Below are 230,686 nucleotides of genomic sequence, written 5' to 3'. Positions count from 1 at the left end.
TGGGAAAATTTTCGTGGAGAATGTCTAGAAAATAGGCGAGAAGGAGGGAAAATAATGGCAAAACAAAAGATTCGTATTCGTTTAAAAGCGTATGATCACCGTATTTTAGATCAGTCTGCTGAGAAAATTGTGGAAACTGCAAAACGTTCAGGTGCAAGTGTATCAGGTCCGATTCCACTTCCAACTGAGAAGTCTGTGTACACAATTCTTCGTGCGGTTCACAAGTACAAAGATTCTCGTGAACAATTCGAAATGCGTACGCATAAACGTCTGATCGATATCGTTAACCCAACACCACAAACTGTTGATGCGTTAATGAAACTTGATTTACCATCTGGCGTTGATATCGAAATCAAACTTTAATGGTAAAAATAATATAACTTTTCAAAATTTACAGGAGGTGTGACAAATGGCTAAAGGAATCTTAGGTAGAAAAATTGGTATGACACAAGTTTTCGCTGAAAACGGCGATTTAATCCCGGTAACAGTTATCGAAGCTACGCCAAACGTAGTTCTTCAAAAGAAAACTGTTGAAACAGACGGCTACGAAGCAATTCAAGTTGGTTTCGAAGACAAGCGCGTTAAGCTTTCTAACAAACCTCAACAAGGTCACGTAGCAAAAGCGAACACTGCTCCTAAGCGCTTCATTCGTGAATTCCGCAACGTGAACGTTGGAGAATACGAAGTTGGTCAAGAAGTCAAAGTAGAAATTTTCGCAGAAGGCGATGTAATTGATGTAACTGGTGTTACTAAAGGTAAAGGTTTCCAAGGTGTAATTAAACGCCACGGACAATCTCGTGGTCCTATGGCCCACGGTTCTCGTTACCACCGTCGTCCTGGTTCAATGGGTCCAGTTGCTCCGAACCGCGTATTCAAACAAAAGAAATTACCTGGTCAAATGGGTGGCAATGTAGTTACAATCCAAAACTTAGAAATCGTGAAAGTTGATGCGGAGCGTAACTTACTACTTGTTAAAGGTAATGTTCCTGGTTCTAAAAAAGCTCTAGTTACAGTTAAATCTGCAATTAAAGCTAAGTAATCACTTAAGGAAAGGAGGAAACAGGAATGACAAAAGTATCTGTACTTAGTCAAACAGGTGCTTCAGTTGGTGAAATCGAATTAAACGATGCGATCTTCGGAATCGAGCCAAATGAAGCAGTATTATTCGACGCAGTAGTAGCTCAACGTGCTTCTCTTCGTCAAGGTAATCACAAGGTTAAAAACCGTTCTGAGGTTGCTGGTGGTGGTCGTAAACCATGGCGTCAAAAAGGAACTGGTCGTGCTCGTCAAGGTTCTATCCGTTCTCCACAATGGCGCGGCGGTGGTATCGTATTCGGTCCTACTCCACGTAGCTATTCTTATAAATTACCTAAAAAAGTTCGCCGCTTAGCTCTTAAATCTGCTTTATCAGCTAAAGTAGTAGAACAAAACTTCTTAGTTCTTGATGCTCTAACTCTAGCAGCACCAAAAACAAAAGAATTCACAAAAATTCTTAAAGATCTTTCTTTAGAGAAAAAATCTTTATTCGTAACTGCTGACCTAGATGAAAACGTAGCATTATCTGCTCGTAACATCCCAGGTGTAACAGTTTTAACTGCAAATGGAATCAACGTTCTTGATCTATTAGGTCATGAAAAAGTTGTATTCACTAAATCTGCAGTAGAAAAAGTTGAGGAGGTGCTTGGATAATGGAAGCACGTGATATTTTAAAACGTCCGGTCATTACTGAGCGTTCTTCAGAACTTATGGCAGAGAAAAAGTATACTTTCGAAGTAGACACTCGCGCTAACAAAACTCAAGTAAAAGACGCTGTAGAAGAAATCTTTGGCGTAAAAGTTGAGAAAGTAAACGTTCTTAACTACAAAGGTAAATTCAAGCGCGTTGGCCGTTACGGTGGTTACACTAACAAACGTCGTAAAGCGATTGTTAAATTAACTGCTGATAGCAAAGAAATTGAATTATTCGAAGTGTAATCCTTAATGGATTTATGATTTGAACACTCAAGAAGGAGGGAAAACACAATGGCGATTAAAAAGTATAAACCTACCTCTAATGGTCGTCGTAACATGACGTCATTAGACTTTGCGGAAATTACAACTAACAAGCCTGAGAAATCATTGCTTGAACCAACTAAACGCAAAGCTGGTCGTAACAACCAAGGTAAAATCACTGTTCGTCATCATGGTGGTGGTCATAAGAAGCAATACCGTGTTATCGATTTCAAACGTGTTAAAGATGGCATTCCGGCAAAAGTTGCTACTATTGAATATGATCCAAACCGTTCTGCGAATATCGCATTAATCAACTACGCTGATGGAGCAAAAGCTTACATCTTAGCACCAAAAGGTCTAGAGGTTGGTCAAACAATCGTTTCTGGTCCAGATGCTGATATTAAAGTAGGTAATGCATTACCATTAGCAAACATTCCAATGGGTACTACAATCCATAACATCGAGTTAAAACCTGGTAAAGGTGGACAATTAGTACGTTCAGCTGGTACTTCTGCTCAAGTACTTGGTCGTGAAGATAAGTACGTAATCGTTCGTCTTCAATCTGGTGAAGTACGTTTAGTGTTAGCTACTTGCCGCGCTACAATCGGTCAAGTTGGTAACGAACAACATGAACTTGTACACATCGGTAAAGCAGGTCGTAGCCGTTGGTTAGGTAAACGCCCAGAAGTTCGTGGTTCTGTAATGAACCCTAACGATCACCCACACGGTGGTGGTGAAGGACGTTCTCCAATCGGACGTAAATCACCAATGACTCCTTGGGGTAAACCAGCACTTGGTTACAAAACTCGTAAGAAGAAAAACAAATCGGATAAATTTATCATCCGTAGTCGTAAAAAATAAAGTGGTTAAACTACGGTTCTATGTGAGAGCCGTGGTGGAATCACGGAGGGAGGTTCCTACATGGGTCGCAGCTTGAAAAAAGGACCTTTTGTTGATGACCACTTAATGAAAAAAGTGGAAGTACAAGAGGCTTCTGAGAAAAAACAAGTTATCAAAACTTGGTCACGCCGTTCTACAATCTTCCCGAACTTCATCGGTTTAACGATTGCTGTATATGATGGACGTAAACATGTTCCTGTATACGTAACAGAAGATATGGTAGGCCATAAACTTGGTGAGTTCGCACCGACACGTACTTACAAAGGTCACGGTGCAGACGACAAGAAAACAAGACGCTAATTTTGAGAGGAGGTAAATCCTAATGACACAAGCTAAAGCTATCGCTCGTACAGTACGCATTGCTCCTCGCAAAGTACGTCTAGTTGTAGACTTAATCCGAGGTAAGCAAGTTGGTGAAGCAGTTGCAATTTTACGTCATACTCCAAAAGCGGCGTCTCCAGTCGTTGAGAAAGTATTAAAATCTGCAGTTGCTAATGCTGAGCACAACTACGATCTTGACATCAACTCTTTAGTAGTTTCTGAAGTGTTCGTTGATGAAGGTCCAACTTTAAAACGTTTCCGTCCACGTGCGCAAGGACGTGCAAGCGCAATTAACAAACGCACAAGCCACATCACTCTAGTGGTATCTGAGAAGAAGGAGGGTTAATCCGTGGGTCAAAAAGTACATCCAATAGGACTGCGCGTTGGTATTATTCGTGACTGGGAGTCAAAATGGTACGCTGAAAAAGACTATGCAACTCTACTTCACGAAGACATCAAAGTGCGTAAATATATTGAAACGGCTCTTAAAGACGCTTCTGTTTCTAAAGTAGAAATCGAACGTGCTGCAAACCGTGTAAACATTACAATTCACACTGCGAAACCAGGTATGGTAATCGGTAAAGGTGGTACGGAAGTTGAAAACCTTCGTAAATACCTTAGCGAGTTAACTGGTAAACGTGTACACATCAACATCATTGAAATTAAACGTGCAGATCTTGACGCTCGTCTAGTAGCTGAAAACATCGCTCGTCAATTAGAAAACCGTGTATCATTCCGTCGTGCGCAAAAGCAAGCGATCCAACGCACAATCCGCGCTGGTGCAAAAGGAATTAAAACACAAGTATCTGGTCGTTTAGGTGGCGCTGATATCGCGCGTGCTGAACACTATAGTGAAGGAACTGTTCCACTTCATACTCTACGTGCTGACATTGACTATGCACACGCAGAAGCTGACACTACTTACGGTAAATTAGGCGTTAAAGTATGGATCTACCGTGGTGAAGTTCTTCCTACGAAGAAATCTGTGGAAGGAGGCAAATAATATGTTATTGCCTAAACGCGTAAAATACCGTCGTGAACACCGCGGCAACATGCGTGGCGAAGCGAAAGGCGGCAAAGAAGTATCATTCGGCGAGTGGGGCTTACAAGCTCAAACTGCTAGCTGGATTACTAACCGTCAAATCGAATCTGCCCGTATCGCGATGACTCGTTACATGAAACGTGGCGGTAAAGTTTGGATTAAAATCTTCCCACACAAACCTTACACTAAAAAACCTCTAGAAGTCCGCATGGGTTCTGGTAAAGGTTCTCCTGAAGGTTGGGTAGCAGTAGTAAAACCAGGAAAAATTATGTTCGAAATTGCTGGTGTATCTGAAGAGATTGCACGTGAAGCACTTCGTTTAGCATCACATAAGCTTCCTGTTAAATGTAAGATCGTAAAACGTCAAGAAACTGGTGGTGAATCTAATGAAAGCTAATGAAATCCGTGACCTTGCCACTTCTGAAATTGAATTAAAAGTGAAATCACTGAAAGAAGAGCTTTTCAACCTTCGCTTCCAATTGGCGACTGGTCAATTAGAAAACACAGCTCGTATTCGTGAAGTGCGTAAAGCAATCGCGCGTATGAAAACTGTTATTCGTGAAAGAGAAATCAGTGCAAATAACTGATAAAGGAGGTTTTCAAGTATGACTGAGCGTAATCAACGCAAAGTTTACACGGGCCGCGTAGTTTCAGATAAAATGGACAAAACTGTTACTGTTTTAGTTGAAACTCACAAAAAGCACAAGCTTTACGGTAAACGTGTAAAATACTCTAAAAAGTTTAAAGCTCATGATGAGCAAAACCAAGCGAAAATCGGTGATATCGTACGTATCATGGAGACTCGCCCGCTATCAGCTACTAAACGTTTCCGTCTAGTTGAAGTTGTAGAAAAAGCGGTTATTATTTAATAACTATTTCGGAACAACCATTTCCGAAGGGAGGTAACCTAAGTGATCCAACAAGAAAGTCGTATGAAAGTTGCTGACAACTCAGGTGCACGTGAAGTTCTTACAATTAAAGTGCTTGGTGGCTCTGGCCGTAAAACTGCTAACATCGGTGATATCGTTGTTTGTACAGTTAAGAAAGCAACACCAGGTGGCGTTGTCAAGAAGGGTGACGTTGTTAAAGCTGTTATCGTTCGTACTAAATCAGGCGTACGTCGTAAAGACGGAACGTACATCAAATTTGATGAAAATGCTTGTGTAATTATTCGTGATGATAAATCACCACGCGGAACTCGTATTTTCGGACCTGTTGCACGTGAATTACGTGACAGCAACTTCATGAAAATCGTTTCTCTAGCTCCAGAAGTTCTTTAATTTCATGATAGTGCCAATCAAGGAGGTGCGACAGCATGCATGTAAAAAAAGGTGACAAGGTTAAGGTTATCACTGGTAAGGACAAAGGCAAAGAAGGAGTAATCCTAGCTGCTTTCCCTAAACAAGATCGCGTTCTTGTTGAAGGTGTAAATATCGTGAAAAAGCACGTTAAACCTAACCAATTGAATCCACAAGGTGGGATTGTAAGCCAAGAGGCTGCAATTCACGTTTCGAACGTAATGCTAATCGATCCTAAATCTGGCGAGCCGACTCGTGTAGGTTATAAAATCGAAAACGGTAAAAAAGTTCGTGTTGCAAAAAAATCAGGTGCAGTAATCGACTAATTAGTAAATAAAAGAAGGGAGGTACACACATGAGCCGCCTAAAAGAAAAATATTTAAATGAAGTTTCTCCTGCTCTTATGAGCAAATTTGGATATAAATCAGTTATGCAATTGCCGAAAGTTGACAAAATCGTTATCAACATGGGTGTTGGTGATGCTGTTCAAAACTCTAAAGCATTAGATGCAGCTGTAGAAGAATTAACAATTATCACTGGTCAAAAACCAGTTGTAACTAAAGCGAAAAAATCGATCGCAGGTTTCCGTTTACGTGAAGGTATGCCAATCGGTGCTAAAGTTACATTACGCGGTGAGCGTATGTATGAATTCTTGGACAAATTAATCTCAATCTCACTTCCTCGTGTACGTGACTTCCGTGGTGTTTCTAAAAAAGCATTCGATGGTCGCGGTAACTACACTCTAGGTGTTAAAGAGCAACTAATTTTCCCAGAAATCGATTACGATAAAGTTTCAAAAGTACGCGGTATGGACATCGTGATCGTAACGACAGCGAACTCTGACGAAGAAGCTCGCGAGTTATTGACACAATTCGGTATGCCGTTCCAAAAGTAATTTAAACAAGGAGGGCGAAAACGTGGCTAAAAAATCTATGATCGTTAAACAACAACGTAAGCAAAAGTTTAAAGTGCAAGAATATACACGTTGTGAACGCTGTGGCCGTCCACACTCTGTATATCGCAAATTTAAACTTTGCCGTATTTGTTTCCGAGAACTTGCATATAAGGGACAAATTCCTGGCGTGAAAAAAGCCAGCTGGTAATCCCCTAATTTGGGAAGGAGGTAAATGTAATGACAATGACTGATCCGATTGCAGATATGCTTACTCGCATTCGTAATGCGAACATGGTTCGTCACGAGAAGTTAGAAGTACCGGCTTCCAACGTGAAAAAAGAAATCGCTGAAATTTTAAAGCGTGAAGGTTTCGTACGTGACGTAGAATACGTGGAAGACAACAAGCAAGGTATTATCCGTATCTTCTTAAAATACGGTAAAGATAACGAGCGTGTTATCACTGGCTTAAAACGTATTTCTAAACCTGGTTTACGTGTATATGCTAAAACAAATGAAGTGCCTAAAGTACTGAACGGTCTTGGTATCGCTTTAGTGTCAACTTCACAAGGTTTATTAACAGATAAAGAAGCTCGCGCTAAACAAGTTGGCGGCGAAGTTCTAGCATACGTTTGGTAATTAGCAATAAATGAATGGAGGTGCAACTAAATGTCTCGTGTAGGTAAAAAAATTATCGAGGTACCAGCTAACGTAACTGTTACTGTTGCAGCTGACAACACTGTTACTGTTAAAGGTCCTAAAGGCGAACTTGTTCGTTCTTTCCACCAAGATATGAAAATTGAGCAAGAGGGTAACGTAATCTCTGTATCACGTCCTTCTGAATCAAAAGAACACCGCACAAACCACGGTACTACTCGTGCGCTTCTAGCGAACATGGTTACTGGTGTTTCTGCAGGTTTCGAAAAAGCTTTAGAACTTATCGGTGTTGGTTACCGTGCGCAATTACAAGGCAAAAAACTTGTACTTAACGTAGGTTATTCACATCCAGTAGAGTTCACACCTGAAGATGGTCTTGAAATTGAAGTTCCTTCTAACACTAAAATCATCATTAAAGGTATCAGCAAAGAGCGCGTTGGTGCTCTTGCATCTAACATCCGTGACGTTCGTCCACCAGAGCCATATAAAGGTAAAGGTATCCGTTACGAAGGCGAATACGTTCGTCGTAAAGAAGGTAAAACAGGTAAATAATGCTGCCTAAGCATTAGAAAGGAGTGACCCTTGTGATTACGAAACAGGATAAAAATCAAGTTCGTAAAAAACGTCATGCGCGAGTTCGTTCTAAAATTTCGGGTACTGCAGAGCGTCCACGCTTAAATGTATTCCGTTCTAACAAGAACATCTACGCTCAACTTATCGATGACGTAGCAGGTGTAACAATTGTTAGCGCATCTTCTCAAGAAAAAGGTTTTGAAGGTACTGGTAGCAATGTTGACACTGCATCAAAAATCGGTGAAACAATCGCGAAACGCGCTGCGGAAAAAAATATTACTGCTGTAGTTTTTGACCGTGGTGGTTACTTATATCATGGACGCGTAAAAGCTTTAGCTGAAGCTGCACGTGAGAATGGTTTAGAATTTTAATAAGAAGGAGGGACACATTTCATGAGTCGAATTGACGCAAACAAACTTGGAGAACTTGAAGAACGCGTAGTTACTATTAACCGTGTTGCTAAAGTTGTTAAAGGTGGACGTCGCTTCCGCTTCACAGCACTAGTTGTTGTTGGCGATAGAAACGGTCATGTAGGTTTCGGTACTGGTAAAGCTCAAGAGGTTCCAGATGCTATCCGTAAAGCTGTTGAAGATGCGAAGAAAAACTTAGTAGAAGTGCCACGTGTTGGTGGAACAACTCCACACTTAGTGCTTGGTCGCTTCGGTGCAGGAGAAATCTTAATTAAACCTGCTGCTCCTGGTACAGGGGTTATCGCTGGTGGTCCAGTACGTGCAGTACTAGAACTTGCTGGTATTACTGATATTCTTTCAAAATCTCTTGGATCTAACACACCAATCAACATGGTGCGTGCAACTGTTCAAGGTTTAACTGAATTAAAACGCGTAGAGGACGTAGCTAAATTACGTGGTAAATCAGTGGAAGAAATATTAGGATAAGGGGGGAAAGATAATGGCTAACAAATTAGAAATCACCCTTACTAAATCTGTGATTGGTACTAAACCTGCACAACGCAAAACAGTTGAAGCTTTAGGTTTACGTAAATTACACCAAACTGTAGAGAAAGCTGATAACGCAGCTACTCGCGGCATGCTTGATAAAGTAGCTCACTTAGTTACTGTAAAAGAAATTTAATTTCCAATTATTGAACAAGGAGGTGCCACCCACTATGAAACTGCATGAGTTAAAACCAGCAGAAGGTTCTCGTAAGCAACGCAACCGCGTTGGTCGTGGTATCGGTTCTGGTAACGGTAAAACAGCAGGTAAAGGTCATAAAGGTCAAAACGCTCGTTCTGGTGGCGGTGTACGCCCAGGCTTTGAAGGCGGTCAGAACCCATTATTCCGTCGTTTACCAAAACGTGGCTTTACGAACATTAACCGTAAAGAATACGCTATCGTTAACCTAGATGCTTTAAACCGTTTCGAAGACGGTGCAGAGGTAACTGCTGCATTATTACTTGAAACTGGTCTAGTGAGCAATGAAAAAGCTGGAATTAAAGTTCTAGGCAATGGAACGCTTAATAAAAAGCTTACTGTCAAAGCTCATAAATTCTCAGCTTCAGCGAAAGAAGCAATCGAGAATGCCGGCGGAACTACTGAGGTGATTTAATGTTTCAGACAATCTCTAACTTTATGCGTGTTCGAGATATAAGAAATAAAATCATTTTCACACTTTTAATGTTAATCGTTTTTCGTATTGGAACTTTCATTCCAGTACCTAACGTTGACGCTAATGTATTAAAGGCAACTGATGAGTTTAACCTCGTTGGTTTCCTCAATACTTTTGGCGGTGGTGCTTTAAAGAACTTCTCGATCTTTGCGATGGGGATTATGCCTTACATCACAGCCTCAATTATTGTTCAGTTATTGCAAATGGACGTAGTACCGAAGTTTGCTGAATGGGCAAAGCAAGGTGAAGTCGGAAGACGTAAACTTGCACAATTTACACGCTACTTTACTATTATTCTTGCTTTCATTCAATCATTCGCAATGTCATTCGGTTTTAATAGAATGTATGGCGGGTCATTGATTAAGGAAGAAGGAGTTTTAACATATGTTATAATTTCTATTGTATTAACAGCGGGTACAGCATTCCTAGTATGGCTTGCTGATCAAATTACTGCGCATGGCGTTGGTAATGGTATTTCTGTTGTAATTTTCGCAGGTATCGTTGCGGCATTACCTACAGGTATCAACCAAATCTATGCACAACAAATCGAGGGTGCTGGTGATAAATTATTTATCAACCTAATTATCCTTGGTCTACTTGTTTTAATTTTGCTTGCGGTTGTTATTGGAGTTATCTACGTGCAACAAGCACTACGTAAAATTCCAATTCAATATGCAAAACGAGTTACTGGACGTAACCAACAGACTGGTGGTCAACAAACGCATTTACCGTTAAAAGTAAATGCTGCAGGGGTTATTCCTGTAATCTTTGCTTCAGCGTTTCTGATGACACCTCGTACGTTAGTTCCGTTCTTCGGTGAAAATAATGTTACAACATTCATTAATAACACGTTTGATCATACAAAACCTGTTGGAATGATTATTTATGTAGCATTAATCATCGCATTCACATATTTCTATGCATTCGTACAAGTGAATCCAGAAAATGTGGCTGATAACTTGAAAAAGCAAGGTGCTTATATTCCAGGTATTCGTCCTGGTGAAAACACTCAAACGTATTTAACAAGCGTGTTATATCGTCTGACATTTGTCGGCGCGATTTTCTTAACTGTTATTTCAGTAATGCCGGTTATATTCATAAACTTTATGAATCTACCTGCCTCAGTGCAGATCGGTGGTACTAGTATTATTATCGTAGTCGGCGTAGCGCTCGAAACGATGAAGCAGCTAGAATCTCAACTTGTTAAACGTCACTACAAAGGCTTTATGAAATAATGTTGGTTTTTAGGGAACGTTCCATCGTTTCCTTTAATCAGCAAACCTTTTGTGGGAGGAATATTTCCTAATGAATATCGTTTTAATGGGTCTGCCAGGTGCTGGTAAAGGTACGCAGGCAGATAAAATTGTTGAGAAGTACGCAATTCCTCATATTTCTACAGGCGATATGTTCCGTGCTGCAATTAAAGAAGGTACTGAACTTGGCTTACAAGCTAAATCGTTTATGGATCAAGGTGCACTTGTACCTGATGAAGTAACGATTGGTATTGTTCGTGAGCGACTGGCTAAACCTGATTGTGAAAAAGGATTCTTATTAGATGGTTTCCCACGTACTGTTCCTCAAGCTGAAGCACTAGATAGCATTCTTGCTGATCTAGGTAAAGCTATTGAGCATACATTAAACATTCAAGTTGAAAAGGATGAGTTAATTGCTCGCCTTTCAGGTCGACGTATTTGTAAAACTTGTGGTACATCTTATCATTTAATTTTCAATCCTCCTGCTGAGGAAGGGAAATGTGATAAAGATGGTGGCGAGCTTTATACACGTGCAGATGATAATCCTGAAACGGTTGCGAACCGTCTGGAAGTAAATATGAAACAAGCACAACCTCTACTTGATTTCTATCAAGCTAAAGGTGTGTTAACTAATATAGATGGACAGCAAGATATTAACAAAGTGTTTGCTGATCTTGATGCTCTATTACAGGGCAGCCGCAGCTGATACCCGGCTCCGGGCGCAGAGTACTGCTTCCGCGGGAGGCATGCGGGAGCAACAACGAAACATAATTTTTTTGAGAGTTGCAAAAGCATATTGTGCCCGGTATATATTTCTTCTTAAAAGTGCAACATACCTTTTGGAGGAGTATAATGGGTTTCGTGGAAGCATCTGTGTAACGGGTATGAATATCTCATCCAAGACATTCCGGTATTCGTGTAAACATGGGAGATTCAGTGCCCTTACTGGTTCTGTATATTCCGTGGATTGTGTGAAGCGAAACCAGACGAGCGTCTTTCAAACATCTCTCATACAATCCAAACATATGTTGAAACGAGGTTGCTTCTAAAGTTGCAGCAGATATCCGTTTGATGTAACGATGAGAACTTTAATTTGCATATAGAGAGGAGACAGAGTAGATGGCGAAAGATGATGTAATTGAAGTCGAAGGGACAGTTGTTGAGACTTTGCCAAACGCGATGTTTAAGGTAGAATTAGAAAATGGACATGTGATTCTAGCACACGTATCTGGTAAGATTCGTATGCACTTTATCCGTATTCTACCTGGAGATAAGGTTACTATTGAGTTATCTCCTTATGATTTAACTCGCGGTCGTATCACATACCGTTTTAAATAATCTTTTGCGCTCCGGACTACTAAGGAGGTTAGGTTAGATGAAAGTGAGACCATCTGTGAAACCGATCTGCGAAAAATGTAAAGTAATTCGCCGACGCGGTAAAGTAATGGTAATCTGTGAAAATCCTAAACATAAACAAAAACAAGGTTAATTCTAAAGGAGGTGCACAACGTACATGGCACGTATTGCTGGTGTTGATATTCCTCGCGACAAACGCGTTGTAATTTCATTAACGTACATTTTCGGTATTGGTAAAACTACAGCTCAGAAAGTACTAGCTGATGCAGGTATTTCAGAAGATACACGCGTACGCGACTTAACTGAAGATGAGTTAAACAAAATCCGTGAACAATTAGATTCTTACAAACTTGAAGGTGACTTACGTCGCGAAACTTCATTAAATATTAAACGTCTGATGGAAATCGGTTCATTCCGTGGTATCCGTCACCGTCGTGGCTTACCTGTTCGTGGTCAAAATACGAAGAACAATGCGCGTACGCGTAAAGGTCCTCGTAAAACAGTTGCGAACAAGAAAAAATAATTGGTAAAGGAGGTTCCTTCTTAACATGGCTCGTAAACAACAAACTCGTAAACGTCGTGTGAAAAAGAATATCGAATCTGGTATCGCACACATTCGTTCTACATTTAACAATACAATCGTAACGATTACAGATATGCAAGGTAACGCTGTATCTTGGTCAAGTGCTGGTGCTCTTGGTTTCCGTGGTTCACGTAAATCTACACCATTCGCTGCTCAAATGGCTGCAGAAACTGCTGCTAAAACATCCCTTGAACATGGTCTGAAAACGTTGGAAGTAACTGTTAAAGGTCCTGGTGCTGGTCGTGAAGCTGCTATTCGTGCACTTCAAGCTGCTGGTTTAGAAGTAACTGCTATTAAAGACGTTACTCCAGTTCCTCACAATGGTTGCCGTCCGCCAAAACGTCGTCGCGTGTAATGGGTGCGTCTCATATTGTATGAGAACATCATTTTTTGTACAGACTGTCTTGTGCAGATAATAAACGATACGTCATTGACGATCGAATCTATGATGGAAAGAACCTATACATTCGATGTTTTGAAGGAGGGTAAATAAAATGATCGAAATTGAAAAACCAAAGATTGAAACGGTGGAGATCAGCGAAGATTCCAAATATGGAAAGTTTGTTGTAGAACCGCTTGAACGCGGATATGGAAACACTTTGGGTAATTCTTTACGTCGTATCCTTCTGTCTTCATTACCAGGAGCTGCTGTCACTTCAATTCAAATTGATGGTGTTCTTCACGAATTCTCAACTGTAGAAGGCGTAGTAGAAGATGTAGCTTCAATCATTTTGAACGTGAAAAAACTAGCTCTTAAAATCTACTCTGACGAAGAAAAAGTTATTGAGATTGATGTTAAAGGCGATGGTACAGTTACGGCTGCTGACATTACACATGACAGTGACGTGGAAATTTTAAACCCAGATCTATATATTGCAACAATCGCTAAAAACGGTCATTTACGTATGCGTATGTATGCACAACGCGGCCGTGGTTACACTCCTGCTGATCAAAACAAACGTGAGGATCTTCCTATCGGCGTGATCCCGATCGACTCTATTTACACTCCAGTATCACGCGTCAATTTCCAAGTGGAAAATACTCGTGTAGGTCAGTCTTCTGACTACGACAAACTTTCTCTTGATGTGTGGACAGATGGCAGCATCGGTCCGAAAGAGGCGATTTCGCTCGGAGCAAAAATTTTAACCGAGCATCTTAACATCTTCGTTGGCATGACAGATGAGGCACAAACTGCTGAAATCATGGTCGAAAAAGAAGAAGATCAAAAAGAAAAAGTTTTAGAGATGACTATCGAAGAACTTGATCTTTCTGTTCGTTCTTATAACTGTTTAAAACGCGCTGGTATTAATACAGTACTAGAACTTGCGAATAAATCAGAAGACGATATGATGAAAGTTCGTAACCTTGGACGTAAGTCATTAGAAGAAGTAAAAGCGAAGTTAGAAGAGCTTGGTTTAGGATTACGCAAAGAAGACTAAGCGATTTAAACACAACTAACAAGATCAGATTTTTTTCTATAAAGGAGGGAAACATCCATGGGTTACAGAAAACTTGGTCGTACAAGTTCTCAACGTAAAGCGATGTTACGTGACTTAGCTACTGATTTAATCATCAACGAGCGCATCGAAACTACTGAGGCTCGCGCTAAAGAAGTACGTAAAGCTGTTGAAAAAATGATTACTTTAGGTAAACGCGGAGATTTACATGCACGCCGTCAAGCTGCTGCATTCATCCGTCGTGAACTAGTAACAACGACTGATGCAGAAGGTAACGAAACAACATCATTTGCACTTCAAAAGTTATTTGATGATGTTGCACCACGTTATGCTGAGCGTCAAGGTGGTTACACTCGTATTCTTAAAGTAGGTCCTCGTCGTGGTGACGGTGCACCTGTTGTTGTGATTGAACTAGTTTAATCATAAGAGAAAACTTGTGGTGAAGAGGGTGGGAATCACCACCCTCTTTCTTTATAAATGATTTATACGACAAATAATTAAGCTGAGCGTTATGATGAGCGGACACTTAAGGGTGTGGCGTCTCGTTTAGCTCTCCGCACCTCATTCAGGAGAAATAAGGGCTTGAGCACCCGTATTTCTTGTAAATGTAACGACTAGCGCATTTCTATCGAATGAGGTGCGCGCTTTTTTATTAGATTAGATGGCGCCAATTTGTGGTGCTTTTTTTAATATATGGATGGTATTTTGTTATTTAATAAGCCATTATTAATTTGAGTTGTTATTGTAGTATTTTTCTTTTATCGACATACGGATTGTAGTAGAATTCATACATAAAAAAGTGTAAGTTAGTTAGTAGAGCTGAGCGTAGAGAGAGGAGTTCTAGATATGCCTGAAATTTTATCTTTAAATAATGTGACTTTTTCATATACACCAGAAATTCAAAACAGTCGTAATGCTGTTGAAAATGTTAGCTTTGCTGTTGAAGAAGGCGAATGGATAGCTATAGTCGGACATAATGGTTCGGGTAAGTCCACGATTGCTAAGCTGATGAATGGTTTATTATTTCCTCAGCAGGGAGATGTGCGAATACTACGAGAACCCTTAAATGAAGAAAATCTTTGGGAATCCCGCTCCTTAATGGGAATGGTTTTTCAAAATCCTGACAATCAATTTGTTGGTGCAACGGTACAGGATGATGTTGCATTTGCTTTGGAAAACAACGGCATCCCCTTTGAAGAAATGGTGAAGCGTGTACATGCGGCACTGGACCAAGTAAAAATGAGTCAGTTTTTAGACCATGAGCCACATCATTTATCTGGTGGACAGAAACAGCGTGTTGCCATTGCTGGGGCACTTGCATTAAAGCCAAAGCTTTTAATTTTAGATGAGGCGACATCCATGTTAGATCCTCAGGGACGTGCAGAGGTTTTACAAACTGTCCAAACATTACGTGCGGAAACAGGATTAACAGTTTTATCTATTACACATGATTTAGAAGAGGCAATGTTAGCAGATCGTGTTCTTTTTATGAATGATGGTAAGAAATTTGCAGAAGGCACACCTGCTGAAATCTTTGCACTAGGGGACAAGCTGGTTGAATTTGGACTGGATTTGCCATTTGCCTTAAAGTTATCAAAGCTATTGCAAAAGGAAGGTGTTCCATTAATGGGACAACATATGACAGAAGAAGAGTTGGTGAATGATTTATGGACATCAAACTTCAACAAGTAAGCTATGCCTATGCAAAAGGAACTCCCTTTGAAAAACGGGCATTATTCGATGTAGATTTTGACATCCCATCCCATACTTATCAAGCGATTATTGGCCATACTGGTTCTGGAAAATCAACGATTCTTCAGCATTTTAACGCACTTCTAAGACCTACTTCAGGAGAAGTACATATTGGGGATCGCATAATTGTGGCTGGTAAAAAAGCGAAGGATTTAAAAGCAGTACGACAAAAGGTCGGCATAGTCTTTCAATTTCCGGAGCATCAATTATTTGAAGAAACAGTGTTAAAGGATATTATGTTTGGTCCAATGAACTTTGGTATATCAGAGGAGGAAGCTGAAGCTCGTGCAAGAGAACTTGTCAGCTTAGTTGGCTTGCCTGATAACGTTTTGGATAAATCACCGTTCGATTTATCAGGCGGTCAAATGCGTCGAGTAGCTATTGCAGGTGTTTTAGCGATGGATCCAGAGGTTATTGTATTAGATGAACCAACAGCAGGCCTTGATCCACGGGGTCAAAAAGAAATTATGGATATGTTTTATCAGCTGCATCAAGAACGTCATCTTACAACCATTCTAGTAACCCATAGTATGGAGGATGCAGCTCGTTATGCAGATAATATTGTGATCATGCATGAAGGAAAGAATGTCTTAAGTGGAACACCACGAGTTATTTTTAAAGATGTTGATACCTTAAAGAAATTCCGTTTGGAGCCACCACGTATTGTCCGCTTTCAACAAAAGATCGAGCATATGATGGGTCGTTCTTTGTCTAAGGTTTGTTTGACAGAGGAGGAGCTTGCTGCTGAAATTGCTCAAGCGCTTAGAGAGGAGCGTGCGGAGTCATGATGGAAAAAATGATCTTTGGCCGCTTCTTACCGGGTGATTCACCCGTGCATAAACTTGATCCACGGTCAAAGCTAATCTTTGTGTTCGCCTTTATTATTATTGTGTTTTTGGCTAATAATACGGTGACATATGCCATGCTACTCGCTTTCACGCTACTGATTGTCTTAGTATCGCGCATTCGCCTGTATTTTTTAATTAATGGTCTCAAACCTGTGCTCTTTTTAATGGCCTTCACATTCCTTCTCCATATTTTTATGACGAAGGAAGGCGTCCCTATTTTTGAATCAAAATTCATTACGATTTATGATGAAGGGATTAAACGGGGAATATTTATTTCAATCCGTTTTCTAGTATTAGTATTTATGACGTCAATTTTAACGTTAACAACATCACCTATTTCTATTACAGATGGTATTGAAGTTCTGTTGAATCCATTAAAAGCAATAAAAGTACCTGTCCATGAATTAGCTTTAATGATGTCCATCTCATTACGCTTTATTCCAACCTTAATGGATGAGACGGACAAGATTATGAAGGCACAAATGGCACGGGGCTCTGATTTATCATCTGGACCAATTAAGGACCGTATAAAGGCAGTAGTGCCATTGCTTGTCCCGCTCTTTGTCAGCGCCTTTAAGCGAGCGGAGGATTTAGCAACAGCGATGGAAGTAAGAGGCTATCGTGGTGGAGAAGGACGTACAAGATACCGTAGGCTAAAATGGGATATGGGGGACACATTTGCGCTTGTATTATTAGTAGCAATAGGCGTATTGCTATTCTTCTATAGAAGTTAAAGGAGTAGGCTTTATGCGACGATTAAAAGTAATTATAAGCTATGATGGAACGCTTTTTTCTGGCTACCAAGTACAGCCAGGGGAGCGCACAGTGCAGGCTGAGCTTGAGCGTGTTCTAGCCATTATGCATAAGGGAGAAAAGGTGAAGGTAACTGCAAGTGGTCGTACTGATGCTAGAGTTCATGCGACAGGGCAAACGTTGCATTTTGATACACCACTCGCCATCCCAACAGAAAAGTATAGTAAGGCTTTGAATGTGCAACTACCTAGAGATATTCGCGTATTATCGGTAGAGGAAGTGGCACATGATTTTCATGCGCGTTACAGCGTGGCTGGGAAGCGATACCGTTATATTTGGTCTTGTGAGCCTATTCAAAGTCCATTCCGCAGATATTACACTGTGGAGACAAATGGAGTTAAACCCGACGTAGAGGCAATGCAAGAGGCTGCTAAGGCTATCATTGGTACACATGACTTTTCTTGTTTTTGTGCAGCGAATACAAGCGTGAAAGATAAAGTACGCACAGTAACAATGCTGCAGTTTGAATGGCATGGAGAGGAGCTACATATGGTGATTGAAGGTAATGGCTTCTTATATAATATGGTACGTATTATTGCAGGTACTCTTTGGGAGGTTGGCATTGGTCGACGGAAGATCGACAATGTGTCGCAGGTAGTTGCTTCAGGTGATCGTGATAAGGCGGGAAAAACCGCACCACCACAAGGTCTATACTTAGAAAAAGTGTTCTATTAGTGGTGTTCTACAATTCTGAACAACTTCACCAGGTGTTTAATGAAATTGCTTGACTTTAAAAGTCATTCATTATATGATAACAGATGGTATTTTCATTACCACCACAAATAAGCCCCGAAACTTATAGTGTAGTCTAATGAAAAATAACGGTAATCGAATCGATTAGGAGGATATATACATGCGTACAACATTCATGGCTAAAGGTCACGAAGTAGACCGTAAATGGTTAGTAGTTGATGCAGAAGGCCAAACTCTTGGACGTTTAGCTTCTGAAGTAGCTGCAATCTTACGTGGTAAACATAAACCAACATTCACACCAAACGTTGACACAGGTGATCACGTAATCATCATCAACGCTGACAAAATCCATTTAACTGGTAACAAATTAGAGGGTAAACTTTACCGTCACCACACTCAATTTGCGGGTGGTTTAAAAACTCGTACTGCTGGTGAAATGTTAGATAAATACCCAACAAGAATGATCGAATTAGCAGTTAAAGGAATGCTTCCTAAAAACTCTTTAGGTCGTAAAATGTTCACTAAACTTAATGTTTACACTGGAACAGAGCATCCACATGCTGCACAAAAACCAGAAGCATACGAGCTTCGCGGATAATATAAATTAAGAGGAGGATATTACTTTGGCACAAGTTCAATACATCGGCACTGGTCGCCGTAAAAGCTCTGTAGCTCGCGTACGTTTAGTACCAGGTACAGGTAAAATTGTTATCAACAAACGTGAAATCGAAGAATACGTACCATTCGCTGCATTACGCGAAGTAATTAAACAACCATTAGTAGCTACTGAAACTACAGGAAGCTATGATATCCACGTAAACGTTAACGGTGGTGGATACACTGGTCAAGCTGGTGCTGTTCGTCACGGTATCGCTCGTGCTCTACTTCAAGTAGACCCAGATTTCCGTGCTGCATTAAAATCAGCTGGATTACTTACTCGTGATTCACGCATGAAAGAACGTAAAAAACCAGGTCTACGCGGCGCTCGTCGTGCACCTCAGTTCTCAAAACGTTAATATCGGCTTTTCAAGACTCTTTTCACTTATGTGGAAAGGGTCTTTTTTATTTTTAGGAGCGTAGGATAAAAATCTCTAATACATTCCGTTTTAATGTACGAGGTCTATTCATTTTCTAATATGCTTTTCGTTACTTCACTTGTCGGAAATTTGCAACTTCATTTTTATTAAGGCGTGCTTGATAATAGGGAATAAGTAAATGAATACTCTATATGGGGGTTAGAAAAATGGAGGAATCCGCTTTTTCGAGTTATTTTACAAAGGATTTAATCGATATTGCAGCTAAACTATGGATGCGCTCGTCGATTTCATTGATAGATGTTCGTCATAAAACACTTTTTCCCAATCAATCAATAGACGCATACAGGGCACCAAGTAGTATGCTCATTTATACATATGGAGAGCAGGCGAATATAACATTAAATAAAACATTGCACCATTCCGAACATTTTGGTGTTTTTCATGCTGGAAAAGGAACGCAATTATCAATTGAACCAATTCATTCTAGCATTCAAAGCTGGATGATTTTCTATAAGGCTGAGACGGCACCATTCTATAAAAGAGACATTCATCGCTTGCGGGAAAAAGTAGACCCTTTCTCGCAAATCTATGGTTTTTCACTAAGGAATCCGATTTCTTCAATTAATAAAGTCCAAAAATTATATGAACATTGGGTAGTTGGCACAACAGAGGATCAATTATATGCTAAAGCACTACTGTATCAACTTGTTTATGAAATTTACCATGAAATTAGAGAAGGCGCGGTTCGCATCTTTGAACAAGATTATGTTGCTCTTGCTAAGCAATATTTGGATGAGCATTATGCTGAACCAATATCCATACAAACATTTGTAGAAATGTTTCCGATAAGTAGAAGCCAGTTAAGTCGACTGTTTAAAAAGCGTGAACATAAAAGTTTACAAGAATATTTAAACGAAAGGAGATTGGATGCGGCTAAAGAGCATTTACGACAATCTTTTGCAACAATTCAAGAGATTGCTGCAGGTTGCGGTTTTTTAGATGAGTTGAATCTGATTCGAATGTTTAAGAAATATTATCAGATGACTCCGAGTGAGTATAGAAGAAAAATGATAATGAACATGCCTAGAAATGATATTGATAATGATTCTCAACAAATTTACAATGATGATGGACTAGGGAAACTAGTTAAATTTAAAGGAGATGATGAGTTATCAATGCTTAAAAAAATGAGAGGAAAAGAAATACTTTTCCCAGCAATACTTAGCTTAATGATGTTGTTATCAGCGTGTTCTGCAACAACACCGACAAATAATACAGAACAAACAGGGACACATGCGGAGGTAAATGGAAATCAATCGCAAACGAGGATTGTTAAAACGGATAATGGGGAGGTGGAGATTCCTGCGAATCCGAAGCGAATTTTTATAGCAGATTGGTCAATCGTAGGTAATGTCATTCCTTTTGAGAGAAATTTAATAGGGGTAGAGAGTTATTTTGAGCAGTATGCTGAATTTGATAAATGGGAGACATCTTGGAGTGAACAAATCGAAGAAATAAAGTATGTTGATCGAGAAAATTTAGAAAATATATTAGCAATGAATCCGGATTTAATTATTACGGGTATACACTTTGATGATTCTGTTGAAAAGTATAGTAAAATTGCGCCAACAATTACTGTTGATATAGGAAATATGAGTTTAGAAGAGTCGCTTGAATTTTTTGGAGAAATATTCGGCATGGAAAATCGTGCGGATGATTTAATCGATCAGTATCATAAACAAATTGAGACTGCCAAAGTACGATTAAAAGATGCTGGTCTTTTAGATAAACGAATTGGATTTGTGCAAGGGGTTGAAGGCAAAGAAGTACATGTTCATGGCAATTTAAACCCTTCAATTATTTATCAAGAGCTAGGCATGCCAGCGCCAAAGTTGATTGAAAAGAAAGTTTTTAATACTGGTGAATCTAAAGGATTTGCAGAAAAAATTTCTATTGAAGTATTACCAGATTACTTGGCTGATGCAGATATTATTGGTTATACGAAATTTGAGGATGTGGAAAGTTTAAAGAAGGAATTATCGAAAGTAACATTATGGAATGATATCCCAGCAGTGCAAGAAGAAAACGTACTATACTTTGATTTTGATAGTTCGATAATTGGTTATGATTATATCAGTAAGATGATTGCATTAGATGATTTTGTGACGCAATTAATAGAGTTACCGATTGCAAAGAAATAGGCTTCAGAGTGTCGACAAACTAATTTTGTAACAAAAAGTTATCATATGTCGGTATTTGGTTTTAGTTTTCTAAGTTCAAATGTTTTTCTGAATCCTTGAAAATAAAGGGTTTGGAAAATCTAAAAAGAATTGTGCTTATAGCCTCCTAATTTTAAAAAAATAGACAAAGTCGATTTTTCGGACTTTGTCTATAGTCTGGAGCCCCGTCATAAAGGAGGCTTTTTTGTATGTAGTTGTTTTATTTAATGCAAACGTCTTGGCTTCATTTTATGAAAGATATAGCGGATGATAGAGAGTCTAGAAGCATGAATCAATCAAGTTTTCTAAGGAATCAATTGATATCGCTACTAAAGTCCGGATACGTTCAGCAATCTAATGAATTGATGTACGTCATAATATCATTTTGCCGCATCAGCCAATGAGGTTCTGAAACATGGGGTTCTATCTCCTTAGAGCAATTGAATAAAATAGCTCTACTATTTTTTATAATGAAATGTCTACTTTAGAAGATAGAGTAACACTTTTTGGAGAAGTATTTGGCATGCCTGAACAAGCTACAGCACTTATAAGGGATTATGAAATCAAGGTAGAGGGAGCGAAACAAAAGTTTATAGATGCGGGTATATATGATAAGAAGATTGTGTTTTTACAAGGTGTTGAAGAGGGTACACCTGGGATTCAGGGTGATAAAACAAGGGGGATTGTATATGGAAATTTAGGTATGAAAGCCCCTAAAAGTGTAGAAAAGGAATTTTTAAATAGAGGTAACCCTAAATCAGAAGGTTATTACTCTCCAATTTCTTTGGAAGTGCTAGATGAATATTTGAATGAAACAGACATCATTGCTCATACAAACTTCAATCCAAATCTAGATGAACTGAAAAACAGTCTTGAATCAGTTGCCTTATGGAAAATGTTAGATATAGTAAAAGAAGATAATATTATGTATTACTCAAATAACGATACGCTCATGGATTATGATTATGCTAGCAGAATGTCAAAACTCTAAAGATTGCTGTTTACTAAGCAAATCTTTAGAGTTTTTTTGAGTTTTGTTACGTTAATCGCTTATTACCTATTATTCTCTAAAATTAACTCAGTTATTATATCCAGTTGATGTAATACGCTAATAGGATCATTAAGTAGAAATTGGTCGAAATCAATTTCATATACTGTATCATTCTGAAAAGCAGCCGTATTCGCCCAAAGCTTTTTGTTTTCCTTAAATGTTTCTTCTGCCCCTTTATTGTTTGCTAGCAATAAGTGGTCACCGATATATTCGGGAATGACCTCAGCTGAAACTTCCCAAACTTCCCCATTTAGCACATCAGCCTGTACTTTTTCTTGTGGTGTTAAACCTAAATACTTATAGATAATATTTCCACCCATATTGACATCATCATAAATAAAGAAGTTTTCGGGGCGTACATTCAATATTGTAAAAGTTTCTTCTTCACTAATAACAGCTTTAACTTTTTCTTTAGCTACATCTACCTTCTTTTGAAATTCAGCAAGCCAACGCTCGCTTTCCTCTTCTTTGCCTAAAATGTCTCCAAACATATGAAGTTCATCTGTTAAACTATCTGAATGATTGGGTATGACAATTGTAGGTGCAATTTTACTGAAAGCTTCATACCCTCCACCATCTCGCCAAGCTTCCGTCAAAATAATCAAATCCGGCTCTAGAGAAGCTACTTTTTCGAGGTTCAATGGAAATATACCGACATCTTCAATATCATTTTCAGCAATAAATCCAGTTTGTAAAGGGTAACTAGAACTGCCGACTGGCTCGACGCCCAATGCCATTAATTGTCCAACCTTTACATCAGTAAATACCCGCTTAGGTTCTAATGGAATTTCTGTCTCACCATCAATATGCTTATAAGTTTTAGTTTCAGAAGTTCCCTTTCCTTCACTACTTACAGCTGTTACTAGGTTATTTCGCTCATTTTCTGAGCTTGCCTTACCACTATCTGCTTGACATCCACTTATGAATATTGATAAACAAACAAGAAGTAGTGAAGTGAGCGTAGGCTTTGTACGGTTTGTAATAAACAATTGTATCTCTCCTTCTGATTGAGAAAGGTTCTCAATTTCTTTTGTTCCTTCATTATAAGAAAGCGAAGATGTAGGAACAATGGAGAATAGTGAAGATTTAGATGGATTAAGATGTAGACCTTGATGGTCAATCCTTCTTTCACGAAAGTGAAGCGGAGATACTCCGAAGTGCTTTTTAAACAACCTGCTAAAGTAATACATATCCGGATATCCTGTGCTTAAAGCTATTTCCCCTACACTTAGCTGACTAGTCAATAAAAGTTGACTAGCTTGTTCTAATCGTATTCCCATAATATAATCATTTGGACTTTTTCCGATTTCAGCTTTAAACAACCTATGCATATAACTAACGCTACAGCCGAGTAAATCAGCCAACTGCTCCATTGTAATAACTTCTTTGTAGTTTTTATGAATATAATTCAGCGCATTGGTAATAAGTTTAGAAGGTCTCCCTTTATCTGTTGAGTTTTGCAAGAGATTGAATAACTCGTAAATAAATTCATAGAACAATGATTTTGTGCGGATTTTGCTCAATTCATCACATTTTCCCCATTCTTCATATAACCCGCGAATGTGATTATATAGAACTCCAGGCTCTTGGGGGACAACATGATAAAATAGATGTAATGGTTCTAGTAACTGATTTGCTGATTGTTTAGCAAAAGGGCTTACAGTTACATCTGGATTACTTACCTTGAAATAAATAAGATAATATGAAAACGCATTCCTTGCAGGCATAATGTCCATCTCTGACCCTTTACCTGTATGAACTAAATGGTGTTGCTTGACATAACATTTATGTTCATCTATTCGTACAAAGGCATTACCACTAGAAACAAACAGAAATACATTGGCAGGAAGTTTGTAATTGCACAGATCCTGTCCATCACATATAACATGATGGCGAATATCTAAAATTCGAACAGTAGCCCTATTCCACAACTTGATTTGTTCATTCCAATTCATATTTTCACCCCCAACATATCCGTTGCTTAAGATGATAATGATTCTCAAATACAATTGCAATATACATTGCAATTTACTTAATTAAATTTGATTTTGATAACCGAAATTGATATTGATAATCATTGTCATTTGAATTACTATACAATATAGAAGATTAATGTAGAGGGAGGGTCAAACAAATGACGGAGGAGTAAGTTTTAGGGACTGCTTATAAAAGAGAAGGAAGGGATTCGTTTTTTTTAACAGATTATGTTGAATTAGTCATTCAATACTTAGACTTAGATCAGGACTATACCAAGCTGATATCCATTCAATTACTTGCTGAAATGTTTAGGGAGTCAATTAAGCAAATTTGTTGAAGCTGGGGAAGCGTAAAACAGTGCAAGATTGTTTAAATGAAAAAAGACTCGGGCACAAGGTGATATTTACGAAATACAAATGTAACGATTCAAAAAGTTGCTTCGGAGGTGGCTTTCTTGGTGAGTTGAATTTAATTCGTAATTTTTAAAGTGGATTGTAAGAAGACGCCGATCGATTATTGAAGAAAATTAACAACTTATATTTAAAATTATTTAAATATTTAAATAATAAAGGGTGTGCTGAGTAAGCTGATTAATCCAAAAAGGAATGAATTGTTATCTAATTTTTGGAAGTATAGAAATGATTTTAGCGGTGCTGATGTGTTTGCTGCTGTTATTCTCAACAGTACTAGCGAGTAGCATAGATTCATCAAAGGAGGCGTATGCATAGACAAACACTCATAAAATATTAAATACGGAGGAGACGGGAACGCGAATGGTTACAACAGTATACAGGCGTGTGGAGGTGCCGGTTTTTTCACAGTGGACTATAATTGCACTTTTTACTCAGGTAGGGGGTGTTATTTTTTTTGCGAAGAAATTGGTAAGTTCGATAATAAATAAGAAGGGGTGTTTGTGGTATGAAGATTGCGTGGCGTATTTTGTATAGTGCTAAAAGATACTGGTTACAGCTAAGTTTTGGGCTTCTGGGTGTAGTTGTAGCTACAATATCCGGATTTTATTTGCCATGGGCGTTAAGGGAACTGACTAGTCTAGCGACAGAGGGAAGCGAGAATTTTGCTACTGGTGCGTTGTATATTGGTCTTGCCTTACTTGGGGCAACCGCCTTACAAGCAATCGCCACTTCAGCGGCTGGCTATTTGAATCATTATGCGGGTATGCATTATGTATCGGATTTGAGGACAAAGCTTTACGGAAAGTTTCAGCGAATGAGTTTACGTTATTTCAATAAAAGCCGAACGGGTGATTTGACTGGTCGAGTAGTGAATGACGCGATGGAGGCAGAGATCTTTTTGGCGTATGTCATTCCTGAGTTTGTAATCAACGTATTGACTTTTATTGGTGTAGGAATTTTGCTACTAACGATCAATGTCAAGCTGGCTTTGCTTAGCCTCACTACCATTCCTTTTCTTTTAGCAATTACGATTTGGCAAAGTAAGCGCCTCTCGCCGATGTGGAAAGAGAATGCCAAGGCACGTGGAGAAATATCGGGCAAAGTGCAGGAGAACTTATCTGGAATTAAAGAGATCCAGATTTTCAATCGTCAGCATGTAGAACAGCGTAGGATATCACAATTATCATTAAAACAAGCGAACACGTATTTAAAAGCACGCTTTCTCTATGAGACTTCGTATCCTTTGCTCGCCTTTGTAACAGCACTTGGAACCGTTCTAGTTGTCATTGTAGGCGGTAGATTGGTAGCAACAGGGGAAATTAGCATTGCTGATATCATCGGTTTTATTGCTTACTTAGGGCTGTTTTATACCCCAGTTAAGACGTTTTCGGCATTGGCAGAAAGAGCAGGGCAAGCGAGCGCGGGTTGCAAACGTGTGTTTGAAGTTTTGGATCAACAATCGGATATTCAAGAAAAGAAAGATGCGATTGTTCTACCTCGAGTAACAGGAAAAATTGATTTTCAGAATGTTTCTTTTGCCTATCAAGATGGGATACCTATTATAGAGAATGTTAATTTAACGATTGCCCCTGGGCAGTCCGTTGCTTTAGTTGGTACAACGGGTGTAGGTAAATCGACGCTGGCTAGCTTAATCAACCGTTTTTATGATCCCCAAGAAGGTTCAATCGAAATTGATGGCATTGATCTTCGTGATGTAACGTTGGAAAGTCTACGAAGTAATATCTCGATGGTTTTGCAGGATACGTTTTTGTTTGATGGCACAGTGTATGACAATATTGCATATGGTTGGAAAGATGCGACGAATGAACAAGTTTTGGAGGCAGCAAAGGCAGCGAATGCCCATAGTTTTATTGAACAGATGGACGAAGGGTATGACACAATTATCGGTGAGCGTGGCGTGCGTCTGTCAGGGGGACAAAAACAACGGCTGTCGATTGCCAGAGCGATACTGCGCAATGCCCCCATTTTGATTTTGGATGAAGCGACCTCTTCTTTGGATACAAAGACTGAAAAAGAGATTCAGCAAGCGCTTGATGAGATTGCTAAAGGGAGGACGACATTGGTGATTGCCCACCGTTTGTCCACAATTCGTCGTGCCGATAAGATTGTAGTACTTGATAGAACGGGAATTGCCGAAGTTGGTACCCATGATGAATTAATCAGTCTCGATGGAATTTACGCACACTTGCATGCTACGGGAAATGACGAACATCCTGCAGTTACAATGGGATCAAGAGAGGAGAGTGGACCTCCAATTTTTCAGAATAGTTAATGAATAGATTGAGAACACGTGGTGTAGAAGTGACACCCGTAGTTTGGAGGAGCTAGCATAAATAATTCTTCCTAACCCCTACTCAGCCACAGCACAGCACACATAGGTAATGTTCCCTAGAAGTGTAAAACTGATGCTGTGCTTCTTTTCTTGACGCTCAGATTTCGAATGCTCAGCGTGCTGTTTATAATCCCCCGCTCTCAGCGCATTTTAGCAAGTTTAATACGCTTTAGAACCCCTCCTTAAGTTAACGATTACAACTGCGCTCAGATACCGCTTCTTTTAAAATCTGCACAATTTCATAAAAACCTAGTTTTTTTGCATGCTGTAATGGTGTGACCCCATCTCGATCGCCAATAGTCATATCAGCACCATAATCGACTAATAATTGCACAATTTCTTGGTGTTTCTCCCCACCATTTCCTAATATGACTGCCTCCAATAGAGCTGACCAATGTAAATTGTTAATGTGATTGACATGAATGTCTGAGTGATTAAGTAGCTCACGGACTACCTCCACATGCCCACGTTCTGATGCAGGGATGATGGCAATTCCACCAAAGCGATTAGTCAGCTTTGTATCAGCCCCTGCCGCTATGGCAAGTTTAACAATTTCTAAATAACCCGATGCACCTGCATGTAAAAGAACGTTCTCAAGGTTATTATCTCTTATATTAATATCAGCACCATGTTGGATGAGTACCTTCACAGTATCCACCTGATTATGATAAGTGGCAGCTAGGACAGCGGTTCTTCCATACGGATCCGTTGTATTAATATTGATGCCATTTTGCAGAAGTGCTAATACTTTATCCTTATCACCGTTTGCTGCTGCAAGTATCAATTGATCAATCATTTTTCCACCTTCATTTCTTTGGGTTGTCCACTAGTGGTATAGAACTGTAGCCGACTTTTTGTTTATAAAAATATGGTAACACGTAGCGAATTGCACGAGTAATATTAAAAAAATATGCTAGGCTTAGCTTTTTCATATAATAAAAAATGGTGAGGTAGTTGTTTGCGATTAAGTATATCTAGAAAATAATAATTAGCTTTTTTACATAAACATCACTATTTCTGTACAGATTTAATATATATTAAAAATATTTTCGTATAAGTTTATGTTTTTTTAAGAAATTATTTAGGGGGAGTTTAACATTCCACTTTAATATAAGTTTCAGAAGGTACAACAAACCTTTCATTTTACTTGAGATTTGTCATTATGGGTTTGATGTAACTCAAAAATATAAACTAACCGATGGAGGTAAGTAGGTATGAAAAAATTATTGATAGTATCTGTTGCAGCAATGGCATTACTTGCAGCATGTCAAGATAAGGAGCCTGCAAAAGGCAGTGCTACGAATAGTGAGGAAGTCAAAACAGAAAGTGCTGCAACAGGAAATACAGTAAAGGATCCATTAACGAAGGGACAAGAAATGGGCAATATCCTAGGTAGTACGAATTGGCAAGGTACAAAAGTTTATGATAAAGATAACAATGATTTAACTGCGGCGAACGCAAACTACATTGGTTTAGCAAAATACGATACTGAGACAGGTCATTATGAATTCTTTGATGCTACTACGGGTGAAAGCCGTGACGATAAAGGGACGTTTTTTATAACAAACGATGGGAAACAAAGAATTTTAATTTCTGATTCCAAAAACTATCAAGCTGTTGTAGAGATTACTGAGCTAAACGATAGCATTTTTACTTATAAAAGAATGGGTAAAGATACTGCTGGCAATGATGTAGAAGTATTTGTGGAACATATCCCATATAAAGAAAAAGAGTTGGCATTTACAGATTCAGATAAAACGCTAGTTGCTTCAACAGGTGATATTGTGACAGATGTTGACGGAGACAAAATTTTAGCTGGCACACTATGGCATGGAACTGTTGTGTTAGATGAAGCGGGTAATGATGTAACAGAGTACAATTCAAATTTCATCAGTATTGCAAAATATGATGCAGATACAAATAAATATGAGTTCTTTAATCCTGAAACAGGCGAGAGCCGTGGGGACTATGGTTACTTTGATGTCATCCATGATAATAAAATAAGAGCCCATGTTTCTATCGGTGATAATAAGTATGGTGTTGCTCTTGAAATTACTGAAATCAATGATAAGAAGTTCACGTATAAGCGAACAGGTAAAGACAAAGATGGTAATGAGATCACTGTATTTGTAGAGCATGAGCCATATGAAGGTGAACTTAAACCTACATTTACAATACAATAAATTTGTTCTTCCTCCCTTAATATAGAAGAAATTAAAACTCTCAAGTTTGTGACTTGGGAGTTTTTTTTACTTTCTGGCATAGTTCATCCACTAATTTCGTACACTAAATGTAAAAGGGTGGTGGATATGGGTGAAGCGCTGGCTTGCACTAGGAGTAATTATGCTTATGAGTATAGTGGTCGTGGCATATGAAACAAATGCTTCGGACCGTAACTTCTTCTTACCGGACCCACTTGGTGGCATAAAAATTGTCATTGATGCAGGGCATGGTGGTGAGGATGGAGGAGCTTCAAAGGGCGAAGTGATTGAAAAGGAGATTACACTTGCAATTGCTCAGCATGTGGAGAAGCAATTAAAGAAAAAAGGCGCAACGGTTATAATGACACGAACAAAAAATGGGGATGTAATTGATGAGCATGCGCCATCAGAAAAATATGGAACATTAAGAGAACGAAAAAAGCAAGATATCTTCCTTAGAAAGGATATCGTGGAAAAGGAAAAGCCTGATGTATTTATAACAATTCATGCTAATGCCATACCTGAATCAAAATGGCGTGGCGCACAGGTATTTTACCATAAGGAAGGACATGCTGATGGGGAGATTCTTGCCAAGAGTATTCAACAATCCATTCGCACTAATTTAAAAAATACAGACCGCGAAGCATTGTCTATTAAGCAAATTTATTTATTGAAGAAAGTGGAAGTACCTGCAGCATTAGTGGAGACTGGTTTCATTAGTAATGATGAGGAACGAGCATTATTAATTGACAAGAACTATCAAGAAAAAATGGCAGATGCCATAGTTGAAGGTATAGAAGAGTATCTATTAGCTAAAATTGAGTAGAGCAACATCTACAACGTAAATTAAATCATTATGATATACTAATATCGAGACAATATAAGGGGAGTGTTCGTCGTGATTACTGAACAACAAGTACGAGAAATACTAGGACAACTACAAGATCCATTTTTACATAAATCGCTTGCAGAAACAGATGGTATTACGAACGTAGCAATAAAAGAAGAAAAAAATCATGTCAGTGTAAAAATTGCGATTGCTAAACTGAATACACCTGAGCAATTACAGCTACAAATGAAGGTTGTTGAGGTGCTGAAAGAAGCGGGAGCAAGTACGGTTGGTATTCGTTTTGAAGAACTATCGACAGAAAAATTACAAAGCTTCCGTGGCACAGCAACAGAGTCAGAAGCACAAGATATTTTGTCTCCACTCAGCACAGTACAAGTAATTTCAATTGCTTCTGGTAAAGGTGGAGTTGGTAAATCTACAGTATCAGTTAACTTAGCTGTTGCTTTAGCACGTCTAGGAAAGAAAGTTGGCTTAATCGACGCAGATATTTATGGATTTAGTGTGCCCGATATGATGGGTGTGACGGATATGCCTAAAGTAGTGGATAATCGTATTTTCCCAGTAGATCGCCTTGGTGTAAAAATGATTTCAATGGGCTTTTTTGTGGAAAATAACGCACCGATCGTATGGCGTGGTCCAATGCTAGGTAAAGTATTAGACCAGTTCTTCCGTGATGTTGAGTGGGGTGAGTTAGACTATCTATTATTAGATTTACCTCCAGGCACAGGTGACGTTGCATTAGATATCCATCAAATGCTACCATCATCAAAAGAAATCGTTGTAACAACACCACATCCAACAGCAGCCTTTGTTGCAGCTCGTGCAGGGGCAATGGCGCTTCAAACAGACCATGAAATTTTAGGCGTTATTGAAAACATGGCTTGGTTTGAATCTAAATCAGGTGACCGAGAATTTGTCTTTGGGCAAGGAGGAGGACCTAAGCTAGCTGACGAACTACGTACAGAGCTGCTTGGACAAATCCCACTTGGGCAACCAGATTGGACAGATGAAGATTTCGCTCCTTCTGTATATGCTGAAAAACATACAACAGGACAAATATATTTAGACATCGCGACGAAAATCATTGATAAATTAAATAAATAATAAAAAAACGGATTTCCACCAATTTTTTGGGGAAATCCGTTTTTACATGACCAAGGTTACTCGGTACTTTTTTGTTCCTTATCCGATCCGCCACCACTATCGCCACTTGCTTCTTTTTTATCGCCACTTCCTGATGAACCTGTTTCGCCACTTTTTTTAATAAGTTCCTGCCATTTAGATTGCATTAAAGGGCTTTCGATTGTTTCCTTTACGACTTCCTCCATCTGCTTGCGCATATTGGATGATTTGAGGATAGTTTCTAACTGCTTTTGCATATCGGGTTGTCCGAAAAATGCCTCCATATCCTTTTGGAAAGTCGGATCTTTTATTAAGTTCTTCATAATATCCTGTTGCTGTTTTTGCATGCTTTTCGCAACAGTTTCTTTAAACTTTGGATCTTCAAAGGTTTTCTTCCAAAAGTCTTCTGCTTCCTTGGAAAGTAAAGTTTCCTCAGTAGCTTTTTTCACTTCATCATGCTCTAAAATCAAAAGCTCACGGAAACTCGGCTCTTCCAAAAGCTGTCGCAATGCCTTTTTACCATCCTCTGTTTGCAAAGAGTCAATCATGATTTTTTTTATTTCATCATAGGACATGGTAGAGGTTTTATCTTGTGAACAGGCAGCAAGAAAAAGCATTAGAATCAGTAATAAGGTGAATTTTCGCATCGACAATCAGTCCTTTCTCTAGATAGACTCTTTCAATTATTGTTCACATTTCTCTGGACTTTATGTATTGGTTAGGATGAGAAATAGCTTTTTTAACAAGGCATTGATAAAATAAGGACAGATATATTGAGAAATTGGGGGACTTTTAGTTGTGACGATACGAAATTGGGCAAAGTTTTTCTTCTTTGCAATGCTCGTTGGTGGTGCAGTCAACGGAGTTTTTAGTTTATTTATTCGCTGGGAATTCTTCCAACCATACATAGCAAACGGTCAATGGGGTGAATTCTTCGCAGGACTTTTATGGATGGTTTTCTTAGGGTTTACAATGAGTGTTATTGCACAGGCTGGCTTTTTTGCTTATTTAACACTTCATCAAGTAGGTGTAAATATTTTTAGAACACTGACATTATGGAATTGGGTACAACTATTATTAATTGCCATCACGGTTTTCGATATTATTTTCTTCCGCTTTATTCCTGGTGTGAAGGATGGGCAAAGTTGGTTATTCTATGTTGGATTATTAATTGTTCTAATCTTTGGTGCTATAGCAACAGCTGTTCAAAAAGTAAAATTAACGGGGAAAAAACATGTAATGATTTCGGCTCTATTCTTTATGATTGTCATTACAACGTTGGAATGGACAATTGCATTGATGGGTCGCGATGAAAATATTAATGAGTATGTTGCGCTTTTATTATTCCCATTATTGGCGGTTAACGCGTATCAGTTATTAGTATTGCCTAAATATAATGCAAAATCCGATGAAGATCGTCAAAAATTAGAAGCACGCCGCAAAGCTCGTCGTGAACAGGCTAAAAATGCATAAGAAAAAAATTGCCCCACTTTGTGTGGAGGCAATTTTTTTTATGGGGCTTTTTTAGTTTGAACTTTATAACCAAATATATTTTCTTCAACTGACATAAACTTATGTTGTTGTATTAGCGTGTTAAGCTCTTTAAAGGATATTTGATTGTTTTGATGGAGTGGGAAAAAGACAAAATCACCTTTTTGTAATTTAGTAGTTTTCTCACCTTGCCAAATAAGAGAAGGAGACAGCAAATTCATTTGTTGTTGAAATAAAGATTTCTGTAAATCCTGTGAATATTGATGGTTTCGGGTAGCAAACCATAAAGGCTTTTCTTTTAAATATTTTTCGTAAGTATCAATATCTTTTTGAATGAGCGTAATATCAACGGGTTTTTCTATTGAATCATCTGGACCAAGTAACCCTGTTGGCAATTTTCGTTGTTGTATAATTTTTAAATGATCGGGTGAACGTTTAATCCAGTCAGCGTCCAAAAGTAGAAGCGGATAAGGCTCTTTCACCGTTTGAAGCCATTCTAATAGAGAGTCATCAGAGAAAGAAATCTCTACAATAAGAGATGTGCCATAATGTCCTTTTGTGACCACTACTGGTGCATTCGCAATATTAAATACAGAAATCATCGTTGAATTTATAGGCTTGAGAAAAGCAAAGAGCGTTACGATTAAAAGCAGTGAAATCAACGTTTTACGGACCATAATGATAACCTCGTTTCTAAAATTTAAAATAAAAAATGAATCTCTTTAAAAAAACTTATGATTTAGTGTTGACTTTCATGAATAATCGATGTTATTATGTATAAGTCGCCAAGAGATGACAACGAAATAAAGAACATGAACCTTGAAAACTGAACAAGCAAAACGTAATCAATAAAGTTTTAAGTAGCTAGCTTCGGCGAGTGAACGAAACAAAAATTTTGGACATCAAAATTGATGCCAGCAAAACAATTTGAGCTAATCAAATTTCTTTTATGGAGAGTTTGATCCTGGCTCAGGACGAACGCTGGCGGCGTGCCTAATACATGCAAGTCGAGCGAACAGAGAAGGAGCTTGCTCCTTCGACGTTAGCGGCGGACGGGTGAGTAACACGTGGGCAACCTACCCTATAGTTTGGGATAACTCCGGGAAACCGGGGCTAATACCGAATAATTTGTTTCACCTCATGGTGAAACACTGAAAGACGGTTTCGGCTGTCGCTATAGGATGGGCCCGCGGCGCATTAGCTAGTTGGTGAGGTAACGGCTCACCAAGGCGACGATGCGTAGCCGACCTGAGAGGGTGATCGGCCACACTGGGACTGAGACACGGCCCAGACTCCTACGGGAGGCAGCAGTAGGGAATCTTCCACAATGGGCGAAAGCCTGATGGAGCAACGCCGCGTGAGTGAAGAAGGATTTCGGTTCGTAAAACTCTGTTGTAAGGGAAGAACAAGTACAGTAGTAACTGGCTGTACCTTGACGGTACCTTATTAGAAAGCCACGGCTAACTACGTGCCAGCAGCCGCGGTAATACGTAGGTGGCAAGCGTTGTCCGGAATTATTGGGCGTAAAGCGCGCGCAGGTGGTTTCTTAAGTCTGATGTGAAAGCCCACGGCTCAACCGTGGAGGGTCATTGGAAACTGGGAGACTTGAGTGCAGAAGAGGATAGTGGAATTCCAAGTGTAGCGGTGAAATGCGTAGAGATTTGGAGGAACACCAGTGGCGAAGGCGACTATCTGGTCTGTAACTGACACTGAGGCGCGAAAGCGTGGGGAGCAAACAGGATTAGATACCCTGGTAGTCCACGCCGTAAACGATGAGTGCTAAGTGTTAGGGGGTTTCCGCCCCTTAGTGCTGCAGCTAACGCATTAAGCACTCCGCCTGGGGAGTACGGTCGCAAGACTGAAACTCAAAGGAATTGACGGGGGCCCGCACAAGCGGTGGAGCATGTGGTTTAATTCGAAGCAACGCGAAGAACCTTACCAGGTCTTGACATCCCGTTGACCACTGTAGAGATATAGTTTCCCCTTCGGGGGCAACGGTGACAGGTGGTGCATGGTTGTCGTCAGCTCGTGTCGTGAGATGTTGGGTTAAGTCCCGCAACGAGCGCAACCCTTGATCTTAGTTGCCATCATTTAGTTGGGCACTCTAAGGTGACTGCCGGTGACAAACCGGAGGAAGGTGGGGATGACGTCAAATCATCATGCCCCTTATGACCTGGGCTACACACGTGCTACAATGGACGATACAAACGGTTGCCAACTCGCGAGAGGGAGCTAATCCGATAAAGTCGTTCTCAGTTCGGATTGTAGGCTGCAACTCGCCTACATGAAGCCGGAATCGCTAGTAATCGCGGATCAGCATGCCGCGGTGAATACGTTCCCGGGCCTTGTACACACCGCCCGTCACACCACGAGAGTTTGTAACACCCGAAGTCGGTGAGGTAACCTTTTGGAGCCAGCCGCCGAAGGTGGGATAGATGATTGGGGTGAAGTCGTAACAAGGTAGCCGTATCGGAAGGTGCGGCTGGATCACCTCCTTTCTAAGGATTATTTCGGAATACAAACCTTGGGTTTGTAAGATTACGTTTTGCGTTCAGTTTTGAAGGTTCATTCTTCTGAATGAAATGCTTCAAAACTTGTTCTTTGAAAACTGGATAAAACGACATTGAAATTGTAACAAACACATTTATTTTTTAAGTTTTTTATAGGCTTAATAACTTGGTTAAGTTATTAAGGGCGCACGGCGAATGCCTTGGCACTAGGAGCCGAAGAAGGACGGCACTAACACCGATATGCTTCGGGGAGCTGTAAGTGAGCTTTGATCCGGAGATTTCCGAATGGGGGAACCCACTACGTTTAATCGCGTAGTATCTTGACGTGAATACATAGCGTCTTGAAGGCAGACCCAGGGAACTGAAACATCTAAGTACCTGGAGGAAGAGAAAGAAAAATCGATTCCCTGAGTAGCGGCGAGCGAAACGGGAAGAGCCCAAACCAAGAGGCTTGCCTCTTGGGGTTGTAGGACACTCAATACGGAGTTACAAAAGAGCGAGTTAGATGAAGCGACTTGGAAAGGTCCGCCAGAGCAGGTAAAAGCCCTGTAGTTGAAAGTTCGTTCTCTCCTGAGTGGATCCTGAGTACGGCGGAACACGTGAAATTCCGTCGGAATCCGGGAGGACCATCTCCCAAGGCTAAATACTACCTAGTGACCGATAGTGAACCAGTACCGTGAGGGAAAGGTGAAAAGCACCCCGGAAGGGGAGTGAAAGAGATCCTGAAACCGTGTGCCTACAAGTAGTTAGAGCCCGTTAATGGGTGATAGCGTGCCTTTTGTAGAATGAACCGGCGAGTTACGATTACGTGCGAGGTTAAGCTTTAGAAGGCGGAGCCGCAGCGAAAGCGAGTCTGAATAGGGCGAAATAGTACGTGGTCGTAGACCCGAAACCAGGTGATCTACCCATGTCCAGGGTGAAGGTGAGGTAACACTTACTGGAGGCCCGAACCCACGCACGTTGAAAAGTGCGGGGATGAGGTGTGGGTAGCGGAGAAATTCCAATCGAACTTGGAGATAGCTGGTTCTCTCCGAAATAGCTTTAGGGCTAGCCTCGTGATGAGAATACTGGAGGTAGAGCACTGTTTGGACTAGGGGGCCATCCCGGTTTACCGAATTCAGACAAACTCCGAATGCCAGATATTTATACACGGGAGTCAGACTGCGAGTGATAAGATCCGTAGTCAAAAGGGAAACAGCCCAGACCACCAGCTAAGGTCCCAAAGTAATCGTTAAGTGGAAAAGGATGTGGCGTTGCACAGACAACCAGGATGTTGGCTTAGAAGCAGCCATCATTTAAAGAGTGCGTAATAGCTCACTGGTCGAGTGACGCTGCGCCGAAAATGTATCGGGGCTAAACGATTCACCGAAGCTGTGGATTGACATCTACGATGTCAGTGGTAGGAGAGCGTTCTAAGTGCGTTGAAGTCAGACCGGAAGGACTGGTGGAGCGCTTAGAAGTGAGAATGCCGGTATGAGTAGCGAAAGACGGGTGAGAATCCCGTCCACCGTATGACTAAGGTTTCCTGAGGAAGGCTCGTCCGCTCAGGGTTAGTCGGGACCTAAGCCGAGGCCGATAGGCGTAGGCGATGGACAACAGGTTGATATTCCTGTACCACCTCCTCACCGTTTGAGAAATGGGGGGACGCAGTAGGATAGGGTAAGCGCGCTGTTGGATATGCGCGTCCAAGCAGTAAGGCGTGTGTGTAGGCAAATCCGCACACTGTAACGTTGAGCTGTGATGGCGAGTCCGTATGGACGAAGTTCCTGATTTCACACTGCCAAGAAAAGCCTCTATCGAGGTGAGAGGTGCCCGTACCGCAAACCGACACAGGTAGTCGAGGAGAGAATCCTAAGGTGTGCGAGAGAACTCTCGTTAAGGAACTCGGCAAAATGACCCCGTAACTTCGGGAGAAGGGGTGCTCTTGAGCGTGCAAGCGCATGAGAGCCGCAGTGAATAGGCCCAGGCGACTGTTTAGCAAAAACACAGGTCTCTGCAAAACCGTAAGGTGACGTATAGGGGCTGACGCCTGCCCGGTGCTGGAAGGTTAAGAGGAGTGGTTAGCGCAAGCGAAGCTGCGAATTGAAGCCCCAGTAAACGGCGGCCGTAACTATAACGGTCCTAAGGTAGCGAAATTCCTTGTCGGGTAAGTTCCGACCCGCACGAAAGGCGTAACGATCTGGGCACTGTCTCAACGAGAGACTCGGTGAAATTATAGTACCTGTGAAGATGCAGGTTACCCGCGACAGGACGGAAAGACCCCGTGGAGCTTTACTGTAGCCTGATATTGAATTTTGGTACAACTTGTACAGGATAGGTAGGAGCCAGAGATCTCGGAGCGCCAGCTTCGAAGGAGGCGTCGGTGGGATACTACCCTGGTTGTATTGAAATTCTAACCCATGCCCCTTAGCGGGGCAGGAGACAGTGTCAGGCGGACAGTTTGACTGGGGCGGTCGCCTCCTAAAAGGTAACGGAGGCGCCCAAAGGTTCCCTCAGAATGGTTGGAAATCATTCGTAGAGTGTAAAGGCACAAGGGAGCTTGACTGCGAGACCTACAAGTCGAGCAGGGTCGAAAGACGGGCTTAGTGATCCGGTGGTTCCGCATGGAAGGGCCATCGCTCAACGGATAAAAGCTACCCCGGGGATAACAGGCTTATCTCCCCCAAGAGTCCACATCGACGGGGAGGTTTGGCACCTCGATGTCGGCTCATCGCATCCTGGGGCTGTAGTCGGTCCCAAGGGTTGGGCTGTTCGCCCATTAAAGCGGTACGCGAGCTGGGTTCAGAACGTCGTGAGACAGTTCGGTCCCTATCCGTCGTGGGCGTAGGAAATTTGAGAGGAGCTGTCCTTAGTACGAGAGGACCGGGATGGACACACCGCTGGTGTACCAGTTGTCTTGCCAAAGGCATCGCTGGGTAGCTATGTGTGGACGGGATAAGTGCTGAAAGCATCTAAGCATGAAGCCCCCCTCAAGATGAGATTTCCCATTACGCAAGTAAGTAAGATCCCTCAAAGACGATGAGGTAGATAGGTTCGAGGTGGAAGTGTGGTGACACATGGAGCTGACGAATACTAATCGATCGAGGACTTAACCAAAACGTTTGAAACATTCAATGCACGTTTATCCAGTTTTGAAAGAATAATTCTTTCAATTTAATACATGTCTAGTGATGATGGCAAAGAGGTCACACCCGTTCCCATACCGAACACGGAAGTTAAGCTCTTTAGCGCCGATGGTAGTTGGGGGCTTCCCCCTGTGAGAGTAGGACGTCGCTAGGCGCAAAAAGTCGCTACTGATACACTCAGTAGTGGCTTTTTTTTATTTAAGCTGATTTCTGGTAAGAAATATTTATAAACGCATAAAACAAGAAGGCATCCTCAATGGAGTGCCTTCTTGTTTTTGATATTTAACTTGTTTGAACTGGCGTAGCTCGTAGTTCGATACGGCGAATTTTCCCTGATGTCGTTTTTGGTAACTCCTCAATAAAGACGATACTACGAGGGTATTTATAAGGTGCAGTTAACGCTTTAACATGCTCCTGTAGCTCCTTTGTTAATTCTTCTTCATCACGCTCTTTGAAGCCCTCTCGTAAGATAACAAATGCCTTCACAATATGCCCTCTAATTTCATCTGGAGCAGCTACTACTGCACACTCTTGTACAGCTTCATGTTTGTTTAACGCATCTTCTACTTCAAATGGTCCGATCGTATAACCGGATGAAATAATAATGTCATCTCCACGACCTTCAAACCAGAAGTAACCGTCTTCATCACATTTTGCTTGATCACCTGTAATATACCAATCACCACGGAATGCAGCTTGTGTGCGTTCTGGTTCTTTATAATACTCTTTAAATAAAGCTGGTGAGGATTTATGAACAGCAATATCTCCAACCTCGCCAACTGGTGCTTCGTTACCTTCATTGTCGATAATACGTACAATATTACCTGGAGTTGGAACACCCATGGATCCAGGACGTAATTCTGTGTTTTCGAGTGTACCGATTAATAATGTGTTTTCTGTCTGTCCATAGCCATCACGTACTTTGAGTCCAAAATGATTCATAAACGTTTCAATCACTGGGCGATTTAAAGGTTCACCAGCAGAAACGGCACTACGGAGAGATGATAGATTATAGACTTGTAAATTATCGATTTTCGCCATAATTCTGTATTCAGTCGGTGTGCAACAAAGGACATTTACTTTTTCATCTTGCATTAATTGAAGATAGGTTTTTGCATCGAATCCCCCATGGTAGACGAATGCTGTAGCACCGAGCATGATTGTTGATAAAAAAGGACTCCAAATCCATTTTTGCCAACCAGGAGCAGCTGTTGCCCACACTAGATCGCCTTCACGTACACAAAGCCATTTTGAAGCCGCTGTTCTAATATGTGCATACCCCCAACCATGTGAATGAACAACACCTTTAGGTTTACCAGTTGTACCAGAGGTATAGGAAAGGAATGCCATATCATCGCGTTTAGTAGCTACAGCTGTAAATGTAGCTGGCTGCGAGCTTGCCAAGTCATCTAGAGAAGTCCAATCTCCTTTTGCAGCACCGATGACTAGTTTATTTTTTAATGTGTCTACAGAAGAAGTAATTTGGTCAACTTCGCTAGTAAATGCCTCATATGCAATCACTGCACTAGCAGAAGAATGCTCCATCCGATATTCTAAATCACTTGCACGCAGCATCTCTGAACATGAGATAGGTACAATGCCAGCCTTTAAACAGCCTAGAAAAACGAAATAGGCTTCCGGTAGTCGAGGAATAATAACTAATACACGATCGCCTTTTTGAAGCCCCTTCTCCGTAAAAGCATTTGCGTATTGATTCATTTTTTGAATGAGCTCCACATAAGACACTGTACGTCTCTCTTGTTGTGTATTTAACCAGCGTATTGCTTGGCGATCACTATCTTGCGAAAATTTTTCTAATTCCTCTGTGATGTTATAAAATTCAGGTGCAATTAAATCGTTTGATACCATCTGAACATTCCTCCCCTGGGAAATTTGATAGAAAATTCTTAAAACTATTTTTATTTTAACAATTACAATAATATACAGCAACAATATTTAATACGTTAAAGAGAAATATTAGATTTAATAGAGAACTATTTATGCTCTCAGATGGATATATAGGCAAACTTCGACAAAAAAATATAAAAATTATCACAAAATGACTTGCATTATTTATAATGCTTGCTATAATAATAAATGTACTTAAGAGGTTGTCTAAAACCAAAGTGAATAGCATTGTTCCGAAGTAGCTCAGTTGGTAGTAGCACCTGACTGTTAATCAGGTTGTCGCAGGTTCGAGTCCTGCCTTCGGAGCCATTTTTTTGCCCTATTTTAAGTACTATAATACATAAAATAATTTATGAAAAAAGTATTGCAATTATGAATTAAAAATGTTATTATAATTCTTGTCTTGTTTAAGACATAATAATGGCCCCTTGGTCAAGTGGTTAAGACACCGCCCTTTCACGGCGGTAACACGGGTTCGAATCCCGTAGGGGTCACCATTTAAAACATAGGCTTTATAAAGAAAATAAACTGTGATATAACACCTGTCTCTATGGAGGATTAGCTCAGCTGGGAGAGCATCTGCCTTACAAGCAGAGGGTCGGCGGTTCGAGCCCGTCATCCTCCACCATTCTTATTGTGTTATTTCGGAGGGGTAGCGAAGTGGCTAAACGCGGCGGACTGTAAATCCGCTCCTTAGGGTTCGGCGGTTCGAATCCGTCCCCCTCCACCAGTTTTATAAATGATTGGGGTATAGCCAAGCGGTAAGGCAACGGATTTTGATTCCGTCATGCCTAGGTTCGAATCCTAGTACCCCAGCCATTTTTTCTTTTATGAGCCATTAGCTCAGTTGGTAGAGCATCTGACTTTTAATCAGAGGGTCGAAGGTTCGAGTCCTTCATGGCTCACTTTTTTAGAATAAAAATTATTCAAAAGTGTTATATTAACTACAGATAACTAATCTCTTACTGAAAACAGTAGGAGATTTTTTTATGCTATTTACAATTGAATAAATATGCAACTTTCTGTCGAGTTGAGCCAAGTGGTATGTAGGCTTTACAATAGTCTTATAACTTTTAGGGGGTATAAAAACATGAATAAACTTAATATTTCTATTATTGGAGTACCAACAGATTATGGACAAACACGCCGTGGCGTAGATATGGGACCAAGTGCTATTCGCTATGCAGGTGTTGTTGAACGTTTAGAAGCTATCGGACACGAGGTACAAGATCAAGGGGATATTCGTGTTAGTCAAAAGCTTGCAGACGCAGCAGTTGATGAAAAGTTACTTAATTTAGAGGAAGTTGTAGACGTTAGCACTGCTTTAGCAAATAGTGTGCATGAAGTAGTAGAACAGAAAAAGTTCCCACTCGTATTTGGGGGAGATCATAGTATTGCTATTGGAACATTAGCTGGATTAGGTGAGCATTACAAAAACCTTGGTGTTATCTGGTATGACGCTCATGCAGATTTAAATACACCTGAAACAACACCTTCAGGCAATATACATGGAATGCCGTTAGCAGTTAGTATTGGGCTAGGACATGAGCGTTTAGTCCAAATTCGCAACTTTGCGCCAAAAATTAAGCCAGAAAACGTTATTATTATTGGAGCTCGTTCAGTAGACCCTGGAGAGCGTGAATTGATTCGTCAACAAGGAATTAAAGTATATACAATGCATGAGATTGACCGACTTGGCATGACACGTGTGATGGAAGATGCACTTACTTATTTAAAGGAACGAAATGTTGATGGCTTACACTTATCACTTGATCTAGACGGACTAGATCCACTTTATACGCCAGGAGTTGGTACACCAGTTCCAGGAGGGATTACGTACCGAGAAAGCCATTTAGCAATGGAAATGTTACAAGAATCAGGGATGGTAACTTCAGCAGAATTTGTAGAAGTAAATCCTATTTTAGATGAAAAGAATACGACAGCAAATGTAGCTGTTGCATTAATGGGATCTTTATTTGGGGAAACACTAGTTTAAAGAAAATTTGACAAAAAATTGCCTGTTGCCACATTGCATAAAAATCTTTTGCTATAATTGAAATAAAACGAAACTTTTCTTATCGGTGCGTCGTATAGTATAAGACAGTTGTAAAGGTGGAGAAGTTAACACAATGGATGCGTTAGTAAATAAGAGAATAAAACAAGTGCTTAAAGGCGATCAAAACGCATTTGCCGATATTGTGAGTCTCTATCAGCACAAACTGTACCAAGTATGCTATCGAATGTTAGGCAACAAACAAGAGTCTGAAGACATTGCTCAAGAAGCTTTTGTACGTGCTTATATGAACTTGCATACATTTGATCAGAAAAGAAAGTTTTCGACGTGGCTTTATCGCATAGCGACAAACCTCTGCATTGACCGTATTCGAAAAAAGAAACCGGATTATTATTTAGATGCAGAAGTAGCTGGTACAGAAGGTCTTGATATGTATTCGCAAATCGCAGCAGACGACCAGCTACCAGAGGAGCAGTTAGAACAAATGGAGCTGCAAGATCGCATTCAATATGAAATTGGACGATTGCCGGATAAATACCGTTCGGTTATAGTATTGAAATATATAGAAGAGTTATCGTTACAAGAGATTAGCGAGATTTTAGATATGCCGCTTGGAACGGTGAAAACGAGGATTCACCGCGGACGTGAGGCATTACGTAAGCAATTAAACAATCTGTAGGAGGGGGAGCGTCATGAATACTTGTCCAGAGCATATGATAGACTATATGCATGATTATTTAGACGGTGACATTAGTCGTGAGCATGAGCAAGAGTTGAAACAACACTTGCATACATGTAATGATTGTAAACAGTTGATGCAAGAATTGAGTGAAACAATCGCCTTTGTGAAGAGTGCTTCCCATATTACAGCGCCTCCGGATTTTGAAGCAGCAGTGATGGCTCGTTTACCAAAACCAAAAAGTCGAGTAGGTATACAAAAATGGATTCGCCGGCATCCGTTCTTTGTGGCAGCAGCAGTATTTTGCTTATTTATGAGTGCTACATTATTGGGTAGCTTCATGGATGACCAGCATTTCTCAGTGACCAAGCAACCTAATTTAGTTGTTGATGGTCAAACAGTGATTGTCCCTGAAGGAGAAGTGGTGAAAGGTGATATTGTTGTGAAAAATGGCGATTTGATTGTTGAAGGTGAAGTTGATGGCAACGTCACAGTGATTAACGGGCAATATATGGCATCTTCAGCGGTAGTTTCAGGGAGAATTGAAGAAATTGACGAAGTATTTGAATGGTTATGGTATACGATTAAAAATTCTGTAAAGACAGCCATGACATTTGAGGAAAAAGAAGAAACTAAATAACACTCTATACGTCCTAAAAAATAGTGCACGTGAGAGGCTGAAAGGTCTACTCTTCTGAGTAGACTTTTTATTTGAAAAAAGTTACATTTGTTAAGAATGTGATATACTTGAATGTGTATGGATTCGTAATGAAAAGTGGGGGATGCCACGTGCAAATTATCGAACATTTCACGGATTTAACGCCTGTGAATATTGTTATTAACTTCATTGATGTACTGCTCGTTTGGTACGTTGTTTATAAAGTCTTAACCCTCATTAAAGGTACGAAGGCTGTCCAATTACTTAAGGGAATATTCGTCATTATTATTGCGCGAATTGCAACAGACCTTTTAGGGTTACAAACACTTGGCTGGATGCTTCAACAAGTTATTGAGTTTGGTTTCCTAGCGATTATTATCATTTTTCAACCGGAAATCAGACGTGGTTTGGAACAAATTGGGCGAGGGAAGCTATTCCAACGCTCATCTAGTCAAGAAGAAGAGGAACAAACAAGGCTTATTGAGGCTATGAAGAAATCTGTTAGTTATATGGCCAAACGTCGAATAGGTGCGTTAATTTCCATTGAAAAAGAAACAGGTCTTAATGAATATATTGAAACGGGTATAGGGCTAAATGCTGAAATTTCATCAGAATTACTGATAAATATTTTTATACCAAATACGCCGCTACATGATGGGGCGGTTATTATGCAAAAAGATAAAGTGACGGCAGCAGCTTGTTATTTACCTTTATCTGAAAGCCCATTTATTTCAAAAGAGTTAGGGACACGCCACCGTGCTGCTCTTGGCTTAAGTGAAGTCACAGATGCTATTACCATTGTTGTATCAGAAGAAACAGGTGCAATTAGCATAACATTAAATGGTAATCTCCATCGAAATCTTTCTCTAGAGGAGTTCGAAACATTATTACGAAAAATGTGGTTCGGATCAGCACAAGAATCAAATGCATCCTCTAAGTTGACTTGGAGGGGGAAAAAGAATGGATAAAATGATGGATAGCCCTTGGGTATTAAGAATCATCGCGCTATTTTTGGCATTTTTGCTTTTTTTCTCAGTTCGTACCGAGTTATCACCGTTAAATAAAGCTACCTCAAATGAACAAACGGATGTCATTCGCGATGTTCCAGTAGATGTTTATTATGATAATGAGAATCTTATTGTGACGGGTTTACCTGAAACCGTAGATGTAACGATAGAAGGTCCGATGGCATTGGTTTTAAAAGCTAAAGGGGCTAAGGATTTTTCTATATTTGCCGACTTAAGCAATTTATTGCTAGGAGAGCATGATGTCAAACTGCAATACGAAAATATTTCAAACAAGTTAAAGGTTACATTAGACCCTGCAACCGTCCATGTAAATATTGAGGAAAAGGTCACGCAGGAGTTCCGAGTGGACCCTGAAATGAACAATCGTCTAATCGAAGAAGGTTATATATTAAAAGATATGACAGCCAATCCACCAACTGTTTATGTAACGGGTGCAAAAAGTGCTATTGAAAGCATTAGCTATGTAAAAGCAACTGTTACAGGGGAGCAAGGCTTGAAGCAATCATTCTCGCAGGAAGCAGCGGTAAAAGTATTAGATCGAGATTTAAATAAGTTAGATGTGACTATTGACCCTGCAACTGTGAAGGTTCAAGTAGATATAGGGGAGTACAGTCGAGAGATCCCAGTTGTCCTCAAGGAAACAGGGCAAGCGGCGGAAGACATTATTATCAATTCATTAACATTTACACCGAAAATGATTAAAGTGTATGGTAGAAAATCAATTATTGACAGTTTAACGGCTATTCCAATAACAGTGGACCTGTCAAAAATTACTGAGTCCAAAACTTATGAATTTGATGTAAAATTACCAGATGGTGTGACAAAAATATCTGACAAGAAAATAAAAGTGAATGCAGATATTACAAAGGTTGAGCAAGAAGAACAACAGAAAACACCAGCTTCTACAGAGGAAACGCCACCTCCTACTGAAGAACCTGATGTGACAGATGAGAGCACTACAACTGATAAAAATACATCAACCGAAGAATCGGAAGATATTGATTCTTAAACAATATGTGACTATAATTTTATTTTGATTCTAAATCAAAAATCCAATCCAGGTTTGTCTTGAGTAGTAATTCAGGATTCATCAAACAAACTGACAGAGTGGAATATTAATAATTACCAATGAATGAACAAAAGCAGACTTTTCCAAAAGTAAGCGGACAAGTGTCTAATGCTTGATAGAAACTCATTAGGCACGGTCTTGCATTGAAGGAGAGAATAAGTAGAATGGGTAAATATTTTGGAACAGATGGCGTCCGTGGCGTCGCGAATAGTGAATTAACACCAGAATTTGCATTTAAACTTGGACGTATAGGTGGCTATGTTTTAACAAAGGATGCAACTGAACGTCCAAAGGTTTTAATTGGTCGTGACACACGTATTTCAGGTGAGATGCTTGAAGGTGCACTTGTGGCTGGACTTTTATCAATTGGGGTAGAGGTAATGCGTCTTGGTATTATTTCAACACCAGGTGTGGCATATCTTACTCGAATTATGAGCGCAGATGCAGGCGTCATGATTTCAGCTTCACATAACCCAGTTGCTGATAATGGTATTAAATTTTTCGGTCCTGATGGCTTTAAGCTAACAGATGCCCAGGAAGCGGAAATTGAAGAGTTAATTGATGCGCAAGAGGACACATTACCACGTCCGATAGGAGCAGATTTAGGATCTGTAAGTGACTATTTCGAAGGTGGTCAAAAATATATTCAATACTTAAAGCAAACAGTGGATGAAGAATTTGATGGTATTCATGTAGCGCTTGATTGTGCACATGGTGCAACTTCATCATTAGCTACACATTTATTTGCTGATTTAGAAGCTGACATTTCTACAATGGGCGCTTCTCCAACAGGCTTAAATATTAATGCTGGTGTAGGCTCAACACATCCAGAAGGACTAGCTAAATTTGTTACCGAAAAAGATGCAGATGTTGGTTTAGCATTTGATGGCGATGGTGACCGTTTAATTGCTGTAGATGAAAGCGGGAAAATTGTTGATGGTGACCAAATTATGTTTATCATTGGTAAGCATTTAAATGCTGTAGGACGATTGAAGAAGCAAACGATTGTTTCAACAGTAATGAGTAATATGGGCTTTTATAAAGCTGTGGCTGACAACGGGATGCAAAGTGTACAAACAGCTGTAGGTGATCGTTATGTTGTGGAAGAAATGCGTGCCAATGAATACAATTTAGGTGGCGAGCAATCAGGGCATATCGTCTTCCTAGATTTTAATACAACAGGTGATGGCTTACTGACAGGCATTCAGCTTGTCAACATTATGAAAGCGACGGGTAAAAAGCTTTCAGAACTTGCAGCTGAAATGAAAATCTACCCTCAGCGTCTTGTCAATGTGCGTGTAACAGATAAGCATGCTGTAACTGATAATGCGAAAGTCGCTGCAGTTATTTCAGAGGTGGAAGCTGAAATGGCTGGAAATGGTCGCGTTTTAGTACGTCCTTCAGGTACAGAGCCATTGGTACGTGTCATGGTCGAAGCGGCAACAGAAACAGATTGTGAGCGTTTTGTCGAGCGTATTGCGGATGTTGTACGTGCAGAAATGGGCTTAACAGAATAACAATATAGAAAACCCGATTTCCGTAAATAGGAAATTGGGTTTTACTTGTTTGAAAAGAATGTTTTAAATAAGGGAGATGGGGAACAGTAATTAGGAGTCACAATAACAAGGAGTGTTTTATTGATATGGCTAAAATTGCTACAGTTATAACAGATATGTTTGAGGACATTGAGTTTACAAGCCCTAAAAAGGCTTTAGAAGCAGCTGGACATCAGCTAGTAACAATTGATACAGAAGCGGGCAAGGAAGTTAAGGGCAAGCATGGAGAGTCAGTGAAAATTGATAAAGGCATTGATGAAGTACAAGCTACTGATTACGATGCGCTATTTATTCCTGGTGGTTTTTCTCCTGATCTATTACGTGCGGATGATCGTGTAGTAGCATTTGCAAAGTCCTTTATGGATGAAATGAAGCCTACCTTTGCCATTTGTCATGGACCACAACTTCTTATTACAGCAAAGACATTAAATGGCCGTGATGCCACAGGCTATAAATCCATTCAAGTAGACTTAGAAAATGCAGAGGCAATCTTCCATGATGAAGAAGTATTTGTCTGTCAAAAGCAGCTTGTAACAAGTAGAACGCCAGACGATCTTCCAGCATTTAATAGAGAAATCGTTAAATTATTAGACAGTAAATAAAGGATAGGCACAAGCATCGTAATTGCTTGTGTCTTTTTTGTATGATCTATTGAATAACATTATATAGCTGTACAAAGCTAATCAAAGTACATGAGTATAACTTTGTCTACATATTTGTCACGAAAAAGCATTGGGACTAGGTGTTTTTTATAACGAAAATTTGACGGATAGCATATGATTGAGTATGATGGAGAAGTTGAAGATGAGGTCCGACCTTATCCTTTAACGAGCGCCCAAGGAGGGAAAGAAAGCGCAAAATCGGAAAACAATTATAGCGCCTGAGCTGAAGAAATCGGACGAAAAGATCTTCAGCAGACGAGGTGGAGGTTTATCGAAAATTCGGCGGATGCCTCCCAATCGACATACCCGATTGTCATTTTTCATTTTGAAAGCATTTGAGTGATTGAATGTACAGAAAATGGAGAAGGTATAGTAAAAGCAATAGATAAATAGAAGAAGCTTCACATATCGAAAATCTCTATTCAGTTGGCTGAGTGGAGTGAGTAGCTTGCATGTATAGGAGTGCTTTATTTTTTTATAAAAATATAGCATCGCTTGTCCATTCAAAAAATTCGATAGGATGAGGCCTAGTTTGTCATTGCGTTAAATTGACAATATCGGAGGACGAGAATTATGTGTGGAATTGTAGGATATATTGGTGAATCAGATGCAAAGGAAATTTTATTAAAAGGTTTAGAAAAGCTTGAATACCGTGGTTATGACTCAGCGGGTATTGCAGTGCGTAATGAGGAAGGCGTAACGGTTTTCAAAGAAAAAGGGCGTATTGCAGATTTACGTGAGGCAGTAGACGAAGATATTGCAGCGAAAATTGGTATCGGTCATACACGTTGGGCAACACATGGTGTGCCAAACCGTTTAAATGCTCACCCACATCAAAGTGCATCAGGACGCTTTACACTTGTGCATAATGGGGTTATTGAAAACTATCATTTATTGCAAAAAACCTATTTAAAAGGCATTCCAATGAAATCTGATACAGATACAGAGGTTATTGTGCAATTAGTAGAGTTATTTGTGAAAGATGGTCTAAGCACAGCAGACGCTTTCCGTAAAACGCTGTCACTATTACATGGCTCTTATGCACTGGCACTATTAGATGCAGAAGCGGCAGATACAATCTTTGTAGCAAAAAACAAATCACCACTTCTAGTAGGGATTGGAGAAGGTTTCAATGTTGTTGCGTCAGATGCAATGGCGATGCTACAGGTAACAGACCAATACGTAGAGCTTCACGATAAAGAAGTTGTTATCGTACACAAAGCAAGTGTGGAAATTACAAAATTAGATGGTTCTGTTGTAGAGCGTGCGCCTTATACGGCGGAACTTGATATGAGTGATATTGAAAAAGGGACATATCCACACTATATGTTAAAAGAAATGGATGAGCAGCCTACAGTTATTCGTAAAATCATTCAGGCATATGAAGGAGACAATGGCGATTTAACAATCGATGCGGAGATATTAGAAGCATTACGAGCAGCAGATCGTTTATATATTATTGCGGCGGGCACAAGCTATCATGCCGGTCTTATCGGTAAACAATATTTTGAAAAAATGGCGGGTATCCCAGTAGAAGTTCATATTTCTAGTGAATTCGGCTACAACATGCCATTACTTTCAGAAAGACCATTATTTATCTTCATTACACAATCAGGTGAAACAGCAGATAGTCGTCAAGTACTTGTAAAAATTAAAGATCTTGGCTATCCAACATTAACGATTACAAATGTACCTGGCTCTACGCTATCACGTGAAGCAGATCATACATTGTTATTACACGCAGGTCCAGAGATTGCAGTAGCTTCTACAAAAGCCTATGTTGCACAAGTAGCAGTACTTGCATTAGCAGCCTATGTAACGGCAAAGGCAAATGGCAAAGGCTTAGAATTTGATTTAAAACAAGAGCTTGCGATTGCCGCTAATGGCATCCAAACAATTATCGATTCAAAAGATGTGTTAGAAGACATCGCAGAAGATTACTTAAAAATCGCACGCAATGCATTCTTCATTGGCCGTAATATGGACTTCTATGTTAGCCTTGAAGGTGCCTTAAAATTGAAAGAAATCTCTTACATCCAAGCAGAGGGCTTTGCTGGTGGAGAACTGAAGCACGGAACAATTGCCTTAATCGAAGAAGGTACACCAGTGTTTGCGCTTGTCACACAAGCATCAGTAGGGTTAAATATCCGTGGTAATGTCAAAGAAGTAGCAGCTCGTGGTGCATATCCATGTATTATCGCGATGGCTGGCATTGATGAAGATGGTGATCGTTTAGTCATTCCACATGTTCACGAATTACTAACACCACTTGTCTCAGTAGTACCTTTACAATTAATTAGCTACTATGCTGCCCTGCACCGCCGCTGTGACGTGGATAAACCACGTAACCTAGCTAAATCGGTGACTGTTGAGTAAGAATAGAATATGAAGAATTATGTGTGTAGCTTTGAAATAAAGTTGCGATGTTTATAAAAAAGTTAAGATGTTTAAAATAAAGTCGCGACGGTTGTAAAAAAGTTGCGATGAAATGCCCCTTTAGATTATATTTGTCTAAAGGGGTGTTTTTTATGTCTAAACGAGCAAGAACATCTAAAATCGAAAAATGGATTAAAGAAGGTCGAGGTTCTGGTATAGGGGCTGATTATAAACCTTGGTTAAATATTCAAGATGTTTCCTCATTGGGAAGGTCCACACGTTTAAGAGGCATTAAAACTAATAGACAACATGAGTTTTTATCGGATTTGGAACGAAACTACTTTTATTTAACTGAATATTCTAATTTCGTTATTGATATTCGAGAGCAATTTCCTTTATTACCGTTGGAAGAAACAATTGTCATTGCAGATGAGTTAGGTATTAAACATCCTACAGACCCAAAAACACATGAGCCAGTTGTAATGACAACGGATTTTTTATTAACAATAGATAAAGGCGAGGGATTAGTAGAACTTGCTAGAACAATCAAAATAAAAGATGAGCTTTTGAAAGAGCGGGTTATTGAGAAGTTTGAGATTGAAAGAGTTTATTGGGAGATAAGACAAATTGATTGGGGCATTGTAACGGAGCTAGAAATACCTAAAGAAATGGCGAGAAATATTAGCTATATTCATGATTACTACAGTCTTGAGCATTATGACGCTTTTCAAAGCTTAAATGATCAGTATATCGAAGACTTGTCTATGGCATTATTACAACGTCTTTTAACGAATGATGAAAGCGTAAGAGCTATTACAAGTGAATTTGATAAGGACACGCATATGCCTTTAGGGAGTGGGATAACACTGTTTTATCATTTACTCGCAACGAAAACGATTCGAGTAGATATGTTGGAGCCATTAAATGTGGAGCAACCAATTGTCATTGAGTCCATCGATGAAAGTAAGTTGAAGAAGGTGAAATATGGATGATTTATATTAACCAAGTATTACAGTATACTGCTGATTTGCAACGTATTCGGATCATTGAGATAGAGGAATCTTATGTCTATGTCGTAAATATTGATACAACGAGTGCTATGCCCAAAAGAGAATTATATAGCAACTTAGAATTAGAACTTATAGAGGGACAGTTACTCATCGTAGCGGATCCCTTTGCTAGAGCAATTCCAGATAGCGAATTAACGTCTGTACAAAAAAATAAACGTGATGAAGATTGGGAAATGGTCGAAAAGTATTTGCTCCCAAATATGAATGAGCTTTTGAAGAAAAAAGGACGCGAAGCAAAAATTGTTGAAATTTCAGTACAGAGTGGTTTAGGAAAAACGAAGGTGAAAAAATTACTCAGCCGTTATTGGCAGCGTGGGATGAATAAAAATGCGATGCTCCCCGATTATGCAAATTCAGGTGGTCGAGGTAAGACAAAAAAGTTGAGTGATGAAAAAGTAGGGCGTCCACGTAGGGTGACAGTTAATGGAGAATATCGAAGCGGCATTAACATTACAGATGAGATTAAAACACAATTTGAACACGCGATAAATAAATATTACCGTAAAGCAAATAATTATTCGTTAAAGGATGTATATGAATTTATTTTGCGGGACTTTTACTCAGACCGCTATAAAGAAAATGGAGAAATCTATTACCGCATTTGGGAGCCGAATCGAATTCCGTCATACCACCAGTTTTATTACTGGTTTAAGAAATTAGAGGATCCTAAGAAGGACATCGAGTTTCGCAAAAGTGCAAAAGAATATGAGCTAAAGTATCGTCCGTTATTAAGTAATTCTAAAGTTGAAACAAATGGACCAGGCACACGTTTTCAAATTGACGCAACGATTGCAGATATTTATTTAGTGAGTTCTTTTGATGTAAATCGAATTATTGGTAGACCTGTAGTTTATGCGATTGTTGATGTTTATTCGCGCATTATTACAGGTATTTATGTAGGTTTAGAAGGACCTTCGTGGTTGGGAGCGATGATGGCTCTAGATAACATGGTTGCCGATAAAGTAGCATTTTGTAAGCAATATGACATCGATATTACAGATGAGCAATGGCCAACTCATCATTTACCAGAGATTATCATTGCAGACAGAGGTGAATTTGAAGGTTACGCAGTAGAAGGAATCATTAATAACATAAATATTAAAATCGAAAACACAACAGCATACCGAGGCGATTTAAAGGGGATTGTAGAACGCAAATTCCGCACCATTAACGGCAAAGTGAAGCAAAAAGCCCCTGGTGCTATTCAAAAAGAATACAGAGAGCGTGGAGACAGAGATTACAGATTAGATGCTACGTTAAACTTAAAAGAGTTTACAGCGCTCATCATTACGCTAGTTTTGCAGCACAACCATAAAATTATTGATAAGTACCCAATGGAAAAAGAAATGATTACGGATGGAATTGTGCCAACGCCAATTAACTTATGGAACTGGGGCATTCAAAATCGTAAAGGGCGTCTTCGAACTGTGGACCGAGATATTTTACGATTAAATGTATTGCCTCGTGATAGAGCAACTATTTCACGAGCAGGCATTAAGTTTAAAAACTTACTATACGGTTCGAAACGAGCGATTGAAGAACAGTGGTATGCAAAGTTGAAAAATAAAAGTATTGATATTGTTTATGATCCGCGTCATTTAGAAAAAATTTATATCCCGAATGATAATGGAATGGATTACGAAACATGTATATTGCTAGAGCCAAGCCAGCAATACAAACTTGATTTTTTAGAAGATGTTGTGTTCCAGCAACAACTAAGAAATGAGCTAGAAGAAGAGGAACGAGCGAAGCAAATACAGCTAACAATTAATGCAGATACAATGATGGAGCAAATTATTAAAGCAGCGGAGAAAAAGAAAAAACAGGCACAGCATCAACCAAAAAGCAAAAAAGAAAAGCTCGATGCTATTCGAGATAATAAAACGATTGAAAAAGCCGCTAATCGTGAAGAAGAAAAATTTGATTTAGCCCCTATTGTCGCGGAGCAACCGGCAGAAATTATTGACTTTGCATCGCATACAAAGTTAGAACAGCAGCCAGAAAAGAAAACATCTTCACGCTTGATGGAAAAACTAAAACGGAAGCGAGATGAGCAGTTTGGAAAAGATGAATAATGTCGTTTTAAAAGGCGATGTAGAAGTAGCAAACTATAAGCCACAACAACTGACAGAATATGCTCAAAATCCGTTCATCGAAGCGCTCCCTCCTATTTTTAGTGAAGATGATGTATTGGACCGCTTTATGGTAACACCACGTATTAGCGAGCAAGATAAGCAAAGTGAAACGAACATTCGCTATCACGTACTAAAGCGAGTAAAAAACTTCATTCAGCCATTACCAATTCATTTTGAAGTAGAACGTCGTTTATCAACATTAATCCGTAGAGGTTATTTAGCACGTAATCCATTAGATAAATCATTCCTTGAACGAATTCGAGTGTTACACCACTTACGCGAAGATGAAGAACAGGCACACAAATATATTGATGAACGATTGAATCATATTCGTTCAACGGCAGACAGTTTATCCATTATAGGCATTTCAGGTATCGGTAAAACAACAGCGATTGAACGTTTGTTGTTAATGTATCCACAAGTGATTAAACACCAAACGTATGAAGAGCAGCCTTTTAATAATACACAAATCGTTTGGCTCAAAATTGATTGTCCTTACGATGGTAGCCTTTCAACATTATGCAAAAGCTTTTTTAAAGCAATTGATGATTTATTAGGGACGCGCTATTTAGAGAAGTTTGGCTATTTAAATCGTGTTACTTCAACAATGCTATTGCATATGACCTCATTAGCAAGCATGTACGGTATTGGTGTACTTGTGATTGATGAGATTCAACACTTACTACATGCGAAAAATGATCAAGAAGAAATGCTGAATTTCTTTGTAACACTTTCAAATACTGTCGGGATTCCAACTGTTTTAATTGGAACATCCAAAGCCCAGCAATTATTTAAAGGCAACTTCCGTCAAGCAAGACGCGCGGCGAGTGATGGTGCAATTATTTGGGATCGGATGGATGAGCAAAGTGAAGAATGGGAATTCTTTTTAGAAACGTTATGGGAGTTGCAATGCCTAAAAATACGCTCACCGCTTACAGAAGACGTTAAAAAGACATTTTACGAGGAATGCCAAGGGATAACGTCTGTAGCCGTAAACCTCTTTATACTGGCTCAGGAACGGGCGTTGTTTGATGAAAATAATGAAGATGAAATTATTACATCCAAAGTGCTTAAGCAGACAGCAAAAAAGGATATGAAAATTATCCAGCCGATGTTAAATGCCATTCGTAATAATGACTTTGCAGCGATGTATAAGTACGAGGATATTATGATTAATTTAGATGAGTTGATGATGAATCATAAGAGGAATACGCAGTATGAAGGGAAAGTTAAGGCTGCGATGCGGGAACGACAAAAATCGAATGAGTACAAGCGTATAGAACTAATAGAAACAATTAATTTTGAAATTAATGCATTAGGGATTTTTTCTACATTATCTTCAAAAGAAATTAATAATGTGATTAAAAAAATTGTAGAGTCTACTGCTTTAAATATAGACTCCATCTCCTTAAAACAACAAATTATTGAGGAATTATTAGTTTTAAGTAAAAAGAGAGAAACAGGGGGGGTTACTTCTACGGGAACGGTATTGTTAGAATTGCATAAGAAAGCTAGAAACCAAAAAGTTCATATTTATAAGGTCTTCAGAGAGAATAATTTTATAAAAGATACCATACAAGAAATGTACTGAAAAAAGCGGTAATCAATCCGCTTTTTTTATTGACAAAAAAAGTTGGGAGTTATAAAGTTTTCATATATAAAACATTATTAGTTTTTAATTCCCGAATAAAAAAACTTTTGTTTTGAATAACTTATAGAAAAGAGATTGAAAATGAGTGTTAAACAATCTAAAAAGTTTTATGCTACTAGAATAGACCATGAATTATTACTGAGATGTGCAGAAAATAAAAATTTAAGCAAGAAGGCGTATCGAGTATTACTTTATTTATTTTCAGTAGCTAATTCCCAAGATTTTGTAGAGGTTAGTCAAAAAGAAATTGTTATGAAAATTGATATGGATAAGACATCAGTTTCTTTAGCATTAAAGAACTTAAAAGAAGAAGGTATTATTTATCACTTTCCTTATGGGCAAAGTATTAAATTTGTTGAAGAAGATACTGAAGATGAGTTCTTTTACTAAAATAAATGAAAGTGAGTGATTGATTTTATGGTTAGTTCATTAGAAGAGAAAAGAATAAAGGATAGTCATCATGAATTACGGAATATTAGATTGAAACATGGAATTACTAAAAAAACAGATTTAGAGGAAGTGTTAAGTAGTTATTTGAATGGTAATTATAGACTAGCTTTTTTAGGAGCCTACATTTATTTGATCACACCTATAGCTATAAATTCGAAAAGACTATACAAAAATAAAAATAAAAGAAAATTTGACAAAAAAGAAGACCCATATAAATTTAATTTAATTAAAGCTTTGGAAGAATGTACATTTCTTAACTCAAAAGTTAAGGAGGAACTTGGACAATATCATGAGATACACTTAAAATCATTAAAAAATAATAAAAATTTTATAAAAAATTTATCCCTCTCTCGAATTAGAAATATTACAGTACATCCAGAAGATGACTTGCATAAGTTGTTGAAGGAACAGTTGGATTATAAAAAATTCACACTTTTATTACTACAATTAGCCCCAGTAGTTCATAGGGAGTACCAAAACTATTTTAATAGTAATAATGGTAAACTAAAACGCAAATCAAGAGAAAAGCAGCTTTATCTTGAAAGAATTTGTTAGAAATCTTAGTTGGAGGAACTAAAAAAGTGCTACCTTTCTTCACAAACCCATATCCGAATGAATTGTTGTATTCAGCCATTGCGCGTTACCACTTTTATAGTGGGAATCTTGATTGTAAAGATACGTTGGAAGAGTTGTTTGGCAGTCGTTGTGTGATACCGAGTGTGGAGATTGGTAGTTATTTTTCTGTTCTGGCGGAAAAGTTAGGTCCGCACTACTCGGTGGAATCGCTTTTAGCCAATCATACCATTTATCCATACTATGCTTCGTTTTTATCGAAAGCGCGGCAACAGGAAATTTTGCAGGATGTATTACAAGATGGACAGGCACTATATGCAAGACTTGGCATGATAGCAGGTAGCGTTTGTAAAAAAGATGGCTTATATTATTGTGCTGAATGTGCAAAAGAGGACAATGCAAAGTACGGAGAGCCATACATTCATAGGGAGCATCAGCTTCAAGGTAGTGATTATTGTCCACATCATGAAGTGCCGTTACGTAAATATCCAACCGTATCGGATAGTCGGATACAATACATTCGATTTGAATTGAAGCATATGAATTTAACAGCTATTTATGACGTTGATCCGTATCAAGAAATAGCTGTAACAATAGCAAAGCAAGCCTACCAATTATTGCAGTTACCATTGCATAGGCTTTCAAGAGAAGTCGTCACATCAAAGTACCGAGCATTATTAAGAGAGCAAAATTTAATAACAGCCTCTAATCGTATTCGACAAAAAGAGCTGTACCAAGCAGTAAGTTCACATTTTACCAACAGCTTTTTACAGCGTTATGAAAGTGAGCTAGATGAGGCGTATGAATACAATTGGTTGAAGGTGTTATTACGAAATAGTAAACGTCATGTTCATCCATTGCGTCATTTATTTTTATTGCATTTTTTACAACAAGATATAGAGCGTTTAATAACAGCTTCAACAGATAAAGGGGCATTCGGTTCTGGTCCATTTCCTTGTTTAAATAAGGCTGCATCACATTATAAGCAGTTGGTTATTCAGGATGTAGACGTAACAAGGGATTTTAAAACGAAAAATTTAATTGGTACATTTACATGTTCATGTGGGTTTATTTATGCAAGAAAACATACAACGGATATTTTTAAAATAGGACGAGTAAAGGCTTTTGGAGAAGTTTGGCTACAAAGATTAAACGAACTAGCGAATGAAAAACTAAGCATCCGAGCTATGGCTAGAGAATTAGGCGTAGATTCGAAAACAATTAAAAGGAATTTAAATGGAAAGGTCGAATTGAAACACTGTAAGGATTCTAGAGAAGCAGAAGCCAAACTGGCATTATATAAAAATGAATTGCTGGATGGTATAAAACAATTTCCGTCTTTTTCAAGAACTGAGTTGAGACAGCAATTTGAGAAGCAATATATTTATCTATATCGCCATGATAGGGCTTGGTTAGAAGCAAATTTACCAGAGAGACAACTGAAGCAAAAACCAACGAAGTTTGTTGATTGGACGAGGCGAGACCAACAGTATGTAAAACAAATAAAGTTACTGTATAAGGAGTTGTTGCAACAGGAAAAACCTGTACGCATAACAACTACAACATTAGGTAAGCGTTTAGGGATATTAGCTAACTTGGAACTTCATTTAAATAAGCTTCCTCAAACGAAACAGCTACTACAGGAAATCACAGAATCTGTGCAACAGTTTCAATTACGTCGTTGCTACAAAATCATCGATGAACTACTACAAAATAACGAGCCAATAATTTTATGGCAAGTGCAACGAGTAGCAGCAATTAAATCACATCATTTTCATGAAATAAAACCTATATTAGAGCGTTATATAGCGATGAAACAGGAAGTGACGAACGATGAGCGAACAACCAGTTAAACTACAGCATTGGCCTTTCAATAAAGAAGAGCAAGCCCAATTAATTTGGATTAGCTCTCCTTTTTGGCATGAGAAAAAAATAATGATTTATGTTTATTTTAGAGCAAACGGCAAGACTGAGAAAGTTTTAGCGGATTGGGGTACACTTCCAGCTTTAGCTATTCAGCATTATTATATGGGTGGGGACATTACAAAAAGTATTCCCCCTCAAGGTATCAACGAAATAGAGCTAACGATTTATCCAAATAGTGTGTCTACCCATGAGCGAAATTGGCAAGTGCAAGGTACTAATGATAAAGATGTATCGAGAAGTTTTGGTGTTAAGCAAGGAAATAAATATTACACATTGCCTGTAATAGAAGTAGTTCGTAGTATTCTAGCACCAAATCGCTTTTTACTTTACCGACTTTTTGAAATGAATTCATTTCCGCAATATTTTATTGAAAATTATTACCCAGACAAAATTCATTTAGATTTTTCATCACTCTATAATATTAAATATACAAAAACAACTTTCTTATATCAGCTTGTATGGCTAATTACAAATCGCGATTTAAGAAACGTATTTGAAAATGTTGCTTATACGTTTAATCAAAAAGGAACTCTAAAGTTTGATTGGTCTTTTACAAACTCAATTACGATTAGAGCTATCGTAAAACCGAATGCTATTGGTGGTACTGTGTTACGAGTGATAAGCGTAAAAAACAAACAGATTCCGTACAAAGAAATTACATACGAACATCCAGAAATAGCTCAATCTACTAAAGCAAATGAGCCGAAGAAATATACATTACAGACTAAAAAGAATTTAACTGGTCAGCAAGATGAAATAATTTTGGATGAAGAAATCAAGGGTACAACAGATGATTTTGATGTCATTGAAATGGACAATCAAATGCATGAATATATCGAAATGCCGAAAGTGACTAAAATCCCCCGTAGGACTAATAAAAAGCGTGAATTTGAAAATGAAAATACGAAGAAGAGATTTATTAATACTGACAGCAAACGATCCACAGCAGATGTAGGAGGAAATCAAGTTGCTAGAGGATTGGAGCAACAGTCGTTAATCGATATTCAAATTGAAGGCGAGCTAGGCGAGTTTATAAAAGTAATGCGAGTGCTGCAAGATTTTCCAGAATTACAATCTATCAACATTATTCAAGGTAGTTTGAAAGAGTTTTCTGATACGAAACGTTTTGTTTATTTGAGTGATGGTTTGATGGAGAGGAAGTATGTGATTGCAGAAGTGAGGTTATTCTCAGGAAAGGTCGTTAATGTGATAGAAGTTGAAAGAGAAGAAAAAGCAATTTCAACTTTCATTTATTTTTCTAATAGACTTGAGGATAAACTGTACGAACTAAATGTAATACTCAAAGGTTTAATAGATAACAATGGTGTATGGGATAAGGCACAGTTAAGTTATAAGCGGATAAATTATTTAACTTTGAGACATGGGAAAAAGCAAAAAAATCACAGAGCAAAATTATTAGAGAGGAAAATAGAGGAATTATCTCGTGTGTGTGTATTAAATTAGATAATTGGAATATAATTGAATTTTGGTTAATAAAATTGATATAGAGGTGGAGTAGCGTGTATTTATCACAGATTCAAAATAATGAGTTAGATAAAATAGTGAAGAATTTTGAAGTAGCGTACAGATCATATATTGCGGAAAAAGTTTTTTTAAGTTTCACAAGTGAATTATTGTTTGAGCAACAGATAAATAATCTATTGAGTACAACAAGTCAAACGTCCATTATACAAACAGGTAAATTTGAATCGAAATTAAAGAAAATAAAAGCCAACAAAAAAGATTTTTATAAATCTATTCAATACAGTATCAATTGTTTAAATACAAAGGACTATGAATCTGGACAAGACAATTCAGTTTTATATGTAAGTGAAATTGTAGACCTGACATTGCTTTTATATAATCCTCTTTTTCTTGAGATTGGGCAACCTTTTGAAACAATAGAATCCTTTATATATTCATCGGAAAAGTATAAATCAATTAGGAATGATTTATCTCATCCTGCTTCAAGTAAAGTTTTAATGAAAGATGCTCAAGAAGTATTACTGTTCATAACACAAATTATGAAGGTCATAAAAGATAAATATTTTTGGTATTGTGATAAAAAAAATATTGAAAACTATATAAGTGATTTTTTTACTATAGGGAAAGAACAGGTTTTTAAAATACATAATTTAAATGAGATAGCTTGGGATACTAATACTATTTTGTTTAGAGAACCGGAAATACAAGAATTGCAGGAGGCTATCTTAGGGAAAGATGAGTTCTATAGGCGAGCAGGTTCTTTGGTGGTATATGGATATGGTGGAGTAGGTAAAACTTCATTAATTTTAGAATTTATAAGAGTTTTACATAGGAAAGCATTTGATAAGGAATTAAGAGTAGATTTAGATTTCTTACTTTATTTTTCTAACAAAAAGGAAGAATTATCGATAAATGATAGTACTGGTGATTTGAAAATAAACCAATTAAGATGTCAAATTCAAAATTCTAATGAATTAAAAGTGAATATTTTAAATTATTTAAAATTAAGTGCCATATCTGAAGCTGGAAGTACCTACAGAAATGGTGGGATAGTAGTTATTGATAATTTTGAAACTTTTTCTGAATTTGATAAACAAGAAGTAATGAATTTTATTCAACAAAGTCCACGGAACATCCAATATATCTTGACATCTAGAAATGAAGAATCATGTGAATATAAATTAAATTTAAAAGGTTTTAGTGAACAAAATAATGGTTTAGGATTTATAGAGAAGTATGCTCAAATAATGGGTATAGATTTAGAACATATTTCAGAAGAAGATAAAAAATCTTTACTTTATGAATCACAAGGAAATACTCTTATTATTTTATTAGCTATGGACAGAATTAGTTCTAAAAAGAAAACAATAAATGAAATAATAGCAGAGTTAAGTACAATTTCTACTGAAAATACAGAAATAATAGCTGAATTCATGTATAAGAATACTTTTGATCAAACCATAGCTGAGCTTCAGGAAAGAGATTTAGAAGCAGTGGAAATATTAAGAATAATTGCTTTATATGATGAACCTATAGATATTTTTTCTATAAGTAAAATAGCAGATTTAAAAATAAAAAATGTAGAAACTACATGTGTATATTTATCAACTAAATTAATTGTAACTAAATCAGCGGAGTTATATTCTATGTCTGAATTTGCAACTAAATTTATATTTTTCAATCTTTTACCAAATGATGTTGAAAAGAAGAAATTAGAATTAAAAATAGCAGAGCATAAACAAGAAGTGAAGCAAAATATCAGTTTTTTAGAAGAGAAAATAGAGAAGTTTACAGATTTAAAAAACATTATGGCAGATTGGAAGCCAACTAACTATGTTGATAAAATTGCCATTACAGAAGTTTATGCAATGTATCAACAGAATAAAAATAATCAGAGTATCTCGATGAAAAAGTTAGAGGAAATTGAATCAAAGATACACAGTATTGAAGTTAGAACCCCTCACCCGTATATAAGGTTTCAAAAGGCACGTATTTTTAAAATGTTAATGGATGAAAGAGCCAAAAATCAGTATGAAAAATTATATTGTTTAAATATAATAGGCGAGTCTTTAGAAAGAACTATTATGACTATTAAATACAAATATCCAAATATTAAAAGTACTAAGTCTTATGCAGCTGTTTTATGGATTCATGCTCTTTCATTAGATGATGAAAGAGGTATTGAAATAGGTGAAGTTATAAAATATTTGGAAGAGGCTTGCTTAATCTGTGAAAGATATAATCATAAAGGTGATATGTACCATAAGATTTTAATGAAATTATCAACTGTGAACAGAAAATATTCTGAGCAAGGTGGAGATAGAATATATTTAGAGAACAGTAAAAAGTGTTTAGAAAAAATATTAGCAGACAGTCCTAGAGGGAAAATTAAGCAATCTTGTAATAAGAAGATTAAAGAAATTGAGGATATGCTTTTAACAATTTAATTAATCTTTTTTACAAAAATCTACTTGTAATAAAAATCAGCCCAAGTGTTTTGATCAATCTTTTTTCAAAATACTTGGGTTCCTTCTATATATTAAATCAATGTTTGTAGCCTACATTTGATCAAACTTTATTCCAAATCAACAATGTGATGTGTGTACACAACTTAATTGTACCCTACACAACTCAACTGTACCCTAGTATATTTAAGTTAGTAGCTAATTTATGTAGGTCTGGTATATAAAGTAAAATTAGTTGATTTTAGGCTTAAAAAGCTAGTGCCTTCCTCTATTGTATAAAGGAAGGCACTTTTAAATTATGGCTGTTTTTTAAAATTGTTACTGTTCAATCATAATGGCAGAGTTAATCTACAAATGTTTGTAGATTGACTCTTTTTTGTTTTGATGTTTCGTAAGTCGATTATACGAATATTGATTCCTGTGATTTTCCATTCAAATCTTAACAAGAATGCTTGTTGTATTAAACTGCCCCGTTAGCGCCAGAAAAGTGCTGATTACAATCTTAGGAAATATACACGATTTAAACGTTAAGCCATAATCGTGTAAATATTGGTGTATCAAGTGTTTACACTTCATGTATAAAAAACTGTATAAATAATGTTTATAAGAAAAGCCGCGAAACGTTATTTTAACAACATTGATGGCTTTTAAATGTGCGCCAAAACTTGCGTTTGGGAACGCTTTTTAGTTTATTGATGTATACATTATAAATCCTTGTTGCACTAAAGTACCACGTTAGTTAATTAATAATATATTTTTTCACTAAATAATAGTAACAAAAAAATTATGCAACGCGTGCAACAACACAACCGACCATAATGAACCTGTCTTTTTATAGACAAAACCAAAAAGTAAACCTATTGCAAAAACATATATATGGGTCCCAGCTATAAAGAAATCATAGAATCCATTATTGTAAATCCAAATTGGGTAGTGAATGACCAAAAATAGTAAAGCAGTTACAATATTTGCTTTCCAAAAAGCCACTTTTTTATTGATTTCTTGTAAAATTAATCCCCTGAAAACAATTTCTTCGGCTAATCCTGCCATAAGAAAACCATTAAGGTAATCATCAATGGATAATGAAAATTGAAATGATTGCTGATTAATGATATATGTTTCAAAAGCAAAATATAAGCCAACTAACAGTGAAAGAACTACTCCCCAAAATAAACCTTTTTTAACATTAACGTTTACTCTTAAGTAGTCAAATGGGTTAGTATGTAAATAATATTTTATGTATAACCAAGTTGGAACAATCCATACGAACCCCTTAACCAACGCCTCTAATAATGGGGAGATTATTTCACCGAATGAATAAATGTAGTCAATTAACCATAATTCTTTAATTGTCCATACCAAATAAAATATGAGTAGAAACCCTATCATTGCTATTACATCATTATTTTTCACTTTACTTTCAACCCTTAATTGCGATTCCATTTCTACCTCCATTAATGTAGTTATTTCTATTTTTGAATATTTACCAAGATTGCATTTGGGAACGTTATTTAGGTTTATTATGTATATCTTATAAATCACTTTTTCCGGTAATTGCTGAAACCTAAACTTAGGCATCTCGTTTACGGAAAAATACAATAGCTACTGTAATAAAAATCAGTGTCCATAACATTGAAACACCTGTCCCTTGCATTGGTGTAAGGACATTTATTTCATCAGAGGAAGGCGGCATAAACATATAATATCCTGCCGTATCCGGAAAATAATTTTTAATACTGGGTAAAAAATCTTTCAATAATGGACTGACAATGAAATAATGACCAAGCAGTACCACTAAAGCAGGAGTGGTTCGTCTGAGTAGAGCACCTATAGCTGCACTGAGAAGGGTGGTTAATGTTAGATAGCCGGTTGCACCTACTAAAGTTTTTATCATAGCGTCTATTTCAATCACTAATGCTGTGTCTTTCATCATAATAAAAGCATATAGTACACCTGATGCAGCAATAATAAACGCCATAGGAATGGTTACAATTGCCAAAGCTAAATGCTTCGTGAATAGTTGAAACCCTCGCCAAGGGATCGTAGTTAAAGTAGTTCGAATCTGTCCACCCGTATACTCTGAACAAGTAGCTAAAATACCTAGAATAATGAACCCTGCTTGAAGATATCCCATAGAAGCAAGTCCTATTTTCAGTATACTTTGCGTTCCTGCTGCCCCTTGTAGACCAGCAGAAGTAAAAGCTGCTGCTAAAACTAAATTTAGAATGAATGTCCCCATAAGAGTGAGCCATACCAATGGTAATGTAACTAATTTTTCCAGTTCAGCTCCAAGGATTAGTGTTATCTTTCTACTAGAAGAGACACTCATGATGTAACGTCCCTCCTATGGAATACAATGGCTGCGACAATGAAAAGAACAGCTACCCAAGCAAACATGATTAAACCACCTTTGAATGGGGTGTGAAAACTGTCGCTCGTAAACATAAACATATCAACGCCAGCCTTATCTGGTAAGTAAAATGCTAATTTTGTAACCTTAGCAAGGAGGTAAGAGACTGTCACAATTGATGAATTTATTATGAGCACAGCAAGCGGGATAATGCCATTCTTAGTTAGAACCGTAATCCCAAATGCTAAAAGAGCAGTAAATATCCAGTAACAAACCGCGCCGATCAGTCTAGATGCTTCAAATGCAGGGGCGTATTCACCAAGAATATGATTTGTTGCTGACACAGTTGTTAGAATAGCAACAACGGAAAGCAGTATGCTGATCACTGTCACTGCACTTGCTTTTGCCAGCAAAAAGTGGAAACGGGATGAAACAACAGTTAAACTCGTTGTAATCTGATTCCCTCCACCAGATTCACTGCTCTCTGTCAAATACTCACTGCTGACAGCAAGCACACCAAGAATAATGACACCTTGTACACCAAGACCTAAACCAATATAGCCAACTTCCGATAGACGTGTGCTAACTCCAGCTATAATCTTCTCTTTTTGTGCTGTACTGTCCAAGGCAGCAATGACCGCTGGGGCAAATGCTCCAATAAGAAAGGCAAGCCAAATACCCGGCAGGGAGAACAATTTAGATAGTTCCGCGTTAAATGCTCTCATACATCATCACCTGCATTTTTAGATGTAAGGGCAAAAAAAGCTTCCTCCAGCGTGGAATGATTACCTATTACTTCTTTCAATGTTCCATTCGCAACGATTTTTCCATGATTAATAATCACCACATCATCAACAGTCTCTTCAAGCTCTCCCATTAGATGACTGGATAGTAACACCGTGTTTCCAGACTCAGCGCGTTCACGTAAAAATGTCCGAATCCAACGAATTCCTTCTGGGTCGAGCCCGTTTACAGGTTCATCTAAAACCAATATTTTTGGATCACCAAGTAGTGCAGCTGCCATTCCAAGTCTTCTTCCCATGCCTAGGGAATAATTTCCAATTATTTTACCAGCTACATTCGTAAGACCTACTATTTCCAAAACTTCCTCGACACGTGAGCGAGATAATCCTGAGGCACGAGCAATCCAACGCAGATGTGCTCGTCCTGTTCGCATACGATGAGCTCCAAATCCATCAAGTGCGGCACCTACTGTTACTAGAGGATTATGTAATTCTGCGAATGGCTTTCCATTAATTAGTGCACTCCCTGAGGTGGCACGATCTAATCCAAGCAGGATGCGAAGTGTAGAACTTTTACCTGCCCCATTCGGACCTAAAAAACCGGTTACTCTACCTGGTCTAGCTTTAAAACTGATACCTGATAAGATTTCTTGAGTTCCGCGATGTTTGACTAAGTTATTTATCGTAAGCAACCACAACACTCCCTTTCTGTTATGGTTCTAATTATAAAAAAGCAAAGTTAAATCTCGGTTATCTTGCTGTTTACTTCTGGGTTAACTTTAGGTTAACTCTACCAATAGCTACTCTTGTACCATTTTCATTTGATGTAAAGTCAGCTTTCAGCTTCATTTTTTTTAACATATAATTTGAAGCCGATAAACCAATCCCCGCCCCACCCTCGTAGGAAGAGTTATCCATACCTAGACCTCTGTCTGCAACAATGATCAGTTCTTTTTCTACATCAACCACAATGTTTGTATATTTTCCCTCTGCTGCATGGCGAAGAATATTCTGAAATAAATTATCCAGAACTCGTGTCATCCATTTAGGATCTGCTTCCCAATAAAAAGTCTTCTCTGTCGGTAAATCAACATCTAACTGAATTTCTTTTTCTTCAAATGCAGGATACCACTCAGCGACAGATGCTCTTACTAATCGTACAATATTTGTTGAAGTGGGATGAAAAGGATGTTTCCCTGATGTAAGTAATGTATAGGAAAGTAAATCATCCATTAGATCTCCGACTCTTGTAATTGTATGGTTCATCTCTGCTAATGAGTCTTGCTCTTCAAAACTCATTGATTTTTTATTTAATCTGGTGATATGTCCTCTCAAAATGGTAAGTGGCGTTCGTAAGTCGTGAGATAAATTCGCAATGAGTCGATGGCGTAATAATTCCTCTTCATATTCTCGCTTGCGACTGTATTCAAGCTGCTGAATCATCCAATTAAAAGAACTTCCTAACTGGTCTATTTCATCCATACGATCCGTTTGAACAGATATTGATTTAGGAAATGAATTATTATTAGCTGAAAATGACATGACTTCCTGTAAGCGGGTGAGACGTTTACGAAGTCTCAAGAAGAACAGCCAAGAACTTACAACAAATGCGACAATAATAAAGCCAAACAAAAGTACGGTAAAGTAAAACAGATTTAACATATTCATTTCTTTTTCATTGCTAACAGGAACGAACGCAGTGAAGAAAATAAGCACAAGAAGAGGAAAAAAGATAAATAGAAAATGGACTTTTAGAAAACGACGAAATAATGATCTATTCTGTTTCATAGTTTCACCCGATAGCCTATTCCCTTCAATGTTTCAATAATTTCTGGGGAATCTGGATGACGTTCCAACTTTTGACGCAATCGATGGATATGCACCAGTATTGTTTTATCACCAGTTATGTAAGTTTCGTTCCAAATCGCTTCATAAATTTGCTCTTTTGGTAACACTTGATTAGGGTGGCTTAAGAAATACATTAAAATTTGATGTTGTTTCCCTGTCAATATAATTTCTTCTCCTGTGTACTTGTCATATACCATTTGGACTTCTGGATCTACTTCAATATGATTTCCTAATGCAATTCGTTCGGAATGTATACCACCACTTCGACGGATTAATACTTCTAATCTTGCAACTAATTCATCCGTATGGAATGGTTTCGTTAAATAGTCATCAGCAAATTGTAAACCATCTACCTTATCATCTATTGATGTTCTGGCAGATAATAGCAATATCGGAACAGCAGGAGCTACCTTTTTTAATCGTTTTCCCACAGTAAATCCGTCTAAACCGGGTAACATGATATCCAAGATAACTATTTCATGCTGAGTTACTTCTTTTTCAGCTCCTTCGCCAGAAAGCAGCCACTGAACTGAAAATCCTCGCTGTTCCAATTCTCCTTTTACCCAACTGCCTATTTTCTCATTATCTTCAATATATAACACGCTTCTTTTCAAGTAACATTTCCCTCTCTAAATTTCAAATTTATCTTGCATCATTTACAGTAACAATTGGATGCTTTTGTGTGTCTTTGAAATTGCTTTCTATTTTTTTCTGAAAATTAATCTTGCATTCTTCATAATCTTTATCATTTTTAAAAAGTAATGAATCTGTATTTATAATCCAAGTTAATGTTTCCATGTTCAACTTATATCTTTTTGTATCGCTCCAAAATTTTTTCTCCCAATAGCCATTTTAGCATCAATAATTTTTTGTAACTTCATATCTAAAATTTCTACACTTTTCTTCATTCTAGGCCTAAAATCAGTCATAAATAATAATTCCCCTTTGCTTAATATTTTATTTGAATAAAGTGTATTCCCACCACTATTCTACCGAAAGTATTTATGGTAAAAAAAGTGAAGAAAAATAATTATATACTTCTATACAAAATATAAGTATGTTCATTATAAGTAGACTCTAGCTAAACAAGCTTGAATGTAGTAATACTAAGGTTTAGGATGTTTACTTTAAGTTGTTCAATTGTTACTTAGAATAGAGTTTGATTATGGATGTTTTATCAAGATTTGTTGTAGCTTTTGAATAAAGTTTGATAAAAGATAAGTTGCAAACGCTGATTTTATACAGAAAGAAACCAACTGTTTTGAAACAAAGTTTGATCAAAATAGTTGGTTCTTTATTTATCTAGTTTGGTCTTTATAATAAAGATTGTTTATTTCGGTATGCGAATCTTCAATTAAAGCACTACACTATATTGAATAACAACATTCTTTTAGAAAACAGCCTTATAAAAAGTTTATACATACGAAAGCCTAATGAAAACCCTTAGGGATTTCATTAGGCTTTAGAGCAGTTATGTATAGTGAAACAGTTCAAAAAATCGTGGATACATTAGAGGAGAACTTATTAACAACGTGGCAGTTGGAGCATTACGCAACAAAAATTGGCTATTCGAAATTTTATTTGACGCGTCAGTTTAAAAAAGAAACTGGTTTAACGATTGGCGAGTATATTCGAAAAAGACGTCTGGCCGTATCTGCTTTTCTATTGCTTCATACTGATTACACAATCCTTGATATTTCGTTCGAATGTCAATTTCAATCGCAAGAAGCTTTTACACGTGCATTTAAAGAGCTATACAGCATGCCACCCGGTAAATACCGCCATATGATGCGTTCTTTATACACAAAGGAGGAACAGGAAATGACAACAATAAACGAGGTAAAAGGTTGGTTATTAACGGGGACAAACCCATCTGCTTATACAATGAAAGCCGACCACGAAGTGTTTCATACAGGCTCAAAATCTGGTTATCTTGGCTCTACACGTCCTGCTGAGGAAGGGCTATTTGGTACGATGATGCAAGTATTTTCCTCTGAAAATTGGATTGGTAAGCGAATGAAAATGTCCTGCTTCATCAAAACAAAAGATGCAATGAAATGCGGGGCTTGGTGCCGAATTGATACAAAAAATGGTGATTTGGTGCAGTTTGATAATATGGACAATCGTTCTATCCATGGTACGACAGACTGGAATTATTACTCCATTGTGTTAGATGTACCTGAAGAAACTTCCGCTATTAATTTTGGAATTTTACTTGTTGGTTCAGGTGAAGCATGGATTGATGGAATTGCCTTTGAGGAAGTGGACGATTCAGTACCATCCACTAATATAGCAGGCTATGCTGGTGAATTACCGTTAGAGCCAGTGAATTTAGGGTTTGATGATTTATGATGCTACTCGATATACTATTTGATATCTACATCAACATCTACATCAACATCTATACGTCATTAGGCTATGGAACAAAGGAACATAAAATTGAGTCAAAGATGGAAAAAATCAAATTCGACCATCCACAAGCCTATGTAATCTACATGCAAAACCAAGCCCTATTCGAAACAGATGCAGAGCTAAGTAAAAAGGTTTTGGACTTAGATGTGAAAAACAAAATGGCGGTCAACAACACAGTCAATGAGATTTACGCACTTTTTGCGGTTGCAGCTTAACGGCAACTGGCCAGATTTATAACGTTAAGAAAAAGCGCCACCAAAGTGGGCGGTTTTATATACATTCAAATTCAAAATAACGTTCCCAAATGAAAGTTTGGAAACACATGAAAAAGCCACAAAATGAAGTTTAGTTATTCTATCTAAAGGGCGCTTTCCTTGAATAGGAGAGTGTCCTTTTTCATGAAAAGGGCCATTTAATTGAATAAAATATAATAATTATTGGATGCGGAAATTGTGAAGAAAAGTACTTTAACTAACGAAGCAGATTAATAATAGAAATAGTTTTATTACATAGGGGGGTAGCAAATAAATAATAAAAGTTGGCTTGTTTCAGCATTAAACAACAATGAATAAAGCGGTAGTCAACTATGACTGATTGGCACTTTTTTCAAGGCCCTAAAGATAGATTAAGATGTTGAGAAAAAAATAAAAGAATGATAGACTTTGAACGGAAATGTAGTAAATACCTACCACGAAAAAAAGTTGATTAATAAAAATACAACAACAAACTTCGGAAAAATGCTATATAATAATGATTTTACTATATTGCTTTATAGGTGATCTAGGAATACATCGCAAATTTATACAATATATACTTAACCGATTTTCTAGTGAAAGAAGAAATATTTTTCTTTATATTTAAAAGGGGTACAATCATGAAATTCAAAAGCAAATTTTTAATATTATGTGGCTTAGGCGCTGCATTACTTGTAGGGTGTTCAGATACTGAAACAAAAGATGGGAAAGGGTTAACCGATACACAATCAGAACTTTCTCAGGAAACAGTTACAAATCAAGAAGTCGTGGAATTAAGTAATTTAAGAAACAGTTTGCTTGATTTTGTTTGGGATTACAAAAGATACGGGAGTTACAATTTTGAAAATACAACAGTCTTTGAAAATGCTAAAGTATTAACAGAAGAAGAGCGTATACAAAAAATAAAACGGATTTATCTACATTTAAGCAATCTAAGCATGATCGATGACAAAATACTGCAAAATTATCAGGCTTCTTTAAAGGACGCTGCGATTCAATTAAACAAAAAGAATTTAGAGCTAATTGAATTAGAACCTAAAGTTTTTAAAGATGGCGGATACGGTCTTATGCTTAAAGCAGAACCTGAAGAAAAAGATTTAACTCGTTACAAAGAATTGTTAAATGAAATGATCAAAATAATTGATACGGAAAAAGAAAATATTTTACGATTGGAAATTGCAATCGTGAATACTTTTGATGTTTCCGAAGAAGATGTGAAGGATTTCATAGAATATAAAAAAATGATTCCGTCACAATTAAAAGACAAATACTCTCTTTATTCAGAAGATATATGGAATATAAACGTCAAACCAATGTTACCACTTGAGAAATATGTCGATTTATTGGCATATACAAGTGATGTAAAAGCAATTTTAGAAGATCACCTAGAAAATAAATATGCTAAAAAAGATTATGAATTCATCAGTCAATTGAAAACTATTGAAGAATATGAAAATATACTTTCAGCGTATAAAACTAATTTAAACGAAGAGACTTTTAAGGATTATTATAAAGCCTCTTTATCGATTCATAATTATTTAGTCGCAAAAGATTCTTTCCTTTTAACTAATTTAGATTTAACAACGTATTATGAAGTTATTAATTATGAAGGACAATTCTACAGTTTGAAATTATTCTAGCGCTTCAGTAAACAATAATAACCCCCGTACTTTATAAGAGAGTGATTGAAGAGAAAGTTTATTTAAATTAGGTAAACAGGTATGGATATTGAAATACGAAGAGCAACTAATGTGAGCTAGGATTATTTAAATATTAACTAATGAGAGTTCTCATTAAATAAAAATGTTCAACAAGCGGCGCATTTTTCTAATAAGGAATGCGTCTATTTGTATTCAAGGGCCAGATTGTTGAGAAAAGTAAATAAGTATTTGTATAATGCAACGATATGTTGAATTGTTATGTCTAAGTATGAATAAAAAATCATTTATACTAATATCGGAGAACCATACCACAAGTTGTACATAGGATGAGAAAAGAAATTTTATATAGATGTAAAGAAATAGAACAACGTCCTCCCGAATAGTGGAAACTTAAAAAAGTGGGCCTATTCGGGGTGGTGCTGCACCATCTTGGTCTAACATTTTTTCTTTTTGTCCCAGCCTCTTTCTTACGATTAATCAACCTTATTTAAAGAATAATTTAGAGTTTTATGAATGTGAAGTGATGAAGAATATCCCCCATCACTTCACACTCATTTTTAGATACACCAAAAAGACCTGACGATTTTTATTTTTTTCGAAAGGTCATTATGATATAGTTCTATGTAGGTGATTACGATTTCTGAGCTGGTAGTGCGGACTCATAATCGTAAAGAATGCCACGCGTCAGTAACTGAAATGTCACTTTCAGAAACTTATTGATGCAGGCGATGATCGCAACCTTATGAGGCTTCCTCTGAGGTTGCTTTTTTAATTTGTAGTAATAGTCCACAAAATGATTCGGTTTTCCTTTAGCCATAAGCATTGCGCACACCATAAAATATAAAATCTTTCGTAAATGTTTGTTTCCTCGTTTATTAATTCTGTCTCGATATTGCATATTCCCAGACTGGTACCGCATAATATCAATGCCTGCGTAAGCGTTCAGTTGTTTCGCATTTTGAAAGCGGTGGATGTCACCAATCTCTCCAATTAATCGGCACGCCGTTGAATCGCCAATCCCAGGATTCGAACGAAATACTAAACATTCTTTTTGTCCTTCAGACAATTCCACCATCTGTTTCACAAGTGTATTCCATAAGGTTACTCTTTTGGTTCTCTCTCAAATTCAATTTCTTTTGATTTCATCTCGTGTTAATCTATCCAAAAATCATCAGTATGTAAGAAAAGAAAAACTCTACCGCCTGACTGACTACCTATAAAGGGTTCTTGCTCAGGTTTAGATGCTTTAGCTAATAATATTGTGTTACCTACTGAACAAGGGGGGACACTACAATCCTTATCAAATAAAGCATAATTAAGTTCAGTCGGATAATGAGATTAACATTTTAGCGAAGTGTTATAACCGATATTTAACTATAGTGTTGAAAACTTCTAATCACACTCCTGCAAATCCCTATTGGAATACCTTATGATTATTAATGATCTTTTTCAGACTCACAATAGCATTTCCTTGAAATACTTGCTCCATAATATTCTCTATTTTTTCGCCTTCTTGTTTACTTACTTTTTGCTTCATGCATCTTTTGAATCCATAGACTAATTTCCGTCAGATGACCACGATAGGCATCTAATATTTCTTGAATAATTTGCTTATATCCGTACATCTGCTCATCAACCTTCACTATTACCAATAAATAATTAATTTTGATTACCAATATTAATTGCAAAGGGGATCTGTGTGCTTTGCAACCTAAAAAGCGACCCCAGATCTGCACAATAGCACTAGTGCGCAAATCTGAGACCGCAATCTCTATATCTAAAAATTGTTTATTTAACGAGATACTTTAGCAAATCCTCTGCCTTCATCAAATTTGCCTTTATAGCGCCAGACTGCCAGTGCGTTCTATCCACATAATAGACTTGTCCATTCTTAAGGGCCGGAACGTTTTTCCATAATGAGTTTTCCATCCAGGAAATGGCATCCTTGTTATCCTCCGTATCCCAGCCGCCATCAGAGGTCAATATGAAGATATGATCCGCTTCAAGCTCAGGGAGCACTTCTTCGGACAACAGCTCATTAAAGGCCTCCATACTCTTCGCGAGCGGTGCTGCCGTCAGCCCCATCTGATGATAGATGTTACCAATATACCGATTGTCTTCACTGAACATAATAAGGGAGTTATCACCTACTTCAAGTCGCAATACAGCAACTGTTTCGTTCCCCACAGCCGCCTGCAACTTTTGCTTGGTATCATTCATCACCTGATTATAATGTTCCATTGCCGTTGTAGCTTGATCCGGGATACCGAGCACATCCGCTATCGTACTGAGGATAGCCTCGGGATCGAGAAGGATTTCTTCCTTCAATCTATAGGTTGGTGCTACCTTCGAATATATTTCGTATTTAGCGGCATCCACACTTCCATCCACAATGATGATATCCGGCTTCGCTTCAAGTAAAGACTCAATACTGCCTGTCATATCGAAAAGGGGTACGTCCAAATTCAGATAATCCTGCTTGCCCCACCACGGATGATACCACTGGACGATCGGTTCCACATTCAAAACTGTTAAATAATCTTCCAAATAAATTGCAGCTACTCGCTTAGGATTTGCCGGAATTTCTACATCGCCGAATTCATCCTGCACGACTCTCGTTTGCGCTTCAGAATTTTCTTGCTCCGTATCTTGTTTATCTTCTGCTGATACTTCGGTCTGTTGTACAGGCGCAGATGTTGCTGTTGTCTCCTGCTCTTTGATCGATTTACTTCCACAGGCTGTCAGGACTAGGAGTAGACCAAGCATAACCCATACAGCTGTTTTCTTGCCGGATAATAACATTATTTCTTCCTCCCTTATCTACACTTATATTGAAATGGAACATTAATCAATATTGATTATCATTCTCGATAACATTTCCATCTGATTATAACAAGCTTATCTTTACTGCTCAATGTTCAAATTAAACAACTTTCTTATACATTACGAACACTTTCTCTTCTTTTGTATTGTTCCGGTGTTATGACAACGGAAGCTATGCCATTCACTCACTTACAATTTTGGGATGAACGTTTTGTTGAAGCAATAATCTGAGCGGTCTTGGTGATTTTTTGGTAGATGCGAGAACGGATATTCGTTTTTGACGCTTGTAATGGACAGTTTCTTCCAGGGTGGTTATGGAATATAACGACCCTTCTGGCAAAGGATATCAACGCCCTATAGATAAAAAACGATGTAAAGATTTTGCAAATTGTCTTTCTCAAGTAGAAGAGGCACTACACACACCGATTTTATTAAATGCTTCAGGAAATTGGGAGTTTCATGCGTATGATGTCAAAGAAGAAATTTTGGGAGATTAATATGTACAAAAAAAGCAACATTGATGGATGAGGAGCATAGATTAGGTGGGATTAGTGAGTAACAGATAGTACACTAAACGTTCCTTTTTTCCTTTCAATATTTAGATGAAGAAATTAAATTATTTGATGTAATTAATTCAAAAAGTAACAGAAATGACCAAGTAATACTTTGTTGGAGGATAAAAGAAAGAAGAATATAAATTGAATCAATAACGTTATATGGATTTTCTTTGGATGATGCTAGTCTAATGACATGTTTTCCTATTGATCAAAACGATATTAAGTTAGGCTTTGTAGAAAAACTCAGCGTAGTTAAAAGCTACGGCTCCTAGACGTTTATGAAAAATATTTTGTTGCCGTAGATGATGAAACATCTTTTCTTAGAGTAATTGTTGTACTTTATAAGAGAGTGATTGATGAAAAGGTAATTTGAAATTAGTAAACCTAACTGAACGAATAAGAACAGTGTTTATAATTACAGGTATGGATATTGAAATACGAAGAGCAACTAATGTAAGCCAGGATTATTTAAATATTGACTAATAAGAGTTCTCATTAAATAGTTGCGTTAATATCACTGTAAAGTTTATAAAGAAATGTACTTAAACTAACGGTGCAGATTCATTAGATAAAAATCGGGTATATTTGGTAAAATTAATAAAAGAATTTGAAATATAATGGATGACAAAGTGGAAAATGAGCTTTTACTTTTTGAGCAATCAAAAATTTAGGGGTGATTAGTGATGACACTTAAATGGTTGTGGATATTGGTTATTGCATTTTGCGTACTAGAATGGATTTCAATCCCGTTCATAAGTGCATTTACAGGAAAACTGTATCAAGTAGTTGATGGTGTATTAATAATTACTTTTATTATTTATCCATTATTTTTCTTAACTTCTCTTTTATTATTACAAAAGGGGAATAAAAAAATTGGTGCGGTAATGTTGCTTATTCCACTAATTGTGTATGCCCCCGTGTTAATAAGTCTTCAAACGTTGGTTAAATAATGTATTACTAATTGAGCTAATGGGGTGCTTTAGTGCAACAAGGGTTTAAAAATTATCGAACTTTTTTATAAAAAATTTAATCTATCCCATTAAATAAGAGCATGTTTTGATCAATCTTTTTTCAAAACATGCTCTTTAGTTTTGTTCTCATATCAAGGTTGATATCGTTGATGCAAACTTTACCATTGAATATTTATGGAGGTGAAAATCGTGCGGATGGCCCGTCCATTACGCCTATACAAACGCTGTGGCTATTGACATTTATTCAATTAAATAGTTGCGTTTTCTTTATTGTTTCCCCTTTTTGTACAAGCTATAATAATGCTGTAAATGATAATCATTTTCAATTAAGGATTAGAAGGAAAGGGGCAACAAAGTGTGAAGAAATTACTTGGAAAGCGAATTATATTATGGGCAGGGGTGTTATCCCTGCTGTTGATATTATCAGCATGCAGCAGCTCTAATGGAAACGTGTCTGATGAGAAGGTAGAGGATAGTCAGGAAACAGTTCAATCTGATGAGTCAAAAGAGGAAAGTGCGACAACTGTTCAATATACAACAATTACAGGTGAACAGGTTGAAATACCTGCAGATCCAAAACGAGTGGTTTATTTGGGTTCGACGCTTGGCGATTTCTTGGCGATGGATATTCCAATTGTTGGTAGTAATCTTGTCCATGCTACCGGTAAATTCTATGAAGGTAAAACGGAAGGAATAATTGATGTTGGAAATCCTGGTGATTTAGAGTTGATTCTGTCTTTAAAACCCGACTTGATAATTAATGGTTATTACAAGGGGGATTCAAACCAAAGTGAGGCATTTGCGAAAATTGCTCCTACTGTTCCGTTCAACTCAGCGCTTCCTTATAAAGAACGTATAATTGAGATTGGAAATATCTTTGGACAACAGAAGGAGGCAGCTGGGTGGATAGCTAAATTTGAAGCACAGTCGCAAGAAATGTGGGATAAGATTCAATTGGCAGAAGGGGAGACAGCAACAGTTTTCTTACAGTTAGGTAAAACGTTTTATGTTATGGGCAATCGTTCACTTGGAGCTATTATTTATGAAGAGCAAGGATTTGTCATCCCACCCGCTGTACAGGAGAATATTATTGATGAAGAGCAGACTTTCCTTGCGATTTCAGAAGAGTTGCTTCCAGAGTATGCTGGTGATCATTTGTTTGTACTTATACTCGATAATGAAGAAAGTCAAACAGAAGCTAATCGAATGCTAGAAAGCCGACTATGGGGGACTCTGCCTGCAGTTCAAAAGGGAAATGTGTATACTGCATCTGCCGATTGGAATACAGATGACTTGTTAGCTTTGGGGCAATTGCTTGAAGAGTTGCCACAATGGATGCAACGGCAGTAAGAAATTGTAACTACCCATTAAGTTCTTTAAACAGTTAATTTTCCAGCATGATGCATGATTGAACTATTAAAGCTTCGCTGTACTTGAAAGTAGATCATTATATGTTATATTAATGATAATGAGAATCATTTTCGTTTGTCGGAGGGTTGCTTATGAATCTAGCGTCGCTGTATATTAGGCTACAACATTATGATCGGTTTCAAGTTGACCAAATGATGCCGGCGATCAGCCATAATGAGGAAATAAACTACAATGAAACAAATTTATGCACATTATTGATAGCACATAGCCATGGCATACGGCTATATATAGACAAAATTGCAATCGATCTGCAACAAGGGAGCTGCATTTTAATTTCCCCTGTACAGAGTTACACTGTGGAATCAAGTAACAAGGAGGCACAGCTTGTGCGGTTTACCTTTGAAACCTTTAAAGTAGAAGGAATGACTTTAAATCCCATTGCACATCCTCCCTTACTTTGTGGTTATCCCTATAGACTGTTATTTTCTCAAGTTAAGCGAGTATTAGGGAATGAAGCATGGATGAGGAATCCGTTCTGTTCCTCACTGTCCGCATTAGAAATGGCTATGATGCAAAGTAGACTTCAGCTTATTCTAAGTATGATGACCCAGTTAGATCAGCAACCTGCCCATTTTCAGAACGAAGAAAAGCTAAAAATGATACAAAAGACTGTACAGTATATGGAACAGCATTATGATGAAGACTTGACAGTAGAACAACTAGCTAACATGGCGGGAATGGTTAGATGGCAATATAGTCAACAGTTTAAAATATTAACTGGCAAAAAGCCAACTGATTATTTGGCCCATTTACGTATAAATCAGGCTAAAGAGCTGCTGTGTAATTCTGCCGAGCCATTAAGAAAAATATCTCGGCAAATTGGGTTTAAGGATGAATCTTATTTCAGCCGGTGCTTTCATAAATTAACTGGAAACACTCCGCGTGAATATGCGAATATCCATCTTCATAATCAGCAAAAGACAGTTGTTGATTCACTTGGCAGAGAGATTCATGTCCCTAAGGATGCAACACGTATTGTAACTGCCGGAACAGACACACTTGGAGAATTACTCGTTCTAGGCATATCCCCTTTAGGAGCGGCCATCTCTATCATGAAAAATCAAGTGATTTATCACAATAAGTTGCGAAATATCCATAATATCGGGTATTGGGCAGATCCAGAAAAAATATCAGAACTGCAGCCTGAGTTATTATTGGTTAGCAATTATCGAGCACAGGATTTACAGGAACTGGATGCGATTGCTCCTACTGTTATACTGAACAGTAAATTTAGATTATTTGAGCGGTTACGGTATATCGCTAAACTAGTTGAACGTAGTAAAGAGGCGGAAAAGTGGATTACTACATATGAGGACAAAGTAAGATTGGTACGTAGGGAATTAGCCGATGCTTATGTTACTGGGGAGACGGCTACTGTTTATCTCAAGTTAGGTGAAAAACTTTATATTATGGGCCAGAACGGATTGGCTGCTAGCTTGTATGAATCGCTTGGCTTTCGACCCTCTGCTAAAGTGATGCACCTAATCGAACAAAAGCAAGCATGGATAGAAATTCAGCAGCATCAAATGAATCACTATGCTGGAGATCGTAATTTCATCTTGGCTGCTCCACAAGAATTGCAAACTGTTGCACACTGTCCACAGATTGCGGCATTAACCGAATTAACTCTTGGTAAGACTCATATTATAGATTATACATGGAATTATGATGATCCCATTACACGTGGACGATTGTTAGAGGTGTTGCCGTATATTTTTAAGAAGAAAACGATGTGATTAGATTTAGTATCAAATAGGTACATACTAAGCATGCTGAGTTTTACTTGATTTACTAGTTATTATTAACTCAACGTTCACAGCTTGAAAATCTAATTCTCAATGTGACTTGTAAATCTGTAAAAATAATTACATTAACAGAAATCCTGTGTTTACTATGCAGGATTTTTTTTATTATTGCGCAACAACAAGCTGGTTGGGCTGCGGCAACAATCTCTTGATAAGCCATAGTTAACCATTCAGGATGTTCCTTCTAGTGGATGTGTACAACGTTTTAAATAAAAACCCCCATTAGATAAGCAGATGATTTATTTATCTAATGGGGAAGATATTAGCCGATTACTTATGTGTAGTTACGGCTTTATTCTTTTGTTGTAACGCTTCGTTTTTTTCAGCGAAGCGGTCATTGTGAGAAGAAACGCCTGCCATTTTTGATTCAGTAGGGTCAATGTATAATTTGGCGCTATTGACAGCAAGGACAGCATCATTAAATGCGCCTGCAATCAGTCTTATTTTCCCTTCATTCGTTACAATATCACCTGCGCCAAAGATGCCTGACATGCTTGTGCACATTTTTGGTGTAACGGAAATGCCCCATTCTTCAGTGGCTAAGCCCCAATCCATAATGGCGCCACCAAAGTGTCGGTCAAACCCATGATTGACAAGTACTTCGTCTACTTCAATCTTTATCATATCATGTGAATCAACATGCTGTAATGTAACATGTTCGATTTTATTGCCATTGCCATGTAAACGCGAAACCGTATAAGGAACATAGGTTGTCGCCATAGATTTCATGCGTGTTACAGACGATTCAAAGGCACTAAAGTCATCTCGTCTATGAACGACATATACTTCTTTGGCGATAGGAGCCATTTCAATAGCCCAATCTACAGCTGAGTCGCCTCCACCAGAAATGAGTACACGTTTATCTTTAAACCTATTGATGTTCGTTACCGTATAGTGAAGGTTGTTTAGTTCATAACGGTCAGCGCCTTCAACCGTTAATTTTTGTATGCGTGTGATACCGCGTCCTGTAGCTAAAATAATCGTTTTCGTATAATGCTTCTCGCCTGTTTTAGCTGTTAAGACGAAAATGCCATCATCTCGTCTTTCCATGCCAACAACTTCTTGACCAAATACGATTGTCGGATTAAATGTCATAGCTTGCTTGATTAAGGAGTGAATAATATCTTCACAGCGAACAGGCTCAATGCCACCAACATCCCAGACTAGCTTCTCAGGATAGGTGCGCATAAACCCTCCTAATTCCTGTTTTACTTCGATAATTTTTGTTTTCATTTCACGCATGCCACTATAAAAGGCAGCATACATGCCTGCTGGCCCACCACCGATTATAATTACATCATAAATTTCTTGCTTCATTTAAGGCACCAACTTTTCAACTAAATAATCAAGGAATAGTGGAGAGCCAATTAGACCTTCACCTACAACATAATCTGCTGTTTTTAATGGGTAAACCTTGCCTGCCTTCACAGCATCCATTGCTTGCCACATTGGGCTATTCTCTAAATCTTTCATGGATTGTTCACTACTATAGTTTTGCATTTGACGTTGTTCGACAAAAATATGATCTGCGTCGAGTTCAGGAAAAACTTCTAAGGAAATAGGCGTGAACCACTCATTATTATCTTTCAACATAGTTGGAATATTTAATCCAAGTTGTGTGTATAGCATGTCACTACCAGGGCTACCCTTTTCAGTACCTAGCACCCGATATTGATTTTGTTCTACACGTAATACGAGAATTTTTTCGTCACCTATAGCATTGTGTAGCTTTTCTTTGGTTTCTTCTATTTTTTCCCTGAATTTTTCGAGAGCAAGTGTAGCTTCCTTCTCTTTATTGAACAGTTCACCAAGCACAGGAACATATTCATCTATTGCAACGCCTGCTTCAACAGCAACAGTAGGGGCAATTTTACTTAAAGCTTCGTATTTTTTAGCATCAATCGCTGCACCTTGAGCAATAATGACATCTGGTGCTGCTTCAAGAATAACTTCTAAATTCTCCTCATATTGCACAGTCGGAATGATTTTAACATTGTTGTCATTGAATAATTTGAAGCGATACGCAGGTTCAATTTCTTCAACGACTGTCACCATTTGAGGAATTACACCGATTTCAATTAAGTTTTCAGCATAGTTAGAGTTAAGGACTAACATATTTTTAGGTTCGGTAGGGATCGTGACATCACCGTAGGCATCTTTCACAACACGTGTTGTAGGCTCGCTTTTTTCTTCTTGCTCCTTTGCCTCATTTCCGCTCTCTTTGTTAGTGCTTGCGCAAGCCACTAATGTTAAAGCAACTAACATAAAAAGTATATATTGCATCGTTTTTTTCATTGATTAAAGCTCCTTTTCTATTTGATAATGATTATCACTATCAAATAATAACAGGTAATGAGAGCGTCTAATATAGCATAAAGTGCCTTAAAAATTGGATTATTGTGTTTTAGGGTAAACAGCTAAAATTGATTGTTCAATCTGTTGCATAATTTTCCTTTTGCCAAATACACTGCAATTGTTAATCCATAAACCAGTATCCACATAAAAAACACGCTTATTTTTCACAGCATCTAAATTTGCCCACTGCTCACTTTTTTGTAGAGTAGCTAAGCTAAGGTCTGCAGTATAATAATCCATTATGCGCTTTTCAATAAACAAATAGGTAGGATTGGCTGCCACTAATTGTTGTAAAGAACATGTGTTGAAACTATTTTCATTTGCACGCAATATGTCAGGCATTTGTAGGCCAAGTTCCTGATATAAAAGGATAGCCGAGTCACTAGAAGACTCACCGAAATAGCGATAACCCAACTCCTCCACCCGTAAGTAAAGTACAGTAGCATCCTTTGCAATATGCTGTTGTATTTTATTTTTTAGAACCTCTACATGTGTCGCAAGTTCCAGAATGATTTGTATAGCTTCCTTCTCTTTATGAAACAACTCACCAAAATAACGAATGAGTGATTTTAAATCATAAGGTAGCCCAGTGATAACAGGAGCGATCGTTTGGAAGTGCTGTTTGGTCTCTTCCGTTAAGTCGACACCGATAATTACATCTGGTTGTTGCTGGACAATGGTGTCTTGTTGAATCACATATTGTGGCATTTCTAAAATGGTTGTACCAACTTCATGAAAAAGCATCTTTTGATATGTTGGCGTTAGGGAGCTAGTCACAGTAACACAATGAGGTGCAACACCTAATGCAATCGCAATTTCTGCGTGTGCAGGTGAGAGAAAGCAAACACGATAATCACCAATGGTCTTTTTGAATTGCTTAGGTGGGCGACCAACAATGCGTTTAAACTGTCGACTAAAGTTTTGCACATCATCAAAGCCAACTTTCTTTGCGATGTTTTGTGATAAGTCATCTGTTGTTAATAGCATTTCTTGTGCACGGAAAATACGATAGCTAATTAAATAAGCGATCGGTGTTTTATCATATAACTCAATGAACTTTCTCGAATAATACCATGGGCTGTATCCAGCAATAGCTGCTAATTCATCTCTTGTCATCATTTGATTATATTTATTTTGCATATAAACGACAGTCTGTTCAATTCTTTGCTCAAGTGTGTATGCATCTGTTGGTCGCTCCTGTTGTAATTCCTTCAGCAAGCTGTATAAAATAAATTGTTTAATGGCGATAGGGAGAGGGTCTATGTTTTTAGCGAGCGACATGCGAATATCTGCGATGACCGTTTCAGGCACTCGTTGAATGGAGTAACCATTCATTGTATCGATAGACCAATTACAGATTGATTTCATTTCTATATCATACAGATCAAAGCTAATTAAATAGCCTGAAAAATCAAGACGGTTTGTATATGTAAGTTGAATAACCGCACCACTATCAAGGGCAATTAAATGCCCAAATACAATATGTTCATTGTGCCCATTAATGGATAGAGTGGTTTGGCCATCCGTAATCAATAACAGAGCCGCACTATCAAGATGTATCGTTGATTTTTGAAATAATGATTTGGCTAAATCTTTTATTTCTGTGCAATGTGCCAGCCAATTAGGATTAGAATCAAGCATTTTTATACTCCTTTAATTCGTTGTGATAAAAGTATACTACGGAATATCACTGCCGCAGCATAAATGCGGCAAGTCATTACAGAACGTTGAAATGTATATAAAAAGCCTCCTTTTGATAAGGGAGGTTTCTAAAGAGGCACAATTAGTTAGAGATTAGATGACCTTGAACTAAAATTAAAAAATTTTTATTATGACTCCTTTCTTATGGAGTGTTAAATCTAAGATTAGGCTTTATTTAAAATTCAAAAATCCCTTTGAATTATAGTATAATCAAGAAATTAAGCTGGATTCAAACTAGGCTTTCCTCTGATATTTTAGTAAGTTCTTTAGATTTTTCTGATAAAAACAATTATAACAGTCAAATTACCATGAACTGCGTCTGTTGTATTCTCTTAAATGCAACAACAAAGGGATTTAAACCTTTTAGTTAAGCGCAATGGTATATTCTTAATAAAAGTAGGGTGAAAATTAATAATAATGAATTACACTAGTTGAAAAGGGTTAAGTATATTGAACAAAAAAAAGATTCCATTACAAACAAAAATATTGGGACTAATTAGCACGTTAATTCTTTTTATTGTTTTTCTTCTCGCCAGCATATTTGCTTATTTGCAATATGTTGATGCTAGGACTCAAGTTAAACAATTGGCATTGCAATCGGCTATGACAATCTCGCTTATGCCAGAACTGAAAGAATCCATTGAAAAAAGTGATTTAGAGCTACGTTTTCGCCCAATTGCTGATCAAGTAATAGATCAGGTAAGTGCAGAAAATATTATTATTGAAGATCGGGAGAAGATTATTTATTCGCATCAAGACCCAAGTCAAGTTGGTCAGAAGAGTTTTGATCATACAAATAATTATGGGTTAATATTTGGCGGTTCTAATAATTTTGAAGTGGAACGGGAGAGTGGTTCTGTTTTAATAGGGAAGGTTCCGATCATTGCAGACAATGGAGAGTACACTCGTGTAATTGGAACCGTAGCAGTTGAATACGCGGAAAAAGACATCTATCAAAATATTTACAAACGAATTAAATCCATTCTCATTGCATCTCTGATTGTTTTAATTTTAGGAATCATTGGTGGTATTTTTTTAACCAAAAGTATTAGAAAAGATACGATGGGGCTGGAACCGCATGAAATCTCCTCATTATATAGAGAAAGAAGTGCCATTCTATTATCAGTCAAGGAAGGAATCATTGCAGTCGATCAAAATGGATTCTTAACTTTAATCAATCATTCTGCAAGGTCAATGTTGAACCTCATGGATGAATCCTTGATGGGTCAACATATCCAATATGTCTCACCAACAATTAATATCGATCATGTATTACAGAAAGGTAAGCCTATTCATAATGTAGAGATATTAATTAATGATAAAGTATTTATTTTCAATTTTATTCCAATCATCGAAAATGAACAGATTGTAGGTGTAGTTTCGAGTTTTCGTGATAAAACGGAGCTTAAAAAGCTTATTGATACGATCACAGAGGTTCGTGAATATTCAGAGGGACTTCGTGCGCAAACGCATGAGTACTCTAATAAACTTTACTTATTATCAGGATTAATCCAATTAGAGAGATATCAGGATGCATTTGAATTTATTCAAAAAGAGTCAGCCAATCATCAGCACCAGAACCGAATACTATTCAATCAAATTCATGATATAAATGTTCAAGCTATATTATTAGGGAAACTGGGCAATGCATCAGAAAAGAAAATCGCCTTTGAAATTGATCCCGATAGTTATGTAGATATCTTACCAAATCACATTGAAATCACGGATATCATTACAATCATTGGAAACCTTATTGATAATGCATTTGATGCCGTAGCCGATCAAAAAGAGAGAACGGTGAATTTTTCAATTACAGGAATTGGGAATGATATCATTATTGAAGTAGCAGATAACGGCAAGGGAATTGCTGAAGACATGTTAGATTCTATATTTGATTTACGTAGTTCATCTAAAGGAGAAAATAGAGGGTACGGATTATTTAATGTTAAACAAATTGTAGAATCTTTAGGTGGAACAGTAGAAGTAAAAAATGACAAAAATGGTGGGGCCATTTTCACGGTATTCCTACCGAAAAAATGAAACTTACTCAGTGAAATTATCTATAGTTCTACTGATGTTGAAATTGGGGTTTACTCCCATCTAAGTTGGTTGTCTACATGCCAGTAAAGCAAGATAAAAGAAGGAGAGGGAACAATGATTAAGGTTGTCATTGCGGAAGATGATTTTCGTATTGCACAAGTGCAAGAACAGTTTTTGCAAAAGCTACCAGATGTAAATGTCGTTCAGAAGGCATTGAATGCAAAGGAAACGATGGACATACTAGAGAAACACGAAGTTGACTTGCTTTTTTTGGATATTTATATGCCAGACGATCTTGGAACAAATTTATTAGCAAAGATACGGGATCATTATCCAACAATCGATATTATTATCGTGACTGCTGCAACAGAAAAATCGATGCTTGAGACGGCAGTCAGATATGGTGTCAGTAACTATTTGTTGAAGCCAGTGACAATGGAGAAATTTGTGGAAGCCGTTGAAGAATATAAAAAAAAGAAACGGCTACTAAGCCATCGTGATGAGGTGGATCAAACATTAATTGATCGATACTTTGGCGTCGCTAATCAATCATCCTCAACTCAAAAGGATTTACCCTCAGGTGTAGATCGTCATACTTTAGACAAAGTGACAAATGTGATGAAAGAACTGAAAGGCGGCATTTCCATTGAGGAAATGGGTGAACAAATTGGGGCATCTCGAACAACTGCAAGAAGGTATTTAGAGTTTCTCGTTTCAATAGATGTTTGTACGGCAAAACATGAATATGGAGTTGTTGGAAGGCCTGAGAGGAAATATTACTATAAAGAATAACAAGGTTGACTCAAGAATAAGGACAAGGAATGAACAATGAGAAAAAAAATAATGAGTATTTTCGTGCTTGTTGTCATGCTTTGCTTTGGGTGTTCACAAGATGAGGGGCAAGAAGCGATAAAAGATACAGTAACAATCATTGCCCCAAGCTCTATTGGCGGAGGTTGGGATAAAACAGCAAGAGCCATACGGGACATTTTACGGAGTAACAACTTGATTGATGAGGACATTCATATACTGAATAAAATTGGTGCGGGTGGAGAGCTAGGGTGGAAATATACTAAACAGCAAAAGGATCATGTGCTAGCAATGAATTCAAGCCTACTCATTACCAATCATTTATTGGGGCAAAGTAAGTTAACCTATAAAGATTTTACACCGATTGCCACTTTGGCTACAGAATGGGATGTTGTAATTGTCTCGAAGGATTCAGAAATAAAAAGTGCAAAAGGTTTAATGGAAATGCTGAAAGAAACACCCCAAGCCTATAAAATAGGTGTCTCCCCGAGATTAGGCAATGATGATCAAATTTCTTTTGTTTTAGCGAGTAAACAGGCTGGAGTACGCCCTGAAAAACTAGATTTTTTAGTGTATGAAAATAGTGGACAAGTAGTTGAGGCATTATTAAAAAAGCAAATAGATGTGGCAACGATGACTTTATCCGAGGCTAAAAAATATTATGATTTGAATCAAGTACAATTGCTCGTCATTTCATCAGAGAAACGATTAAAGGAGCTCCCCGAAATTCCTACATGGACAGATGAAGGAATAGAGGTAGTTTTTAAACATTGGCGGGGTATTATGGGACCACCTAATATGTCAAAAAAGGAAATCGAATTTTGGGAGATGACATTTGCAAAAATGGTCAAAACCGAAGAATGGAAACATATTTTGCAAAAATATATGTGGGAAGATTTTTATATGAACAGTAGTGAAACCTCTAGATTTCTTGATGAAGAAAATAAGAAATATGAGAAATTATTGGAGATTTACTAAGTAGATTTATTCTTATTATGCACAGTAATATATATTTGCTTTATTAGGTTGACTATTGAGACCTATGTGTTTGCTTTTTTACCGTTTCATACAGATGGTAGAGAGAATACATAGTCCAAGGTTAGCCTCTTTTTTTTTGGCACATCTAAAGTAGACGGTACATGAATCGAATGCTTTTTCGTGAACAAAATGTACGAAATAGCTATAAAGAAATTAATAAACATTAATTTGTAAACGATTACATTTGCTCGATGTTATTTTATTATTAGGTGTAATATTCGGAAAATTAATTATTTATCAAATTGATAAATAATTTTGAGGAGCAATTGGGGGGAGTATTATGCTAGCAATTTTAGGCTTTTTAATGATAATAGTATTTATGATTTTGATTATGACTGGCCGTCTTACAGCAATGATTGCATTAATTGTAGTTCCAATTACGTTTGCAGTTATTGGTGGATTCGGAAGTGAGATGGGTCCTATGATGTTGGATGGGATTAAAAGTGTCGCTCCAACAGGGATTATGATTTTATTTGCCATTCTTTTCTTTGGTATTTTGATTGATGCTGGAGTCTTTGATCCAATCATTAAAACGATTCTTAGGTTAGTAAAGGGTGATCCTGTTAAAATTGCTATCGGAACAGCTGTATTAGCTCTACTGATTTCTTTAGATGGTGATGGCACGACAACATACATGATTACTATTTCTGCCTTTCTACCGCTTTATAAAAGAATTGGCATGCGACCAATTGTATTAGCGGGTATTGCCGTTTCAGCTTCAGGTGTGATGAACCTTCTACCTTGGGGAGGACCAACTGCAAGGGTTATGACCGCTTTGAATCTGGAAATGTCTGAGGTTTTTACACCAGTGATTCCCGCGATGATTGGCGGAGCTATCTTTGTTCTGTTCATGGCATTTACGTTCGGAAGACAGGAAAGAAAGCGGATTGGTATTATAGAATATGATTATGAAGCGGCAGCTCAGCCTGCTGCTACAGTCGAAGATGACTATTTGAAACGTCCAAAACTAATTATCTTTAACTATGCTCTGACAATCGTTCTTTTAGTAGCGTTAATTATGGAGTTATTACCACCTGTTACATTATTCATGCTTGGTTTTGCGATTGCGATTACTGTAAACTATCCAAAATTGAAAGATCAAAAAGAACGTGTTGCGAATTATGCTGACAATGCATTATCTGTTGTTTCGATGGTTTTTGCAGCTGGGATCTTTACAGGCATTCTTTCAGGTACATCGATGGTAGATGCGATGGCAAACTCAGTGATTCATTATATTCCAGATGCAATGGGTTCTCATTTTGCTGTTGTGACAGCCATCCTAAGCGCACCTTTTACATTCTTTATGTCAAATGATGCTTTTTACTATGGAGTACTGCCGTTACTTGCCAAGGCAGGAGCAGTATATGGTATCGACCCAGCCTTAATTGGTAGAGCTTCTCTTTTAGGAATGCCAGTACACCTTCTAAGTCCGCTTGTTCCCTCTACGTATTTATTAGTAGGTATGGTTGGAGAGGATTTCGGCAAACTACAACGTATCTTCTTAAAGTGGGCTTTCGGTTCTACGATTGTCATGATTATTGTCTGTGTAGTATTGGGGATCTTCCCCCTTTAAAAGCTATAGCACATGGGGTTACCTAATGAAAAACTTTTATCTATAAGTGTAGAAGAAGCCTTATTTTAATGGGCTTCTTTTTTATATTGCTATTGGGGTGCCAGCTATAAGGTTTATAGAGTTGTTTCAGAAAAGGCACTTTAAAGCGTTTTTGTTCGTAAAAAGGACCATCCTAATATACGATAAAAAAGATTAAGAAATAGGATTATTAGTTCATGTTAGTTATAGATATTTGCCAATGGTGGATAGTTTGTTGAATAGGGGGAAAAAGCTATTCAGCAATCAAAAAGAAATGATTAAAATTAGGAGAAAGGTGGTATGAAATATGAAAATCCGTAAGATTGATCATGTGGGGATAATCGTAAATGATCTTCCTGCAGCGAAAGCATTTTTTCTTGACTTTGGCCTTGAGGTGTTGGGGGAAGGAAAAGTGGAGGGTGAATGGGTGAAAAGGATGGAGCGGGTAATAGGGCTTCAAGATGTTAAAGAGGGCGTTGCAAGGTTGCGAACGTCAGATAGTGACGCAAATCTAGAAATAGTAATGTTGCGAACGCCAGACGGTGAGACGAATATTGAACTAGTAAAGTTTAACGCACCATCAAATGAAATAGGCATCCAGCATCCTTTAGCAAATACTCTGGGTATCCAGCATATTGCCTTCAATGTTGAAGATATTGAAGCCCTTGTTAGCAAATTGACAAAGAAAGGCGTAGAACTTGTTGGTGAAATCTATAACTACGAAAACGTTTATAAATTATGCTATGTTCGCGGGCCAGAAGGGATTATTTTGGAGCTGGCTGAAGAAATCAAATAGAATAGCCAATCAGAAAACTAATTGATAAGAAAAGAAACCACTTTGAGCTAATCCTTTTTCAAAGATGGTTTCCTTTTTGCTTCTAAAGGGAGCTAATACTTATACTTAAATTTCCCCATTTTCTAACTTGAAGGTCTAAATTGAACAAATAATCAATACAGACCAAACCCTATAATGGCACCAAGGGTATTTAGTCTAGATGCTCAGTTGCTTTCTAAATTTAAACTTTTCATATCCTGACTATTGACATTTATCCAAATAAATCGTTGCGTTTTTTCCATTGTTTACGCTTTTTATACCAACTATAATAATGCTGTAAATGATAATCATTTTCAATTAAAAGAAAGAAGGAAAGGGGCAATAATTGTGAAGAAACATCGTGAAAAGCGAAATATACTATGGGGAGGGAGTTTCCTCCTGTTATTGATGTTGATATTATCGGCATGCAGTTCTAATGGCAACGCATCTGATGTGAAGGAAAAGGAAAACGAGAAAACAGCTCAATCTGATGTGCAAGCAGAGGAAAGTGAGACAACAGTTCAATATACAACGATTACAGGCGAACAGGTTGAAATACCTGCAGATCCAAAACGAGTGGTTTATATTGGTCAGACGACGGGTGATTTCTTAGCGATGGATATTCCCCTTGTTGGTAATAATCTTCCTCAAGATCCTGCTAGTTACTATGGAGATAAACTTGAAGGCATCGTTGATATTGGAAATCCTGCTAGCTTAGAGACGATTCTGACTTTAAAACCTGATCTGATTATTAATGGTTATTACAAGGCGGATCCAAATCTTAACGAAGAATTGTCAAAAATCGCTACTACGATTCCCTTCAACCCAGCTCTTCCTTATGCAGAACGTATAAAGGAGATGGGGAATATATTGAGTAAACAGGAAGAAGTAACGAAAATTATTGCTAAGTTTGAAACACAGTCTAAAGAAATGTTTGATAAGCTTCAATTAGCAGAAGGGGAGACCGCAACAGTATTCTACCAGTTAGGTAAAATACTTTATGTTATGGGCGATCGTAACTTTGGTGCCATTATATATGGAGAAAACGGTTTTGCTGTCCCACCAGCTGTACAGAAGAATATTATTGATGTAGAAGGGGTATCTTTCCTTGAGGTTTCCGAAGAGGTACTTCCAGAGTTTTCTGGTGATCATTTGTTTGTAATTGTACAAGAGGATGAGGAAAGTGAAGCAGAAGCTGATCGACTGCTACAAAGCCCAGTATGGGGAACTTTGCCTGCAGTCAAAAAGGGAAATGTTTATGTTGTTCCTAATGAATGGAACACAGATAATTTATTAGCTTTGGAGCAATTGTATAAAAAGTTACCAGAATGGATGCACAAACAGTAAAAATTGTATTTGCCCAAGCAATTTTTTAAATCATTTGTATTCTAAAATAGCACATACTCGAACAATAGTTGATAGAGGGTCTTTATATGTTACAATAACAGTAATGAGAATCATTTTCAATGGTTGGAGAGTTGCTTATGAATCTAGCACCCCTATATATTAGGCTACAACAGTATGATCGATTTCAAATTGATCAGATCATGTCAGCCAGTAGCTACGATGAGGGAATAAATGGTAATGAAACAAATTTATGCACATTATTGATAGCACTCAGTCATGACATACGGCTGTATGTAGACAAAATGGCTATCGATCTACGACAAGGAAGCTGCATTCTAATTTTACCTGTACAAAGCTACACTGTAGAATCAAGTAACAAAGAGGCACAGTTTGTGCGTTTTACCTTTGAAACTTTTAAAGTAGAAGGAATGACTTTGAACCGGGTTGCCCATCCACCCTTGCTTTGTGGTTATCCCTATAATCTGTTATTTTCTCAAGTCAAGCAAGTATTAGGAAATGAAGCATGGATAAATAATCAACTTTGCTCCTCTCTATCCACATCAGAAATGGCGCTGATGCAAGGTAGACTTCAGCAGATACTAGCTATGATGGTCCAGTTAGATGAGCAAGCTAACCAGTTACTGAACGAAGAAAAGATACAATTGGTTCAAAAAACTGTACAGTACATAGAGCAGCATTATGATGAGGACTTGACAGTAGAACAACTGGCTAACATGGCTGGAATGGTCAGATGGCAATATAGTCAAAAGTTTAAAACGTTGACTGGCAAAAAGCCGACTGATTATTTGACTCATTTACATATAAATCAGGCAAAAGAACTTCTGCGTCATACCACCGATCCATTGAGCAAAATAGCTCGACAAATTGGGTTTAAAGATGAATACTATTTCAGTCGGTGCTTTCATAAATTAACTGGAAGCACCCCACGTGAATATGCAAATATTCATCTTCATACGCCAGAAAGAACAGTTATCGATTCACTGGGCAGAAAGGTTCTTGTTCCTACAGGTGCAACACGTATTGTGACTGATGGAAAATTTACACTTGGGGAATTACTCGTTCTAGGCATAGCCCCTATAGGAGCAGCCATCTCTATCATGAGAGATAATGTGGTTTATCACAATAAGTTGCGAAATATTCATAGTATCGGGGATTGGGTAGATCCAGATAAAATAGCACAGCTGCAGCCGGAGTTCATATTGCTTAGCTATTATCCGCAAGACTTGCAGGAACTGGATGCGCTTGCTCCAACGGTTGTACTGGATAAGAAGTATAGACTGTTCGAGCGGTTACGGTATATCGCTAAACTAGTTGAACGGAGTAAAGCGGCGGAAAAGTGGATTACTACATATGAAGACAAAGTAAGGCTAGTACGTAGGCAATTAGCAGATGCTTATGTTGCTGGAGAGACGGCTACTGTTTATCTCAAGTTTGGTGCAAAATTTTATGTTATGTGTCAGACCGGATTGGCTGCCAGCTTGTATGAATCGCTTGGCTTTCGTCCGACTCCCAAAGTGATGCACCTAATTGAGCAAGGACAAGCATGGATAGAAATTCAGCAGCATCAAATAAATCACTATGCTGGAGAACGTAATTTTATCTTGGCTTCTCCCCAAGAATTACGAACTATTACTCACTGTCCACAGATCGCCACTTTAGCCGAGTTAACTCCCGGTAAGACTCATTTCGTAGATTTTTCATGGAATCATTGTGATCCTATCACACGTGAACGGTTGTTAGAGGTGCTACCATCTATTTTTAAGAAGAAAATTATTTGACTAGCAGAAAAAATAAAATCGCTCGATCCATTAGCTATGGGTCGAGTTTTTTTCCATTAATATTCAAATAGCGTACAAATAAACTAGTACAGAAAATATAATTTTACTAGATAAAAAAGCTTGCTTAAAAATATCCTAGTATAAAATCTTTAAAGTTTATATGAAATTTCTGGTATAATTACATATATCTATGTTTATTCTAAGGGGTGATTTTGTGAAAAAACTATTTATCATAACAAGTTACTTAGGGTTTTTTATATTAGGAGGTTTGACTTTTACGTACTTCTCCACTACGGAAGCAGCAAGTGACATGAAAAAGATCAGCGTGTTTCAGGATCCAATCAATTACTATGTAGATAAGGTTGAAAAAGTCCCACCAGAAGGTCAATCTGGATTTAATTATCAAGGCACGATTTATGTCCCAATGCGTTTCGTCGCGGAATCTTTAGGTGAAAAGGTAACGTGGGATGGTAAAACAAAATCGGTTTATATTGGTGATGTTCCTCAATTTACCTCTTTAAAAGATGTAAAACCTATTGGGGGTGATGAAGACCACTTCTTCCATAACCCAAGCTCTATCGTTATTAGTACAGGTGAGAAGTTCGAGCGGTCCTATCAACTTGGTGGTTATCATGGGGGAGGCGCTGTTCAAGACCATACAGTGGAATACTTAGCAAATGGAAATTACAAGGGATTCGAAACCAATTTGGCACCAATTAAAAAATTATCAGCTAACTCTTTCGGAATAGGTTTCTTAAAAATTTATGCAGATAGTAAATTGGTTTATGATAGTGGAGCAATCAAAGACAAGGTAAAGGTTCATGTTAATTTAGATGGAGTTTCAAAAGTGAAATTTGAACTTGAAGGTAGTGGTTTAGGTATATTAGATCCTAAATTTGTTCAATAATCCCTCATATTATTAAACAAAAAGACGATGACATCATAATTTGTCATCGTTTTATTAAATTTAACCTCTTCATAACTATTTCAAGATAGATTAATGCCAATACATATTTGTCAATATTTTCACTTTTAAGTATAAAATAGTTGAATTTTATATGGTATAATTTCAAACGATACTGATACATATAATAGGAAAAGGGAGAGAAAAGAATTTGATGAAAAAGATGATGAAACGAACGAGTGCGGCGTTGCTTGGTGCCTCATTGATGCTGACGACGGTTGTACCTGTGATTCATGCAGAAGAGCAAACACCACCCCTAGTACCATCGATTAGCGAATGGGCGATAGAAACATTAAATGAGGGCGAAAAATACGGAATTTACTCAACTGAATGGTATTTTGATGGCTTCCTTCAAGAAATTTCAGTGGATAAAGTAAATGAACTTCTAGCTTTAACGGAAAAGAAAGTTGCTTCTCTAGGGCTAGCTGAAAATAAACAATATAAACCAGTGAGTGTGAAAAACGATAACACACGTGGTGATATTGTGAAGCGCTTGTATAATATCGTCGCGCGTTATGATTTACCTGTTGGTACAGATGCTGTTCAATTTATGAAAGAGCATAACATATTACAAGGCTCTCCAAATGGACTGCAGTTAGAGAAAAAGGCAACGACTCAACAGGCTGTATTACTAGCTGTCCGCTTTATTCAGAGTACATATGCACTTGCAGAGCAAGGATCTAAGGGGGTAGCCTGGATAGTAGAGGATGAGGATACACTTGTCTACTTATTAGGTTCTATTCATCTAGGAACACCAGACTTATATCCATTCGATAAAAAACTAGTAACGGCGTTCGATGAATCGGATGCGCTGTTAGTAGAGGCGAATATCTTGGATACGGAAGCACTTGAATACTATTCAGAAAAAGCAATGTATACAGATGGCTCAACATTGAAAGATGCTGTTGCACCAGAAACATATGCGAAGCTTGAACAAGTGGCAAAGCTTTATGATCTTCCGATGGACCAGCTGACAGTGCAAAAGCCGTGGATGCTTTCGAGTGCATTATCAATGCTTGCAATGGACGATTCCTTTGGTATGACACCACAAGAGATGGCAATGCACGGTATCGATATATACTTTTTATTGAATGCACAGTTGCAGCAAAAGCCAGTGATTGAATTAGAAGGTACAAGAGCACAGGTTGATATGTTTGAAGCATTATCACCAGAGGCACAGGAGCAGTCATTAGTCGCTGTGTTGGATAGTATCATCAATCCATCTGAAGAGAATCAATCCGCAGTTCTTCAAGAGTGGTTTACAAGCTGGAAGCAAGGAAATGTTGAAGAGTTTGCAAAAAGCTTCCAAGCAATGGAAGGTACATCGTCTGAATTTAATGAAATGCTATTTGGTCTACGTGATGAACAAATGGCAAAGAAAATCATGAATGTACTGGAAGAAAAAGAAGGTAAGTACTTTGTTGTTGTTGGTTCAGGTCACTTCCTAATCGATAAAAATATTCGCTATCATTTGGAGAAAAACGGCTACAAGGTAAAGCCATTTTATCAATAATAATGAATTTCCCTCGTAAAAGGATAGATTAAATTCTATCTTTTACGAGGTTTTTTTATGCATGTAAGACAATAATGATCATTTGACGCTAACAATCTAAATAATCGGATTATTGTTGCAACGAAAAAAAAATCGTGTTAGTATTAGTAAAACGTTTTACTAAAACGTTTTACTTGTGAAGGGGATGAAAATATTGAGAAATAAACGAATTGCAACGATTGGGGATGCAATGGTCGTTTTTAATCCATCTAAGACAGGTCCTCTACGTTTCGTTCCTTCCTTTGAGCGAGCTGTGGGTGGTGCAGAATTAAATTTTGCGATAGGTGTTACACGTTTAGATATGGAAGCAAAATGGATTAGTTGTATTGGAGACGATGAATTTGGCAAGTTAATTTATAACTTTGCGCGTGGTGAAGGAATCGATGTATCACATGTCTTACGAACACCACATATTCCAACGTCTATCTACTTCAAGGAAATTCGGGAAGACGGTGCAGGTAAATCGTTTTATTACCGCAACCCATCACCATTACTTGAGCTAACAGAAGACCGTATAGATGAGTCAGTACTTGATGATGTGGACTTATTACATATTAGCGGTGTGTATTTAGCGGTATGTGAACATAACATTCAAGTTGCATTGAAATTGATTGCTTTAGCCAAAGCAAAAAATATTCCTATATCCTTTGATCCAAATTTACGTTTAAAACTATGGTCTATAGAAGATGCCCGAGCGGTATACGAAAAAGTGTACCCATCTATCAATCTTCTTTTAACAGGACAGGATGAATTTGAACTTTTATTTGAAGGGCGTACAGTTAAAGACGTTCAAGAGAGTTATAAAATAGATGAAATTATTGTGAAAAAAGGCGAACAAGGCGCCACGGTTTATACAGCTAATGAACAGTATGAACGAGAAGCTTTTTCCATTCGTGCCATTGATACAGTTGGAGCAGGGGATGCATTTGATGCAGCCTATGTCTATAGCTATTTAAATGGTGATGATATCGTAGAACGCCTTCGTTTGGCCAATGGGGCAGGTGCATTGGTAGCCACGATTAAAGGAGATAATGAAGGGCTCCCATCCTTGCAAGAATTAAGACAATTTATCGGGGATGAAAAACTAATTGAGCGTTAGGAGTTGTCAGGAATGCAAAAAATCGAAATTTTGAAAGCGTTGTCAGATGCAAAAGTTGTAGCGGTCATTCGCGGAAATTCACCTGAAGAAGCGACAGAAATTTCAAAAGGGGCAATTACAGGTGGCATTCGAGCAATTGAAATAACGTATACAACACCTTTTGTTGAAGAAACCTTTAAAGCATTACGTCATAGTGATGCAATAATTGGAGCTGGGACAGTATTGGATGTTGAAACTGCACGCCACGCGATTTTAAACGGTGCAAAGTTTGTTGTTAGTCCGAGCTACAACGCTGCGATTGCAAAGCTTTGCAATCGCTATAGCATACCTTATTTACCAGGCTGTATGACCATTACAGAGATGGTGACAGCACTTGAAGGTGGAAGTGACATTATTAAATTATTCCCAGGAAATCAATTTGAACCAAACTTTATTAAAACCGTTAAAGGGCCTCTACCACATATCACAATTATGCCTACAGGCGGTGTTGGCTTGGCTAATATGAACGAGTGGTTAGAAGCAGGCGCAGTTGCAGTTGGGATTGGTAGTGATTTAAATAAAGCATTTGCAAAAGATGGATACGCAGGTGTAGTTGAACGTGCCAAAGCGTATATTGAAAATCTATCAAACTAGGAGGTAATGAAGTATGAATATGACGTTTAGATGGTATGGTCGTGGCAATGATACAGTGAAATTAGAAGATGTGAAACAAATACCGAATGTAAAAGGAATTGTTTGGGCACTTCATCATCTACCAGCAGGAGAAGTATGGACTAAAGAGGCCATTCAAGATGAAGTTGATTATATACAGTCTTTTGGATTCCATACAGATGTTGTAGAAAGCGTCAATGTCCATGAAGATATTAAATTAGGATTGCCGACACGTGATCAATATATTGAAAACTATAAACAATCTATTCGCAACCTAGGCGAAGTGGGTGTTAAAGTCATTTGCTATAACTTCATGCCGGTATTTGATTGGACACGTACAGACTTATTCCATCCATTAGAAGATGGCTCAACGGCTCTCTATTTTGATAAGGAAAAGGTCATGAATTTAGATCCACAAGAACTGGTGAATGAAGTAAGCGCTTCTTCGGATTTAACACTCCCAGGATGGGAACCAGAACGATTAGCCCGACTTTCAGAATTATTTGAGCAGTACAAAGAAGTAGATGAAGCCAAACTTTGGAACAACTTAGCTTACTTCTTACAAGCCATTTTACCAGTTGCAGAAGAAGCAGGTATTCAAATGGCGATTCATCCAGATGATCCACCGTATTCTATCTTTGGCTTACCGCGCATTATTACAGGAGCAGAAAGCTATGAAAAAATAATTAAAATCTCTGATTCCATGGCGAATGGTTTTACGTTCTGCTCAGGTTCAATGGGAGCAGACCCACAAAATGATATGGTAGCCATCGCTGAAAAATATGCATATCGTGCTCCGTTTGCCCATATCCGCAATGTCAAGATTATGGAAAATGGTAGTTTCTTTGAAACATCGCATTTTACTTCGGATGGTTCAATCGATATTAAAAATATTGTACGCACATTAAATGACCAAAACTATGAAGGCTATGTACGTCCAGATCATGGTCGTCATATTTGGGGAGAACAATGTCGTCCAGGTTACGGTTTATATGATCGAGCACTTGGCATTATGTATTTAAATGGTCTTTGGGATGCTTATGAAAATCTAAAGAAATAGGTGACATGTATGAAGGCACTACAAGTAATCAAACCTTTTGAAATGGCTTTAATTGACGTAGCAGAACCAGTGATAACAGAGTCAACAGATGTCCTAGTTCAAACAGAATATGTTGGTATTTGTGGCTCAGACATGCATATTTATCATGGCTCGAATCCATTAGCGACATTGCCTCGTGTACCTGGGCATGAAGTTGTTGGACGTGTGTTAGAGGTTGGCCAAGAGGTACAAGGATTAAAAGCTGGTGACAAAGTTGTTGTCGAACCGATTCGTTATTGTGGTGAGTGCTATGCTTGCCGTAAAGGACAACCAAATGTCTGCGAACAGCTTTCCGTTTTTGGTGTTCATGAAGATGGCGGTATGCGTGAGCGCTTTGTTGTTGCTGAAAAGCAATTGCATAAAGTAGCAGACCACACTCCTTTAGAAGAGGCAGTCTTAATCGAACCCTATACAATTGGCGCACAAGCAGTATATCGTGGTGAATTACAGGCTGGTGAGACACTCTTGATTCAAGGAGCAGGGCCGATTGGCATTTGTATTTTAAAGATGGCTAAATTAATGGATGCACGTGTGATGATTTCTGATTTGGATCCAGCTAAGCTCTCATTCGCAAAAGAACTTGGTGCGGATGAAGTTGTCAATGTAAAAGAACAAGATTTATTAGAGGCTGTTAATCAATGGACAGATGGAGTAGGTGTCAATGTATCTATTGATGCGGTCTGTATTCCACTAACATTTAAGCAATCTATTGATGCTGTTTCAGTTGCTGGAAGAGTGGTAGTCCTTAGCTTTGGAGAGGAAGCCATTGAGCTTGCCCCTCTACCAATCACAAAAAAGGAATTATCGATCAAAGGATCACGTTTACAAACATTCCAATTTGAAAACGTAGTGAAGCTTGTTGATGCTGAAAAGCTACAGCATCAAGGATTAATTACACATACTTTCTCATTACATGAAGCAAAAGCAGCCTTTGAATTTATAGAAAAAAACCCAAATGAAGTACGTAAAGTTATTTTAAAAGTAGGTGAGTAAGGTGCATCAAGCATTACAAAATAAAGTGGCTGTTGTAACAGGTGGTAGTGGTGTTCTTTGCTCAGAGATGGCGAAGGAATTGGCTAGGCAAGGTATGCGAGTTGCTATTTTAAATCGTACGGCGCAAAAAGGCGAGGCAGTCGTCCAATCGATTAAAGAAAATGGTGGAGAAGCAATTAATTTTTCTGTGGATGTTTTAAATAAAGAGTCATTAATAGCAGCGAGACAAGCAATATTACAGCAATATGGTCAAATTGATGTACTGATTAATGGAGCGGGCGGCAATCATCCAGATGCCATTACTGCTGATGAAGTATATAAAGAACAATCAACTACACCAAATTTCTTTGAATTAACGCCAAACGGTTTTGAAAGCGTATTCTCGAATAATTTTACAGGAACATTTTTAGCTGCCCAAGTTTTTGGCGAAGCATTGCTGAAAACGAAGGGGACGATAATTAATATTTCATCCATGAGCGCCTATGCTCCTATGACAAAAGTGCCTGCATATAGCGCGGCAAAGGCAGCGATTAATAACTTTACGCAATGGATGGCTGTGCATTTTGCAGAAGCAGGCTTACGTGTCAATGCCATTGCACCTGGATTTTTTATTACCGAACAAAACCGTAATCTATTGCTGACAGAAGACGGCTCACTAACAGCACGTTCAGAAAAAATCATTACAGCTACACCACAAAAACGCTTTGGAAAACCACAAGATTTATTAGGGACATTATTATTTTTAGCTGATGATACATACTCAGCATTTGTCACTGGCGTAACGATTCCTGTTGATGGTGGATTTATGGCATACTCAGGCGTTTAACAAAGGGGATCTATTTCAAATTTAGGGGTGAATGATATGAAACAACAAGGTATTTTTGGAGATGGCAAAACGGTTGTTATTGTCATGCTATTTTTAGCGGGTGTCATTAACTATTTAGACCGTTCAGCATTATCAATTGCAGCACCATTTATTCAAGAAGATATTCATCTAACGTCAACACAATTAGGGATTATCTTTAGTAGTTTCTCTGTTGGGTATGCCATTTTCAACTTTTTAGGTGGCATGGCTTCCGATAAATTTGGTGCCAAGTTAACGCTATTTGTAGCGATGATTGTATGGTCTTTATTCAGTGGAGCAATGGTATTAGTCGTTGGATTTGCTTCATTAATTATTGTTCGAATTGTATTTGGTATGGCGGAAGGACCATTGTCATCAACCATAAATAAAATGGTGAACAACTGGTTCCCTGCAGATAAACGTGCTTCTGTAGTAGGGCTAGCCAATAGTGGTACACCACTTGGTGGTGCGATTGCAGGTCCAATTGTCGGTTATATTGCATTAGCATATGGCTGGAAATATTCATTTATTGCGATTATGATCCTTGGATTTATTTGGGCAATTGTATGGTTTAAAGTGGTAAAAGAAAAGCCGAACAAAGAAGACAGTGTAGAATCAATGGCAAACTTAGAGATTGCAGCAGAAGATATCAATCATAGTCGTGGTCTATCTTACTATTTAAAACAACCAACTGTATTATTTACAGCCTTTTCGTTCTTTGCCTATAACTATATCCTATTCTTTTTCTTAACTTGGTTCCCAAGCTATCTAGTAGAAGCTCGTGGAATGGCTGTTAAAGATATGAGTATTGTGACGGTTATTCCATGGATTTTAGGGTTCTTAGGTTTAGCAATGAGTGGAATTGTATCGGATTTCATTTATAAACGTTTTATGCGTAAGGGAGTTTTATTCTCTCGTAAAGTCGTTCTAGTTACATGTTTATTCTTAGCCGCCGTATCAATTGGCTGTGCAGGTATTGTAACAACAACAGTTAGTGCTGTTGCGCTTGTTGCTACCTCTGTTTTCTTCTTATATTTAACAGGTGCTATTTACTGGGCAATCATCAATGACGTGGTGGAATCTAAATATGTTGGATCTGTTGGTGGCTTTATGCACTTCCTTGCAAACACGGCAGGTATTATTGGACCAACTTTAACAGGTTTCCTGGTAGACAGAACAGGAACGTTCTCTGCGGCTTTCCTACTTGCAGGTGGTTTAGCGGTCATCGCTTCATTAGCAGTTATTAAATTTGTTACACCAATTGTTCATAAAGAAATAGCTTAGAAATAGAAAGGATGGATTCAAATGAACAATCAGTCAGTTATTAAAATTCATCCAATGGACAATGTAGCCATAGCCTTGAGTGATCTTCCTCAAGGCTTTTTACTTCCATTGGATGGGACAGAAATAACTTTACAGCAACAAGTACTACGTGGGCATAAGATTGCCATCACAACTCTTTCTAAAGATACACATATCATGAAATATGGTTTTCCAATTGGTCATGCGACAGAAGAAATCTCAGCAGGTAGCTGGGTTCACTCACATAACATGAAAACCAATTTATCGGGTGAATTAAGCTATGAATTTAATCCAAAAACACATCCTGTAGCCGAACCTCGTCATGCACAGCGCACGTTTAAGGGCTATCGTAGAAAAGATGGTCAGGTTGGAGTGCGAAATGAAATCTGGATTATTAATACGGTTGGATGTATTAACAAAGTAGCTGAAAATCTGGCGAAGTTGGGCAATCAATTATTGAAGGCTGACAATTTTGATGGTGTACAGCATTTCGCCCATCCATATGGTTGTTCACAACTCGGTGATGATTTAACGTATACACAAAAAATATTAGCTAATTTAATTCACCACCCAAATGCAGGGGCAGTGATTGTATTAGGGCTAGGGTGTGAGAACAATTATATTGAGCTGTTTAAGAAAACAATCGGTCATTATGATGAACAACGCGTAGCCTTTTTAAATGTTCAAGAATCTGCAGATGAAATGGAAGAGGGTCAACTATTGCTTGAAAAAGCCTTTGACTATGTGACGACATTTGAAAGACAAGCATTACCTATTTCAGAGCTGAAAATCGGTTTGAAATGTGGCGGTAGTGATGGTTTCTCTGGCATTACAGCTAATCCGATGATTGGCGTATTTTCTGACCAATTGATCTCAGCAGGTGGTGCAACGGTGTTAACGGAAGTTCCAGAAATGTTTGGTGCTGAACAGATTTTAATGGAACGTGCAAAAGATGCCTCTGTTTTTGAGGATATTGTGCATTTAGTAAATAATTTTAAACAGTATTTTATTAAATATAATCAACCTGTCTATGAAAATCCCTCCCCAGGAAACAAAGCGGGTGGAATAACAACATTGGAAGAAAAGTCACTTGGCTGTATTCAAAAAGGGGGATTCCAAGAGGTAAAAGAGGTGCTTGATTATGGCGACCGTATGTCCACAAAGGGGCTACATTTACTAAATGGTCCAGGAAATGATCTTGTATCAACAACAGCACTTGCCTCAACAGGCTGCCAAATTGTCCTTTTCTCAACAGGTAGGGGAACACCGTTTGGAGGACCTACACCTACAGTCAAAATTTCAACAAATACACCACTTTATGAACGTAAAAAAAATTGGATTGACTTTAACGCAGGGCAGTTAGTGGAAGGTAAGCCGATGGATGTACTAGTCGATGAATTTATGGATTATATAGTAGCGCTAGCTTCAGGAGAAGTACAAACAAATAATGAGAAATATGGATTCAAAGAAATCGCCATTTTTAAAGATGGCGTGACGATGTAGGAGAGAAATGACATGAAACATCCTATTAAAATAATGCAAATAGGTGATGGGAATTTTATTAGAGGCTTTTTTGACCTAGCTGTTGAACAACTACAAGCCCCTTGCAGTATCGTTTCAGTCGCAGCAACAGCAAGAGGAAAAACAGTCAAACAGCTAGAAGAACAACAGTTGCAATTCACTGTGATGGAACGTGGGTTAAAAAATGGTGAGGTTGTAGAAGAAGAAACCACTGTTAAGATTATTCAAGATACGATTCATCCGTATGAGAACTGGCATACATTTTTACAATATGCCCAGTCAGAAACATTAGAAATGATTGTGTCTAATACAACAGAGTCAGGAATTTATTACGAAAATATACCTTATCCTACTGCCTGTCCAACAAGCTATGCAGCAAAGTTAACCGTCTTTCTAGAACAATATTACAATCATTTTCAAGGTGAAAAACAATTGGCAATTGTGCCTTTGGAATTAATAGAACAGAATGGCTCTACATTAAAAACAATTTGTCTACAGCATGCTAAAGACTGGAATTTGCCTACAGCATTTAATGAATGGCTTGCTACTTTAACTTTTTGTAATACACTTGTAGACCGTATTGTAACAGGTTATCCACAAGATTATCAGGGTGAGGATGCCCTTTACACAGTTTGTGAACCGTATTTCTTATTTGTAATTGATCAAAAAGAGCCATTTAAACATTGGCCAACAAGTCTTGATTTCCCTTTTGTCTTTGATGATTTAGACATGTATCGGAAACGCAAAGTCGCCATTTTAAATGGTAGTCATATTTTGCTTTCAGCATTCGGCAAGATTTTTAACTACACAACTGTAAGAGAGACATTTTCTCATGCAGGCGTTCGAGTCTTTATTGAAAAAATAACAAACGATTTTACTCAACGATTCCAAGTGGATGAACACTATCAGCAAGATGTCTTTGAACGTTTTTTAAACCCATTTATTGAGCATCAGCTATATGATATTCAATTAAATGAGTTATCCAAGTGGCAAACACGTATTGCTCCATATGCTGAAACAGAAATTTACTATCAAGCTTTAGCATTAGGGATGTATGCAATGAATCCAACACGCTTTTCCATGCGTGAATCGGATCAAGTTATTGAAAAACTAACTGAAATCCATAACCATTTTGAACAAGGTCAGACAGAGCCAATGCAACAATTCATCGAACAACATTTCCAGTGTGATGCAACCAAGGTTATTCAGCAATTATCCACAATTAATAGTTTATTGGAGGAAATAGCATGCGACAATTAATAATTAATGAACCATTTCAAATGGTAGAACGTGAAGTAGACAAGCCGAGTATTGAAGGAAGTCATGATGTTTTATTAAAAATCACACATATTGGCGTGTGTGGAACAGACACACATGCTTTTGCAGGCGAACAGCCATTCTTTAGTTATCCACGTGTGTTAGGTCATGAACTAGCTGCTATCGTAGAAGAAGTCGGTGAAGCAGTGAAGGACATTCAAGTAGGAGATCGTGCAACAGTTATTCCATACATCCATTGTGGAGAGTGTGTTGCATGTCGTCGAGGTCAAACGAACTGCTGTAAATCCTTGAAAGTATTAGGTGTACATATGGATGGAGGTATGGGCGAATATATCGTAGTTGATGACAGTATTGTGATTACTGATAATGCTGTGTCAGGTGACCAATTAGCCATTGTGGAACCATTAGCTATTGGTGCCCATGCAGTACGTCGTTCAGAACTAACAGCAAATGATACGGTACTTGTTATCGGTGCAGGGCCAATTGGATTAGGAGCGGCTCGTTTTGCTAAATTACGTGGCGCAAAAACAGTGTTAATGGACTTAAACGAAGAACGTTTAAAAGAAGGACAGGCATGGACGGAAGCGGATGGCGTGATTGTTGGTAGTCATGATGTAATGGCCCAGTTACATGATAAATTTAATGGCGAACTACCTACAGTTGTCTTTGATGCAACTGGCAATCAACAATCAATGGAATCTTCATTCCAGTATGTAGAAAATAGTGGCACATTAGTGTTTATTGGCTTAATGAAGAAGACCATTACTTTTAATGATCCTGAATTTCATTCCAAGGAATTAACGTTGAAAAGCAGCCGTAATGCGACGTTAGAAGACTTTGAGACGGTTATGAACTACATGCAGTCAGGAGCTATAAAGCAAGGCTATGTCACGAAAAATATTGCATTCGATGAAGCGATTTCTTACTTTGAGGCAAAACAATACAACACGAATAAAGCACAAATCTATTTTAAGTAATGGGGAGGATTTTCAATGAATATTTCTGTACCAGCATTAAAAGAAATCGTTGTTCGAAAATTCACAGCTGAGGGTGTTGACGCTGAAACAGCAGCGCAAGTAGCAGATGTTTTGATTTATGCAGATTTACGTGGTGTCAGTTCTCACGGTGTTATGCGTGTGGAGCATTATATAACACGTTTAAAGGCAGGTGGCATAACGAAAAACCCCCATTTTTCAGTAGAAAAAAGAGGCACAAATCACCTTCTTTTTAAAGGGAATAATGGTTTTGGGCATGTCATTTGTAAGGAAGCGATGGATGAAACGATTAAAATAGCTAAGGAACATGGCTCATGTACAACGATTATTCAAGAAAGTAGCCATTGTGGGGCGCTTGGCTATTTCCTTGAACAAGCAACGAGCGAAAATTTAATTGCTATTATGTGCTCTCAAACCGACTCAGCAGTCGTTCCTTTTGGGGGAAAAGAGCCTTACTTTGGTACGAATCCAATAGCTTACGGTTTTCCAACCAACGATAAACCGATCATTTTGGACATGGCAACAAGTAATGTAGCACTCGGAAAAATTTTATATGCACGTGAAAAAGGCGAGACAATCCCAAATTCGTGGGGAGTTGATGCACAAGGGGCGCCAACTACAGATCCTCACCAAGTCAAATCTTTAACACCGTTTGCAGGACCAAAAGGATATGGGATGGCACTTGTAGTAGATGTTCTTTCTGGAATTTTAGCAAGTGCAGCTTTTGGTCCACACATTTCAAAAATGTATGGTGATTATGAACAGAAACGAAATCTTGGACAATATTTATATGTATTAGATCCAAATATTTTTGGTGACGTCGAGCTATTCAAAGAAAATATTTCACAAATGATAAATGAATTACATGATGCGCCAACAGCACCCAATTTTGATCAGGTACTGGTGCCTGGTGAGATTGAACAGAATCGTAGTGCAGAAACAATGGATAAGGGCATTGATTTACCTGAACAAGTGTATAACTATTTGAATAGTTAATTTAACCAGTAAAGTATGCTATGCTACATAATACCAAGGAGAGTTTTCATATTTATAGGTAGGAGATTGATTTTAGTGAAAAAAACAACAATTGCCGATGTTGCACAATATGCAAATGTTTCGAATAGTACAGTATCGCAATATTTGAATAAGCGATATGAATATATGAGTGCAGACACTCGTAAGAAAATTGAAGAAGCTGTTGAAGCATTGCAATATCGTCCAAATTTAATGGCTCGTAGCTTAAAACAGAAATCTACCTTTACAATTGGTATTATTGTGGCGAATATTATCCATGACTTTTCAACGAAAATTATAAATGCACTGGAAGCAGAGTTCGATAAAGAGGGCTTCCATATGATTGTATGTAACTCGGCGGATAACCCTAAAAAAGAGAAAAAGCATATTGAAACTTTACTAGAAAAACAGGTAGATGGCTTAATCGTTTTTCCAACGGGAGAAAATAAAAATCTCTATATAAGGCTTCATCAACAAGCAATGCCAATCGTTTTTATTGACCGTTTTATTGAGGGAGTAGATATTCCAGCTGTGTTGCTTGATAATTTTTCTGCCATGAATACGGCAGTGGAGACGTTCCGCAAACAACCATTAGCCATTATCACTACCTCTTTAGCCTTACCGATTACTCCTCGTGTCGAACGTTTAGAAGGATTTCGTCAAGCGCTCAGAAACAGGAATCTGTTCATTGATGAGCGCTATATAATAAATGGTGAACCAGCTGAGATGGCAGAGATATTCAATCAATTATTTACATTGGAACAACCACCAAAGGGAATCATTGCGGCAAATGATCGTATTTTTGAAGAATTAATGCTTTATATTAAAAAAAGAAATTTACATGTGCCTAATGATGTACAAGTAATCGCAGTGGATGATGTACCATATGCAAATTTTTTAACACCTTCCATTACAACATTGCAACAACCCATTTTACCAATGGCTCAGAAAGCGGCTTCATTGCTCCTAGCAAAAATCAAAAAAGAACATCTTGCTGATGAACAAAAATTATATCGCTTTAAACCGATATTAATTCAGCGAGATTCAACTAATTAAAAAGGCAACCCAAAGCTGTGATCTTAGCTTTGGGTTGCTATTTTTAGTTGCACCAATATTCATCGCTAGATATGATTATCTAAAGGAATACTTTTATGTAAAAAAAGACCAATAATTCATTCTTAGGTGATGGAAAGGAGACTTATGCGCATTATTAGGAAGTATCGTCTCATTCTGTTTGGCTTTGGTTTCTCGTATTTAGGAAATTGGGTAAATCTAGTAGCACTGAATTTATTAGTTTGGCATTTAACAGAATCGCCTACTGCTATGGCTAGTATATTTATTGTAGGACCGATTGCTCGAATTTTAACAAGCTTTTTTGCAGGCTCCATTATTGATCGCTCAAATAAACAAAAATTAATGATCTATAGTGATATCATTCGTGGCATATTGATTTTATTGTTACCATTTACGTCTTCTATTTGGCTCATCTATTGCGTATTATTTTTATCTAATATTGCAAGTAGCTTTTTTGGGCCGAGTAGTACCTATTATATTTCGAAATATATTCCAGACGAAGATAAACAATCCTTTAATGCAATATTAGGAATGTTTAGCTCAGGCTCATTTTTAATTGGGCCAGCATTGACTGGGTTTATCATTGCCATTTCAAATGTATCTGTAGCATTTTGGTTTAATGCCTTGACGTTCTTTATCTGTGCGCTCTCGATTTTTAAGCTTCCAGCAGTAGAAGATCATCAGGAAATGCAGCGGAAATCCATTACTTGGAAGATGCTAAAAGAGGATTATGGTATTGTCTACGCTTATATTAAAAAAGAGCAAGTCTTTGCCAAAGTATTTCTATATTTTCAAGGTGCATTGATGATTGCCTTTGCATTAGACTCACAGGAAGCTACATTTATTAAACAAAAGCTACAAGCTTCAGATAGTCTATACGGTATCATTGTTAGTATCGCTGGGATTGGGGCGATCATTGGTGGAGCAATGGCTGCTCGTTATGCTAAAAGGTTTTCAACTAGACAATATATTGTCTATGGTCTGCTTTTGACCACAATTTCCTACACATTATTTTACTCTTCACCGAATGTGACAATGGCGATTATTAGCTTTATTGCATTAGGAATATGTATGTCATTTTGTAATGCGGGATACAGCACCTTTTATCAAATAAGTGTACCGACAGAAATTATGGGCCGTTTTGGTAGTATTTCCACAATGGTCATCAACGTGCTACAGATTGTCTTTACGTTAGCTTTAGGATTGCTAGCGGAATGGCTCTCACTACAAATGGTATGTATTGCATTTGGAGTCATAGCTATTTTCATCGCCCTAGTTTTATATGTATTTATGCATTCAAAATCGGCCTATGCAGGTCTGAAGGAAGAGATTGTTTGAATACAATGTCAGGTTATTATATGGGGAAACTTAATTGTTTCTAATTAAAGTTAGAATTATTGGATAGACCGCTATTATAAGATGTTTTTTAGAAAAAGTTAGCACTCATATAATGACAAAATGATTCCAAAATAACCTTATGTCAAAATTTGAGGAGGTTAACATGGCTAATTCAAGACACCGAAAACCAGATGATCGATCCAATAATGTTGAACGCATGCGTGATATTGTTAAAAATACTGAAGAGAAAGTTCAGGAAGCAGAAATTAGTATGGAATTTGCAGATCCTCTAGAAAATAACAGGATAAAAGAAAAAAATAAGCGACGTAAACAGTCAATTGAAGCATTAAAAGAGGAAATGAAAGATGAAATGGCAGCACGAAAAAAAGGTGAAGTTTAAAATTGGATTTTTAGAAGAATCAATTGTGATTCGGAATTTAGCGAAAAGAGATCTTTTAAAGGAAAACGAAAAATTTGCATGTAACAATAGTGTCTTGAGTATTTGTTTACTATTTTCCACTAGGCAAAAACAGATGGATTAGATGTTCCATAATGGACCTCTATATTGCCATCTGTTTTTATTTTGAACATGTTTACTGGATTTTTTTACATAATCACTAGATTAAAAAGTATGTACATGAAATTCTGAAAAAATGAACCTTTTCTAGTAGTCAATTGTTTATAACGTAGAACAATTAGAAAGGAGTGCCTTAGATTGACAGAACGTGAATTATTCGATTCATACAACAAAGATGTATACCGTACCTGTTATTACATGCTACGGAACGCCCAAGATGCGGAAGATCTCTGCCATGATGTATTTGTCACCGTCTTTCGTCAGGATTGGAGAAGTGTAGAGCATACACGTGCTTGGATTTTACGAATTGCAATGAATCAATGCTTAAATTTGCTTAAAAGAAAGCAGGCTCAGTTAAAAAAAGTGAGTCAGGTACAGTTGCTGCAGGAGCAAACTACGGCAACAGTTAAATCTGTAGACACCATTGTATTGGAGAAGGCAGCAGAGGAGGAGTGGGATGCACTACTCAGACAGCTACCAGAAAAGTTAATGGCTGTTGTTACCCTTCGCTACATCGGTGAGCTATCATTAGTGGAAATTGCGGAAACACTAAAGATTCCGGTGGGAACAGTGAAATCGAGACTCCATAAGGCATTGAAAATTATGCGCAAAAAACTAGAACAAAATCAAAATCTATGGTTGAAGGGAGAGAATCAATTTGGAACGCATTGAAAAGAAATTGAAAAAAGAGATGAAGGCAGACCATAACATGAAGTATCCTGATTTTGAACAAATGTGGAGCAGTATCCAACAGGATGAACTAAAAATCATGGATGAACCGATCGAACTTCGACCGCGTAAAAGAAAGAGATTTGTTTTGGTTGCAGGATTAGCTGTCGCTCTAATGGCTACCCCTGTCTATGCAGCATTGAATTATGATTGGTCAACTATTCTTTCTTATAGAGCTGGTATTCAGTCTGCATTAGATCAGGGCTTAGGGCAGACGATTGAACAATCTGTTACGAAGGATGGATTTACGCTAACTGTACATACGGCGTTTATCGATGACAATAGAACCTTTCTTTTATATAGTTTGAAACCTGATGCCTCTTGGGGTGGAGAGAATATTGGCTTTGAACTTACCAGACTTAAAGATTCCAAGGGTAACTTTATTGAAGGGAATTATACACATTCTTGGAATGAGGAGCTTGGTACCTTTCAGGGTTATTTTGAAACGGATTGGGTGGCTGAAGGACAGATGACAGAAGTGGAGCTTATGATGGAGAATATTCAGTTCATCAGCGATGAGAAATATTCTATCGACTATAATCCAAATGATTTGACTACGCAAGTGTTCCCTATTCAAAAGGATGGAGTTGACACAGTGTCTATTCAATCTTTTGAACAAGATGAAGGTAAAATATTGCTTAAAACGGCAGTTACACTTACAGATTTAAAAGTCCGAAATACAGGGATATTCATTGAGGCGATTAATAATACGAATCATTCAATTGAAACAGGGAAAAGATCTTTCATGGGAAGACAGGGAGCAAAAGGAGAATATTTTAGTCAGCAACTATTCGAGTCTGTAGCCTTACAAGAGGAGGGGACTAAATTCCAAATTTCTTATAACCGCATACTAGAAACAAAAGAAAGCACTTGGAATATGCAACTAAATCTCTCTAAAACACAACTGGAAAATACGTCATTTAAGAAAGTACTAGATATTCCAATTGACAACGTGCCTGGTGGAACTAAAATTCATGAAATGTCGGTTACACCGACCCAGGTTCGATTGATTCTTACTCAAGAAAAATACGAAACTTTTCCTTATATGGATTATCAACTGGATGTAGGTGGAACTTTATTGACTGGGTATATTTCAAGTGAAGTTGGAGATCCTAATGAAACAGAGCTGCGCTTTGAAATAACTGGACTAAATGGAGCCTCTTTGGAAAATCAACCTGTAGCTTTCGTTGCTAAGAACCATGTTGAAGGTTTATACGGAGACGACAATTCAATCCAATTAACGAACATATCAGCAAAGCCTCAAAGTGTAACATCTAATATAGCAGGGTACCCAATTACATGGACTTATTATATGAAGGACAATAACCTTTATGTGGAATCATTAAGCCCTGATCCAGGGTTTGCTGGAGTCAATCAAACCTATTATTTAGAGGGTAAAGAAAAAATCTATGGAACGCCTGAATATATGGGCATTCTTGAAAATAATAAAAGAATGGATGTTTATGAGAATTTTGACAAGAAGGAACTAGAAATTCTCATTTTTAAATATTTAACTAACAAGCCCAATGATGAGCTACGTATACCCCTGACATTTGGAAAATAACAGCATTAATAACCCCATCTATTTGACTCTTCACTACTCAAATAGATGGGGATTTTTGTTTTCTTATAAAGATTAAAGTGCTTTACATAAACAGAAATGTATAATATAGTTTAGTTAACTTAAATAAATTAATGCGCAGGAGAAGATACATGACCTCTAACGAAAAAACACAAAAATCATTTGCTTATAAGCTTGGATTAGGCATTATTATCTTTTCTCTTTCACTATGGTTAATCCCAATCATTACACCTTTCACACCGATACCTACAAAAGTAAAGGCTGGGATTATACCAGGAAGTATTATTGTAGCTGAAATCTTATTTTGGCTTGGTGCTTTACTTGTTGGAAAAGAGGTAGCTAACAAATTTAAAAGCTATCTAAATCCAAAAAAATGGCGAGAAAAAGGTGACACTCAAAAAAATGAAGAATAACAAGGTAGCGGAGCAAATTAATCAAACCATTGAAGATATTTGGATCATGCTTGAGAAAATGGAAAGGGCTTATACTAATTACTCCTTAAATAATCAGCAATATGTTCTTTTAACATTAGTGATTCGTCATCCGTCCTGTTCACCTTCAGAACTAGCAGATAAAATGGCTATTACGAAAAGTGCAGTGAGTCAGCAATTAGCTAAGCTTGAACAAGATGGCTATATAATGAAAAGGCAGCATGAAGAGGATAAGCGTGCATTTTCTGTTGAATTGGGTGAGAAAGGATTACTATATAAACAGGAAGTTGAAGCCTTTAATCAACAGATTACAGAAAAGTACCATGCTAATTTATCATCTGAAGAATTAGCTGAAATGTTAGCTACTCTAGAAAAAATGAAAAAAATACTGTATGAATTTTAGAAAAAGTTTGACATTTAATCTGGTGTGTCTTATAGTAACCCTTAATATTAAAGGGGGAATAAACATGGTCATTACTCTTGTCCAATCATTCACAACAAAACATCATCATCATCACTAGTCTTGCTATCTTTATTAACTTATTAATATTGAATAGGAAGACTATTTCTCATGTAATCGTATAAATAAAGCTGATTTGAAGCTTTATCGTTATACGGTTTTTTTATTGCTCAAAAAATGAGGAGAAGATTATGATGAAAAAAATGGACTATCAGAATGTTCGAGGAACACAAGATTATTTACCAGAGCAGGAGGCTACTCGTCGTGCGATACGCCGTACGTTAGAAGATACATTTATATCCTATGGCTGCAAGCCGTTAGAAACACCTATTCTTAACTATACAGAGTTGATGGCTTCTAAATATGCTGGTGGTGCTGAGATTTTACAGGAGATGTATACATTAACGGATAGAGGCGAGCGGGATTTAGCGTTACGCTATGATTTAACGATTCCATTTGCAAAGGTTGTAGCTATGAATCCAGCGATTGCTATGCCATTTAAACGATATGAGATTGGCAAAGTATTTCGAGATGGCCCCATCAAGGCTGGTCGTTTTCGCGAATTTACACAATGTGATGTAGATATTGTTGGGGTAGAATCACAGGCTGCTGAGGCGGAGCTAATGATGATGGCGATAGATGCCTTTGATCAGCTTAAACTTAAAATTAATCTCCAATATAATAATCGCAAGCTTTTAGTTGGTTTGCTGCAATTATTTGAAGTTGAACAGGATCAAATGAATCGAGTTATTTTAATTTTAGATAAGATTGAAAAAATAGACGAGAAAACAATGCTCGCAGAATTGCTGGCATTGGGGTTATTAGATAATAGCATTAATAAAATAAAGCGTTTTTTAGATGAACGTCCTCAAATAAGTATGGCGTATTTTGAAGGCTATGCGACCGAAAACAACTTTTTACAACAAGGTTTACAGGAATTAACGGAACTAACAGCTTATATAGAGGCACTTGGAATAAGTGGGCAATGTATTTTCAATCCATTTTTAGCGAGAGGACTTGAAATTTACACAGGAACGATTTATGAAATCTTTTTAGCTGATGGAACAATCCGATCAAGTATTGGTAGCGGGGGACGCTATGACAATGCAATTGGTGGCCTTTTAGAGACAAATCAAACCTATGCAACTGTTGGTATTTCATTTGGGTTAGATGTCATCTATACAGCTTTGGCGCTTTCAGGAAAAATAGATCAAAACGCTCCTAGTGTGGATATTTATATTATTCCCCTGGGAACAGAAAAGGAGGCACTAAAGCTGGCAACAGTATTACGGCGAGAAAAATATAAAATAGAAGTTGAGCTAAGTGGGAAAAAAGTGAAGAAGGCAATGGAAAAAGCCAATCGTGAAAACACGCCAAAGGTTATTGTATTAGGAGAAAACGAGGTCAATCAAAATATGTATAAAATAAAAGATATGAAAAGTGGTGAGGAAGAAATCGTTGCATTTACCTTTTAAACGCCATAGCATGGAAAAAACGGCTGATCCCACTCTATAATAGGATTTGAGCCGTTTTTTAGTTATTTTTCCGATTTAAAAACCAGTTTCCAAATCAAGATGTTGATGAAGAAAAACACAATGAAATATATAGTAGAGCCGTATGTTATCTGACTAGCTATTATATAGTGCAGCCCTACAAGTAAACCTAAAGGGAGTAATAACAAAAGAATCTTCCAGCCTTGTGCATCATTAACTTCATCATAGGGTTTGGTAAAAGGTAATTTGTTTGTCATCATGACGAAACAAAGGATGGTATACAACCAGCTTGTTACCAAAACAGCTAGTAAATCAGGGATAATTCGAATACCGTAAATATAGCTAAAGACTATACTTAGTACTAAAAATAACGGAATATACAAATTGATTAAAAATGCCTTTAAGCTACCTTTTTGTAAATCTGTATAGTCTTTAATCGGGAGCGTTTTATAAATCCAGGCAGCCTTATATTTAGCAGAGTGACCAAGCATAAGGACAGCGGATGGTATAATCATCATACTAAAGTAGATATTTAAATAGCCCATACTGCTAGCATAATCGACTTCTTCGCCCCTGCTAAAAGTAAATATGAAAATAAAGGGGATAATAAATGAAAAACCTAAAGATGGATAGACCTTCAACTTAAACTCTCGCTCCTGCTTCATCATCAGAGTGGCGAAGCGATAGAAAGCTCGTTCTTCGTGTGTTCTGCACACAATGGTTAATAAAAACGACTTTAATCGATTGTTCTTTTCTTTTTTTGATTTACTTGTACTTAGCAATTTTTGGAGATTGCGTTCAAAGGTTGGTATGAGCTTGATATATATCCAAATCGAAATAATAGGTACAATCACTGCTAAGAGGGTATAAATGACTGTCAATAAGGATGTGTCACCATGCAGTATGAGTTCATAAGGAGCAGCGAACCACATCGGTATTAAGAAGAGGCTCCACCAATGAAACGACACTACCATATCTAAATTGACGAATTCAAAGGATCGAATAAGAACTTGATAGCCAACCATCAGCATTAGAGATAAAGCGATTTGTACATAATTAATCATATCCTTCAGCTTTTCGCCATCGAAGAATCGTAAAATGGCAATATATAAAATGGCTGTGATGGCAACTATAAATAAATTCATTAATAGAATCTCGAGACCTGTTAAAATAAAAAACACAATACCTTGAGTAAAAAGGCTGACTATTAGTGGGATGGCTGTTAGGGCCAATGTTAAATAGGATAAATAAATAAAAATATGCATAAATTTTGCGGCATTGATTGTTTTAGCTGAAATCGGCTTAGTTGAAAGTATGCTTTTATCTCGTACATCTAAAAGCACAGAAGAAAAATCAGAAATCAATGAAGTCATAATCAAAAATATAATCATTGCAAAGGCAATGCTCATTTGAAAAAGAAAATTTTGACCAAACCCCATAAGCGGGATGAGTATAAGCCCGAATAACACATAAATCCATAGAGACTTAATATAACCGTACTTTTGATTGTCTTTCTTTTTGTTCTGATTAAATAGGGTTGGTACTTTCCGTTCATCCATCGTTAATTTTATATGGAGGATTCTTCTCATCATGTCATAATCAATGCCCATTTTTACAAAAAGCCATCGGAATTTATCAAGCAATTGTAGCGTTTTGAAATCTGTCATAATCGTCCTCCTCGAACGACGGACACAAATTTTTCTCCGATTTCCTGATGTTCATGAAATCCTGTTAACTGGTTAAAAATTCTTTCTAATGTTCCTTCGGTATTATCTGCTTGTAATTGGGCAAATGTTCCGTCCGCTGCAATTTTTCCATCATACAGCAGAATGATACGGCTACTGATTTTTTCAACTACATCCATAATGTGAGATGAGTAAAATATAGTCTTTCCGTTGGCAGCTAGTTGCGTTAGGATTTCTTTAAAAATCATGACACTGTTTGCGTCTAGGCCATTGATTGGTTCATCTAAAAATAGCAGGTCTGGATTATGTATAAGGCTTGCAATAATTAGTAGTTTTTGACGCATGCCCTTAGAATAGGAAGAAATTCTAGAATGGTACGCTTCACCAACTCCAAACAGTTCCATTAGCGACTTGGATTTGTCAGCCGCCTCCTCTAGCTCTAATCCATATAGCTGCCCGATGAAGGTTAGATATTCATAGCCTGTTAAGTTATCATAAACATCAGCGATTTCAGGAACGTAACCAATTCGTCGTTTATAATCAATTTGGTCTTGCCTTATGCTTTTCCCAAAAAGCTTAATTTCGCCGCCATAATCACCTTCTAGGCCTAGAATAAGTTTTACAGTTGTACTTTTACCAGCGCCATTGGGGCCAATATAACCGATGATTTCACCTCTAGCTGCATGAAGGTCAATCCCCTTCAAGATTTCCTTGTTTCCATAACTCTTCGTTAAATTCGTAATCGTTAAAATTTCTTCCATTTTATAGCCCCTTTCAATTATTTAGAAAAATTAACCATAATTACACTATATCATATTAAAAGAGAGGATATTCTTTTTCCTGAAATGAAACCAGTTCATTCCTAGCCTTGTCTAACGTTATAAGAGGGGAGGGATCGTTATGACACCTAATGAGAAAGAAAAATTGCTTTATGAAGTAATGAATCAGCATGGAGATTATTTAAAGCGATTAATTTATACATATGTAAAAGAACCACAAAAGACAGAGGATCTTGTACAAGAGGTTTTTATTAAATTTTATAAAAGCATCGATGTCTTTGAAGGCCGTTCATCCGCTAAAACCTATTTATATCGAATAGCCGTAAATGAATGCAAAAATTATTTGAAAAGCTGGCATTATAAAAAAGTTGAAGTGACGGAGAAAATGAAAAACTGGCTAAAACGAGACTCCCTAGAACTGGATATTTTACAACAAGAGCAAAATCAGTCTATAGGGCAATTAGTCATTTCTTTACCCACTAAATATCGTGAAGTGATTTGGCTGCATTATTATGTTGAATTATCGATAGCAGAAATAGCTGAAGTGTTAAAATGCTCACCTAACACCGTAAAAACAAGGTTAGCCAGAGGACGAAAATTAGCAAAAATAACGATAGAGGAGGGTGATTTAGAATATGAATATTAAAAATGAACTTGAGAAATCTATACCTACATCTATTAAGCTATCCGAGAATGATAAAGCGAGTATTCAGGCTAAATTACACCAATCTCACAAACCTAAATATCAATGGAAGCCTTTAATGGTTTCAATATTTGCGGTTCTCCTAATTGGAATCAGTCTCATACCTACTATTCAAAATGTGGAGCAAAATATATCGCCAACGGATTCTTCCCTAGCTATTCCTGATGAGCAAGAGGATACAGTTGGAGAACCACTTCCACCGCTTACAGAAGAAATGAAAAAGCAGTACTATAAGCAATATGTAAAAATTATAGAAGAAGTGATGGAATTGAAATCAGGTTTAAACATTGCAGTTGGACCAATTGAAGACTTCGAAGATGAATATTGGATTTCACCTGAAGAATTTGAAAAGAACATTCAATCTTGGGTGAAACAACACTTAGCCACAGAACGAAAAAGAATTAATAATTACCTGATTACACCAGAACCTGTAATTACAAATGAAGACGGTAGTACAACTAAAAAGACCTATATGTACTTCCCTGATATTTTAAGAACTGTGGAGGTAACAGGGGATTTTGAAACACAATATAATGCATCTCGCAAACGCCAAATGTTTTCTTCTGTTGAAAATGTTTCTACAAAACTAATAAAAACGCAATCAGGAACGTGGAAGCAAACCTCCTATAAAACAGCTTTAATTGACGACGGGCGAACATTTAGTATTCAAATAGAAGGGATTTTTGAATTAAATAACGCTCAATTTGAGAAGAGATTTACCATTGAATTTTACTGTGATGAAAACGGAAAAATCTATTAATATTACTTTAAAATTGAACTAGCTTCATTTTTTCTCTAATTTCTATTCTTTGCTGTCACAAAATGGTGATGAATTTAGTTATACAGATAGAGAGGAGGGAAGCTTGTGACTATACCAATTAAATCCAATAAGAATATGAACGCAGATATAAAAGCTATAGTAGAGAAAGTTCAAGCAGGGGATATCCAAGCTTATTTGCTCAAGCGGCCAATGAATATGAAACTTTGAAGGAACAGCTTACCTATCATTTCAAGGTGATCGCCAAACATATACCCTGAAAAAAGAGCCTTTCATTTAAAAGATGATTACTCAAGCTAAAAATGAAGGCTATGAAAAATATTAAAAAAGCCATTCTCAACAATATAGAGAATGGCTTTCTTCTATAATATAGTAGTCTATCTAGCAAGTTCGACAACGGTATCATAAAAAATATTAGTTGCTACAACAATATCTTCATCTGAACTGTATTCTAATGGATTATGACTAATGCCGTCCTTTGAGCGAACGAATAGCATCCCAATCGGGGCAATTTCAGCAATATTCATTGCGTCATGCCCAGCACCACTTATGAGAGAATAAGGTCGTATACCTTGCTTTTCAATACTTGTAGTGAGTTGCTTTTGTAGTAAGGCATCGGTTTTTGCAGGCTTAATGCGTTGCAATACTTTTGATGCCAATGAGACATGTCTTCGTTCAGCAATTTGTTGCAGCTGTTGCATAATTTCTTGTTCTAGTGCGCTTACTTTATTTTCGTCAATATCACGAAGATCAATCGAGAACGTGACTTTACCTGGTATAACGTTTGTCCCATTTGGAGAGACCGTTAGCTTACCAACGGTTGCAACGGAATCTGTTGTATTGTTTAATAGTTGCTCAATAGCTAAAATCATTTCGCTTGCTGCAGTTAGAGCATCCTGACGAATCGGCATAGGTGTGGCACCAGCATGTTCACTGACACCCGTTACGGTTACCTCTAGCCATAAGGGGGCTGCAATACCTGTGACAACACCGACTGGTAGGTCTTCATTTTCTAACACTTTTCCTTGCTCGATATGCATTTCTAAATAAGCTTTAATATCATTACGCTGCACTTTTACTAAAGGATAAGGTGATAAATCGAAATCCTTCATGGCTTCTTCAATGGAAATGCCAGCTTCATCTGAGTGCTGTAACTGCTCCTCCGTTAAAAGACCAGCCATTGCACTACTGCCAAGGAGCCCGAAGCCAAATCTCGTTCCTTCCTCATCCTTAAAAGCGACAACTTGAATTTTTTTAGAGGGTAGCAACTGTTGCTCATGCATAGAATGTACCACTTCAATTGCTGCTAGCACTCCTAATGCTCCATCATATTTGCCGCCCTCTGGTACTGTATCGATGTGCGAACCCAGCATAATGGTTTCATTTCCTTCACCATATGTACCAATAAGGTTTCCAACTGCATCGATTGCGACATTCATTCCTGCTTGTTCCATATAAGTTGTGACTAACTCAATGGCCTGCTTTTCTTCTGGTGTGAACGAGAAGCGGTTAATGCCACCTGTCTTTTCATTGCGACCAATTTGACTTAAGTCTTGAAGATGCTGTACGAGCCTAACTCCATTAATCATGACCATCACTCTTTCATTTGGAATTGGAAGTGGCACTGTCCTTCACGTAAAACAAATTGATCATGTACCACCTCTAGATTTTTATTGTACCCTTTGGCAATAGAGGGGTCGATGACTTTGCAATATAAAATGCCGTATTTACCCATATCATCATCTGCCCATTGTTGACCTAGTGGGCAATGTGTAAACGTTTGTTCTACCTCATTTTCTTTATAGACGGTTTCTATTTCAAATAAATCACTACGACCCATATCATAGTTTGTTAAATAATGCTCTACTGAATTTTCTAGGCCGTTTGTGCGTGCACGTTGAGCAATACCTTGGCCTCGCTTATGGCCAAAACGTTCTACTGCCCGCATAATCACTTGTTCACCAGCTTCTCCATATTCATCTACAACTGGCTTGGCAATTTGTGCAAACATTTTGGAAAAACGGGCGAACGTTGTTAAATCCGCAAATTTCTCTTCACCCTCGACACTTGATGGTAAATATTCAAAGAAAGTATGATTTTCGCCTTCTGCTGTTGCCTTTTTTGCCATTGCTTCAGCGTCTTTTAAACCAAAGGCCTCCAACCCTTTTTGTACTAACCCCCGACCATGCTCTCCGTATTGCTCTGTAATGGAGAGATGTAATTCTGTAAACATTTTTGCAGTAATTATGTCCATAGATAAAGCCTTCATCATTAATTTTTCCTCTGCCATTTTATGAGCCCCCTCATCACAAATCATATTGATTTACTTGGATTTTATTTTTATTATAGAGGTGGCTAGTAATTTAAATCAAATGAATATTTACACAATCAAATATGAAAAAAAATCATAGAAGGGGCAGAATAGCATGGCTACATTAGCACAATATATTGCTTTCCATACACTTATCGATACAGGGAATTTTACAGAAACAGGCTTAAAGCTCAATCTCACACAGTCTTCAATCAGTCATACGATTAGTAATTTAGAGGCAGAATTAGGGCTTTCTCTAATTATTCGAAACCGCAATAATATTGTTTTAACGAGTGAGGGGAGAATAGTTTACGAACACATATCAAAAATATTGCAGCAACAGCAGCAACTTGAAACATCCGTGGCAAATTTAAAAAATCTCATTGGGGGTACGTTATCGGTTGGTATTCTACCAAGTGTTTCATTGGTATTATTACCAAAGGTTTTAGCGTACTTCGAAGAGTATCATCCAGACCTACAAATTCGTTTGATGGAGGGAGACTATGACCAAATCGAGGACTGGCTTCATAATGGCATAGTAGATATTGGCTTTTTAGTACAGCCAAATTCTAAACATCTTGTATTTGATGCAATTTTTGATGATGAGCTTGTTTGCATTATGGCACAGGAGCATCCATTGGCGAATGAAGAGACGCTTTATCTAGAGCAATTGCAGGATGAACGCTGGATTATGCCTAAACGTACGATTGATCGGGATGTATCAAAGATTTTGGCTAAACATAAAATCCATCCCAATGTGGTATATGAACTATCGGTTGACCAAGTTATTTTAACAATGGTCAATGAAAATTTAGGCATTTCCATTGTGCCGAATTCCCTTTTACTACATGCACCAAGTAACCTGATTAGAAAAAAATTTTATCAAGCATATATTAGACAGGTTGGAATTGCACACAAACACAGTATTCATCTTTCTCCGGGGGCTTTAAAGTTTGTAGAAATATCGAAATACTTTGCATCCTTTTTACAAAATTAGTTATTGACAATTAAAAAAACCCGAACTATTATCTGATAAAACCAATTGGGATTGTTTAGATTAATCAGATGGAGGACTTTGGGTATATGCATACAATTGTTTATGTTGAAATATTTATCTATTTACTCGCTATGCTAGGAGTGGGTATATACTTCAGTAAAAAAGATTTATCACATAATGATTACTTTCTAGGGGGAAATAAACTACCTGGCTGGGCGTTAGCCTTTTCTGAACGTGCAACAGGTGAATCCGCCTATATGTTTTTAGGGGCAATTGGCTTTATTTATGTGGCTGGGCTGTCTGGAATTTGGATTTTATCTGGCATGCTTTTAGGCGTTGTTGCATCATGGCTATTTTTATCAAAACGCTTTATGACAGAGCAACAAAAATATAAGGTGAATAGCCTAACAGATTATATTGCGGTTAAATTTCCAAAGCACGCAGATATAATTCGTTGGTTAGCTTCTGTAGTAATGGTGTTATTCTTTGTTTGTTATTTAGCAGCTCAATTTTCCGGGATGGGTAAAACCATTTATTCATTCTCAGGACTTAACATTACGTGGGGAACAATTATTATTGGAGCAATAATAATTGCCTATTCATGTATGGGAGGATTTATGTCTGTTGTTTGGACAGATACCATCCAAAGTTTTTTAATGCTGATCTCGTTCGTTATTGTACCCATTGCAGCTTATATGGAAATTCAACATCAAGGTTTAAGCATTTCAACAGAACTTGCACAAATGGGCAATGGCGCAGATAGTTGGATTGGAGGCTTAAATGGACTTGCCTTAGGGGCGATGTTATTTACAAATTTATCATGGTTCTTTGGCTGGCTTGGAGGACAACCTCAATTGAGCTCTCGTTTTATGGCTATTACGACTGAAAAAGAGCGAATTACTGGCCGTAATATGGCGATTATTTGGACATTAATTGTCTATGTGGGTGCCTTTTTATCTGCCATTTTTGCGTCCACTTTGTATAAACAAGGCTCTATTGAGGACCCTGAAATGATCTTGCCACATATGGTATTTGAAATTTTACCGCCTTGGATTGCAGGAATTATTGTGGCTGGTATTTTAGCTGCTATTATGTCAACGGCTTCGTCTCAATTGTTAGTAATCACAACATCGATAAGTGAGGACATCATTCATAAAACATTGCGTTGGAATATTTCCAGTAAAAAATTAGTTCACCTTTCGCGTCTAGTGGCTGTTATTAGTGGGATTGTGGGTATTATCATTTCACTCAAATCGGGTTCAGTGATTTATAGCTTAGTATCCTTTGCGTGGGCAGGGATTGGCAATACATTTTCTGTTGTTATCCTTCTAATCTTTTTCTGGAAACGTGTTTCAGGCATTGGAGTCATTGCCACAATTATTGTAGGCTTTATTAGTGCGATTGCATGGTCTCTGTCACCTATGGAGGCCGTCGTGTCAGCCAAGGCAGCGACATTCTTTATTTGCTTAATTGTTGGAGTAGTCGTGTCTTTAGTATATCCTGATGAAAAAGGAAATACGGTCTGAAAAATATTTTAAAATAATAAAAATCTCCTCTTTTGAAGATACATTTCTCAAAAGAGGAGTTTTCTTTTTATGCTTATGACCATATTGAAATATGATAGAAGAAAGAGCAACCACTCTAACAGGAAATTACATAATGTGTGGACCTTTTTGGTCATCATGGTTTATGCAAAAATGAAGCAAGGGGGTTAGGAAGTGTTTAGTGATTTTAAGCTTATGGATGAACGACCAGTTTATGTACAATTGAAGGATTATGTTCAAGACATGATTGTCAAAGGGCATCTGTTGGAACATCAAAAGCTTCCATCTACCCGTGAACTTAGTAAGTTATTAGCGGTCAGTAGGAATACGGTGCTGAACGCATATGCCGAATTAGAGCTAGATGGCATCATCTATGCAGTGAAGGGAAAAGGGCATTTTATCGGAAAGGTTACTACATTGAAAGCCTCTTCTATTGAAATAGATTGGAAGCAAAGGCTAAATGAAACAACTTTATTAGCAGATGAAATTGATTTAATACGGCAAGATATACACTGGCAAAAAGGCATGATTTCGTTTACTAGTATTGCTCCAGAAGAAAAGCTTTTTGATGTTGAAAATTTCAAAAGGGCGTTTCTCACAAGAATGTCCATTGAAGGAGATATTGTCTTGAACTATGGCTATGCCAAGGGGTATAAGCCTTTAATTGACTATCTTCTTAGCTATATGGAGATGAAAGGTGTAGACATTTCTAATAAAGATATTTTAATTACAAATGGTTTTACAGAGGGGCTAGATATTTTATTGTCCTCTTTAGCTAAAAAATCAGGGCGTGTACTATGTGAAAATCCTACACATCACGCAGCATTGAAGCTTTTCCGTTTACATGGGCTAGACATACATGGCGTCGATATGAAAGATGACGGGATTGATATGGATCAGGTGGAAAAAACGTTAGCAGATAAGGACTTTGATTTTGCCTATCTCATCCCGTCCTATCATAATCCAACAGGAATAGTCACTTCCTCGGAGAAAAGGAATGCTATTTTTCAGCTTTTTTCCAAATATCAAATACCCATTGTAGAAGATGGTTTTAATGAGGAATTGAGGTATTCAAGCTCTCATTTGGCACCACTGATCGCTTTTAGTGGTATAGGTAATAACGTTGTCTATATTGGGAGCTTTTCTAAAATTCTTTTCCCTGGCTTACGTGTTGGTTGGATTTTAGCAGATAAGGCGTTAATTGATAGCTTAGAAAGCATGAAAAGAGCTCGAACGATTCATACATCGACATTGGATCAGGCAGTGTTATACCAATATTTACAGGATGGTTATTTTGAAAAATATCTGAAGAAAGCACGATTTGTTTACAAGAAAAAATATGAGCTTGCTCGACAAGCCTGTATGCAATACATTCCCTTTAGCAGGATAACAGGGGATGGAGGACTCCACCTTTTTATAGAGCTAAAAGAGGAAGTAGATGCACGTTTGCTGCTGGAGAAGTGCTATGACAAGGGCGTGGTGTTTTATCCAGGAGATGTATTTTATACAAACGGGAGAGGCAGTAATACATTTCGTTTAGGTTTCTCTCGTTTAGCAGATGACGATATTGTTCGTGGTATTCAAATCATTGGTGATACATTGAAAACCGATATGAGGAGTTGAGAAAATGAAGGTTGGCGTAATTATGGGTGGTACTTCCTCTGAAAAGCAGGTTTCCATCATGACAGGTAAGGAAATGGTCACTCAATTAGATAAGCAAAAATACGAAGTTGTTGCCATTACATTAGATGATAACAAAGAGATAATTGACAAGGTGCGTGACATTGATGTGGCTTTGTTAGCACTTCATGGTAAGTTTGGAGAGGATGGTACGATTCAAGGGGTGCTAGAAACATTGGGTATTCCTTATACAGGAAGCGGTCTTCTAGCAAGTAGTTTGTGCATGGATAAAAATATGGCTAAAAAAATACTTCGATATGAAGGTGTTGCAACACCAGATTGGATACATCTCGTAAAGGGAGAGGAGCTGCCCTTACAGGATATAGAGCTTATTGGTTATCCGCTTGTCGTTAAACCAAATGCTGGTGGCTCTAGTGTAGGTGTCCACATTGTCCATGATCGGAGTGCCTTATTGACTGCTATCGCAGAGGTATTTAAGTGGGATAACGAAATTATTATTGAGCAGTATTTGATTGGTGACGAAATTACATGTCCAATCCTCAATGAGCAGCTATTGCCAGTCCTTTCAATCAAACATACGGCAGTGTTTTTTGACTACCAGGCAAAATATGATGATGCTTCTACAATAGAGGAACCTGTAGAACTTCCACTTGCGATTCATGATCGTGTGGCTAAGGCTGCGATGATTAGTTACAAGACTTTAAGATGCAGTGTCTATGCTAGAGTAGATATGTTGATTAAGGATGGCGTTCCTTATGTGTTGGAGGTTAATACATTACCTGGCATGACACAAAATAGCCTCCTACCGAAAAGTGCCCTTGCTGCGGGAATCAGCTATTCAGCACTATTGGACAGCATTATCGAAAGCTCCTTACAGATTGATAGAAATAGGTAGATAGAAAAACAAAACCATTAATAGCATTTTTGTGAAAGGTGAAAATGGATCTCCGTGGCAGGGGACTCGCCTGTCTCGCGATCCCACGGGAGTCAAGTAGCCTTCCACTCCAACCCATAAAAATGTTAACTTTTTAGCAAGGTTTTCAAATAAAGTGAAGGTGTTCACTACTGTTAGTATGAAAGAAAAGGAAAAGAACTTTTGCAGAATGGTTGATTGGAGTAAAGCCAGCGTCACAGAGGAGCCCTGGAGCGAACGGAAGTGATTGAAGCGGCTCATCGGACGCTCCCTGGAAAGGACGTTGGCAGAACGGAAATCAACCCCTCGCTTTGCCAAAAGGTCTTTTTCTGCTAGTGACATCATCTTTTTCAACAACATAAAACACCTTTTGTAAGTAATGACAAAAGGTGTTTTAGACTGTTTTATGATTTTGCTAATTCAATAAAGCCTTCTCCGAAAACGTCCCTTACATCATGAATGGCAATAAAGGCATCCTTGTCGACTTCTTTGACAATTTTTTTGAGCTTTACAACTTCTTGTTTACTAATAACAATATACAAAATTTCCTTTTGTTCCTTTGTATAATAGCCATGACCTGATAGAACAGTTACCCCGCGATTCATATAAGCAGTTACCTGTCCAGCAATGTCTTCAGGTTTCTTAGAGATAATGGTAACTGCCTTTTTAGGGTTAACCCCTTCAATAACAAACTCCATTACCTTTGTACCAACGTATAGCATGACAATCGTTAGCATTAATGCCTCCGCACCAATGATAAAATAAGACGAAAAAGCAACAATTAAATCGAAGAATAAAAGTCCATAGCTAATACTCCAGCCTAGATATTTGTTAGTGATTCTAGCTAAAATCGTAGAACCTGCTGTTGTACCACCAACTCTTATAATTAAGCCAATACCAACTCCAGCAAATACGCCACCAAAAATCGTATTGACGATAATTTCATCTGAGGAAATAGACCAAGTTTCTGTTAAATGTAAAAATAAAGAATGGAATGAGACCGCAATGATTGTGTAGATTGTTGTTTGTCTATTTAAAAATTTATAACCAACAATAAGTAAAGCTGCATTCATAACAAAGCTGACAATACTTGGCGACCATCCGAACAGATAATAAGCAATAATCGTTAAGCCTGTTACGCCCCCCTCACCTAAATCATTTGGAATAACAAATAAGTTAACTGCTAGGGCAAAAAGCAGTGATCCAAGCATAATCATTAAAATATCGATAACGTATTTCTTCATTCACATAACACCACCAATTCAAATTTTATTTTTTCTTAAATTCCATACTATATCAGGTTTTCACCAAATGGTATACTTTTTGGATGTTCATTTGTGATATATCGACAGTAATTAATGTGTCTTTAGAGAGAATTTTTGAAACTTGACATATTATAGCTTCACTTTACACGTTCAAGGGAAGGTACTATTACTCGAGGTCAGCTTCCAAATTCCATTAGTAAAAAAATTGCGCTTACGGGTAACAATGGTAGTGGTAAAAGTACATTACTACAACATATAGCCAATAATGGTGAGGGAATAGCCATTTCTCCAAAGGCTAAAATAGGTTATTTTCATCAGATGAGCTAACAGTTTACTGGAGAGGAAACAGTGCTGCAATTTTTAAAGAACCGCTCTGATGATAATAAAAAGATATATTAAGTGAAAAGGTGCGATTCCATTAGGAGAATCGCATCTTTTTTAGTGAATTTTTATTAGGAAGGAAGGTTAAAGGAAAATTTTGGCGAAGGTGTAGATAGACAATATGAAAAGGATGATGAACGATGATAAATACGGATGTGACGACGAAATTAAAAATCAATCAGCCAGCCCATAAAGTATTTGAAGCCATTATATCTCCTACTGAAATCGGGCATTATTGGTTTTCTAGCAGCTCTGAAAGATGGGGAGAGGGTAAAAGAATCACACTTAAATATGCTGAGTATCGTGCAGAGGGTGTGATCACCGTTCTTGAAATGGAGACGAATAAAAAAATTGTGTTTGTATGGGGAGAAGAGCATGGTGAAGTGACGATGGTTACCATCACATTTGAAGAATCACAAAGTGAAACAATTATTACTGTAGTAGAATCAGGGTTAAATGTACATGACCCAGAAATCGTGGCAAAAATGATGGGCCAAAAAGAGGGTTGGGTCTATACATTAACGTGCCTCAAAGGATATTTAGAAAATGGGATTAGCAATTTAAGAGCTTCTCTAATTCATTAAGGAGGTAAGATATGTCAGAGATCGATAGCATGGAGCAATTGGCAGATGTAATAGTTTGTGCTGCGAGAAAAACATTTCTGGATCTTTTTAAAAATGGTGAACGGTATTATTACTGCACGTTATGCACCACTGGAGAAGGGCATGCCCCGAGCGTTTCAGCTTGGTCATGGGAAGCGCTGGAACGACAAGCTGCTAAACAAACTAACAGTAACATATCTGAAAGAGCATCTCTTATCAAATGGTCTTATGCAGATTCTCCCTATTATTGCTATGGAGAAGAAAACTTTTCGAATGTTCGGCAGTGCTTTAATAAGCGCCCATACATCTATACTCTTGAAGGGGAAGCATGGCAGCAAGAACTGGCATTACGGCTAGCAGCAATGGAGCTAGCCATGAAAAAGCTTGATGAAGAGGGACTATTCGCCTTGAATCAAACAAGGGACTCTGTATGCATACTTGTAGAAGTGATGCCGCCAGAAGAAATAAACACCGAAATAGCATTACGATTAAATCACCAGTCGTCTACAGCACTACAGCAATGGTTGTTGGAAGCAGCCGAGTGATGGAGGGATGAATATGAAAAAGCTGTATTGGGTGATTGGCAGTATTTTGGTTTGTGTAGGATTTGTATGTAGCGTTATTTTTTGGAAGTTTCAAAAGGAAATCAAGAGGGACGATTCTGAATATATTGTGCAATTTATGAAGGAACATAAAGAGGATAAAAATATTTCCGTTGTCATTCAATATAATCAACAACATTGGGTGGAGCTAAACACCAAGGAACAGCTACCATTAGCAAGTACGGTTAAAATGATCGTTGCCATCGCCTATGCTCAACAAGCAGCAGATGGCAGCATTAATCCTCAAGAGCAGGTCCCACTAAAGGAGTTAGAGGCATTTTATATCCCTAAAACGGATGGCGGCGCACATGAAGCATGGTTAGCGCAGTTAAACCTTGAGGGGGCGGATCGTGTGCCTTTAAGTCAAGTAGCAAATGGCATGATTGCCTATAGCTCTAATGCAAATACGGAATATTTAATGCACGTACTCGGCTTTCAAACAATTAATGATGTGCTTACTCAGTTAAATGTAGAGGATCATGAACCTTTGTATCCAATTGTAAGTGCACTCCATATTCCTATTCACTTGATGGCGGAAAAAAATTTAACGAAAAAAGCAACATTAACGGCTATGCGAGAAATGGATATGGCTGAATATCGTGAGCGGGCAATGGCTATTCATGCGAATTGGATAGAGCATCCTTTGACAATTGAGGAGAAAGCAAAAGCACAAAAAATGCTCAATATGGATTTTCAAAGGATATGGTCAGACCGTTTAATAAGGGCCACAACAAATGATTACATCTCTATTTTAGAAAAATTGAATAATAAAAATTTCTTTAGTCCAGAGGTACATAAATATTTAGATCCCGTGTTGGAGCAATTAATGCAGAATCCTAGAAATCAAACATGGCTAAAACATGCTGGTCAAAAGGGAGGATCGACTGCATTTGTGTTAACACTAGCAGCCTATGCAGAAGATAAAGATGGAAATAAAACAGAAATAGCCTTTTTCGCTAATAACTTAAATACATTAGAGCAGATTAAACTCTCAAATAGTATGAATAGTTTTCAGTTAAAATTTCTTACAGATGATAAATTTCGTAAGCGTTTAAAAGAGGAATTTTCCGAGTTGTGAGTTGCCTCCATAAATAAGGCAACTCATGCTATTAACTACGTTCATCAATCAATTTTTCAAGAAATTCTGAGAAGGAAGAGGCATATTCATAGATCATGTCATTCATTAAGTCATAGCACATAACAGGAAATTCGCTGAGTTCATCTTTAGACGATCGATCAAAGAAGTACAATTCGTCAGCGTCTGGAACAAATAAATCTAATCTATTCGGATATTGTTTACACCAATCTTCATCAGCCAAGTTAAGACGATGGATATAGAGAATATCGTGATCATTGATGTCTCTGTATGCTGGTTGACCGATCGAGAGAATAGATCCACCATTCAGCTGCCCATTACCATAATTTTTTAACCACCAGCGATAGGATGGTGGTAAGTTGAATCCTAACTCTGCTTCAACTTCTACTATCCAATCATCTTCAGCACCGTGTCCAGGAAACCATTTAATCGCAGTAGTGCTTGCGAGTTTTTCTGCTAATCTAGCATACATGCCAACTACCTCCAGTCTATATTTAAATATTACTCAATTAAGAATTCAAAGTGCAAACTACATATGAGTACCTTCTTTCAATCAACTGCATACTATAGCGTTATCATGCATGAGAGGATTGAGATAAATGTATCACCCTTATTACGGTAATTATCAATCGTATAATTACGGTTATCAACCTGTTTATTGGGCCTATCCAAATCAGGTAGAACGAACGCCAAGAAGTAATATCCAGAATGATTTTGGACCAGGTCCATTCGTTGTCGACATTGAAGAGGCTACAAAGCGCAATAAAAATTATCGTACAGCACTGTGGACAGGGTCAAACCTACAAGTAACGGTGATGAGTCTCAATGTTGGGGAAGATATTGGCTTAGAAGTACACCCTCACGTCGACCAATTCATTTGTATTGAGGAGGGGCATGGATTAACTCAAATGGGGCCAACTAAAGATTATTTAAACTATCAGAGACATGTCACAGAAGATACGGCTATCATGGTGCCTGCTGGAACATGGCATAATGTTACGAACACAGGGGATAAACCACTAAAGCTTTATACGATTTATGCGCCACCAAACCATCCATTTGGGACTGTTCATGTGACAAAGGCTGACGCTATGGCTGAAGAAACGGGCTATGGACAGCATGAATAATAGATCCTAAAAGAAAGCATGTTTTCATACAAAAACATGCTTTTTTAGTGTTGAAAAACAAAACCATCCATAGAATTTGTGTGAAAGGTGAAAATGGTTTCCGTTGCAGGCTGCTTGCTTTCCTGTGGGCGAGCGCCGAGCCGCTTCCTCCGCTCCCGCTCCGTTTAGTGGCTCGTCTGTCTCGCTATCCCACAGGAGTCAAGTAGCCCTCCACTCCAACCTACAAAATGTTAACTTTTTAGCAAAGGTTTTTAAATAAAGTGAAGGTCTTCACTACCCATTTTATGGAGGGCTTTTGACCCTCATCACTTCTTCGCAATGAAATTAAGAGTCTATCCTTTCTTTAATCATACAAATAATGGGCTAATTTGATTACTACGGCTAGCTAGTATGAAAGATAAGGAAAAGCCACTTTTGCAGAATGGTTGATTGGAGTGGAGCCAGCGTCACAGAGGAGCCCTGGAGCGAACGGAAGTGAGTGAAGCGGCTCATCGGACGCTCCCTGGAAAGGACGCTGGCGGAACGGAAATCAACCCCTCACCTTGCAAAGTTGCTTTTTCTGCCGTTGACATCATCTTTTTTCAACAACATGAAAGCGTGTTTTCATACAAAACATGCTTTTTTCTTTAATTATGGTAGAATGTGTTTTAATTGCAGATAGTAAAGGTCCTGAATGAAGGGTGATGAATGATGAAGTATTCAAAAGCAACAAACTATGCTTTACATACAATGGTGTTTTTAACACGCAATCCTAAAGGGAAATCAATGAGTGTCGAGTCTTTAGCAGAAGTACAAAAATTATCTCCAACCTATCTATCGAAAATATTAACAAAGCTTGTGAAGGCAGGTTTAATTGAGTCGAATCCAGGTGTTAATGGTGGTTACCGTATTTCTAAGCGCCCCCAAGAAATTTCGTTTTTAGAGGTGATATATGCGATTGAAGGACAAACCTCATTATTTAGTTGTTCTTCTGATCACGAAGATTCCTTCCATCATCAAGGCTGTCTCATTGAGCAAGTGATGGTAGATGCTGAGAATAATATGAAAGAAGAGTTGAGTAAGAAATTTATTATAGATATAGCTAATAAAATCGATTTAAAAGGATAGCATATTGAATTGAGTGAATCGGAACTAGGGGTTTCTCCCCTAGCTCCTTATTATTTTAATTGCATAAGAGCACCAAAATATTGCTGTGCTGTCGTGAAGCAAATAAATGCTAGTAGCTCGCTAATCTCGGCTTCTGTTAAATAATCCTTTAAGACAGCCGTGACATTGGGGGCGGTGTGCCCCTTAGCAGCTAAGAATGCTTCCGCAAAACCTGTGCATACTGCCGTTTTCTCATCATAGTTCTGGGGATCAGGCTTGCCTTTTGCCTGACAATACTGACAGCCATTTTTTTGAGCTAAAGTTTTTCGAACCTCTTCTTTTAATGAAGCGGATAGATGCCCGTCTTTTTCGAGTACCTCCCCCAACTGCTGCCAGTGCAGCTGAATTCCCTTGTTGTAGCCTAATAATTGTTGAAAGGGTGTTAAGCCCTTGTCATATAATTGAATAAGCGTCATCAATCATTCCTCCTTCTATTAATTAGTGTAAAATGTTCATAACGAAGTTAACATATCAATTCGAAGGGAAATATGATTGTTTTCCTTCAAAAAGAAGGGGTATTTACAAAATGGATTTCATTAACGAAATGATACTTAAAGAATTAAAAGAAGATAGTCGAATTTCTATGAGCGAGCTAGGGAGAAGGGTTCACTTATCTGCACCAGCAGTTCGCGAAAGAATACGGCAATTAGAGGAACAGAACGTTATTAAGAGGTATACATTGGATATTAATAAAAAAGCATTGGGTTATCCAATTGACGCTATTGTTGAAGCGACAATCAAAAATAACCGCTATGCAGACTTTAAAGAACATCTGAAGGTTTATACAAATATAGACTTCTGCTATCGCATTTCAGGTGAGTCATGTTTTTTATTAAAGGGGCATTTTCAATCTTTTCCTGATGTAGAGCAGTTTATTGATGCATTACAGCCATATGCGCATACAAAAACTAACTTTATTTTTTCAGATATATGTGAGGACAAATAAAGGAAGGAAATAGTTATGGAAATCAAATTATTTAAAGAAGAAATTGATGATTTAGTTCATTTGTTAACGCAAAATAAATGGTTGTATCACACCAATCCATACATAAAAGAAGAGGCTGTTCGAGCCGCATACGTAGAGGGATACTATCAGAACAATCGTGAAACACATTGGATACTTGAAGATGGAGAAAAAGTTGGCGTGATCTTTATTCATGATATAAACGATACGATCCCTCTTTTTGATCTGCGCTTAGATGCAAATGTTCGAGGCAAAGGATACGGTGTCAAAGCACTTCATTGGCTACAAGAATACCTGTTTGGCGAAAGAGGGAAGATTCGCATTGAAGGCTAGACAAGAGTTGATAATATCGGAATGCGAAAATGCTTTAGTAAAGCTGGCTTTGTGAAGGAAGGGTATTTAAGAAATGCTTGGGAAAATGAAGATGGTACCGTGACAGATAGTATTGTCTATGGTGCCATTAAAGATGATTGGGTAGTAGGGAAATCAACGCCAATAAAAATGGATGAAGTCCCATTTTAAAGTGTTTGAGAGGAATTTTAGCATGGAAAAGACGTATTAACTGCTTTAAGAAAATCATGGTCCATTCAATCGAGTTCTAAATGATGTGTGGACAACCCTGCAAAAGGACAATGTAGCGTCACTTCATTAGTTGTACAGGATATTCTTGGCGGAGAAAATTAGAAAGACATTTCTCGAGGAGGGCTGGCACTTTTCTAATGTCATGAATGGAGAAAGAAAGGATTTCTCCATATCGAATCGACTACCAAGACATTGAATCAAATAGAGTAGAGGCTTTTCAAGATACCAATGATAGTCAATATCGTTATTTAACATCACATGTTTATAAGCTTTTAGGGAAGGCAGAGAATTAATTTTCTCTGCCTTTTTAAATTTAAAAACAAAGTTGTTGACGTTTATAAAAATATCGTGTTATCATTATCTCGAATTCAAGATATATAAATTCAAGATAAATGAATTCGAACCTTTAGCTTCGTCAGGAGGTATAATAATGGGGTTTTTTAATAAATTTTTTAGCTCAAAAAAAGAGGAGGAACAAACAATGGCAGAATTAAATATCGGTATTATTATTGGATCAACTCGTGAGGGTCGTGTAAGCCCCCAAGTAGCACAATGGGTAAAGGAAATCGCAGATCAACGCGGTGACGCAAACTATACAGTGATTGATATTGCTGATTATAAATTGCCATTATTAGGTGAGCCAGGGCAGGATGCTTCGGGCGCACAAGCTTGGTCAGAAATTATTGCTAAACAAGATGGTTTTGTGTTCATCGTACAAGAATACAATCACTCCATTACAGGGGCATTAAAAAATGCACTAGACTATTTACGTGTTGAATGGAATAACAAAGCTGCAGGAATCGTTTCTTATGGCTCTGTAGGTGGTGCTCGTGCAGCGGAACATCTACGTGGGATTATGGGAGAGCTTTTAATCGCAGACGTACGTGTTCACCCAGCCTTATCTTTATTCACAGATTTTGAGAATGGAACAGACTTTAAACCAAAAGATGTTCAAACGGATTCAGTGAATCAAATGTTAGATCAATTAATCCCATGGTCTAAGGCGTTATATACAATTCGCTAAGATTTACAGATTGAGGTAGATATTAATTGGGCACAGTATAGGTGAGAAAAATAGTCATGAAAGGGCTTGTTAACATGAAGAAACATACAGCAGGTATTCACCATATCACAGCGATCGTAGGACATCCGCAAGAGAATATTGATTTTTATGCAGGCGTATTAGGCTTACGTTTAGTAAAGCAAACAGTAAACTTCGATGATCCTGGCACATATCATTTATATTTCGGTGACAAAGGTGGGAAACCAGGAACAATCATTACCTTCTTCCCTTGGGCTAATGCTTATCAAGGACGTATTGGTGATGGTCAGGTTGGCGTTACAACGTATGTTGTACCAGAAGGGGCACTGCCATTTTGGGTTAATCGCTTAGCGAAATTCTCGGTTCCTTTCCAAAAAGCTGAACGTTTTGGTGAGCAAGTCATTCAATTCGATGATCCACATGGTTTGCATATTGAACTCGTGGCACGTGCGGAAGGCGAGTTCAACGAATGGACATTTGGTGAAGTGACACCAGAGGTTGCTATTAAAGGTTTTGGTGGGGCTACACTATACTCAAGTCATCCAGAAGAAACTGCAAAAGTTTTAACAGAGGTAATGGGTCTTGAAAAAGTAGCGACAGAAGGTGACTATACGCGTTTTACATCTAGTGCAGAAATCGGCAATACAGTGGATTTAAAAACGACTGCAGGTCAACGTGGTCAAATGGGTGTAGGGACGGTTCACCATATTGCGTGGAGAGCTCAAGATAATACAGATCATTTAGAATGGCAAGAGTATGTGATGAATCAAGGACAACATGTAACGGAAGTAAAGGATCGTCATTATTTTAATGCAATTTATTTCCGTGAACCTGGCGAAATTTTATTTGAAATCGCTACAGATCCTCCTGGATTTGCTCATGACGAGACACCAGAGACAATGGGTAGCCAATTAATGTTGCCACCTCAGTACGAGCAGCATCGTGAACAACTAGAAAGAACATTAATCCCGATTAAAGTACGTGAGCTTGAATAAGCAGGCTTGCGGGATCAAACTAAGCTAAAGTTGGCGGGATTTTGAGATAGAAAGTCCACAATAGATATACAATTAATGCGAAAATGTTGATAGCTAACATTTTCGCATTTTTTATCTTTTTATTAGAAGCCGAAGTGCTAATCAAAAATTGAGTGCGCGTGCCATGGCATCTAAATAATTCTGAATAGCCTGCTGACTTACTTTTGCTTCAGGCACAAAGACCTCAAAACAATGGTAACTGCCAGGGTAGAGGTGGAATTCAACATCGACTCCTGCCTGTGCAAGGCGTGTTACATAATCAATGGTTTCATCACGAAATAAATCAAGCTGGCCGATACATATATAGGTTGGCGGTAATCCTGCTAAGTTTTCAGCTCTTGCAGGGACCGCATACGGGGAAAGGGCATTGATGTCCTTTTCTTCTCCTAAGTACCAACGCCAAGCAGTCAAATTATTTGTTCTACTCCATGTTGCATGATCATCAATAATCTCATAGCTGGAAGGTGTTATATTTCGGTTATCAAGCATCGGATACAGTGGCATCTGGAATATAATTGCTGGTCCTCCTTTATCACGAGCCATTAATGCAAGTGCTGCTGTTAATCCTCCACCACCGCTTGCACCAGCAATTGCCACCCGTTTGACATCGATACCAAGTGATTGGTCCTTATTAGTCATCCAAACTAATCCAGCATAACAATCTTCAATAGCCGCTGGGTAGGGATGTTCAGGCGCTAGTCGGTAATCGATGGATACGACAACGCAGTTAGCTGTCTCAACAAAGCGTTCACATAAAACATCATCCATATCAGGGTGTCCCATGACAAAGCCGCCTCCGTGAATCCAAAGCATAGCTGGAAGTTTATCCTGTTTCCGTTTAGCTGGCTCATAGATTTTAACCAGCATTTCATTCCCGTCACCTCTAGGAATCATACGGTTGGTCGTAATTACATGTTCTGATTTTTTCGAAGGTGGATTGGACAAGAGACTTCGACTCCAAGTTAAATCCTCCTCCAATCGAAAGCCAGGAAATTCTGAGTAAGCCTGCCTTAATTCTGGTAAGACTCGGTTAATAATGGTCATATAAATTCCTCCTGTTGAATAATAAAATCTTAAAGAAATGGCTTTCCTTCTAGAGCCATTTCAGCTTCCCATTTGGCGACTTCCTCACGTACACGAGGAGCAACTTCTGTTCCAAGTAGTTCTATAGCTTGCATGACTTGAGCATGTGGCATGGTACTTAAAGGCACGTATAGCATAAACCGTGTAATTCCTACATGTTTACGAAGATGAATAATTTTTTCAGCAACTGTATTTGGATCACCAACATATAATGCTCCTTCAAAGCTTCTTGCAGCATCATAACTAGAACGGTCATAATAAGGCCAGCCTCTTTCCTTGCCTAATTTATTCATACCAGCCATTGTTGATGGGAAAAATGTGTCTGCTGCCCATTCCGTATTCGGTCCAACAAAACCTATTGAATGAGAACCTATCTGAAGTTTTGATAAATCATGACCTGCATGAAGCGCTGCCTTTTTATATAACTGTACAATCGGTGCAAATTGCATTGGGCTGCCACCAATAATTGCTAGCATAAGGGGTAATCCTAAAAGGCCAGCACGCATAGCAGATTGTTGATTTCCTCCACTAGCCACCCAGATTGGGAGAGACTCTTGAACCGGTCTAGGATACACACCTAAATGTTTGATTGCTGGTCGATGTCTACCTTCCCAAACTACTTTCTCAGACTGACGAATTTTGAGTAGTAAGTCTAAATGTTCCTCAAATAATTCATCATAATCCTGTAAATCGTAGCCAAATAAGGGAAAGGATTCGATAAAGGAACCACGACCTGCCATGATCTCTGCACGTCCATTTGATAGTCCATCCAATGTGGCAAAATCCTGAAAGACACGTACAGGATCAGCCGAAGAAAGGACAGTTACTGCACTTGTGAGTCGAATGTTTTTCGTTTGGGAAGCAGCGGCAGATAGTACCATTGCGGGAGAGGATGCAGCATAATCTTCGCGATGATGCTCGCCTATGCCAAAGACATCCAATCCTACTTGATCTGCAAGAATGATTTCTTCTACAACTTCACGTAAACGCTGTGCATGACTAATTACTTCACCACTGTGAACGTCTGGTTTTGTTTCTACGAAAGAAGTAATTCCTATTTCCATTTGTTATCTCTCCGAATCAATTGAATTTGTAAATCGTTTTGTAGTTGCCCAAAAAAGAAGAGCAATTGTACTAATCGAGGCGCCAAGTAAGCAAACTCCTCCCCAACCAAAATGCGCATACATTTGAGTTGAAGCGATTGAACCACTAGCACTGCCAATAGAATAGAACACCATATAGCCTGCGGTCAGTCGACTTCGTGCTTCTGTACGCAATGGGAGAATCATTGTCTGATTGGTGACATGTATCGCCTGCACTGCTAAGTCAAGCAACACAATCCCAATAATTAATGCCAAGAACGACTTTTCTAAATAATTAATAAATATCCAGGAGATAGGTAAAAGCGTTAAAGCAATACCTGTCGTTCGTTGACCATAGCCTTGGTCAGCAAATTTCCCCGCCTGTGCGGCAGCTAATGCACCAGCCACTCCAACAAGACCAAAAGCGCCAATTACAGTGTGTGATAGAGCTAATGGTGGTGCACTAAGTGGCAGAACCAGTGGCGTCCATAAAATACTGAAATCGGCAAAAATCAGCATAGCTAGAATAGAGCGGATACGTAATGTTCGTTCTTGAATAAACAGCGTGAACACGGATTGAATTAGCTGAAGATAGGATAGTGATTTTACTTCACGCTCGTCCCGTGGTAACACTTTTATAAACATCCCAACCATTAGAAGCATCAGAGCGGCGGAGACTAGATAGACAGAGCGCCACCCTGCAAGGTCTGTTACTAACCCAGCAAAGGTACGAGCAAGTAGTATGCCAATGACAATGCCACTTGTAACAATGCCTACGACACGACCTCGTTCTGTAGAGGAAGCTATAGTTGCAGCGAACGCCACAAGGGTTTGAGTCACGACTGCAAGTAGACCAACTAAGGCCATACCCACGAATAGCACTACAACATAGGAGGCAGTAGCGACTATAAACAAAGCCACGGTGGATAATAGCATTTGTCCAATAATTAAGCGTCGTTGGTTTAGTAAATCTCCAAGTGGTACTAGAAGTAGTAAGCCTAGACCATAAAAAATTTGCGTGATAGTAATAATCAAACCAATAATCGATTGATCAATAGCAAAATCATTAGATAATTCATCTAGCAGCGGCTGAGCAAAATAAATATTGGCGACAGACATTCCGCAGGCTGTAGCGAATAATAATGTTACAGCTCGGGGCATAGAAGACGGTTGATTTATATGAAGTGCATCATTTGCTTTGTCCACACTGTAACCTCCATTCCTAATTGAATTGTAATTATAACATACCGTTCGGTATAAAATAATTATTGGTAAATATATCTTAACTATATTTGTTTTGTCAATATTTATTTGGAATTTATTTTTTGTTTAATTCGATTGATGAAATGAAATTGACAATAAAAAGAGCCACATATAAAATAATTACATACTGTTTGGTATTGTAAAATATAGTGATTAACTTACTATTTCTTTCTAATGGGGGTGTATCAATAATGGCAAGAACTCGTGAATTTGATGAGGCAAAAGTGTTAGAGGCAGCAATGCAGTTATTTTGGGAGAAGGGATATGAAGCAACTTCTTTAAGTGATCTTACAGCTAGAATGGGGATTCAGCGTCCTAGTATTTATTCAACCTTTGGTGATAAAAAGGAGCTATTTGAAGCGGCACTTCGTAGATATACCACATCACGGGCGTCCGAAATACGGGCTAAACTTCAAAGTTATACCTCCGTAAAACAGGCGTTTTCTATATTTTTTGAAGAAGTAATTACTGCTGAATATACGAAAGATCTTAGTAATGGCTGCTTTTGTATCAATACAATGGTTGAATTAGCGCCACATGACGAGAAGTTCGAAATCTTGACGAGAGAGCATCAACTCTATCTATCAGTAATTTTTCAGGAGACAATTGAACGAGGAATTCAATCAGGAGAGTTAGAGGAAGACACGGATGCAAAATCTTTAGCGCAGGCATTAATTGTTGCGTTAATAGGTTTAACAGTTATGCTGAAATCCCAGCCACAACGTTCATTTGTTGATAATGCCATTGCAACGACGCTGACATTGCTTAAATGAATGGATAAAACTATTAAAAGTATAAAATTAAGTAGTTTCTGTAACCCTTTATAATAATATTTTAAAGGGTTTTTTGCGATTCATTTTCATGAGGAAAGAAAAAATTTAATAAAACAGATTGATTTATGATGGCACACAAATTATTCTAATAAAAATGAATTATTATAATAATCTAATCATTGACTATATTTAGAAAATTATATAATATACTAATTATTATTAAAAATGTATAAAAATGATAGAAACTATCTTTTAGTGAAAGTGGAGTGGTTATTATGGCGAATTTTCTACGAACAAAGTCAATCGAGCAGGCCAATAAGATAACTGAAGTAGAACGCTTTAAACTTAAGCGAGAACTGGGATCATGGCAGTTAATGCTATATGTTTTAGGGGCTACAATAGGGGCAGGGATATTTGTATTGCCTGGAACGACTGCTGCTTTACATGCGGGTCCAGGGGTAATTGTTTCTTTCCTCATTGGTGGACTAGTGACAATTGCTGTTGGACTAGCTTATGTTGAATTTGCAGCAATGGCCCCCGTCGCCGGAAGCGCTTACACCTATTCTTATATTGCATTAGGTGAAATTATTGCATGGATGATCGGATGGGATTTATTATTGGAATTTACCGTAATTGCTAGTACAGTGGCTGTTGGCTGGAGCGGTTATGTAGATTCATTTTTACAATCGATCGGTATCCATTTACCAGCAGTTCTAACAAAAGATATTGCACATGGCGGAATAGTCAATCTACCAGCAGTCATTGGGTGGTTGATCGTAGCTTGGATTGCGTTAAGCGGTATTAAAAATGTTGGTCGTTCAAATACATTATTTACAATTGCGAAGGTTGGAGCGATTATCTTGTTCCTTGCTATAGGAACTTTCCATGTGAATCCTGTAAACTGGACGCCATTTACACCATTTGGTTGGTCGGGTGTCATGGCAGGAGCAGCATTAGTATTCTTTGCCTTTACAGGTTTTGATGGGGTGACAACAGTACTTGAAGAGGTGAAAAATCCACAAAAGACAATACCAAAAGCATTAATTGGGGGACTAAGTGTTTTAACACTTATTTATGCTCTTGTAGCAGCAATTTTGACAGGGATTGTACCATTCCCTGATTTAGATGTTCCAAACCCAACTGTGTTTGCCTTACAATCTGTTGGAATTCAGTGGGGAGGTGCAATTATTGCTGTAGCAGTTATCTTTGGGTTACTTGCAACAATGATTGCTAATACAACGAGTGCTACACGTGTTCTGTTTGCGATGAGCCGTGATGGACTTCTCCCTGAGCGAATTGCACAAACTAATAAAAAGACTGGCGTACCTGTATTATCAATTGTCATTGTTGTATTGACAGGTATTTTATTATCAGGATTTTTATCTATCGGTGAATTAGCGGAATTTGCTAACATTGGGGGTCTAACAGCATTTGCTTTAACGACAGTTAGTGTAATTGTTCTTCGTTACACACGACCAGAACAACCACGTGCGTTTAAAGTTCCAGCAATCTGGCTTGTAGGAATCGTTGGGGTTGGGGGTTCATTAGCGCTAATCTTTAGTCTTCCACTATTTACAATTCTACGCTTTTTCATTTGGCTGTTCATAGGTTTAGTTGTTTACTTATTGTATGGCTATAAACATGCTAAAATAAGCTCTACTGATAAAGAGTAATAATAAAATGCGACCCCTTTAGAGCCATCTAAAGGGGTGTTTTCTATAAACAATTCACATATTTCTATAACATTCAACATAATATGAGCTTATAATTCCTTACAAGCCCATGCATCAATCTCAACCTTTAAAGCAGGCGTAGCGAGTGCAACGACATACATTAATGTTGTGCATGGAAGATGTTCCCCGAAAAAGTCACTGATCATTTCCTTTCGTTGATTAGCATCCATATCTCCCACTAAATAAAATACGAGCTTTGTGATATCTTGAACCTCCATATCGGCACTATCTAGATTTTTTTTAATATTTTCTAGTGCCACCTTCAACTGAGCTGTTGCATCTTCAGGTATAGTTCCATCTGGCATCATGCCGATTTGTCCAGATAATGTTAACCATCGCTGTGGGTCAGTCACTTCAATTTGATGAACATAAGGAGCAACGGGTGGATGAATGTTCTGAGGGTTTCTCGCAATTTTCATAGAATCAGTCCTTGTCTCTGTTTAATTTATATCTCTAATCAAAATAGCATAATGTAACAGTTGATAAAAGTTCTATACAAATACCATTATAAAAGAACATACAAATTGGATATGCGGGTTTAAAGGGTTATAATAGATTTATAGAATTTAGGCTAATACGCTGGTAAAGCTTTCACAAAGGATAAAAGTATCGACTTTTTAATTTGACAAGACATACAATTCACTTCACCCCCGCCTAAGGTTTTATACAGACACTTCTAAAAGAAACATAAATTTCGTCTTATTTTGAAGGTAGATGGCTATACTCATTAAATGAGAGGGAAATTTTTACATAAGAATGATGCGTATTGTTATAAATCAATTTTATAGTGTAGCCCTAGGTAGCAGAGGCAGCGAGGCCGTTTTGTAGAAGGAGTGAATAAATGAATAATTTCTTTCGGAGTAATGGATTTAAGCGTTTTATTATTCTAGTTGGGATTGCTCTTGCATTATATTTAATGCGTAGTATGATCAATCTAATTTTACTTACGTTTATTATTACTTATTTGATGAACCAGCTTACTACGAAGACTACGAAAAGCATAAGAAAATATACGCCGATGAATGAAAAAGCTGTGACGGTAACGTTATACCTTTTACTTGTTGCGGGTATTGTAGCAGTCATTTACAAATATTTACCGATTGTGACCCAGCAAATCACGCAGCTTTTCGACCTCATTGCAAGCTTTAATCTCGATCCAGATGACAATGAGATTGCGAGATACTTAGCACCAACTTTTGAGAAAATAGAGCTGGGGAAATATTTAGAGCAAGGTGTGGATTTAACTCTTAAAAATATTACGAATATTGGTAAAATCATTATGCAAATTTTGATTTCTCTAATATTAAGTTTATTCATCTTGTTAGAAAAGAATCGTATTATTGAATTTACAGCCAAGTTTAAGGATAGTAAAATTGGTGCGCTTTACGATGAACTTCATTATTTCTCAAGAATATTCATCCGCTCATTTGGAAAAGTAATTGAGGCACAATTTATTATTGCTGCAGTCAACTGTGTGTTATCAGTAATTGCCCTTTCTATTATGGGCTTCCCACATCTGATTGCCCTTGGGATTATGCTCTTTATTTTAGGCTTAGTTCCAGTCGCAGGAGTTATCATTTCGTTAATACCATTAAGTATTATCGCCTATAGCATTGGTGGCTTGATGTACATCGTCTACATTTTAGTCATTGTCATGGTATTGCATGCTATTGAAGCTTACTTCTTAAATCCAAAGCTTATGTCCGCAAAAACAGATTTACCGATTTTCTATACGTTTATGGTCATTCTCTTCTCTGAGCATTTCCTGGGTGTATGGGGACTAATCATAGGTATTCCACTATTTATGTTCCTGCTTGATATTCTAGGTGTAACTTCCTCGGAAGACCCTGTGAAGAAATCGGTGAAGGTACCCACTGAAAAACAAATAGAATAGTTCTAACAAAGAGGCTGGGACAGAACTCGATTATTTTGAAAAATAACGAAAACAGATAATAACTTTTTCGCTTCAATGAGTAGAGTGCTCCTTCCTAAATCAAAAAAATGTTAGACCCAAATGCAATCGGTCTAACATTTTTTCTTTTTGTCCCAGCCTCTATTTCTTACGATTAGTCAACTTTATTTAATGAATAATTTATATTTTTATGAGTGTGAAGTGGTGAGGGATATCCCTCATCACTTCACACTCATTTTTAGATACGCCAAAAAGACCTGACGATTTTTATTTTTTTCGAAAGGTCATTATGATATAGTTCTATGTAGGTGATTACGATTTCTGAGCTGGTAGTGCGGACTCATAATCGTAAAGAATGCCACGCGTCAGTAACTGAAATGTCACTTTCAGAAACTTATTGATGCAGGCGATGATCGCAACCTTATGAGGCTTCCTCTGAGGTTGCTTTTTTAATTTGTAGTAATAGTCCACAAAATGATTCGGTTTTCCTTTAGCCATAAGCATTGCGCACACCATAAAATATAAAATCTTTCGTAAATGTTTGTTTCCTCGTTTATTAATTCTGTCTCGATATTGCATATTCCCAGACTGGTACCGCATAATATCAATGCCTGCGTAAGCGTTCAGTTGTTTCGCATTTTGAAAGCGGTGGATGTCACCAATCTCTCCAATTAATCGGCACGCCGTTGAATCGCCAATTCCAGGAATCGATCGAAATACTAGATATTCTTTTCGTCCTTCCGACAATTCCACCATCTGTTTCACAAGCGTATCTTTCTTCTCTTGTAAATCCGCAATGCGAGCTGCGTAATCTCGTGCTTGATCACAACGAATATCTGTTGGTTTAATCGCGGGGTAACTATTTTCAGCTGCTTCTAATAATGTAATAGCTTTAGCCTCCGCACGCATTAGCGAGAGGTTTTTTCGCGTATTGGCCTTTAAACGATTTTTAATCATCGTTTTTGAATGGGCTTGTAAAAGTGCGGGGTGTGGATAGAGTTGTACAATATTTAAAAATAGTGCTGAACTCGGTGTAATCAGCTTTTCTAATTCTGGAAAACTCAGCTGTAAAATGGCATGCATTCTACTTTTGAGTAAAATGATTTCTTCATCAATTTCATCGTAGTAACGAGTCAGTGCACGCATCTGTTCATAATAATCGTCTTGTATGTACGTTATTTCGCGTTCCATTTTAAAATGAGTCTTCGCAAGTTCATGGGCATCACTAATATCGGTTTTATGACGACGCATCGTTGCCATCTGTAAATTCGCTTCAAGTGGATTCATGCGGCAGTATGCGTAGCCGTAATCTTTGAAAAATGCTTCGATAGGTTTTGAATAGGTACCTGTTGCTTCAAATACGATAGCTGGTGCTTGTCCATCTTGTTTTGACATCTCTACTATTCGTTCGTGTAATCGCTCAAAATCACCGCGTGTATGAAGTAGCACACCTTCGAATTCACATTGGCGGTGACCATCATAAATCGCAACAGTACTTTTTCCTTTACTGACATCTAACGCAATGACATGTTTCATCTCATTCTTCTCCTTTTGACCAATCATAGAAGCCTTCACAGTACCTTATCGATTCCACTTTCTTATACACGATCTCTTGGACCCAACATACTAAACTGATTCATATAAGGGCATGAAGTTAGCCGGTTTAATATACGGACTCACAAATGGTCCCAGAGGCTGGTCGGCTTTTCTTCACTTCTACTATAAAAAAATAGTAGCACAAACCATGGCCTTGGTTTGTACTACTAATGTTAGTATGTTTAATGCACAAGAGGTGTTTAGAATGATAAAAGGTCAACAGGTTTATTTAAGAGAAATTCGTGAGGATGATAGCGATAGTATTGTAAGATGCTTTCAAAATGAAGAAATCATGTATATGACCGGAACACGGAACATTTTAACAAAGGAACAAATCAAAGAGGCTATTATACGCTTTAAAGGAGATTCTTCTCGCTATGATTTTGCTATTTGCTTAGTCGATAATGATCAGGTGATTGGCGATTTGGCGATTATGGAAGTGGATTTAGATAATAAAAAGGCGATGTTCCGTATAGCTTTACATGGTATAGAGGATTGTGGTAAAGGTTTTGGGTCAGAAGCAGTTAGACTTGCTCAAAGATTTACATTTGAGGAGCTAAATTTGAACCGCTTAGAATTACAGGTCTACTCACATAATAGTAGAGGAATTAAATCCTATGAAAAGGTCGGGTTTAAAAAAGAAGGTGTTTTGAGACAGGCTCTGTTTATGAACAATACTTTTTCTGATGAAATCATTATGAGTATGTTGCGTGATGAGTATATGAAACTACAAAATTAGAAATTTAACCAGCACAGATTTTTGTGTTGGTTTTTTTTCTTAACGCAAGTATAATTGGTAAAAATTACTTATTACTTTATTTTTGTGTGAAGGACAGAAATAGTCTCGAAATTTTTCACTGCTGTATCATTAGTTAAAATGCATTCTAAATCTGATATAGCAAAACGAATAAAGAGACCTAGAATCGGTTTGCTGTTGTAGAAACAGTCACTTTTTTGCAGAGTAAAGGAGAGATGGTAAATGAAAATACAATATCCTACTTTAAAAATGCCTCTAACGATTGGCGTGACAGCACCATCTAGTGGAGTTGAACAGCATCTTCATCTATTAATAACAGAGGCTGAAAAACAATTAATACAAAGAGGAATGAAAGTTATTATTGGAAATACTACCTGGACGCAGTTTAAAGGTAGAAGTACAACAAAAGAAAAGCGCGTCTCTGAACTGATGGACTATTTATTGGATGAGAGTATAGATGTCGTTATGCCACCATGGGGGGGCAGTTTTCTAATGGAGATATTACCTCTAATCGATTGGGACGAATTAAAAAAAGCAGGTCCCAAATGGATATTAGGCTATTCAGATATTAGTACTTTATCTTTTGTATACACAACCAAGACAGGATACGCATCTGCACATGGAGTGAATTTTACTGAATTATCAGCACCTCAATGGGATGAACTTTCTTCTAAATGGATAGATGTGATTTCATGTAAGGTTGGTCATTCAATAACTCAAAGCTCTTCTAACTATTTTCAATCGAGCTGGGAGCAAGTTTATAAAAATCCAGCTACAGGATTCTATTTCGACAATGCAACCGAATGGAAAGTTCTAAACCAAGAGTTTAGTAATCGTATGACAGGTAGGTTGATAGGTGGCTGTTTAAATACATTGCAAATTCTTATAGGTACACCCTTCGATTACGTCCAATCCTTTATTAACGAATATTGTTCTGAAGAGGGAACAATATGGTATTTAGAAAGTGTTGGTATGGATGCAGCAAAAATTTACCGAGCTTTGTGGCAACTAAAGTATAATGGTTGGTTCAATAAATGTAATGGTGTCCTAATCGGGAGAGCAGGACTATATGAAAATCTAGGGGACTTTACATTAGCGGATGCACTACAAGATATCTTTGATGATATGAAAATACCAGTTTTCTATGAAGTAGATATTGGACACGTACCCCCACAATTAATTCTAGTGAATGGAGCAGTTGGTGAAGTAGTTATTGAAGAAGGAAGAGGCACACTAAAAATGCAATTTTGCTAGGCAACCTTCAAATTAAAGATGTACTTTATGTAGCATACAAGTTTAGATACTGCTGACGATAGTGGTAGTTTTACTAAAAAATGGCTGTTAGGAAATAAAAGGGGACCCTGATGAGGCCCCCTTTTATTTTAAGCATGTTCAGGAGAAGAAATGGTTCTTGGATTTTTCCTAATGTATAGGTAAATAAGCAAGGCTGTAATTCCTTCTGCTACTGGGAAGGTCCACCAAATCGCCTGTGAGCCAAGTACCTTAGGTAGTATGATGAGAGTAGGGATAAATAAAATAATACTACGTAGTAACATAATTGTTGTGGCAATACGAATTTTTTCAATGGATTGAAAGAATTCTGCGAACACCATGTTGATTCCTAAAAATACATAGCCAATGGCGAAATGCACAAAGCCTTGTGCTGCCATACTGCGAATTTCAAATGAGCTATCTCCGAATAAAGCCATTAATTGTGAAGGGAAAAGAAGAGCTATAAGGGCAGTCGTTAACCCTAAAATAAATGCAGTAGCTAAGGCGATTTTTAGTAAAGCTGTTAATCTTTCTAGCAACCTTGCCCCGTGGTGATAGCTAACTAATGGTTGTAGGGCCATACCAACCCCAAGAAAAATAGTTAGCAAGACAGTATGGATATAATTGACCATTGCATAGGCTGTAACGCCATTTGCACCTAGATAATGTAAAAAGGTAACGTTATACAAAATAATAATAACAGCAACAGAAGCTTCAACAATAAAGCTAGGTAAACCTACAGCAAACATTTTTTTTAGATCTGATAGATTAAAAAAGGAAGTGACAAACTTTAACTCAGCTTGTGGACGGAAAAAATGAAGACATAGCACAGATGTACCTATAATTGTAGCTATTGCTGTTGCTAAGGCACAGCCAGTCACACCATAATCTAGTACGAAGATAAAAACATAATTTAAGAGTATATTCAAAACAGACGTTGTAATTAAGCCCAGCATAGCTAACTTTGGGTTGCCATCATTTCGAATAAAAATACTTAAAAGATTTTCAATCGTGTAAAACACCCCAAAGAGCAAAATAACATGTAAATACTCCTGCACATAAGGATAGGTATCATCACTCGCCCCAAATATATAAGAAATGTCCTTTAAATTTAACGCGAGGAATCCAATAATCGTGATGACAACCACTAGCATTGTAGAGAACGACAGTGTAAATAGTTGATGAGCACGTTGCTTATTGCCCTCTCCTAAAGAAATCGAGAAAAGGGTAGCCCCTCCCATACCAATCCATAGAGAAATCGAAAGCAAAATGGAGAAAATAGGAACGGCTATATTCACTCCAGCTAAAGCTGTAGGTCCCACGCCATGACTAACGAAAATGCCATCTACCAAAATATTGATGGACATCAAAAGCATCCCGATCATTGCGGGGAATAAGTATGATAAAAATAATGGTTTCAGTGGTCTTGTTTCAATTGGATTAATGGTTGTCATAAGCATGCACCTCCAAAACCATTACTTTTTCCCCTTTATCATCTAGCTCACCATTAAATATAAAACCGAATTGTTTATACAACTGGACAGCTACAGCATTATTGTCATAAACACTTAAATATATCTGAAGACAGTTGAACTTTACTGTTAAATATTGAATAAGCTGCTGTAAAAAATGTTTTCCCAAACCTTGTCCTTGGTATTGTTCTGCAATTAGATAGCGATCAAGCCATACGCGTTGACTGTAATCATTATGAGGGAATATGCCATACATAGCGAAGCCTATAGCGGTGTTATCTTTATACAGACCTAAAGGTGTAAAACGTCGATCCATTTCCGCCTCTGCTAAGCATTGGTCTGTAGATTCAATAAAATGTTGCTGATTGTCAGCGATGCGTAATGCTAAAATTTCTTTCTTGTTAAAAGCTGTAATGTCACGAATCTCCGTGAACATAATGTCAAAACCTTTCTATTTTTATTTTGAATAGGTACAATCTAAAGTATATAGTAACTATATAGTCAAGGGAGGAAACTCAAAAAATGCTTAATAAAAATGTAAAATATTTTACAACTGGAGAATTTGCTAAATTATGTAAGGTAAATAAACAGACACTTATTTATTATGATCAAATTGGTTTATTATCTCCCATCATGAAGGATAGTAAGGATTATAGGTATTATTCACTTGCTCAATATGATTTTTTCGGTGTTATTGAATTATTAAAGGCAGTGGGGATGTCTTTAAAGGATATTCAGCAGTATATGGCAGAGAAATCACCTGAAAATTTTTTAGAATTGATGCATCAACAAAAAGAGCATGTTGCGAAGAAACGTAGAGAACTAGAAATGATTGAGAATATTATTGATGTCAAAATCAAAACGACAGAGGAAGCACTGCATCTAAATTTTAAGGACATTACGATTGAGTACTTTCCTGAAGATACATTATATTTGAGTAAAAATATCGAGAATTCTACAGAAGAGCAGTTTGTGAAGGCTGTATCTGACTTTATTGAGGAATTGGATCGCTCTCAATTAGATACGGGGTATCCCATTGGAGGGATAACAAGAAGAGAGCAAGTGTTAGCTGGAAATTACGATAACTATAGTTATTTATATATTGAGCAACCTCATCCAAGAGAAGGGCATCCTTATTTTAAGGCGATAGAGGGTGAATTTGTGATTGGTTATCATGTTGGCCCCTCTTCAAAACTTGGTGAGACCTACACACGGTTATTTAATGTCATGCATGAAAAGGGTTATGAGCTAGGCCAATATGTATACGAGGAATACATTTATGATGCCGTAATGAAAAATAGAGAAAACGAGTATGTAACCAAAATTATGATGGAAGTAAAAAAAGTGAAATAATTCACAGGGACTTAAAGTTTAGGAAATTTGGTAGTAATAAAAAAACATCTCCGTTTGTGAAGGGAACTAGCACAAATGGAGATGTTCGAATGCTATTTATAGTGATACGTACTTGCCCTTACATGGTTACGTTGAATTTGGTTAAACCACGCATGATCCTTTTCTTCTTGTTTTAATGTACCAACAATGGAGGAAGAGCAACTTACGCAAATTTTAGCTTGTGTAATCTGCCCACATCGTTCGCAAGGGGCTCCTAGATTAGGGAAAATGGAGTTCTTTAATTTCCCTGCTTTTACCCATTTGTAGAGCAATTCGGATGATACGCCTGTTAAAGCGACAACTTCATCGTTTGTTAAGTAGCGATTATTTTTTCTTAATAAAAAATGATGTAACTCTGAAAATATATCCTCTTCTCTCACGTCAATTTTCTTTTGAAATAGCAACATAACTAATCATCTCCTCGTCCCATTAATTAATGATTTCATTAATTGTTATAGGTTGTTCATCATATTTATAATTTTCCCAACGATTACGTGCAAGCTTGCGATATTTCGCCGAAACATTTCGATCAGCGATTAAGCGTGAAAATCCTTTTTTAGCTTCAGGGATATCACCAAGTCGAAGGCTTAATTCAGCATGTAAAAACTGAATTCTCTCTCCACCTTCTTGATTTGAGGCAAAGGATTTACTATAAAAGTCTCTAGCTGCAAAAAGGTAGCGCTTTTCGGATTCTTCGTCATTTTTTAATCGATAGAGCCAAGCAATTTTTAGAGCGAAATTCGCCATTAAAAGAGCTTCCTCCATTGATGCACGGGATACTAAATAGGCGAGCTTAAAACTGATAATGGCATCATCAATTGTACGTTCCTGACAGATATCCATAGGTTTCTGGAGCTCTTTAATGTATAGTTCATCAATGAGTAGCATGAAAGGTCCATATGTCCGTGTCATAGATTTATGATAGGCATAGCCACAATGTGGACACACGGCAACTTCATACAGCAAAGGGTTTAGGCCATCATAAACAGGCATGAAATCCGTTTGTTCTTCGATAATTTTATATCGATTAGGGCGAACTTTATATGTTGTAAACTGCTTTTTGCAAAATTTACAATCTACACTACTTTCATAGTAGTAAATGTTAAATGCCATAAGAATCAACTCCTTTGCGTGCTCTAGAATTTTATTTCTTTTGTTCTATTTATACGTAAGAATTTATCGTTCAATGTATTTAAGTGATTATCTTTTATTTTAACAATTTTGAGTTCTTTGGTATACTCCTTTAGAATTATTAAAATAAAAATATTCATGGATTTATTAGTTAAATATTATTATAAATACGCTTGTAATAGTTTTTATCGGTGTTGCGAATGGAAGTTATATAGTTTGCTGAAAGTTTGTCAAAATACTTTCACATATTTCATGGAAAAGAAATAATAAACTTGATTCTTGTGGTTCTAAATTACTATTTATGTAGGGGGACTCAAAATGAAATATAACATCGTGTTTTTTGATGTAGACGGCACATTAATTAATTATGAGGATGGCTGTGTGGAAGAAAGTACAAAACAGGCTATTCAGCTATTGCAAGACAAGGGAATCCATCTTGTAGCGGCTACCGGAAGACCTTTATCCATGTGCTCTGAGTTAAAAGAGCTGGGGATTGAAACCTTTATTACAGCAAATGGAGCCTATGTGAAACATAAGGATCTTGTCATACATAAAACACCCATTGCTAAAGATATTGTCCAAAATGTACAGGCTTTTGCGCAGGAACAACAGCATAGCCTAACATTTTTTACAGAGCAACTGTCCATGAATAGCATACAAAGTCCAGTAGCTTTAAGAGCGATGCAAGAAACTTTATCTTTACGGGATTTTCCACTTGTAAATGAAACAATTGTAGATGAAGAGGTTTTTCTCATGTGTCTATATGCAGATGAGCTGGCTGAAAAAAGATATGCTAGCCAATTTTCGAATATATTTTTGCAGCGATGGCATCCTTATATTGTGAATGTATTACAGCAGGATGTTTCGAAGTCATTAGCTATTAAAGCGGTACTGGATTATTTTAACATTAGCCCTGAGAATGCCATTGCCTTTGGCGATGGGGATAATGATATTGACATGTTAGAGTATGTAGGGTTAGGGATTGCCATGGGAAATGGTAGCACAGCTCTAAAAAGTGCTGCCAATTTTGTTACAAAGAAATCTACTGATGGCGGTGTCAATTTTGCTTTACGTCAACTTCAAGTCATTTAGAGTGCTGAGGTTAGACTGTCATGAAACTTATATAGCAGGTCGATTTTAATAAATTTTAGGTGGGATGATTTATGGCACAACACGTGCAGTCTCTAATTGAACATTACGGATACTTTGGGATTATCGTAATTCTAATTGGAGGCATTGTTGGGTTGCCACTTCCTGATGAGGTCTTTTTAACTTATGTAGGCTATAGTGTTTACCGAGAAAGCCTTGAACACATTCCTGCCTTAGTCAGTGCAATGATTGGTGCAGTTGGAGGCATTACTTTAAGCTACTATATCGGTTATCGTTTTGGCTTACCGTTATTGCAGAAATATGGCCCTAAAATTCATATTACAGAGCAAAAAATTGATTTTACGAAAAAGATGTTTACAAAAATTGGACCTACCTTATTATTAATTGGCTATTTTATTCCTGGGGTACGTCATTTGACAGCATATATTGCAGCTATTAATAATTATCCTTATAGGAAGTTTGCGCTTTTTGCCTATACAGGTGCATTTATTTGGACGTTCACATTTATATCATTAGGAAAGATGCTTGGGGAGAAATGGCGATTTGTTGGATACTATTTAACCCATTATAGTATCTATCTCATCCTATTGTTTATTCTAGGAATGCTTATTGCTTACTTTTTATTCAAAAAAAGAAATGGACAAAAATAAAAGTCGGTATACGCTATACCGACTTTTATGTTATGGCAAAATAGCAAATGAGCGCACAGGGAAGCCTGATGCTTTTTCTGGCTTAGGTACGATATTGAAGATGATAGCACCCTTCGCAGGTAGCTTGTCCAAATTAGTCATTAACTCAATTTGATAGGTGTCTTGTTCAAGCACGAAATATTCGCCATCTAGCTTGCCATTTTTACGAAAATCAGCGGCAGAGTCCGTATCGAATGTTTCATGACCAATTGCGCTTACCTTGCGTTCTTTTAGTAAAAACTGTAAAGCCTCTAAACCCCAGCCAGGGATGTGGTTATGTCCTTCTGCATCCTTATTACTGAATGCCTCCTTATCTGGCCAGCGCTTACTCCAATCTGTACGTAATGCTACAAATGTTCCTGCTTCAATTTCTCCATGCTGGGCTTCAAAATCACGAATATCTTCAACACTTAATGAAAAGTCATGGTTGCTAGCAGCCTCTTGTGATTTATTAATGACGACAAGGGGAAGAACGAGTTCTTTTAGTTCTAATTCTTCTAAGTACCGAGTGTCTCGTACAAAATGAATAGGTGGGTCGATATGTGTGCCATATTGACCAGGGAACGTAAATTGTTGGGCAAAAAAACCATCCTCATGAGAGAATAATGTTTCAAATTTAGCGTCCTCAAACATAAAAAAATGTGGTGAATTAGGGCCGAATGTATGTGTTAAATCAACCCATTGTTTTGATTTTAATAATTGCAAAGCTTGTAAAAGTTCATTAGACATCAATTTCCCTGCTTTCTGTTGAAATTAGTGGTAAATAAAAGGAGTCCCCTTATAGAAGAGGACTCCTGCATTAACAACGGTAGTTCTTCTTCTCATCTTCAAGGCGGATCATTTTGCCAATTGGAATTAGCACCATACTGTTGAGCTGGTTGCTGAGACTTCATCGGGCCAATCCCTCCGTCTCTCTTGATAAGAAAAGTGATATAAGAATTTTCAGAAATAACAATACAAATACTTTAGCATAGTTTTTTATAGTTTACAAGTTCACTAGGGATACAAGGTTAAAGTTTTTTCACCAATTTAAATTTAAGGTTACTCCACAACAATCATGATCAATAAGACGTATTCTAAAACTATCTGGTGTATAGTTTGCTTCAAATTTCATCGTGATGCCTGTTGATGTGATTAATCTATCAACCTCTGTTTTATTTGAAAGCTGTGCAGCATTCATTAGATCATGTGCAAATTGTTGGGAGCTATCAATTTTATCCGTAAGTAATTGAGCTTGCTGCATCATCGCCTTTATCCGTGTAGCTGAAATTTTCAATTTATGTGTGTCGACAGGTGGAAAGGGATTAGTGGTCGGCATTGCTAAATGTTGAGGAATAGGTCTTACGGCAAGCTGATGGACGGATGGCGACGTTGGATAATGATAGGGATGAACAAAGTACGGATAAGGATTGTAATACAATGTAATTCCTCCTATCCTATAGCTGATATCTTATCTTATGTAGCCAAATGGCTTTCGGTGTTACTTTCAGTATCAAGTTTGTCCTAAAACATTGAAAAAGGAAGCTATAGTGGGCTTCCTTTTTGTTTAGCCTAGGATATTCAAGACATCATCAATTTTTTTACTATGTGATAAAATGCCATAATTCATCCATGTTAAAAAGTCTACTTCATAGACACATTTACTTTTAACTGCGGCTAGGTTTTTCCAAGTGGGCGTTTTTAAAATAGCACGTTCCTCATTTTCATAAATAGAATGTTGTTTATCAAATGTAATAAACAAGTGATCTGCGTCTAATTGCAGCAATTGATCAAACGTCAGTTGTGCTTTACGTTGATTGTGCGGAATACTCCATACCAGTGGATGTGGCATTAAACCTAAGTCACGATATAAAATGGGCCCCGTATAGCCACATTCAGGACCAGCGTATAGGGTAATGCCAATGGCTGAAATACGGAGAAATGCCACACTTTGCCCATAAACGGATTTGCTAAGAATTTCTTTTGCTTGCTGTACCTTATCCTCATATTGTAGGACCACGTCTTGCATCAAGGAGGTCTTTCCTGTTAAATCAGCAATTTTAAATAAAGTAGATTGCCAGTTCTCACCAGGATGTGAGATATGGCAGACAGGAGCTACCTCATTTAAATGATGAAAGGATTCCCAACGCTCCACACCAGAATCTAGCATAATTAAAGTTGGTTTATAGTGAAGAAGTCGATCCATTTCTCTATTTTGTACATCAATATCTGGCACTTCTTGGAGACCTAAATAGTCTTGTTTTCCCCATTTTGAATGACTGAATTGAGCAATTGGCGTAATCCCAAGGGCGACAAAGAAATCTTCTAAAAATGGTGCAAATACACGTAGATTGCTGCTTTGATTTCTTCGATATTGCCCTGGAGAGATGCCGACCTGTTCTTTAAAACGACGATTGAAATAATACTCATTATTAAATCCGACAGACTGACTAATTTCAAATACTCGATCATTTGTCGTCATTAATAATTGCTTAGCTTTTTCAAGACGAATGTTATTTAAATAGTGAAGAGGGATTTGCCCCGTAATCTCTTTGAAAATGCGGGTGTAATTCCATCTTGGTACATCGGCTAATTCGGCCAACTGCTCAACCGTCCACTCTTTTTCAAAATGTTTATGTAAGTGGTTAATGGACTGCTCAACAGATTGGCGATCATTTTTTTGCACCTGCTTGGGTATAGCTTGATGTAAGAGCAATAACATCAGCTCTTGAAAGTGCACATGCTGCTCAAAAATCGTATGCTCATCCTCCGCTAGGCGGTTTTGATAAATGGCTTCTAGCAGTCTGTGACATTGCGAAACGGGGAGGAGACGTTGCTCTTTAACACGCGTAAAATGGTTAGAAATAGTCTGATTATTACTGAGATAGACAATGTTGAATTGTAATTGATAATAACATAGGTGCTTGCTTTGGATGTGAATACTAACCGTGTTATTGGGCGGTATCAATATGCACTTTTCTTCACTAAGATGTATGGTGTTAGGATCTATTTCTAGCTTTCCACTGCCACTCATTACGATGAAAAGTGTATAGAAATCACTACTAATCAACTGCGTGTTTGATGATTGAATTGCATAAGAGATATTTTGTAACGTATAAACATGTGTTAAGTTACCCATTGATGATTCACCCCTTTATGTTGAATTTGAAGAAAAACACAAAGAAAGCCCTCTTAAGAGCTTTCTTTTGAACATTATTTTACGAACCATTTCTCTAGATCATCATACTTTAGCAAGTTAGCTGTGATGGCACCTGATTGCCAATATGTTCGATCAGCAATATAGACATGCCCATTTTTTACAGCAGGTAGTGTTTTCCATAGTGTACTATCTAACCATTTAATTGCTTCTTGGTTTTCTTCAGACTCCCAAGAGCCGTTTGAAGGGAAAAGGATGATATGATCCGCATCTAATTCTGGAATAGCCTCTTCAGATAAAATCTCGTGGAACTCTGTCATGTCACGGGCTAATGGATGTGGTGTTAAGCCTGTCTCTGTGTAAATATAGCCAGTATAGCGATTTTTAATGCCAAATAACGCTAATGTATTATCTGCTACATTTAGACGTACAACAGCAACTGTTTCGTCTCCAATAGACTTATCTAAGTCTGCTTTTAAATTGGTTACACGTTGCTCATATTGATCAACCATTTCTTTTGCTTTATCCGGAATATTTAAAACATCCGCTATAGTTTTCACGATTTCACGTGGATCTTGTAGAATATCTTCTTTTAAGCGGTAAGTAGGCGCTATCTTCGAGTATTCTTCATACTTTGCCTTATCCGCTGCACCATCTACAATGATTAAATCAGGCTTAGCTTGTAGTAATGTTTCTATACTACCAGTAATGTCGAACTCAGGAACATCTAATCCTAAATAGTCTTGTTTACCCCAGGATGGGTGATACCATTGCACTACAGGTTTTACATCCAAGGCAGTTAAATAATCTTCCAAATAGATAGCAGCTACACGCTGTGGGTTTGTAGGGATTTCTACTTTCCCAAACTCATCTTCTACAATTCTTGTATCTTTAGTTGATTGTTCCTCTTTAGCTGTATCCTCTTTTACTTCATTTGAGCCACAGGCACTTAATACGAACATTAGTGCAAATAAAACTACAAATGAAAAATATTGACCTCTACGCATTGCTATTCACTCCTATAAATTTACTAAAACAATAAGAATATCATTTTAATTCAGAATGATAATCATTCTCGTTTGATTCAAGTAAATTATAGGACACAATATATCAACAAACAATACACAATCTCTACTTCTTTTTTATACAAAATGAAATTTGGCTTCCTAATGTTTTTTTATTATCGAAGATTAACCATAATAATGTAACAATCGCTGCAAGCATAACCATTAAAAATCCATACAGGGGAGTATGTGCTAATGATTGATGGCGAATAATAAAGCCTCCAATATATGATCCTAAAAATATACCAATGTTGAAGGCGGAAATATTTAATGCAGAAGCCATAGAAATAGCTGATGGCACATATTTTTCAGCCAGTAGCACAGCATATAGCTGCAATCCTGGTACATTCATAAACATAAATAAGCCCATTACCAATACCATGATTAATCCGATAATAGGTGATTCGAGCGTGAAGCCAATGCCAAGCAAGGCCAAGGCGAGTCCTACAAATATAATAAAGATCGAACGTAGCGGATTATGATTAGCAAAATGACCACCTAATGTATTACCGATCGCAACGCAAATACCATAGACCACTAAAATAATGACTACTGCATGAGGAGAATACCCCATATATTGCTCTAAAATAGGTGAAACATATGTGTAGACAACAAAGGCACCACCGTATCCAATTGCGGTAATGAATAGGATTAAGATCATACGAATATTTCCTAATACTTTGCCGATATCACGAATAGAGATGGGATTGCCTTTTGATAATTGGCTAGGTACTAAAATCGCATTACTAATTAAACCGATGATTCCAATTACAACGATAAAGATGAATGACATACGCCAGTCTGTTACTTGACCAATAAATGTACCAAGTGGAACACCTGTTACAGTAGCCAAAGTTAAGCCTGTAAACATAAAGGCAATAGCACTTGCTCGTTTATTTGGTTCCACTACATCCGCTGCTATAACAGAAGCGATGGACATAAACACACCATGTGCTAATGCTGAAATAATACGTCCGATTAATAGTAAAGTGAAATTAGGTGCTAAAGCGACTGCTAAATTCCCCACTATAAAAATGGACATGACTAACAATAATACAGTTTTTCGACTAAGGCGAGATGTTAAGGCTGTTAATAATGGAGCCCCAACAGTTACCCCTAGTGCATATATAGAAACGGTTAAGCCAGCTGTGCTGAGAGAGATACCAAAATCATCTGTAATTAATGGTAGAAGCCCTACGCTGATAAATTCAGTTGACCCTATACCAAATGCACTGATTGCAAGGGCTAGCAAGGTTAGTTTAGCATTTGGCTTTTTTGATTTTGACATACTACGACTACTCCTTTGATTTTTTTTATTGTGTGTAGTAATATTCATACATACCAAAAAGATATGTAGAGTACTTTTAGTTACTTTTGAATATTACAGGAGGTTTACGATGCAAAAAATTTATAATATTGGTGTTGAAGCTACGCTAGAAGTTATTGGTGGTAAATGGAAACCGGTTATTCTTTGTCATTTAAACCACCATGGTAAAATTCGAACAAATGAATTTCGACGATTGATTCCAGGTATTTCACAAAAAATGCTCACTAGTCAATTAAGGGAACTGGAGCAGGCTGGATTAATCAATCGAAAGGTCTTCAATCAAGTACCACCAAAAGTTGAATATTCATTAACACCCTATGGACAAGGGATGGAACCTATTCTGAACATGCTTTGCACTTGGGGTGAAAAACATGTTGAATTATTACAGGATAAAGGTGAAGATGTACTGTTAAAACAACGTGATGAAGATATCGCCATGCAGCAAACATCATAATGAGGGGAGAAAGAGACTGTCACATACTAGACAGTCTCTTTTCCGTTTTTAAAGCTTATAAAGCAAAGTCAAATTCATCTGGATTTGGTCCAACACGTTGCTCCAGGTTCATCTCATTAATCAAAGCCATTTCTTCGTTAGTTAGGCTAAAGTCGAAGATATCCGCGTTTTGCATCATACGCTCTCTACGTACTGATTTTGGAATCGTGATTACGCCATTTTGTATATCCCAGCGCAAAATAACTTGAGCATTCGATTTTCCATATTTTTCAGCGATTTTCGAAATTGTTGCATCTTCAAGAAGTCCACCTTGCATTAAAGGTGCCCAAGCCTCAAGCTGAATATCATGCATGTCACAAAATGAACGAAGCTCAGCTTGCTGTAAGCGTGGATGAAATTCCACCTGATTCACAACAGGCTTAACACGAGCAAATGATAGTAAATTTTCTAAGTGCGCAACAGTAAAGTTACATACACCAATTGCTTTGATCTTTCCTTGATCGTATAAGTCCTCTAACGCTTTCCAAGAATCAGCATACTTCTCTTTACCAGGCCAATGAATAAGGTAAAGATCTAAATAGTCCAATCCTAGTTTTTCTAGGCTTTCCTCATATGCCGTAATGGTTTCTTCATAGCTTAATCCGTCGTTCCAGACTTTTGATGTTATAAACAAGTCTTCACGCTGTAAGCCTGTAGATGCTAATGCCTGTTTAATACCTTCCCCTACACCAACTTCATTGCCATAAATAGCAGCAGTGTCAATACTACGATAGCCGACCTCAATAGCGTTTTTAACCATTTCAGCAGTAGCATCATTCTCTACTTGAAAAACACCTAAACCCATACCAGGCATTTGTAGGCCGTTATTTAAAGTGATTGTATCTTGTAAATGAGTAATCATTTTTAGTCCTCCATTTTTTGTGATTGTTTGATTGCTTACTCATTATGCTGCTAACATACCCTCAAAAAAAGTACGTACTTTTTTGTGTCATAGAAACGTATAGGTAACTTTTGTGAGCTGACAATGATTAGAGGAATAAAAATATTTATTAATGAAGTTATTAACTAAAGATATAAACACCTGATTGGTCTTAACTACTAGTAAAAAATATTGAGTGGCCTATAAAAAGTATTTGGACAGAAGTAAACGAATATTTTTCTTGGAGTAATAAAAGGAAATGTATGTTCGATAGAGAATTTAAATAGTAATACTTTAAAAAGGGGATTGGAAGATGAATCGATTAAATTTAATCACATTAGGTGTAAAAGATATGGTGGAGTCTTTAACTTTTTACCGAGAGGGACTTGGCTTTGAAGTGGTGGTATACGGAGAAGAGACGAATCCCGATGTTATGTTCTTTAATAATGGAGGAACAAAAATATCGTTATTTCCAATTGAACGCTTGGTCAAAGATATCAATGAAGCTAATCCACCAGAAATTAGTCAAGGCTTTGGCGGAATCACTCTTGCCTATAATGGTAAATCAAAAGAAGAAGTGGATCGAGTCTTTGCATTAGCAAAAAAGGCCGGAGCCAAAATTGTTAAAGAGCCCGAAACGGTATTCTGGGGTGGCTATAGTGGCTATTTTCAAGATCCAAATGGCTACTATTGGGAAGTTGCCTATGGCGACATGTGGCAGTTTGATGAGAATGATATGCTGATTATTCAATAACTGTTCAAAAAGATAATGTTAACGGCAGAAAAAGCAATTTTGCAAGGTGAGAGGTTGATTTATCTGTATTCTTTAGAGGGGATAAGCTCTTATTGGGGAAGTGATGAGTGACAACACCCCTTCATAAAGAGTAGTGAACACCTTCACTTTGTTTGAAAACCTTTGCTAAACTTTTGTGGGTTGGAGTGGAAGGCTACTTGACTCCCGTGGGATAGCGAGACAGGCAAAACTCTAAACGGAGCGGTAGCGGAGGAAGCGATTCGGCGCTCGCCCACAGGAAAGCAAGTAGCCTGCAACGGAAATCCATTTCTACCTTTCAATTGACTGTTTTGTTTTTCAACACTAAGAAAAGAGAGCAAACTAACGTTTCTAGTTTGCTCTCTTTTTTATTAACCGTTAACAATAGTGCTCCCTCATTAAATCCACAAAATTTTGAGCGGCTTTGGATAAGTAATGATTCTTCAGCCATACAAGTCCTACGGAAGTGGATAATTCTGCTGATGGGATTTTGTATGCATGAAGTGGTAAATCTTCATATTGCTTTAGAATGGTTTCAGGTACGATAGAGGAGCTAAAGCCAGAAGCAATTAAGTTCATTAACAGTGCCGTATCTGAACATTCTCCGACAATATGGGACTGCAACTGGAAGCGAGAAAATGCTTCTAATATCGAATAATGTACGCCTAACCCTTCTGTGCTTGGTAAAAGGATTGGCCAATTTTGTATTTCAGCTAAAGATACATCGTGTTCTAACAAGTCGAACTTCTTGGATTGTATAAAGTAAAATGGTTCAGTGTACATATGAAGAACAGAGAAATCATCTAATTCTAAAGGTAAGCGAATGATGGCAAGTTCTACAACACGATCCCTTACTAATTTACAAAGATAAGAAGATTCGTTTTGTTGAATTTTATAGGTCACCTTTGGATAATGTTGTTGAAATTGTTGTAGCAATTGGGGCAGCTCAACAACTGAAAATGTATTAATGCCTAATGTCAATCGTCCATGAAGGCCTAATCCAACATCCTTAACCTCTGCTTCTGCCTCTTTCATTAATTGAGCAACCTGCAATGCATATTTATATAAGGTCTTTCCCGCCTCAGTTACTTCGAAATATTTCCCGCTTCTTTCTACCAATTTTGAACCGAGCTCTTCCTCCATCGTTTTTAAATGCTGGCTTAATGGTGGCTGAGAAATATGTAACTTTTCTGCTGCGGCAGAAATCTTCTTTTCCTCCACAATTGCAATAAAATAGCGTAGCTGTCGAATATCCAAATCCTAAACACCCCTTTATTATAGGTAAAACCTAAGTAAAATATATTTTTTTAATATTTTTCATATAGTTAAAGCCATGTTAGCATAGTTAGTGAAAAGAAAAAAGGAGAGCTTTTCCTTTTTTATCACTAGAAATTAGACCAATGCACCTAAGCGTGAAGGAGAAAAAATCAATGCAAACTAAAACAGTATTTTCACTTTTATTGGTTTATATGTTTCTTGCTATGCTTGGTGCAGGACTTGTCATACCTATTCTCCCTCAGCTTTTAATCGAATTTGGAGCAAGTGGTAAAGCAGCAGGTTACTTAGTATCTGCTTTCGGTTTAACGCAATTTTTATTCTCTCCTATAGCTGGGAATATTGCTGATAGATATGGTCGTAAGCCAATGATTATCGTTGGCTTATTATTGTTTGCCTTATCCAATCTAATTGGCGCTCTTGCAAGCAATTTTACTATTTTTCTCGTGGCACGGTTTATTGGAGGAATGGGTTCTGCGGCATTAGTTCCGTCTATTATGGCCTATATTGTAGATATTACCTCGGATGAAAAGAGAACGAGAGCCATGTCTTTTTTAGGTGCATCCATGTCTTCAGGATTTATTGTTGGACCAGGGTTAGGAGGGCTTTTAGCAGAATTAGGTACACGTGCGCCATTTTTTACCTCGGCACTTGTTGGTCTTGTAGCTGCGATGAGCTGTCTAGTGATATTGCCCGAATCACAAAAAGCTCGTGTACAAATAGAAGCTACTTTCAAGAAAGAAAACATTTTTATACAGCTTGTTCAATCTATCAAATCACCGTACTTTATTTTGCTATTTATGGTGTTTTCACTGACATTTGGATTAGCTCATTTTGAAACAGCATATCCATTAGTCGTAACACAGAAATATGGATTTACAACTAGACAGATTTCTATTTTATTTATGATTTGTTCGTTAGGGGGAACAGTGACTCAATTATTATTAACAGGCTGGCTTACGAGTAGATTTGGAGAAAAGCGGATTATTAGCAGTATGCTTCTTCTCTCGGCTTCAGCGCTTGTACTCTTGCTTCTATCAGCTAATTTTTTCTATGTAATGGTGATAACCATGCTCTATTTTTCGTTTAATAATATTTTGCGTCCTACCATTAATACACTATTGTCGAAAGAAGCAGGGAATGAACAGGGGTTTGTAGCAGGTTTAAATAATGCTTATATGAGCCTCGGTCAAATTTTTGGACCAGTGCTAGCAGGATATTTATTTGATGTCCATATTAATTTACCTTATTTATTTGGTGCGCTCGTGTTAATCGTTAGTAGTGCGATTGCTATGAAACGAATAGGAATGAAGAATGAAGACCGTTTGCAACATAAAAGTTCAATACAATAGCAAAAAGCGGATGGTTTAAAATAGGAGCTGAACATCTACATGTTGAAGAAATGGATTATTGCATGCTTAGCAATAGGTTTATGGCTACAAGCATGTGTTCCTAACGATCATAATGATACTGAAGTGGGTGATCAACTACTTCAAGCAGCAGAGCAGGGAGATATGGCTAAGATCAATAAACTAATCACCCAAGAAGATATTGACTTGAATATACAAGATACAAAAGGGCGTACACCACTCATGATTGCTACCTATAACAATGATGTGGCAATGGCTAAGGTTCTGATTGATGCTGGAGCGGATGTTAATATTCAGGATGATATGCAGAACAACCCTTTCTTGTATGCAGGTGCAGAAGGCTACATAGATATTTTGAAACTTACAAATAATGCGGGAGCAGACCCAGCACTGACCAATCGTTATGGAGGAACAGCATTGATTCCTGCATCAGAGCATGGCTATGTGGATATAGTTAAATTCCTCTTGGAACAAACAAAAATAGATGTGAATCATGTTAATAATTTAGGTTGGACTGCGCTTATGGAAGCTATTGTTCTAGGTGAAGCTGGGGAAAAGCAGCAAGATACAGTAAAAGTTTTACTTGCCCATGGAGCAGATATGAGGATAGCCGATTTAGAGGGTAGGACGCCATTACAACAAGCTGAGAAAAGAGGTTTGAAAGAAATCACTCAAATTCTAGCGACTGAAAGCTTTAATAGATTATCTGAATCTGAAAAAGTCCAAATAACAAAGCAATTCTTCAATGCAGTGGCACAGGGGAATGTTATGCAAATAACGGAGATTTTAAATAAGGGAATTGACATAAATATTGCCGATGAACAAGGAAGAACGGCTGCGATGCTTGCAACCTATAGAAATTTTCCGGAAATCGTAAAGGTTTTAATTGAACATGGGGCAGACATCAATAAGCAAGATAATATTGAAAACAGTCCTTTTTTATATGCGGGAGCAGAAGGATATTTAGATATTTTGAAGTTAACGATTGAAGCAGGTGCAGACACTACAATTTTAAATAGATTTGGTGGAACGGCCTTAATTCCTGCATCAGAACATGGCTATGTGGAGAATGTTCGAGAGATTCTTGAGCATACAGACGTAGATGTGAACCACATCAATAAACCAGGTTGGACTGCATTGTTGGAAGCAATCTACTACGGCGACGGTGGACCAAGATATCAAGAAACAATACAGCTATTAATCGAGCATGGTGCTGATGTAAATATTGCTGATGCAAAGGGAATCACACCACTTCGGTACGCACAGTCGCGTGGCTTTAAAGAAGTGAGCCGGATGCTTATGCAGGCAGGAGCAAAATAACAAGTGTGAAAAGCAAAGTGTAGTGAGTCCTGAATGGGCTTCTACACTTTGTTTTGTTTAAATAATGGTCATTTATGTCTAAATTCTGACTTTCATCTTAAAAAAATTGTGCATATATACCAAATTATCTAATGAGATTTCGGAATGTTTGTACAGGGACAAAATTTGACTAATCTTTAAAATAGAAAATGAAAGCGCTTTATTATCCGCGGATAAAGTACTGAAACATACGTAAGGAAGGGGTGATCAAATCAATTAATAAATGTTATGAGGGAATAGAAGGGTTCTAAGATGTTTAAGTGGTAAAGAAAGTGTTCTCCAAATGATTGAAATACTAAGTGCTTTCTCTTAAATACATAAAAAAATTGGAGTGAAACCAATGTCAACGATAACTAATGATCAAAAACAAGGACTAGATCCAGAGTTTGAACACACGGCTGTACCAAAAGAATATCGAAAAAGCTTCTCCTCTGTTTCTGCGGTTTGGTATAGCTTTCCTCTAGTATTAACGAGTGCTGTTATTGGTGGTGTTGTGACAGCAATGCTTGGATTTAAAATGGGTGTTGCAGCAATTCTAACGGGTAATCTGTTATTGTGCATTATTGTTGGAGCTCTGAGTTATTTGGCTGGGAATACAGGAGAAAACTTTGCTATTTCCGCAAAAAGAACATTTGGTCAACTAGGCTATTTAGCAGTTTCAGGATTACTATCAACCGTTGTAGTTGGGTGGTTTGCATTAATGGTAGGCCTTACTGGCGATACAATGTTTCGTTCATTTGGAGCCAACTTATTATTTATGACGATTTTAGGTGGCGTGCTTTATGTTGGAGCCACTTTTATTGGCATTAAAGCTCTCACAATTTTAGGCTATATTGCAGCACCCATGTATCTCATTCTAGGGATTGTCTCAGTAGTCATTGCCTTTAAAAATGGTTCTTCGGATATTATTCATTTTCAACCAATAGCAGGTGTAGGGGCTTTATCCTTTGGAGCAGCAGTAACAATGGTCTTTGCCACTTTTACTGACTCAGGTACAATGACAGCCGATTTTACACGATGGGCAAAAAACGGGAAACAAGGATTCTTTGCCGCATTTACAGCATTCCCCATTTCAAAATTTCTAGCAGAAGTAATAGGAGCTATTATTGTAGCAACTGGTATTGTGTTACAGCCAGAAGCAACTGGCGGAGACTTTATTATGATCTTAGCTGATGCCGGTCCGTTTCTTTCCATTTTAGCTATACTCTTTGTATTTATAAATTTAGGTGTAGGTTGTACACATTGCTTGTACAACGGTGCTGTAGGATGGTCTCATATGACTGGTGGTAAAATGAGAACACTAACAATTGTCCTTGGTATAATCGGAATTATTGTCGCAATTTCAGGTATATGGAATGCCTTCCAAACGTGGTTAAATCTACTTGGCTTAATTGTACCTCCAATTGCTACTATTATTATTATGGATCAGCTTGTCTTAAAGAGAAAAAATGATGAGACGAAAAAATGGCAGCCTTTATCATTCATCTCTTGGGGCTTAGGAGCGCTTGTTGCATTAACGGTAAATGAATACGCGCCTCAGTTATCAGTGGTCGTAGCAGGTATTGTATCATCAGCTATTTTCTTCTATATCGGTAATATGTTTACGAAATCCACTTCACCAAATCACGCATAATATCAACCTCTAAAACGCAACTTTTACAAGCTATTAAAAGTTGCGTTTTTTTATTTCTACTCAATAAATCTACATTATCCAATTTTCTAAGAAAACAAATAGTATTTACCATATAATAACCATGTATGGCAATTATGTTTTAGTTAAAGATCATGAAAAATATGGTATTTTAATATAGGTTTAGGTCATCAACGAGGAGGATAAACATTGATTCGTATATTATACATAGAAGATGAAAAAGAAATCGGACAATGGGTAAGCAAGGAATTAACTGAACGAGGTTATGATGTGACATGGCTAGAGTCGGGGGAGGGTCTTGAGCAACACATTACCACAAAAGATATTGCTATATTGGATGTGATGCTACCTGGATTGGATGGTTTCTCCATAGGTAAAAGAATTAAACGCGAAAATAAAGACCTGCCAATTCTAATGTTATCAGCACGAACGGCTGTTGAAGATAAAATTGAAGGGCTACATTTTGCTGATGATTACTTAACAAAGCCATTTCACCCTGATGAGCTAGTAGCAAGGCTGGAAGTATTATTGAGAAGATATCAAAAAAATGACGATGTACTGGCATTGCAGCATCTTAAAATTTATACGAAAGATATGCGAATTATCAATACGATAAATGAAGAAGAAATTCCTTTGACTGGTAAACAATTTTATTTATTGCAGTATTTTATACGCCACCTAAATCAAATTCTAACGAAGGAGCAACTCTATGAGGGGGTTTGGGGTGAGAGCTATATAGAAGGTGATAAAACCCTGATGGTGCATATACGGTACTTAAGAGAAAAGATAGAAATAGATCCTGCAAAGCCCATGATTATTGAAACAATCAGAGGAATTGGCTATAGGGTGAAACTATGAAATTTTTTCGATCATTATTAGCGAAATATATGCTCATTATTTTATTCGCCATATCCATTGTTCAAATTTCCTATCTTGGTGTTGCTATTTTCGTATTAGGCATTACAAAAACAGGGACAGGGGAATTTTCCAGCGGAGTTCTCGTAGAAAGTGATATTGAAAAGCAATGGCATGCTCAGGCTAAAAATATGACCAATGTGACAGATGATACTATTACGCAGCTTTTTCAAAAGTGGCAAGAGCAATTTCCTACTGCTTCTATGTTTTGGGTAAGTGAAGAGGGGAACTTACTGACTACTTTGAATGTAAAGGAGCAGTTGCCAGCAAAGTGGACACCAGCCTATACAACCCAATTTATAAAAGAGCGCTATGGAGGCGATCCATTTACTGTTATAGCCTTCTTAGACGATGATATGTCAAATGGCTTTATTGTACTAGAGATTTCAAGAGTAGCATTTAATCCGCCGCTTATTAAGGTCTACGATAACTATGGGAACTTTTTATTTTTTGGCGTTGTTGCCGTTATTCTATTTTTTATTGTGGTTTCGCTTTTGTTTTTCAAGGGAATTCGCAAAAGACTATTACTTCTCCAAGAAGCTATGGAGATACGTGATGTAGATGGTTTACCTATTGAAATTCATGTGAAAAAGAGAGACGAAATTGGTCAACTGGAGCACAGTTTTAATAGAATGGTCAGCGAGCTGCGAGAAAGCAAGCAACGCCAACAAAAAGAAGAGCAACTAAGACGTGAACTGATTGCTAATTTATCACATGATTTACGGACACCTTTAACGAAAGTAAGAGCACAATCCTATTCAATTAGTAAAGAGGCATTATCAGAGGACGGGAAGCAGGCATTAAAGGCTATGGAAACATCCATAGTGAATATTGATGCTTTAATTGAAAATTTGATGTCCTACACATTGCTTATGGCAAGTAAATATAAATTTGAACCGAAAGACATCAATGTGATTCGATTTGTGCGGGAACACCTAACGACATGGTACCCAGTTTTTGAGCGAGAAGGTTTCACCATCGATATTGAACTGCAGGCATTTGAACCAGTTGAATGGCGTGTTGATCCATTATGGTTAGGACGAGTATTTGATAATATTTTCCAAAATATACTGCGTCACGCGAATAGCGGGAAATATATAAGCGTGAAAACGGTATCGACGGAGAGTTATACAGCATTTATTATTGAGGATCATGGGCAAGGAATGAAAAATGAATCAAATGCAAAGGGTGCGGGAATTGGCTTATCGATTGTTGATGTCATGATAAGGGGCATGCATCTAGAATGGGATCTCCATTCCAATCACTCCGGCACAAAAGTCATCATAAAGAATTCTGCGAAGCTTGAGAAATAAATGCTTCGCAGAATTTTTTATGTTAGAAATATTTTTTAAACAAAATTTAAACTTGGCCCATACCTGTTTTTAAACTTCCCTTTTTATGATAGTTAAAGAGGTGAGGACATTGGAATATATCGTACAAACACAAAACTTATCAAAAAGCTTTGGGAAAGAGCAAGCTGTATCAAATTTGAACTTACAAATACGTAAAGGTGAAATATATGGATTTTTAGGCCCGAATGGGGCAGGTAAAACGACTACAATTCGAATGCTTCTTGGTTTAATGAAGCCATCTTCGGGAACAATTAAAATCTTTCAAAAGAATATTACCAAGGAACGCATCCAAATATTAGCGAAGGTTGGTTCATTAGTAGAAAACCCTTCCTATTATCCGCACTTGACGGCATATGAGAATCTGGAGGCACTAAGAAAAATACTAGGTGTACCGAAATCTCGAATCGATGAAGTTCTGGAAATTGTCCGTTTGAAGGAAGCTGCCAACAAAAAGGTAAAAGGTTTTTCTCTAGGAATGAAGCAACGTCTTGGTATTGCAGCTTCTTTACTACATCATCCTGAATTACTTATTTTAGATGAACCAACGAATGGTCTCGATCCTTCAGGGATTATAGAAATTCGTAATTTAATTAAAAGATTACCAGAGGAATATGGCATGACCATTATTATTTCCAGCCATTTATTATCAGAGATTGATCAAATGGCTACACAAGTAGGAATTGTTTCTAAAGGCAAATTGATTTTTCAAGATTCTATTGAGGCGATGCGCCGATTTGCCCAACCAAAGGTTACCTTTAAAGTGAACAATGGCGAAAAAGGATGGCGTTCCTTATTGGCAAATGGCATTAAGGCAGACTATCAAGATGGTGTGATTTTCTTAGAAGAATGCTCAAATGAAAAGGTTGCCCATATTGTCCAAGTTCTTGTTCAGGAAGGTATATCAGTATTCCGAGTGGAGGAAGAGAAACGTTCATTGGAGGATATATTCCTGCAAATGACGATGGGAGAGCAGGGGATATGATGGGAAAGCTGTTAACTGCTGATTTCTTAAAAATCAAGCGCAAAGGATTATGGCTTCTAACGCTCATCGGTCCTTTAGGCGTGGTTGCTCTGCAAATGGTCAATTATGGAGTAAGAAAGGATTATCTCTTACAGCAAAGTGAGGATGATTGGGGCTATTTCATACTAAACGTGCATTCATTTACACCACTTGCCCTTGTCTTGGGCATTGTCATTCTCACATCATTCATGGCGAGCATTGAAAATGAAACCAATGCTTGGAAGCAGCTCATCGCATTACCTGTTTCCAAATTAACCGTGTATTTATCGAAATTTACGCTGTTAGCTATCTTACTATTTTTGGCTTCAACGCTATTAATGCTTTTTACGTTGAGCTTTGGGCTGTATTTAAAATTAGGTGATACCGTACCTTACACGGAGCTAGCTAAATTTAGTTATTTCCCTGCTTTTGCAGCATTACCTATCTTGGCTCTTCAATTGTGGATTGCGAGTGTAAGCCATAATCAAGGAATCCCTATAACTGTAGGCATTATCGGGGTGATTTTTACCTATTCTTCCTATGTTCTACCTGATTGGATGATATGGAAATGGCCATCATTGATGAACCATTGGAATGAGCCGATAATCGATGTCTTATTAGGCGTAGGAATTGGTATTTTACTCTATGTAATCGGCATGATTGATTTTACAAGAAGGGACGTGAAATAATGATTGCTTTACTTCAAGCTGAGTGGTTTAAGTTACGTAAATCAAAAATGGTACCGATTATTTTGGCAGGACCCATGATCGGGCTTTTCATTGGTCTATCAGCTAATTTAGAAGACAACATACAGGGGATTGAAATCAATGAATGGTATATTTCCCTATTTTCGATGAATTTAACATACGCTCTATTATTTTTACCTCTTATTTCAGGTGTTTTTACCAGTCTCATTTGCAGGTATGAACATCAGTCGGGTGGATGGAAGCAGCTTTTGGCACTGCCCGTAACAAGGGGGAAAGTATTTGTAGCCAAATACGTGTTGGTTATGCTGCTTGTTTTGGCGATGCAGATATTGTATTTAGGCTCTGTCTTTGCTGTTGGGATGGTAAAGGGTTACACAGATCCTTTTCCTATAGAAATTGTTTGGAAAAGCATAGTAGGAGGCTGGGTAGCGACATTACCATTAGTAGCCTTGCAATTATGGATGTCCATTATGTTTAAAAGCTTTGCTGCACCGTTTGCTGTTAATGTTATATTTACGTTACCTTCTATTTTAGCGGTGAATTCTGAACGTGTTGGTCCATATTATCCGTGGGCTCAACCTTTTTCAATGATGTATATAGGTGGCAAAACAGATGATGTGTTTTTTGTGCCGTGGGAGCAATTGTTAACAGTTGTAGGGGGTGGATTCATCCTGTTTTTCCTTGGAGGTTATTACTATTTCCAACGCAAAGCCATTTAACACCTTAAAGGAGAATTGATATGAGAATGTTGAAACGAAGCTTACGATTTTTAACTGCATCTGTACTGCTAGTAGCTTTAGCAGGATGTGGAGAAGGTGAGGCTGTAATAGATGCCTCGCAATATACTAGTGAAATAAAAGAAATCAATATTCCTGACGATGTGAAAATTATTGGATTTGGGGAAGCCACACATGGCAATATCGAATTTCAAACGTTAAAAAAAGATTTGTTTGAGACGATGATTAAAAATGAAAATGTCCATGTCTTTGTCTTAGAAGGAGATTTTGGTGGAGCCCAGCAGATTAATCAATTTATCATGAATGGTGCTGGAACAGCAGAGGAAGCTATAAAAGCTTTAGACTATGGCATCTACAAAACTGAGCAAATGGTAGAGTTTGTGCAATGGATGCATGACTATAATCAGACAGTCGATGAACAAGATAAAATTTATTTTTATGGCAATGATATGCAACGCTATGATTACAGCAAAAAAGGGTTGCTTGATTATTACGCCAAGGTACATGCTGACAATGCGCAGAAATTCACGACTGAGCTAGAGCATGTTTCCAATAAAACGATGAGAGATTTATCAAATAGTCAGCTAAACGAGCTGGATAAAACGATAGATACAATAATTAACGATTTACAATCAAACAAAGCGATATATGAGAAAAAATCATCAAAGGATGACTTCTCCTTTGCTGCACAATACGCACAAATTATGAAACAGCGTACACAATTATTTTTAAATGATGATAACTACATGAATTTACGGGATCAATATTTAGCTGAAAATTTACAATGGATTGTTGAGTACGAAGCAACACAAGGTCACAATAAAGTATTAATGTCTGCTCATAATGGTCATATTGAGAAAACTTCTGCTTCGATGGCAGGCTATCAATCAATGGGACAATATTTAAACGAGCATTTTAAAGATCAATATTTTGCAATTGGCACAGACTTTGTGAAAAATACATTCCAAGCACAAAATGGGTCTGGTGAACGAAAGGAATACACGATTGAGCATCATAATGCTTTAGTGGATGCCTTTAGTGACATCGATAGCAACATCTTTTATGTGGATTTTGAAGCTGCCAAACAATCGAAGGAGCTGGCGAATATTCTTTCCAAAAAGCAAAGAATGGGCAATGTCGGGGATGATTTTCGTCCATGGTATAAGCTGACACAAATGCTGTATACCATTAAAATGACGCCTGAGGAAGCTTATGATGGTCTCATTGTTGTGCAGGAAGCAACACCAACAAAAATAATTGATTGAGTTAAATTTAGCAACCTCCATCAAAAAATCTGTTTCCTTCTCCAGTATGATAAAGATGAGGTGAGTAACATGGAGTATAGTCAGGCAACACAAAGAACTATTGCCTATATCGAGGAGCAATTGATGGAACAAATTTCACTTGAATGTCTTCCTAATACTGCTGGCTATTCGAAGTACCATCTAAGTCGTATTTTTAAGCAAGAAACGGGAGTTACGATTGGTGAATACATTCGTATACGCCGGCTAGCCATGGCTGCGAGTTATTTGATGTACTCTAATGAATCGATATTAAAGATTGCATTTACACTTCAGTTTCAATCACAAGAAGCTTTTACAAGAGCCTTTAAAGAAGTTTATGCTGTACCACCAGGGAAGTACCGAAAATTGATGCAATCACTAAATATGTTGGAGGAGGAAAATTACATGGAAACAGTTGAACAGGTTCAAGGTTGGATGTTGAGTGGAGCGAATCCAGAATTATATAAATTTCATACAGATGACAAGGTGTTTCATTCAGGGAAGCGTTCAGGCGGTATTGTATTCCACAACTGCATCAGCAAATCAGGGGCAATTCGGTACGATGATGCAGGGCTTTCAGGCAACTAACTATAAAGGAAAGCGCTTGAAAATGTCATGCTATTTAAAGACGGCAGACGCTACAAAGTGTGGTGCATGGATGCGTATTGACAATGGTACGGGTGATACCATTCAATTTGATAATATGAATCAGCGTTCTGTGACAGGTTCTACTGAATGGAATCACTATTCTATTGTCTTAGACGTACCTGAAGAAGGTGACTCCATTTATTTTGGTGTGTTATTAATTGGTTCGGGTAAGGTATGGGCAGATGGTTTTCGATTTGAGGAGGTTGACGACAAGGTACCCTCTACAAATATGCTTACACAAGAACATTTATCGAATTATCCAACTAATCTAGACTTTAGTATGGAGTAAATCAGACAGCACTAACTAAATCGTGAGATGACTTTTTTGAATTACGTATTGATTACCTCGAATTTGTTAAAGATAACAAAGAGGAGGTGTGAGACAATGGCACAAGAAATTCTTTGTGAAGTCAATAACTGCACATTTTGGGATTCTGGTAACAAATGCACAGCCGAAAAAATTTATGTTGTCAGCCAAAAGGGACAACATGCTTCCAACAGTGAAGAAACAGACTGTAAAACATTCGAACCTGAAACGCACTAATGTAAAAGGGTAGCCATAAATATGGTTACCCTTTTCATGTTGTTGAAAAAAAATCATGTCACTAGCAGAAAAAGATATTTTAGCAAGATGAAGGGGTGATTTCCGTTCCGCCAGCGTCCTTTCCAGGGGGCGTCCGATGAGCCGCTTCACTCACTGCGTTCGCTCCAGGGTCTCCTCTGTGACGCTAAATCCCCTAGGAGTGACGCTGGCTCCACTCCAATCAACCATTTTGCAAAATGTCTTTACCTTTTTCATACTAGCATAGCAATCAAATAGCCCAATAACTGTATTCTTAGGGGATAGACCCTTTATTTTCAATGTGGAGAAGTGATGCGTGACATATAAAGAGTAGTGAAAACCTTCACTTTATTTGAAAACCATTGTTAAAAAGTTAAATATTTATTGGTTGGAGTGGAGGGCTACTTGACTCCCGTGGGATAGCGAGACAGGCGAAACCCAGCACGGAGCGGTAGCGGAGGAAGCGATTCGGCGCTCGCCCACAGGAAAGCAAGTAGCCTGCAACGGAAATCTGTTTTCACCTTTCACAAAAATTCTATTGATGGTATTGTTTTTCAACACTATGAAAAGGGTAGCCATAAATATGGTTACCCTTTTTCCCTTTCTTTATTAATAAATATCCACCTTTTCTTTGTTAAATAAAAGAGCATGTGCATTTTTTACTTTTTCTTCTACATAATCTAACGAGTATTTACCAACGGAATCCGTTAAATCACCAATTGCGCGAGATAAATTATCGATGATTGGAATAACTTTGTGCAATTCAATGCAGTCTTTGTCTTTGTGCATCTCATCCATGATTTCATAAGCAAGACGCTGAATTTTTCTTAATCGTAATTTTTCAGCTTGCATTGTATCCCCCTTATAGAAGCATTTAAGATGTCTCATTATATGAGCTACAATAAGGTTTCATGAATGCTATTCTTTAGAAGTAATGTTTAGGGCTATGAAGGGCTAGCGCTATTTCCCTTATGCCAGCATCAATTTTGGATTCTTCTACATTCGATACATTTATTTTTAAAATACGTTCATGATAAAATACATCTAAATAATTGCGGTTTATAGGATCCAGCAAAATATTTTGTTGTACCAAATGTTGAATAAGCTTATTAGTATTCACCTGCCTCGGTAGAACGATATGGCTATGCATACAGATTTCCTTAGAGGATGAATACTCTGCCAGATGAGTTGCTATAGATTGCTGAAGTTGATTCGCTCGGCTTGCATAAGCTTCACTGACTTTCTTTTGATAACGCTCAAACATGCCACTTTTCAAGTAAAGCTCTAATGCAGCCTGAGAAATCATGGAGCTATCAATATCAGTGGTATTTTTATACTGTTGAAAGGTATTAATCAAAACATTTGGTAAAACGGCAAGTCCAATACGTAAGCCAGGAAACATAATTTTAGAAAAGCTTTTTAAATAGATAACATGCTGCTGTGTATCATCTGTATAGATGGGATCTATTTTCGAATTTTGCTCGAAATCCGCTAAATAATCATCTTCAACAATGTAAACATTATATTGATAAGCAAGTTTACGGATTAGATCCTTTGTCTTTTTGCTATAAGATGTACCTAGAGGATTGTGCAGGCGCGGCATCGTGTAAAAAAACTTTATGTCATGTTTGCTGAAAATGCTTTCTAATTCATGTAAATCAATGCCATCCGTTGTTCTTTTGATGCCGATTGCTGGTATTCCATAGGTTTTTAAATAATCCATATATAAATGGTAACTAGGTTGTTCCACTAAAATGGTTGAGCGACCATTTGGAAATGGCATAATACTTAGCAAAGACAAGGATTGCTGGACGCCAGAAGTAATGAAAATATTATCTTTCTTTGTAAACAGTTGATAACTTGTTAATAATTTTTTTGCTTCCTCTATTAATGAAGGTAGGCCTTTTGGTGTTCCATATCTAAATAAATCTGCTTGGTATGTGTCGATGGCTTTGTTAATACAATGCTGAAAATCTTGGTATGGAAAAGCATGCCAACTGGGTGATGATGTAGCAAAATCTATGTAATTTTTCATTTTCGGTTGGATGGGCAGCTGATGATCGACAACATAGTAGCCACTTTTAGGCAATGCATAGATAAGATGCTGATTCTCCAGTTTTTTTAAAGATGTTAAAATCGTACTCTTACTACAGGAAAATTGCTGTGATAACTGGCGAATAGAAGGAAGTTTTGCACCTGCATGAAGAGAGCCTGTTTGGATTTGAGTCAGGAGCTGAGAATAAATCCATTCATATTTAAGCATATATAACCTCCAGCACATCTGTATCGGTACAGATGTGTTTTTTTCATATCGTCAATGTGTTCTCTTTTTAATACGATAACAATACCGGCCGGAATGATTTGAGAAGGAGCATTATCGTATGTCAGAAAAAAGAAAATCCTATATAGCAGCGATTTCGTATGCATTTATCATTGGCCTTTCATTCATGTTTGTGAAAATTACATTAACAGTGGCGAGTCCAATTGATACATTAGCACATCGCTTTACGTTTGCCTTCATCGGTATTGTTATTTTAATGGTCTTTACGAAAAATAAGCTAACAATAAAAAAATATGATGTACTAAAAATTTTACCGTTAGCCATATTGTATCCCATTGTTTTTTTCACTTTTCAAGTGCTTGGGCTTGCTAGAATTTCCTCTTCTGAAGCTGGAATTATTCAAGCAACGATTCCTATTTTTACATTAGCACTAGCAGGTTTATTGTTAAAGGAAAAAGCTACTCGTGGACAGCTTGTCTTCATTAGTTTATCTGTACTTGGAGTTATCTACATGCTAATTATGAATGGAGCCAATGCGACTACAGGAAATGTCATCGGCAGTGGATTCATTTTGCTTTCAGCCCTTGCTGCGTCGCTTTATAACGTGTTTGCAAGAAGGCTTACAAAGCAATATTCATTACTGACCTTAACGTACGTGATGACATTATGTGGATTTGTCATTTTTAATGGGATGGCTCTTGGAAATCATTTGGTGAATGGTACAATCAATGAATTTTTTCAGCCATTAACACATGTTGATTTTGTCATCGCGATTTTATATTTAGGGCTATTATCTTCGCTCGGTACGTCCTATTTATCCAATTATGCGTTATCTAAATTAGAAGCTTCCCAAATGAGTGTCTTTAGCAACTTTGCTACGCTCATTACAATACTTGCAGGCGTTTTGATTTTACAGGAAGTCTTTCACCTTTATCACTTTATTGGTGGAATCCTCATCATTATTGGCGTCATAGGAACAAATTATTTTGGGCATAGGAAGGTAGTGCAATGAGAAAATACAGCCTTTTGCTATTAATAAGTTGTATATGGGGCTCTCAATTTTTCTTCGTAGCATTAGTTACGAATGATGTGGGAGCTGTTACTTTATCTTTGTTAAAAGCTTTAATCGGTGCAATCTGCTTAAGTATCATGAGTTTATTTTTGAAAAGAGAAAACTACTTAGCAAATAGTAAATTATACATTGGGATTGCCATTTTTGAAGTAGTGATTCCCTTCGTCCTCATTGCGCAAGGTCAAAAATATGTATCCAGTAGTATTGCGTCTATGCTCATAGCAATGGTCCCGATTATTACGTTAGTCCTCTTTGTTTTTTTCTTTAACAAAAAAGTTAGTCCGTTTCAAACGGTTAGCATTCTATTAGGCTTTTTGGGGATCATCATTCTTTCTTGGCCAACACAAGGGATGGGTGGTTCAGGCACAGTACTAGGGAATGTGCTGCTACTATTAGCAGCATGGAGCTTTGCATTTTCGTTAATTTTAATGGAGAAGTTAGAGGATGGTTCACCAATCGTTCATATGAGAAATATTTTAGGAATTGCCACCGCTTTGTTATTACCAATGGCGTTTATTTTTGAACAACCTTTACAATTAGGCATGACCGGTATACAGCTTGGTGCCGTTGCCATTTTAGGCATTTTCCACACGGCGATCGTTTACATGCTATATAATCTCTTGATTTCGAAAGAGGGCGCTTTATTTGCATCTTTTAGTAATTACGTAGTTCCTGTAATTGGCGTATTGCTTGGCTATTTTATTTTGAAGGAACCATTATTTATCCAACATTTTATAGGAATATGTATTATTCTTTGTGCACTCTTGTTATCAAAAGAGCGAGCATTTTAGTATCAAAACAAGTCACCTTAAAGTGTGTGTGGTGATTTGTTACTTTTTCGGAAGTGTAATGGTCAAAGTAGTCCCCTTGGCAAACTCACTTTCTATAGAGGTCGTGCCTCTATGTGATTGGACAAGGCTATAAACAATTGCCATACCTACTCCAGTGCCTTCTGAAGAAGTATCTGTTGTTGTTCTGCGATAATACTGTTGGAATAGTTTATCCTGCATATCGAGAGTCGTACTGCTCCGCAATCATTAATGCTGATAGCAAATAGTGAATCATCAGATATCACAGTTAAATTAAAGGGATTAAAGATAGAAAAAAATACTAAGGACTCAATAGAGGGGAGAATTGGGGGAGCAGAAAATAGGGTAGAGTTAAAAAATAAGGCAGGAATAATGAATGTGAAATAATAGAAATGTATGACAAGCTCGAAATAATTCAGAGTTTGTCATACAAAATAGTATATTTTAATGTTGCTTTATTTTTATTTTTAAAATCAATTTATGATAAAGTGACAAAATTATATAGGCTATCATAGAAAACAGTCCAATGACAATTAAACTTACAGTGAAAGCATGAATATAATTTAAGAAAGAAGCGCTCTCTAAACTTGTTCCTAAATAATAAGAAAATACTATACTAATACCTGCGACTGCTAAGGAATTTGCTAAATACATAAAGGTTGTAAATAGACCAGCAGCAACCCCCATATGAATCTTTGGAATGTTACCCAATATGGCATTTGCTAAAGGTGTTGTAGCAAGACCAAGTCCAAGACCATAGACGAATAAAAGGATTATTGCATCCGTTCTGAGTAAATTATATTGCTTCATCCATAAGAAAAGGACAAGTAAAAAAGTACACATACTCATACATAATGCACCCATTTTTAAAACAATAAAACCATATTTATTAATAATTTTTGAAGAAACAATGGACGTTAAAAAAAATCCAATTCCTATTGGTAGAAAAACTAAGCTCGTTTCTCCTGTATCATACTCTAGACCATATTGTAAAAAGTAACTAAGGATAAAGAAAAAGGCAAACATACTTAAGTAAATAGACAGCACAGAACAAATGCCAAATACAAAAGGGCGATGCTTAAATAAACTTAGGTCTACGAGAGGTGACTGTTGAAGTTTTTGCTTAAATCGCTCAAGATAAATGAACAAAATAAGTACAACAAATGAAAGCAGTAGACAGCTAAAAATCCAAGTTTGCCATCCTTGTTGTTGGACTTCGGATAAAGGATAAATAAGTAGAAATATACTAACCATTAATAAAATTGAACCCATCCAATCAATATGATTGGATTTCTTATCCGTCGACTCCGGTATAAAAGGGAGCAAAAGGAGTACTAGCATGCCAATTGGAACATTGAAAAAAAATACAGTTCGCCAACCGCCGTTAAATAGATTCCAATGAACTAATAATCCTCCTAATATTAAGCCAAAGGTAAAGGCTACTCCAATGACAGCACCATACAAGCCGAAAGCTAAATTTTTTTCTCTAGGCGGAAAAATTTCCTGGATTGTTGATAAAACTTGAGGCTGAATAAGGGCTGCGGCTAAGCCTTGAACAAATCGAATCCCAACTAATAGCAATGGGCTTGAAAGAATTCCTCCTAGGAAAGCAGTAAGGGTAAAGAACAATACGCCAATCCATAATATTTTTTTTCTACCTTAAATATCACCTAGTTTGCCTCCAATTATTAAAGCAGTTGCAAGGCCAACCGAATAGCCTGAAAATATTAATTGAGCGTGAGAAAACGATATATGCAAGTCGTTTTGAATTGCAGGTAATGCAATTTGTATCATGTAAGTATTTAAGGAGATTAATAATGTTGGAAGTAATATCACAGCTAATGCCAACCATCTATATGAATAGAACGTGCTTGATTTTTCTGATGAAATTGGATTCATAGATACTCCCTCCTTTTAATTGATTGGTTGTCAGTCAAAAATAACTTTAGTGATTTGGTAAAGCTGGATGATACGCGACGACTATATTTTTCGTATCATTATTTTGATAGATACAACAGTCAACCTCATAAACTTCTTTTACTAATGCAGGTGTTAGTAGCTTCTCGGGCTTGCCATGTGTTAGTATTCGACCATTTTTTAATACATATAGATATTCGCAATACATAGCAGCAATAGATAGATCATGTAATGCGGCCAGTGTACCAATTTGTAATGATTGCACTAGTGATAAAATTTGAATTTGATATTTAATGTCTAGGTGATTTGTAGGTTCATCCAAAATTAGAAACTTTGGTTCTTGAGCTAAGGCACGTGCAAGAATGACACGTTGTTTTTCACCACCAGAAAGGTAAGAAAAATGTTTTAAAGCATAATGCTCTAAGTTTACTTTTCGTAATATGTTATCCACAAGTTCAATATCATTTTTTGTATCTGATTCCAACATTTTTTTATGTGGTGTTCTACCCATCATCACCATATCACGTACAGTAAAGTCAAAATTGGAGTTGTTAAATTGCCCAACGACCCCCATTTTTTTCGCGATTTCTTTTGGAGAGGATTTAACAATATCTATATCATCTAAAAAAATCTTGCCACTAGTGGGTTTTATGACTTTATAAATGTTTTTTAATAGGGTGGATTTTCCACAACCATTCGGTCCAATAATGCCAACAAATTGTCCCTCTTTCACCTTTAGCGAAATACTTTTGATTATTTCAACATCAGATACTGTGAATGAAACGTTTTCCACATCTAATTCCATATTAGTTACCCCCAAAACCATATTTCTTTTTTATTAACATGTGCATAAATACTGGGGCACCTAATAATGAGGTCACGATGCCAATTGGTAATTCGCTGTTAGGAATGATTGACCTTGCTAATAAATCTGTCCATATTAAAAAGATGGCCCCTACTAAAATAACAATAGGTAGTAGTTGGTGATGATTCGAACCTGTAAAGATGCGTACAATATGTGGGATAATAAGCCCAACAAAGCCAATGATTCCACAAGTTGAAACTATAATGCCTGTCAAAGCAGCAGAAATAACTAAAAATACTTTTCGATAAGTATTTATATTAATACCTAATGTCATAGCAGCATCATCTCCCATAAGCATTGCATTCATAATCCGCCATTGAGAGAGGAAAAATACAGCTATAATAATAATACTAGTAGCAATTAAAGGCAGGTCATCCCAATCAGCAGTGGCCAAACTCCCCATTGTCCAAAATGATACAGAACGTACACCTTCCGCATCCTTCGCAAAATATATAAATAGATTAGATAGAGCTGTAAATAGTGCATTGACAACAGTTCCGGCTAGAATAAGTTTAATAACAGACATTTTTTCTCCAATGCTTGATAGCAGCAAGACTAGAAAAGTTGCCAATAAAGCACCTAGGAATGCCCAAATCATTAAATTTGATTCTCCAAAAAGGCTGAACTGATATCCTAAGATAATAGAGAATGTTGCACCTAGTGAAGCACCTGAAGAGATACCAAGTAAATAAGGATCTGCAAGTGGATTCTGAATGGTTGCTTGCATCACACTACCACAAAGTGCCAAACCACTCCCAACGAATAGTGCTAATAAAACTCTAGGAAAACGAATTTGCCAAATGATTTCGAGTGTCATTTTAGAAATAGTTGTATCTATATGACCTATATTTATTCCTGTAATTTGATATAAAACAATTTTGCAAGAATCAAGAAAGGGTATACTGACTTGTCCTATGGAAACAGAAGCAATTATTGAAAGGAAAACTAGCACTATCAAAAATAGAAGTAGGGTAAAAAAAGAAAATTTACTTTTGAGCATTTTTTATCACCCCAGGGTGGATAAATTCAGCAATCTCAATGCCACCATTTATAGCCCCTGTATATTCTACGGCCATAACTTCATTATTTTGAATGGCTTTTACAGTTCGAAGCTTTTTATCATTCATTAAATTATTTTTTGTCTTTTCTTGATTAGGCTCTTGGAATTCTGTGATGATAATTTTATCTGGATTTGCTGCAATAATTGCCTCTATTGAAAGTTCAATATAGTCTTCTTTCGAAAGTTCTAAATATGTAGCTCCAGCACCTTCAATCATCTCGTCAATCATGGCCCATTTTGGTGAGAAGTAGAAATACTTTCCTCTAGCTCCACTTATCAATAGAACAGTAGGCTTTTCCTTAGAATCTTTAACTTTAGAAGTAATGGCATCTATGCGTGTTTGTTGTTCAGTCAGATATTTATTTGTTTTATCTTCTATATTAAAAACCTTCCCGAATGTTTGAATTTCCTCAAAGTAAATATCTATACTACGTCCTATTGTAAAGTTGGTAGAAGAAACAACAGGAATTCCACGGTTGTTCCAAGATGGAATACTTCCAATTAATTCCTCACGAAATGCAGAAGCAATAGAGTAGATTAAATCAGGTTCTAAAGCCATGATAGCCTCCTTAGATGGCCACATTTCACTAACTAAAGGTAGTTTTTCAATCCCATCTTTGTAGTTTGAATTTGTTAAATCACTATATGCAAATCCAACGACTTTTTCTTGCTGTCCAAACTTAACTATTAACTCTGGGACAGCTGAACCGATGACCATCACTTTCTCTGGTGCATTGGGGATAGTCTGAGAGATTTTCTTTCCTTCATATGTGTAAGTATCTAGTGTTAATGGATAGTTTCCACTAATAGTTGTATTGTCTTTTTTCTCAGAAATAGTTTCCTGTGATTGTGCACAACCTAAAATCAGCAATAGAAGTGTGAAACCTAATAGAGAAAGGGTCTTTTTTAACATTTAAATCCTCCTAAAAATTAGTATTTGACTGACAGTCACTCAATAATGTTTCACAATATTTCTTCTCACTCTGATAATTTGACTAGTTATTAGTCAAATGCTTAAATGAAAAAAGGGGGTAGTTCAGAAAATGATTAGAGTAACAAAAAGTGCATCAGAACGACGAAATGAGATTTTAGATACAGCAGAGTCTCTTTTTAGTGAAAAAGGTTATGAAAAAACCTCAACTACTGATATAACCAAAAAGATGGGAGTAGCACAGGGAACGCTGTACTATTACTTTAAATCCAAAGAAGCATTGGCAAATGCATTAATTGATAGGCAACTTAAAGGAATAAAGCAAGAATTTACAGAAGTCATCTATAATGAGACACTTACGGCGTATGAGAAAATTGCATGGATTTTTGTTTATGAGCTCGATGATCCAACAGGCCATGTCGAAATCTTTAAATATTTACAACATGATAGTAATGCTACTCTGCGTCAAATATTACATGTACAAACAATTTGTCAGTTTACGCCACTCCTAACAGATTTAAATATACAAGGCAATAAAGAGGGGCTCTTTCACATTGAAAATCCAACGCTAGTAGCAGAATTTTTTCTATCGACAATCCATCATTGGGTAGATTCATCGTTATTTAAATGGAATAAAGATGAGCGTATTGCTAGAATTAAAGCCATTCAATCTACATTCGAGCATTTATTCGGAGTCCCTCATGGAAAATTTGATTTATCCCTCCTAAGACAAACTGTGAAAGTTAAATTTAATTATTGAGTGAAAGCATCTTAAATGATAATCAATATCAATTAAGATGCTTTTATTATAATTATTGACTGACAACCTGTCAAATTGTTTTTATTAGATTGAATCTACAAATGATATGAAGTTAACGCATAAAATTTTGGAAATGGAAACTTCTAAGTATAGTAGCTGTTTGTTATTATTTTTAAAGTACAGCAAGTATGATGCAAATTTTCTATCATACTTTTTTAATTAGGGAGGACAACAATACGATGGAGAACATTTTCCAAGAAATATTAGAATTGATCAAATTTGCGGATAAAAGGATTGTAATCGGTATTTCAGGTCATGGGGCTGCTGGAAAAACAACGTTTGCTCAAAGACTTATACATGCTTTAGATCAAGATGAAGTGAATTATATGAATACTGATCCGTATATTGTGGATTCGGATATTCGCAAACAAACAATGCTTGATTATACATATCAAAATGAGCATCATCGTTTTAAAATGACGGCTTGTCATCCCGCTGCTCATCATCTGCCATCATTGGAGCGAGATGTTCAGATGATAAGAGCAGGACTCGATTTAATGACAATCGATACCCATTATATGAAAAGCACATTAATTTCTTCAAAAAAACAGATCACGATAGTAGAAGGAATGTGTGTAGCATTTATAGATCCGGAGTTATTGGATTTAAAGATTTATTTTTATACGGATGGGGCTACAGAGCTTAAGAGAAGATCGGGGCGTGATGTGCTTGAAAGAGGGACAGATATAAATTATATAAAACAATCACATGATGAGCGACGTATTCAATATGAATTATTTATGCATCCATATTGCCAATATTTTGATATGGTTATTAAAACACAGGATGATGAAATCTTTATTGAAAAAAATATACTTGTAAAATAAACAAGAGCCTTCCGCTATTTGACTAGTGGAAGGCTCCTAACTTTAGTATTGAAATTTTACACGAACAGTAGCATCAATAGCAATTTGTCCCTGTTCTATAGGCGTAACTCCCGAGGAAACAGCCATAGAGCGATAAAGTATCGGTGTGTTAGCCTGCTCTTCCACAATTTCTATGGGAAGTGGTTGCAAAGGCAGGTGCATCGTTTCTGCTATTGTTTTCGCCTTCAATTGAGCATTCTGTAGCGCTAAACTTAATGCTTGCTGATAATAAGCATCGGTATGGTCCATTTTGAACTGAATGTTGGCAATTCGATTGGCCCCATTTTCTACAGCTGTATCAATGATTAAGCCCAAATTATTGTTATTCGCTACGTTGACGGAAATCGCATTGACTACTTCATAGCCATTAAAAATTTGTTTGCCATCTTCAAAATTATATAGTGGTGTGATCCTATAACTAGCAGTTTGAATTTGATCTCTTGGAATACCAAGTGCAATGAGTGATTGTATAACTTGATTCATAATCGTCGCATTTTCCTGTTGAGGACCTTGTACATTGTTGCCCTGTGTTTGGACTTCAATTTGTATTTGTGTAGAGCTAGGGGTAGCCATTACCTGTCCATTCCCGGTTACAGTCATAGTACGTGATGGATGATGATGTGCTTGTTGATTGACCTGTGCATAGTACATCTAATACCACCTTTCATAGGTTATATAATCATGCTATGCAAAAACATTTATGACTTGTTTAGTTTCTTTAAAAATTTGTCATGGAGCTTTGTGAATAAAAGTAAAGTTAAAATAGTTCCGAGCAAGGCCAAAAACATGTCCCATTGTGCATCCCATCGATCTCCTTGCATTCCTAAAAAATCCTTTGCTCCTTTACTACCCTTCGAGATTCTTGTACTTAACCATTCAATGATTTCATAAAAAGCAGCAATTGCGAGCAGAATACTGATTGTAATACCTGTAAGCCAAGCTCCTTTTACAAGTGGTGTTTTCCTAATTAGTATTTCCCTTATTACGATGGCTAGTAAACCTTTTAAAAAATGGCCAAAGCGATCATAGTGATTACGTTGTAAATGAAATTCTTCTTTTATCCAATTAAAAAGAGGGACTTCCGAATAGGTATAATGCCCACCTATAAAAGTAAGGATCGACAATAGAGCAATGATGATATAAGAAAATGTGGTGAAACGGAACTTATGATAGATACAAACAACGACTGTTATTGCCACAATTCCTGGACTAACTTCAGCTAGCCAATCTAAATAGGAGGATGGTTTTATAACAGACCAGATGAAAACAATTAAAACGATAATAAGTAAGATGACGTGTATTTTAAAATGTTGCCTCGTAGTCATAACAACAACTCCCTTTGTTCCACAGTATGGGAGATGGGGAATTTGCTTATTCAATATCGGTTTGTGGACAAAAAGAAAAGCGTCTAGTTGACGCTTTTTTCTAGCCAATTAGATCATTTTTAAAAGCGCCTCTACGCCAGTCATTCCTTCGGTAATACCAAGCTGCTCTGCTTCATATGTTACGGATTCTAATGGAGCTGTTAATAGCTCATCAATCGTTTTTACGCCTACTGCACGACCAGCAATAATTCTACGATCAACTAAGCGACTATTTAATAGGCCTACATCTAAAGCGCCACACATAATGTAGCCTGTATCATTAGAAATGGTTAGTAATGTTGTTTTAGGTAATTGAACAACTACTGCTGTGAAGAAATGCCCTTTAATCATAATAGGTTCAATTGTCACCATTGAAATCACTCCTTTTCTCTATATACATATGGTGATAACTAGCAAGGTGTTCGACATTTTTATTAAAAAAATCATTACTAACCATGTTGCTAGATGTATAAGGATGAAAGTGAATAGGATGGATGATTAGTGGAAGCATGGGAGGCACTTTATTTATAACAAAAAAGGAATCTACTCTGATGAATAGATTCCGTTATTCTTTATCTTGTATAAGAAAGCAAAGCTGTTTGCTTAAAATTGTTTAATGCATTTGTTGCCTCATTTTTAGAACTATACTCAAACATGCGATAAGTGTTTTCTTCAAATACTGTAATAACCCACATATATGTGATCCCCTTTGTTGTGTTACACAACATTTAAATATTATTTAAACTGTTATATATCAATGATGATTTTATTTTACATCAATAAAGAAAAAAATAAAGTGCAATTCAATTTTTTTCACATATTGTTCAAAATTATAAATAACGTTTAAAATTTTTTTGAAATAATGAAAAGGAGAAAACAGTCAATCCTTCTCAAGTATATTTCATGGCAATTCGTAAATAGTAAGTTGACGGAGTTCTGTGATTTCGGACTTGGGAGGTGATGCTATGACACGTAATTACGTATTCATTTTTATGGTTTTCTTTTTAATCATCTCGGGATTTTTAGTGCAGGAAGGCTACGCAGATAGAGGTCGTCCTTATTATGAGGAGACAGGTGAAGTTGTTTGGGATATCAAAACAGAGGATAAAATTGTTGCACTCACCTTTGATGATGGTCCACATCCTAAATACACAGCTGCTGTGCTAGATTTATTAGCAAAATATGATGCAAAAGCCACCTTTTTTATTATTGGAAAAAATGCAGAAAAATATCCAGAGCTTGTTTTACGTTCTTATACAGAAGGCCATGAATTAGCAAATCATACGTATACACATCCATTTAAAATTTCCATCAAAAAATTGCATGAGGAGCTTCAACAGACAAATGACACGATTTATAGTATTACTGGTTTTTCCCCAGTTTTATTCCGTCCCGTTGGTGGAAATTACACGGATGCTATGATTAATGCTGCTGTTAAGGACGGCTACAAGGTTGTGATGTGGTCTTGGCATCAGGATACACAAGATTGGAAAGAGCCGGGTGTAAAGAAGATTGTGCAAAAGGTGATGAAGGGGACAAAGCCTGGAGATGTTATTTTATTTCATGATGGTGGTGGAAACCGTACACAAACAATTAAAGCACTAGAAGAAATAATCCCTGCATTAAAAAAACAAGGCTACACATTTGTTACAATATCCGAGTTGATTGAAAGCAAACAGCAACAAGAGCAAGTTCAATAATGAAAAATGAGCCATCTCAACAAGATTTGAAATGGCTTCTTTTTCATTTAAATAAAAGGTTTGAGTTAGAAGAAAATAATTGGAGCTAGCGCAATACCTAAAATTGTTCCTAAAGCAATTCCATAGCCAAAACCTTCTCCTCCATACCCTCCAAATCCCCAAAATCCTAAACCGTAACCACTATATCTTCTATCAGGTAGAATCCATACCTGTCTTCTATCTACCCTTGTGATTTCTCCAACATGTACTTTACCAGATGAATCCGAGATTCGAACGCGTTTACCATGATATTTACAGCAAAGACTATAAGCATCAGTTGGATTCACACATATCCCCCCTTTCGATGTCATTACAAGCTAATATATGCGATTTAATGCATTTATCACTAGCCGATTGTCTATTCAAGACATATGCTGTGAAGAGGTGATAATATGGCTGTTGTGTCAACAGATAAGTGGTTAAATGAATTTGTAAATGCTAGAAAGTTCACTAGAAAGGATGAGCTAACAAGCTTACAATGCTCGATTCTTTGCAATCGATTAGTCAAACTATTTCGAGATGGGCTTCCAGAAGAAATTCACTATACATTACAGCAACAGGGTCTTTTTTTACCACATGAGGAAGTCGATGTTGAAAAATTAAAGAAGCAAAAAGTATGGGATTGTGTACAGCAGGAGTTCCTATACTTACAGCGGAAATGGAATGGACCCTCAATACCAATATATATTTTCCCGATTACTCAGCAGCAAACGATAACCAATAAAAATGGTGTCGCTTATCCTCATTCGCTTTTTTTATTTGTGGGCGATTTACAAAAGCAGGAGCTCCAAGCGTTATTTGCTCATGAATATAACCATGTTTGTCGTATACACATCTTAAAAAAAACTTTAGATGAGATGACTTTATTGGATTCTCTCATTTTAGAAGGCTTAGCAGAAGATGCAGTGAAAGATTTATACGGGGAAAAATGGATTGCTCCTTGGTTACAATCCTACTCAGATAAAGAGCTTTTAGCTTTATGGGGGCATCATTTTTTACCGCAGTTACAACTTCAAGGAATCGAACAGCATCATCCATTTCTATATGGGGGGGACCTTCCGCAATGGATAGGCTATTGTATAGGCTACAAAATTGTACAGTCGTATAAAATAAACCATTCATGCCAACATCCCTTGTTCATTTCAAGCCAAGATTTACTTGCTGGTTCGAATTTTCCGCTACAATAGAGAAAAGGAGTGATTGTTGTGTCCAATGAATTAAAAAATATATTATTACCAATTGTAGACTCAGCAACAAAGGTGCTCATTGTTGGATCAATGCCAGGAAGACAATCGTTGGAGAAGCAGCAATACTATGGCAATCCACGCAATCACTTTTGGCCCATTATTGGTGAGTTGTTAGAGATAGCGATTCCAAATGAATATACAGAGAGAATAGCCTTATTAAAAAACAATGCAATCGGTCTTTGGGACACGATTGCAACTTGTGAACGCGAAGGAAGTTTAGATGCAGCGATACGCAATGAAAAGCCCAATGATTTTCAAACCCTTTTTGAACAATACCCTAATATCCAATTAGTGCTTTTTAATGGAGCGAAAGCATTGGAGGTTTTTAAAAAGCATATTGGCTTAGAGCTTCTTGATGGACGAGCCTATAAAAAAATGCCATCAACAAGTCCAATACCAGGGAAAAATATCAAAACGTTCACTGAAAAGCTAGAGGACTGGCGGATTATCCAATCCTATTTATCCTAATCAACAGAGCGAGATTAGCGTGATGAAGTAGCTGCTTTGGGGTGAATACTATTCCTTGTACTTTTAAACCATTGATAAAAGAGAATATACACAAGAAGGATTTCAATAGCATCACCACCGTAGTACATGATCTTAGCACCTAGTTCTGCCTCTGTGGCTGGTACATGATGAGGCGGATTTGCATATATAAATTTTGCTAATATTGAATGAGCTGCTAATGCTGCTACTAATGTAAGAGATCGAAAGACATAAGAATATGAGTGTGGAGTAGGATCAAAATAAATAAAGGCAATAGTAAATAGATAACCCGCTAGAAAAATGTGAAGATGAATGAATACATACAGTAGTATATGTTCATGCATCAAATTGAAAAGTGAGGTTGTATAGAGTAACCATAGGCCGCCTACATTTAGAATAGAAGCAATAATTGGATGACGAATAAAACGAACATATGGATTTTTCAATAGCCGAGAAAGAACACGAGCTTTGTTTACTGGTAAGGTTCTTAACAGTAGTGTCATGGGAGCTGCTAATGCCATAAGTAATGGGGCAAGCATGCCAAGTAATAAATGCCCTATCATATGTGCGTCAAAATGGATATGACTAAGAGTAGCCAATGGGCCGATTAATGTGATGAGAGCACAGGCACTCCCAATTATCCAACAGATAGTACGAAAATGAGGCCATTGTTTTTTATGTTGATTCGAAATAATAACAGCGAGGATATACAATATAAGAGCTATAAAAAATGGCAAAGCCAGAAGTAGCTGAACCATGTTGGAAATGTTTTGAGCATGAGCTTCATGAGAATGCAAGATGCGCCACCTCCTATCGTCCTTTTTGATTTGTTTGGAGCAGTAAGACAATACCGATAATAATTAATAGCGCCGCAAATATGTTCCAAACGATATCATAGGGGAGTATTTCAACGTTGTAACGAATTTGGTGAAGTTTCATGAATTTATGCTGTATGATGCCATCGTAAAGCTGGAATGTGCCTGCTCCCAGAAAAATACCGCCTAGCCATCTTTTTAGCCAAAACCCATGTTTTCTATGTAGGTCAGCCAATAAAAAAGCAGATCCAATCGTAGCAAAAAAGCTGAATGCATGAAATAAACCATCTGAAACTAGTCCAATAGCAGCTGTAGACTTATCATAGAAATGATGCCAGTGTAATAATTGGTGAAAAATTACCTCATCTATAAATGCCACAACCCCAAGCCCAAATAAGATCCCAGTCCACATGTTCTGCTTCTTATATTGAAAGCGGTTTTCGTGCTTAGGTTTTTGCTTTTCATACGTATTTGTCATATCCAATCCTATCACCTCAAGCTGATTTTCCTTTAGTCTACCCCTGAGAAGAGCTCTTAAACAAACATCCTCCAAAACAGTCGTTTGTTAGGGGGAGGTAAGGATTATTGCCAGCTATTATAGTAAGAGCCAGCAGGGCTATAAAAGAATTTGAAATGATACTTCTCCGCTAAAGCACGGCTTTTTAATTCTTCTTCAAAACCAATTGCCATCACCTGTGTACCAAATTTATTGCGTATGTGGACAAGCTTTTGCATCATATCGAGTGACCATTCATCTTTTCCTACCACAGGATAAGAAAAATCCTCCCACATAATAAAGTCAACATATGGCGCTGTATAATCAGCAAGTGTTTGAAATCCCCAATTTTGAGCAACAGATAAATCGGGATGACGTTTTTTAATTTGTTGGATAAAAGATAACATGGCTTCATTTTGCCTTTTTTGTTCATCTTCAGGTAAATAAGAATTGATATTACCGACCGTATCTAAAAACACGCCATCTAAGCCTTTCTGAACAATTTGCTTCTCTATTTCTGCTAGCAAAATGTCTTGATAGTGCGTAGAAGTCAAATTCATTAAAAAAGAATCCCATTCGGCAAAATACATTCTTTCACCCTGTTTATCTCGATAAAAATCTTCTTGTTTCAATTGATGATAGAGTGCTGTATTCCATTTGTCTGCCTCCATCGCATTAATATAGCCGTACACTAAAGTACCGCTTTTTTGAGCATTGACGATATACTTTTGCTGCATTTCAATAGGTTCTACAATCACTAAATCTAATTTCGTCATGCTCTTACCAATGGCATCATTGCCTTTATCTAAATAGTATTTGTAATCTTTCACATCAGCAAGTTTTGCTTGGATACTAGTGGAAGAAGATACTGGATTTTTTGCAAGCAGTATCCACATACTCCCTGCGATGAGCGTGGCTAATAAAAGTAACAATAATTTTTTCATAAGGGCTCCTTTTTGAAAAATATCCCTTCCATTATACATTAATAGGAAATGTATTACCTTCGATAAATGGGCAATGGCTCAACGGTTATTCGCCCTTTTACATATATTGAATAATGTAAAAGGAGGGTTTGTGTGTCTAATAATCCATTTAGAGAAGATAATTTTAGAAGACCTGGTTGGGGAGATTATAATGATTTTGAAACAACGCCATTTGGGCCAACTCCTTTCGGATCCACTCCAGCAGGACAAATGCCAATGAGCACACCACCAGGTTTTTCGCCACCGATTACCGATTGGCGAGTAGGATCAAGTGGTATACGTTCCTGTTTGTTTAGAAATACGTATATTTGGCTGAATAGTGGTAGAGATTTTTGTTTTTCCCTACAGCTATAGGAAGGGAAATCATTGCTGGTTTCCGATGGAGCCGAAGATATGGCTGGTATTTCCGTACCATTTCAAGAAATCAAATTCGCTCTTACGAATGTTTTAGATAGACGCTCAAGGTAGGGAGTTTTATTTTCAAAAAAATGATGCTACAATGGCGATAACGATAAATGAAGGGAAGATGGGTGGCTAATGAATAACTAATCTTAATTTTTGTAAAAGAAATTTTATATTTCACGAACAACAAAAATAGGATTAGTCTGCCCATTTTTCATAATAAATGCTTTATATTCGCAAACAGCTGCTGATATTTAGCTACTCCAAAGATTGTTTTCATAATAATCTTGGAGCTTATTTGTGTATGATATTGTAGCGACTAATCCTTCCAAATGAATTGGAGGGATTTTTTTGTCCCTCCAACTGGAGAGGATGGATAGGATGAAGGAACTTTTAAAATTACAGGATGTACGTTATGAAATAAAGGACACATTGCTATTTGAGCATGTGACAGGCACAGTAAAACAAGGCGAAGTCATCGGCATTATAGGGAGAAATGGTGCTGGGAAATCAACATTATTACAATTGATTCGAGGTGCATTATTGCCCACTAAGGGAGCAATACAGGAGTCACAGGCTTTAAAAATTTCATTTGTTGAACAGGAGCTAGCTCATTTTGACAAACAAGAGGTATCCGCAAGAGAAGCTGATCTGCTGGCTAAGTGGCAGGTACCAAATGTGTCATTTGCAGCGTTAAGTGGGGGCGAAAAGCTGAAAATGCGTCTTGCAGAAGGTTTTTCCCAGAATGCTCAAATTTTATTACTTGATGAACCAACGAATCATTTAGATGAACAAAGTACCGCATTTCTTATCAGACAAGTACACAACTATGAGGGAACGATCATCGTGGTGTCGCATGATCGCTATTTTTTAGATAAGGTGGCCACAAAAATCTGGTCTATTGAGGATAAGAGTCTTATTGAACATGATGGCAATTATACAAGCTATATGGCTGATAGGGAGCACCGAAGATTAACACAACAACGAGCCTATGAGAAGCAACAAAAAAATATTGAACGGATTGAGGCTCAAATGTCGGAACTGACGTCTTGGTCACAAAAAGGCCACGCTCAATCAACAAAATTGGAAGGCTTTAAGGAGTACCATCGTGTGAAAGCAAAGCGCTTAGACTCGCAGGTAAAATCTAAGAAAAAGCGATTAGAAGCTGAACTTTCGAAGGCAAGCGTGGAAGCGGTGAAGCCAGAAGCAGAGATTCGTTTTTCTTTAGGCACGAATCAACGGGTTGGCAAGCGCTTACTGGAAACCAAGCATTTATCTTTAAAATTTGATAAACGCACATTATTTAACGATGTTAATATTACAGCTAAATTTGGAGATAAGATAGCTATTACAGGGAAGAATGGCAGTGGGAAAACAAGCTTTTTGAAAATACTTTTAGGCAAGCTGGAAGCTGAGGGTGAAGTATGGCTATCACCTGCTGCAAACATTGGTTATTTGACACAGGAAGTATTTGATTTACCACTTGATCAAACACCAGAGCAATACTTTTATCAGGAGACATTTGAAGAACGTGGTAAAGTTCGCAACTTGATGAAGAATTTAGGGTTTACACTGACACATTGGACATCTCCCATAGGCAAAATGAGTATGGGAGAACGCGTAAAGTGTAAGCTGATGGCTTATATTTTAGAGGATAAAAATGTACTAATTTTAGATGAGCCGACAAATCATCTTGACTTACCCTCTCGTGAGCAGTTAGAGCACACTCTTGCCCAATATAATGGGACATTGCTTGTCGTCTCACATGATCGATATTTTCTAGAAAAAGTCACGAATAGTGTTTGGGAGCTTCACGATCAGCACATCAAAAAAAAGTGGAAAGAAGTCGCACCGAATAAAGTGGATGATACAGCAGCTATCCGTTTAAAGCTTGAAACGGAAAGGCAAGAGATCTTAGGAAAATTGAGCTTTCTAACAGCAAAAGATAAGGACTACGCAATGCTTGACCAGCAGTTTAATGAACTGACGAAGCGCATCAATGAGCTTCGATAGCGGAAACGTTTAAGTTAACCTTTTCCAGGGGAAAATATGGAGAGAAATGGGGGGTTAACATGATGAAAAAGGCAGTATTTCTCTTTTTATTGTTAAGCATTTGTAGCATAAGTGCTTGTGCTGAACGGGATAAGAATGATCAAGAACATGAGAATGAAACCGATACATCTGTAACACAGTCTAATATGGATGAAAGTGATATTGTTCAAGTACAAACTGAAGCTCTTCAACAAATAAAGGAGCAGATTCATTTTGATGTACCAATAAAAATGCCAACAACGTTACCTATTGCAGAGGGTGCATTTTTAACAGCTACAACAAGGACACAGGGCGACCAGGTTGAAGTTATCTTTTATGAGAGCAAAGAGAATATGCCAATTAATGATATTCGATTAAAGAAGTCAGCGACTGTTATTGGAAGATTGCTCGTCAAGCAATATAAAAGTATGGAAGGTGCAAGTACACAGATAGCATTTGATAATTTTAATCAAAATGGTGGGCAAGAGGTTGAGCTTGGTTACAATATAAAAGGTTATCAAGATGCAGGTGCCGGCTCATTATGGACTGGTTGGAATGAAGGGCGATGGGCAATTGCCACCCATACACGAACTGATAATCCTGATGCAGGTATTAAGCTAGCTAAGCAGGCAGTAAAGTATTTAGAAAGTCACATGCTGCCTATCCCAAGGCAATATGGTATGGCTCAGCTAGATGTCTATCAATCAGGTAATTTAATTGTGTGGCAGGATGAAAAGCTTGTTTACACACTCGATTCAATCAAAGACCCTTTAAAAGCACTAGCCATAGCTACAGCATTTTATCAATAGTCGAAATCCTAGAGTAATGGATGCTCTAGGATTTTTTGTAGTATTTACTTTACAGCATTCAGAAGTTTTTTGTATTCGCTGAAGCGTTGTTGCCACTCTTCCATTGGGAAATATTGATGTTCAACGCTATTTAATAAATCTGTTAACATATCAAGGCATATATGCCACCCTGCTAAATCCTTCGGTGTATGCTCTGTCAGCTCTTGAAGTGTCTCCACTACTACCAATAATGAACCATCGTCAGTAGAAGATAGTTCAAATCTCACCGTATCTGTTCCCCAATCAAATTCTAGTACTTCTTTCTCAGCATAATCTGTGATGGTTATTTCCTCAAAGGTACCTGTTCCATCATTCATATTAAAATGTATTTTCCCGTTCTTACGAAGATCAATGATTTCTAGATTACTCATCCACTTTTGTAGGCTTTCATTGTTAGTAAGCACTGCCCAAACGGCATCTACTGAATGTGTCAGTGGTCGTTTGAATGTTGCAACATGACGATTGGATTGTTTCTCAATAGTAGCTAACATAGACATCCTCCATCTTTATAGTTTTGACTTCATTATAGGTGTTCTTCATTAGCTGTCCAAGCAGAAGGTCATTCAACAATTTTTATTTCTAAGAAGCCAATTTTAGGATAATATTGTTAAACAGGGGGAGTGAAGATGACACATCAACAAGCATTAGAACGTTATATACAAGCTACAAATACACATGATTTTAATGAAGTTAAGGCTATTTTGCATCCACAAGCGGTTTATTGGTTCTCCGATAAAACTTGCACAACTACAGATGAGATTGAGGCTTATTTCAAGCATGCATGGAATGTCATTAAAGAAGAGGTTTATTCAGCTACTGATGTAAAATGGTTAACCGTTGATGAAAAGACGGCTACCTGTCTCTATACATATCACTATGAAGGCTATCATAACGAAAAGTTTGTATCAGGTAGCGGTAGAGCGACAAATATTTTTACGTTAGTCAACGATGAATGGAAGATCATTCATGAGCATTTGAGTAATGGTCATTAAATTATTTTCAATGTAACTTGGACAAGCAACAATGTAATAATCAGCGTTAGTAGTATTTTGGCTATTTTTAATGGAATGTATGGGAGCACTAGGAGACCTAATTGGGAACCTATAATGGAGCCAAGTGCCATAGCAATCGCATAGTGCCATTGAATAAAGCCAGTGTGATAAAACACAACAAATGCTCCTGTACAGCTCCCAAAAAGGAGTACTCGAGTGAGCTGTACAGCCTTTATGTAAGTGTGGTGAGAACGTAGATAATGCAAAATGCTAAATGTCGAAGAGCCAGGGCCGAAACCACCATCATACATGGCGATGAAAAATGGTTGCCAAAAACGAGGTGCTTGATGTTCTAGCGAATCAGGAATCTCAGTCCACGCCTTATTCTTCAAAGTAACGACTAAAGCCAAAAGAAGTAGTACACAGGCAGAGTAGTTCATAGTTTGCTCAGACAGCGAAACGGCTAGAAGTGCGCCACAAATTCCCCCAACAATAGCAAGAGCTATATATTTGATGATAGATATGGGATGTAGCTCCTTCTGGTAGAGAAGATAGAAAATACTGGTTAAAGCCGAAATACCTGTCGAAAATTTGTTTGTTGCAATACTTGTTTGAATTGGGATACCGACAAGCATCATAGCAGGAAGCGTAATCAGTCCGCCGCCTCCCGCAAGTGTACCGACAAAAGCAGCTACTATTCCGCCGCAGACGAGTGTTAAAGAAATATTTGTATAGAAAAGTCCAATTAAGCTAAGTAGTACAAAGAACAACAGCATGATCATTTTATTCATAAGCTTCTCCTTTCACTTTATTAGCTTTAGGGTAAATGGTGTTAATGTATAAATCTAATATATTATTTTTGATAATTCATAAAATAAATTTATATAAATAGGGGTATTAAATGAATCACCAAATATATCAATGGGGAAATCCTCATAATCCATCTTTAGTTTTTTTACATGGACTTGGAAGCTCAGGTTTAGCATTTGGGGAGCTAGCAACGTATTTATCGGAGTACCATGTTATTTCCTTTGACCTACCTGGACATGGTTATAGAACCGCGTTAGAAGAAGAGGAGGGTTATCTCCCTTCCAATTTAATTAAACTAATAGAAGAAATAATAGGTACAAATTTAAAGAGTAAGCCCTTTTATTTGATAGGGCATTCTTTTGGAGCAGATCTGGCTATCCATTTCGGATCTAAATACCCGCAGCAACTTAAAGGCATGGTATTGCTAGATGGGGGATATATGTCAGGGAAAGATTTAGGTATCACTTTAGAAAAGGAATTAAAGGACGTAGCAAGCTTTTGCGAAAATGTCCGCTTCCCATCATGGGAAGAATTCTTTAAATCTGAGAAAGAAGAGCTTGCTCGATGGTCAGAAGAGTTAGAAGTAGCTTCAAAAGCACAAGTAAAGGAACAAAATGGCGAGATTAGACTAACTCTATCTCCCTTCACGGCACAAGCAATGATAAAAGGTATGAATGTGGAGCCAGTTGACCAAGTAGTGGGTATGATAAAATGTCCTACACTATTATTGCATGCAACGGTACCGGCAGAGCTAGGAACGAAAAGAAAAAATTGTATTCAGAAATTACAAGTAAAAATAGAACATTTAGATGTTGAATCTATTGAAGGAGCAGGACACGATATCTTTCGAGATGTCCCTGAAATAGTGGCGGAAAGATTAAATTTTTGGTGTAAAGTTTAATTGGAGGCTGAATGAATGAGATTGCTTCAAACGGAGGAAGAGCTGAAGAATTTAATAGCATCTGATAACTGGATGATGAGCATTTTATCCACAGTAGAAACCTTGCAACTCCCGGATTGGTGGGTATGCGCAGGAGTCATTCGCTCAAAGGTATGGGATTACCTTCATGAAAAAGAAGATAGAACACCAATTGCTGATATTGATGTGATATATTTTGATAAAGCAAATTTAGCAGAAGAAATAGAAAAACAGTATGAGCAGGAACTGAGAAAGGTATCTCCAAACGAGCCTTGGTCTGTGAAAAATCAAGCACGAATGCATGTCCTAAATGGTAGTAAACCATACCAATCTGCTGTTGATGGAATCTCTCATTTCCCAGAAATCCCAACGGCCATTGGAGTAAAATTATCAGATGGGTTGCTAGAGATTGCAGCACCGTATGGGATTTATCTTTTAGGAGCAGGCATTGTAGAGCCAACACCATTTTACCTCGAAAATAAGGATAACTATGCGATTTATCGCCAAAGAATTCAGCAAAAACAATGGCATTTAAGTTGGTCAAAATTAGAAATTAATCTTCAGTAAAAAATGAAAGAGGGGGACCAATTGCAACGAGATAAAACCTATGTCATCAAACACTATGAAAAATCAGTGGATTGGATAAATCATTTGCGAGGATTATCTGAGGAGCAATGGCGTATGCCCATCGAACCTGGGAAATGGTCAGTTGCAGAGGTAATTGGACATCTTCCTCCATGGGATAAGTTTGTGCTAAATCACCGAATTCCTTTTCTTCTTACAGATGAGCGTCTGCCGAAAGGGCCAGATGTAGCACATTTGAATACGATGGCTGCTAAGAAAAGTCGTGAACAAGCAATGGAGGAAACATTGAATGAATTTATTTTCACAAGACGTCAATTATTACAGACCATTCAGCGATGGACAGATGAGCAATGGCAACAGTCGTTTAAAATTGGGCAGTCAGAGATGACCATAGTCGATTATTTTGTAGGATTAATCAATCATGATTTACATCATTTTTCACAGATTCAGAATGTTATACATGTATAGGAGTTAGCATATGGATATCAAATATTTAATTGATTACTTTGCACATGCTTCTGTAAAATTTACAGATGTTTTTATTAAAAAAATGAAGCCTGGTGAAGTGGATGTTGGTAGAACAACAGCGCCAGAAAAATGTGGTTTAGTGGTGCCACTTGCAGGTAGTGCAATCTTTAGCTTTAATGGAACGCCCTATATGATGGAGCTAGGAATGATCGTCCATGCAGGACCCCAAATGCCGATAGAAGTGAGAGCGACTGGTCACAAAGGGTGGGAGTATGCAGTTGTGCATTATCGACTACCTACAGAGGAAATAGCTCTTTTTCCACTAGCTGAGCAACATTTTCTCATCAATACAGGTTTTAACACACAAATTATTAGCCATGTTCAGCAATTAATAGAAAGCCATTCCTATCCCGGTAATATGGCTATATTTAAGTCTAAGACATTATTTATGAATTTGCTGGAAGATATTCTTGTAGCGGCAAAAATGAAGGTTTTGGATAGTGCCAGCGAATTAATGGAGCAGGCATTACAATATATACATGAACATTATGCAGAGCAAATCTCCGTATCAAATATCTCGATGGAATTTGGCATTGAGCGTCGTCGTTTTGCTTATTTATTTGAGCAGCATACGGGCATGAATCCAAGCACTTATATTACGGAATATCGTATACGACGCGCAAAAGACTTGCTAGAATATGATGTAATTCCAGTAGCTGAAGTAGCAGAATGTGTCGGATATGTAGATTGTTTTTATTTTAGTAGAGTATTTAAAAAATGTACAGGTTTGTCTCCTTCAGCCTATCGAAAGATGAAAATAGAGGAATCCAACTATATGTAAAAACTGTTTCTTACAAAAAAGAAGCAGTTTTTTTATTAGTAAAATCGGCAAAAATCCATGTCATTTTCGAAATCGTCCATTCACAATCTTTTTTCACTTTGTTAGGATAGTATCCGTAAATGATAATGAGTATCAATTATATATTGACATATATATGAAAACGATTATCATTATCAATATGAGCTCGTTAGGGGAGAATATCTATGAATAAATATTTTAAAATGTGTGCTCCAGCACTATTAGCATTATCACTGGCTGCATGTGGAACAGATAAAGCAGAGGAGTCTACGTCAACAGCTAATACAGCAGAGACAAGCGCAACAGAATCACAGACAGAGCAAGCTAAAACAACACAGACAATTACGTACTTAGGTGAGCAATATGAGCTACCAGCAGAAGTAAAGAACATTGTCGCTGCAAGTCTTGAATCAATGGAAGATGCTGCAATGCTTGGTATTAAGCCAGTAGGTGTTCTTGAAGTAGGTGGCAAAGTTCCTGCCTATCTAGCAACAGATTTTGAAGGAGCTACACTTGTAGGAAATAAAATGGAGCCAAATGCAGAAGCCATTCTTAATCTGGATCCTGATGTAATCGTGGGTACTTCGAAATTCCCTGAAGAAACGGCCGAAAAACTGAACAAAATTCAAACAATGATCCCATACTCACATATTTCAACAAACTGGAAAGAAAATTTAACATTGCTTGCACAATTAGCTGGTAAAGAAGAGGATGCAAAGAAAATCATCTCTGACTATGAAGCAAAAGTTGCTGATGCACAGGTGAAAACCAAGGAGCAATTAGCAGATAAGCAAGTATTAATCATTCGTGTTCGCGGTGGTGTGATGTACATCTATCCAGCAGGTGTTTATTTAAACCCTGTACTGTATGAAGATTTAGGAGCACCAGTTCCAGAAGTTTTAACAACAGCGAAAGCGCAAGCTGAATTATCACTTGAAACATTAGCACAAGTAAATCCAGATGCGATTTTCCTACAATTTGAGGAATCAGAAAATACGGATTCTCCAAAAGCGTTAGAGGAACTACAAAAGAATCCAATTTTCACTAGCTTAAAGGCAGCACAAAATAATCAAGTTTTCGTCAACACAATTGAGCCATTAGCACAAGGTGGTACTGCTTGGTCTAAGGTGAAATTCTTAGATGCCGCAGCTGAAAAATTACTTAAATAGTATAAACAGGCTGGTAGTAGATTTGGTGGTATCACCGGGCTATTACCGGCCTTTTGTAAGATACCGTATTTTTCATTGCAAGCAGTTGTTTTTAAAAGGGTATACACTTAAGTGTTTGATATTGTGTGCCACGAAATGGATAAAGAAAAAGGTGTGAAAGTTGAAAAAAACAAACATAGTGTCATTTTCAATATTAGCGGTATCTCCTTTCCTTATTGCCCTTGTGGCACTTATTTCTGTTATGTATGGAACAAAAGATATTAGTGCCCTTACAGTGTGGCAGTCGATGACAGCATTTGATCCGTCCAATGTTGATCATCAAATTATACGGACAGGCCGTATTCCAAGAGTTGCCGCAGTATTGCTAGTTGGAGCATTTTTAGCAGTAGCTGGTGCAGTCATGCAGGGGATTACACGAAATTATTTAGCCTCCCCTTCATTAATGGGTGTCAATGATGGCTCTGCATTTGTCATCACATTAGCCATTGTGTTTTTCCCAGGGCTTCCTAATTATCAAATGATTTTATTATCGATGCTAGGCTCGGCATTAGGGGCAGGAATTGTCTTTGGTTTTGGCTCGTTAATCCGCAATGGCTTATCACCAGTAAGGCTAGCCATAATTGGAACCGTCATTGGTACATTTTTAAGTAGTATTGCTACTGCGATTGCGATGTATTTCCAAGTATCGCAAACAGTAAGTGCTTGGTATAACACAAAGGTACATATGGTGGATATGGATATGCTTATCCTTTCGATTCCATTTGGTCTAACTGGATTGATCTTGGCTTTACTATCTGCAAAAGCGATTACCATTACTTCGCTAGGTGAAGATATTGCCATGGGACTTGGACAAAAAACAAAAGCGGTGCGAATTATTAGCATGCTAGCTGTTGTATGTTTGACAGGGACAGCGGTTGCACTTGTAGGGAAAATTGCCTTTGTAGGGTTAGTCATACCACATATTACACGCTTCCTTGTTGGTGTTGATTATCGCTATATTATTCCTTGTGCAGCTGTCATCGGTGCCTTCTTCTTAGCGCTTTGTGATGTCCTGAGTCGCGTCGTCAATTATCCATTTGAAACGCCAATTGGTGTCTTAACCGCATTGGTCGGTGTACCATTCTTCTTATATTTAGTTCGTAAACACGGAGGTGAAAAACGTGCGTAAAAAAACCTCAAGTGTATTCTTTTTAACCATGTCGATGCTTGTGTTATTGATTTTAGTTGCGAGCTATTTACATATTACAAATGGTGTTTTTGATATGTCTGTAATGGATGTCATCAAAACATTATTGCGTATTGAGTCAAATCCAAAATTTGATCTTGTTATTTTTGAATTTCGTTTACCTCGGATTGTCATTGCTGGACTTGTCGGCATTGGCTTAGGTATGGCGGGAGTTGTATTACAAGGTATTACACGTAATGGATTAGCAGATCCAGGTATTTTAGGGATTAATGCAGGGGCTGGTGCAGCAGTCGTCATATTCATGTTCTTCTTTCAATTAAAATTAGTGAGTGCCGATATGAGCAGCTGGCTGTCAATTTTAATGATGCCATTATTCGGTTTTATTGGTGGAACGATTGCAGCTGTCTTGATTTTTTCATTTGCTTTAAAAAATGGTCATCTGGATATGCAGCGATTAATCTTAACAGGTATTGCTATCAATAGTGGATTTGGAGCTTTGTCTTTGTTTCTATCCTTAAAAATGAGTGCACAAGATTTTGAATCAGCAGCCATTTGGATGGCAGGTTCTATTTATAATGCGAATTGGATTTTTGCACTTACGATGCTTCCTTGGCTCTTGATCTTAGGAATATACGTGCATAGAAAATCGTATTTACTCGATTATTTTCAGCTTGAAGAGGATAGCATCACGAGTTTAGGAATAGCGGTTGAAAAGGAGAAAATGAAGCTGTTATTAGCCAGTGTAGGTCTTGTCAGTGCTTGTGTGTCTGTATCAGGGAGTATTGGCTTCATAGGTTTAATGGCCCCACACATTGCCAAGCAACTTGTTGGTATTCAGCACCGTTATGTTATGCCAGTGAGTGCGTTAATTGGTGCCGGTCTGTTAATTTTAGCTGATTTTATTGGTAAAACCGTTTTTGCACCATCGGAACTGGCTGTAGGAATTGTCGTTTCAATTATTGGGATTCCATATTTCTTGTATTTACTGGTGAAATCTAAGGCATAGGAGGAAATGGTGTGCAAACTGCATTTAGAATGGAAAACTTGGCTTCTGGTTATGAGCAGGTACGTGTCTTTGAAGGGTTAAATTTAACGATAGAAGAGGGCAAAGTGACTACAATCATTGGCCCGAATGGTTGCGGTAAATCTACCCTCCTTAAAACAATAGGACGTATTTTAAAAAAACAACAAGGTACGGTTTATTTGCAGGAGCAAAATATGCAAAATTTATCGACGAAAGATATTGCCAAGAAGCTAGCAATATTATCTCAAACACCTGTTGCTCCTGGTCAATTGAAAGTGGAGGAGTTAATTGCGTATGGTCGCTACCCACATCGAAACAATGTCAATCGTTTAACGAATAAGGATGAGGAAATGATTGAATGGGCGTTAACGGTTACCAATACAATGGAATACCGAAATAGGGAGCTTGCACAGCTTTCTGGAGGTCAGCGTCAGCGTGTTTGGCTAGCTATGGCCTTAGCGCAGGAAACAAATATTTTGCTGTTGGATGAACCTACTACTTATTTAGATATGGCACATCAGCTAGAAGTATTGGATATTGTGAAAAGTTTAAATGAGCAGCACAACTGTACAATTGTGATGGTTTTACATGATATTAACCATGCTGCCAGATATTCAGATCATCTTATTGCAATGCGTAAGGGTATTATTATGCAAACCGGCACTCCACAGGAAATATTAAGTGCAGAGGTGATGCGTAAAGTATTTAATATTGATGCGCGTATTATGGAAGATCCTGTAACAAATACACCTGTATGCTATGGCTACGACATTTTGAAGGAGGATATTAAATGAATACAGCTAAAGTAGATTACGTTACACAACAAATGACTTCAAAATTGACGAATTATACGTACACAATTAACATCTATGTGCCAGAGGAGGAAGCACCACAAGATGGCTTCCCTGTTTTGTATGTACTAGATGGTTCATCTTATTTTCATCTTGTAAAGGAAGCGGTACGTCTACAAAGTCGTAATGCACCAAAAACAGGTGTCCTTCCGGCTATCGTTGTTGGAATTGGTCATGGCGATGATATGCGTGAAAGAAGATTTTATGATTTTACAGCGCCGTCAGAGACATATATTTATCCAGCACGATTTAAAGGAAAAGGTCATGAAAAGCTTGGAGGAGCAGTAGATTTTAGTGGCTTTATAGAAGAAGAGCTAAAGCCAACGATTGAGGCACAATATCCAGTAAATAAAGCCCAACAAGCTTTATTTGGACACTCCTTAGGAGGTTATTTTGCACTTTGGCAACTATTTCATCATCAATCCAGCTTCCAACGATACCTAGCTATTAGTCCTTCCATTTGGTGGAATGAACATGAACTAGTGCAATGTGCGTCAGTATTTCTGAACGAGCATCAAGATATGAACGAAACATTGTTTATGAGCGCAGGTGAACTTGAAACCTTTATGGTGGATGATGCGCGACAAATGGCGACAGTGTTAGAAAAAATAATGAATGTTGATTTTTATGAGGCTTTAAACGAAAATCATGCTTCGATCGTACCAACTGTTATGAGTAGGGCAATACGTTTTATGCATATATCACAATAATAGGTAAACCGCATTGTCTTTTGATAATGTGGTTTCTTTTTTATTTATTAATAAAATAGTTGAATCGTACGCATAATAAAGGAAATTTGGTCATCTGTCTGGGATAAATGGAGGCGCTGTATGCAAAATAAAATTTTAAAAAACCCAGTATTTCTTATTTCTAGTGGAGCAATTTCTCTCTTAGTTATTATCGGAGCAACGATACCGGAAAAATTTAAGAACGTAGCAAACAGCGTATTTCATATGACAACGGATTATTTTGGCTGGTTTTATTTAATGTCAGTCTTTATTATCGTTATTTTTTTATTTGGCTTGGCAATTAGCAAATATGGTACCATTCGCCTTGGATCAGAAGATGGTCGCCCTGAGTTTAGTTTTCTAACTTGGATTTCCATGCTCTTTTCAGCTGGACTTGGTGTCGGTTTGGTCTTCTGGGGAGTAGCTGAGCCAATGAGTCATTATTTTTCACCACCCTTCAGTGACACAAAACCGCTATCAACAGATGCAGCCCGACTGGCGATGGGTTATTCATTCTTTCATTGGGGATTAAGCCAATGGTCTGTTTATGCCATATTGGGGCTTGTAATGGCCTATGTACAATTTAACAAAAAAAGAAATATGCTCATCTCAACTGCCTTAGAGCCTGTCACTGGAACAAATCCAGTCGTTAAAGGAACGATCGATATTCTCGCAGTAATAGCTACCGTTATGGGGGTTGCCACATCGATAGGGCTAGGTGTATTACAAACAAATGGAGGTTTGACCTTTGTCTTTGGTTTGCCGGATACATTTATCTTGCAGGTAGCCATTATTTTTATCATGTTTATTGGCTATATGATATCGGCAACAACAGGACTTCAAAAGGGAATGAAGATCCTGAGTAATGTCAATATGACCTTAGCCATTGTTTTACTTTTATTCGTTTTTATAACGGGTCCAACAATCTTTATACTTGAAACCTTTACATTAGCTATTGGTGATTATATTTCAAATTTTATTCAATATAGTTTAAGGATGCAGCCATATGTCGGTGGGACTTGGGTGAAGGATTGGACAATTTTTTACTGGGCATGGGCGATTGCTTGGTCACCATTTGTAGGCTCCTTTATAGCCCGTGTATCCAAAGGCAGAACCATTCGAGAATTTATCATAGGGGTATTAATCATTCCACCTCTCATTGCCTGCTTTTGGATTGCGACCTTTGGTGGAACCGCGATGTGGTTTGATTTACATCAAGATGCACAAATCGCTCAATCTGTTCATAATGATGTTACCGTTGCCCTATTCCAGTTGTTAGAACATTTACCACTTTCAACGATTGCCTCGGCCATTGGAATACTTTTGATCGTTATATTTTTAATTACCTCTGCTGATTCCGCCACTTTTATTATGGCAAGTATGACGACAAAAGGTTCTTTAAATCCAACAATATTATCAAAGCTAGTATGGGGTATTCTGATGGCGGCTATTTCAGGCGTTTTATTGTATACAGGAGGACTTGAAGCATTGCAAACGGCCTCGTTAATCGCTGCATTACCCTTTACCGTGGTTTTACTTTTGTTAATGATTTCTTATATTAAAATGATGAAGGATGAGATTATTCCTCTTAAGAAAAAGGATATCCAACGTTTGAAAATAGCAAGAAAGCATATTGAAAAGGAAGCAAAAACGAAAGAGAAAAAATAAAGCAGTAGACCGTATTAGTAAATAATGCGGTTTCTTTTTGTTTTAATATGCATTATTATGAATAAAAAAACATTAAGGAGTATGCTATGAAAATTATTTTAGCAGAGAGCAAGGATGCGGCAATTATACATCAGGTGATGCTACAGGCGTTTCAAGAGTATGAAAAAGCTATTCCACCATCCAGTGCACTAAGTGAAACGGTGGATTCAATTGAACAGGCAATGCAGCAAAGTGAACAGGCGTTTATTGGCTATATCGAAAAACAGCCAGTTGCCATGGTAAGGTTTACCCTCAGCGCACAGGGAATTTATTTTTTTAGACTTTCGGTTATCCCTGAAAGACAAGGACAAGGTTTAGCAAAAGCACTGATCTCTAAGCTTGAACAATATGCATTATCGAATGGTATAAAAATTAGTCAGTGCAAAGTACGTATGAGTGTCCCTCGCAATATTGAGTTATATCGCTCGTTGGGTTATGTTGTAACGAAAGAGGAAATGGTGAAGAATCGTAATGGTAAATCTCTACCAATAGTAACCATGGAAAAAAGACTTTCCAATTAGGAGGAGTTTAATTGAGAAAAAAGCTCGGCTGCTTGCATGCTCATCATTCCAATATAGAGTACATAGAGCAGGCCTTTGGAAATAATGAAGATATTGAGCTAATGCATTTTGTAGACCCTGGCGTTATACAGCATGTGTCTAAAGGTAGTAATGGTTTAGCACTTAAGGTTAAGGAGCAAATTGAATGGATAATTAGCTGTGGTGTGGATGCCATTTTAATAACGTGTACAAATTATATTGCTTTATTAGAGGATGAAACTTTGTTCGATCCCTCGATCCCTATCATAAAGATTGATGAGCCCTATTTTGAAAGTATATGTAGTAAGCAACAGCCTCAATTTATTCTTTTTACAAATCCTGCGACTGTTGAAGGAACGATGGCAAGACTTCACCAATATGCTAAGCATCAAGGAATATCAGTAGATGTGGAGGCAAAAATTATTGAGCATACATTTGATCTCATTATGCAGGGGAAAAAGGAAGCCTATGATGATGCTATTATAAGGACTTTACATACTTTGTCAGCTGAACAAAAATCCATATCGGTTGCCCAGCTATCGATGGTGGGTGCAGCACAACGATTTGAAGATCACACGGCGATTACAATTCTCCATCCAGTAAAGTCATTAGTTGATATTGTAAAGAGTACGATAAAATGATCGCTTCATAATTTACAGAATTATCTGTAACAATCTGGTTAAAGCAAACGTTTCATAAGAAAGGGGGATGTTATGAAACGAGTTGTATTTTTATGTATACTGCTATTATTCTTAGTGGGTTGTACAGATAAAGCAAAGGTTACAATGCCAGAGGATCTACCTGATTTTGTACAAGAAAATGATTTTGCATCAGTTGATTGGAATCGTAAGGCAGTGGAATTTGGTGATAGAGGTATTATTGGCAATGCCAATAAGTCGGGTGTCATTGGTGCGAATATGCCAAGTTTAAGCACCCAAAAATGGATGTGGCATCTATGGGGTATAGATGAGGTACGGGATACAGAGTTAACGATTATTGGATATCATAAAGATTCTAAAGTTGTACAACCCATTTTAGTGGCTGGTTGGAGCATAGGACTCGGTGGACCTGTTAATGGGGCAGATGCTCATACACCTTCTCATGTGAAAATTCCTCAGTTAGGTGAATGGGCTATTTTACTGTATACAAATGAAAAATACTTTGATACGTTGATATACGATATCCAGGAATAATAATAAACCCTTGTTTTGTAAGGTTAGGTGCTTACAAAACAAGGGTTTTATACATTTATTGTCACATTTTTAGTTTGTTGATTGTCTTTATATGTAAGGGGCAAAGGAGGTTGTATAAAGTGCATACGAAAGTTTTCGAACATGCTCTCGAAAACACGAGAGATGAATTAATTAGCTACTTACTAAAGGAATATTATCATAAGGTCTATGTGTATTGCTTTCAAATTTTAAGGAATGCACATGATGCTGAAGATGCCGTTCAGGAAGTATTTATCAAAGCATTTCAATACAAAAAGCTGTTGAACATAGAAAATTACAGTGCATGGTTGCATAAAATTGCCTATCACTATTGTTTAAATAAAGCGAAGAGGCAATCATTAATAAAGTTTATTTCTTTTGAAGGAAGAGTAAATGTGCAGGATTTAGATTATTTTTATAACCCTGACATAGACCTTGAGTTAGATGAAATTATGTCTAAATTAAAGGCGAAAGAACGGGCGCTGCTTGCCTTAAGAATAATTGAAGATAGGGACTTTGCAGAAGTTGTCTTAATATTAAATATTACGCCTGCAACTGCACGTAAACGATTTGAAAGGGTTAAAGCGAAGGTTCAAAAAATCATTGAAAGGAACAATCAAAATGAAAAATAACATAAAATCATTTCAGGATTTTGAAAATCGTTTGAAAAAAGAAGTAGTCCCTAAATCCTCATGTGATTCTATTTCAATTAGTAAGGCTCTAAGCCGAAAGCGGCAACAACCTACTGTTATTAGAAAGTCCGTTATCATCGCGTTTTTTACTATTTTTATAACCGCCACTTTGGCAACAGCAAACGAGTTAACAGGTTGGCGACTATTTGACAATGAGGGGAAGCAGCTATTAACAGTTGATTCGATGATAGAAGATGAAGCAGAGATGTATAAAGACATGAGGGAAATAATTGCTCCATATGAGAAGACAATCAAGGATTTAAAGACCGCCTTACCAGAAGGAAAATTCTTTTATTTTTTAGCTGTAGAGGCCTATGAAAAGTACGGCATGACTTCAGTATATGCCTATCAGAATGATCAACCATTGAAAAATATTAATGAACTTCCAGCGGAAATAAGAGAAAGATTTCATTTAAGTGAGGATTTACTGGGCTTAAATAGTTTTTCTGGGGGAGTAATTATATACAAACAACCAGACATGAATTTGGAAGAGGCAATCAGTAGAAATGAAGCCATGTATGTAGACGCAAAAAAGAAAAAAGCACCTTACATTATAAGGGAGGAGAATTTGACAACAGATATAGCATCCTTGAATTTAACATACAATAATGGATTAGAGCATGTACAAATTGCTATTGTACCCTCGACTAATAATGGACTTGCTATTATGTCAGAAACGAAACAGGACTATACTAAACTGGTAGAAAAGGATATTGAATTTCTTTTCAATCAGAAAATTCAAGAACTTTATTTTGTGAAAGAAGAAGAGGGTCAAAAGTATATGATTCATATACTAGGCTCTAAATTCCTAAATGAAGAGAAAATAGGCCCCGAAAAATTAATGACAGTAGCAAGGAAAATATTAAATTGGTAATATAAAAAATAAAACGGAGGAGAGTAATATGACAGGTTTACGATATCCCATTGGACAATTTCAATTCCCAAAAGAAGTGAATTCACAGCAAGTACTAGAGTGGATTGATGAAATCCGTTTATTACCAAAACAACTTGCTGAGGCGTTAAGTGGTGCAAGCGAGCAGGACTTAGCAAAATCTTATCGCGAAAATGGCTGGACCGTGACACAGCTAGTCCATCATATTGCCGATAGCCATATGAATAGCTATATCCGTTTTAAACTAGCGTTAACAGAGGATGTGCCAACCATTAAGCCATACAATGAGGCAGAATGGGCACAACTACCAGATTCTGAAATGCCAGTAGCCACTTCCTTTCATTTAATTGAACATTTACATGAACGTTGGGTTTATTTGCTGACAAGCTTATCAGATGAACAATTACAAAGAGCCTTTAATCATCCTGATTCTGGGTTGACGACACTTGAACATGCAATTGGTCTATATGCATGGCATGGCAAGCATCATTTGGCACATATTCAGAATGCTTTGGTTAATTTATAACTAAGTTGACCTCTTGATTATTTATTATTGCAAGAGGTCAACTTTAATGTGACAGTAAAGATACTGTTGATTATATTATTAGTTAGTATTATATTTAAAAATAGTTAATTTTAGGAAATTGTAATACCTGCACTTGCTGATCCTGTAATAGTTTGTGCTACAGTAACCCCTGTTGTTGAAATAATTGAAAATACCATGATCAACTTGTCACCCGCTACAACTGAAACTGGAGCGACATTAGCTGAACCGAATGTAATTTCTCCAGCAGTTAAAGGTCCACTAAGTGGAGGAGATAAGTCTACAAATGCATTTGTTGCAGTATATGAGTTACTTCCTGCAGGTGCAAGATAGATCTGAGCTCTTAATGTTGTTGTGCCAACAATCGCAGCGCCTACAAAAGAAGAAAACGATGCAGAAATAGCTGTTATGTTACCAGTACGTGGCACAACAAATGCTTCATTTATAATACCTGCTAAAGTTATAGTATTATTTACAATAGCTAATCCTGGAACGGCAGTACCGAATCCAATAATGCTAGGTACACTAATTACTCCAGCTCCCACTGTAGCTAATGCAACAGTAGTAAGACCTGAAGAAAATGGGATAATCGTACCTGTGTTAACTGGCGGAGTAATGCATGCAGCATCAATAGCTACAAAAGGACCAAGTGCGTTACATTGACCATTGCCATGACCGTTACCTGAGCAACCACACATAGAATTATTTAAACACATTTTTACACCCCCTTTCCTCATTATTCTATTCATTTTTGATTAGGGGGTAAGGGCAATTATCTACTTCACATATAAATTCAATGATTTCATGAAGCCAGCTTTTATTTGATGCATAAAGACATCCACGGTGTATGAAAATAAAACGTGGATGTCTTTTTAGAATTATAAATTTAACTCCATCTTTTAAAGAAATCGAAAAATGAGTTTTTTCCCTTTTTATATTCTTCCTCAATCGGCTTGTTTACTGGTTCAAGTTGTATAATCTCTTCTTCAATGGATGGATAGACCTCATAGGCTGCTCCACCATTATACACTTCAACGTATTCTTCTGTTTCTAATGAAGGGGAATGAAATGTGTCAGCATGCTCTTCTACAGCTTCTAAAATGTTTTGATTGAGCGGCTCACTAGCTATTGCTGCAATGTCTTGATTAACAGACTTGCTAGGTAGCTCCGATATAACTTGTTCAAACGATTCTTTAGGTACGTTGGAAATCTCAAGATTGTTATGTCCATTTTCAGTAGGCATAACCTCGATAGGATCGTCTGATTTTTCGGTTTCCATGTTATCCATTTCAACAATAGAAGATGGTAAGGTATCAATCTCGATGTTTTCTTCACTTGAAGTAGGCTGTACAGCAGAGGGATCATAAACACTTACTGGAACTTCCTTCGCATCCGTGGCATTTTTAAAATGGAAGGTAGATTCAACTGTCGTGTTTCGGTATAAACCATTGTATATTTGGCTCGGGTGCGTGTTAATGGATTGAAAATATTGCTGATTAAAGTGCCGTTCTTCAGGTTTAGCTGCCTGTAGATCATTGTGAGGAGTTGGAGCGCTATTATTTACATTTAGTTGGTGATTTGTGGCTTTACCTGCCAAGCTTTGCAGTAGTCTATAAGATGGTTGTGCTGAAGTAATCGTAGTTTGGTCTGCTGTCTGTGTCATTCTAGGTTGTCTAGGTAAATGAGTAGCTGAAGTTTGAGAAGGCATTTCAATGGAGGGAGGAATGGTTGTTTTATCATTTCCTTCGACAGTTAAAAATCGGTTTAAAATCGCTAAAATTTCTTGGTTCATTCCTTCAATGGTTTGATTCAGAGATTTAATCTGTATGGAGAGAAGCTTTATTTGATCATCATAGCCTTTTTTATAAGAGTTTTGTTTAGTATCTAATGTCTCTGTGATCGAATCTAAATGGGCCATCTGTGTTTTCAGCCCATCGAACTCTTGCTTCATATAAAGGAAATCTTCAATTGACGTCCCCATTTTTAATGAAGTTAACGATCCTCTATAACTCTCGATTTTTTGTTTTAACTTTTCAATTTCTTGAGTGGTATACAATTTTGACTCTTCCATTGTAGTTCACCCCTTTCAGTCCATTATTAGTTTATTAAAAATATTGACTTTCTGTTACAAATATACCGGTCCTTTCAACATTTTAGTCATCCTCTAGAGAAGAAAGCATATGTAAAAATTGATTCTTTGCTGATTTTAACAAATATCATATGGAACTATTTGTTAGCCCATGCACTTAATGCTGAAAAACATATGCTACAAACGAAAGATAAAAAATTTATGGAGGTGTCAAAAGGATGCAAGAACATATGCCATCCCAGGCGCAGGAACTAATTTGTATAAATGTCGATAAGGTATATGACTGGATTGTAAAGGAAATGTCATTTGATATTTCACCTACAGGAGCAATTACATTCCCAGGCGTAACGGCAGGAACAGATTTAACAGGTGCTATTGTTACATGTAGAGTAATTCCAGCAGCTACAAATCCAATTGTGATTCTGAACCGTGAGAATCGCCAATTCTCCATCGATGGATCAACTGTTTGTCTGCAACATCTAAACATTCAAAAGAACTTCATTCTAACGATTGTCGTTACTTTACCTACTGGTACTGTTTACACAAGTACGGAAATTCCAGTTTCTCGCTGTGAGCAAGTGACATTATGTGCTCCTAAAGGTACAGATGTTGAAATCTTATACACAGATTTAGATTGCTTCGTATGTACAACAGGAACACTTACGGCTGCAGCAGGCGCAATTACGTTTTCTGCGTTAACAATTACTGTTGCTGTTTGTCAAAGTATTCAATCTACATTCCCAGTTACAGTTGAATTTTTAGCAACTTTCTGCGAACCAAGAGCAGATTTACCATTCTCATGCCCAACTGCGGTTCGTCCACAGCAATGCCCTGTTATTTTCCCTACTTTAGGTTAATGGTGCTAATAAATAGAGGAAAGTCATATCATGAAGAGAGGGTAATCCTCTCTTTTTTTGATGGAAAATAACAAGGAGGTATGAAGTGACAGATCACATTGAAGACAAGATACAGGCACTAAAGGAACAAACAAATGCCTATGTTCATGAAATTAAAAGACTAGTTGAGGAGTTGTCGATTCCGAATAGGGTCAATCTCATTAGTTATTTTACAACCTCGTTTAATATTTCCTATGATCCTGAGCAAGAGAGTTTATGTTTAGGCTCCTATCATATTCATAATATTGGGAGTACAGCTGTCACGAACCCATCTCTATGTATAACAATACCTAAGGATTCACCGTTTTACTTCTCTGGGAGATATGTTCATGAAAATTTCACCCCCAACTTTAAGACACAGGGGCAGAGTCAGTGGGAGCGTTTTAATGACAAATCAAGCAAAGAGGAGTATTGGCTAAGACCAGTTGGAAAATCAATAATCGAACCGAATGAAACCATTTCATTTACCAATTTTCAAATAAAATGGTCCCATAATTTATCATATTCAGGCACGATTATGGGTTTTACATATTGCGATCAGCTCACAGATGGTGTTGTTGTTTTAAATCCAATTAATCTAAATGGAATGGGCCAAACACAGGAGGAAGACAATGGGTGATAATGAAAAACAAGAGTTTGGTAGTGTAATTCAGCAATTAGTGAAGGAACAGCTAAGTCGTCGTAATGAACAAGATAATAGCTTTGCCTTTCTTGAAAAAAGTACATTACAGCTTTTAATTGCCTACCTTGTTTCAGGTGAAAAGAGCCAAGTTGAACAAATAAAAAATCCACAATTAGAAGGAAAGTGGATGAAGCAGCTAGATGAATTACTAGAGGAAACCAAAGAGCAGTTTGAAGAGGTGGTCGATTTACTAAAAAGATATTCAGGTTAGGAGGTGTGATGATGGACAATGATATTGTGAAAAACAATGATCCAATACAGCTCCAACAAATGATTATTTTTTTACGGGCTGAATTAGCTAAGTATAAAAACGAAGTAAAAAAACTGAGAGATAGTGATTATTACGCTTTAGTACTCCGACTTGAACGAGAGAATGTACAATTAACAAGGCTTAAAAAAGATCTTTCTATGGAGCTATTAAAGTTGAAGAGAGACTTTGACAAGGACTTGCAAGCTTACGATGAAGAAATTCAGAGGAGAGAAGCGCAAAGAAAAAAACAAATTGCATCCATTGAGGCATTATTAAAGGAATTGGCAGAATTGCGAGCTGAAAATAAGTCGTTAAAGGACAAAATTCAAGCGTCGAATGATGCTTCAATCGATACAAATCATTGGTCGATTATTGAAGACATAGATAAAAAATTAAGTAACTATACAGCTACAGCAGATAAACATATGGAGAATATTATAGAGACACTAGAAAAATATCATTGTGAGAAAGTAGAATCGGACAGCCTTCATCAACATTTATTAAGTGAGTTAGAGACGAAAAATTTGGAAATAGAGAGGTTGTCAAATGAATTAGATGTATTGAAAAATCAATCTGATGGTAGCGGCACAACAATGAAACAAGGAGTTCATATTGATGAGCAAATAGATTTTAGATTACGCATGCTCGATGAATTAGATCAGAAATTGAATGAACTAGCGTTAGAAATCAATAGAAAACAGCTTTAACTGTGAAAATTTGATAATGACTGTTTCAAAAGTATCCTTTGAAACAGTCATTTTTTTATTGATTCGAATGGGAAGCTTCTAAGAAGGGTCCAACCGCTCGTAAAAGGGCCACAACCGCTCAAGAAATAGAGGAAGGTGCTCTAAGGCAGACCGAACCCGCTCCAAAAGAAAAGGAAGGCGCTCCAAAGCAGACCGAACCCGCTCCAAAAGAAGAGGAACCCGCTCCAAAACAGGTCGAACCCGCTCCCAAAGTAGAAGACAGCGCTCCAAAACAGGTCAGGCCCGCTCCAAAAGAAGAGGAACCGGTTCCAAAGCAGACCGAACCCGCTCCAAAAGAAGAGGAACCCGCTCCAAAACAGGTCGAACCCGCTCACAAAGAAGAGGACACCGCTCTAAAACAGGCCGAACCCGCTCCAAAAGAAGAGGAACCCGCTCTAAAACAGGTCAGGCCCGCTCCAAAAGAAGAGGAATCCGCTCCAAAGCAGACCAACCCCGCTCCTAAAGAAGAAGACAGCGCTCTAAAACAGGTCAGACCCGCTCCAGAAGATCTTATCTTGACCCCTATTCCAGCATTACTTTGTCTCTCTATGCAGGGTTACACGTTTCAGGCGAGGGGAGTATTTTTTCAGCTCCAATCTTTCAGGATTATTGCGTTTATTTTTAGTCGTAATATAGTTTTTATCACCTGTTTCAGTGCAGGCTAGTGTTACTTGTACACGCATAAAAGGACCTCCTTTTAAATAGTAATTATTACGATTTAAACATTATATTTCTCACAGGATATTGTCAAGTTTATTTTTACAAGTAATAAAAAGCTTTGCATTTTCAAAAGTTATATGATTTAATTACAAATTGTAAATAGTAATGATTACGATTTGAGGAGTTGTAGTAATGACAAAGAGAATTCCTGTTACGGTATTGAGTGGATATTTGGGTTCTGGTAAGACAACAATGATGAATCATGTATTGCAAAACAAAAAGGATTTACGTGTCGCTGTTATTGTGAATGATATGAGTGAAATTAATATTGATGCTGAGCTTATCGCAAATGGTAGTGGTATATCGCGTACAGAAGAGAAATTTGTGGAGCTTTCCAATGGTTGTATTTGCTGTACATTACGAGAGGATTTATTGCAGGAGGTGGAACGCCTTGCGAAGCTAGGTAATATTGATTATATTTTGATTGAATCGACGGGGATTAGCGAGCCGATTCCAGTTGCACAAACATTTAGTTATTTAGATGAGGAGCTCGGCATTGATTTAACAAAGTTTTGTCAATTAGATACGATGGTCACTGTCGTAGATGCACACCGCTTTTGGCATGATTTTCAGTCAGGAGAAAGCTTATTGGAACGGAAGGAAGCGGTTGGTGAATTAGATGAGCGCGATGTTGCGGACCTGCTCATTGATCAAATTGAATTTTGTGATGTCCTTATTTTAAATAAGTGTGATTTAGTATCAGCAGAGGAGCTTGAGCGATTAGAGCGTATTTTACGTGCATTACAGCCTGAGGCGAAGCTAATACGTACAACAAATGGTGTTATCGACCCACTTGAAATTTTAAATACAGGACGCTTTGACTTTGAACGTGTCTCCGAATCAGCTGGTTGGTTAAAGGAGTTGGAGCTTGGTCATGAAAATCATACCCCAGAGACAGAGGAGTACGGGATCTCTTCCTTTACCTATAAACGTAAAAGACCGTTCCATCCGATGCGCTTTGTAGAGTGGTGTGATAATATGCCAGATTCAATAGTGCGAGCGAAGGGGATTGTTTGGAGTGCAAGACATCAGGATGTTGCGCTATTATTATCACAAGCGGGGGCATCTGCAAAAATTGAACCTGTGTCTTATTGGGTAGCAGCTCTACCACAAGCACAGCAGCAGGATGTATTCCAGCAAAGCTCTGAAGTATTGGAAGATTGGGATGAAGAGTACGGAGATCGAATGACACAACTTGTTATTATTGGCATTGATCTAGATCGAGAAAGCATCACCAAACAGTTGGACAGCTGTTTGTTAACAGAGGAAGAGTTTCATGCCCCTTGGGAGCGACTACAAGACCCATTTAACTGGGAATGGCATTAAAGAGGAAAAGAAGATTTCGGTTAAGACTCCGAAATCTTCTTTTGAAATACACGATTATAATTAGTAGCATCTCGTAATGCTTTTTCTTCTATAGGTATTCGTACAGAAAGCATTGTAATATTTAATAATGTAAAACAAAATGCCGTAAAGTAAGCCTGAAACATGAGAGGTAGTAAAAGGATTTCCAAACAAACTACCGCATAATTAGGGTGGCGCATATATTCATATGGCCCTTTACGAACAACTTGTGCATCAGGTAAAATGAGAATTTTTGTATTCCAAAAAGTTCCTAAAGAACGAATACACCAGATCCGTAATGCCTGCACGGCTATAAATAATATAAAAAATAATGGAAATAAGGGCGAGATTCCGTTGTTATTTGTAGTGATTTCCACCATTAAAAACAGAAAAAAGCTAATATGCATGGCAACCATATAAGGATAGTGTGAAGCACCTACTTCATAGGCTCCTTGTGAAAGCATCCATTTTTCATTGCGCTTAGCAATGACAACCTCTGTCAATCTTTGTAGAACGACAAGGGTAAAAATAAGATAGAAGATCATGTTACTCCCTCCAGTTTAATAATACAGCTTCTGCACAAAAACCAGGGCCAAGAGCTACGAGCAAGCCTGTATCCTCCACTTGTCCTTCATGTAACATAAATTGCTCTAATACATATAACACTGTTGGTGACGACATATTGCCACGTTGCCGCAATATTTCCCGAGAAATGTCGGTTTTTTGGGGAGATAAATAAAGTGTATCTTCATAAGCTTTTAATACCTTTTTTCCTCCAGGATGCGCAATGAAATGAGTAAGTTGTTCGCTATACAGTCCTTGATCCATTAAAAATTGTTCAATGAAAGGTCCGAGCCAATTGGTAATAATGGAAGGAATACTTTTTTGAAAAATAACATGAAGCCCGTTATTTTTTACATCCCAACCCATCACATTTTCTGAATCTGGCATCCATTTAGAACCTGTAGCTAGAATATCAGGGATTGGTCTTTTTGTTTCGATAGCGACTTCATCTCCACAAACAAGTATACATGCCGCACCATCTGCAAAAAGGGAAGCACCGATTAAATTGCTTTTAGAAAAATCATTTGGCTGAAAAGTGAGGCTACATAACTCGACACAAACGACAAGTACCTTTGCTTGTGGATGGGCTTTACAAAAATCATAGGCTCTACTTACACCAGCAGCTCCTCCTGCACAACCAAGTCCCCATAAAGGAATACGTTTCAGTCGATCTGAAAAAGAAAGCTTGTTCATAACACGTGCATCAATGCTAGGTGTTGAAATTCCTGTACTACTAACAAAAATGATGGCATCAATTTCTTCAGAAGAAATAGGTGTGAATAAAAAGGAGTTATTTTCCAAACAAGATTGGATGACACTTACACTATATTGTGTAGCTAACTCAATATATAAATTATTACGTTCTTCAAAGGAGTGATTCGTACGATGCCATTCGGGTGGCACACAAAAATGACGTGTGTCGATGCCACCATTTTCAAAAACCTTTAAGTAGCGCTCTAGTTTTGGAATTTTTGCATAGAAAAGCTCTTTCGTTAGTTTCTCTGCGTTTTCTTGCTGTAATGTGAAAGGTGGTTGATATGTGCTAATTGAAATGATTTTAGGCAACTCAACATCTCCTCGCATTTAGTGGTTTTTTCATTGTATGCGTGGATGATTGGAATAAATGCTTATAATATTATAATTGACAATTTATGAAAATTTAGCTATATTGATAACAACTAAATGGAAAGTAGGTGATGTGACATGATGAATAGATCTGTAATTAGCGAACTGCAATTCGGTTTGTTCAATTTCACACGCCTAAAATATACAAAATGACGCCGTGCTATAACTCGGGGTATTTGTGTATCTTTTAAACGTGCCTGTGAAACCTTGTAACTGCCGAATTGCAGCTACAAGGTTTTTTTATCGTAGTTTAAAAAATGCTAAATTGCGATATGGCCTCTTGCGGATGACATAGAATTTTTCGCTGAGGCATCATTGATATGCACGTTTAGGAGGAAAATAAATTGAAATTAACAACATTAGGTTTTACAACATATTTTCAAGAGCAAATGATAGAAATGAAAGAACAGGCTAAATTAAAAAATTGTGTGCCTGCAAGGGTTACTTTAGAGCATAAGCATTCTTATCGCGTGTTAGCTGAGGAGGGAGAATGGCTGGCGACAATTGCTGGTCATTATGCGTATACGTCTTTAGCTCGAGAGGACTATCCAGCAGTTGGTGATTGGGTGCTAGTAGAGAAAATGCCCGGTGAGGAACGCGCAATTATTCATCAGCTATTGCAACGAAAATCTGTATTTTCACGTAAAGTTGCAGGAACGGAAATTCAAGAACAGATTGTCGCATCAAATGTCGATATCGTGTTACTTGTTATGAGCTTGAACGCTGATTTTAATATTCGACGTTTGGAGAGATATTTAGTGGCCGCTTGGGATTCAGGTGCAAAGCCTATTATTGTCCTGACAAAAGCAGATTTGTGCGAGGATGTTTCGAGCTTAGTGCAAGAAGTGGAGTCTGTAGCCTTTGGTGTAGATATTTTTGTAACGAGTGCTCTATCCGGCGAAGGTCTAAAGGAAATTCAGTCGTTATTCACAGAGGGAGTCACTGGAGCATTATTGGGGTCTTCAGGAGCAGGAAAATCCACATTAACAAATGCCTTATGTGGTGAGGTACTGATGAAAGTAGCAGGTATTCGTGAGGATGATGCTAAGGGACGTCATACAACGACCCATCGAGAGCTAGTAGTATTGCCTGCTGGTGGCTGTTTAATCGATACGCCAGGGATGCGTGAGTTTCAATTGTGGGATCAAGGTGATAGTTTAGCTTCAAGCTTTCAAGATATTGAGGAACTAGCAACAGCTTGTCGTTATCGTGATTGTACGCATCAAAAAGAGCCTTATTGTGCTGTCCAGCAAGCTATTGTAGATGGGGACTTAGATCAATATCGTCTACAAAGTTATTTTAAGCTGCAAAGAGAATTGGCTTACATGGAGCGCAAAGCAAATACCCAGGCAAAACTTGAGGAGCAACGCAAGTGGAAGCAAATAGCTAAGGGAATGAAAAAGGGAAAAAAATAAACATTGGGAGTACAGCTATGACAATTCAAAACATCAATCATTTACTGTTTTCAGTATCTAATCTAGAGGAATCCATCACATTTTATGAAAAAGTATTCGATGCCAAGTTGCTAGTAAAGGGGAACAGCACAGCCTATTTTGATGTAAATGGGCTGTGGCTCGCTCTTAATGTTGAGAAGGATATACCGCGCAATGACATCCATCAGTCCTATACGCATATTGCCTTCACAATCGCGGAAGATGACTTTGATAAGATGTATGACAAATTGGTGCAACTAAAGGTCAATATTTTAGCAGGTCGACAAAGAGATGAGAAGGACAAAAAATCGATTTACTTTACGGACCCAGATGGTCATAAATTTGAGTTTCATACAGGAACTTTGCAAGATCGTTTGGATTATTATAAGCAAGAAAAGCCGCATATGGCGTTTTTTGATAATTAATGAAGGAGTGATTCTATGAATAAAGCGTTTATTTTTGATATGGATGGCACACTATTTCAAACCAATCTTATTTTAGAGCCTGCGCTCGATGCAACATTTGATGTGCTGCGGACAAGTGGCTTATGGCAGGGCGAAACGCCGATAGAAAAATATCGAGAAATAATGGGTGTTCCTTTACCTGTTGTGTGGGAAACATTATGCCCTATGCATACGCTGGAGATACGAGAAGAGAGCAATGTATTATTCCATGTAAAGCTGATTGAGCAAATACGTGGACATAAGGGTGCATTGTATCCACATGCTGAACAAACCCTTGCAACATTGTCAGAGAATTATCCGTTATACATAGCGAGCAATGGACAGGTCGACTATTTACAAGCAATCGTTGAAACCTATCAGTTAGAGCGTTTTATAAAGGGAATCTATAGCATTCAAGCTATTGCAAGTGGGCATAAATCAGATCTGGTTAAAAGAGTTGTAGATGAAAACAAAATTGAGTACGGAGCAGTGGTAGGAGATCGTTCTTCGGATATCCAAGCTGCAAAGGATAATCAGTTACTATCGATAGGCGTTCGCTTTGACTTTGCACAAGACAGGGAATTAGAAAAAGCAGATATAGTGATCGATGATTTAACTGCATTGGTAAATGTTACTTTAGATTAACGCACGAAAGTGTATCAAAAAAAAGGGACGATTTAACGACAATCATTGCATTTCCTCACAAGAAGGCGTAAAATAGTGCCAATCCTATAGACAAAGCATTGAAAAGGAAAAGTAAATTGGATTAACATTTTGTAGAGAGCCTCTGTTGGTGGAAATGAGGTAAATGAACCCTTTTGAAAATGACCTTTGAGCTTCGTACCGAAAGCTTTTTAGCCAGTAGATTACGACGAGATGGGCACTCGTTACAACAGCGGCAGTATCTCTCTTTTTGAATGGAGACGTACTGATAGAGGCAAATAGTGTGAGCTATTTGTAAATATAGGTGGTAACACGGGTATACTCGTCCTAATCAGATTTGATTAGGGCGATTTTTTTTACCATTTTTTCTGTGAGGGGAGCAATTTAGAATGACGATTGTTATTGGAGGCGCTTGGCCGTATGCAAATGGCTCTTTGCATTTAGGGCATGTTGCCGCATTATTACCAGGTGATATTTTGGCTAGATATTACCGACAAAAGGGTGAGCAGGTTTTATATGTATCAGGCAGTGATTGTAATGGTACACCTATTTCTATTCGTGCCGCGCAAGAGAATACAACGACAGAGGCTATTGCCAATCACTATCATGATGAATTTACTAGATGCTTTCATGATTTAGGATTTACCTATGATTTGTACACAAGAACGGATGCGGAGCACCACCATGAATCCGTTAAGGCCCTTTTTTTACAGCTACTGGCTAACAATTTTTTATACAAAAAGAAAATTGAACAGGCTTACTGTGAGACGGATAAGCAATTCCTACCAGATCGATTTGTTGAGGGGCTCTGTCCAAATTGTGGAGCGAAAGCAAGAGGAGATCAATGTGATAACTGCTCAGAAATTTTAGACCCATTGGATTTAATTGATAAGCGCTGCAAAATTTGTGGGAATGAACCTGTTATTCGGGAAACGGAGCACTTTTATTTTACCTTTAGTCAATTTCAAGGAAGATTGGAGTCCTATTTAGCTCAAGCGAAAGCCGAGAAACGCTGGCGAGACAATGCTTTAGGGTTAACGGAGCGATACTTGGCAGAAGGAGTTCCTGACCGAGCAGTAACAAGAGATTTACCGAATGGCATAGATGTTCCAGTGCCAGGTTTTGAAGGGAAAAAAATATATGTATGGATTGAAGCTGTAGCAGGGTACTTAACAGCAAGTTTAGAATGGGCAAAAGAGCATCAAATAGCCATTGAAGATTTATGGAATGAAGAGACCATTTCATACTATGTACATGGAAAGGATAATATTCCATTCCATACAGTTATTTGGCCAGCCATTTTAATGGGAATTGGATCTAAGGCATTACCTACCCATATTGTATCAAATGAGTATTTAACATTAGAAAAACGCAAATTATCTACTAGTCAGAATTGGGCTGTATGGGTTCCTTATATTTTAAGTCGTTATGATGCGGATTCTATTCGTTACTTCCTAACGATGAATGCGCCAGAAAATCGTGATACTGATTTTTCATGGCGGGAATTTATTTATAGCCATAATGGTGAACTACTCGGAGCCTATGGTAATTTTGTAAACCGTACATTGAAGTTTATTGAGAAATCATTTGCTTGTCGGGTTCCACAAGCTGAGGTGGATAGCGACATTCGAAAACAAACCGTACAATTGTTTAATGAAGCGGGTATTCTTATCGAAGGTGGCCATTTCAAACAGGCGTTAGAGTCCATTTTTGAGTATATTCGCGGAGCTAATCGTTATTTTGATGAACAACAGCCATGGCTACAGGTAAAAGAAAACGTAGAGGCATGTAATCGTACATTAGCAACTTGCGTCTATATCATTGCGAATTTAGGACAGCTGCTGCATCCCTTCTTACCGTTTTCAGCAAAGAAAGTAAGAAACATGGTAGGTATAAATGAAATGATGTGGCATGAGCAAGTAGAGCTGCCTCAATTAATTCAAGAGGTGACGCCATTGTTTGAACGTCTTGATATTGAACGAATTGATGAGGAATATCAAAAATTAGTTAGGGATAGTCACTAGGATTGAAAAAGCAGTATGACTCATGGGCCATACTGCTTTGCTATTTTCATTTAATTCATAACAGGTGTTAATTTTGTCACTACAATGCTATTGATCGCATTAATATAGGCTAGAGCACTTGCCTTAAGAATATCTGTATCCGCTGCTTTTGCAATATACTTTTCGCCTTCGTGTTCAATCGTAATTTTTACTTTACCTAAAGCCTCTTTGCCTCGTGAAACACTATTGATATTATATTCCACTAGTTTTACATCCATATTTGTAATTTCTGCAATGGCTGAATACAGGGCATCGATTGGGCCAGAGCCTACTGCACTAGCTTTAAATATTTCGCCGCCTTTACGAACCTTAACACTTGCAGAAGGGAAGCTTGTATTGCTGACGACTTGTAGATCATCGAAATCAAAGAATTGTTCACTATAATGTGTAGCATTTTTATTATTGGTATCATGTTTTTCATAATAGCTTTCAACAATAACGTATAAGTCGTGATCGTATACTTCTTTCTTCGCATCGGCAAGCTTTAAGAATCCTTCAAAAATACCCTCAAATTCCTCTGTAGAAAGATTAGTAAACCCTAATTTTTCAAGAGCATTTTTCACTGCATGGCGACCAGAGCGAGCTGTTAGTACTAGCTCCATATCATCAAGACCAACATCCTCAGGATGGACGATTTCATAAGCATCACGAGATTTTAACAAACCATCCTGATGAATACCAGAAGAATGGGCAAATGCATTATCTCCTGTAATGGCTTTATTGACCTGTACATCTAAGCCCATAAAGCTAGAAACAAGACGTGAAGTATTTATAATTTCTTTTGTATTAATACGCGTTTCGGCATTGTAGACGGAGCTGCGAGTTTTAAGTGCCATGACAACTTCTTCTAATGCAGCATTACCTGCGCGTTCACCGATACCATTGATTGTACACTCTACCTTATCTGCACCATTTTTAATAGCAGCTAGCGTATTAGCTGTTGCCATTCCAAGATCATTGTGACAATGAACACTTAAAAGAACGCTATCGTCTAAGTTTTTCATACGGTCATTTAATTTAAAAATCATCTCTCCAAATTCCTCTGGCTCTGCAAAGCCTACCGTATCAGGAACGTTAATCATGGTTGCGCCAGCTCTCATAACAGCCTCAATTGTTTTCCAAAGATATTCAAAGTCAGAACGAGATGCATCCTCTGTGGAATATTGAACTTGTGGTAATAATGTTTTAGCGTATTTCACAGCATCCACGCCAATTTGTAAAATTTGGTCTTTTGACTTGCTGAATTTTTTCTCCACATGAATATCAGATGTTCCTAGTACCATGTGAATCATCGGGTTTTGAGCGTATTTCACAGCATTATAGACAGCATCGATGTCAGCTTTTACAGCACGTGCTAATGCTGTAATCATAATGTCGTTTGTGTTGCCAACCTTTTCAGCTACAGCTTTGACGGCATCAAAATCACCTTGTGAAGAAGCAGGGAATCCAGCTTCGATAATATCAACACCCAATTTTTTCAGCTGCTGTGCAATTTCTACTTTTTCATAAAGATTTAGCTTTGCTCCAGGCACCTGTTCGCCATCACGTAAAGTTGTATCAAACACCCAAATTTTTCTTCCCATTTTCAAACACTCCTTTTTAGTGATTAGTATCTAAAATTTACACGTAGGCCAATAAGTCATTAAAAAATAAAAAAACCCGTCTCTATGTAAAAATAGAGACGAGTTTATGCTCGCGGTACCACTCTAATTGACCTTCTCTTTATAGAAAAAGTCCCCTTATCGACAGCTATCACTGTCTATCCTGTTAACGGGGGAAACCGACATCCCTTACTAAAAAGTTCAGGGAGTAGCTCATGGACGAGTTCAAAATGTGTGCCTACCGATTTACACCAACCATCGGCTCTCTACAAGTACACAACCACTTTTACTATTTCCAATCTTGGCCTGCAATGTGTTGTTGAAAGCAATATTACTTGGATATTAACTTCCTGTCAATAATATTCTAAAAATTTATTTAATTCTGTCTTAAGTAATGTCTATTTTATTAAATATTTGATATTTAGTGAAGTGTAGAACAAAGCACTAAAAAATGTATTTTCTGTGAGATAATAATGAAGTGAGTTAGCATATGAAAGGTAGGAAAATCATGAAATTTGTCTTTGATTTAGATGGTACTATTTGTTTTAAAGGTAAGCCATTAAGTGAAGAGATCACTAATGCATTGGAGGCATGTAGACGGCTTGGACATGAAGTCATTTTTGCCTCAGCCAGACCGATACGTGATCTACTACCTGTATTACCGGAATCGATGCGAAAATATCCAATGGTAGGTGGGAATGGCGCATTTATTGCTCGTGATGGTGAAACAATTGAGGTAACAGCATTTACTACAGAAGTAGCTGACGCAATTCGCCAGGTTATCACAGCTTTTCAATTACCATACCTAGTAGATAGTCATTGGGATTATGCTTATACAGGTAGTGAGGATCATCCGATTTACCAAAATATAGATCCTTTAAAAGCAGCTAAAAAGGTAGCCTTGCAGGATATTAGAGACATAGTAAAAGTTGTTTTATTTCCTGGTGAGAATGTTGATGCTGTATTATCTGAGCTACAAAAGCTTCCTGTTTGTCTATATGAGCATACATCAGAAAATATAGTGGATATAAGCCCTTATGGCATTGACAAGTGGAATGGCTTATCTAAATTGGGTGTTGAGGCAGGAGAGTTTATCGCCTTTGGCAATGATGCAAACGATGCTTCTATGTTTTTGAAAGCTAAGGAAAGTGTTTGTGTAGGAGGGCATCAGGTACGTGAAAAGGCCTCTTTACAAGTTGCGAGTGAGGAAGCTGCTGTTATTGAGATGCTTGAGATGTTAGGCGAAAAGTATAGCGGAAACATAGCAAATAGAAATACATAAAACATGAAAAAACTGCTCATTTTCTAGAGGCTATAAACCTAAAGAAAACGAGCAGTTTTTTATTCTACCTTAAAACGAGAGACTTGCGTGTGAAGCTCTTCTGCCATATTTGAAAGTGTTGCTGCTGAAGCTGCTACTTCTTCGATAGTAGCTAATTGTTCTTCGGAAGCAGAGGCAACATTTTGTAAATTAGATGAGGACATTTGGGCAATAGTTGCGATTTCATCAAAGGAAGCATAAATTTGCTCTGCACTGGAGGACATCTCCTCAGACACTGTCGTTGCTTCTTGAATTTGCATGGATACTTGCTCAATAAGCTCAACAATCTTAGAGAAACCTTCTTCTGCTACCTTCACTACTTGCATACCAATTTGAACCTCTTGAGTACCAGTATCCATCACCGTTACAGCACGGTTTGTATCCTGCTGTATTTCAGAAATCAAGGTAGCGATTTGCTCAGCGGATTTTTTTGATTGCTCTGCTAGCTTTTTCACTTCATCTGCAACGACTGCAAAGCCACGTCCGTGATCGCCTGCACGGGCTGCTTCAATTGCTGCATTAAGTGCTAATAAATTTGTTTGTTCTGCAATATCTGTAATAATGCCAATGATATTACCAATTTCAATGGAATGTCCGTCTAAATTTTTAACAACACTTGCTGACTCTAAGACAGCCGTATTGATTGTAGTCATCTGAGATATTACACGATGTAAAGAATCATTCCCTTTCTTAGCCTCTGAATTTGTCTCAATTGCTAGTTCAGAAACAGCCGCAGTAGTAGAAGCTAGTTGTTGTATACCTTTGGTCATGTTTTTCATGGCTTCTGAGCTTTCAGTTGCATTTTTCCCTTGAGCCTCTGAGCCACTAGCAACCTCTTGAATAGAAGAAGTGATTTGCTCTGTAGCCTGTATAGTTTGATCTGCACTGGCTGTTAACTCAGCAGCAGAACCACTTACTTGTACAGTGTTTTGGCGTACATTCGTAATTAAATCCTTTAAATTTGCAGCCATTTGATTAAAAGCAAGCGCTAAATCACCCACTTCATCACGATTCTTTATACGAATTTGTTCAGCTGTTAAGTCACCCTCAGCTATTTTTTTCGCAGCCTTGGCCATGCCGTTAATTGGGCGAGACATTAGACTACCAACCACCATAGCAATTATCAGACTTATGATAACAGCAAAGCCCCCAAGAAGCATCATTTGGAGTTTGATATCTTGAATTTGGCTTGATGTAGCAGCCATTTTTCCTTCAACATACTCATTTTGATAATTAGAAAGGTTTTCAACACGCTCGTCGAATTGTTTAATAATTAAGCGTCCTTGAGTGCTGTCCAATTTTTCGTACTTTTCTGTTTCTCCAGCAGCTTTTAAGTCAAACATACGATCTGCAAATTGTTGAACACTTTGCTCACTTTTATTAATAGCTTCAAGTAGCTTAATTGATTTTTCTGAATCCAAAGTAGCCATTAATTCTTCTGATTTTTGTTTAAATTCCTCGCGTGAGGCTTGATTGCTTTGAAAATTTTGTTTGTCTCCAAGTAGTAGGTAACCACGCATGCTGACAATTTCCTGTTTTGCAATCACCCGTAATTCCTGAATACTTATAGATTTAGTAGTTTGTTCCTCCAGTAATGTACGATAGGTCTTATTCACAGAATCAAGCTGTTTTATATTTAAGCCGATTGTTGTAACGAGTACTAAAATAACTATAAAAAAACCGAGTAATAATTTCTTGTAGATAGTAAATCGCATAGTTGAAATATCCTTTCTCAGTAATTAGTAGAAATGTTACAAAATAATGAAATATGTATATATATCATTTATATCAGATTATATGGATTTTACAAAGTATTATGAGTATTTCTACTGTAATTAGTAGTTTGAAAATGGGTATTATTAATATATGAAGTAATAAAAAAAGTAGATTTTATAGCTATAATGCTACTAATAATAGGGATAGTTAATGGTGAATGTTGAATATTAAGTCAATTTTCATAAATTTTGAAACTTTAATAGTAGTCATAACGTAGAAGCAGTAAAGGAAAAAAACAGGGGTGGAGAAAATGTTTAGGCCAATTTTAAAGTTACCTAAAACAAGATCAGAAAAGATATGGGACTATATTGGTGGTAGTATATTTATTTTATCCATCTTTTATATTATATTGGCATGGGGGAAGTTGCCTGACGAAATACCTGGTCATTTCAATGGGATGGGTGAGGTTGATCGCTGGGGTTCAAAAATTGAATTATTTATTCTTCCATTAATCGGTTTATTTTTATGGATTGTAATGGGCCTGCTAGAAAAAGCACCTCATATGCATAATTATCCAGCACGTTTAAATGAAAGTAATGTAAAAGCATTTTATTTGAATAGCAGAAAAATACTAAATGAAGTGAAGAATATCTGTCTCATTTTATTTGCTTTTATATCGGTTCAGATGGTTCGTATTGGTCTTGGTGAGGTAAATTCATTAGGCTGGTGGTTCCTACCCATTGTATTGATAGGTGTATTGATCCCAATCATTAAAGGGTTTATAACAAGCTACAAAATAAAATAGTGAGCCTTAAACGCTTAGGATACCCTTAAGCGTTTTATTTTTGTGAAAAAATTTTTTTAATGTGTCACAAATGGCTGTTGATTTCAGTTATATAGGCGAGGAAGGGAAGAAACAGCTTTAATGGTACGAAATAAAAGATTTCTCTAAGTAACCCGATGACATTCAGGATCTAAATAATAATTTTAAAATTTCTTTTCTAGTGTCACAAACTTCTATTAATTTCAGTTATATAGATTGGAAAGGGGGGAACAACTTTGACTGCACTAAATCAATCAAAAGAGCGGGCTGATATAGATATTCAATCCATTGTGGAGCAAGTTCAATCAGGTGACACACGTGCCTATGCAGAAATCATTCGTTGTTTTCAAAAGCAAATTTATATTTATTGTTACTATATGCTAGGAACCAAAGAGGAGGCGGAGGATGCTTCACAAGATATTTTTATTAAAGGATTAGAAAATATTCATAAATTTTCTTATACGGTTTCCTTGTCAGCATGGCTTTATAAAATTGCCCACCATCATTGTATTGATGTCATAAAAGCCAAAAATAAGGGCTATAAATTTTGGCTAAATCTGAAGCAAGAACAGGTGAAGCAGACGCAAGCTCCGATACCTGAATATGATGAAATGGTACATAGGCTATTGGAAAACTTACATGTAGATGAAAAAAGGATTTTATTACTTCGTTCTATTGAGGAGTATAGCTTTGATGAAATTGCTGCCATTATGGATATGAAAGCAGCCACAGTAAGAAAAAAGTATGAACGATTACGTAAAAAATTGATGAAGGAAAATATGTTAGGAGGGGATATTTATGGACACTCGTTCAAAACTGGAGGATAAGGAGTTAACTCAGATAGAAAGGTTTATTCGGGAAACACCTCTGGAAGTGGATTTGGTAAATCAGACAATGGACAAATATGAAAATAAACGTAACTCAAAGCAGCCAGAAAGTTTTAGAACCCATAAGAAAATGCGCCAAAGAGTGATGATGATGACAGCCTCTGCAGCAATGATTTTAAGTCTGTTATTTATCACTAGCTTAATTTCACCAACGATGGCTGCCACTATAAAAGAAGTTCCTTTACTATCATCTATTTTTAAACTTACGGGTGATCTTGGCCTGAAAGCTGCTGATGAAAAAGGGCTCTCAACGAAACTCCATACAAGTGTTACTAAAGATGGCTTTACATTAAGTGTATCTGAAGTAGTGTATGACGGTACACGTGTTTCAATTGCTATTGAACGTCTTCAAACAGAAGGTGAATTTTCAAAAAGAAATTTAATAGAACAAATCAGTGATATCGAATTGTTTATAAATGGTAATTCTGTTGATTCTTTTGCTGCGAATGATTCTAATTCTGTTCATCCTATGATACACAATGGTAAAGATAAAGATTCTGCTATTATTGAGTTTTCAGATTTGAATAATCAGGGAGGAGCTTCTTTCCCCGAGCAATTTGATTTGACGTTATCTACTTCAATAAATGGCATAGAAGATCCTTTGAAAATTGATATTCCTGTGAAAAATAAAGTTGAAGACTATGTGACCTTACAACCTAATGTAAGTAGGAAATACGATAATATACATTTTACTGTTGAACAGATTCAACTGACACCAATAACAACAGGAATAACTACAAGACTCGTTTTAATGGATAACTCAACTTTCACACTACCTTTACTAACGATGGGTATAGATGTTTTTGATGATCAAGGTCGCAAACTCAAATTAATTGGTGGTAATGGTTGGCATGCTACGAATGGAAGCGATAAGATTACGGATTCTCGGTACAACCCGTTTGAATCTGTTCCAAAAACAATAACCCTTAAGCCGTATATATACCTCTTTGATGAAAATGAAATGGGTGCATTTCAAATGGATGAAAATGGTGAACCAAAGATTCAATATATTCCTGAACTAGAGGTTACACTACCTATTAATTCACAAAAATAAAATAGTAGAGAAAGTGAGACAAAGCTCACTTTCTCTACTATCTAGTATTTCAAATTATCTAATTACTACAAAAGTATAAACGCCAAGGACAGATCCATCTGATTTAAAAGCTTTAACTTGAGCTGTACCTACATTTTTACCAATAGCCAGATTCCCTTTAAGTTCGATAGCATTCATTCCGTATAAAAGTAGATGGTGGGTACCCTGCATTTTGAATGGTTGACCAACAAATATTTCATGTGTAGCATCTCGAGGTTGGAAACCTATCTCTTCTCCATCCACAGGTACAAAAGTAACTGTAACTTTAAATTCATCTGTTGAGTTAATTGATTCTTCTAAAGCTGGTGCAGGAACCTCGTATGTATTTCCTATTGCATTTGTTTCTAATTCAGAAGCACTAGCATTGATACTGAATCCACCACCGACAATAGTTGTAGCTTAGGCTACAGAAGCTAACTTACCAAAATACTTCTTCAGTTTACTTCTTAATTTTGAATTAAATTCCAACAAGTGATAACATTACAAAAATACCATGTCAAAAATTTTGTGGAAAAAATTATATATTTTACAATAAGTGTTTTATAATGAAATGTTGCAAAGCGAGTAATGCATAAAATACAGTTGATCTTTTTATAGAAAGGAATAATGAATGCATTAATAAAGTAAACTTTTTTATAACTCGTTTGGTTGTAGTTTTTGTTGCCCTTATTTAAAGTAGTTTGTAAGGCTACAAAGATTATTACATTTTATGTATGTTCCAATCGATGAAAAAGTTTTTCGTAAGCTTTACAATAAAGAAAATGTATAGTTAACAGAAATAAAGGAGAATAGAAGATGACGGTAACTTTAGTGAGACACGATATCAAATATGCCGAGGCTATGCATGCGTTGTCTTCTATGCCACAGGTTCGTGATGCCCTTGGCTTACCTGCTGGCAAGGTAGAAGACACGATTCATTTTATTAAGCGTGAACGTATAGATGAAGAAGAAGGTAAAACCGTTCCTCGTGTGGTTTTAAATGAGGAGGGGCAAGTCATTGGTGTTACATCTCTGATGTTTATAGACCATCATAAAAAGAGCTGTCATATCGGCTCTTGGCTTGGCTATCAATTTTGGGGGAAGGGCTATAATCTTGAAGCAAAAAAGGCTATCTTAGATATTGCGTTTTTTGAGTTGGGATTATCACGTGTATTTGCAGGAGCACGGAAGGTTAATATCCGTTCACAAAAAGCCCAAGAAAAGCTACCTTTTGCTCGAGTAGGGGTGGAAAAAGATTATCCTGAGGAGCATTCTTGGTTAGAAGTGAAGGAAAAGCAACCATGTGTATTAAATGTTTTTGAACGAGAAGATTATGTCCGTTATCGAACATCACTAGAGAAGGTAGAAGGAGACAGAGAAGCTTTTTTACCTCAGCTTTTATTAGCGGATGAAAGTGAAGTGGCGGTTCGGAAATATTTAGATACGGGTACATTATATAAAATTAATTGTGGAGAAATGCTGGTGGGAGTGGCATTGGTCGTTCCTCAAACCGATACTACAATTGAATTGAAAAATATTGCTATTGTACCAAAGTATCAAGGGAAGGGAATAGGCAAAGAGATTTTGCGACAACTC

General features: G+C 37.4%; 236 protein-coding genes, 6 tRNA genes, 3 rRNA genes, 7 pseudogenes, 1 riboswitch and 2 other annotated features (1 of these 255 only partly in view). Of the genes and pseudogenes, 185 read left to right on the top strand and 67 right to left on the bottom strand.

Annotated features, from left to right (window positions below; all coding sequences use genetic code 11):
- The first annotated feature begins 54 nt into the window (after positions 1 to 54).
- The 38 genes and pseudogenes from rpsJ to MHB65_RS24205 all read left to right on the top strand — a co-directional run bounded on the left by rpsJ (position 55) and on the right by MHB65_RS24205 (position 22,303).
- Positions 55 to 363, top strand: coding sequence for a 30S ribosomal protein S10 (gene rpsJ / locus MHB65_RS24390; protein ID WP_004233624.1), 309 nt, complete (start codon positions 55 to 57; stop codon positions 361 to 363).
- 46 nt (positions 364 to 409) lie between these two features.
- Positions 410 to 1,039, top strand: coding sequence for a 50S ribosomal protein L3 (gene rplC, locus MHB65_RS24385; RefSeq protein WP_205446161.1), 630 nt, complete (start codon positions 410 to 412; stop codon positions 1,037 to 1,039).
- Between the two features lie 26 nt (positions 1,040 to 1,065).
- Positions 1,066 to 1,689 carry a 50S ribosomal protein L4 gene (gene rplD, locus MHB65_RS24380; protein ID WP_012296062.1) on the top strand — a complete coding sequence of 208 codons (624 nt, stop codon included), beginning with the start codon at positions 1,066 to 1,068 and terminating at the stop codon, positions 1,687 to 1,689.
- Complete coding sequence (gene rplW, locus MHB65_RS24375; RefSeq protein ID WP_036124663.1) at positions 1,689 to 1,973, top strand: 50S ribosomal protein L23; 285 nt, start codon at positions 1,689 to 1,691, stop codon at positions 1,971 to 1,973. The genes rplD and rplW overlap by 1 nt, the downstream gene beginning before the upstream one ends.
- Positions 1,974 to 2,021: 48 nt before the next feature.
- Positions 2,022 to 2,852, top strand: a complete 831-nt coding sequence (rplB, locus tag MHB65_RS24370; RefSeq protein WP_036124661.1) for a 50S ribosomal protein L2 — start codon at positions 2,022 to 2,024, stop codon at positions 2,850 to 2,852.
- A gap of 60 nt (positions 2,853 to 2,912) precedes the next feature.
- Positions 2,913 to 3,191, top strand: coding sequence for a 30S ribosomal protein S19 (rpsS, locus tag MHB65_RS24365; protein WP_008181911.1), 279 nt, complete (start codon positions 2,913 to 2,915; stop codon positions 3,189 to 3,191).
- Positions 3,192 to 3,213: 22 nt separating this feature from the next.
- Entirely contained in the window at positions 3,214 to 3,558 is a 345-nt protein-coding gene (rplV, locus tag MHB65_RS24360; RefSeq protein WP_004233639.1) for a 50S ribosomal protein L22, read from the top strand.
- 3 nt (positions 3,559 to 3,561) lie between these two features.
- Complete coding sequence (rpsC, locus tag MHB65_RS24355; protein ID WP_025116438.1) at positions 3,562 to 4,215, top strand: 30S ribosomal protein S3; 654 nt, start codon at positions 3,562 to 3,564, stop codon at positions 4,213 to 4,215.
- 1 nt (position 4,216) lies between these two features.
- Positions 4,217 to 4,651 (top strand): 50S ribosomal protein L16, encoded by a 435-nt coding sequence (gene rplP, locus MHB65_RS24350; protein WP_025116437.1) that lies wholly within the window; start codon positions 4,217 to 4,219, stop codon positions 4,649 to 4,651.
- The gene (gene rpmC, locus MHB65_RS24345; RefSeq protein WP_004233646.1) at positions 4,641 to 4,841 is read left to right on the top strand and encodes a 50S ribosomal protein L29; all 201 of its coding nucleotides are present in this window, start codon (positions 4,641 to 4,643) and stop codon (positions 4,839 to 4,841) included. Before rplP ends, rpmC begins: the two co-directional genes overlap by 11 nt.
- Before the next feature lie 18 nt (positions 4,842 to 4,859).
- The gene (rpsQ, locus tag MHB65_RS24340; protein ID WP_008181723.1) at positions 4,860 to 5,123 is read left to right on the top strand and encodes a 30S ribosomal protein S17; all 264 of its coding nucleotides are present in this window, start codon (positions 4,860 to 4,862) and stop codon (positions 5,121 to 5,123) included.
- Positions 5,124 to 5,165: 42 nt separating this feature from the next.
- A complete protein-coding gene (gene rplN, locus MHB65_RS24335) occupies positions 5,166 to 5,534 on the top strand; it encodes a 50S ribosomal protein L14 (RefSeq protein ID WP_004233650.1) in 369 nt (122 codons plus the stop codon).
- A gap of 35 nt (positions 5,535 to 5,569) precedes the next feature.
- Positions 5,570 to 5,878, top strand: coding sequence for a 50S ribosomal protein L24 (gene rplX, locus MHB65_RS24330; RefSeq protein ID WP_004233652.1), 309 nt, complete (start codon positions 5,570 to 5,572; stop codon positions 5,876 to 5,878).
- A 29-nt stretch (positions 5,879 to 5,907) separates the two neighbouring features.
- Positions 5,908 to 6,447 carry a 50S ribosomal protein L5 gene (gene rplE / locus MHB65_RS24325; protein WP_008181719.1) on the top strand — a complete coding sequence of 180 codons (540 nt, stop codon included), beginning with the start codon at positions 5,908 to 5,910 and terminating at the stop codon, positions 6,445 to 6,447.
- Positions 6,448 to 6,469: 22 nt separating this feature from the next.
- Positions 6,470 to 6,655 carry a type Z 30S ribosomal protein S14 gene (locus tag MHB65_RS24320; protein WP_004233656.1) on the top strand — a complete coding sequence of 62 codons (186 nt, stop codon included), beginning with the start codon at positions 6,470 to 6,472 and terminating at the stop codon, positions 6,653 to 6,655.
- Between the two features lie 29 nt (positions 6,656 to 6,684).
- Positions 6,685 to 7,083, top strand: coding sequence for a 30S ribosomal protein S8 (rpsH, locus tag MHB65_RS24315; RefSeq protein ID WP_008181717.1), 399 nt, complete (start codon positions 6,685 to 6,687; stop codon positions 7,081 to 7,083).
- A gap of 30 nt (positions 7,084 to 7,113) precedes the next feature.
- Positions 7,114 to 7,653 carry a 50S ribosomal protein L6 gene (gene rplF, locus MHB65_RS24310; protein WP_008181715.1) on the top strand — a complete coding sequence of 180 codons (540 nt, stop codon included), beginning with the start codon at positions 7,114 to 7,116 and terminating at the stop codon, positions 7,651 to 7,653.
- A gap of 32 nt (positions 7,654 to 7,685) precedes the next feature.
- Positions 7,686 to 8,045, top strand: a complete 360-nt coding sequence (gene rplR / locus MHB65_RS24305; protein ID WP_205446160.1) for a 50S ribosomal protein L18 — start codon at positions 7,686 to 7,688, stop codon at positions 8,043 to 8,045.
- A gap of 21 nt (positions 8,046 to 8,066) precedes the next feature.
- Positions 8,067 to 8,570 carry a 30S ribosomal protein S5 gene (gene rpsE / locus MHB65_RS24300; protein WP_008181711.1) on the top strand — a complete coding sequence of 168 codons (504 nt, stop codon included), beginning with the start codon at positions 8,067 to 8,069 and terminating at the stop codon, positions 8,568 to 8,570.
- Positions 8,571 to 8,583: 13 nt separating this feature from the next.
- Positions 8,584 to 8,766, top strand: a complete 183-nt coding sequence (rpmD, locus tag MHB65_RS24295) for a 50S ribosomal protein L30 (RefSeq protein WP_004233668.1) — start codon at positions 8,584 to 8,586, stop codon at positions 8,764 to 8,766.
- Positions 8,767 to 8,800: 34 nt separating this feature from the next.
- Positions 8,801 to 9,241 carry a 50S ribosomal protein L15 gene (rplO, locus tag MHB65_RS24290; RefSeq protein ID WP_004233670.1) on the top strand — a complete coding sequence of 147 codons (441 nt, stop codon included), beginning with the start codon at positions 8,801 to 8,803 and terminating at the stop codon, positions 9,239 to 9,241.
- The gene (gene secY, locus MHB65_RS24285; protein WP_004233672.1) at positions 9,241 to 10,536 is read left to right on the top strand and encodes a preprotein translocase subunit SecY; all 1,296 of its coding nucleotides are present in this window, start codon (positions 9,241 to 9,243) and stop codon (positions 10,534 to 10,536) included. The genes rplO and secY overlap by 1 nt, the downstream gene beginning before the upstream one ends.
- A gap of 70 nt (positions 10,537 to 10,606) precedes the next feature.
- A complete protein-coding gene (locus MHB65_RS24280) occupies positions 10,607 to 11,260 on the top strand; it encodes an adenylate kinase (protein ID WP_016992655.1) in 654 nt (217 codons plus the stop codon).
- 249 nt (positions 11,261 to 11,509) lie between these two features.
- Positions 11,510 to 11,587 (top strand): annotated as a pseudogene (locus MHB65_RS24275) (type I methionyl aminopeptidase); the annotation flags it as partial.
- A gap of 86 nt (positions 11,588 to 11,673) precedes the next feature.
- A complete protein-coding gene (infA, locus tag MHB65_RS24270; protein WP_004233690.1) occupies positions 11,674 to 11,892 on the top strand; it encodes a translation initiation factor IF-1 in 219 nt (72 codons plus the stop codon).
- Positions 11,893 to 11,929: 37 nt separating this feature from the next.
- A complete protein-coding gene (gene rpmJ, locus MHB65_RS24265) occupies positions 11,930 to 12,043 on the top strand; it encodes a 50S ribosomal protein L36 (RefSeq protein ID WP_000868344.1) in 114 nt (37 codons plus the stop codon).
- Between the two features lie 24 nt (positions 12,044 to 12,067).
- Positions 12,068 to 12,433: a 30S ribosomal protein S13 gene (gene rpsM, locus MHB65_RS24260; RefSeq protein ID WP_004233729.1), complete on the top strand. Its 366-nt coding sequence runs from the start codon at positions 12,068 to 12,070 to the stop codon at positions 12,431 to 12,433.
- Positions 12,434 to 12,458: 25 nt separating this feature from the next.
- Positions 12,459 to 12,848: a 30S ribosomal protein S11 gene (rpsK, locus tag MHB65_RS24255; RefSeq protein ID WP_004233731.1), complete on the top strand. Its 390-nt coding sequence runs from the start codon at positions 12,459 to 12,461 to the stop codon at positions 12,846 to 12,848.
- Positions 12,849 to 12,987: 139 nt separating this feature from the next.
- Complete coding sequence (locus MHB65_RS24250; RefSeq protein WP_004233733.1) at positions 12,988 to 13,932, top strand: DNA-directed RNA polymerase subunit alpha; 945 nt, start codon at positions 12,988 to 12,990, stop codon at positions 13,930 to 13,932.
- 57 nt (positions 13,933 to 13,989) lie between these two features.
- Complete coding sequence (gene rplQ / locus MHB65_RS24245; RefSeq protein ID WP_012296051.1) at positions 13,990 to 14,370, top strand: 50S ribosomal protein L17; 381 nt, start codon at positions 13,990 to 13,992, stop codon at positions 14,368 to 14,370.
- Between the two features lie 426 nt (positions 14,371 to 14,796).
- A complete protein-coding gene (locus tag MHB65_RS24240) occupies positions 14,797 to 15,642 on the top strand; it encodes an energy-coupling factor ABC transporter ATP-binding protein (protein ID WP_205446159.1) in 846 nt (281 codons plus the stop codon).
- Entirely contained in the window at positions 15,618 to 16,490 is an 873-nt protein-coding gene (locus MHB65_RS24235) for an energy-coupling factor ABC transporter ATP-binding protein (protein WP_342442022.1), read from the top strand. Before MHB65_RS24240 ends, MHB65_RS24235 begins: the two co-directional genes overlap by 25 nt.
- Entirely contained in the window at positions 16,487 to 17,284 is a 798-nt protein-coding gene (locus tag MHB65_RS24230; RefSeq protein ID WP_205446157.1) for an energy-coupling factor transporter transmembrane protein EcfT, read from the top strand. Before MHB65_RS24235 ends, MHB65_RS24230 begins: the two co-directional genes overlap by 4 nt.
- Before the next feature lie 13 nt (positions 17,285 to 17,297).
- Complete coding sequence (gene truA, locus MHB65_RS24225) at positions 17,298 to 18,038, top strand: tRNA pseudouridine(38-40) synthase TruA (RefSeq protein WP_342442021.1); 741 nt, start codon at positions 17,298 to 17,300, stop codon at positions 18,036 to 18,038.
- 178 nt (positions 18,039 to 18,216) lie between these two features.
- Positions 18,217 to 18,654 (top strand): 50S ribosomal protein L13, encoded by a 438-nt coding sequence (gene rplM, locus MHB65_RS24220; RefSeq protein WP_004233742.1) that lies wholly within the window; start codon positions 18,217 to 18,219, stop codon positions 18,652 to 18,654.
- 25 nt (positions 18,655 to 18,679) lie between these two features.
- The gene (gene rpsI / locus MHB65_RS24215) at positions 18,680 to 19,072 is read left to right on the top strand and encodes a 30S ribosomal protein S9 (RefSeq protein WP_004233744.1); all 393 of its coding nucleotides are present in this window, start codon (positions 18,680 to 18,682) and stop codon (positions 19,070 to 19,072) included.
- Between the two features lie 227 nt (positions 19,073 to 19,299).
- The gene (locus MHB65_RS24210) at positions 19,300 to 21,294 is read left to right on the top strand and encodes an AraC family transcriptional regulator (protein WP_342442020.1); all 1,995 of its coding nucleotides are present in this window, start codon (positions 19,300 to 19,302) and stop codon (positions 21,292 to 21,294) included.
- Between the two features lie 541 nt (positions 21,295 to 21,835).
- Complete coding sequence (locus MHB65_RS24205; protein ID WP_342442019.1) at positions 21,836 to 22,303, top strand: hypothetical protein; 468 nt, start codon at positions 21,836 to 21,838, stop codon at positions 22,301 to 22,303.
- Positions 22,304 to 22,365: 62 nt separating this feature from the next.
- Here MHB65_RS24205 and MHB65_RS24200 read toward each other — a convergent pair whose 3' ends face one another.
- Positions 22,366 to 24,318, bottom strand: coding sequence for a helix-turn-helix domain-containing protein (locus tag MHB65_RS24200; RefSeq protein ID WP_342442018.1), 1,953 nt, complete (start codon positions 24,316 to 24,318; stop codon positions 22,366 to 22,368).
- Positions 24,319 to 25,258: 940 nt separating this feature from the next.
- On the opposite strand from MHB65_RS24200, the gene MHB65_RS24195 reads away from it, so the two are divergent.
- Positions 25,259 to 27,046, top strand: a complete 1,788-nt coding sequence (locus MHB65_RS24195) for an ABC transporter ATP-binding protein (RefSeq protein ID WP_342442017.1) — start codon at positions 25,259 to 25,261, stop codon at positions 27,044 to 27,046.
- Between the two features lie 247 nt (positions 27,047 to 27,293).
- Here the strand turns inward: MHB65_RS24195 and MHB65_RS24190 are convergent, their stop codons facing one another.
- Positions 27,294 to 27,902 carry an ankyrin repeat domain-containing protein gene (locus MHB65_RS24190; RefSeq protein WP_342442016.1) on the bottom strand — a complete coding sequence of 203 codons (609 nt, stop codon included), beginning with the start codon at positions 27,900 to 27,902 and terminating at the stop codon, positions 27,294 to 27,296.
- Positions 27,903 to 28,407: 505 nt separating this feature from the next.
- On the opposite strand from MHB65_RS24190, the pseudogene MHB65_RS24185 reads away from it, so the two are divergent.
- From MHB65_RS24185 to MHB65_RS24175, 3 genes and pseudogenes are all read left to right on the top strand, one after another.
- Positions 28,408 to 29,289, top strand: a pseudogene (locus MHB65_RS24185) (DUF4822 domain-containing protein); the annotation flags it as partial.
- Positions 29,290 to 29,419: 130 nt separating this feature from the next.
- Positions 29,420 to 30,133, top strand: a complete 714-nt coding sequence (locus MHB65_RS24180) for an N-acetylmuramoyl-L-alanine amidase (protein WP_342442014.1) — start codon at positions 29,420 to 29,422, stop codon at positions 30,131 to 30,133.
- Positions 30,134 to 30,205: 72 nt separating this feature from the next.
- On the top strand, positions 30,206 to 31,261 hold the full coding sequence (locus MHB65_RS24175) for a P-loop NTPase (protein WP_342442013.1): 1,056 nt from the start codon (positions 30,206 to 30,208) through the stop codon (positions 31,259 to 31,261).
- Between the two features lie 56 nt (positions 31,262 to 31,317).
- On the opposite strand, the gene gerD is transcribed toward MHB65_RS24175, so the two are convergent.
- Entirely contained in the window at positions 31,318 to 31,926 is a 609-nt protein-coding gene (gene gerD, locus MHB65_RS24170) for a spore germination lipoprotein GerD (protein ID WP_205446150.1), read from the bottom strand.
- 151 nt (positions 31,927 to 32,077) lie between these two features.
- Between gerD and MHB65_RS24165 the strand changes: the two genes are divergently transcribed.
- Positions 32,078 to 32,752, top strand: coding sequence for a KinB-signaling pathway activation protein (locus MHB65_RS24165; RefSeq protein ID WP_205446149.1), 675 nt, complete (start codon positions 32,078 to 32,080; stop codon positions 32,750 to 32,752).
- Positions 32,753 to 32,790: 38 nt separating this feature from the next.
- Here MHB65_RS24165 and MHB65_RS24160 read toward each other — a convergent pair whose 3' ends face one another.
- Positions 32,791 to 33,447 carry a hypothetical protein gene (locus tag MHB65_RS24160; protein ID WP_342442012.1) on the bottom strand — a complete coding sequence of 219 codons (657 nt, stop codon included), beginning with the start codon at positions 33,445 to 33,447 and terminating at the stop codon, positions 32,791 to 32,793.
- Between the two features lie 269 nt (positions 33,448 to 33,716).
- On the opposite strand from MHB65_RS24160, the gene MHB65_RS24155 reads away from it, so the two are divergent.
- The 3 genes from MHB65_RS24155 to rrf all read left to right on the top strand — a co-directional run bounded on the left by MHB65_RS24155 (position 33,717) and on the right by rrf (position 38,559).
- Positions 33,717 to 35,268, top strand: a 16S ribosomal RNA gene (locus tag MHB65_RS24155).
- Between the two features lie 180 nt (positions 35,269 to 35,448).
- Positions 35,449 to 38,376: ribosomal RNA gene (locus MHB65_RS24150) — 23S ribosomal RNA — on the top strand.
- A gap of 67 nt (positions 38,377 to 38,443) precedes the next feature.
- A 5S ribosomal RNA gene (gene rrf / locus MHB65_RS24145) occupies positions 38,444 to 38,559 on the top strand.
- The 16S, 23S and 5S rRNA genes sit together here, the layout of an rRNA operon.
- Positions 38,560 to 38,687: 128 nt before the next feature.
- Here the strand turns inward: rrf and MHB65_RS24140 are convergent.
- Positions 38,688 to 40,274, bottom strand: coding sequence for an acyl--CoA ligase (locus MHB65_RS24140; RefSeq protein WP_342442011.1), 1,587 nt, complete (start codon positions 40,272 to 40,274; stop codon positions 38,688 to 38,690).
- A gap of 271 nt (positions 40,275 to 40,545) precedes the next feature.
- On the opposite strand from MHB65_RS24140, the gene MHB65_RS24135 reads away from it, so the two are divergent.
- The 22 genes from MHB65_RS24135 (at position 40,546) to MHB65_RS24030 (ending at position 62,092) form a co-directional block, all read left to right on the top strand.
- Positions 40,546 to 40,622, top strand: a tRNA-Asn gene (locus tag MHB65_RS24135).
- Between the two features lie 113 nt (positions 40,623 to 40,735).
- A tRNA-Glu gene (locus tag MHB65_RS24130) sits at positions 40,736 to 40,810 on the top strand.
- Between the two features lie 55 nt (positions 40,811 to 40,865).
- Positions 40,866 to 40,941, top strand: a tRNA-Val gene (locus MHB65_RS24125).
- An 18-nt stretch (positions 40,942 to 40,959) separates the two neighbouring features.
- A tRNA-Tyr gene (locus MHB65_RS24120) sits at positions 40,960 to 41,043 on the top strand.
- Positions 41,044 to 41,057: 14 nt separating this feature from the next.
- Positions 41,058 to 41,132: transfer RNA gene (locus tag MHB65_RS24115), tRNA-Gln, on the top strand.
- Positions 41,133 to 41,145: 13 nt separating this feature from the next.
- A tRNA-Lys gene (locus tag MHB65_RS24110) sits at positions 41,146 to 41,218 on the top strand.
- A 185-nt stretch (positions 41,219 to 41,403) separates the two neighbouring features.
- Entirely contained in the window at positions 41,404 to 42,309 is a 906-nt protein-coding gene (rocF, locus tag MHB65_RS24105; protein ID WP_205446147.1) for an arginase, read from the top strand.
- Between the two features lie 133 nt (positions 42,310 to 42,442).
- Positions 42,443 to 43,006, top strand: a complete 564-nt coding sequence (sigW, locus tag MHB65_RS24100) for an RNA polymerase sigma factor SigW (RefSeq protein ID WP_004225410.1) — start codon at positions 42,443 to 42,445, stop codon at positions 43,004 to 43,006.
- A gap of 13 nt (positions 43,007 to 43,019) precedes the next feature.
- On the top strand, positions 43,020 to 43,646 hold the full coding sequence (locus tag MHB65_RS24095; protein WP_342442010.1) for an anti-sigma factor: 627 nt from the start codon (positions 43,020 to 43,022) through the stop codon (positions 43,644 to 43,646).
- A 149-nt stretch (positions 43,647 to 43,795) separates the two neighbouring features.
- Positions 43,796 to 44,632: a diadenylate cyclase CdaA gene (gene cdaA / locus MHB65_RS24090; RefSeq protein ID WP_016995289.1), complete on the top strand. Its 837-nt coding sequence runs from the start codon at positions 43,796 to 43,798 to the stop codon at positions 44,630 to 44,632.
- On the top strand, positions 44,625 to 45,701 hold the full coding sequence (locus tag MHB65_RS24085) for a CdaR family protein (protein WP_342442009.1): 1,077 nt from the start codon (positions 44,625 to 44,627) through the stop codon (positions 45,699 to 45,701). Before cdaA ends, MHB65_RS24085 begins: the two co-directional genes overlap by 8 nt.
- Positions 45,702 to 45,925: 224 nt before the next feature.
- Positions 45,926 to 47,278: a phosphoglucosamine mutase gene (gene glmM, locus MHB65_RS24080; RefSeq protein ID WP_342442008.1), complete on the top strand. Its 1,353-nt coding sequence runs from the start codon at positions 45,926 to 45,928 to the stop codon at positions 47,276 to 47,278.
- Between the two features lie 125 nt (positions 47,279 to 47,403).
- Positions 47,404 to 47,919: a type 1 glutamine amidotransferase domain-containing protein gene (locus tag MHB65_RS24075; RefSeq protein ID WP_342442007.1), complete on the top strand. Its 516-nt coding sequence runs from the start codon at positions 47,404 to 47,406 to the stop codon at positions 47,917 to 47,919.
- Positions 47,920 to 48,552: 633 nt separating this feature from the next.
- Entirely contained in the window at positions 48,553 to 50,355 is a 1,803-nt protein-coding gene (gene glmS / locus MHB65_RS24070; RefSeq protein ID WP_342442006.1) for a glutamine--fructose-6-phosphate transaminase (isomerizing), read from the top strand.
- Between the two features lie 152 nt (positions 50,356 to 50,507).
- Positions 50,508 to 51,347: a TnsA endonuclease N-terminal domain-containing protein gene (locus MHB65_RS24065; protein ID WP_342442005.1), complete on the top strand. Its 840-nt coding sequence runs from the start codon at positions 50,508 to 50,510 to the stop codon at positions 51,345 to 51,347.
- Complete coding sequence (locus tag MHB65_RS24060; RefSeq protein WP_342442004.1) at positions 51,344 to 53,500, top strand: Mu transposase C-terminal domain-containing protein; 2,157 nt, start codon at positions 51,344 to 51,346, stop codon at positions 53,498 to 53,500. Before MHB65_RS24065 ends, MHB65_RS24060 begins: the two co-directional genes overlap by 4 nt.
- Positions 53,493 to 55,151: an ATP-binding protein gene (locus MHB65_RS24055; protein WP_342442003.1), complete on the top strand. Its 1,659-nt coding sequence runs from the start codon at positions 53,493 to 53,495 to the stop codon at positions 55,149 to 55,151. The genes MHB65_RS24060 and MHB65_RS24055 overlap by 8 nt, the downstream gene beginning before the upstream one ends.
- A 141-nt stretch (positions 55,152 to 55,292) precedes the next feature.
- Entirely contained in the window at positions 55,293 to 55,601 is a 309-nt protein-coding gene (locus tag MHB65_RS24050) for a hypothetical protein (protein WP_342442002.1), read from the top strand.
- A 27-nt stretch (positions 55,602 to 55,628) separates the two neighbouring features.
- Complete coding sequence (locus MHB65_RS24045; RefSeq protein ID WP_342442001.1) at positions 55,629 to 56,216, top strand: hypothetical protein; 588 nt, start codon at positions 55,629 to 55,631, stop codon at positions 56,214 to 56,216.
- A 26-nt stretch (positions 56,217 to 56,242) separates the two neighbouring features.
- Positions 56,243 to 58,087, top strand: coding sequence for a TnsD family Tn7-like transposition protein (locus tag MHB65_RS24040; protein WP_342442000.1), 1,845 nt, complete (start codon positions 56,243 to 56,245; stop codon positions 58,085 to 58,087).
- Positions 58,068 to 59,624 carry a Tn7-like element transposition protein TnsE gene (locus MHB65_RS24035; protein ID WP_342441999.1) on the top strand — a complete coding sequence of 519 codons (1,557 nt, stop codon included), beginning with the start codon at positions 58,068 to 58,070 and terminating at the stop codon, positions 59,622 to 59,624. Before MHB65_RS24040 ends, MHB65_RS24035 begins: the two co-directional genes overlap by 20 nt.
- Positions 59,625 to 59,680: 56 nt before the next feature.
- Positions 59,681 to 62,092, top strand: coding sequence for an ATP-binding protein (locus MHB65_RS24030; protein WP_342441998.1), 2,412 nt, complete (start codon positions 59,681 to 59,683; stop codon positions 62,090 to 62,092).
- A gap of 780 nt (positions 62,093 to 62,872) precedes the next feature.
- Here the strand turns inward: MHB65_RS24030 and MHB65_RS24025 are convergent.
- The 7 genes from MHB65_RS24025 to MHB65_RS23995 form a co-directional block, all read right to left on the bottom strand.
- Positions 62,873 to 63,553, bottom strand: coding sequence for a type II CAAX endopeptidase family protein (locus MHB65_RS24025; protein ID WP_342441997.1), 681 nt, complete (start codon positions 63,551 to 63,553; stop codon positions 62,873 to 62,875).
- A gap of 127 nt (positions 63,554 to 63,680) precedes the next feature.
- Positions 63,681 to 64,439 (bottom strand): ABC transporter permease, encoded by a 759-nt coding sequence (locus tag MHB65_RS24020; protein WP_342441996.1) that lies wholly within the window; start codon positions 64,437 to 64,439, stop codon positions 63,681 to 63,683.
- A complete protein-coding gene (locus MHB65_RS24015) occupies positions 64,436 to 65,185 on the bottom strand; it encodes an ABC transporter permease (protein ID WP_342441995.1) in 750 nt (249 codons plus the stop codon). The genes MHB65_RS24020 and MHB65_RS24015 overlap by 4 nt, the downstream gene beginning before the upstream one ends.
- Positions 65,182 to 65,895: an ATP-binding cassette domain-containing protein gene (locus MHB65_RS24010; RefSeq protein WP_342441994.1), complete on the bottom strand. Its 714-nt coding sequence runs from the start codon at positions 65,893 to 65,895 to the stop codon at positions 65,182 to 65,184. Before MHB65_RS24010 ends, MHB65_RS24015 begins: the two co-directional genes overlap by 4 nt.
- A 70-nt stretch (positions 65,896 to 65,965) precedes the next feature.
- Positions 65,966 to 66,991: a HAMP domain-containing sensor histidine kinase gene (locus MHB65_RS24005; protein WP_342441993.1), complete on the bottom strand. Its 1,026-nt coding sequence runs from the start codon at positions 66,989 to 66,991 to the stop codon at positions 65,966 to 65,968.
- A complete protein-coding gene (locus MHB65_RS24000; RefSeq protein ID WP_342441992.1) occupies positions 66,988 to 67,665 on the bottom strand; it encodes a response regulator transcription factor in 678 nt (225 codons plus the stop codon). The genes MHB65_RS24005 and MHB65_RS24000 overlap by 4 nt, the downstream gene beginning before the upstream one ends.
- A gap of 186 nt (positions 67,666 to 67,851) precedes the next feature.
- A complete protein-coding gene (locus MHB65_RS23995; RefSeq protein ID WP_342441991.1) occupies positions 67,852 to 67,980 on the bottom strand; it encodes a hypothetical protein in 129 nt (42 codons plus the stop codon).
- 544 nt (positions 67,981 to 68,524) lie between these two features.
- Between MHB65_RS23995 and MHB65_RS23990 the strand changes: the two genes are divergently transcribed.
- The 3 genes from MHB65_RS23990 (at position 68,525) to MHB65_RS23980 (ending at position 71,357) form a co-directional block, all read left to right on the top strand.
- Entirely contained in the window at positions 68,525 to 69,403 is an 879-nt protein-coding gene (locus tag MHB65_RS23990) for an AraC family transcriptional regulator (protein WP_342441990.1), read from the top strand.
- Entirely contained in the window at positions 69,400 to 69,678 is a 279-nt protein-coding gene (locus MHB65_RS23985; RefSeq protein WP_342441989.1) for a hypothetical protein, read from the top strand. The genes MHB65_RS23990 and MHB65_RS23985 overlap by 4 nt, the downstream gene beginning before the upstream one ends.
- 659 nt (positions 69,679 to 70,337) lie before the next feature.
- The gene (locus tag MHB65_RS23980; protein WP_342441988.1) at positions 70,338 to 71,357 is read left to right on the top strand and encodes a hypothetical protein; all 1,020 of its coding nucleotides are present in this window, start codon (positions 70,338 to 70,340) and stop codon (positions 71,355 to 71,357) included.
- Positions 71,358 to 72,009: 652 nt separating this feature from the next.
- Here the strand turns inward: MHB65_RS23980 and MHB65_RS23975 are convergent.
- From MHB65_RS23975 to MHB65_RS23965, 3 genes and pseudogenes are all read right to left on the bottom strand, one after another.
- Positions 72,010 to 72,453: a transposase gene (locus MHB65_RS23975; protein WP_342443791.1), complete on the bottom strand. Its 444-nt coding sequence runs from the start codon at positions 72,451 to 72,453 to the stop codon at positions 72,010 to 72,012.
- Between the two features lie 29 nt (positions 72,454 to 72,482).
- Positions 72,483 to 72,662, bottom strand: a pseudogene (locus MHB65_RS23970) (VOC family protein); the annotation flags it as partial.
- A gap of 504 nt (positions 72,663 to 73,166) precedes the next feature.
- Positions 73,167 to 74,180, bottom strand: a complete 1,014-nt coding sequence (locus MHB65_RS23965; protein WP_342441987.1) for an ABC transporter substrate-binding protein — start codon at positions 74,178 to 74,180, stop codon at positions 73,167 to 73,169.
- A gap of 335 nt (positions 74,181 to 74,515) precedes the next feature.
- Here MHB65_RS23965 and MHB65_RS23960 point away from each other — a divergent pair, with 335 nt between their 5' ends.
- The 5 genes from MHB65_RS23960 (at position 74,516) to MHB65_RS23940 (ending at position 78,896) form a co-directional block, all read left to right on the top strand.
- A complete protein-coding gene (locus tag MHB65_RS23960; protein ID WP_342441986.1) occupies positions 74,516 to 74,698 on the top strand; it encodes a hypothetical protein in 183 nt (60 codons plus the stop codon).
- A gap of 743 nt (positions 74,699 to 75,441) precedes the next feature.
- Complete coding sequence (locus MHB65_RS23955; protein WP_342441985.1) at positions 75,442 to 75,708, top strand: hypothetical protein; 267 nt, start codon at positions 75,442 to 75,444, stop codon at positions 75,706 to 75,708.
- A gap of 170 nt (positions 75,709 to 75,878) precedes the next feature.
- Positions 75,879 to 76,172, top strand: a complete 294-nt coding sequence (locus tag MHB65_RS23950; RefSeq protein ID WP_342441984.1) for a hypothetical protein — start codon at positions 75,879 to 75,881, stop codon at positions 76,170 to 76,172.
- Positions 76,087 to 77,079: an ABC transporter substrate-binding protein gene (locus tag MHB65_RS23945; RefSeq protein ID WP_342441983.1), complete on the top strand. Its 993-nt coding sequence runs from the start codon at positions 76,087 to 76,089 to the stop codon at positions 77,077 to 77,079. The genes MHB65_RS23950 and MHB65_RS23945 overlap by 86 nt, the downstream gene beginning before the upstream one ends.
- Positions 77,080 to 77,231: 152 nt before the next feature.
- Complete coding sequence (locus MHB65_RS23940; protein WP_342441982.1) at positions 77,232 to 78,896, top strand: AraC family transcriptional regulator; 1,665 nt, start codon at positions 77,232 to 77,234, stop codon at positions 78,894 to 78,896.
- Positions 78,897 to 79,235: 339 nt separating this feature from the next.
- On the opposite strand, the gene MHB65_RS23935 is transcribed toward MHB65_RS23940, so the two are convergent.
- The 3 genes from MHB65_RS23935 to MHB65_RS23925 all read right to left on the bottom strand — a co-directional run bounded on the left by MHB65_RS23935 (position 79,236) and on the right by MHB65_RS23925 (position 82,961).
- Positions 79,236 to 80,282 carry an NAD(P)/FAD-dependent oxidoreductase gene (locus MHB65_RS23935; RefSeq protein WP_342441981.1) on the bottom strand — a complete coding sequence of 349 codons (1,047 nt, stop codon included), beginning with the start codon at positions 80,280 to 80,282 and terminating at the stop codon, positions 79,236 to 79,238.
- Positions 80,283 to 81,260 (bottom strand): ABC transporter substrate-binding protein, encoded by a 978-nt coding sequence (locus tag MHB65_RS23930; RefSeq protein ID WP_342441980.1) that lies wholly within the window; start codon positions 81,258 to 81,260, stop codon positions 80,283 to 80,285. It lies immediately after the preceding gene.
- 99 nt (positions 81,261 to 81,359) lie between these two features.
- Positions 81,360 to 82,961: a helix-turn-helix domain-containing protein gene (locus MHB65_RS23925; protein ID WP_342441979.1), complete on the bottom strand. Its 1,602-nt coding sequence runs from the start codon at positions 82,959 to 82,961 to the stop codon at positions 81,360 to 81,362.
- A 507-nt stretch (positions 82,962 to 83,468) separates the two neighbouring features.
- Here MHB65_RS23925 and MHB65_RS23920 point away from each other — a divergent pair.
- The 27 genes from MHB65_RS23920 (at position 83,469) to MHB65_RS23790 (ending at position 113,438) form a co-directional block, all read left to right on the top strand.
- Complete coding sequence (locus MHB65_RS23920) at positions 83,469 to 85,061, top strand: sensor histidine kinase (protein WP_342443790.1); 1,593 nt, start codon at positions 83,469 to 83,471, stop codon at positions 85,059 to 85,061.
- A gap of 114 nt (positions 85,062 to 85,175) precedes the next feature.
- Positions 85,176 to 85,853: a response regulator gene (locus MHB65_RS23915; protein WP_342441978.1), complete on the top strand. Its 678-nt coding sequence runs from the start codon at positions 85,176 to 85,178 to the stop codon at positions 85,851 to 85,853.
- A 51-nt stretch (positions 85,854 to 85,904) separates the two neighbouring features.
- Positions 85,905 to 86,849 (top strand): tripartite tricarboxylate transporter substrate-binding protein, encoded by a 945-nt coding sequence (locus tag MHB65_RS23910; protein WP_342441977.1) that lies wholly within the window; start codon positions 85,905 to 85,907, stop codon positions 86,847 to 86,849.
- 340 nt (positions 86,850 to 87,189) lie between these two features.
- A complete protein-coding gene (locus MHB65_RS23905) occupies positions 87,190 to 88,482 on the top strand; it encodes a CitMHS family transporter (protein ID WP_342441976.1) in 1,293 nt (430 codons plus the stop codon).
- A gap of 325 nt (positions 88,483 to 88,807) precedes the next feature.
- Positions 88,808 to 89,296 (top strand): VOC family protein, encoded by a 489-nt coding sequence (locus MHB65_RS23900; RefSeq protein WP_342441975.1) that lies wholly within the window; start codon positions 88,808 to 88,810, stop codon positions 89,294 to 89,296.
- 366 nt (positions 89,297 to 89,662) lie between these two features.
- Positions 89,663 to 90,661 carry an ABC transporter substrate-binding protein gene (locus tag MHB65_RS23895; protein WP_342441974.1) on the top strand — a complete coding sequence of 333 codons (999 nt, stop codon included), beginning with the start codon at positions 89,663 to 89,665 and terminating at the stop codon, positions 90,659 to 90,661.
- Between the two features lie 137 nt (positions 90,662 to 90,798).
- Positions 90,799 to 92,460 carry an AraC family transcriptional regulator gene (locus MHB65_RS23890; RefSeq protein ID WP_342441973.1) on the top strand — a complete coding sequence of 554 codons (1,662 nt, stop codon included), beginning with the start codon at positions 90,799 to 90,801 and terminating at the stop codon, positions 92,458 to 92,460.
- 214 nt (positions 92,461 to 92,674) lie between these two features.
- On the top strand, positions 92,675 to 93,367 hold the full coding sequence (locus MHB65_RS23885) for a stalk domain-containing protein (protein WP_342441972.1): 693 nt from the start codon (positions 92,675 to 92,677) through the stop codon (positions 93,365 to 93,367).
- 211 nt (positions 93,368 to 93,578) lie between these two features.
- Positions 93,579 to 94,937, top strand: a complete 1,359-nt coding sequence (locus MHB65_RS23880) for a TraB/GumN family protein (protein ID WP_342443789.1) — start codon at positions 93,579 to 93,581, stop codon at positions 94,935 to 94,937.
- Between the two features lie 184 nt (positions 94,938 to 95,121).
- The gene (locus MHB65_RS23875) at positions 95,122 to 96,075 is read left to right on the top strand and encodes a sugar kinase (RefSeq protein WP_342441971.1); all 954 of its coding nucleotides are present in this window, start codon (positions 95,122 to 95,124) and stop codon (positions 96,073 to 96,075) included.
- A 12-nt stretch (positions 96,076 to 96,087) separates the two neighbouring features.
- Positions 96,088 to 96,708 carry a bifunctional 2-keto-4-hydroxyglutarate aldolase/2-keto-3-deoxy-6-phosphogluconate aldolase gene (locus MHB65_RS23870; protein WP_205446105.1) on the top strand — a complete coding sequence of 207 codons (621 nt, stop codon included), beginning with the start codon at positions 96,088 to 96,090 and terminating at the stop codon, positions 96,706 to 96,708.
- 13 nt (positions 96,709 to 96,721) lie between these two features.
- A complete protein-coding gene (uxuA, locus tag MHB65_RS23865; RefSeq protein WP_342441970.1) occupies positions 96,722 to 97,786 on the top strand; it encodes a mannonate dehydratase in 1,065 nt (354 codons plus the stop codon).
- Positions 97,787 to 97,795: 9 nt separating this feature from the next.
- Complete coding sequence (locus MHB65_RS23860; protein ID WP_342441969.1) at positions 97,796 to 98,818, top strand: zinc-binding alcohol dehydrogenase family protein; 1,023 nt, start codon at positions 97,796 to 97,798, stop codon at positions 98,816 to 98,818.
- Positions 98,811 to 99,644, top strand: coding sequence for an SDR family oxidoreductase (locus tag MHB65_RS23855; protein ID WP_342441968.1), 834 nt, complete (start codon positions 98,811 to 98,813; stop codon positions 99,642 to 99,644). Before MHB65_RS23860 ends, MHB65_RS23855 begins: the two co-directional genes overlap by 8 nt.
- Positions 99,645 to 99,680: 36 nt before the next feature.
- Positions 99,681 to 100,946, top strand: a complete 1,266-nt coding sequence (locus MHB65_RS23850; protein WP_205446101.1) for an MFS transporter — start codon at positions 99,681 to 99,683, stop codon at positions 100,944 to 100,946.
- Between the two features lie 21 nt (positions 100,947 to 100,967).
- Positions 100,968 to 102,467, top strand: coding sequence for an altronate dehydratase family protein (locus MHB65_RS23845; protein ID WP_205446100.1), 1,500 nt, complete (start codon positions 100,968 to 100,970; stop codon positions 102,465 to 102,467).
- Between the two features lie 12 nt (positions 102,468 to 102,479).
- Entirely contained in the window at positions 102,480 to 103,745 is a 1,266-nt protein-coding gene (locus MHB65_RS23840) for a hypothetical protein (protein WP_342441967.1), read from the top strand.
- Complete coding sequence (locus MHB65_RS23835; protein ID WP_205446098.1) at positions 103,733 to 104,740, top strand: zinc-binding alcohol dehydrogenase family protein; 1,008 nt, start codon at positions 103,733 to 103,735, stop codon at positions 104,738 to 104,740. Before MHB65_RS23840 ends, MHB65_RS23835 begins: the two co-directional genes overlap by 13 nt.
- Positions 104,741 to 104,755: 15 nt before the next feature.
- On the top strand, positions 104,756 to 105,754 hold the full coding sequence (gene allD, locus MHB65_RS23830; RefSeq protein ID WP_342441966.1) for an ureidoglycolate dehydrogenase: 999 nt from the start codon (positions 104,756 to 104,758) through the stop codon (positions 105,752 to 105,754).
- Positions 105,755 to 105,829: 75 nt separating this feature from the next.
- Positions 105,830 to 106,828: a LacI family DNA-binding transcriptional regulator gene (locus MHB65_RS23825; RefSeq protein WP_205446096.1), complete on the top strand. Its 999-nt coding sequence runs from the start codon at positions 105,830 to 105,832 to the stop codon at positions 106,826 to 106,828.
- Positions 106,829 to 106,972: 144 nt separating this feature from the next.
- Positions 106,973 to 108,184: an MFS transporter gene (locus tag MHB65_RS23820; protein WP_342441965.1), complete on the top strand. Its 1,212-nt coding sequence runs from the start codon at positions 106,973 to 106,975 to the stop codon at positions 108,182 to 108,184.
- Positions 108,185 to 108,347: 163 nt separating this feature from the next.
- The gene (locus tag MHB65_RS23815) at positions 108,348 to 108,584 is read left to right on the top strand and encodes a small acid-soluble spore protein Tlp (RefSeq protein ID WP_342441964.1); all 237 of its coding nucleotides are present in this window, start codon (positions 108,348 to 108,350) and stop codon (positions 108,582 to 108,584) included.
- A 315-nt stretch (positions 108,585 to 108,899) separates the two neighbouring features.
- Complete coding sequence (locus MHB65_RS23810) at positions 108,900 to 109,433, top strand: RNA polymerase sigma factor (protein WP_205446093.1); 534 nt, start codon at positions 108,900 to 108,902, stop codon at positions 109,431 to 109,433.
- On the top strand, positions 109,420 to 111,054 hold the full coding sequence (locus MHB65_RS23805) for a DUF4179 domain-containing protein (RefSeq protein WP_342441963.1): 1,635 nt from the start codon (positions 109,420 to 109,422) through the stop codon (positions 111,052 to 111,054). The genes MHB65_RS23810 and MHB65_RS23805 overlap by 14 nt, the downstream gene beginning before the upstream one ends.
- Positions 111,055 to 111,203: 149 nt before the next feature.
- The gene (locus MHB65_RS23800) at positions 111,204 to 111,485 is read left to right on the top strand and encodes a transporter suffix domain-containing protein (protein ID WP_205446091.1); all 282 of its coding nucleotides are present in this window, start codon (positions 111,204 to 111,206) and stop codon (positions 111,483 to 111,485) included.
- Positions 111,475 to 111,906: a MarR family transcriptional regulator gene (locus MHB65_RS23795; protein WP_342441962.1), complete on the top strand. Its 432-nt coding sequence runs from the start codon at positions 111,475 to 111,477 to the stop codon at positions 111,904 to 111,906. Before MHB65_RS23800 ends, MHB65_RS23795 begins: the two co-directional genes overlap by 11 nt.
- Positions 111,907 to 112,157: 251 nt before the next feature.
- Entirely contained in the window at positions 112,158 to 113,438 is a 1,281-nt protein-coding gene (locus MHB65_RS23790; RefSeq protein ID WP_342443788.1) for a histidine--tRNA ligase, read from the top strand.
- Between the two features lie 62 nt (positions 113,439 to 113,500).
- Here the strand turns inward: MHB65_RS23790 and MHB65_RS23785 are convergent, their stop codons facing one another.
- A complete protein-coding gene (locus tag MHB65_RS23785) occupies positions 113,501 to 115,123 on the bottom strand; it encodes a hypothetical protein (protein WP_342441961.1) in 1,623 nt (540 codons plus the stop codon).
- Positions 115,120 to 115,902: an ABC transporter ATP-binding protein gene (locus tag MHB65_RS23780; RefSeq protein WP_016992797.1), complete on the bottom strand. Its 783-nt coding sequence runs from the start codon at positions 115,900 to 115,902 to the stop codon at positions 115,120 to 115,122. The genes MHB65_RS23785 and MHB65_RS23780 overlap by 4 nt, the downstream gene beginning before the upstream one ends.
- Positions 115,903 to 116,041: 139 nt before the next feature.
- Between MHB65_RS23780 and MHB65_RS23775 the strand changes: the two genes are divergently transcribed.
- The 3 genes from MHB65_RS23775 to MHB65_RS23765 all read left to right on the top strand — a co-directional run bounded on the left by MHB65_RS23775 (position 116,042) and on the right by MHB65_RS23765 (position 117,611).
- The gene (locus MHB65_RS23775; RefSeq protein WP_342441960.1) at positions 116,042 to 116,566 is read left to right on the top strand and encodes a sigma-70 family RNA polymerase sigma factor; all 525 of its coding nucleotides are present in this window, start codon (positions 116,042 to 116,044) and stop codon (positions 116,564 to 116,566) included.
- Positions 116,556 to 117,383 carry a hypothetical protein gene (locus MHB65_RS23770; RefSeq protein WP_342441959.1) on the top strand — a complete coding sequence of 276 codons (828 nt, stop codon included), beginning with the start codon at positions 116,556 to 116,558 and terminating at the stop codon, positions 117,381 to 117,383. The genes MHB65_RS23775 and MHB65_RS23770 overlap by 11 nt, the downstream gene beginning before the upstream one ends.
- A 105-nt stretch (positions 117,384 to 117,488) precedes the next feature.
- Positions 117,489 to 117,611, top strand: coding sequence for a hypothetical protein (locus tag MHB65_RS23765; protein ID WP_342441958.1), 123 nt, complete (start codon positions 117,489 to 117,491; stop codon positions 117,609 to 117,611).
- Positions 117,612 to 117,778: 167 nt separating this feature from the next.
- On the opposite strand, the gene MHB65_RS23760 is transcribed toward MHB65_RS23765, so the two are convergent.
- Together MHB65_RS23760 and MHB65_RS23755 are read right to left on the bottom strand one after the other, a co-directional pair.
- A complete protein-coding gene (locus MHB65_RS23760) occupies positions 117,779 to 118,990 on the bottom strand; it encodes a Zn-dependent hydrolase (protein WP_342441957.1) in 1,212 nt (403 codons plus the stop codon).
- A gap of 5 nt (positions 118,991 to 118,995) precedes the next feature.
- Positions 118,996 to 119,691: an L-2-amino-thiazoline-4-carboxylic acid hydrolase gene (locus MHB65_RS23755; protein ID WP_342441956.1), complete on the bottom strand. Its 696-nt coding sequence runs from the start codon at positions 119,689 to 119,691 to the stop codon at positions 118,996 to 118,998.
- Positions 119,692 to 119,827: 136 nt separating this feature from the next.
- Between MHB65_RS23755 and MHB65_RS23750 the strand changes: the two genes are divergently transcribed.
- From MHB65_RS23750 to MHB65_RS23735, 4 genes are all read left to right on the top strand, one after another.
- Complete coding sequence (locus MHB65_RS23750) at positions 119,828 to 120,709, top strand: LysR family transcriptional regulator (RefSeq protein ID WP_342441955.1); 882 nt, start codon at positions 119,828 to 119,830, stop codon at positions 120,707 to 120,709.
- 86 nt (positions 120,710 to 120,795) lie between these two features.
- Complete coding sequence (locus tag MHB65_RS23745) at positions 120,796 to 122,235, top strand: sodium/proline symporter (RefSeq protein WP_342441954.1); 1,440 nt, start codon at positions 120,796 to 120,798, stop codon at positions 122,233 to 122,235.
- A gap of 192 nt (positions 122,236 to 122,427) precedes the next feature.
- Complete coding sequence (locus MHB65_RS23740) at positions 122,428 to 123,876, top strand: PLP-dependent aminotransferase family protein (RefSeq protein ID WP_205446080.1); 1,449 nt, start codon at positions 122,428 to 122,430, stop codon at positions 123,874 to 123,876.
- 4 nt (positions 123,877 to 123,880) lie between these two features.
- Complete coding sequence (locus MHB65_RS23735) at positions 123,881 to 124,789, top strand: D-alanine--D-alanine ligase (protein ID WP_342441953.1); 909 nt, start codon at positions 123,881 to 123,883, stop codon at positions 124,787 to 124,789.
- Here MHB65_RS23735 and MHB65_RS23730 read toward each other — a convergent pair.
- Both MHB65_RS23730 and MHB65_RS23725 read right to left on the bottom strand, forming a co-directional pair.
- Complete coding sequence (locus tag MHB65_RS23730; protein WP_342441952.1) at positions 124,766 to 125,161, bottom strand: hypothetical protein; 396 nt, start codon at positions 125,159 to 125,161, stop codon at positions 124,766 to 124,768. The genes MHB65_RS23735 and MHB65_RS23730 overlap by 24 nt on opposite strands.
- Positions 125,162 to 125,211: 50 nt before the next feature.
- Positions 125,212 to 126,051 (bottom strand): YitT family protein, encoded by an 840-nt coding sequence (locus MHB65_RS23725; RefSeq protein WP_036079667.1) that lies wholly within the window; start codon positions 126,049 to 126,051, stop codon positions 125,212 to 125,214.
- A gap of 157 nt (positions 126,052 to 126,208) precedes the next feature.
- Between MHB65_RS23725 and MHB65_RS23720 the strand changes: the two are divergent.
- The 4 genes and pseudogenes from MHB65_RS23720 to MHB65_RS23705 form a co-directional block, all read left to right on the top strand.
- Positions 126,209 to 126,396, top strand: a pseudogene (locus tag MHB65_RS23720) (ATP-binding cassette domain-containing protein); the annotation flags it as partial.
- Positions 126,397 to 126,593: 197 nt separating this feature from the next.
- Positions 126,594 to 127,037 carry an SRPBCC family protein gene (locus tag MHB65_RS23715; RefSeq protein WP_342441951.1) on the top strand — a complete coding sequence of 148 codons (444 nt, stop codon included), beginning with the start codon at positions 126,594 to 126,596 and terminating at the stop codon, positions 127,035 to 127,037.
- Between the two features lie 11 nt (positions 127,038 to 127,048).
- Positions 127,049 to 127,600 carry a DUF4303 domain-containing protein gene (locus MHB65_RS23710; RefSeq protein WP_342441950.1) on the top strand — a complete coding sequence of 184 codons (552 nt, stop codon included), beginning with the start codon at positions 127,049 to 127,051 and terminating at the stop codon, positions 127,598 to 127,600.
- A gap of 13 nt (positions 127,601 to 127,613) precedes the next feature.
- Positions 127,614 to 128,735: a serine hydrolase gene (locus MHB65_RS23705; RefSeq protein ID WP_342441949.1), complete on the top strand. Its 1,122-nt coding sequence runs from the start codon at positions 127,614 to 127,616 to the stop codon at positions 128,733 to 128,735.
- A 31-nt stretch (positions 128,736 to 128,766) separates the two neighbouring features.
- Here the strand turns inward: MHB65_RS23705 and MHB65_RS23700 are convergent, their stop codons facing one another.
- On the bottom strand, positions 128,767 to 129,225 hold the full coding sequence (locus tag MHB65_RS23700; RefSeq protein ID WP_342441948.1) for an SMI1/KNR4 family protein: 459 nt from the start codon (positions 129,223 to 129,225) through the stop codon (positions 128,767 to 128,769).
- Between the two features lie 127 nt (positions 129,226 to 129,352).
- Between MHB65_RS23700 and MHB65_RS23695 the strand changes: the two genes are divergently transcribed.
- On the top strand, positions 129,353 to 129,880 hold the full coding sequence (locus tag MHB65_RS23695; RefSeq protein ID WP_342441947.1) for a cupin domain-containing protein: 528 nt from the start codon (positions 129,353 to 129,355) through the stop codon (positions 129,878 to 129,880).
- 687 nt (positions 129,881 to 130,567) lie between these two features.
- Positions 130,568 to 130,987: an Rrf2 family transcriptional regulator gene (locus MHB65_RS23690; protein WP_342441946.1), complete on the top strand. Its 420-nt coding sequence runs from the start codon at positions 130,568 to 130,570 to the stop codon at positions 130,985 to 130,987.
- 50 nt (positions 130,988 to 131,037) lie between these two features.
- Here MHB65_RS23690 and MHB65_RS23685 read toward each other — a convergent pair whose 3' ends face one another.
- Positions 131,038 to 131,442 carry a carboxymuconolactone decarboxylase family protein gene (locus tag MHB65_RS23685; protein WP_048393996.1) on the bottom strand — a complete coding sequence of 135 codons (405 nt, stop codon included), beginning with the start codon at positions 131,440 to 131,442 and terminating at the stop codon, positions 131,038 to 131,040.
- 110 nt (positions 131,443 to 131,552) lie between these two features.
- Here MHB65_RS23685 and MHB65_RS23680 point away from each other — a divergent pair, with 110 nt between their 5' ends.
- The 6 genes and pseudogenes from MHB65_RS23680 (at position 131,553) to MHB65_RS23655 (ending at position 134,609) form a co-directional block, all read left to right on the top strand.
- Positions 131,553 to 131,972, top strand: coding sequence for an Lrp/AsnC family transcriptional regulator (locus MHB65_RS23680; RefSeq protein WP_342441945.1), 420 nt, complete (start codon positions 131,553 to 131,555; stop codon positions 131,970 to 131,972).
- Positions 131,973 to 131,987: 15 nt separating this feature from the next.
- Positions 131,988 to 132,323: a GNAT family N-acetyltransferase gene (locus MHB65_RS23675; RefSeq protein ID WP_342441944.1), complete on the top strand. Its 336-nt coding sequence runs from the start codon at positions 131,988 to 131,990 to the stop codon at positions 132,321 to 132,323.
- Positions 132,324 to 132,344: 21 nt separating this feature from the next.
- Complete coding sequence (locus tag MHB65_RS23670) at positions 132,345 to 132,512, top strand: hypothetical protein (RefSeq protein WP_342441943.1); 168 nt, start codon at positions 132,345 to 132,347, stop codon at positions 132,510 to 132,512.
- Between the two features lie 87 nt (positions 132,513 to 132,599).
- Positions 132,600 to 132,865 (top strand): annotated as a pseudogene (locus MHB65_RS23665) (hypothetical protein).
- A gap of 137 nt (positions 132,866 to 133,002) precedes the next feature.
- Positions 133,003 to 133,596 (top strand): NADPH-dependent FMN reductase, encoded by a 594-nt coding sequence (locus tag MHB65_RS23660; RefSeq protein ID WP_205446069.1) that lies wholly within the window; start codon positions 133,003 to 133,005, stop codon positions 133,594 to 133,596.
- 74 nt (positions 133,597 to 133,670) lie between these two features.
- Positions 133,671 to 134,609: a ring-cleaving dioxygenase gene (locus MHB65_RS23655; protein WP_342441942.1), complete on the top strand. Its 939-nt coding sequence runs from the start codon at positions 133,671 to 133,673 to the stop codon at positions 134,607 to 134,609.
- 141 nt (positions 134,610 to 134,750) lie between these two features.
- Here the strand turns inward: MHB65_RS23655 and MHB65_RS23650 are convergent, their stop codons facing one another.
- Genes MHB65_RS23650 through MHB65_RS23640 form a run of 3 tightly spaced genes read right to left on the bottom strand, consistent with a single transcriptional unit; the run spans position 134,751 to position 137,974 of the window.
- Complete coding sequence (locus MHB65_RS23650; RefSeq protein ID WP_342441941.1) at positions 134,751 to 135,692, bottom strand: alpha/beta hydrolase; 942 nt, start codon at positions 135,690 to 135,692, stop codon at positions 134,751 to 134,753.
- Positions 135,693 to 135,721: 29 nt separating this feature from the next.
- A complete protein-coding gene (locus MHB65_RS23645; protein ID WP_342441940.1) occupies positions 135,722 to 136,795 on the bottom strand; it encodes an LLM class flavin-dependent oxidoreductase in 1,074 nt (357 codons plus the stop codon).
- Positions 136,796 to 136,798: 3 nt separating this feature from the next.
- On the bottom strand, positions 136,799 to 137,974 hold the full coding sequence (locus MHB65_RS23640; RefSeq protein ID WP_342443787.1) for an MFS transporter: 1,176 nt from the start codon (positions 137,972 to 137,974) through the stop codon (positions 136,799 to 136,801).
- A gap of 293 nt (positions 137,975 to 138,267) precedes the next feature.
- On the opposite strand from MHB65_RS23640, the gene MHB65_RS23635 reads away from it, so the two are divergent.
- Both MHB65_RS23635 and MHB65_RS23630 read left to right on the top strand, forming a co-directional pair.
- The gene (locus MHB65_RS23635) at positions 138,268 to 138,849 is read left to right on the top strand and encodes a TetR/AcrR family transcriptional regulator (RefSeq protein WP_342441939.1); all 582 of its coding nucleotides are present in this window, start codon (positions 138,268 to 138,270) and stop codon (positions 138,847 to 138,849) included.
- A 275-nt stretch (positions 138,850 to 139,124) separates the two neighbouring features.
- Positions 139,125 to 140,522 carry an amino acid permease gene (locus MHB65_RS23630; protein ID WP_342441938.1) on the top strand — a complete coding sequence of 466 codons (1,398 nt, stop codon included), beginning with the start codon at positions 139,125 to 139,127 and terminating at the stop codon, positions 140,520 to 140,522.
- A gap of 89 nt (positions 140,523 to 140,611) precedes the next feature.
- Here the strand turns inward: MHB65_RS23630 and MHB65_RS23625 are convergent, their stop codons facing one another.
- The gene (locus tag MHB65_RS23625) at positions 140,612 to 141,001 is read right to left on the bottom strand and encodes a RidA family protein (RefSeq protein ID WP_342441937.1); all 390 of its coding nucleotides are present in this window, start codon (positions 140,999 to 141,001) and stop codon (positions 140,612 to 140,614) included.
- A gap of 422 nt (positions 141,002 to 141,423) precedes the next feature.
- On the opposite strand from MHB65_RS23625, the gene MHB65_RS23620 reads away from it, so the two are divergent.
- Positions 141,424 to 142,476, top strand: coding sequence for an AI-2E family transporter (locus MHB65_RS23620; protein WP_342441936.1), 1,053 nt, complete (start codon positions 141,424 to 141,426; stop codon positions 142,474 to 142,476).
- 330 nt (positions 142,477 to 142,806) lie between these two features.
- Here MHB65_RS23620 and MHB65_RS23615 read toward each other — a convergent pair whose 3' ends face one another.
- Positions 142,807 to 144,030: an IS110 family transposase gene (locus tag MHB65_RS23615; RefSeq protein WP_342440652.1), complete on the bottom strand. Its 1,224-nt coding sequence runs from the start codon at positions 144,028 to 144,030 to the stop codon at positions 142,807 to 142,809.
- A 265-nt stretch (positions 144,031 to 144,295) separates the two neighbouring features.
- Here MHB65_RS23615 and MHB65_RS23610 point away from each other — a divergent pair, with 265 nt between their 5' ends.
- Positions 144,296 to 144,829, top strand: a complete 534-nt coding sequence (locus MHB65_RS23610; RefSeq protein WP_342441935.1) for a GNAT family protein — start codon at positions 144,296 to 144,298, stop codon at positions 144,827 to 144,829.
- A gap of 240 nt (positions 144,830 to 145,069) precedes the next feature.
- Positions 145,070 to 146,101, top strand: a complete 1,032-nt coding sequence (locus tag MHB65_RS23605) for a S66 peptidase family protein (protein ID WP_342441934.1) — start codon at positions 145,070 to 145,072, stop codon at positions 146,099 to 146,101.
- A 128-nt stretch (positions 146,102 to 146,229) separates the two neighbouring features.
- On the opposite strand, the gene MHB65_RS23600 is transcribed toward MHB65_RS23605, so the two are convergent.
- Positions 146,230 to 147,573 (bottom strand): MATE family efflux transporter, encoded by a 1,344-nt coding sequence (locus MHB65_RS23600; protein WP_342441933.1) that lies wholly within the window; start codon positions 147,571 to 147,573, stop codon positions 146,230 to 146,232.
- Entirely contained in the window at positions 147,560 to 148,027 is a 468-nt protein-coding gene (locus tag MHB65_RS23595) for a GNAT family N-acetyltransferase (protein WP_342441932.1), read from the bottom strand. Before MHB65_RS23595 ends, MHB65_RS23600 begins: the two co-directional genes overlap by 14 nt.
- An 86-nt stretch (positions 148,028 to 148,113) precedes the next feature.
- Between MHB65_RS23595 and MHB65_RS23590 the strand changes: the two genes are divergently transcribed.
- Positions 148,114 to 148,944 (top strand): MerR family transcriptional regulator, encoded by an 831-nt coding sequence (locus MHB65_RS23590; protein ID WP_342441931.1) that lies wholly within the window; start codon positions 148,114 to 148,116, stop codon positions 148,942 to 148,944.
- Positions 148,945 to 149,036: 92 nt separating this feature from the next.
- Here MHB65_RS23590 and MHB65_RS23585 read toward each other — a convergent pair whose 3' ends face one another.
- Positions 149,037 to 149,390, bottom strand: coding sequence for a hypothetical protein (locus MHB65_RS23585; protein WP_342441930.1), 354 nt, complete (start codon positions 149,388 to 149,390; stop codon positions 149,037 to 149,039).
- A gap of 22 nt (positions 149,391 to 149,412) precedes the next feature.
- Positions 149,413 to 150,096 carry a DUF2225 domain-containing protein gene (locus tag MHB65_RS23580; RefSeq protein WP_205446054.1) on the bottom strand — a complete coding sequence of 228 codons (684 nt, stop codon included), beginning with the start codon at positions 150,094 to 150,096 and terminating at the stop codon, positions 149,413 to 149,415.
- Positions 150,097 to 150,432: 336 nt separating this feature from the next.
- On the opposite strand from MHB65_RS23580, the gene MHB65_RS23575 reads away from it, so the two are divergent.
- Entirely contained in the window at positions 150,433 to 151,206 is a 774-nt protein-coding gene (locus MHB65_RS23575) for a Cof-type HAD-IIB family hydrolase (protein WP_342441929.1), read from the top strand.
- Positions 151,207 to 151,277: 71 nt separating this feature from the next.
- Positions 151,278 to 151,874, top strand: coding sequence for a DedA family protein (locus MHB65_RS23570; RefSeq protein WP_342441928.1), 597 nt, complete (start codon positions 151,278 to 151,280; stop codon positions 151,872 to 151,874).
- A 30-nt stretch (positions 151,875 to 151,904) separates the two neighbouring features.
- Here MHB65_RS23570 and MHB65_RS23565 read toward each other — a convergent pair whose 3' ends face one another.
- The 5 genes from MHB65_RS23565 to MHB65_RS23545 form a co-directional block, all read right to left on the bottom strand.
- The gene (locus MHB65_RS23565) at positions 151,905 to 152,642 is read right to left on the bottom strand and encodes a cyclase family protein (RefSeq protein WP_342441927.1); all 738 of its coding nucleotides are present in this window, start codon (positions 152,640 to 152,642) and stop codon (positions 151,905 to 151,907) included.
- Positions 152,643 to 152,731: 89 nt separating this feature from the next.
- A riboswitch (SAM riboswitch) is annotated at positions 152,732 to 152,838 on the bottom strand.
- A 96-nt stretch (positions 152,839 to 152,934) separates the two neighbouring features.
- Positions 152,935 to 153,333, bottom strand: a complete 399-nt coding sequence (locus MHB65_RS23560) for a hypothetical protein (RefSeq protein ID WP_205446050.1) — start codon at positions 153,331 to 153,333, stop codon at positions 152,935 to 152,937.
- A gap of 126 nt (positions 153,334 to 153,459) precedes the next feature.
- Complete coding sequence (locus MHB65_RS23555) at positions 153,460 to 155,031, bottom strand: helix-turn-helix domain-containing protein (protein WP_342441926.1); 1,572 nt, start codon at positions 155,029 to 155,031, stop codon at positions 153,460 to 153,462.
- Between the two features lie 74 nt (positions 155,032 to 155,105).
- A complete protein-coding gene (locus tag MHB65_RS23550) occupies positions 155,106 to 156,056 on the bottom strand; it encodes an ABC transporter substrate-binding protein (RefSeq protein WP_342441925.1) in 951 nt (316 codons plus the stop codon).
- A 124-nt stretch (positions 156,057 to 156,180) separates the two neighbouring features.
- On the bottom strand, positions 156,181 to 157,401 hold the full coding sequence (locus tag MHB65_RS23545; protein WP_342441924.1) for an MFS transporter: 1,221 nt from the start codon (positions 157,399 to 157,401) through the stop codon (positions 156,181 to 156,183).
- Positions 157,402 to 157,510: 109 nt separating this feature from the next.
- Between MHB65_RS23545 and MHB65_RS23540 the strand changes: the two genes are divergently transcribed.
- Positions 157,511 to 157,894 carry a helix-turn-helix domain-containing protein gene (locus tag MHB65_RS23540; RefSeq protein WP_205446046.1) on the top strand — a complete coding sequence of 128 codons (384 nt, stop codon included), beginning with the start codon at positions 157,511 to 157,513 and terminating at the stop codon, positions 157,892 to 157,894.
- A 55-nt stretch (positions 157,895 to 157,949) separates the two neighbouring features.
- On the opposite strand, the gene MHB65_RS23535 is transcribed toward MHB65_RS23540, so the two are convergent.
- Complete coding sequence (locus MHB65_RS23535; RefSeq protein ID WP_342441923.1) at positions 157,950 to 158,795, bottom strand: aldo/keto reductase; 846 nt, start codon at positions 158,793 to 158,795, stop codon at positions 157,950 to 157,952.
- Positions 158,796 to 159,126: 331 nt separating this feature from the next.
- On the opposite strand from MHB65_RS23535, the gene MHB65_RS23530 reads away from it, so the two are divergent.
- On the top strand, positions 159,127 to 159,567 hold the full coding sequence (locus tag MHB65_RS23530; protein ID WP_205446044.1) for a VOC family protein: 441 nt from the start codon (positions 159,127 to 159,129) through the stop codon (positions 159,565 to 159,567).
- Positions 159,568 to 159,963: 396 nt separating this feature from the next.
- Here the strand turns inward: MHB65_RS23530 and MHB65_RS23525 are convergent, their stop codons facing one another.
- On the bottom strand, positions 159,964 to 160,842 hold the full coding sequence (locus MHB65_RS23525; protein WP_342441922.1) for a LysR family transcriptional regulator: 879 nt from the start codon (positions 160,840 to 160,842) through the stop codon (positions 159,964 to 159,966).
- Positions 160,843 to 161,015: 173 nt separating this feature from the next.
- On the opposite strand from MHB65_RS23525, the gene MHB65_RS23520 reads away from it, so the two are divergent.
- The 12 genes and pseudogenes from MHB65_RS23520 (at position 161,016) to MHB65_RS23465 (ending at position 172,426) form a co-directional block, all read left to right on the top strand.
- Positions 161,016 to 162,212 carry an MFS transporter gene (locus MHB65_RS23520; protein ID WP_342441921.1) on the top strand — a complete coding sequence of 399 codons (1,197 nt, stop codon included), beginning with the start codon at positions 161,016 to 161,018 and terminating at the stop codon, positions 162,210 to 162,212.
- Positions 162,213 to 162,251: 39 nt separating this feature from the next.
- A pseudogene (locus MHB65_RS23515) lies at positions 162,252 to 162,911 on the top strand (ankyrin repeat domain-containing protein); the annotation flags it as partial.
- A 45-nt stretch (positions 162,912 to 162,956) separates the two neighbouring features.
- Positions 162,957 to 163,550 (top strand): ankyrin repeat domain-containing protein, encoded by a 594-nt coding sequence (locus MHB65_RS23510; protein ID WP_342443786.1) that lies wholly within the window; start codon positions 162,957 to 162,959, stop codon positions 163,548 to 163,550.
- A 379-nt stretch (positions 163,551 to 163,929) separates the two neighbouring features.
- Positions 163,930 to 165,222, top strand: a complete 1,293-nt coding sequence (locus tag MHB65_RS23505) for a cytosine permease (protein ID WP_342441920.1) — start codon at positions 163,930 to 163,932, stop codon at positions 165,220 to 165,222.
- A gap of 207 nt (positions 165,223 to 165,429) precedes the next feature.
- A complete protein-coding gene (locus tag MHB65_RS23500) occupies positions 165,430 to 166,098 on the top strand; it encodes a response regulator transcription factor (protein WP_342441919.1) in 669 nt (222 codons plus the stop codon).
- Positions 166,095 to 167,468: a HAMP domain-containing sensor histidine kinase gene (locus MHB65_RS23495; RefSeq protein ID WP_342441918.1), complete on the top strand. Its 1,374-nt coding sequence runs from the start codon at positions 166,095 to 166,097 to the stop codon at positions 167,466 to 167,468. Before MHB65_RS23500 ends, MHB65_RS23495 begins: the two co-directional genes overlap by 4 nt.
- Positions 167,469 to 167,577: 109 nt before the next feature.
- Positions 167,578 to 168,489, top strand: coding sequence for an ABC transporter ATP-binding protein (locus MHB65_RS23490; RefSeq protein WP_342441917.1), 912 nt, complete (start codon positions 167,578 to 167,580; stop codon positions 168,487 to 168,489).
- Positions 168,486 to 169,196, top strand: coding sequence for an ABC transporter permease (locus tag MHB65_RS23485; protein WP_342441916.1), 711 nt, complete (start codon positions 168,486 to 168,488; stop codon positions 169,194 to 169,196). Before MHB65_RS23490 ends, MHB65_RS23485 begins: the two co-directional genes overlap by 4 nt.
- Positions 169,196 to 169,933: an ABC transporter permease gene (locus tag MHB65_RS23480; protein WP_205446035.1), complete on the top strand. Its 738-nt coding sequence runs from the start codon at positions 169,196 to 169,198 to the stop codon at positions 169,931 to 169,933. Before MHB65_RS23485 ends, MHB65_RS23480 begins: the two co-directional genes overlap by 1 nt.
- 20 nt (positions 169,934 to 169,953) lie before the next feature.
- A complete protein-coding gene (locus tag MHB65_RS23475) occupies positions 169,954 to 171,216 on the top strand; it encodes an erythromycin esterase family protein (protein ID WP_342441915.1) in 1,263 nt (420 codons plus the stop codon).
- Positions 171,217 to 171,285: 69 nt separating this feature from the next.
- Positions 171,286 to 172,171 (top strand): annotated as a pseudogene (locus MHB65_RS23470) (AraC family transcriptional regulator).
- A gap of 96 nt (positions 172,172 to 172,267) precedes the next feature.
- Positions 172,268 to 172,426: a DUF1540 domain-containing protein gene (locus MHB65_RS23465; protein ID WP_004231699.1), complete on the top strand. Its 159-nt coding sequence runs from the start codon at positions 172,268 to 172,270 to the stop codon at positions 172,424 to 172,426.
- A gap of 627 nt (positions 172,427 to 173,053) precedes the next feature.
- Here MHB65_RS23465 and MHB65_RS23460 read toward each other — a convergent pair.
- Together MHB65_RS23460 and MHB65_RS23455 are read right to left on the bottom strand one after the other, a co-directional pair.
- Positions 173,054 to 173,296: a group-specific protein gene (locus MHB65_RS23460; protein WP_342441914.1), complete on the bottom strand. Its 243-nt coding sequence runs from the start codon at positions 173,294 to 173,296 to the stop codon at positions 173,054 to 173,056.
- 73 nt (positions 173,297 to 173,369) lie between these two features.
- A complete protein-coding gene (locus tag MHB65_RS23455; protein ID WP_342441913.1) occupies positions 173,370 to 174,707 on the bottom strand; it encodes a PLP-dependent aminotransferase family protein in 1,338 nt (445 codons plus the stop codon).
- A 118-nt stretch (positions 174,708 to 174,825) separates the two neighbouring features.
- On the opposite strand from MHB65_RS23455, the gene MHB65_RS23450 reads away from it, so the two are divergent.
- The gene (locus MHB65_RS23450; RefSeq protein ID WP_342441912.1) at positions 174,826 to 175,737 is read left to right on the top strand and encodes a DMT family transporter; all 912 of its coding nucleotides are present in this window, start codon (positions 174,826 to 174,828) and stop codon (positions 175,735 to 175,737) included.
- The gene (locus tag MHB65_RS23445; RefSeq protein WP_342441911.1) at positions 175,734 to 176,588 is read left to right on the top strand and encodes a DMT family transporter; all 855 of its coding nucleotides are present in this window, start codon (positions 175,734 to 175,736) and stop codon (positions 176,586 to 176,588) included. Before MHB65_RS23450 ends, MHB65_RS23445 begins: the two co-directional genes overlap by 4 nt.
- A gap of 39 nt (positions 176,589 to 176,627) precedes the next feature.
- Here the strand turns inward: MHB65_RS23445 and MHB65_RS23440 are convergent, their stop codons facing one another.
- The 6 genes from MHB65_RS23440 to MHB65_RS23415 form a co-directional block, all read right to left on the bottom strand.
- Entirely contained in the window at positions 176,628 to 176,807 is a 180-nt protein-coding gene (locus tag MHB65_RS23440; protein WP_342441910.1) for an ATP-binding protein, read from the bottom strand.
- Between the two features lie 243 nt (positions 176,808 to 177,050).
- On the bottom strand, positions 177,051 to 178,253 hold the full coding sequence (locus MHB65_RS23435) for an MFS transporter (protein WP_342443785.1): 1,203 nt from the start codon (positions 178,251 to 178,253) through the stop codon (positions 177,051 to 177,053).
- Between the two features lie 12 nt (positions 178,254 to 178,265).
- On the bottom strand, positions 178,266 to 178,505 hold the full coding sequence (locus MHB65_RS23430) for a hypothetical protein (RefSeq protein WP_342441909.1): 240 nt from the start codon (positions 178,503 to 178,505) through the stop codon (positions 178,266 to 178,268).
- Positions 178,506 to 178,551: 46 nt separating this feature from the next.
- Positions 178,552 to 179,328 (bottom strand): ABC transporter ATP-binding protein, encoded by a 777-nt coding sequence (locus MHB65_RS23425; protein WP_342441908.1) that lies wholly within the window; start codon positions 179,326 to 179,328, stop codon positions 178,552 to 178,554.
- 1 nt (position 179,329) lies between these two features.
- On the bottom strand, positions 179,330 to 180,388 hold the full coding sequence (locus MHB65_RS23420; RefSeq protein WP_342441907.1) for an iron ABC transporter permease: 1,059 nt from the start codon (positions 180,386 to 180,388) through the stop codon (positions 179,330 to 179,332).
- On the bottom strand, positions 180,375 to 181,361 hold the full coding sequence (locus MHB65_RS23415; RefSeq protein ID WP_342441906.1) for an ABC transporter substrate-binding protein: 987 nt from the start codon (positions 181,359 to 181,361) through the stop codon (positions 180,375 to 180,377). Before MHB65_RS23415 ends, MHB65_RS23420 begins: the two co-directional genes overlap by 14 nt.
- A 130-nt stretch (positions 181,362 to 181,491) precedes the next feature.
- Here MHB65_RS23415 and MHB65_RS23410 point away from each other — a divergent pair, with 130 nt between their 5' ends.
- Both MHB65_RS23410 and MHB65_RS23405 read left to right on the top strand, forming a co-directional pair.
- Complete coding sequence (locus tag MHB65_RS23410) at positions 181,492 to 182,139, top strand: TetR/AcrR family transcriptional regulator (protein WP_036128686.1); 648 nt, start codon at positions 181,492 to 181,494, stop codon at positions 182,137 to 182,139.
- Between the two features lie 239 nt (positions 182,140 to 182,378).
- On the top strand, positions 182,379 to 183,026 hold the full coding sequence (locus tag MHB65_RS23405) for a phosphoribulokinase (RefSeq protein WP_342441905.1): 648 nt from the start codon (positions 182,379 to 182,381) through the stop codon (positions 183,024 to 183,026).
- Between the two features lie 42 nt (positions 183,027 to 183,068).
- Here MHB65_RS23405 and MHB65_RS23400 read toward each other — a convergent pair whose 3' ends face one another.
- The 4 genes from MHB65_RS23400 to MHB65_RS23385 form a co-directional block, all read right to left on the bottom strand.
- Positions 183,069 to 183,716 carry an SIMPL domain-containing protein gene (locus MHB65_RS23400; RefSeq protein WP_342441904.1) on the bottom strand — a complete coding sequence of 216 codons (648 nt, stop codon included), beginning with the start codon at positions 183,714 to 183,716 and terminating at the stop codon, positions 183,069 to 183,071.
- 47 nt (positions 183,717 to 183,763) lie between these two features.
- The gene (locus MHB65_RS23395) at positions 183,764 to 184,390 is read right to left on the bottom strand and encodes a DUF2238 domain-containing protein (RefSeq protein WP_205446025.1); all 627 of its coding nucleotides are present in this window, start codon (positions 184,388 to 184,390) and stop codon (positions 183,764 to 183,766) included.
- Between the two features lie 108 nt (positions 184,391 to 184,498).
- The gene (locus MHB65_RS23390; RefSeq protein ID WP_205446024.1) at positions 184,499 to 184,801 is read right to left on the bottom strand and encodes a DUF1805 domain-containing protein; all 303 of its coding nucleotides are present in this window, start codon (positions 184,799 to 184,801) and stop codon (positions 184,499 to 184,501) included.
- A gap of 200 nt (positions 184,802 to 185,001) precedes the next feature.
- Positions 185,002 to 185,124 (bottom strand): hypothetical protein, encoded by a 123-nt coding sequence (locus MHB65_RS23385; RefSeq protein WP_342441903.1) that lies wholly within the window; start codon positions 185,122 to 185,124, stop codon positions 185,002 to 185,004.
- Between the two features lie 270 nt (positions 185,125 to 185,394).
- On the opposite strand from MHB65_RS23385, the gene MHB65_RS23380 reads away from it, so the two are divergent.
- Positions 185,395 to 186,129 carry a polysaccharide deacetylase family protein gene (locus MHB65_RS23380; protein ID WP_342441902.1) on the top strand — a complete coding sequence of 245 codons (735 nt, stop codon included), beginning with the start codon at positions 185,395 to 185,397 and terminating at the stop codon, positions 186,127 to 186,129.
- Positions 186,130 to 186,194: 65 nt separating this feature from the next.
- Here MHB65_RS23380 and MHB65_RS23375 read toward each other — a convergent pair whose 3' ends face one another.
- Positions 186,195 to 186,455, bottom strand: coding sequence for a hypothetical protein (locus tag MHB65_RS23375; RefSeq protein WP_205446022.1), 261 nt, complete (start codon positions 186,453 to 186,455; stop codon positions 186,195 to 186,197).
- Between the two features lie 105 nt (positions 186,456 to 186,560).
- On the opposite strand from MHB65_RS23375, the gene MHB65_RS23370 reads away from it, so the two are divergent.
- Positions 186,561 to 187,355 carry a DUF2268 domain-containing protein gene (locus MHB65_RS23370; RefSeq protein WP_258858875.1) on the top strand — a complete coding sequence of 265 codons (795 nt, stop codon included), beginning with the start codon at positions 186,561 to 186,563 and terminating at the stop codon, positions 187,353 to 187,355.
- Positions 187,356 to 187,373: 18 nt separating this feature from the next.
- The gene (locus tag MHB65_RS23365; RefSeq protein WP_342441901.1) at positions 187,374 to 187,883 is read left to right on the top strand and encodes a DNA-deoxyinosine glycosylase; all 510 of its coding nucleotides are present in this window, start codon (positions 187,374 to 187,376) and stop codon (positions 187,881 to 187,883) included.
- A gap of 14 nt (positions 187,884 to 187,897) precedes the next feature.
- Here the strand turns inward: MHB65_RS23365 and MHB65_RS23360 are convergent, their stop codons facing one another.
- From MHB65_RS23360 to MHB65_RS23350, 3 genes are all read right to left on the bottom strand, one after another.
- Entirely contained in the window at positions 187,898 to 188,698 is an 801-nt protein-coding gene (locus MHB65_RS23360; RefSeq protein WP_342441900.1) for a cytochrome c oxidase assembly protein, read from the bottom strand.
- Positions 188,699 to 188,711: 13 nt separating this feature from the next.
- Positions 188,712 to 189,194, bottom strand: a complete 483-nt coding sequence (locus MHB65_RS23355; protein WP_342441899.1) for a DUF2243 domain-containing protein — start codon at positions 189,192 to 189,194, stop codon at positions 188,712 to 188,714.
- 104 nt (positions 189,195 to 189,298) lie between these two features.
- Positions 189,299 to 190,156: an endo alpha-1,4 polygalactosaminidase gene (locus tag MHB65_RS23350; RefSeq protein WP_312123901.1), complete on the bottom strand. Its 858-nt coding sequence runs from the start codon at positions 190,154 to 190,156 to the stop codon at positions 189,299 to 189,301.
- A gap of 132 nt (positions 190,157 to 190,288) precedes the next feature.
- On the opposite strand from MHB65_RS23350, the gene MHB65_RS23345 reads away from it, so the two are divergent.
- From MHB65_RS23345 to MHB65_RS23335, 3 genes are all read left to right on the top strand, one after another.
- Positions 190,289 to 190,549, top strand: coding sequence for a hypothetical protein (locus MHB65_RS23345; protein WP_342441898.1), 261 nt, complete (start codon positions 190,289 to 190,291; stop codon positions 190,547 to 190,549).
- Positions 190,550 to 190,978: 429 nt separating this feature from the next.
- On the top strand, positions 190,979 to 192,610 hold the full coding sequence (gene abc-f / locus MHB65_RS23340) for an ABC-F type ribosomal protection protein (RefSeq protein WP_342441897.1): 1,632 nt from the start codon (positions 190,979 to 190,981) through the stop codon (positions 192,608 to 192,610).
- A 59-nt stretch (positions 192,611 to 192,669) separates the two neighbouring features.
- Positions 192,670 to 193,437 (top strand): hypothetical protein, encoded by a 768-nt coding sequence (locus tag MHB65_RS23335; RefSeq protein ID WP_342441896.1) that lies wholly within the window; start codon positions 192,670 to 192,672, stop codon positions 193,435 to 193,437.
- 44 nt (positions 193,438 to 193,481) lie between these two features.
- Here the strand turns inward: MHB65_RS23335 and MHB65_RS23330 are convergent, their stop codons facing one another.
- On the bottom strand, positions 193,482 to 193,967 hold the full coding sequence (locus MHB65_RS23330; protein WP_342441895.1) for an SRPBCC family protein: 486 nt from the start codon (positions 193,965 to 193,967) through the stop codon (positions 193,482 to 193,484).
- A 135-nt stretch (positions 193,968 to 194,102) separates the two neighbouring features.
- Here MHB65_RS23330 and MHB65_RS23325 point away from each other — a divergent pair, with 135 nt between their 5' ends.
- Positions 194,103 to 194,468 carry a nuclear transport factor 2 family protein gene (locus MHB65_RS23325; protein ID WP_342441894.1) on the top strand — a complete coding sequence of 122 codons (366 nt, stop codon included), beginning with the start codon at positions 194,103 to 194,105 and terminating at the stop codon, positions 194,466 to 194,468.
- On the opposite strand, the gene MHB65_RS23320 is transcribed toward MHB65_RS23325, so the two are convergent.
- Positions 194,465 to 195,259, bottom strand: coding sequence for a sulfite exporter TauE/SafE family protein (locus MHB65_RS23320; RefSeq protein ID WP_342441893.1), 795 nt, complete (start codon positions 195,257 to 195,259; stop codon positions 194,465 to 194,467). The two genes, MHB65_RS23325 and MHB65_RS23320, sit on opposite strands and share 4 nt — an antisense overlap.
- Positions 195,260 to 195,369: 110 nt before the next feature.
- Here MHB65_RS23320 and MHB65_RS23315 point away from each other — a divergent pair, with 110 nt between their 5' ends.
- The 16 genes from MHB65_RS23315 to MHB65_RS23240 all read left to right on the top strand — a co-directional run bounded on the left by MHB65_RS23315 (position 195,370) and on the right by MHB65_RS23240 (position 208,634).
- The gene (locus tag MHB65_RS23315; RefSeq protein WP_342441892.1) at positions 195,370 to 196,179 is read left to right on the top strand and encodes an alpha/beta hydrolase; all 810 of its coding nucleotides are present in this window, start codon (positions 195,370 to 195,372) and stop codon (positions 196,177 to 196,179) included.
- Positions 196,180 to 196,194: 15 nt separating this feature from the next.
- Entirely contained in the window at positions 196,195 to 196,764 is a 570-nt protein-coding gene (locus tag MHB65_RS23310; RefSeq protein WP_342441891.1) for a nucleotidyltransferase family protein, read from the top strand.
- Positions 196,765 to 196,785: 21 nt separating this feature from the next.
- A complete protein-coding gene (locus tag MHB65_RS23305; protein ID WP_342441890.1) occupies positions 196,786 to 197,250 on the top strand; it encodes a DinB family protein in 465 nt (154 codons plus the stop codon).
- A gap of 10 nt (positions 197,251 to 197,260) precedes the next feature.
- Positions 197,261 to 198,091, top strand: coding sequence for an AraC family transcriptional regulator (locus MHB65_RS23300; protein ID WP_205446009.1), 831 nt, complete (start codon positions 197,261 to 197,263; stop codon positions 198,089 to 198,091).
- Positions 198,092 to 198,294: 203 nt separating this feature from the next.
- The gene (locus MHB65_RS23295) at positions 198,295 to 199,278 is read left to right on the top strand and encodes an ABC transporter substrate-binding protein (protein WP_205446008.1); all 984 of its coding nucleotides are present in this window, start codon (positions 198,295 to 198,297) and stop codon (positions 199,276 to 199,278) included.
- Between the two features lie 160 nt (positions 199,279 to 199,438).
- Positions 199,439 to 200,446, top strand: a complete 1,008-nt coding sequence (locus MHB65_RS23290; RefSeq protein WP_205446007.1) for an iron ABC transporter permease — start codon at positions 199,439 to 199,441, stop codon at positions 200,444 to 200,446.
- A gap of 28 nt (positions 200,447 to 200,474) precedes the next feature.
- Positions 200,475 to 201,470, top strand: a complete 996-nt coding sequence (locus MHB65_RS23285) for an iron ABC transporter permease (protein WP_342443784.1) — start codon at positions 200,475 to 200,477, stop codon at positions 201,468 to 201,470.
- Between the two features lie 29 nt (positions 201,471 to 201,499).
- Entirely contained in the window at positions 201,500 to 202,282 is a 783-nt protein-coding gene (locus MHB65_RS23280; protein WP_342443783.1) for an ABC transporter ATP-binding protein, read from the top strand.
- Entirely contained in the window at positions 202,279 to 203,049 is a 771-nt protein-coding gene (locus MHB65_RS23275; RefSeq protein WP_342441889.1) for an alpha/beta hydrolase-fold protein, read from the top strand. Before MHB65_RS23280 ends, MHB65_RS23275 begins: the two co-directional genes overlap by 4 nt.
- A 120-nt stretch (positions 203,050 to 203,169) precedes the next feature.
- Positions 203,170 to 204,735, top strand: a complete 1,566-nt coding sequence (locus tag MHB65_RS23270) for a BCCT family transporter (protein ID WP_342441888.1) — start codon at positions 203,170 to 203,172, stop codon at positions 204,733 to 204,735.
- Between the two features lie 86 nt (positions 204,736 to 204,821).
- The gene (locus MHB65_RS23265; RefSeq protein ID WP_342441887.1) at positions 204,822 to 205,295 is read left to right on the top strand and encodes a GNAT family N-acetyltransferase; all 474 of its coding nucleotides are present in this window, start codon (positions 204,822 to 204,824) and stop codon (positions 205,293 to 205,295) included.
- 11 nt (positions 205,296 to 205,306) lie between these two features.
- A complete protein-coding gene (locus tag MHB65_RS23260; protein ID WP_342441886.1) occupies positions 205,307 to 205,954 on the top strand; it encodes a hypothetical protein in 648 nt (215 codons plus the stop codon).
- Between the two features lie 72 nt (positions 205,955 to 206,026).
- Entirely contained in the window at positions 206,027 to 206,506 is a 480-nt protein-coding gene (locus MHB65_RS23255) for a hypothetical protein (protein ID WP_342441885.1), read from the top strand.
- A gap of 119 nt (positions 206,507 to 206,625) precedes the next feature.
- Positions 206,626 to 207,156 carry a sigma-70 family RNA polymerase sigma factor gene (locus tag MHB65_RS23250; RefSeq protein ID WP_342441884.1) on the top strand — a complete coding sequence of 177 codons (531 nt, stop codon included), beginning with the start codon at positions 206,626 to 206,628 and terminating at the stop codon, positions 207,154 to 207,156.
- A complete protein-coding gene (locus tag MHB65_RS23245) occupies positions 207,146 to 208,090 on the top strand; it encodes a hypothetical protein (RefSeq protein ID WP_342441883.1) in 945 nt (314 codons plus the stop codon). Before MHB65_RS23250 ends, MHB65_RS23245 begins: the two co-directional genes overlap by 11 nt.
- 28 nt (positions 208,091 to 208,118) lie before the next feature.
- On the top strand, positions 208,119 to 208,634 hold the full coding sequence (locus tag MHB65_RS23240; protein ID WP_342441882.1) for a YfiT family bacillithiol transferase: 516 nt from the start codon (positions 208,119 to 208,121) through the stop codon (positions 208,632 to 208,634).
- A gap of 110 nt (positions 208,635 to 208,744) precedes the next feature.
- Here the strand turns inward: MHB65_RS23240 and MHB65_RS23235 are convergent, their stop codons facing one another.
- Both MHB65_RS23235 and MHB65_RS23230 read right to left on the bottom strand, forming a co-directional pair.
- The gene (locus MHB65_RS23235; RefSeq protein WP_342441881.1) at positions 208,745 to 209,368 is read right to left on the bottom strand and encodes an exosporium glycoprotein BclB-related protein; all 624 of its coding nucleotides are present in this window, start codon (positions 209,366 to 209,368) and stop codon (positions 208,745 to 208,747) included.
- 170 nt (positions 209,369 to 209,538) lie between these two features.
- A complete protein-coding gene (locus MHB65_RS23230) occupies positions 209,539 to 210,723 on the bottom strand; it encodes a hypothetical protein (protein ID WP_342441880.1) in 1,185 nt (394 codons plus the stop codon).
- 236 nt (positions 210,724 to 210,959) lie between these two features.
- Here MHB65_RS23230 and MHB65_RS23225 point away from each other — a divergent pair, with 236 nt between their 5' ends.
- The 4 genes from MHB65_RS23225 (at position 210,960) to MHB65_RS23210 (ending at position 213,276) form a co-directional block, all read left to right on the top strand.
- Positions 210,960 to 211,598, top strand: coding sequence for a hypothetical protein (locus MHB65_RS23225; protein ID WP_342441879.1), 639 nt, complete (start codon positions 210,960 to 210,962; stop codon positions 211,596 to 211,598).
- Between the two features lie 85 nt (positions 211,599 to 211,683).
- A complete protein-coding gene (locus MHB65_RS23220; RefSeq protein ID WP_342441878.1) occupies positions 211,684 to 212,256 on the top strand; it encodes a hypothetical protein in 573 nt (190 codons plus the stop codon).
- Positions 212,249 to 212,530, top strand: coding sequence for a hypothetical protein (locus tag MHB65_RS23215; protein WP_342441877.1), 282 nt, complete (start codon positions 212,249 to 212,251; stop codon positions 212,528 to 212,530). The genes MHB65_RS23220 and MHB65_RS23215 overlap by 8 nt, the downstream gene beginning before the upstream one ends.
- An 11-nt stretch (positions 212,531 to 212,541) precedes the next feature.
- Positions 212,542 to 213,276 carry a hypothetical protein gene (locus MHB65_RS23210; protein ID WP_342441876.1) on the top strand — a complete coding sequence of 245 codons (735 nt, stop codon included), beginning with the start codon at positions 212,542 to 212,544 and terminating at the stop codon, positions 213,274 to 213,276.
- 572 nt (positions 213,277 to 213,848) lie between these two features.
- Here the strand turns inward: MHB65_RS23210 and rpmG are convergent.
- Complete coding sequence (rpmG, locus tag MHB65_RS23205) at positions 213,849 to 213,998, bottom strand: 50S ribosomal protein L33 (protein WP_004231780.1); 150 nt, start codon at positions 213,996 to 213,998, stop codon at positions 213,849 to 213,851.
- A 169-nt stretch (positions 213,999 to 214,167) separates the two neighbouring features.
- On the opposite strand from rpmG, the gene MHB65_RS23200 reads away from it, so the two are divergent.
- Positions 214,168 to 215,361: a GTP-binding protein gene (locus tag MHB65_RS23200; RefSeq protein ID WP_342441875.1), complete on the top strand. Its 1,194-nt coding sequence runs from the start codon at positions 214,168 to 214,170 to the stop codon at positions 215,359 to 215,361.
- A 20-nt stretch (positions 215,362 to 215,381) separates the two neighbouring features.
- Here the strand turns inward: MHB65_RS23200 and MHB65_RS23195 are convergent, their stop codons facing one another.
- Complete coding sequence (locus MHB65_RS23195; protein WP_205445995.1) at positions 215,382 to 215,924, bottom strand: isoprenylcysteine carboxyl methyltransferase family protein; 543 nt, start codon at positions 215,922 to 215,924, stop codon at positions 215,382 to 215,384.
- Between the two features lies 1 nt (position 215,925).
- Entirely contained in the window at positions 215,926 to 217,008 is a 1,083-nt protein-coding gene (locus tag MHB65_RS23190; RefSeq protein ID WP_342441874.1) for a 3-oxoacyl-[acyl-carrier-protein] synthase III C-terminal domain-containing protein, read from the bottom strand.
- 404 nt (positions 217,009 to 217,412) lie between these two features.
- Between MHB65_RS23190 and rsgA the strand changes: the two genes are divergently transcribed.
- The 4 genes from rsgA to metG all read left to right on the top strand — a co-directional run bounded on the left by rsgA (position 217,413) and on the right by metG (position 221,631).
- The gene (gene rsgA / locus MHB65_RS23185; RefSeq protein WP_342441873.1) at positions 217,413 to 218,483 is read left to right on the top strand and encodes a ribosome small subunit-dependent GTPase A; all 1,071 of its coding nucleotides are present in this window, start codon (positions 217,413 to 217,415) and stop codon (positions 218,481 to 218,483) included.
- 17 nt (positions 218,484 to 218,500) lie between these two features.
- Positions 218,501 to 218,926 carry a FosM family fosfomycin resistance protein gene (gene fosM / locus MHB65_RS23180; protein ID WP_205445992.1) on the top strand — a complete coding sequence of 142 codons (426 nt, stop codon included), beginning with the start codon at positions 218,501 to 218,503 and terminating at the stop codon, positions 218,924 to 218,926.
- 15 nt (positions 218,927 to 218,941) lie between these two features.
- Entirely contained in the window at positions 218,942 to 219,589 is a 648-nt protein-coding gene (locus tag MHB65_RS23175; RefSeq protein WP_342441872.1) for an HAD hydrolase-like protein, read from the top strand.
- An 89-nt stretch (positions 219,590 to 219,678) separates the two neighbouring features.
- Positions 219,679 to 219,940, top strand: a binding site (T-box leader).
- Between the two features lie 56 nt (positions 219,941 to 219,996).
- Positions 219,997 to 221,631, top strand: a complete 1,635-nt coding sequence (metG, locus tag MHB65_RS23170) for a methionine--tRNA ligase (RefSeq protein WP_342441871.1) — start codon at positions 219,997 to 219,999, stop codon at positions 221,629 to 221,631.
- A 50-nt stretch (positions 221,632 to 221,681) separates the two neighbouring features.
- Here the strand turns inward: metG and MHB65_RS23165 are convergent, their stop codons facing one another.
- Positions 221,682 to 223,253, bottom strand: a complete 1,572-nt coding sequence (locus MHB65_RS23165; protein ID WP_342441870.1) for a 2-isopropylmalate synthase — start codon at positions 223,251 to 223,253, stop codon at positions 221,682 to 221,684.
- 91 nt (positions 223,254 to 223,344) lie between these two features.
- Positions 223,345 to 223,583 (bottom strand) — a binding site (T-box leader).
- 196 nt (positions 223,584 to 223,779) lie between these two features.
- Between MHB65_RS23165 and MHB65_RS23160 the strand changes: the two genes are divergently transcribed.
- Positions 223,780 to 224,553 carry an HAD-IIB family hydrolase gene (locus MHB65_RS23160; RefSeq protein WP_342441869.1) on the top strand — a complete coding sequence of 258 codons (774 nt, stop codon included), beginning with the start codon at positions 223,780 to 223,782 and terminating at the stop codon, positions 224,551 to 224,553.
- Positions 224,554 to 224,612: 59 nt separating this feature from the next.
- Here MHB65_RS23160 and MHB65_RS23155 read toward each other — a convergent pair whose 3' ends face one another.
- The gene (locus tag MHB65_RS23155; protein WP_342441868.1) at positions 224,613 to 226,307 is read right to left on the bottom strand and encodes a methyl-accepting chemotaxis protein; all 1,695 of its coding nucleotides are present in this window, start codon (positions 226,305 to 226,307) and stop codon (positions 224,613 to 224,615) included.
- A 311-nt stretch (positions 226,308 to 226,618) separates the two neighbouring features.
- On the opposite strand from MHB65_RS23155, the gene MHB65_RS23150 reads away from it, so the two are divergent.
- The 4 genes from MHB65_RS23150 to MHB65_RS23135 all read left to right on the top strand — a co-directional run.
- A complete protein-coding gene (locus tag MHB65_RS23150) occupies positions 226,619 to 227,113 on the top strand; it encodes a DUF1648 domain-containing protein (protein ID WP_342441867.1) in 495 nt (164 codons plus the stop codon).
- A 254-nt stretch (positions 227,114 to 227,367) separates the two neighbouring features.
- Positions 227,368 to 227,958 (top strand): RNA polymerase sigma factor, encoded by a 591-nt coding sequence (locus tag MHB65_RS23145; RefSeq protein ID WP_342441866.1) that lies wholly within the window; start codon positions 227,368 to 227,370, stop codon positions 227,956 to 227,958.
- Entirely contained in the window at positions 227,930 to 229,072 is a 1,143-nt protein-coding gene (locus tag MHB65_RS23140; RefSeq protein ID WP_342441865.1) for a DUF4179 domain-containing protein, read from the top strand. Before MHB65_RS23145 ends, MHB65_RS23140 begins: the two co-directional genes overlap by 29 nt.
- A gap of 834 nt (positions 229,073 to 229,906) precedes the next feature.
- Positions 229,907 to 230,686: the 5' portion of a GNAT family N-acetyltransferase gene (locus MHB65_RS23135; protein WP_342441864.1), read on the top strand. 201 nt of this gene lie beyond the right edge of the window; only the first 780 of its 981 coding nucleotides appear in the window; the start codon lies at positions 229,907 to 229,909; its stop codon lies beyond the right edge, outside the window.

This window comes from Lysinibacillus sp. FSL K6-0075 (genome assembly GCF_038592945.1).
GTDB lineage: Bacteria > Bacillota > Bacilli > Bacillales_A > Planococcaceae > Lysinibacillus > Lysinibacillus fusiformis_F.
Note: the sequence above shows the minus strand (reverse complement) of the source record. Positions and strands in the feature narration are given on the sequence as shown.

Bases quoted from the DNA above. Each gene is read 5' to 3' on its own strand.
- rpsJ (WP_004233624.1), top strand. From the start codon at position 55: ATGGCAAAACAAAAGATTCGTATTCGTTTAAAAGCGTATGATCACCGT.
- rplC (WP_205446161.1), top strand. From the start codon at position 410: ATGGCTAAAGGAATCTTAGGTAGAAAAATTGGTATGACACAAGTTTTC.
- rplD (WP_012296062.1), top strand. From the start codon at position 1,066: ATGACAAAAGTATCTGTACTTAGTCAAACAGGTGCTTCAGTTGGTGAA.
- rplW (WP_036124663.1), top strand. From the start codon at position 1,689: ATGGAAGCACGTGATATTTTAAAACGTCCGGTCATTACTGAGCGTTCT.
- rplB (WP_036124661.1), top strand. From the start codon at position 2,022: ATGGCGATTAAAAAGTATAAACCTACCTCTAATGGTCGTCGTAACATG.
- rpsS (WP_008181911.1), top strand. From the start codon at position 2,913: ATGGGTCGCAGCTTGAAAAAAGGACCTTTTGTTGATGACCACTTAATG.
- rplV (WP_004233639.1), top strand. From the start codon at position 3,214: ATGACACAAGCTAAAGCTATCGCTCGTACAGTACGCATTGCTCCTCGC.
- rplP (WP_025116437.1), top strand. From the start codon at position 4,217: ATGTTATTGCCTAAACGCGTAAAATACCGTCGTGAACACCGCGGCAAC.
- rpmC (WP_004233646.1), top strand. From the start codon at position 4,641: ATGAAAGCTAATGAAATCCGTGACCTTGCCACTTCTGAAATTGAATTA.
- rpsQ (WP_008181723.1), top strand. From the start codon at position 4,860: ATGACTGAGCGTAATCAACGCAAAGTTTACACGGGCCGCGTAGTTTCA.
- rplX (WP_004233652.1), top strand. From the start codon at position 5,570: ATGCATGTAAAAAAAGGTGACAAGGTTAAGGTTATCACTGGTAAGGAC.
- rplE (WP_008181719.1), top strand. From the start codon at position 5,908: ATGAGCCGCCTAAAAGAAAAATATTTAAATGAAGTTTCTCCTGCTCTT.
- rpsH (WP_008181717.1), top strand. From the start codon at position 6,685: ATGACAATGACTGATCCGATTGCAGATATGCTTACTCGCATTCGTAAT.
- rplF (WP_008181715.1), top strand. From the start codon at position 7,114: ATGTCTCGTGTAGGTAAAAAAATTATCGAGGTACCAGCTAACGTAACT.
- rpsE (WP_008181711.1), top strand. From the start codon at position 8,067: ATGAGTCGAATTGACGCAAACAAACTTGGAGAACTTGAAGAACGCGTA.
- rpmD (WP_004233668.1), top strand. From the start codon at position 8,584: ATGGCTAACAAATTAGAAATCACCCTTACTAAATCTGTGATTGGTACT.
- rplO (WP_004233670.1), top strand. From the start codon at position 8,801: ATGAAACTGCATGAGTTAAAACCAGCAGAAGGTTCTCGTAAGCAACGC.
- secY (WP_004233672.1), top strand. From the start codon at position 9,241: ATGTTTCAGACAATCTCTAACTTTATGCGTGTTCGAGATATAAGAAAT.
- MHB65_RS24280 (WP_016992655.1), top strand. From the start codon at position 10,607: ATGAATATCGTTTTAATGGGTCTGCCAGGTGCTGGTAAAGGTACGCAG.
- infA (WP_004233690.1), top strand. From the start codon at position 11,674: ATGGCGAAAGATGATGTAATTGAAGTCGAAGGGACAGTTGTTGAGACT.
- rpmJ (WP_000868344.1), top strand. From the start codon at position 11,930: ATGAAAGTGAGACCATCTGTGAAACCGATCTGCGAAAAATGTAAAGTA.
- rpsM (WP_004233729.1), top strand. From the start codon at position 12,068: ATGGCACGTATTGCTGGTGTTGATATTCCTCGCGACAAACGCGTTGTA.
- rpsK (WP_004233731.1), top strand. From the start codon at position 12,459: ATGGCTCGTAAACAACAAACTCGTAAACGTCGTGTGAAAAAGAATATC.
- MHB65_RS24250 (WP_004233733.1), top strand. From the start codon at position 12,988: ATGATCGAAATTGAAAAACCAAAGATTGAAACGGTGGAGATCAGCGAA.
- rplQ (WP_012296051.1), top strand. From the start codon at position 13,990: ATGGGTTACAGAAAACTTGGTCGTACAAGTTCTCAACGTAAAGCGATG.
- MHB65_RS24240 (WP_205446159.1), top strand. From the start codon at position 14,797: ATGCCTGAAATTTTATCTTTAAATAATGTGACTTTTTCATATACACCA.
- MHB65_RS24235 (WP_342442022.1), top strand. From the start codon at position 15,618: ATGGACATCAAACTTCAACAAGTAAGCTATGCCTATGCAAAAGGAACT.
- MHB65_RS24230 (WP_205446157.1), top strand. From the start codon at position 16,487: ATGATGGAAAAAATGATCTTTGGCCGCTTCTTACCGGGTGATTCACCC.
- truA (WP_342442021.1), top strand. From the start codon at position 17,298: ATGCGACGATTAAAAGTAATTATAAGCTATGATGGAACGCTTTTTTCT.
- rplM (WP_004233742.1), top strand. From the start codon at position 18,217: ATGCGTACAACATTCATGGCTAAAGGTCACGAAGTAGACCGTAAATGG.
- MHB65_RS24210 (WP_342442020.1), top strand. From the start codon at position 19,300: ATGGAGGAATCCGCTTTTTCGAGTTATTTTACAAAGGATTTAATCGAT.
- MHB65_RS24205 (WP_342442019.1), top strand. From the start codon at position 21,836: ATGCCTGAACAAGCTACAGCACTTATAAGGGATTATGAAATCAAGGTA.
- MHB65_RS24200 (WP_342442018.1), bottom strand. From the start codon at position 24,318: ATGAATTGGAATGAACAAATCAAGTTGTGGAATAGGGCTACTGTTCGA.
- MHB65_RS24195 (WP_342442017.1), top strand. From the start codon at position 25,259: ATGAAGATTGCGTGGCGTATTTTGTATAGTGCTAAAAGATACTGGTTA.
- MHB65_RS24190 (WP_342442016.1), bottom strand. From the start codon at position 27,902: ATGATTGATCAATTGATACTTGCAGCAGCAAACGGTGATAAGGATAAA.
- gerD (WP_205446150.1), bottom strand. From the start codon at position 31,926: ATGCGAAAATTCACCTTATTACTGATTCTAATGCTTTTTCTTGCTGCC.
- MHB65_RS24160 (WP_342442012.1), bottom strand. From the start codon at position 33,447: ATGGTCCGTAAAACGTTGATTTCACTGCTTTTAATCGTAACGCTCTTT.
- MHB65_RS24140 (WP_342442011.1), bottom strand. From the start codon at position 40,274: ATGGTATCAAACGATTTAATTGCACCTGAATTTTATAACATCACAGAG.
- rocF (WP_205446147.1), top strand. From the start codon at position 41,404: ATGAATAAACTTAATATTTCTATTATTGGAGTACCAACAGATTATGGA.
- sigW (WP_004225410.1), top strand. From the start codon at position 42,443: ATGGATGCGTTAGTAAATAAGAGAATAAAACAAGTGCTTAAAGGCGAT.
- MHB65_RS24095 (WP_342442010.1), top strand. From the start codon at position 43,020: ATGAATACTTGTCCAGAGCATATGATAGACTATATGCATGATTATTTA.
- MHB65_RS24085 (WP_342442009.1), top strand. From the start codon at position 44,625: ATGGATAAAATGATGGATAGCCCTTGGGTATTAAGAATCATCGCGCTA.
- glmM (WP_342442008.1), top strand. From the start codon at position 45,926: ATGGGTAAATATTTTGGAACAGATGGCGTCCGTGGCGTCGCGAATAGT.
- MHB65_RS24075 (WP_342442007.1), top strand. From the start codon at position 47,404: ATGGCTAAAATTGCTACAGTTATAACAGATATGTTTGAGGACATTGAG.
- glmS (WP_342442006.1), top strand. From the start codon at position 48,553: ATGTGTGGAATTGTAGGATATATTGGTGAATCAGATGCAAAGGAAATT.
- MHB65_RS24065 (WP_342442005.1), top strand. From the start codon at position 50,508: ATGTCTAAACGAGCAAGAACATCTAAAATCGAAAAATGGATTAAAGAA.
- MHB65_RS24060 (WP_342442004.1), top strand. From the start codon at position 51,344: ATGATTTATATTAACCAAGTATTACAGTATACTGCTGATTTGCAACGT.
- MHB65_RS24055 (WP_342442003.1), top strand. From the start codon at position 53,493: ATGAATAATGTCGTTTTAAAAGGCGATGTAGAAGTAGCAAACTATAAG.
- MHB65_RS24050 (WP_342442002.1), top strand. From the start codon at position 55,293: ATGAGTGTTAAACAATCTAAAAAGTTTTATGCTACTAGAATAGACCAT.
- MHB65_RS24045 (WP_342442001.1), top strand. From the start codon at position 55,629: ATGGTTAGTTCATTAGAAGAGAAAAGAATAAAGGATAGTCATCATGAA.
- MHB65_RS24035 (WP_342441999.1), top strand. From the start codon at position 58,068: ATGAGCGAACAACCAGTTAAACTACAGCATTGGCCTTTCAATAAAGAA.
- MHB65_RS24025 (WP_342441997.1), bottom strand. From the start codon at position 63,553: ATGGAATCGCAATTAAGGGTTGAAAGTAAAGTGAAAAATAATGATGTA.
- MHB65_RS24020 (WP_342441996.1), bottom strand. From the start codon at position 64,439: ATGAGTGTCTCTTCTAGTAGAAAGATAACACTAATCCTTGGAGCTGAA.
- MHB65_RS24015 (WP_342441995.1), bottom strand. From the start codon at position 65,185: ATGAGAGCATTTAACGCGGAACTATCTAAATTGTTCTCCCTGCCGGGT.
- MHB65_RS24005 (WP_342441993.1), bottom strand. From the start codon at position 66,991: ATGAAACAGAATAGATCATTATTTCGTCGTTTTCTAAAAGTCCATTTT.
- MHB65_RS23995 (WP_342441991.1), bottom strand. From the start codon at position 67,980: ATGACTGATTTTAGGCCTAGAATGAAGAAAAGTGTAGAAATTTTAGAT.
- MHB65_RS23990 (WP_342441990.1), top strand. From the start codon at position 68,525: ATGTATAGTGAAACAGTTCAAAAAATCGTGGATACATTAGAGGAGAAC.
- MHB65_RS23985 (WP_342441989.1), top strand. From the start codon at position 69,400: ATGATGCTACTCGATATACTATTTGATATCTACATCAACATCTACATC.
- MHB65_RS23980 (WP_342441988.1), top strand. From the start codon at position 70,338: ATGAAATTCAAAAGCAAATTTTTAATATTATGTGGCTTAGGCGCTGCA.
- MHB65_RS23975 (WP_342443791.1), bottom strand. From the start codon at position 72,453: ATGGTGGAATTGTCTGAAGGACAAAAAGAATGTTTAGTATTTCGTTCG.
- MHB65_RS23965 (WP_342441987.1), bottom strand. From the start codon at position 74,180: ATGTTATTATCCGGCAAGAAAACAGCTGTATGGGTTATGCTTGGTCTA.
- MHB65_RS23960 (WP_342441986.1), top strand. From the start codon at position 74,516: ATGGAATATAACGACCCTTCTGGCAAAGGATATCAACGCCCTATAGAT.
- MHB65_RS23955 (WP_342441985.1), top strand. From the start codon at position 75,442: ATGACACTTAAATGGTTGTGGATATTGGTTATTGCATTTTGCGTACTA.
- MHB65_RS23950 (WP_342441984.1), top strand. From the start codon at position 75,879: ATGCAAACTTTACCATTGAATATTTATGGAGGTGAAAATCGTGCGGAT.
- MHB65_RS23940 (WP_342441982.1), top strand. From the start codon at position 77,232: ATGAATCTAGCGTCGCTGTATATTAGGCTACAACATTATGATCGGTTT.
- MHB65_RS23935 (WP_342441981.1), bottom strand. From the start codon at position 80,282: ATGAAGCAAGAAATTTATGATGTAATTATAATCGGTGGTGGGCCAGCA.
- MHB65_RS23930 (WP_342441980.1), bottom strand. From the start codon at position 81,260: ATGAAAAAAACGATGCAATATATACTTTTTATGTTAGTTGCTTTAACA.
- MHB65_RS23925 (WP_342441979.1), bottom strand. From the start codon at position 82,961: ATGCTTGATTCTAATCCTAATTGGCTGGCACATTGCACAGAAATAAAA.
- MHB65_RS23915 (WP_342441978.1), top strand. From the start codon at position 85,176: ATGATTAAGGTTGTCATTGCGGAAGATGATTTTCGTATTGCACAAGTG.
- MHB65_RS23910 (WP_342441977.1), top strand. From the start codon at position 85,905: ATGAGTATTTTCGTGCTTGTTGTCATGCTTTGCTTTGGGTGTTCACAA.
- MHB65_RS23905 (WP_342441976.1), top strand. From the start codon at position 87,190: ATGCTAGCAATTTTAGGCTTTTTAATGATAATAGTATTTATGATTTTG.
- MHB65_RS23900 (WP_342441975.1), top strand. From the start codon at position 88,808: ATGAAAATCCGTAAGATTGATCATGTGGGGATAATCGTAAATGATCTT.
- MHB65_RS23890 (WP_342441973.1), top strand. From the start codon at position 90,799: ATGAATCTAGCACCCCTATATATTAGGCTACAACAGTATGATCGATTT.
- MHB65_RS23880 (WP_342443789.1), top strand. From the start codon at position 93,579: ATGAAAAAGATGATGAAACGAACGAGTGCGGCGTTGCTTGGTGCCTCA.
- MHB65_RS23875 (WP_342441971.1), top strand. From the start codon at position 95,122: ATGAAAATATTGAGAAATAAACGAATTGCAACGATTGGGGATGCAATG.
- MHB65_RS23870 (WP_205446105.1), top strand. From the start codon at position 96,088: ATGCAAAAAATCGAAATTTTGAAAGCGTTGTCAGATGCAAAAGTTGTA.
- uxuA (WP_342441970.1), top strand. From the start codon at position 96,722: ATGAATATGACGTTTAGATGGTATGGTCGTGGCAATGATACAGTGAAA.
- MHB65_RS23860 (WP_342441969.1), top strand. From the start codon at position 97,796: ATGAAGGCACTACAAGTAATCAAACCTTTTGAAATGGCTTTAATTGAC.
- MHB65_RS23850 (WP_205446101.1), top strand. From the start codon at position 99,681: ATGAAACAACAAGGTATTTTTGGAGATGGCAAAACGGTTGTTATTGTC.
- MHB65_RS23845 (WP_205446100.1), top strand. From the start codon at position 100,968: ATGAACAATCAGTCAGTTATTAAAATTCATCCAATGGACAATGTAGCC.
- MHB65_RS23840 (WP_342441967.1), top strand. From the start codon at position 102,480: ATGAAACATCCTATTAAAATAATGCAAATAGGTGATGGGAATTTTATT.
- MHB65_RS23835 (WP_205446098.1), top strand. From the start codon at position 103,733: ATGCGACAATTAATAATTAATGAACCATTTCAAATGGTAGAACGTGAA.
- allD (WP_342441966.1), top strand. From the start codon at position 104,756: ATGAATATTTCTGTACCAGCATTAAAAGAAATCGTTGTTCGAAAATTC.
- MHB65_RS23820 (WP_342441965.1), top strand. From the start codon at position 106,973: ATGCGCATTATTAGGAAGTATCGTCTCATTCTGTTTGGCTTTGGTTTC.
- MHB65_RS23815 (WP_342441964.1), top strand. From the start codon at position 108,348: ATGGCTAATTCAAGACACCGAAAACCAGATGATCGATCCAATAATGTT.
- MHB65_RS23800 (WP_205446091.1), top strand. From the start codon at position 111,204: ATGACCTCTAACGAAAAAACACAAAAATCATTTGCTTATAAGCTTGGA.
- MHB65_RS23795 (WP_342441962.1), top strand. From the start codon at position 111,475: ATGAAGAATAACAAGGTAGCGGAGCAAATTAATCAAACCATTGAAGAT.
- MHB65_RS23790 (WP_342443788.1), top strand. From the start codon at position 112,158: ATGAAAAAAATGGACTATCAGAATGTTCGAGGAACACAAGATTATTTA.
- MHB65_RS23785 (WP_342441961.1), bottom strand. From the start codon at position 115,123: ATGACAGATTTCAAAACGCTACAATTGCTTGATAAATTCCGATGGCTT.
- MHB65_RS23780 (WP_016992797.1), bottom strand. From the start codon at position 115,902: ATGGAAGAAATTTTAACGATTACGAATTTAACGAAGAGTTATGGAAAC.
- MHB65_RS23775 (WP_342441960.1), top strand. From the start codon at position 116,042: ATGACACCTAATGAGAAAGAAAAATTGCTTTATGAAGTAATGAATCAG.
- MHB65_RS23770 (WP_342441959.1), top strand. From the start codon at position 116,556: ATGAATATTAAAAATGAACTTGAGAAATCTATACCTACATCTATTAAG.
- MHB65_RS23760 (WP_342441957.1), bottom strand. From the start codon at position 118,990: ATGATTAATGGAGTTAGGCTCGTACAGCATCTTCAAGACTTAAGTCAA.
- MHB65_RS23755 (WP_342441956.1), bottom strand. From the start codon at position 119,691: ATGGCAGAGGAAAAATTAATGATGAAGGCTTTATCTATGGACATAATT.
- MHB65_RS23750 (WP_342441955.1), top strand. From the start codon at position 119,828: ATGGCTACATTAGCACAATATATTGCTTTCCATACACTTATCGATACA.
- MHB65_RS23745 (WP_342441954.1), top strand. From the start codon at position 120,796: ATGCATACAATTGTTTATGTTGAAATATTTATCTATTTACTCGCTATG.
- MHB65_RS23735 (WP_342441953.1), top strand. From the start codon at position 123,881: ATGAAGGTTGGCGTAATTATGGGTGGTACTTCCTCTGAAAAGCAGGTT.
- MHB65_RS23725 (WP_036079667.1), bottom strand. From the start codon at position 126,051: ATGAAGAAATACGTTATCGATATTTTAATGATTATGCTTGGATCACTG.
- MHB65_RS23715 (WP_342441951.1), top strand. From the start codon at position 126,594: ATGATAAATACGGATGTGACGACGAAATTAAAAATCAATCAGCCAGCC.
- MHB65_RS23710 (WP_342441950.1), top strand. From the start codon at position 127,049: ATGTCAGAGATCGATAGCATGGAGCAATTGGCAGATGTAATAGTTTGT.
- MHB65_RS23705 (WP_342441949.1), top strand. From the start codon at position 127,614: ATGAAAAAGCTGTATTGGGTGATTGGCAGTATTTTGGTTTGTGTAGGA.
- MHB65_RS23700 (WP_342441948.1), bottom strand. From the start codon at position 129,225: ATGTATGCTAGATTAGCAGAAAAACTCGCAAGCACTACTGCGATTAAA.
- MHB65_RS23695 (WP_342441947.1), top strand. From the start codon at position 129,353: ATGTATCACCCTTATTACGGTAATTATCAATCGTATAATTACGGTTAT.
- MHB65_RS23690 (WP_342441946.1), top strand. From the start codon at position 130,568: ATGATGAAGTATTCAAAAGCAACAAACTATGCTTTACATACAATGGTG.
- MHB65_RS23685 (WP_048393996.1), bottom strand. From the start codon at position 131,442: ATGACGCTTATTCAATTATATGACAAGGGCTTAACACCCTTTCAACAA.
- MHB65_RS23680 (WP_342441945.1), top strand. From the start codon at position 131,553: ATGGATTTCATTAACGAAATGATACTTAAAGAATTAAAAGAAGATAGT.
- MHB65_RS23675 (WP_342441944.1), top strand. From the start codon at position 131,988: ATGGAAATCAAATTATTTAAAGAAGAAATTGATGATTTAGTTCATTTG.
- MHB65_RS23670 (WP_342441943.1), top strand. From the start codon at position 132,345: ATGCGAAAATGCTTTAGTAAAGCTGGCTTTGTGAAGGAAGGGTATTTA.
- MHB65_RS23660 (WP_205446069.1), top strand. From the start codon at position 133,003: ATGGGGTTTTTTAATAAATTTTTTAGCTCAAAAAAAGAGGAGGAACAA.
- MHB65_RS23655 (WP_342441942.1), top strand. From the start codon at position 133,671: ATGAAGAAACATACAGCAGGTATTCACCATATCACAGCGATCGTAGGA.
- MHB65_RS23650 (WP_342441941.1), bottom strand. From the start codon at position 135,692: ATGACCATTATTAACCGAGTCTTACCAGAATTAAGGCAGGCTTACTCA.
- MHB65_RS23645 (WP_342441940.1), bottom strand. From the start codon at position 136,795: ATGGAAATAGGAATTACTTCTTTCGTAGAAACAAAACCAGACGTTCAC.
- MHB65_RS23640 (WP_342443787.1), bottom strand. From the start codon at position 137,974: ATGCCCCGAGCTGTAACATTATTATTCGCTACAGCCTGCGGAATGTCT.
- MHB65_RS23635 (WP_342441939.1), top strand. From the start codon at position 138,268: ATGGCAAGAACTCGTGAATTTGATGAGGCAAAAGTGTTAGAGGCAGCA.
- MHB65_RS23630 (WP_342441938.1), top strand. From the start codon at position 139,125: ATGGCGAATTTTCTACGAACAAAGTCAATCGAGCAGGCCAATAAGATA.
- MHB65_RS23625 (WP_342441937.1), bottom strand. From the start codon at position 141,001: ATGAAAATTGCGAGAAACCCTCAGAACATTCATCCACCCGTTGCTCCT.
- MHB65_RS23620 (WP_342441936.1), top strand. From the start codon at position 141,424: ATGAATAATTTCTTTCGGAGTAATGGATTTAAGCGTTTTATTATTCTA.
- MHB65_RS23615 (WP_342440652.1), bottom strand. From the start codon at position 144,030: ATGAAACATGTCATTGCGTTAGATGTCAGTAAAGGAAAAAGTACTGTT.
- MHB65_RS23610 (WP_342441935.1), top strand. From the start codon at position 144,296: ATGATAAAAGGTCAACAGGTTTATTTAAGAGAAATTCGTGAGGATGAT.
- MHB65_RS23605 (WP_342441934.1), top strand. From the start codon at position 145,070: ATGAAAATACAATATCCTACTTTAAAAATGCCTCTAACGATTGGCGTG.
- MHB65_RS23600 (WP_342441933.1), bottom strand. From the start codon at position 147,573: ATGACAACCATTAATCCAATTGAAACAAGACCACTGAAACCATTATTT.
- MHB65_RS23595 (WP_342441932.1), bottom strand. From the start codon at position 148,027: ATGTTCACGGAGATTCGTGACATTACAGCTTTTAACAAGAAAGAAATT.
- MHB65_RS23590 (WP_342441931.1), top strand. From the start codon at position 148,114: ATGCTTAATAAAAATGTAAAATATTTTACAACTGGAGAATTTGCTAAA.
- MHB65_RS23585 (WP_342441930.1), bottom strand. From the start codon at position 149,390: ATGTTGCTATTTCAAAAGAAAATTGACGTGAGAGAAGAGGATATATTT.
- MHB65_RS23580 (WP_205446054.1), bottom strand. From the start codon at position 150,096: ATGGCATTTAACATTTACTACTATGAAAGTAGTGTAGATTGTAAATTT.
- MHB65_RS23575 (WP_342441929.1), top strand. From the start codon at position 150,433: ATGAAATATAACATCGTGTTTTTTGATGTAGACGGCACATTAATTAAT.
- MHB65_RS23570 (WP_342441928.1), top strand. From the start codon at position 151,278: ATGGCACAACACGTGCAGTCTCTAATTGAACATTACGGATACTTTGGG.
- MHB65_RS23565 (WP_342441927.1), bottom strand. From the start codon at position 152,642: ATGTCTAATGAACTTTTACAAGCTTTGCAATTATTAAAATCAAAACAA.
- MHB65_RS23555 (WP_342441926.1), bottom strand. From the start codon at position 155,031: ATGGGTAACTTAACACATGTTTATACGTTACAAAATATCTCTTATGCA.
- MHB65_RS23550 (WP_342441925.1), bottom strand. From the start codon at position 156,056: ATGCGTAGAGGTCAATATTTTTCATTTGTAGTTTTATTTGCACTAATG.
- MHB65_RS23545 (WP_342441924.1), bottom strand. From the start codon at position 157,401: ATGTCAAAATCAAAAAAGCCAAATGCTAAACTAACCTTGCTAGCCCTT.
- MHB65_RS23540 (WP_205446046.1), top strand. From the start codon at position 157,511: ATGCAAAAAATTTATAATATTGGTGTTGAAGCTACGCTAGAAGTTATT.
- MHB65_RS23535 (WP_342441923.1), bottom strand. From the start codon at position 158,795: ATGATTACTCATTTACAAGATACAATCACTTTAAATAACGGCCTACAA.
- MHB65_RS23530 (WP_205446044.1), top strand. From the start codon at position 159,127: ATGAATCGATTAAATTTAATCACATTAGGTGTAAAAGATATGGTGGAG.
- MHB65_RS23520 (WP_342441921.1), top strand. From the start codon at position 161,016: ATGCAAACTAAAACAGTATTTTCACTTTTATTGGTTTATATGTTTCTT.
- MHB65_RS23505 (WP_342441920.1), top strand. From the start codon at position 163,930: ATGTCAACGATAACTAATGATCAAAAACAAGGACTAGATCCAGAGTTT.
- MHB65_RS23495 (WP_342441918.1), top strand. From the start codon at position 166,095: ATGAAATTTTTTCGATCATTATTAGCGAAATATATGCTCATTATTTTA.
- MHB65_RS23485 (WP_342441916.1), top strand. From the start codon at position 168,486: ATGATGGGAAAGCTGTTAACTGCTGATTTCTTAAAAATCAAGCGCAAA.
- MHB65_RS23480 (WP_205446035.1), top strand. From the start codon at position 169,196: ATGATTGCTTTACTTCAAGCTGAGTGGTTTAAGTTACGTAAATCAAAA.
- MHB65_RS23475 (WP_342441915.1), top strand. From the start codon at position 169,954: ATGAGAATGTTGAAACGAAGCTTACGATTTTTAACTGCATCTGTACTG.
- MHB65_RS23465 (WP_004231699.1), top strand. From the start codon at position 172,268: ATGGCACAAGAAATTCTTTGTGAAGTCAATAACTGCACATTTTGGGAT.
- MHB65_RS23460 (WP_342441914.1), bottom strand. From the start codon at position 173,296: ATGCAAGCTGAAAAATTACGATTAAGAAAAATTCAGCGTCTTGCTTAT.
- MHB65_RS23455 (WP_342441913.1), bottom strand. From the start codon at position 174,707: ATGCTTAAATATGAATGGATTTATTCTCAGCTCCTGACTCAAATCCAA.
- MHB65_RS23450 (WP_342441912.1), top strand. From the start codon at position 174,826: ATGTCAGAAAAAAGAAAATCCTATATAGCAGCGATTTCGTATGCATTT.
- MHB65_RS23445 (WP_342441911.1), top strand. From the start codon at position 175,734: ATGAGAAAATACAGCCTTTTGCTATTAATAAGTTGTATATGGGGCTCT.
- MHB65_RS23440 (WP_342441910.1), bottom strand. From the start codon at position 176,807: ATGCAGGATAAACTATTCCAACAGTATTATCGCAGAACAACAACAGAT.
- MHB65_RS23430 (WP_342441909.1), bottom strand. From the start codon at position 178,505: ATGAATCCAATTTCATCAGAAAAATCAAGCACGTTCTATTCATATAGA.
- MHB65_RS23425 (WP_342441908.1), bottom strand. From the start codon at position 179,328: ATGGAATTAGATGTGGAAAACGTTTCATTCACAGTATCTGATGTTGAA.
- MHB65_RS23420 (WP_342441907.1), bottom strand. From the start codon at position 180,388: ATGCTCAAAAGTAAATTTTCTTTTTTTACCCTACTTCTATTTTTGATA.
- MHB65_RS23415 (WP_342441906.1), bottom strand. From the start codon at position 181,361: ATGTTAAAAAAGACCCTTTCTCTATTAGGTTTCACACTTCTATTGCTG.
- MHB65_RS23410 (WP_036128686.1), top strand. From the start codon at position 181,492: ATGATTAGAGTAACAAAAAGTGCATCAGAACGACGAAATGAGATTTTA.
- MHB65_RS23405 (WP_342441905.1), top strand. From the start codon at position 182,379: ATGGAGAACATTTTCCAAGAAATATTAGAATTGATCAAATTTGCGGAT.
- MHB65_RS23400 (WP_342441904.1), bottom strand. From the start codon at position 183,716: ATGTACTATGCACAGGTCAATCAACAAGCACATCATCATCCATCACGT.
- MHB65_RS23395 (WP_205446025.1), bottom strand. From the start codon at position 184,390: ATGACTACGAGGCAACATTTTAAAATACACGTCATCTTACTTATTATC.
- MHB65_RS23390 (WP_205446024.1), bottom strand. From the start codon at position 184,801: ATGGTGACAATTGAACCTATTATGATTAAAGGGCATTTCTTCACAGCA.
- MHB65_RS23385 (WP_342441903.1), bottom strand. From the start codon at position 185,124: ATGTGGGTTATTACAGTATTTGAAGAAAACACTTATCGCATGTTTGAG.
- MHB65_RS23380 (WP_342441902.1), top strand. From the start codon at position 185,395: ATGACACGTAATTACGTATTCATTTTTATGGTTTTCTTTTTAATCATC.
- MHB65_RS23370 (WP_258858875.1), top strand. From the start codon at position 186,561: ATGGCTGTTGTGTCAACAGATAAGTGGTTAAATGAATTTGTAAATGCT.
- MHB65_RS23355 (WP_342441899.1), bottom strand. From the start codon at position 189,194: ATGACAAATACGTATGAAAAGCAAAAACCTAAGCACGAAAACCGCTTT.
- MHB65_RS23350 (WP_312123901.1), bottom strand. From the start codon at position 190,156: ATGAAAAAATTATTGTTACTTTTATTAGCCACGCTCATCGCAGGGAGT.
- abc-f (WP_342441897.1), top strand. From the start codon at position 190,979: ATGAAGGAACTTTTAAAATTACAGGATGTACGTTATGAAATAAAGGAC.
- MHB65_RS23335 (WP_342441896.1), top strand. From the start codon at position 192,670: ATGATGAAAAAGGCAGTATTTCTCTTTTTATTGTTAAGCATTTGTAGC.
- MHB65_RS23330 (WP_342441895.1), bottom strand. From the start codon at position 193,967: ATGTTAGCTACTATTGAGAAACAATCCAATCGTCATGTTGCAACATTC.
- MHB65_RS23325 (WP_342441894.1), top strand. From the start codon at position 194,103: ATGACACATCAACAAGCATTAGAACGTTATATACAAGCTACAAATACA.
- MHB65_RS23320 (WP_342441893.1), bottom strand. From the start codon at position 195,259: ATGAATAAAATGATCATGCTGTTGTTCTTTGTACTACTTAGCTTAATT.
- MHB65_RS23315 (WP_342441892.1), top strand. From the start codon at position 195,370: ATGAATCACCAAATATATCAATGGGGAAATCCTCATAATCCATCTTTA.
- MHB65_RS23310 (WP_342441891.1), top strand. From the start codon at position 196,195: ATGAGATTGCTTCAAACGGAGGAAGAGCTGAAGAATTTAATAGCATCT.
- MHB65_RS23300 (WP_205446009.1), top strand. From the start codon at position 197,261: ATGGATATCAAATATTTAATTGATTACTTTGCACATGCTTCTGTAAAA.
- MHB65_RS23295 (WP_205446008.1), top strand. From the start codon at position 198,295: ATGAATAAATATTTTAAAATGTGTGCTCCAGCACTATTAGCATTATCA.
- MHB65_RS23285 (WP_342443784.1), top strand. From the start codon at position 200,475: ATGTCGATGCTTGTGTTATTGATTTTAGTTGCGAGCTATTTACATATT.
- MHB65_RS23280 (WP_342443783.1), top strand. From the start codon at position 201,500: ATGGAAAACTTGGCTTCTGGTTATGAGCAGGTACGTGTCTTTGAAGGG.
- MHB65_RS23275 (WP_342441889.1), top strand. From the start codon at position 202,279: ATGAATACAGCTAAAGTAGATTACGTTACACAACAAATGACTTCAAAA.
- MHB65_RS23270 (WP_342441888.1), top strand. From the start codon at position 203,170: ATGCAAAATAAAATTTTAAAAAACCCAGTATTTCTTATTTCTAGTGGA.
- MHB65_RS23265 (WP_342441887.1), top strand. From the start codon at position 204,822: ATGAAAATTATTTTAGCAGAGAGCAAGGATGCGGCAATTATACATCAG.
- MHB65_RS23255 (WP_342441885.1), top strand. From the start codon at position 206,027: ATGAAACGAGTTGTATTTTTATGTATACTGCTATTATTCTTAGTGGGT.
- MHB65_RS23245 (WP_342441883.1), top strand. From the start codon at position 207,146: ATGAAAAATAACATAAAATCATTTCAGGATTTTGAAAATCGTTTGAAA.
- MHB65_RS23240 (WP_342441882.1), top strand. From the start codon at position 208,119: ATGACAGGTTTACGATATCCCATTGGACAATTTCAATTCCCAAAAGAA.
- MHB65_RS23235 (WP_342441881.1), bottom strand. From the start codon at position 209,368: ATGTGTTTAAATAATTCTATGTGTGGTTGCTCAGGTAACGGTCATGGC.
- MHB65_RS23230 (WP_342441880.1), bottom strand. From the start codon at position 210,723: ATGGAAGAGTCAAAATTGTATACCACTCAAGAAATTGAAAAGTTAAAA.
- MHB65_RS23225 (WP_342441879.1), top strand. From the start codon at position 210,960: ATGCAAGAACATATGCCATCCCAGGCGCAGGAACTAATTTGTATAAAT.
- MHB65_RS23215 (WP_342441877.1), top strand. From the start codon at position 212,249: ATGGGTGATAATGAAAAACAAGAGTTTGGTAGTGTAATTCAGCAATTA.
- MHB65_RS23210 (WP_342441876.1), top strand. From the start codon at position 212,542: ATGGACAATGATATTGTGAAAAACAATGATCCAATACAGCTCCAACAA.
- rpmG (WP_004231780.1), bottom strand. From the start codon at position 213,998: ATGCGTGTACAAGTAACACTAGCCTGCACTGAAACAGGTGATAAAAAC.
- MHB65_RS23200 (WP_342441875.1), top strand. From the start codon at position 214,168: ATGACAAAGAGAATTCCTGTTACGGTATTGAGTGGATATTTGGGTTCT.
- MHB65_RS23195 (WP_205445995.1), bottom strand. From the start codon at position 215,924: ATGATCTTCTATCTTATTTTTACCCTTGTCGTTCTACAAAGATTGACA.
- fosM (WP_205445992.1), top strand. From the start codon at position 218,501: ATGACAATTCAAAACATCAATCATTTACTGTTTTCAGTATCTAATCTA.
- MHB65_RS23175 (WP_342441872.1), top strand. From the start codon at position 218,942: ATGAATAAAGCGTTTATTTTTGATATGGATGGCACACTATTTCAAACC.
- metG (WP_342441871.1), top strand. From the start codon at position 219,997: ATGACGATTGTTATTGGAGGCGCTTGGCCGTATGCAAATGGCTCTTTG.
- MHB65_RS23165 (WP_342441870.1), bottom strand. From the start codon at position 223,253: ATGGGAAGAAAAATTTGGGTGTTTGATACAACTTTACGTGATGGCGAA.
- MHB65_RS23160 (WP_342441869.1), top strand. From the start codon at position 223,780: ATGAAATTTGTCTTTGATTTAGATGGTACTATTTGTTTTAAAGGTAAG.
- MHB65_RS23155 (WP_342441868.1), bottom strand. From the start codon at position 226,307: ATGCGATTTACTATCTACAAGAAATTATTACTCGGTTTTTTTATAGTT.
- MHB65_RS23150 (WP_342441867.1), top strand. From the start codon at position 226,619: ATGTTTAGGCCAATTTTAAAGTTACCTAAAACAAGATCAGAAAAGATA.
- MHB65_RS23140 (WP_342441865.1), top strand. From the start codon at position 227,930: ATGGACACTCGTTCAAAACTGGAGGATAAGGAGTTAACTCAGATAGAA.